Source organism: Brucella pseudintermedia, from assembly GCF_008932435.1.
GTDB lineage: Bacteria > Pseudomonadota > Alphaproteobacteria > Rhizobiales > Rhizobiaceae > Brucella > Brucella pseudintermedia.
In genome coordinates, this window is the sequence record NZ_WBWE01000005.1 from 1 (window position 1) to 224,051 (window position 224,051).

Below are 224,051 nucleotides of genomic sequence, written 5' to 3' on the forward strand. Positions count from 1 at the left end.
GCCATCGCCGTTCCGTCCCGTCCAGTAGCGCTCGCCAACACGTTCCTGCAAGGTCGGCAGCTTGTTGAGCGCCTGCATGTTCTGCAGATAGCCTTCATAAACCGGAACCGACGGGCTGTAACGTGGATCTGGACCGGGGCCTGGATTGTCAAGCTGGCTGGTCAGATACCAGTTACCGTCCTCATTGCCGGTGCCCGAACCCTGCTGCAGTGTATAGGCATAGGCACCGCCGGAAACCGCCTGCTTGCCGTCCTTGGTGACAAAGTCACCCAGCAGCGAGAAGGTGCCGTTCGACTGGCCACCGACATCGACCACTTCGATGCCGTTGACCGTCTGTGCGCCCAGCCCGTCGCGATTGATGACCTTCAGGTTGGTGTTGCCGGACGTATCGCCACCGACCTTCAGCAGGTCGGTTGTGGAGCCGTCGCCGCCCAGCACGCTGTTGATGACAAGCGTGCCGCCATTGCCAACATAGTTGCCTGCAACGTTCAGCGTGGTGCCGCCCGAACCGCCGAAATTGACTGTGCCGGAATTGGACAGTCCCGCCATGTCGGTGTCATAGCCGCCAAGATCGATCAGAGCATTGTTTGCAACGGCATAAGCGGATGCGCTGGAAAAAGCACCCGCCGCGCCTTGCACCAGAGCGCCGCCATTGACATTGGTCTCGCCCGCATAGCTGCCGGTACCGGAAAGCGTCAGCGTGCCATTGCCGGTCTTGGTTAGTGCGCCGGGGCCGGAGATCCCGCCCGACAATGTGAGGTCGGCGAGCGTCTCGATCGTGCCGCCCAGCGCATTGAGCGTCATGTCGCGCGCCGAAGCGAACGATTCCGTGTTCCGTAAGGTGCCGCCATTGAACGTTACGGTACCTGACGACGCGCCGAGATTCTCGTCGCTTGAGATCGACAAGGTGCCGCCGGACAAAGTCCACGGCGTGATTTCCGATGTCGTTCCTTCCAACGTCCAGGTGCTCCTGCCGGCTTTCTCGTAGATGCCGAAGCCCCGATATTGCGCCGCCGCGCCGATCTCTGAGACATCAAAGCTCGCATCGGCATCACCGCCCAGCCTCAGCGTGTCGGCCCCGCTGAACGCAACAACGTTGCCGGTAATGACAGATCCTGCCCAAATCTCCAGCGTATTGACCCCGCCCAGGAAGGTGACGGCGTTGGCCAGCACGGTCGGCGGTGCGCCTGTGCCTGTACTCTCCCCGCCCATCGCGCCAGAAATGCTACCGGCATTGATTAAGATGATATCGCTGCCCTTGACGCCTTCGCCGCCCAAACCGCCACGGGGGCCCGACGTATTGTCCAGGAGGTTCGCAGTGAATCTGCCTGCACCGCCCACGCCACCGGTGATCGTCCCGCCAGCGGCGTTGACCACGGTGCCGCCACCGGTCACCCACACGCCGGCCCCGCCATCGCCGCCACCGCCGCCGCCTAAAGTACTCCTGCCGCCCACGCCACCGGTGATCGTCCCGCTGTTGGTGAGTCCGCCACCTGCAGCGAGGATCGCGCCCATACCTCCTCCGCCGCCAGCACTCGCGCCGAGGGCACCACCACCCGCACCGCCGGTCACCGTGCCGCCTGCGGCCACCGTGACTTGCCCGGTGGAGAATATGCCTGCGCCGCCGCCGCCGCCGGCGTAGTTGTTCGCACCAAAACCAGCTCCGCCCGTCACGCTACCGGTCGCGGTGATCGTGAGCGCCTCATTGGTGGTGACGCCCACTCCGCCGCCGCCACCGCCGCCGGTGGTATTGACGTTGTTGACATTTGGTTGCCCAGCGCCGCCCGTACCGCCGGTGACAGCGGTTTTTAGCGTGGTGTCCGTAGTTAGCGTCAATCCCGCTGCGCCGGTCGCCCCAGCAGCACCATAGACTTGGCCGACGCCGGCGCCAAAGCTGCCACCGCCCTTGGCCCCACCAGGCGCGCCATTGCCAGTGGTGAGATCGACCGCGCCTCCTCCTCCTGCGCCGCCGACGCTCGCCAAGGGGGCAAATTCACCATTCTTGCCCGTCGCTTGGGCCAAGGTGCCGTCCGTGCCACCTGCGCCCGAAGGGGAAGAGACTACAATCCCGGCGTGGCCGCCATCGGCCCAGGTCGGTGACGCGCTCAGAGCGAGCGACCCGGCCAGCGCGACGATGGCAACACCGTTATGCCATGAGTACTTGTCGGCGATCCGCGCTGCGAAGGAGACGGATCGGTTGTGTATTATAAGCATGAATGGTCCTCTGGTGCGGGGGAGCCCCCAAGGTTGACAAAGACTTCCGCGAACGGACGCCGCGGAAAAAATCTCACCTTCGGACTGATCCGAAGGCGGGTTAACAGGGTCAGCGTGATCGTAACAGACTGCCCAAGTCGGCATCGGCCGCAGCAACGACCGGCCGAAAACTTGTGCCACCCAAGACTGGGTGAACTGCTGCCAGCGTCGTCGCCAGGCAAACAATGCAGAAACTCGTCAGAAATTTGCATTTGTGGCTTTTGAGCCTGTTATAGGAAGCGCCTCCAGCGGAGCGTTTCCGCATATCCGCCCCCCCAAAAGACGGCAACTGCGATTCGATACACCAATAATAATACATGCTTTAAAAGTAAAATGAAGTGTAAGAAAAGTGATTAAAACTTTATTATAATAAGATAGTGAACTTTATTAGCGATAACTTATAAATATAGTATTAAATCTCTGCGGAAGTGAAAATCTTCTCGCCCCCCCGCTAGCAACATGAACGTCGCCATTTAGTGTCTTCCACCGCCTTTTGGCCTTCGTCGGCAAGGTCCGATTTAGACAGTTACCGAGCTATTCTCTGCGCTGTGGAACCATAAACTGGCACACCAGATGCAAAATGCGATGAGTTTAATTGCAGCAAGGAAATAGGCTTTTTTTTGCGCCGTAACGCGTGGCAAGACAACGAAAGCTCCTTCCCCAACCGTTCAGCCCGTTCAGCCCGTTCAAGAACCATTCTAAATATCGGGTCCGGAACACTGATTGCGAAATACCCGGCCTGCATCCGGAGACCCCGAGATAGGTCGCAAAGTCGAACTTTTGGTTATGCTTCCAGCACAATTGTGTGCACGGTCGCAGCCTGCGCAGCTTCTAGCGAATAGACAAGCGGACAATGGCGACCCTCCTGCCAGCGGAGAAGGAGGTCCGTATAATGGGGCGAGCCCGGCAGGCCAGACTGCCCCGGATTGTTGACGAACAAGCTGTTGTCCCATTCCCCCACGTCAATTACCATCCGAACTGATGGACCGGCCAGCACCGAAAAATCCTTCAGCCGGTAATTGGCATAATTGAGGGTGGAACTGCTGCCACCCAGTTCCAAAGCATTAGGAGATGCAAACCGCATCCGTCAGGGATTGCAAGGGATGAGATAGCTTTAATTGATGAACACGGCCCCATGACCATTTCTCCGACTTCTCTCCCCTCAATGACACGCATTCTGCCCAGGCATCATCAAAGCTTCGCGCTATTGGCGCTTCTTGCTGGCTTTTTATCCTACAAGCCGAACATTGTTGTTTCGCCTGAGCGCGCCCGCGCGATCACGAACATATCCGGCTCGCTCCTGACAACTGCTTCGATCTTATCCTTGTCCATGAGGCTGAACGCAGTTGCCCAGGCATCGGCTCGTGCTGCATCGTTAGCCACTACAGTTATCCGGCGATAAAGGGCCGCAGAAAATCCGGTTTTTGGGTTGAGCAAATGGTTAAACCGCCCGGACTCATCGAACTGAAAGCCAGCAAAACTGGATGTTGCAAGGGCCTGATTGCGGATTTCAATATATTCTTCGGCAGCATCTCCGACTTCCACATCAGCGATACCTATGCGCCATGATGTGCCGTCCGGTCTCGAGCCAAGCGCGCGGTACTCTCCCATATCAACCAACGCATGTTCGGCTCCTGCCTTTTCCAGCAATGACGTTACGCGGTCGGTGGCGTAGCCCTGCACAATACCGTTTAAGGTCAGAGCCATTGATGGCTTGGAAAAGACAATGCGGTTGTCGTCGAATAGAACGTGATCGAACCCTACCTTTGCAAGCGCTTCGTCCCAAAGCTGTCGCGATGGGCCGTTCGGAGAAGGATGGTTTTGCGAGAAATGTTTTTTCAGACAATTCCAAAGAGGCTGTATGGTGGGATCGAAAAGGCCGTCGCTGGCCCGCCAGCATTCCTGGCAAATGCGCAAAACCTGGACCAAATCGAGCGAAGGCGACGCTAGGGCCCCATTTCGATTAAGTTTGGCAAGTTCTGAATCTGTGCGATAAAGGCTGAAAATGTTCTCCAGCCTTTCTGCCTCTTGAGCAGATTCACGTAGCATCCGTTCGGCGGCCATGCGATCAGGATGATAAAGTATTATCCTGGCAGGCGCACCCATCGCCTGGCCACGCCAGATGACCGGCTCTGCCAAGTCCAATGTAGCTGCCTTTTTCGGGATGGCACAGAGCGTCACTCCAGCCATGCCGCCGGCAAGTACAGCCCGACGATTGAGACGCTGCCTGCCCTCAATGCGCATAGCTTTCGGCTCCAAGATCGGTAGTCAGCGCCGATTGACCACCGAGAACGTAATCCTCCGGCATTTCGGAGAAAGTGCTGATGCGACCGCCCTTTTCCGCAACGAACTTCTCCGCTGCTTCCCGCGTCGAAAACGGTACTGCCTCCCGTGCGCCCATCCCGCCTACGGCAGCGCTTTCGATCACGAAAAAGGCCTTGTGTGCATCGACCCAGTTTTCCGCTCCCGGCTCTTCCCAGCTCGGCGCTTTCGCCATGTCGGAAACGTAGATCGCCGCGATCCCCTTTGGCTCCTCCGGCAGCATCGTAAAGGCGAGCGTGTCGCGAGCGGACGAGAACCATACTACCTCGTTTGCCGGTTCGAGAATGATCTGGCCCTTGGGGCCAGGATGTTCCAGAACATTCATCCCGCAATAACGGCCCATCGCGCTTTCCGTCAGCGCGAAAGGAGCCATCACGACATCGTTCTTTTCATCCGGAGAGCATCCGGCAACCAGAACCAGAAACAGGGAGCCAAGAAACAAAGCGCGTTTCATAATTCTTTCCTTGAAAAAACCAGCATAGAAAGAGACAGAGGCAGCATGACCCAAAAGCCAAGCGCCAGCGTCAGAGCAGGAGCCGAGAGTGTAGCATTACCGACTATACCGCCCATGCCAGTCAGCGATCCGGCCTGTCCAAGACCGAAATTGAGAAGTCGGTAGGAATCGGCTGGATTGAGAAGAAGCAGACCGTTGAGTACGCTCCCACCAACCATACGGCCCTGATCGAAAACCAGCAGAGCAAGAAGTGCTGCATCATAGATCAGCACGAAGAACAGCCAGACGCCGATGGCGATACCTGCTGCCGTGCTTCGCTCGCGCACCATGGTACTTGCAAGGAAGCCAATCGCGATGAACACCGTTCCCAGCAGTACCGACGAGACGATGAGTTTCAACAGCGATAGACCGCTCCCCGCATCCATTTCAGTCCCGGCAACAATCAGCGTGACAGCAGCCGCGCCGTATCCGAACAATGTCGCGAAGGCCAGAATGGCAAGCTGGCCGATGAACTTGCCCAAAACCAGCTGAATCCGGCTTATCGGATAGCTCAGCAAAAGCAGCATCGTGCCGCGTTCCATTTCGCCGACGATTGCATCATGCGAAATGAGAAGCGCAATGAGAGGAATGAGGAAGATGGTCAGACTGGAGAGGCTGACGATCACAATGTCCAGCCTGCTTGCGGCAACCGAACTGCCAGTGGGAGCGCTGCCGAGAAAAGTCATGCTTAGGGCCAGCGCCGCAAGCAGTAATGTGGTGGCCAGAACCCACCGATTGCGCAAGCCTTCCTGAATTTCCTTTGAAGCAATGATGAGAATATTGTTCATTCTGCTGCCTCCCCGAAAGCCGCTTCTCCGGCATTGAGAAAGTGAGCGTAAAGTTCGTCGAGCGTCGGCGGGATGAGATCGAGTTCCTTGAGATTGTCGTTCATGGCCACGATTTCGCGGACAAGAGCCATCTTGCCTTCCGTAGGCACTTCCGTTTCGAAGATATCCGGGCCGAGACGATGCCATCGCGACGCAGAATTGGCGGCCGTCGAAGGCAACCGGGAGGCGTCTGGCGTCTGCACACGTATGCGAAGCGGCAGTTGCGAGATCCGGCGCAACGCATCGATGGAGCCATCGGCAATGATTTTGCCCTTGTTGGCGATAATGACGCGTCCGACTTTGGTTTCCAGTTCGGTCAAGGCATGGGACGACATAAGGATTGTCGTGCCTTTGCTTCGCAATTCTTCAAGGACTTCATAGAAACTCTGACGCAAAGCGGGATCAAGGCCCGTCGTCGGTTCATCAAGCAGCAGAACAGACGGTTGCCCAAGCAATGCCTGAGCAAGCCCCAGCCGCTGGCGCATCCCTTTTGAATAGGTGCCAATCCGCCTCGTCGCAGCATGGGCAAGGCCGACGCGCTCCAGCAGCTCCACATTTTGAGCCACCGGCATTCTCTTGAGCCGCGCATAGAAGCCGAGCGTTTCCGCCCCTGTCAGCGCCAAATTGAAGGAAACATGTTCTGGCAGATAACCAAGCCGCAACCTGGCGGCAAAGGCACCGCTCGCCGGGTCCTCGCCCAGTACGCGAACCGCACCCCTGGTTGGACGGATCAGTCCAAGCATGAGCTTTATCATCGTTGTTTTGCCGGCACCATTATGGCCGACCAGCGCGATACTTTCTCCAGCGTGAAGACTGAAACTGGCGTTGCTGATGGCGTTGAACCCACCATAAGACTTTGTGACCTGATCAAGAATGACTGTCTCAGTCATTTGGCTTTCCTTTCGCCGGATCGGTCAGATGCAGCGGCTTCATAAGGGGGTGGCTGTCGACAACACCGCCCGGCAGAAGTGCCGGAAACTGGGTTTGGGCCCAACGAATTGTCTCGATTGCCGGACTATTGATGAGAATTTTGGCTTGTGGCGCAGTCCACAAAACCTTGTCGATCAGATCATTGGGCCGATAAGGACTGTCTGCGATACCGTCGCCATTGAGATCGAAGGCCGGATTGTCGCTCCAGTAGTTGCCGCGACCATTGACGGACCAGTCGAGGTTGCGCGTTCCGACATATTTCACCTGATTGCGGTTGTTGATAAAGGCGTTGCCGCTCATGGCATTGCCTTCCGAACCGGCAGTGAAGTGAATGCCTATGCTGCAGTTCTCGAAGCTGTTCTCGGTGAACTTGTTCTTGTTGGCGTTGTAAATAAAAACGCATTTTTCCGGACCTAGCCGTGAGGTTTCGCCGGACACCGCCTCCGTCTTGTCTTCCGCGGGAAGGCCGTGTTCAGCCTTCTGAACACCAGCATCAAGCCAACGGTCTATCGATTGCATCCGCCCGATTACGCGATTGCCGGAAATGACCGAGCTGTTGGCGTAATTAAGCAGCAAGCCATGATCGCGGTCGCCGTCGGACAGATTATCCAGAACCTTGAGGCGGTTGGTGTACATGATCGCGAATCCGACCGAATTGTTGCGCGAAACATTGCCGATGACCTGGCTGTCATCCGTATACATGTAATGGACGGCGAACCTGACATCCTCCATCACATTGTCACGGAAGACGTTCTTGCGGCTGGCATTGGTATAGATTCCGTCTCGCCCATAGCGAATAACGTTGCCGATGACCTGGGCGCCGGGTGCATTCCATATGGAAACGCCGCTGCCGGTCTGCGCCATGCGCACGCCCCGGCGGCCGTTGATCTCATTGCCGCGCGCAATGGAGTTTGCAGCGCCGTGCAAATAAATCCCATAGAGATTATCAACAAGGCGATTATTCTCGACCCGTGCGCGCGTGGCGGTTCGGGCCACGAAAATTCCAGAATTGAGGGCCGACATATTATCGCCCGAGCCACGCACTTCCAGCCCGCGAACGATAGCGTCCGGCGCGTTGACCGTTATGACATTGCCCGAACCGAGGCCGTCCACAACCGCACCCCGCTCCCCGGTCAATTCAATGGCGCGGTCAATCGTGACCGCGCCACTGTGGTTGCCTTTCAGAAGCCGGACGACATCGCCCGGCTCCGCTTTGTCAATAGCCGCCTGTAAGCCTTCGCCTGCCACGACATCAAGCTGGCGCGCCTGCAAACCGTTGCAAAGAACGACAGCCAGCAGCATTGCGGCGCCAAAGGACTGAAACGGGCGGGGGAACCTCATGGCAGTCAGGCCTTCTTCGGTTCCACAAGCATTCGGCCCTTCATTTCCATGTGCATGGCGTGACAGAACCACGAGCAGTAATACCACCACACTCCCGGCTTGTTGGCCGTGAAGGTGACGGACGCCGTCGCCTGTGGCGCCACCTCCATGTTGACACCGTAGTTGATGATGGCAAAGCCGTGGGTAAGGTCTTCGATTTCATCAATATTGGTGACATAAACCGTCACCTCATCGCCTTGCTGGACGGTGAATTCGGTGAGACCGAAGGCTGGCGCGGCACATGTCATGTAAACGCGCACCTTGTTACCATCCCGGACCACCTCGTTGGCGTCCATCAGGTCGAGACCATCGGCCTTTGCCTGTGCGACAGCATCGGCGAAAAATGGATCCTCACGGCTCCAGAAATTGACAGGGTTGATCTTGGAGCGATGAACGATCGTCGCATCGTGCGGTTCTGCAAAACTCGGTCCGTCATGGACAATCACCATCTTCTCGCCGGAAATATCTATGAGCTGATCATTTTCGGGCTTGAGCGGACCAACATTGAGATAGCGGTCCTTGGAGAACTTGTTGAGCGAAATCAGCCACTGACCGTCAGCTTCCTTGGTTTGCCCCATGGAAGTGTGGTTGTGGCCCGGCTGATAATGCACATCAAGCTTCTGGAGGATCGGATCAACCTTCTCACCCTTGAAGGCTCGCTTGGCGTCCTCAATGTTCCATTTACAGATCTGGCTGTCGATGAAGAGCGTCGTATAGGCATTGCCCCTGCCGTCGTAAGCCGTATGCAATGGCCCAAGTCCGAGTTCCGGTTCGGCAACCACAACATCGCGGGGCTGGATCTTGTCGTCAAAAAGCTCGTCGAACTTGCGAACGTCGAACACAGTCACGGTTGGCGACAGCTTGCCGTTCGCGACTACATGAATACCGTCTGGCGCGGTGTTGATGCCGTGTGGGCTGTTCGGCACGGGAACGTAACGGGTATATTTGGAACCATGACGCCCATCAATGACCGGTACGCCGTTGATTTCCTTGAAATCGCCCTTGGCAACCGCCTCTTCGATGCGCTTCAGGTTAAAGATGACGACCCAATCCTGCTCGCTCGACATCATTTCGGCAAGCGTCGTACCTTCCTCCGAATTGTAGCAGGTCGCAAAAGCATATTTGCCCTGATAGTCGCAGTCCACATTGTCTAGATTGCCGTCAACCATGACCTGCCAGGCAATCTTCATGGTCTCGCCGTCAACGGCCGTGAAGATCGCATGATATTGCTTGGTGTCCGTCAGATTGCTGCCGTCATTCGGGATCGGCGCGCGATCTTCACCATTGCAGAAAACATATCCAGTTTTCGGATATTTCTGGACGCGCAAGCCATGCACAGTGTGCTGGTTCGGAAGCTGGATGATCTTGTCGCATTTCATCACGTCGAGACGGATGCGGCAGACGCGCGTATTGGCCTTGTCGTTGGCATAGAGATAACGGCCGTCATAGGTGCCTTCGGTGAAGGACGGATGCGGGTGGTGCAAGTCGCCATTCAGGAATATGCCGCCGCGGTCCTTAAGGAATTCGCGATCTTGCGGCAGTAGACCTTCGGTCAGCACCTTCAGGCTCTCGTTTGTCTGGCCCCAGCCAGTCGCGCTATCGCGATTGAACACTGGAATGCGCATTAATTCGCGCATCGACGGCAGGCCGACGATACGGATCTCACCGGTTTGTCCGCTGGAAAAGAAGACATAATATTCGTCCAACTCCCCAGGTTTCACCTCGGCACTCTGACTGGCGCCCTTCGCCCCGCCAGCGGCCAATGCCGGTTCGGTCGAGCCCGCAAATAGCGCCCCACCAAGACCGCTTGCACCGGCAGCAGCCACAAAGGCTGACGTACCAAGCAGCTGTCTTCGACTGAGCTGCGTTTTCCTGGTTTCTTCAGTCATGCTTCTCTCCTTTAGAAAATCAAACAGCAGGACCGGCATCGGCTGCGTCTTCAACCGGCTTTCCCTTGATTGAGATGACGGGTCTGGCCGGTCCGCCGCCACGTTCGGCAGCCGCTGCGAGGGGAGCATTGCGGGCTGCGAATTTTTCACGCTTCACGCGCACCTGGATCATGTGCGGGCAGCGCTGGTCGTCGTGATAAAGTTCCTGACAATGCATGCAGTAGATACATTCATTGACATTGATCTGACCTTCGGGATGGATCGCCTCGACCGGGCATTCCTTGGCGCAGCGGTGGCAGGGCGAACCGCATTCCGGCCAACGTTTCAGCCATTCAAACATGCGGATGCGCCCAGGAATGGCAAGCGCGGCTCCAAGCGGGCATAGATAGCGACAGTAGAAGCGCTCTATGAACAGGCCCGCAGCCAGAAGTGTCAGCGCGTAAATGACGAATGGCCAGTCGCGCGCGAATTTGAGTATTATCGAGGTTTTGAACGGCTCGACCTCCGCAAATACTTCAGCCAGCGCGACAGAATAGAGCGACAGCCCGAACAGGCCGAGGAAGATCATATATTTCAGAGGCCAGAGGCGTTCATGCAGTCCCCACGGCAGCTTGACCTGTGGAACCTTCAGCCACTGGGCGAGATTGTTGGTGAGTTCCTGGAGAGCGCCAAACGGACACAGCCAGCCGCAGAACGGTCCGCGCCCCCAGAACAGCAGTCCTGCCGCCACTGATGCCCACAGAATGAAGATCAGCGGCGAAGTCAGGAAGAATTCCCAATTGAAGCCGGTAATCAGGGAGTTGGTGAAGGTCAGTACGTTGACGACCGACAACTGCGCATTGTTATAGAAGCCAAGCCAGACGAGGATGAACAGGAGATAGCTGCGCCGTAGCCAGGTGAAGAAGCGTGGATGCCTGACCAGACTGTTCTGGAAGAAGAAGATGCCGACGAGAACCGTAATGGCAAGGGCGGTAATGACCACATTGACACGGTTCATCTCCCACATCTGGACCCAGAGCGGATTGCCATCACCCAGAATGTCAGCCGCTTTTGCTTCACCCACCGGGCGCGGCTGACGCGGTGCATCGGCGGTCGATGCAGCAGGCTGGATAGGAGCGCGTTCCGGCTGCTTCACCAGATATTTTTCCGGTAAACGATAGCCGAGATCGTAGCTTATATTGGCCTTGTCCCGCGCTCCGAAACCGCGCTGCACCAAAAGCTGCAAATCCCACGGTTCCGCTACGTCGAAGGCAAACCCGTCCGGCACCTCGAATAGTGCTATCTCACGCAGGCGTGGTGCGCCATCGGCCATGATATCGCCGATACGGGTATGGTTCTTGTCGCGGAAACGTACGCCCTGTCCGTCCTGCATCAACTCAATGCGGTCAAAGATACCGCCGCGCACATATCCGGAGCCCTTGAAAGAATAGGCTCCGTCGCCCGCAACCAGAACCGCCTGACGTCCCGGCTTCAGCCGCTTTTGCAGACGTTCAAAGCCATCCTTTCCAAGCAGGCTGATGCCGATCGACGGCACTGAAACTGGCGCAACATAAAGCTCAATGAATTCGTCTTCCGGATCGGTCGTTTCAGGATTTTCGGCGGCTCGATCATGTTTGGCGTCACGGAACGCTTGTGTTACATCACCAACCGACAGTTTCAGGCTGCGAACCGAGCCGTCGCCGATCAATGTTTGCCAGTCCTGTTCGTCGCGAATCTGCAAATCGACTGCGCGCTGCACATTGGCTGCGACAGGCTGCACAGGAGCATTTCCAAGACGCCCGCTGCGGAGCCAGCGGGCGGCATGTTACCCCGCTGGCTATGATGGCTGCGGGCTATATCGTGATTTTGGCGTTGCGCAAATTTGAATTTCAGAATAATTCTAATTTGTGCTTATCAATGAACGCGTTATGTAGCCGAATATATTTCAGCAACCTTGATGGAGTCAGGCCAAACTCCGTTGCAATCGGGTCGAAATTCTGCAATTTCCGTGAAATATGACAATTTCAGTCAAATTGGGCCAAACGGAAATTTGCATGCGACCGAAACACGCCATCGACTATCAGGATCTGCCGCGGCCACTGGCGGTCATGCGGCGTGAATATAAAACCGGCATGAATTTTGGCTGGCACAGTCATCGGCGCGGACAATTGCTCTACGGAAATACCGGCTACATGACGGCCCTGACCGAAGAAGGCGCCTTCATGCTGCCAAGCGGTTATGCGGTGCTGCTGAGACCCGATCTGCCGCACGCGGTGGAAACGTTCGGCGAAACGGAGATGTATTCGGTCTATCTTGAAGGGAACATTTCGCGGGACCTGTGGGAGGAGACGCGGGTGCTCAAGGTCTCGGCACTGCTCGATGCCAGCATTCAGGCGCTTGCGCAGGAGCCCGTGCTTTACGATGAAAACGGACGCGGCCGGCATCTTTCCGCCCTCATTCTGGACGAAATCCGCTGTGCGGACAGACAACCGCTGACGGTGCCGCTTCCAGCCGAAAAACAGCTGCGAAAACTGTGCCGGAATCTTCTCGAGGATCCCGGCCTGGATCTGACCATCGACGATTGGGCCGAACAGGTGGGAATGAGCCGCCGGACGATGACGCGCAAATTTCGCCAGGAAACGGGGATGAGCTTTATCGAATGGCGTCAGCGCCTGCGTGCCTCCCATGCCATGCGCCGGCAGGCGGAAGGCGTCCCATTGGCGGTGGCGAGTGTGGAAGCGGGCTATCAAAGCGTTTCAACGCTTCGCAAGGTGATGAAAAGTCTCAGCCTGGCATGACAAGTATTGATGGTCTGTCGTCAAAAACCGGCTAAGTTCTCTTGTTCTCGGAGAAGACCAAGCCCTTCCGAACCAGCGTATCGTGTGTTTCCGCACAGATTTGCGATAGATGCTTCACAAGGGCTTCCGAGCTGGCAACAATTGGCCGGTTGAAGGGGCTTAGGACGGACAGCACAAAATCCTGAGCAGGCAGAAAGGGTTTCAAGACCAGGCCTTGTGGCTCGTAGCTGAGTGCCGTGAGGGGATTGACGATTGAAGCGCCCAAGCCTCGCAGAACCAATTCGCATACGCCGCCGGCTGATTGTGACGACAGGAACAGACGGCGCTGTGTGCCGGCCATATCGAATATGCGTTCCACACTCAGCCTGTAAGGGTCCCGGGGCCCGAGGCTTATGAAGTTGACACCTTCAAAATCGGCCGGTTCGAGAAAATCCCGGGTTGCAAGAGGATGCTGCGGGGGCAGCACAGCAACGAGCTTGAAAGTCCACAGAATGCGAGCATCGGCGTCACGCTCGGTGTAAACGTCTTCAATCAATCCGATGTCGAAGTTGAAGCCTGAAATGCTTGACTGATTGCGTGGGTCAACGGTGCTGATTTGCAAAGTCAAATCAGGATAGTCCGCACTCAATCGCCTAACCGCCTCCGGCAATATGGTCAGCGCAAAGGCCGGCAGTGAGGCGACTGTCAGGATTTCCTCAGAGGCTTCGCGCAGGCGATCGATGAAGCCGTTGATACGATCCAGGCCAATGAATGAAGCCTGCACGTCCTCAAACAGCTTGAGCGCTCTTGCCGTCGGCACCAAGCGCTGCAAGCGCCGCTCGAACAGGCGAAACCCGATATGCTCCTCCAGTCTGGACAGCTCGCGGGTGATGGTGGGCTGGGAAGACCCAAGAGCAGCAGCAGCGGCCGTGACAGTACCAAATTTCATGGTCGCGCGAAAAATTTCCACTTGACGAAGATTGATATGATTTTTGCGTGGATGCATGGATTTCTCGCTTTAGCCGAGCCTCAAGGCCGATACTTCATATCGGATATGCATGAAGTTCGAACAAGTTTTCTATATCAAAAGAAGGATTTCCTTGGCTAAATCAGCGTAAAACAAGGGGATAAAAATGGACACCAACACTCTCATCTCCCATCCGGCGCAGCGCGCACTGGCGGACGCACTGGCGGCGACCGGCGGGAGGCTCGATGAAAGTCAAGTTGGTGTTGCCGCTTCCATCTACGATGCAACATTGCGGTCGCGCGATCCCGGCCCGTTCCTGCAAACGCCATGGTATGGGCATCGGGCAGACAAGCCGATCTATCCGGCAAGCGTTGTCAAGCTGTTCTTCCTGGATGCTCTGGCCGCATTCCGTGAGATGGGTATAATTGCCGAAGACGAGGAAGATGATCGCGCTGCAGCGCAGATGATGGCGATTTCATCCAATGAGGCCACGGTTTACCTCGTTGGCCGCCTGACAGGGGCGGATGACGGCGCCTGCCTGCAAGGCAAGGCGCTTGAAGACTGGTGTGCTGCGCGCCACCGCGTCCAGCAATGGTACGATTCACAAAACCGCGTGGAGTTTGCAGGCATCAATGTCTTGCACGGCACCTACGAAGACAGCCCCTATGGTCGCGCCAAACAGATCCGCAATGGCCGGAACGGCAATCTGCTTACGCCTCTGGCGGGCGCCGCACTCCTGCACGATATCGCGCGCAATGCCCGTCCGCGTTCAAAGTGGATGATGGAGCTTATGAATCGCGAATTTCAGCGGCATCCGAACGACGCTGAGCCGGAAGGGGATCAGGTTCGCGGCTTTCTGGTGGAGGGCTTGCCGCCAGAAGTGATGACCTGGTCGAAAGGCGGGCATACGTCCTGGACCAGACATGATCTGGTTTATGGAGAGACGCCGGACGGCAAGAGTTTTGTCTTGTTCGTCATGTGCGACAGCAAGTGGGCGGCAGATGACAAAAGCTTCCTTCCCACGTTTGCGAAGCGCTTTCACGAATATGCATTTCAAAGCCAGGCATAGATAAAACCAACTAAACACAAGGGGAAAAGATGAACTATCGTTCGATTATCAAGGCGGCGCTGTTCGGCGCGGCATTGTCGGTAGCGGTACCGACTTTCTCTGCTTGGGCCGACGCACCTCAGTCCGGCGGCACGTTGCATCTGGCAGCGCCTTACGGTGCAGCTCTCAAGAGCCTCGATCCGCATGCAACCTATACATCACAGGATATGGTTGTCTCCAAGGCGTTTCATCGGTCCCTCTATACGTGGGATTCGGAAAAGAATGCACCGGCACTCGACCTTGCCAAGCTGGTCAAGACCAGCGAAGACGGCAAGACTTTCACTTATGAACTTTTCGACAATATCTATTTTCACAATGGCCGCAAACTGACGACGGACGACGTGGTCTGGTCTTACACGCGTATCATGGACCCGACGAAGGGCTATCCGGGGGCGGTGCAAGTGGGAACACTGGTTGGCGCCCAGGAATATGCAAAAGGCGAGGCCAAGGAAATCAGCGGCATCAAAAAAATCGATGACCGTACATTCTCGCTGACATTCAAGAATCTCGTCGACCCCGGAACGCAGTTCTTCGAAGCCATAACGGCAATCCTGCCGCGGGAAGAAGTGGAAAGTGGAAATTTCCTTTCTCATCCGGTTGGGCTCGGACCATTCAAATTTGAAAGCCATGTCGAGGGCTCCAAGATTTCAGGCAAGAAATTCGACAAATATTTCAAACCGGGCAAACCCTATGCCGACGCGGTTGAATTCACCATTTCCGGCGATAACAGCGCGCTTGATATGGCTTTCCGTGCAGGCGAACTGGACGCGACCGTTTTGTCGGAAAATGCCTATGTCCTCTACAAGGCCGATCCTGAACTTTCCAAGGGCCTGATCGAAATTTCAGAAGTCTTCACCCGCCACATGGGCATGAATACCGAGAAGAAGCCTTTCGATGATGTGCGCGTGCGCCAGGCGATCAATTATGCAGTCGACCGCGATATCATTATCCACAAGCTTCTCAAGGACAAGGCTTACAAGGCGACGGGCTGGTTGCCCGCCACCGCCGCAGCTTTCGACAAGGAACGCGCACCTTATCCTTACGACCCGGCCAAGGCGAAGGAGCTTCTGGCGCAAGCTGGCTATCCGAATGGTTTCGAAGTGTCGGTTTCGGTGACGGAAGGAACCTCGAGCCTCGGAGTCTTGGAAGCCATGATGCCGTTTCTCAAGGAGGTGGGCATTACCGCCACGGCGAAGGTTGTGGATTCCAATACGCTTGTTGACGAAATGGATCAGGGCAAGGCAATGGCCTGGTTCCGCTCGGCCGGGACGGGCCCGGATTCGCTCAATGCACTGCGCTGCTTCGACAGCCGCGTAAGCCGTTCCGGCTTTAATCGCAGTGCGTTCAAAGATCCGGCTTACGATGCGATCCTTGATGAGGCTGCCGCTGAAGCGGACCCGGCCAAACGTGTGGAACTGTTGAAAAAGGCGGACGGCTATATTTTCGAAAAAGCGCCCGTCTGGTTCAACAATTACAACAAGGCTGTCGTGGCGACCCAACCATGGATTCATGGCGTCGACGCCAATGTAACCGAAGCGGCGATTATCGAGGTGGATTCGCTTTGGCTCGACGAAAATGCTCCCGGCAGGCAATGAGCGCCCGGAATCCGGCACCGCGCGCCCGACAGGACGTGCGGTGCCGGGCTGCCGGGGAACGAGCGAGAGCGCCTCTCGCATGTCTTTGAAACGCGGCGTTCAAAAGTGAACGCTATCAGCGCAATCGGTCCGTAGGCCGGCGTGCGCTCCAGACCCTATTGTGGATATCCTTATGTTGATGGTGATTGGCAGACGACTGCTGCAATCTCTGGTCACGGTCTTTGCTGCAATAACGCTGATTTTCTTTCTGTTCAGCGTGATGCCCGGCACGTTTGTGTCGTCGCTTGCAGGCGACAAGCGTGACATTGACCCGGCGGTTGTGGAGCGTATCGAAAAGGAGCTGGGGCTGAAAGACCCTCTGCTGGACCGGTTCGGCAAATATATCACCGGCCTTGCAACTGGCGATCTTGGGAAGTCTTTCTCCACGCAGCGTCCCGTTGCGGCGATGTTGTCTGGCCGCATTGTCGCCTCGTTCAAGCTTGCCGTCGCCGCTATTTTCTTTGCCATCATCATTGGCTTGCCGCTCGGCTTTCTGGCTGCTGTAAGACAGGGAACCTGGCTGGATACGACAGCCATGATAACAGCGGTATCGGGCCTGTCGTTACCCGGCTTCTGGTTCGGCTTGCTGGCGATGTATTTCGTCTCGCTGAAACTGGGGCTCTTGCCTACTTTCGGTTATGGCAATGGCAGCCTAAAGAACCTGATATTGCCGGCTCTGGCGCTCGGCATTGCCCCGATGGCGCTATTGGCGCGCACGACCCGCGCAGCCGTTCTCGAGACCATGAATGCCGATTTTGTTCGCACGGCCAGATCGAAAGGCAATTCGGAACTCCGCATCGTGACCAGGCATATGGCGCGCAATGCATTCGTTTTGATCCTGACAACGATCGGCTTGCAGTTCGGCTCAATGCTTGGCGGATCGGTGGTTATCGAAAACCTGTTTGCCTGGCCGGGGATCGGTTCGCTGCTTACGCAGTCGGTCTCCATGCGCGACATTCCAACGGTGCAGGGGTGCATCCTTGTGATCGTGCTCTTCTTCCTCGTCATCAATACGCTCGTCGACATCGCCTATCTCGCGATTGATCCACGCATCCGATATCGGTGATCGCTTATGGAAAAGCGCCCTTTGCACTTATTCAGACATTTCGACCGGGACAGGCGGCATTCATGATACGCTCCAATCTTCTCATAGGGCTCACGATATTCGTGACCATCGTTCTGGTAGCAGTCTTCGCACCGTGGATCGCCCACTACGATCCGGTCTCCAATTCCAATCTCCTTTATGCCGAAGAAGCGCCAAGCGCGCAGTTCTGGTTCGGCACTGACGAGCAGGGCCGGGATATTTTTTCGCGCATCGTCTATGGCGCGCGCATTTCGCTGATGATCGGACTTGCCATCCAAATGATGAATACGTGTATCGGCGTATTGCTCGGACTCTCGGCGGGCTATATTGGCGGCTGGTGGGACGAGTTTGTCCAAGGCCTTACCAATTTGATGCTGTCAATTCCCACCATCGTCTTTGCACTGGCGCTGATGGCCGTGCTTGGACCGGGGCTTCTGAGCCTGTTGATAGCGCTGGGTCTCACCGATTGGGCCTATAGCTGCCGCATTTCACGTGCGCAGGTTCTCACCCAGAAATCACAGAATTACGTGCAGGCAGCGCGTACGCTCGGTTTCAACAAGCTTTACATCATGATGCGGGAAATTCTTCCCAATATCGGCGGCCCCCTGATCGTGGTGGCCACGATGGGCATCGGATCGGCAATCATGGCGGAAGCATCGCTGTCATTTCTGGGACTGGGTGTCGTTCCGCCGGCGCCGAGCTGGGGCGGCATGTTGGCGCGCGCCCGCGAGCAACTGATGGTGGCGCCATGGGTCGCGATTTTCCCGGGAATGGCGCTTTTCATTACCGTTCTCGGCTTCAACATGTTGGGAGACGGACTGCGCGACCTGCTCGATCCGCATGGGAGGTCAAAGCGCTGATGACCGACAATTCAATTTTGCAGGTCGATGACCTTTCAATCGCGTTGCGCGCAAGGGGCCGTACCTTCCCGGCAGTCAACGATCTGAATTTTTCCATCCGGTCCGGCGAAGTCTTTGGGCTGGTCGGGGAATCGGGCTGCGGCAAAAGCCTGTGCGCGCTGACGATCGCGGGATTGCTGCGCGAGCCGATGCACGTAACGCAGGGAAGAGTTCTCCTGGAAGGCCAAGATATCAGTCGTCTGCCCAACAAGGACCTGCGGCGATTGCGGGGTGATCGCGTCGCCATGATCTTTCAGGAACCGATGACGTCCCTTAATCCCCTGATGACGATCGGCGATCAGATCGGTGAAATGTTCGTGCTGCACAAGGGCATGAACCCGCGTCAGGCCCGCTCGAAAGCCATTGAGGCGCTGGAGCAGGTTCAGGTTCCAAGCCCGGAGCGGCGCATCAGGGATTATCCGCACCAGCTATCCGGAGGCATGCGCCAGCGGGTGATGATCGCCATTGCGCTGGCATGCGATCCGGCGCTGCTGATCGCCGACGAGCCGACCACCGCGCTGGACGTTACCATTCAGGCGGAGATCGTTGAATTGATCCTTGATCTGTGCATGGCACGCGGCACGGCGGTTCTCATGATCTCCCATGATCTGGGACTGGTGGCACGCATGTGCCATCGGGTTGCGGTCATGTATGCCGGCCATATTGTGGAACAGCGCCCTGCAAGTGAAATCTTCACTGACCCACGCCATCCCTACACACGGGGGCTCGTCGCGTCGCTACCGCGTCTGGGGCGGCGTCTGGCGGAAGGGCGTTCGCGTCTGACGGAGATCAAAGGCGTCGTTCCCGGCTTGATGGAACGCGACATCGGGTGCGGCTTTGCTTCGCGTTGTCCGCGGGTCAGCGATGCCTGTCGGACAGCCATGCCACCGCTCACATCCCTCGACGCAAGGGGATCGATTAGGTGTTTTCATCATGATTGAACTGAATTCCGATATGGCCCCTGCGGCTGGCCGCAATGAAGACCCCGCGGAAGTGCTGGCCATTCAGGACCTTTGCGTCCATTACTCGGTTCGCGAAAACTTTAGAAAAAAGACCCTGAAAGCGGTCAATGGAATCTCCTTGTCCATCAAAGCGGGCGAATGTCTGGGTTTGGTGGGGGAAAGCGGTTGCGGGAAATCTACTCTTGCAAGCGCAATCATGGGACTCGTTCCGGTCACGTCCGGTTCCGTTCATGTTATGGGTCACAATATGGCGGCGAATGTACGCAGTGACCCTCTGGCGCAAGCGCGCAACGTACAGATGGTGTTTCAGGACCCGTTTGCTTCATTGAATCCGCGCCGTACCGTGGGCGAGGCGCTTGCCGCTCCCCTACGCCTCCATGGCATGAAGGACAAAGCCGAGATTCACAAGCGCGTGGTCGACATGCTGGACAAGGTCGGCATGAAACCCGATGCGGCGAACCGCAGGCCCCATGAATTTTCCGGCGGTCAGCGACAACGCATCTGTATCGCGCGCGCCTTGATCGTACAGCCGAAACTTCTTGTGTGTGACGAACCTGTCTCTGCGCTCGACGTTTCCATCCGCGCCCAGATCATCAATCTGTTGCTGGAACTGAAAGATGAGCTGGGCATTGCGCTGTTGATGATTTCGCACGATCTGGGTGTCGTCGAACACATGAGCGACCGCATTGCCGTGATGTATCTTGGCCGTATCGTGGAAGAAGGCATCTGGAGCGATATCTTCACCAATCCGCTGCATCCCTATACGCAGGCATTGATCGCTTCGATACCCGATCCCCTGGCTCCAACCGCTGAAAAACATCGCATGCGTGGCGAGGCTCCCTCGCCTCTCAACCCACCGCAAGGCTGTGCCTTCAATCCTCGTTGCCCATCGGCACTCGTTCAGTGCCGCGCCGGCGATATTCCCGCTTTCACCAATTCACCGGGCAGTTCTTTCCACCGAGCCCGTTGTCACTTGTTAGAACAAGGCTAGGATAATGAGTCAAAATCCATTTTTGGTTGGAACGCTCGAACAGCCCACAATTGTCGTTCGTACCGGGCAAGACCAACAGAACCCGCATATCGGCTTGCTCACGATTGAGGAGTGGACCGTCAAATGCGCGGTAGGCCGCAATGGGTTGGTGGAGCCGCAGCTGAAACGTGAAGGTGACGGAAAAACACCCCGTGGCCGCTATCCCCTGCGTTATGGCTTTTACGATCCTTCCGTTTTCGGCGATGAGCCGCGCGGTTTCGATTTCCCCTTTTTGCCCAAGCCTGAAAATTATCGCTGGGTGGAAGATCCAGACAATCCCTTCTACAACCAGCTGGTTTTTGAGACCGACGAAACCCAGGCCTCCCGTCGGGGCGAGCGGCTTTTCGATCTGATCATCCCTGTCGGCTGGAACGATGCCTTGCCTGACGCACGCGGCGGTTCTGCCATTTTCATGCATGCGGCCCGCCCCGATTTTAGCGGTACATCAGGCTGTGTCGTCGTAGCCCACGAACATCTGATGGAACTGGCGCGCCGGGTCCGCCCCGGCATGGTTATCGATATCGCGTCGGTCGACGGGCCGCCAACGACACTCGCACCGCTGGTGACAACGCCGCCCACCGCTGTGGAGACTGTTACGTTCCATGGCCTGAAGCCCGGTCCGCGCCTTATTGTGACCGGTTCGGTGCATGGCGACGAGCCGTGCGGCCCTTACGCGATCACACGTCTGATCCATGAGTTTCGCAGCGGACAAAGGAGCCTCGAATGCGGCACGGTGACCTTTGTGCCAGTCGTGAATGGACTTGCCTTTCGTAACAATACCCGCTTCGGCGACCGGAATTTCAACCGCAATCTTTCCGAAAGCGCTATCCCCCAGGATAACGAAGACCGCGTGGCCAATATCATCTGCCCGTTGCTACGCGCCCATGATGTGCTGATCGATCTTCATTCCTTCAGCTCGGAAGGTCCGCCGCTTGCTCTGATTGGCCCCCGCAACAATAACGGAACGCTCGAACCTTTCGCGCATCAGGAGGCCGAAGAAAAGCTCGCCAAGGCGCTTGGCCTTCCGATCATTATCCACGGTTGGCTGCCAGCGCACGAAAAGGCGCTTGAGCAAAAACGGAAAGCTGGCGTAACCGAAGGGCTGTCATCCCTGCATGCCATCGGCACCACTGAATATATGCGGTTTGCGGGAGGCTACGGCGTGACTGTCGAATGCGGTCAGCATCTCGATCCCAACGGGCCTCAAGTCGGTTATGATTGTGTCGTCAACGGAATGGCCTCGCTCGGCCTGATTTCCGCGCAGCCAGCCGCGGCGGACCCGTCACGGGTGCTTGAAATCAGCGATGCTATTCTGGCGGATCACGAAGATGACCGCTTGCTCAAGCAGTTCGCGGCTGGCGAAAAAGTTGAAAAAGGGGAGGTCATCGGGAGACGCGCCGACGGCAGCGATATCGTGATGCCATATTCCGGAGCCGTGCTTTTTGCCGGAATAACGGCGCCGGTGCACACAGAACTATGCTTTTTGTGCAAGCCCAGTGACCGTCTGTCTGCTCCCGCATAATAGCGAGAGCAACCACCGCGCCAGGCGGATGACCGCCTGCCGTTAATCCGCGTCCGAAAGTCCCGATCCGGTTACTTCGCGGCGCTTTGCGACGGTTGTAGATGAAACATGCAGATTGCCCGACAGAACTTTCTTGCGGCGGGTCGAGATAGGTGTGGGAGACAAAACGAGTTGTCTCCCAGCAATTGCCCGGCCGCCAATATTTCCATACCAGGAAACATCAGGACTGATGTATGTGGTTAGAACAAAGATAGGAAAGCTTCACTCCAAATCCATCGGCAGCACATCGGCCGGGATGTTCTGATAGCTGACAGGGCGCAGAAAGCGGCGGATGGACATGGTTCCGACGCTGGTTGCGCCGAAATTGGTGCTGGCCGGGTAAGGGCCGCTATGGACCATCGAATCGACCACTTCCACGCCGGTCGGGAAACCATTGGCCAAAACGCGTCCGGCCTTGCGCTCCAGAACCGGCAGGAGCTGGCGGGCTGAAGCGGCATCGCCCTTGTCCATATGCAAAGTTGCCGTCAGCTGGCCCTGAAGTCCCTTGGCCAGATGCACCATGTCGTCGACCGACTTGACGCGGACGACAACCCCGAGCGGGCCGAAAACTTCCTCTCCGATCGTGTGATCGCCAAGAAAGGCTTCGCCGGTTGTCTCATAGAGATTGGGCGAGGCTTCGCGGCCCTTGCTTTCGGTGGTCAGCACGGGCTTGACGGAGTTGCGGCTGTCGAAATGCGCCTTGCCGTCCCGATAGGCCTTGGCAATGCCATCGGTCAGCATGACCTGCGGCGCGACCTTTTCCAAAGCGCTGCGGGTGGACTGCACAAAGCTGTCGGCGTCCGACCCGTCGACAACCACGGCGATGCCCGGATTGGTGCAGAACTGACCGGCACCCATGGTCAAGGACGCCGCCCAGCCTTCACCGAGCGAAGAGGCGCGGGCCTTCGTGGCTTCCGGCAGCAGGAACATCGGATTGACCGAGCCAAGCTCGCCGAAGAACGGGATCGGTTCGGGGCGCTGTGCGCACAGATCGAACAGGGCGCGGCCACCGCCAAGCGAGCCGGTAAAGCCGACAGCCTTGATCAGCGGATGCGTGACCAGCGCTTCGCCGACCTTGCGGTCGCCACCCTGAATGAGGCTGAACACGCCCTTCGGCATACCCGTCCTGGCGATGGCGGCATGAATGGCTTCGGCAACGATCTCGCCGGTTCCCGGATGGGCGGAATGACCTTTCACAACCACCGGGCAGCCTGCGGCAAGGGCGGCTGCCGTGTCGCCGCCAGCGGTCGAGAAAGCCAGTGGAAAATTGGAGGCCCCGAAAACGGCAACCGGACCAATCGGACGCTGCATCAGCCGGATTTCCGGACGTGGCGCTGGCTTTCGGTCCGGCAGGGCCTCATCAACGCGGCGATCCAGATAGTCGCCCTTGCGGATATGACTGGCGAAAAGGCGAAGCTGTCCGGTGGTGCGTCCACGCTCGCCTTCAAGACGGCCTGCCGGCAAGCCGGTTTCCTGCGTGCCGATTTCCGTGATGGCGGCAGCGCGCGCTTCGATTTCGTCGGCGATTGCCTCAAGGAACCGGGCGCGTTCTTCGCGGCTCGTATAACCATAAGTCCAGAATGCATCTTCTGCCGCTTCGCAGGCGCGCGCTACCAGAGCGGGCGTGCCGACAGCAAATGCATGGGATGGACCGCTGGCAGGTGTCGAGGCAAATGTCGCCTCACCCGCCACCCATTCACCAGCGATCAGATGACATCCGTGGGGCTTAAAAATCATTGTCATTTCCATTTCTGATCAATTCACAAACCATAATATGTGTTTGGTGACAGACGTCAATACATCATATGACTGTCACATGCGGTCTTGTTCTGCGCAGTCAGAATTGCTACACGATTGAAGCACAACCAAGGAAAGCTTGCGGTGACGAACAAAGACAAGGACACATCCCGCTCAACCGGTAATCTTGTCGCCAAGGTGAGTGAACAGCTGCGGCGATCCATACAGTCGGGCGAAATAACGCCCGGGACGAAGTTGCCCAGCGAAGCACGACTTACCGAATCTTTTGGCGTCAGCCGCACCGTCATTCGCGAGGCAATCGCCGCGTTGCGGGCTGACCGGCTGGTGGAGGCAAGACAAGGCGCGGGCGTCTTTGTACTCGAACCCCAGCCTCCAGAAACCGCCCCCTTCCAAAACCTTGATTATGAGCGCATTTCTTCCGTCATAGAACTGCTGGAACTGCGAACTGGCGTGGAAGTTGAAGCTGCGGGACTTGCCGCCTTGCGTCGTTCGCCGCAACAGGAAGAAGCTATCATCAATTGTCACAAGCAGGTTCTGGCCTGCCTCGAATCCGGTCAATCCACCAGTGAGGCGGATTTTGCCCTGCATCTTGCCATTGCAGACGCCGCCAACAATCCGCGTTTCCGCGAGTTCCTGGCAATGATCGGCAGCGGCGTCATTCCCCGCGCCGCGCTCCAGACCGGCACGGATACTAGTCCCGGTGATTATATCGCCCATTTGCACAGAGAACACGCGCAGATCATAGAAGCCATATTCAACGGCGACGAAAACGGTGCGCGCGAGGCGATGCGCCGCCATTTGAAGGGGAGCCAGACCCGCTATCGTGCCATCCTGCAGAGGACACACGATAACTTATAATATAAGTTGTTGACACTTATCATCTGACTAGGCTAGGTCCAATGTGTAATTTTCCAGAAGGGATCGACACATGGAACCGCAACTGATCAAACAGAAACTGGGCGCTGGCCTGCTCTCGTTTCCAGTCACGCATTTTGATGGAGAGGGGCGCTTTGCGCCTGAAAGCTACAAAGCGCATGTCGAATGGCTTTCGGGTTTCGACGCGCCTGTGCTGTTCGCAGCGGGAGGCACGGGTGAATTTTTCTCTTTGAGACCCGACGAAATTCCAGCAATCGTTGCGGCCGCCAAAGAGGCCGCGGGCGGCAGCGATACGGCCATCGTTTCTGGTTGCGGCTATGGCACCGAGATTGCCATCCAGATCGCGAAATCGGCAGAAAAGGCTGGGGCGGATGGAATTTTGCTTCTGCCCCATTATCTGATCGATGCCCCGCAGGAAGGGCTTTATGAGCATATCAAGCGGGTCTGCCAGTCAATCGGTATTGGCGTCATGGTCTATAACCGTGACAATTCGGTTCTTCAGGCCGACACGCTGGCGCGCCTGTGCGATGCCTGCCCCAATCTGGTCGGTTTCAAGGATGGTGTTGGCGACATCGGTCTGGTTCGCCAGATTACCGCAAAAATGGGCGACCGCCTGACCTATCTCGGCGGTATGCCAACGGCAGAACTCTTCGCGGAAGCTTATCTCGGCGCGGGCTTCACCACCTATTCCTCGGCGGTTTTCAACTTTGTTCCGGGGCTGGCTGTGGAGTTCTACAGGGCATTGCGAGCAGGCGAACGCGCAAGCTGCGAGCGTATCCTCAATGAGTTCTTCTATCCGTTCATGGCGATCCGCAGCCGCCGTAAGGGCTATGCTGTTGCCGCAGTCAAGGCTGGCGTGCGCCTGCAGGGCTTTGCGGCCGGTCCGGTTCGCGCTCCCCTTTCCGACTTGACGAGAGAAGAAGAAGGCATGCTTGAAGCTCTTATTGGCAAACATGCCCGCAAGCAGGCGGCCTGACGCCTTAAACTGAAAACAAGAAGCCGCAGTTTATATCTGCGGCTTCTTGATGCCTTCACGTCAGGGAGGCGACCATTTCCTTGAGACGCGTGCAGGCTTTGACGAGTTCTGCTTCCGAAGCCGCAATCGACAGGCGGATGAAGCCCGGGGCTCCAAAGGCAATACCGGGAACACTGGAAACGCCGAAATCATTCAGCAGATATCCTGCTACGTCAGTATCGGTTTGAAGCACACTGCCTGCACCGGTTTTGCGACCGAAAAGCCTTTCAACGCCGATGAAAGCGTAAAAAGCGCCATCGGGCTTGAGGAAGTCAATATCCGTAATCTGCGTCAGATGATCGGCCACCAGATCCGCACGGCGGCTGAAGGTTTTTGCGGCCTGCGCCACATAGGCCTGATCACCGTCAAGGGCTGCCTGCGCCGCCGCCTGCGCGATAGAGCAAACGGAGGTCACGCTTTGCGATTGCATCTTGTTGATGGCGGCAACAAGCGCTTTGGGGCCTGCGGCATAGCCGACGCGCCAGCCCGTCATGGCATAGGCTTTGGAGACGCCGTTGACAATGAGCGTGCGGTCGCGAAGCTGCGGACATGCGGTCCCGAAAGAGATGAAAGGCACCTCGCTTAACAGGACATGCTCATAGATTTCATCGGAGAGGATGAGAATGCGCTCGTGCTTCTCCAGAATCTTCGCCAGTTGCGCATATTCATCCTCACTATAAACGGCGCCTGTCGGATTGGATGGAGAATTGAGCATCAACCAGCGCGATTTGGGCGTAATTGCCGCCGCAAGCTGGCTCGCGGTCAGTTTGAAACCGCTGTCCGGTCCGCATGGCACGAAGACCGGCTTGCCGCCATGCAATGCCACAATATCCGCGTAGGATACCCAGCATGGCGTGGGGATAATCACTTCATCCCCTTCTTCCAGCGTTGCCAGAAACGTATCGAACAATATCTGCTTGGCGCCGTTGGCGACGGTCAGTTCATCAATGCTGTATTCAAGCTGGTTGTCGCGGCTGAACTTGGCAATGATGGCCTTGCGAAGCGACTCCGTGCCAGCGGCGGCACCATAACGCACGCTGCCAGCTTTCACCGCCGCATGGACGGCATCCAGAACATGTGCGGGCGGTTCAAAATCAGGTTCACCCAGAGAAAGATCAACAATGTCTCGGCCCTCGGCGCGCAGTTTCCGGGCGGCCATGGCGACGGCCATGCTGGGGGATGCCTTGATGCCCGATGATCGACGATTTTCGTACTGCATGGGAATACTCTTTATTCGTGCAACAAAAGAAGCCGCCCACGTGGGACGGCTCACGTGGGGCGGCTTGCAGGGATGTTCAGGATTATCCATTCACGACATAGTCAAAATCCCGGTCGCGTTTGACGGCTTCCGCATCTCGCTTGTCGAGCGGGCCGTAACCGCCACCTCCGGGCAGTTGAAGGATAAGCCTGCGACCGGCAGGAACATGCTGGCGTCCCTTGGCGTTCAGCACCGTACCGTCGTCGAGAAGGACCGCGCCAGCGGCTCCGTTCTCTCCCCCTTCGCGCCCACGTGGCGGGTGCTTGATGCGGTCGAACATTGCGTTGAAATAAATCTCGTGCCCTTCGGTTGGAGCGATTTCCACCACCTGACCGAGACCGCCGCGGAACTGACCGGCACCACCTGAACCATCGCGCAGTTCCTTGCGCCAGAAAATGACCGGCCCGACATGCTCGGTTGCCTCAATCGACATTGAATGCACGCCGCTCGGGAAAGCCGTGGCGCTCAATCCGTCCAGGTGCGAGCGCGCGCCGGTGCCGCCGCTGTTGAACAGCAGCACTTCCGCACGCTGGCCGCCATCCCTCGGCGCATCCTTGCCGGTGAGCGGACGTGCGCTGACATGCAGGTTCCAAAGCGCACCGGAACCTTCGGCAGGCACTTTTCCCGGCAGCATTTTGTGGACCGCACCGAGCACCGCATCGGGCACAAGGTGGCCGAGCACGTGGCGCACCGAAACGGGAGCCGGACGCTGCGCATTGAGGATGCAGTCTTTCGGCGCAGTCACCTTGAACGGCAGCAATGAGGCATGGTTATTGGGAATTTCCGGTGCGAGCGAGCATTTCAGGCCATAGCAGGCATAGGCGGCTGAATAGATCAACGGACAGTTGATGCCCTTCGGGCTCGGTGCCGATGTACCGGCGAAATCCGCCAGAATATGATCGGCATGCACGTCTATCCGCACGGCAATGTCGATTGGATCGCCGTAGCCATCCACGCGCATCACGTTGGAATAGGTGCCGTGCGGCAGGCTGGCCAGGCGTTCAAGCGTCGCATCATAGCTGCGCTTGAAGATGAAATCGGCCAGGCCTTCCAGATCATCGAGCTGGAATTCATCCATCATGTCCATCAGGCGGCGATGACCGATTTCATTGCAGGCTGCGAGCGAATAGACGTCGCCGACGACCTGATGGCTTTCGCGCACATTGTTTCGCAGTATATTGACCAGGTCCTTGTTGACCACACCGCGCTCGGCAAACTTCATGATCGGCACGAAAATGCCTTCTTCATAAACCTCGTTCGCATCTGGGCCGAAGCCGCGCCCGCCAACATCGACCACATGGGCCGTGCAGGCAAAGAAGCCAGTCAGCTTGCCCTTGCGGAAGCTGGGCGACACCACCGTGAAGTCATGCAGGTGGCCCGTGCCTTTCCATGGGTCGTTGGTGATATAGACATCGCCCTCGTAGATGTTTTCGCGGCCTATGTCGTTGATGAAGTGGCCGACCGCTTCCGCCATGGCATTGACGTGGCCGGGGGTACCGGTCACGGCCTGCGCGATCATGAGGCCTGCGCGGTTAAAGACGCCTGCGGAAAGGTCGCCGGATTCACGCACGCTGGTGCTGAAGGCGGTGCGGATGAGTGTGACGGCCTGTTCCTCGACAACGGAAATCAGGCGGTTCCACGTGATCTGCATGTGAACGTCGGAAATGGGTTTCTTTGTCATGTGAGACGGCTCCTCAGAGCATTTCCCGCAAAAGTGTGAAACGGTTTTGCGTTGGATAATGCGATAAAACAAATAGTTAGAGCGGTTCCGGCCATTCTGTCAGAACAGGAACCGCTCTAGGCGGCCTTGGCGCGTAGCAGCAGGCATCCATCGGCCTGCATGATCGCTTCGCGGCTGGAGGTGACAACGGTCGAGGTTTCGCGTTCGGTGATGATGGCGGGGCCAGCAATCCACTCGCCCGGCTTCATGGTCTCGCGCTCGACGATCGAGGCTTCGAGGAAGCGTTCTTCGAGAACATCGAATACCTGACGCGTGGCGGATATGGCGGCTCGCGCCTGTTTCTGGACCGGCTTTGCGGGGGTTGGGGCAGCGGCGTCTGCGCTTGCACGCAAGGACCAGCTGACGATCTCGACGTCGAGATCATCGATCACGCGTCCGAAGAAGCGCTCATAGCATTCGTCAAAGAGCGTGCGGAACAGCGTCGCATCCGCATCGCTGTAATCGCGGACTTCAATCGTAACCGGCACTTCCCAGCCTTGTCCGGCATAGCGCATGTAAGCGGTGCATTCGAGCGTCGGGCTGGCATCAGGCGCGCCTGATCGAACGAAGGAGGTTGCTTCCTCAACCAGTTCCCTGATGACCGCATTGATGGCCTTGCCTTCAAAGCGGCTCAGGCGGCTATAGGCACTGCGTACCGATTCAAAGCCGAAGGGCGCACGCAGGAAACCGATGGCCGAACCGACACCGGCTCCGGGCGGAATGAGAAGATCGGTCACGCCGAGTTTTTCACACAGGCGCGCTGCGTGAACCGGAGCGGCACCGCCGAAGGCGATCATGGTGAATTCCGACAGTTCCTTACCGTTTTCAACCGCATGCATGCGTGCGGCATTGCTCATGTTCTCATCCACCACTTCGCTTAGACCATAGGCGGAAGTGGCAATGTCGGAACCGAGCTTGGAGCCGATATCGGCGTCCATCGCTTTTTCCGATGCGGAGCGCGAGAGTTGCATCGTGCCGCCCGCAAATGTATCGGGATCGAGACGGCCCAGAATGACATCGGCGTCGGTAACGGTTGGATGAATGCCGCCGCGGTCATAGCAGGCGGGGCCGGGTTCCGATCCCGCGCTATGCGGTCCGACGCGGATCTGGCGCATGGAATCGACGGTTGCAATTGACCCGCCCCCTGCCCCGATCTCGACCATTTCGATCACCGGAATGGAGATCGGCATGCCGCTTCCCTTCTTGAAGCGATAGGTACGCGCCACTTCAAAGGTTTTGGAGGTTTTGGGCATCTGCTGCTCGATAAGGCAGATTTTTGCGGTCGTGCCGCCCATATCGTAAGAGACAACCTGATCGAGCTTGTGATTGGCGGCAATGTGAGCCGCGAAGATCGCGCCGCCGGCGGGACCGGATTCAAGCAGGCGAACGGGAAATTCGATGGCGCTTTCAATGCTGATGATACCGCCGCCCGAATGGATCATGAAGACGGGCGCGACAAGGCCCTCTTCGCGCAGTCGCCCCACAAGACGATTGAGATAAGACGCCATCAGCGGCTTGACATAGGCATTGGCGCAGACGGTGTTGAACCGCTGGAATTCGCGCATCTGCGGCGAGACTTCAGAGGAAATCGATACGGACAGACCGGGCTTTTTGGCGAGAATACGCTCGCGGAAGCGGCGCTCATGCTCACCGTTGAGATAGGAATGGATGAAACCGACGGCGACGCTTTCATAGCCTTCGGCAATGATGCGGTCGCAAAGCGCATCGACTTCCTTTTCATCAAGCGGCTTCAAAACCTCGCCACGGGCACCGATGCGTTCGTTGACAACCAGCCGGTCGTTGCGCGCAACAAGCGGCGCGGGCAGCACAATATCGAGATCATATTGCTCGAAGCGGCTTTCCGTGCGCATTTCGATCACATCGCGAAAACCTTTGGTTGTCACCAGGGCGGTTTTCGCACCGCGCCGCTCGATCAGTGCATTGGTGGCAAGCGTCGTTCCGTGAATGACAGTATCGATCTGATCAAGCTTGACCCCGGCTTTGTCAGCCACTTCCCGAATGCCCTTGACGATGGCATTTTCGGGAAATGCGTAATCCGTCAGCACCTTGGTTGAATGAAGGGTGGAACCCACTTCCATTGCCACGTCGGTAAAGGTTCCGCCGATATCGACACCCACCCTGATCAGTTTGCCATCTATCGTCATTTTCTGCTTAACTCCCAGAAAGATATCCCCGAAAGGGACGAATACGTTGTGTTCTGTCACGGCTCAGGCTCGGGCACGTGTTTATCGGTTCCCGCAAAAGGCCTTGCGGGTTCATGTCATTGATCGTTGGAGACTTTGGATGTTCCGGTGCGTTTCACACACACCGGGAAACCTTATGTGTTGGCGTTATTGCTTGCCGGTGAAATCCACCCCTTCAAGCGTGGTTGGCAGCTTTGGACGGTCGACGCCGATCCACTTTTTATAGAGCGTATCCAGCGAACCATCTGCGTTGTGGCGCGTCACGAAATCATTGAGAAAGTCGAGCATGGCCTGATCGCCCTTGCGCACCGCCATGGCCTGGATATTGTCCGCAGCCTTGTACTTGCGAACATATTTGTCGCCATTGCCGGTGTTCTGGATCACAAGGCCATAGGTGAGGCTTCCGAGGATCGCATCGACCTGGCCCGACAGAAGCGCCTGCACGGTGGTGGCGTCGTCGTCAAAGCCCTTGATTTTTGTGCCCGTGGGGGCGGCCTTCTTGAGGATCGGCTCGAACGCGCTGCCGCGATTGACACCGATCGTGTAATTGACGAGATCCTCGTTGCTGTTGATCTCGGCGTCCTTTTTGCCCCAGACCGTGATGTCATTGGCCGAATAGGGAAGCACGAACTGGATGACCTTTGCGCGTTCGGGCGTAATCGTCATCGACGGCACCAGAAAATCGACCATGCCATTGGTCAGCAGCGGAATGCGGTTTTGCCCTGTCACGCGCTCGAACTTGACCTCGACGCCCAGCTCCTTGGCAATGAGGTTGGCCACATCTATGTCAAAGCCACCATTCTTGCCGTTCTCATCGATGTAGCCCCATGGAAACTGATCCATCTGCACGCCGATGACGGCCACGCCCTTGGCCTTGATTTCCTCCGGGCTCGCCGCTTGCGCCGTAGCGACAGACAAGGCCGATGCAACGAGACTGGTTGCAAGGCTGAGTGCGATCGCGGAACTCTTGAAAACTGCGTTGATCATGTTCTTACCTCTGGTTTGTTTTATCGTTGATTAGCGTGAAGCGTTCAGCCGCTTCTCGATCCGGGCGCTGTAATAAGTGAGCGGCACGCAGATGACGAAATAGATGAGCCCAACGGTGCCGTAGACCTTCATCGGCTCAAAAGTGATATTGGCCATCAGCTGTCCTGAACGGGTGAGTTCAGTCAGCCCGAGCAGCGCGGCCAGCGCCGTTCCCTTGATCAAATTGACCAGAAAGCCGATTGTCGCCGGAAGACCGATACGAAAGGCTTGCGGCAGCACGACATCCTTCATGCGATGGAAATAACCGATACCGAGCGCGCGGGCGGCTTCGTCCTGCCCGGTGGGAACAGCCTGAATGCTGCCGCGCCAGATTTCTCCCAGAAAAGCACTGGCATGCAGCGACAGGCCGATGATCAGCGCCACCCAGATGTCAACCCGAATACCCAGGATGGGCAGGCCGAAATAAACGAAGAACAGCTGGATCAGCAGCGGTGTACCCTGAAAAATCTGGATATAGGTCGCCATCAGATAGCGCAGCCATCTTTTCGTGGCCGTGCGTCCCAGCGCTACGACCAGACCGCCCAGTCCCCCGAAAGTGAAGGCAAGGATGGAGAGAATGACGGTCCATTTTGCACCGTCGAGAATGAAGAGAAATTCGGAGAAACCAAAACTGCGTATCATCTTGGGACCTCACTTCGACGGGTAGGAAAAATAGGTCCTGCCGATGATTTGCAGAACGATCGAGAAGAATTGCGACAAGGCGAGGTAGATGACGCCGAGCACGAAATAGATTTCAAAGCTGCGGAAGGTTTCTGAATCAATCATCTGCCCGACATAGGTCAGTTCTTCCGCGGAGATTGACGCCACAAGGCTTGAATTGAGCATCATCAGGATGAACTGGCTGCAAAGCGCGGGATAAACAGCGCGTATGGCCGGGCGGAAGATGATGAACCGGTAGATGTCGAAGGTATGAAGCCCGAGCGCCTTGCCAGCTTCGATTTGACCTGCCTTGATCGATTCCACGCCACCGCGCACGATTTCCGCCGCATAAGCCGCGCAATTGAGCGTCATGGCCAGAATGGCCGCCTGTTCAGCGGAAAGAGTTACGCCCAGCGAGGGCATACCGAAGAAGATGAAAAACAATTGCACCAGAAACGGTGTGTTGCGGATCAGCTCGATATAGCCGAAGGCCGTGAGCGAGATCGCCCGCACTGAACTCATCCGCATCAGCATGAAGACAATGCCCAGCGCCAGGCCCAGGACCATGGAAATGGATGAAATCTTGAGCGTCTGGATCGCACCGTTGAGAAGCGCGGGCCAGGCTGCCAGAACCGGCCCCATGTCGAATGTGTATTGCATCAGATTATTCTCCCATTCGCGGCCATTTCCCCTTTTTTTAGTGGTTCAGTATCTGGCCCAAAAATGCCTTGGCGCGCTCATGCCTTGGATTGCCGAAGAAGTCCGCCGGTGGCGCGCTTTCAATGATTTCGCCACGATCCATGAAGATGACGCGATGAGCGACCGCGCGCGCAAACCCCATTTCATGGGTCACGCAGATCATGGTGATGCCGTCGTCAGCGAGACTGATCATTGTGTCCAGCACTTCCTTGACCATTTCCGGATCAAGTGCCGAAGTCGGCTCATCGAACAGCATGATCTTTGGCCCCATGCAAAGGGCCCGCGCAATGGCAACGCGTTGTTGCTGACCGCCGGAGAGTTGTGCCGGATATTTTTCGGCCTGCTCGGCAATATGAACACGCTTGAGGAAATGCATCGCCTTTTCCCGGGCTTCGGCAAGCGAGTTCTTGTGCACGCGGCGTGGCGCCAACATGCAATTTTCCAGCACTGTCATGTGCGGAAACAGGTTGAACTGCTGAAACACCATGCCAACGTCGCGGCGAATATGATCGACATTCGCACCGGTATGACCCAGGCGAGTACCGTTTACATCGATAATGCCGTCCTGAATTTCTTCCAGATAATTGATGCAGCGGATCAGTGTCGACTTGCCCGAGCCGGATGGACCGCACAGCACGATATGCTCACCGCGGTCGACCTCCAAATTGATATTCTTGAGAACATGGAGCTGGCCATACCATTTGTTGACCGCATTCATCGTGATGGCTTTATCAGACATCTCATTCTCGCTTCGTCTAAATTTGCAGAAGGAAGCCGGCGCTCAGGGCTGGACTTCAAAAATGGCGTCGACTTCGACGGCAAAACCGCGCGGCAGGGAGCCTGCGCCCAGGGCCGTGCGGGCATGACGTCCCTTCTCCCCAAGCACCTCGACCAGAAGATCGGATGCGCCGTCGATGACTGCGGGATGATCCTTGAAGTCAGGCACGGCATTCACGAACCCGCGCACCTGCAGACAGGCTGAAATTCGATCAAGGTCACCATCAAGGGCCGAGGCCGCCCGCGCCAGCAAATTGAGCGCACACACACGCGCTGCCTGATAGGCTTCTTCGATATCCATGGTGCTGCCGACCAATCCGAGATAGCAGTCAACCCCATCGACCCGCGGCACCTGACCAGAGATATACAACGTATGGCCACTCAGCCTATACGGTACATAGGTGCCACTGGGCGCTCCTATCTCGGGCAGGATAAGGCCTAATTCCTTCAGCCTGGCTGAAACCAGTCCCATTTTGTTTCCCCTTATGCTTGGCCGAACGCACGTATGCCCGGAAAGCAGACGTCTCGCTCAACCGCTTTGAGAGCACGCGTTCCAATCACCCGGTCCATGAGGGTGGAGATCGGGCCCGAGCGCTTGATCAACGCGCCTCCCTACCGACATCCCCAGAGATTCTTAAAGTGATATTATGACTTTGCTCTTTGTTATGATGATAGGTTTGCTAAAATATTATCACTTGTCAAGACGGATATTCTGGAGAGAGCGCAACTGGAACCCAGCCATAAGAATACCGTTTAATTCTGATTTTTCTGCTGGTTAAGGGTGGTTTGGACAAGATAAGCGGCGGATGGGGACGAAAAAATTTTATATGAGAGGGACCGCATATAATGGCCCAGCCGCGGGCGAGGAAAGAATTTCGAGGTTGCCGGGATAGGCCAAAACCTAGGCGAATTCTGAATCTGTGAGCCTTAAGATAATATCTCTATATAAGTGATAGTATCTTGTAATTCCTTTCCCGCCATCGTATCAATGAGGGACAACCTAATCGGCCAATGGGACCTGACCGACATTGAAAACCCTTACCGCACGGACGATTGAAAATCTTAAGACCTTCATTCGCGATGGCGACTTTAAGACCGGGACGAAGCTGCCTACGCTGGTGGAACTCGGTGAAACGCTGGGCGTCAGCCGCACGGTCATCCGCGAAGCCATTGCCGAACTTCGCTCTGACGGTCTGCTGGAAGTGAAGCACGGCGTTGGAGTATTCGTCCGCGATTTCGAAAGGCTGCATTTTTCGGGCAACGATGTTTCACCGCTTGAGCCTTTGGCGCGGCTGTCGCTGCCGTTCATGGATCTGCTGGAATTGCGCATGGCCTTTGAGGTTCACGCTGCGGGATTGGCTGCGCAGCGACGCTCCTGGGCGCAAGAGGCCAATATGTGGGAAGCGCTCAAAAAATTCGAGTCGTCCGTTGACGATGAGGCGGCACTCGACGAGATGGATTATATCTTTCACCGTTCGATCGCCGAGGCGACCAACAATCAGGCCTTTATCGAGTTCTTCAGCGTCATGAGCCTGAAAATCCTGCCGCAACCCGCATTTTCGAGCGATCTCAATCCTGCATTGATTACGCCCGATTATATTCGCAACAGTGTGACTGAACATCGTGCGATCTGCGAAGCCATCAGTGCGGGGAACGCAGATGCCGCGCGCGACGCCATGCAGGCCCACCTCACCCGCAGCCACCAGCGCTATCGCGGTTTCAACGGCAGCATGGGATCTCCTCTCAGCAATGTGACGGAGCGTTGAACCCAACCACGATGAAGGCATTGATCCGAGGAACGAAACTCGCATTGCCAGCCTTCAGAGGTCTCACTCGGGCATGAAATGCGCCACTCTGGAGCCTCATATACCGTTTTTATAGTGCGTTGATAATCATTGATTTTTTAAGGCCTGTTAAACCTAAAATACCGTTAGGTTTTTCTCGTGCGACGGTCGCGAAAGGGCCTTGAAGAGGAGCTGTAAGGCGCGTTGCATGGCGAATCTTCAGATGCCTGCAAGGCCCGTTTGATAATCTCGAGGCTACCCCGATTTGGTTAAGAAATCCACCCCTGAAAGCGCGAAGCGCGATAAGCAGTACAGACGAAAGCATGCATTCCCAGTAAAGCGTCGTCGTTCAAACGGCGGAGCTTTATAGGAATGAAGAGCTTTACAGGGATGAAACCCTGCTGGAAACCCCGCTCCCTGTTGGAGGCTCCTCCCCGCGCCAAGCGCCCCCGGCCCCCATTGACGAGCCCCATCACGGCCATCTCCGGCATGATCCATGATCATGCCGCTATCCGCTTCGCGCAAGCGAGCGGCGGGGACGATGTTCGCTCTCTTCGCGACTTGTGGGCCAGAGGCGGAGCGTCCTGAACGCTTCGCATCCATGGCGGGCAATGCGGATCTGGACCGGTGAAGACGCAAAGCTATCTTCCGGCCCGACCGGCTTCCATGAAAGCATTATTCTCCGCATCCGGCGCAACCTCAGAACCGCTTCGTATCATTTCGGCTTCGCAATGACCGCGGCGGGACCGACTACCGGAGAATCGGTCCTCGACATATCTTCCACCGAAAAGCGGCCTCATTCCCGTGTGGAAACGGACTCTTCGTGATTGAAATTTCGAGCCCGTTTAGGGCCTGCAAATATAGACCGCCGTCTAAAATGCTTAAAAGCTCATAAAAACAAAGAGATAACGAAATTGGTGCCGAATCGATAAAATTTCGCTTAATTTTAATGTCGGCGCTAACCCTTTGTTAATTTGGCTGCCCCTTGCGATAGAATAAGAATCGGACATAATGACGGTATTTAGGCGGTATCAGTTCCAATGCCGTCACTAGGGACACCAAGCAAATGAATATCGCAAATCCGGCAGCAGCCTTGTCGTTTGACGACATGATATTATCGCAAGGGCGCGAGATTTCTCGCAAGCTCAATCTGCTGCGTCACGAAAACTTTCCGCCGGATGCGCGCAAGAACATGCTGCGCCAGTTTTCGATGGCCGAGGCCGCCTATTTTCTCGGCGTCTCCCCCAGCAATCTCAAGAAGCTACATCTTGAAGGCAAGGGAGTCGAGCCGACTATTCTGACAGGTGGTCGCCGCGCTTATAGTGTCGAGCAGATTCAGGAACTGCGCCAGTGGCTGGACCAGAATGGCCGCGCTGAGGTGAAGCGCTACGTTCCGCATCGTCGCGGCAATGAAAAGCTTCAGGTTATCGGCGTCGTCAACTTCAAGGGCGGCTCCGGCAAAACCACGACGGCTGCGCACCTGGCGCAACATATGGCCCTGACCGGCCATCGCGTCCTTGCCATCGATCTCGATCCGCAGGCTTCGCTTTCCGCCCTGCACGGCATTCAGCCGGAACTCGATGAATTTCCCTCGCTCTATGAGGCTATTCGTTACGACTCCGAAAGGAAGCCTATTCGCGAGGTTATCCGGCGGACGAATTTCCCCGGCCTCGACATTATTCCCGCAATGCTCGAGCTGCAGGAATATGAGTATGATACCCCGCTTGCCATGCAGAATGGCGGCGAGGGCAAGACGTTCTGGAACAGGATCGCGCAGGCCCTTGCCGATGTGGATGCCGACTATGATGTGGTGGTCATCGACTGCCCTCCCCAACTCGGCTATCTGACGCTGACGGCGCTTTCGGCTGCGACCTCGGTACTGATTACCGTTCATCCGCAAATGCTCGACCTGATGTCCATGTCGCAGTTCCTTTTGATGCTCGGCGATATTCTGAAGACGGTTCGTCAGGCCGGCGGCGCGGTGCAGCTCGACTGGTTCCGCTATCTGATCACGCGTTACGAACCGACCGACGTGCCGCAGGCGCAGATGGTCGGCTTCATGCAGAGCATGCTCGCCTCGCATATGCTCAAGCACCAGATGCTGAAATCGACAGCGATTTCCGATGCCGGGCTTACCAAGCAGACGCTTTACGAGGTCGAGCGCTCATCGATGAACCGTGGCACCTATGATCGCGCCATGGAAGCCATGGAAGCAGTCAATTCTGAAATTCGCGGCCTCGTTCATGAGGCATGGGGGCGTTAGACTGCCGTCTAAAACGGCGAATAGTGAATAAAATCAGGTCTCTGACCGGTTTGAGGATTTGGGAATGGCACGAAAGAACATATTCGAAAGCGTTATGCGCGACGAACCGGCTGCTGAACAGGGTTCGCAGCCGGTCGATAACGTATCGCGCCGGTTCGGTGCCGCTAAATCCCTGTCCGCCTCGATAGACGAACTGGCGAAGCAGGCAGCGCAGAAGCTCGACGGAGAAGCCATTGTCGAGCTTGATCCGGCGCAGCTGGACGTTTCCTTCGTCGCCGACCGCCTGCCGGAAGCGCATGACGAAGAATATCAGGAGCTTCTGCAAGCCATTCGCGAGCGCGGGCAGGACAGCCCTATTCTGGTTCGTCCGCATCCGCAGACCAGCGGCCGCTATATGATCGTTTTCGGCCATCGCCGCGCGGGGGTGGCCAGGGAACTGGGCATCAAGGTCAAGGCGGTTATCAAGCCCCTCGCCGATCTGGAACATATTCTGAGCCAGGGCCAGGAAAACTCCGCCCGCGCCAATCTGAGCTTCATCGAGCGTGTTTTCTTTGCGGCGCGTCTTGAAGCGCTCGGCTTCGAACGGGAAGCCATACAGGCGGCATTGACGGTCGATTATCAAACCCTGTCGAAGATGCTGACCATTCCAAAGGCCGTTCCCGAGCATATTCTTCTGGCAATCGGCCCGGCCAAGGGCATCGGTCGTGACCGCTGGCTGGAACTGCGCAAGCTGATCGAAATGCCGGGCAAGAAAGATGCTGCGGAAGAGCTTATCGCGACTTCCGCCTTTGAAAACGCGTCGTCTGTCGATCGTTTCGAGCAGCTCTACGGCTATCTGAAAGGCGGAAGGCCGAAGAAGCCTGTCACCAAGGCCGCTTCACGTCCCGGCGCCAGCTGGACGGCTCCGGACAAGACCGTCAGTGCTGTTATCAAACAGAATGGCAAATCGGCTACATTGGCGCTTGGTGCTGCCAACGGGCCTCGTTTTGCCGATTGGCTTTCTCGCAATCTGGATGCGCTCTACGCATCATTCCAGAGCGAGGAGAAGTAAGTAGCGTACAGGCCGGAGCGTTTGCAGCGGTCTGATTGTGTAAGGCATGTCTCCCGGAAACGGGACTGGTTCAGGATCAGGACATGCTTGATTAACTTGTAAGCGTGTTTGCGTCGAAACTGTTCAGGAAAAGGAACGAGACAGCAAAAGAAAAAGGCCCCCAAACGTCGCCGTGTGGAAGCCCTTCTCATTGGTTTAGCAGCTAGAGAATCGCAAATCCACGAATCACTGTCAAGTGCAATTAGCGTCATTTCGGCGGGTGGATTTCTTTTGCCTTGTGGAAGGTGAAAGAAAATGGAGATTCAATTGGCCTCGACGCCGTTCGGCAGTCGAAGGATGACGCTTGCCTTGTTGGCAAGTCAACAGAACACACGGCAGATTGCGCCTGGAACGGTTGCCGACAAGTGGCAGCTGCATCGCTGGCTGTGTGAAGCAAAGACGCTGTTCGGCCTGAATGACCGCTCTCTGGCAGTCCTTTCGGCGCTCCTGTCATTCTATCCTGAAACGGAACTGAACGAGCAGAGCAGCCTGATCGTGTTTCCGTCCAACAAGCAACTGGCATTGCGCGCCCATGGCATGGCGGATGCGACCCTGCGGCGTCATCTGGCTGCGCTGGTCGATGCCGGTTTCATTCTTCGGCAAGACAGCCCGAATGGAAAGCGCTATGCGCGTCGCGCCAAGGGCGGAGATGTGCAGATTGCTTTCGGCTTTTCGCTGGCGCCGCTTCTGGCCCGTGCCTGTGAACTGGAACGTGCTGCCGAAGAGGTGAGGGCGGAAAAGACTGCATTGCGTGAAATGCGCGAACGGCTGACCTTGCTGCGTCGGGACATCACCAAGCTTGTCGAATTTGCCGCTCAGGCAAAGCTCGCCGGCAACTGGCAGGACATTCATCATCGTTTCCGCCTGATCGTCGACAGCATTCCGCGCCGTGCAAGCTATGCTGAACTGGCAGCTTTGGTCGAATCCTCGCAGGCCATTCGTGCGGAAATCGATAACGCATTGAAAATCCATGAAAATGTTCAAAATTTGCGCGGCAATGAATCTCAAAATGAGCGGCAGCAAATTGAATCGAATCCAGATTCCCATCTTGAAAAGGCAACGCCTGAATTTATCGACCAGCGCATAAATGAAATCACCAGCGCCCCAACGGAACCCACGGTTTCGCTCGACATGGTGCTTCGCTCCTGTCCGGAGATCACGGCCTATACGGTCTCATCCATTCGGCATTGGCAGGATCTGGCCAATACGGCAGAGAAAGTACGTTCCTTCCTCGGCATTGATGGAAAGCTCTACGATCTCGCAAAGAAGGTGCTTGGAACCCATAATGCGTCAATCGTGATTGCCTATATCCTGCAACGCTATGAGCAAATTCAGTCCGCAGGAGGCTATTTGCGCGTTTTGACGGAAAAGGCTGCCAATGGCTCTTTCTCGATCAGACCGATGCTTATGGCTGCGCTGAATGGACAGGATCGTTAACCATAAAGCCTAGTCCGAGAGACAAAACAGAACTGCCTTTTAGGTTTCGTATCGTTCATGAAATTTAACGAGATCAAAGGATCCTAAAAAGGACTGGAACGGCTACCGACTGCCGTTGCGGCTCCCGCAAATTGGTTTCCAACAGTGCTTGACGGCTGATACGCCGAAGAATTTTGGTTCGGGAGAGATGAACTCAATCTTGTGCCTGAAAGCGACGGCGACGCGACCGGCGGCGAGGGCGTAACGTGTTGAGGTCCAGCGCCTGATCGGTCTTGTGACGTGGGGGAGGCGAGAGGAGGCGCATGATGAAAAGGATGCAGCACCCGATGGTGAATATCCAGAATATCTCGTCAGTGAGATCGTTGATCATGGCGCAATCCAGAGCAAACCGCTTGTCCGTTTCCGCGACGCGCGAAACACTATACCGCGATCCATATCGCCTTGCGGAACCTTGGCCAAGTCACGAAGCCGTGCTTTATCGCCGCGCCGGTGATGTTCCTCTGCTGCGGCCCTGTGGATGGCTCAAAGGCGCTGGTCGCGAACTCCACGCCGATCTGCGATAGATTGATGATGCTGCCTTTCAATATCCATTGTCGCGGCCCGGTGCTCGCGGCTGACTTTCGAGATCCGCAAGACATTTTAAGCTGGTCGCTGACACGTCCCGGCTTTGTTTCGGCGCGTTCCGTCGCCTGGCTGGAGGTCCGCAACGACGATCTGACGCTCGATGTCGATCCCGCAGCCCTGTTGCAGGAAAGACTGGCTGAGGCCGGTTATGGCGAAGCGGTGCAGATGATGACCTCGCGCAGCGTGAAGAAGCATCATGTCGCAATGCGGTGCTCCGGCGAAGCGCAAGCTGCCTGTCTTGCCACTGTCGGCCTGTCAAATGCGGGGAGGGTGGGGGAACGCACGCAGATGAATATGCCAGCCGGAACAATCAATCTTCTGGTTCATATAGACAAGGCCCTGTCGGTCGCAGCCCATTTGGAAGCAATGTCGATTGCTGCCGAGGCACGCACCGCTGCCATTATGGAATTAGGGCTCGATATTGGCGGCAGGGCCGCAACGGGTACTGGCACCGATTGCATAGCGGTTTCCGCACCGCAGGGGGAGCCGGGCGCATTATATGCAGGCTTGCACACGGATATAGGTGCCGCCCTCGGTGGTGCTGTTTATGATGCAGTGTCCGAGGGTGGCAGGCTCTGGATGAAAGAGCAGGGCTTTTGATCGATCAGGCTTCTGCGGCAGCGCCTTTCGGCTTCAGGCGCAGGATAAGCGGCACCAGAACAAGCGCGACAATCGGGAAGACCAGCCAGTTGATGGTTTCCCAGCCGGAGGAATGCAGCAGCGACCCGGCGAAGAAGGAAGCGCAAGCCACAGTGCCGAACATGATGAAATCATTGGCGCCTTGAGCCTTGCCGCGTTCAGCCGGTGTGTGGCAGTCCGTCACCATGGCGGTCGCGCCGATGAAACCGAAATTCCAGCCGATGCCGAGAAAGATCAGCGCTCCCCAGAAATGGCCGACATCGAAACCGCCGAGCGCAATGATGGCTGAAAAGGCGATCAGCACCAGCCCGAGCGCGGTTATCTTTTCCTTGCCGAAACGGGTGATGAGCTTTCCGGTGAAGAAGCTGGGGCCAAACATGGCCAGCACATGCCACTGGATGCCAAGGGCCGCATGATCGACGGAATGCCCATGGCCGACCATGGCGATGGGCGCCGCCGTCATCACGAAAGTCATCAGCGCATAGGAACAGACGCCGGCTGCCACGGAAAGCATGAAGCGCGGCGAGCGCAGGATTTCGCCAAGCGGTCGGCCTGTATCATGGACAGTGTTCGGGTCTTTCCGGATTTTCGGGGCGCGCAGCATGAAAAGGACGGGGAGGGCGAGAAGACCCAGAACCGCCTGGCTGAGGAAACTGCCCGCAAACATGGCATCGGGAATGGTGTCGCGTGTCCAGATGACGAGCTGCGGCCCGACAATGGCCGCGACCAGCCCGCCCACCATGACCCATGAAATGGCGCGCGCCTTCATGTCGCCCGTTGCCGCATCGGTGGCGGCAAAGCGATAGCTCTGGACATAGGCGGCATAGAAACCGGCGGTCAGCGTGCCGAGACAGAAAATGAGGAAGGAGGCTGCGAAAATGCCCGCGGCGGCAATCAGGCCCGCCGAAACACCGACAAGCGCGCCCAGCATATAGGCATTGCGGCGTCCGAACTGGCGCATGAAGAAGGCTGCTGGCAAGGTGCCGAGCGCAAGGCCGAGGTTGAACAGGCTGACGGGCAGCGTGACGAAGGCAGGATCGGAGGAAAGTTTCTGGCCCACCAGGCCGCCGAGCGAAATCACGATAGGCGGGCTCGACGCGCCAAGCGCCTGTGCAATCGTCAGGATAATAATATTGCGCCGTGCGGCCGTCATGTCGGTCATCGTCAACCCCTCAAAGGACGAAATCGGGAGGGTTTTATCGGAAAGCGCATTTGCCAGCAAAATTATTCTATCGCCCGATCAGGAATTTTTCGGCATTCCAGGGAATGCAACTGTCGGGATAATGTCGTCCAGCTGTCATGAACTGCTTCTAGTTTGCAGCTTCACCGTTCGATAGGGAGCCAGCAATGTCCGATACTCTTTCCCAGCAAAGTCTGTTCAAGACCAGCCAGTTGGAAGAAGCAGATGCCGATCCGCGCAATCCGTCCGACAACCCCACCATGGGCGAAATCATCAGCCGCCGCTTTTCCCGCCGCGGCTTTCTGCGCGGATCGCTTGCTGTCTCGGCCATTGCGGCAACCGTCAGCCCGCTCGCGCTGATGAGCGCAGGCGATGCGCGCGCCGCGTCCGGTTCGGCCTTTTCGTTCAAGGAAGTCGAGGCTGGCGTGGACGCCCATCACCATGTCGCGGAAGGCTATGATGCCGATGTGCTCCTGCGCTGGGGCGACAGGCTTTTCGCCGATGCGCCGGAATTCGACCCGACGAAACAGTCAGCCGAAGCGCAGGCGCGCCAGTTCGGCTATAATAATGATTATGTCGGCTATATCGCCATCGACGGTTCGCCCGAACACGGGCTTCTGGTCGTCAACCATGAATATACCAATCCGCACCTGATGTTCCCCGGTTTGGTCAAGATCGTCGACGGCAAGGTGGAGCAGGCCCCGCTTTCCAAGGAACAGGTGGATATCGAAATGGCTGCCCATGGCGGCACGATTGTCGAAATCCGCAAGCAGGACGGCAAATGGCAGCCGGTGCTCGATGGCGCGAAAAACCGCCGCATCACCTCCAATACCGAGATGGTGCTGAGCGGCCCGGTCGCGGGACATGACCGCGTCAAGACCAATGCCGATCCGTCCGGCACCAAGGTTTTCGGCACGATCAACAATTGTGCGGGCGGCGTCACCCCGTGGGGCACCTACATCATGGCCGAGGAAAACATCCACGGCTATTTCATCGGTGAACTGCCGGAAGGCCACGCGGAAGCGGCCAATTACAAGCGCATGGGCATTCCCGAAGGCTCGTATGAATGGGGCCGTTTCTATGATCGTTTCGACGTTTCCAAGGAGCCGAACGAGCCGAACCGCTTCGGCTGGATTGTCGAGGTTGATGTGTCCGACCCGAACTCCGTGCCGAAGAAGCGCACCGCGCTTGGCCGTTTCAAGCATGAGGGCGCGGAATCCATCGTCAGCAAGGATGGGCGCGTGGTCTTTTATCTCGGCGACGACGAACGGTTTGATTATGTCTACAAGTTCGTGACGGCGGGCAAGTTCAACCCGGATGACCGCGCCGCCAATATGGACCTGCTGGATGAAGGCACGCTGCACGTGGCGAAGTTCCACGAGGACGGCAAGGTGGAGTGGATGCCGCTGGTGTTCGGTCAAGGTCCGCTCACCGAAGAGAACGGCTTCAAGAGCCAGGCCGATGTGCTGATCGAAACGCGGCGCGCTGGTGATCTTCTCGGCGCCACCAAGATGGACCGTCCGGAAGACGTGCAGCCGAACCCGGTCAATGGCCGCGTCTATGTCATGCTCACCAACAATACCAAGCGCAAGGACGATCAGGTGGATGCCGCCAATCCGCGCGCCAAGAACGCCTTCGGTCATATCATCGAGATCGAGGAAGACGGGCAGGATTTTGCCGCCACCACGGGAAAATGGGAAGTGCTGCTGAAATGCGGCGATCCTTCGGTCGCCGAAGTTGGTGCCAGCTTCTCCACCGATACGACGCGCAATGGCTGGTTCGGCATGCCGGACAATGCCGCCGTCGACAGCGCTGGCCGGCTGTGGGTCGCAACCGATGGCAACAGCAATAAGGATACAGGCCGCACCGACGGGCTTTGGGCCGTCGACACGGAAGGCGATGCGCGCGCGACCTCGAAACTGTTCTACCGCGTGCCGGTGGGGGCGGAAATGTGCGGTCCGCTGTTCGCGCCCGACGATGAGACGGCCTTCGTCGCCGTGCAGCATCCGGGCGACGGCGGCGAGGACTGGGACGGTCATGGCCGTCCGTCCTATTACGAAGACCTGTCCACCCGCTGGCCGGACTTCAAGGACGATATGCCGGTGCGGCCCGCCGTGGTGGCAATCACCAAACAGGGCGGCGGCAAGATCGCTGTGTAGTAACTTTATAAGGCAGTCGGCCCCCGGTGAAAGCCGGGGGCCTTCGTCAAAGCTTCATGGAAGCGTCAAGCCAGCGATACAAAGCCAGCCTAATTGCATCCCTGTATTTCCAATCTAACGGGGACTTATCATGATATCGCGTCTCGTCGCCTCGACCATGCTTGCCGGTGCTGTCGCCTTGGCATTTCCGGCCTCCGCTGAAGAAAAGGCTTTTCCGGCCACGCTCAAGGCCCATGCCATCCTGCCCGCGAACACGATCATCGCTGCGCCGGAGGATGCGGCTGAGCACCTGAAGACCTCGGGCAAGTTCACCACCGCCGACCGCAAACGCACTGATGGCATCGGCACGGTGGAAGGCAAGGACAGCGTGCGCAAGACCGGCCTTTCGGTTCCGTTCGACGGCCAGCCAGTGCAGGGCTTTTCCGGTATCAAGACCATGGAAGACGGCAGCTTCTGGTCGCTGTCCGACAATGGTTTCGGCTCCAAGCTCAATTCGCCGGATGCCATGCTGATGCTGCACAATGTCAAGTTCGACTGGGACAAGGGAACGGTCGAGCGCGTCAAAACCGTGTTCCTCAGCGATCCGGACAAGAAGGCTCCGTTTCCCATCGTCATGGAAGGCGCGGAAAAGCGCTATCTGACGGGCGCGGATTTCGACGTGGAATCTATCCAGCCGGTGGCGGACGGTTTCTGGGTCGGCGAGGAGTTCGGTCCGTTCCTTTTGAAATTCGATACGGACGGCAAGCTGACCGACGTGTTCCCGACTTTCGTTGGCGAGACGGAAGTGGTGTCGCCGGACAATCCAAAGCTTGCTCTGCCCGCCAATCCGAGCCTCAAGCTCCCGGCCTATAATCTGAAGCGTTCCGGCGGCTTCGAGGGGCTTGCCATGTCCAAGGACGGTTCCAAGCTTTATGGTCTTCTGGAAGGCCCGTTGTTTGTCGACGGTGCGCCGGAAAAGACCGAGAGCGGCAAGACCGGCCTGCGCGTCATCGAGTTCAATGTTGCGGACAAGAAGTGGACGGGCCGTTCCTGGCTTTATCCGCTGGCGGAAGGCGGCGAAGCCATCGGCGATTTCAACATGCTGGATGAAACCACGGCGCTGGTCATCGAGCGCGACAACGGCGTCGGCACGGCGGACAAGGCTTGCGCCGATCCGAAGAAGCCGCAGGCCGATTGCTTCGATGTGCCGTCGAAGGTGAAGCGCATTTACAAGATCGCGTTTGACGACAGCAATGACGGCAAGGAAGTGCGCAAGATCGGCTATATCGATCTGCTGGCCATTGCCGACCCGGAAAACAAGCGCCGTCAGGGCGGGCGCGAGGGCATTTACGACATGCCCTTCCTCACCATCGAGAATGTGGACCGGGTGGACGACACGCATATCGTGGTCGGTAACGACAACAATCTGCCGTTCTCGGCAGGCCGCGCGCTCGACAAGGTGGATGACAACGAGTTCGTCCTGCTGGAAGTGGGCGAATTCCTGAAGGCCGAGTAGGCTTTCCCCGATTTTCAACGAAGCCGTATGGCGGCCTGCCCTTGCACGGGCAGGCCGCTAATGCTCTACTTGGTCGTATAGCCGCCATTGACGAGGATGGTCTGTCCGGTCATCCACCAGCCTTCCGAAACCATGAAGCGGATATAGGGAACGATGTCCTCGATATCGGTAAGGCCGGTTCTGGAGAATTGCGAGAGTGCAGCCGCGCTCATGTGATAGGCGACCGCGTCCGCGCTTTCAGCCGGATAGAAGAATGACGTGTCCATCGGGCCGGGGCCGATTGCGGTTACCGATATGCCGCGTTCGCCGAATTCCTTGGAAGCAGCGCGCGTGAAATGCTCGACCGGGGCCTTGGTGCCTGCATAGGCAGCATAGAACGGCGTGTAGGCGCCGAGCAGCGACGTTACCAATGTGCAGATCTTGCCATTGTCGTTCACGTGCTTGCCTGCTTCCTTCAGGAAGAAGAAGGCCGACTTGGAATTGACGGCGCTCATCTCGTCATATTCGGCTTCCGAAACGTTGACGATCGGCTTCTTCAAAACCTTGCCGACAGTGTTGATGGCGATGTCGGGACGCCCGATGGCGGCAATCGCGTCGGCGAAGAGTTTTTCCATCGCACCGGCTGTTGTGAGATCGGCCTGAAAGGAAACCGCTTCCGCGCCAGCAGCCTTCACTGCGGCCACGGTGTCGTCGGCATCCGCCTTGGTCGAGGCGCTGTTGTAATGGATTGCGATGGCCCTTGCCCCGTGTTCGGCAAGATCGCGGGCGATCAATCCGCCGAGATTCTTGGCGCCACCGGCGATGATAACAGTTTTGCCCTTGATGCTGTGGTCTGTCATGGCTTCAACCTTCTTTCCGATGCGTCCGCGTTGCGCGGTCGCTTTCAGGCCGGGAAAGTATCGTCTATAATATTCCTATAAAGACGATCATTCTGACAACACCTGTCAGAAATGACGGACAATGGAGGGTAGAACATCTTGGATCGCATCGACCTCTTTCGTGTCTTTGCCCGTGTGGTCGAATGTTCGAGTTTTACCCGCGCTGCCGATACGCTGGGCGTGCCGCGCTCCTCGGTTTCGGCGGCGGTTCTGGAGCTTGAGGGGCGTCTTGGCGCGCGGCTCCTTCACCGGACCACCAGAAGCGTGTCGACGACGCAGGACGGCGCTGCCTTCTATGAGCGATGCCTGAGCCTGATTGCGGATGTGGAGGAAGCGGAAAACCTGTTCCGCAATACCGCCGCGCCCTCCGGTACGCTGCGGATCGATGTTCCCGGACGCATCGGGCGGCTGATCGTTGCGCCTGCCTTGCCCGCATTTCTGGATGCCTATCCGGAAATCGACATACATCTGGGGGTGACGGATCGCGCCGTCAATCTTGTCGAGGAGAGTATCGATGGCGTTCTGCGCGTCGGGCCATTGACCGATTCCGGGTTGATCGCCCGCTCGCTCGGAGAGCTTCCGCTGGTCAATGTGGCGAGCCCCGCCTATCTGGAGCGGTACGGCATTCCCGAAACGCCTTCCGACCTTGCCGCGCATTGGGCGGTCAATTATGCCTCGCCGTCGAGCGGGCGCGTCGAGCCTTGGGAATGGGTCGAAGGCGGCGTATTGCGATCCATGCCGGTGCGCGGCCGCGTCACCGTCAACAATGCCGAAGCCTATATCGCCTGCTGTCTCGCCGGTCTCGGCCTCATCCAGATTCCCGCCTATGATGTCAAGCATCATCTGGAAGCGGGCGAACTGGTGGAAGTGATGGCCGATATGCGCGCCGAGCCGATGCGGATGACGTTTCTCTATCCCCACCGCCAACATCTTTCCCGCCGTCTTCAGGTCTTTGCCGACTGGCTGGAAGAACTGCTGAAGCGGGAGCTGCATTTCAAGCCGGAGCCGGATTGACGACAAGGCTTTTCTCTCTGTGCATGGTGGCAAGCCTGGCGTGGAAGTTTTATTGCGGCGCAGCTATGGTGCGGCGATCAAGCGATGGAGAAAGTCGTTGAAGATTTTTATTTTCGGCAGTGTGAATGTGGATGTCAGCGCGCGGATGGCCGCGCTGCCGCGTCCGGGACAGACCGTGAATGCATCGGGCTATGGCATCGGCCTCGGCGGCAAGGGCGCCAATCAGGCGGTTGCGGTCGCAAAGCTCGGCGGCGACATTCGCTTCGTCGGCGCTGTCGGTAACGATGCATTCGGCGAACTGGCCGTGAAGCAGATGCAGGAATTTGGCCTCAACACCGAAAGCGTGCGCGTGATCGATGGTGTCGATACGGGCATGGCGATCATTCAGGTCGAGGAAGCGGGGCAGAACACGATTGCGGTGTGCGCCGGGGCCAATGCGCGCTGGTCGGTGGCCGATATCGATGCCTATGCGGCCGATATTGCCAAGGCGAAGATCACGCTGTTGCAGCGCGAGGTTCCCCATGAGGCCAATCTGGCGGTGGCAAGGGCGGCGCGGGCGGCAGGCGGCAGCGTTCTGCTCGATCCGGCTCCGGTCGGCGATGCAAGCCGCATGGCGGACCTGATTGCACTCAGCGACATCATTTCTCCCAACGAGACGGAAGCCGCTGAAATCACCGGCATCGAGCCGACCGATCTGGCTTCCGCGGAAGCCGCAGCCCGGAATCTTCTGGAGCGCGGGCCGAAAACGGTCATCGTCAAGCTTGGGAGCCGTGGTGCATTGCTGGTGACGGCGGACGAGGTGAAGCACTTCGAGCCGTTCAAGGTCGATGTGGTGGATACGGTTGCCGCCGGCGACAGTTTCAATGGCGGTTTCGCGGTTGCCTTCTCGCAAGGCCAGTCCTTGCATGATTGTGTGCGGTATGGTTCGGCGGCGGGTGCGATTGCGGTCACGAGAGTGGGCGCTGGCGCGGCTGCGCCGACCGCTGCGGAAGTGGCAGCGCTTCTGCAAAATAAGGCAAAATGAAGAATAGCGGCAATTTGCGCCGATTTCGCTCGATTTGAGCGAAAAACCGCTCAAAAATACCACCTCAAATATGGCGAAGAAGCCGCGAGAATAAGGCTCTCGCGGCTTTTTTGTGGCTAAATTATGGCTTAGAGCATGATCCCGAGAAGTGGACTTCCGTCTGCGGGGAAATCAGTTCACTGGACTGATTTCTTAACCCCGCTACGATCGGATAAGATCATGCCCAGATAAAATCAAAGCGTTGCCAGACGTTCGGTCAGCAGGCTGAAGAAGCCATCCGCATCCACATCCTTGATGAAGAGCGCGTTCTTCGGGCGGTCGGTCACTTCCCACCAGTCCACGACCGTTTCGCCGATGGTGAGTTCCGAATTGATCTCGATTTCCACATTGCATTCGCGCCCGGAATAAAGTTCCGGCTTGATCAGATAGGCGATGACGTTCGGGTCATGCAGCGGGCCGCCGTCGGTGCCGTACTTGGCTTCGTCATAGCGCTCGAAGAATTCCAGCCATGCCGCAACCACTTCGCCGACATGGGTGCCGATGCCGCGAATGGCGGCGATGCGCTTCTCGGTGGTCAGCACCTTGTGGGTGACGTCGAGCGGCATCATGGTGATCTTGATGCCGGATTTGAACACCACCGATGCGGCGTGCGGATCGACATAAATGTTGAATTCTGCCGATGGCGTGATGTTGCCGCCCTCGAAATAGCCACCGCCCATCAGCACGATTTCCTTGATGCGCCCGGCAATTTTCGGCTCGCGGATCAGCGCGGATGCGATGTTGGTGAGCGGTCCGAGCGGGCAGAGCGTGACGGTGCCCGGCTCTTCCTTCATCAGCGTTTCGATAATGAAATCAACGCCATGCTGTGCCTGCAGCGGCATGGTCGGGGCGGGCAGGTCGTAACCGTCGAGGCCGGTCTTGCCATGGACGTTTTCAGCCGTCACGAGCGGGCGTACCAGAGGGCGGATGGAGCCTGCGAACACCTTGGTTTCAGGCTTTTTCGCCACTTCGCAGATCGTGCGGGCGTTGACTTCGGTGCGCGCCAGCGGGCCGTTGCCTGCCACTGCGGTAATGCCGAGAATGTCGAGTTCCGGGCTTGCCAGGGCCAGAAGAATGGCGACGGCATCGTCCTGACCGGGATCGGTATCGATAATGATTTTACGGGCCATGATGGTTTCCTGATGAGGGGATTTAAACTGCGTTTCGCGCCGCTTCGACCGTCTGGTCGACAAGCGCGTCGAAGGAGATTTTCGCCGGGCGGCGCATATAGGTGACGATGTGGTCGGCCAGAAGCGGCTTCGACCACCGTTCGGCAATGATGCCTGAACCGCGCTGGATGGCGATCATGCTCAGAATCTGCGCGGCATTGCAGTCGACGTCGTGGCCGATGCCGCAGACGATTTCGAGCGTGCGGTCGAAGTCGCCTTCGCCGAACCAGAGCGCGATAACCTGCGCGGCTGCATTCGGATAGACGTGAATCCAGTTATATTCGGCATATTCCGTATCGCATTTCGCCCATGCATCCTGCCAGTTACCGGCAGAGCGGCAGGCATCGAGCGCAAAGGCCAGAACTGCGCCATACTCGGTCTCGACCGGGAAAAGCGCTGCCGTTGAAACCAGCAATTCGCGCGTATCGCTCATCACAAAGGCGCGCGCCGCCATGACGGCGTTGAAGACTTCGCCCAAAATGCCGTTTCCGGCATGGGAGATTTCCGCGTCCATCCATGCGAGGCGGGCAGCTTCGCGGGCGCGGCCCGGCACGACCATGCCGCAGATCGTGCCGCGCATCTGCGCGCCGATCCATTCGTCGAACGGGTTGTCGCAAGTGCCGGTTTCAGGCGGGGTAAGGCCGCGCCGCATGTTGGAAAGCGCGATTGCCTCCGCCGACCAGCCAAGCGGGATCAGCGAGGTCCAGCGCTCGGCAATGTCGGCGCTGGTGACCGCTGAGCCCTTGTCGCCAAAGGCTTCGAGAAAGGCGATCTCGAAGGTGATGTCGTCATTATAGGTGTTGGGCTCGCGCACATAATCGCGGATCGGTCCGAAGACCTCGGCGATGTTTTCCGCCGTATAGCCTTCCAGCGCCGTGCCAGCCGCGGCCCCCACAAGCTGCGCCATCCATGCGGCGGCGGTGCGGTCGCGGAAATCATCGGACTGGATGGCATAGAGCACATCGTCCGGCCATTGAACGGCGGCGTCGAATTCGTCCCATGAGCCGTAGCGCACCGTCTTTTGCGACGGATGGTCGGGGTCGGGTTGTGCCGCGCGCATCAGGACGCGCAGGCGCATGTCGATGCGATAGAGCGTTTCAAAGTCGCCTTTTCCAAGTGCTGCCAGCCCGTCGCGCAGCAGTTCTTCATATGGCGCAAGGACAAAGCCCTTGTTCTCCAGCGATTGCAGCACACCCGCCATCAGGCATTCGGGCGCTGCCGATCCCGGCACATTGCTTTTCCAGAACATGGCCATGAGATCATCCTGCGCCTTCATGACGGCGCTTGCATCCCATGTCTGTTCTTCAGCCGTGCGGATGACAGGCTTTGTGTCGCGCAGCAGGTCGCGGGTCAGTTCCCAGGCTTTCATTTCATTCTCATTTCAGGCTCATTTCAGGCCCATTTCAGGAGTTTTTCAGTTGCTTGGCGCGCCGCTGGCGCCGCGCCGCGTGGATCGTCAGCACGACGACCGGGACGAGATAGGGGATCATCTGCATCAGCTCGAAGGGCAGGCCAAGGCTTTGCAGCGTGATGGCGAAACCTTCCGCCGCCGCCAGAACCAGGCTCGCCACGAGCGTTCCCCATGCGGTGCCCTGTCCCATGACTTCCGCCGCAATGGCGATGAAGCCGCGACCGGCGGTCATGTTCTGGGCAAACCAGGTGACATAGCCGAGCGACAGATAGGCCCCCGCCGCGCCGCCGAAGAGACCGGACAGGACAAGCGCCATCATCTGCACCCGGCCTGTCTGGATGCCTGCGGCGCGTGCCGATTTCGGATCGACGCCGGTGGCGCGCAGATGCAGGCCGAAGCGCGTGCGCATCATCAGGAGGCTGACCGCCGGGACGGCGAGAAGGGCCGCGAAAGTCAGCACATGGATATTGCCGATGAAAGGCACGGCAAGGCTTGGCAGCGCGCCGCTCTTGAGCGCGCCCGACATGCCCTTGTCGCCTGTTGCCAGATAAAGCCCGAGCGTGGTTGCTGCTGCTGCCGCGATGTTGAGCGCTATGCCGGTCATGATGAGGTCGGTGCCAAGCCGGTTGACCGAAAGCGACATGAGCAAGCCCAGAAGCGCGCCGACGACAAGTGCGGCCAAAAGGCCGATGGCCGGGCTTCCCGTCGCGGCACTGGCCAGAACGGCGATGAGGGCCGCGACCAGCATCATGCCTTCCATGCCGATATTGAGCACGCCCGCGCGGTCGGAAATCATCACGCCGAGTGCTGCCAGCAGCAATGGCGTTGCCACGCGCAGGATCGTGCCGATGAAATGCGGGTCGAAAATCTGTGCGAGAACGGTGCTCATGCCTGTACTCCCGGCTGCACTGCGGCTTGTTCGCCATCGCGATTGCGAAGGTTGCGGATCAGCCGCAAGACGGTCGGATGATTGTGAATGACGCTTGCCGTCGCGCCCACCATGATGGCTGCCGTCACCAGCCCCACCACTTCGGTCGGGATGTTCATGTTGCGGGCCAGAAGATCGCCGCCCACCTGCACGAAACCGAGGAAAAGCGCGGATGGAATAAGCAGGAACGGGTTTTCGCGCGCCAGAATGGCGACGACGAGGCCGGTCCAGCCATAACCGGGCAGATCGAGCCAGGCAAAGCGGGCATGAAGGCCCAGAACTTCCAGCGCCCCCGCCATGCCTGCCACCAGCCCGCCGACAATCTGCGCGCGCATGATGATGCCCTTCAGCGGCAGGCCAAGATGATTGGCAAAGCCGGGGCTTGAGCCTGCGATACGGATATTGAGACCGGAGCGCGTCCAGTAAAGCCAGATGCCGCCAGCGATGCAGGCGAGGATTGCGATGATCGAACCGCTGTTGAGGCGTGTACCGGCCAGAAGGCGATCGAGCTTGGCATCTGGCGGAATCTTGAGCGACATCATCCCGCCAGCCGCCGGATCGCGGATGACATAGTTGAGGACGAAGAGGCCCAAAAACAGGAAGGCATAGTTGAGGACGAGCGAGGTCACCATTTCCGATGCGCCGAAGCGAAGCCGCAGCGCTGCCGGAATGGTGCAGGCGAAACTGCCTGCCACCGCGCCGCAAAGGATCGCCACCGGCAGCGAGAACCAGCCGAGCGAAGGAAGCAGAACGGCACCCGCCACCGCGCCGAGCGCGCCGAGGAAGAAGCCGCTTTCCGCGCCCAGATTGAACAGGCCGGAGCGGAACATGACAGTGATCGCAAGGCCGGTCAGCATGATGGGCGTTGCCGCCTCCACCACATTGCCCATATGGCGAATGCTGCCGAACGGTCCGAGGAAGAAGGTTTTGAGAACGCTTGCCGGGTTGTCCTGCATCAGCGCCAGCGGCACCAGCAGCACCGCCATGATGACGCCGATCACCAGCACGGTCAGGAAGAATGGAACGAGATAGGAAATCAGCCTGCGCATTATATACGTGTCCCCAGCATATACGGTCCGAGGACGGCTGGTGTTATGTCTGGTCCGTTTTCCAGAACAGCGACGATGCGTCCATTGAAGAAAACGACGATACGATCGCTCAAACGCAGCAATTCGTCGAGATCGGCGCTGATAAGCAGCACGGCGCAGCCGCCTTGCGCCACTTCGTCGATGCGCCGATGCAGGAAGGCCGCCGCCGAAACGTCGATGCCGCGGGTCGGCTGGTCGGCGATCAGGAATTTCGGATTGGTGGCAAGCTCGCGCGCGGCGATGAGCTTTTGCGCATTGCCGCCGGAAAGGGAATCGAGCCTTTCGGTAATCGCGCCCGCGCGCACCGAATATTGCCTTATCATGCCGCTGACGCGCGCCTTGATGGCGTTCCAGCGCAGGAAAGGCCCCCGGAATATCTGCCTGTCGGCGGTAATCGATCCGGCTCCGGCTATGGCGTTTTCGGCCAGGGACAGGCCGGGTGCGCCGCCTTGCGAAAAGCGGTCGGCAGGCAGATGCGCAAGCCCTTGCCTGCGCCAGCTTGCAGTGTCGGCGCGCAGCATGTCCACGCCGTTAAGGCTGATCGTGCCGCTGGCCGCTTCCGCAAGGCCGGAAAGCACGGATACGAGGCCGCGCTGGCCGCTGCCATCGACACCGGCAACGCCGACGATTTCGCCCGCGCCAACGGTCAGGTCCACATCCTTGATGCGGTCTGCCGGATCGGCGGCTTTCGTCGTGACGCCCTTCATGTCGAGAACGGTTTTCATCGCGCCGTGCTTGTGGGCGCGTTGGGGAATGTCGACCGCATGGCCCATCACCATCTGCATGATGGCGTCGTCCGGCACGTCGGCAAGCTTTTCCGTGCCTGCGACGGCACCGGCGCGCAATACGGTCACGCTTTCGGCCAGCTCGCGCACTTCGTTCAGCTTGTGGGAAATGAAGAGGATGGTAATGCCTTCGTCGCGCAGCGATTTCAGCTTGCGCATCAGTTCCTCGATCTCCGGCGGCGAGAGAACGGCGGTCGGCTCATCGAGGATGAGAAGCCGCGTGCGGCGCGCCAGCGCTTTCAGGATTTCGACCTTCTGCTGGGCGGCGACGGAAAGCGCGCCCGTGATCGCGTCCGGGTCGGCGTGCAGGTCGTATTGCTGCATCAGCGCCTCGACCATTTTGCGCGCGCCAACGCGGTCGATCAGCCCGGCCTTCACCGGTTCATGGCCGAGAATGATGTTTTCCGTAACCGTCAGGGTTGGCACGAGCGAGAAATGCTGGTGCACCATGCCGATGCCTTGTGCGGCGGCGTCTTCGGGTGACCATGCGGCGATATGCTTGCCATCGACGACGATTTCGCCTGCCGTGGCATTTTCGATGCCGAACAGGATTTTCATGAGCGTGGATTTGCCAGCGCCGTTCTCGCCGCAAATGGCGTGGATGGAACCGGCGCGGATCGAAAACGACACGTCGCGAAGCGCCTCAGTGCCGTTCGGATAAACCTTGCTCACATCGCGAAAGGCGACGATTGGGCGGAAGGCGACGATTGCATCGCCGCCTTCAATATTTTCAGCTGGATTTTCCACGATCAGGGACGAACCTTGTTGCGGATCGCGTTGAGATCCTCGGTGCTCATGCCGAACGCGGTCGGAACCGTGATCTTGCCCTCGGAAATCTCGTCGGAAGCCTTCTTGATGGCGTCCTTCATTTCCTGTGTAGCCATGGAAGCCATGTTGCCGTCCTGCACAATACCGACAGCGCCTTCCTTGAGGCCAAGCGCTTCGGCCTTGCCGAACGGCAGGTCGCCTGCCTTGAAGCGCTCATAGGCTTGCAGGAGGCTGACATCGACATTCTTCAGAACGGAGCTGACAACCTGCTTGGCAATGGCCGGGTCGCTGTCCTTGAAGATCGCTTCCTGATCGGAATCGACGCCCAGCACATATTTGCCGGTTTCCTTGGCGGCGGAAAGCTGGCCGAGGCCGGTCTGCGAGGCGACGACGAAGCCGAGCGCGACATCGGAGCGATACTGCGCGAGGCCCAGTTCCTTGCCCTTGGCGGCATCCATGAAGGAGCCGGCATAGGAAATGGCGATCTTGGCGTCGGGCAGGACAGCCTGCGCACCGGCGATATAGCCGACGAGGAAGTCGTTGATGACGGGAATGTCCATGCCGCCGAGGAAGCCGAGGTTCTTGCCAGTATCGCCGAGCTTGCCGTCCTTCAGCAGCGAAGCCGCCAGCATGCCGCCCAGATAAGAGCCTTCGTTCTGCTTGTACTGGATGGAATAGACATTGTCGTAGCCGCCTTCTTCATAAGGCACGCTTGCATCATAGAGGATGTATTTCTTGTCGGGATATTGCTGGGCGACCGCGCCGATGGTTTCTGCCATCTGGTAGGTACCGCCGATGATCAGGTCCCAGTCCTGTTCGGACGCATCGAGGAACACCGGTTCCCATTTGGTCGGATCGTCGCCGATTTCGAGAATCTTGGTCTCGACGTCGTCGCCATATTTGTCCTTGATCATCTTCATGCCCTTGGCGGCGCTGTCGAAGAACGACTTGTCGCCGAGCGCGCCATTGATGATGAGCAGGACCTTGTCCTGTGCCTGAGCCGTGGTGGCGAATGTGCCCATCGCCGTCGAGGCGGCAAGAGCAAAGGCAAGGCGGATTATTCCCCGTCTGGTGGATTTGATCACAACAGAACTCCAATATTGTAGCGTTATGGAGATGGATTTTCTGCTTTGGATAATTTGCCCTCCGCCCACAGAACCTCCACACCTGAGGAGCGATCAAACGCTGACGGCGGTTGCGAGTCAATTGCCAAACTTTTTGCCCGTTGTGGACAAAACCGGTCTGTTGCGCACAATGCTCATAAAGCTTCCATTTATTTCAACAAAGCCTGATTGGGGTGGCGGAGTGTCGGGTCGAACGGGTTGAGGCGCTGCGAGATGATTGCGGCTTCCTTGCGCAGAAGTTCCGTCACCGTCTGCTGGCGCTTTTCGGTGAGGCGCGCGGCAAGCGTGCCGATGCTGAGCGCGGCCACGGCCTCGCCATCACGATTGAGGATGGGGACGCCGAGACCCGCCATGCCGTCAATCATGTTGAAGTTGAAGGTCGCAGCGCCCGATTCGCGCACTTCCGCAATCATGATGCGCAGGTCAACCTCGTCCACTGAGGATTTGTCGAGAATGCGGGGCATGTTGAAGCGGATGATCGCCTCGCGCTCTTCTTCCGGCAGGAAGGCGAGGATGGCAAGGCTGCCCTGACCGATGCCGAGCGGCACCTTGCCGCCAATATCGCCGGTAAAGGAGCGGATCGGAAACGGCCCCTCCACGCGGTCGAGGCAGACCGCATCGAAATTGCTGCGCACGAGCAGGAATACCGTGTCGTTGAACGTGGTCGAAAGGCGCAGCAGCGACGGGCGGGCAATGCTCAATATGCCGTCGCGCTGGCGCGCCTGCGCCGCCATCGCAAAAAACTCCAGCGACAGGCGATAAGCCTTCTTGTCGGGAAGCTGCTCGACGAGGTTTTCGGCAATCAAGGTCTTCAGCAGGCGATGCGCCGATGGCTGGCTGAGTTCGAGGTCGCGCGCCAGATCGATCAGCCGCACGCCGTCATCCGTGCTGGCGGCGAGACCCTTCAAAATATGGATTGCCTTCACCAGACTTGAGTTAAGCGCGGCGCCGGATTTCGGATTCTCAGATATATCATCCATAAAATTGCTTTCAAATTCTGCATTTTGAAAGAAATATATAATTTCTTCCGGATTTAAAAATTATAATTTGCATTCCGGCGGATTTTTCCGCCATCTAAAACCGTCGCCAATGGGAAGGTCCGGCAAGGCATTGGAGAAGTGCCCGCAAGCGGATCGGCGGTTTTACTTGTAATCAAGGGGAACGCTGCGGCTGCGTAAGCGGCCGGACGGTCATGCGTTCAAACGACAAGTCGGACCGGCGCTTCAAGCGCGGTCAGCCGCTCCCGCCAGCCAGCCCGACGAAGAGGCGACGTGAAACAACATCACGGCGCTTCCGCTCCCCCGCATCATTCCGCGGAAGTCAAGCCGAGAGGGAGACGCAATGAGCTTTTTGACCCTGTCCGGAATTTCGCGCCACTATGGCAAGTTCGCGGCTGTCGACAATTTCAACCTGGCGATAGAAAAGGGCGAGTTCATTTCGCTTCTCGGCCCTTCCGGCTGCGGCAAGACCACGACCTTGCAGATGATCGCCGGTCTGGTGACGCCGACGGCGGGCACGATCACGCTCGACGGGCGCGAGATCACGCGCCTTGCGCCCGCCAAGCGCGAGCTTGGCGTCGTCTTCCAGAGCTATGCGCTGTTTCCGCATATGACGGTGGCGCAGAATGTGAGCTTCGGCCTTGAAATGCGCAATGTGCCGAAAGCGGAGCGCGAAAAGCGCGTGCGCGACGTGCTGGAACTGGTGCATCTGGGCGCGCTTGCCGACCGTTATCCGCGTGAAATGTCGGGCGGTCAGCGCCAGCGCGTGGCGATTGCGCGCGCGCTGGTCATCAATCCGCCGGTGCTGCTGCTCGACGAGCCGTTGTCCAATCTCGATGCGCAATTGCGCGAGGAAATGCAGTTTGAGCTGCGCCGCATCCAGCGCACAGTCGGCATCACCACCATCATGGTCACGCATGACCAGGCCGAAGCGCTGTCGATCAGCGACCGCATCGTGGTCATGGAAAAGGGCGTCATCACGCAGGTCGATGCGCCCTACAAGCTCTATGAGCACCCGCATAACCACTTCATTTCCAATTTCGTCGGCAAGTCGAACTTCCTCAAGGCGCGCGCCGAGGGCGACATGATCGCACTGGCCGAAACCGCGATCCGCTTTCCGGCCAACGGCAAAAAGGTCTCGGGCGAGCTTTCCGTCTTCATCCGCCCGGAAAAGGTGCAGCTCGTGGCAGCGGGCGAGGGGCATATCGCCGGTGAAGTGACGACGCGCTATTTCATGGGCGCGCAGTGGCTGCTCGGCGTGACGACGCCTGCCGGCCAGCTTTCGGTGGCGCTTCCCAATCTCGGCAACCCGCCGCCGGCGGAAGGCACATCGGTCGGCCTCAGCTGGAACCACGAGGATTGCCGCATCCTCACCGCAGGGGTGAATTGAGCATGTCGGCCGTCACCTCACAGGATATAACGCCCACGCCAAAGCAAAGGCGCGATCTGACGCCGCTCTTTCTGGTCGGGCCGTCGACGCTTCTGTTCTTCGCGCTGGTGCTGCTGCCGCTCGGCCTTACCGTGCTGCTGTCCTTCAACAGCTACAGCTATGACAAGGGCATCGAGAACGTCTACACGCTTGCCAATTATGTGCAGGTCCTGAAAGACCCCTATTACCTTTCGATCTTCTGGCGCACGCTCAAGCTCGCGCTCATCACCACCGTCATCACGGTGCTGATCGGCGTGCCGGAAGCCTATATTCTCTCCAATATGCGCAAGCCATGGCGCTCGATCTTCCTGCTGGTCATCATCGGGCCGCTTCTGGTTTCGGTCGTGGTGCGCACCTTCGGCTGGAGCATGCTGCTCGGCCGCAACGGCCTCGTGAACAGCGCTCTCGACATGGTGGGCCTGCCGACGACGCAAATTCTCTACAGCGAAACGGCCATCGTCATCGGTCTGGTGCATATCATGCTGCCATTCATGGTGATCCCGGTCTGGACCGTGCTGCAAAAGCTCGATCCGTCGGTGGAAGCCGCAGCGCTGACGCTTGGCGCATCGCGCCTGACGGCATTGCGCCGCGTGGTGTTTCCGCAGGCGGTGCTTGGCATCCTGTCGGGCAGCCTCATCGTGTTTGCGCTTTCGGCCAGCTCGTTTGCCATTCCGGGCCTGCTTGGCGGGCGCCGTCTCAAGATGGCGGCAACCGTCGTCTATGACGAGTTCCTGATCGAGCTGAACTGGCCGCTGGGCGCTGCCATCGCCATCATCGTTCTGGTCGCCAATCTCGTGATCATGATTGCCTATAACCGTCTGCTCGAAGGGCAGGCCAAGAAGAAGCTGGGATAAGCCATGGTCAAGAACGGTCCCTTTGCCCTTTTCTTCCACACGCTGATCGTCATCTTCATGCTGGCGCCGATGGTTGTGGTGTGCCTTGTGGCCTTCACGCCGGAAAACACGCTGACCATGCCGTGGAGCGGCCCGAATGCGGGGCTGTCGCTGCGCTGGTTCGAGGCCGTGTTCGCGCATAATGATTTCATGGCGTCGTTCTATAACAGCGTGCAGCTCGCATTCTTCTCGGCAACGATTTCCACGCTTCTGGCCGTGCCCTCGGGACTGGCGATTGCGCAGTATAATTTCCGTGGCCGCGATGCGCTGAACGCGCTTTTCCTGTCGCCGCTCATCATCCCGCATCTGGTGCTGGGCGTGGCCTTCCTGCGCCTGTTCTCGCTGATGGGCTTTACCGGCTCCTTCGTCTGGCTGGTCGCGGCGCATTCGATTGTCGTGACGCCCTATGCGCTGCGCCTGATCCTCGCTTCGCTCGGCAGCATGGACCGCAATGCGGAAAATGCGGCGCGCACCCTGGGCGCTGGTGAATGGACCGTGTTCCGCCGCATCACGCTGCCGCTGTTGCTGCCGGGTCTGTCGGGCGGGTGGCTGCTTGCCTTCATCAATTCCTTCGATGAACTCACCATGTCGATCTTCGTTACATCGCCATCCACGGTCACGCTGCCGGTGCGCATGTATATGTATGCAAGCGAATCCATCGACCCGATGATGGCGGCGGTTTCGGCCCTGATGATCCTCGTTGCGACCGTAACCATGATTATCATCGATCGCATGTTCGGTCTCGACCGGCTGCTGGTGGGCAAGGGCTGAGCAGGCAGATCATGACCATCCCGGTTTCTTCTTCGGCGGCTCAGTTCCGCAGGCGGTATCGGCTGGCTGAACAGCCGCTCGGCTTCTCGCTCGACGGCGTGCGCTTCGAGGGACGCCGCGGCGATACCGTGCTGACTGCCATTCTCTCCGTGCAGGGCAAGCTGCGTCATACCGAGTTCACGGGCGAGCCGCGCGCGGGCTTCTGCCTGATCGGTGCGTGTCAGGATTGTCATGTCATGACCGCTGAGGGCCACAAGCTTCGCGCCTGCACCGCGCTTCTGGAAGAGGGCATGGCCTTTGTGACGGAGCCTGCGAAATGAGTGCGGTGCTTGATCCGGTTATCGTTGGTGCTGGTCCGGCAGGCGTTCGCGCCGCCGAAACACTGGTCAAGGCGGGTCTCAGGCCCATCGTGCTTGACGAAGGTTTTCGTTCCGGCGGGCAAATCTATCGCCGTCCACCGCTCGATGACGGGCGCAGCTATCGCAGCCGTTACGGGTCGGAGGCGCACAAGGCCGAGGCGCTGCACAAGAGCTTCGACGCCTTGCGCGGCGCAATCGACTATCGCCCGCAAACGCTGGTGTGGAACATTTCGCGTGGGGAAACCAACCGGCTCGACCTTTTGACCGATGGCGTTCACGGCCAGTTGCCCTACAGCCATCTCATTCTGGCGACGGGCGCGACCGACCGGGTTCTGCCGTTCAAGGGCTGGACCAAGCCCGGCGTCTACACCCTCGGCGCATCGCAGACGGCGCTGAAAGCACAAGGCTGCACGGTTGGCGAGCGGGTGGTGTTCATGGGTTCCGGTCCGCTGCTTTATCTGGTGGCCTGGCAGTATCATCATGCAGGCGCCAAGGTTGTGGCGGTGCTGGACACGGCGCCTTTCGCATCCAAATTTCATCTGGCGCATCTGGCGCTCTATGCCCCGCGCATTGTGGCGCTCGGCGCTTGGTACGGCCTGCGTCTGAAGCTTGGCGGCGTGCCGATCCATTATAATGTGCGTCCCGACGAAGTTCTGGGCGAGAGCCATGTCGACGGCATTCGCTTTCGCACCGGCAATCGTGTACGCGAGGTTGACTGCGATGCGCTGGCTTATGGGTTTGCCTTGCGTCCTGAAACCCAGCTTGCCGATCTCGCCGGTTGCGATTTCCGCTTTGAAGAGCGCGACCGCGCCTGGCTTCCCGCTGCCGACAGGCTTGGTCGCACCAGCCGCATCGGTGTCTATGTGGCGGGCGACGGCGCAGGCATTGCCGGTGCTGACGCCGCTGAAATTCGCGGATCATTGGCCGCGATTGCCTTGCTGCGCGACAGGGGCCTGCCGTTTGACGAGGGCGCAGAACGCGGCCTTCTCGCAAGGCTCGATCATATCTATCGCGAGCGCCTGATCGTCGAAAAAGCCTTCCCGTTCCCGCGTGACTGGTTCGACACGATTGCTGGCGACGTCACGCTGTGCCGCTGCGAGGAAATCGCGCTCGGCGACGCGCAGGCGGTCATTGGAGATGGCGACGCGCGCGAGATCAACCGGCTGAAGGCGCTGACCCGCGTCGGCATGGGGCGCTGTCAGGGCCGCATGTGCACGGCGGCAGCGGCGGAACTTCTGGCCGCGATGCAGGACAAGACGCCCGCCGAAACAGGCCGCATCCGCGCTCAGGCTCCGGTCAAGCCGATCCCGCTTGGTTTCGGCGCTCCGGCGAGGGAGGACGTTTCGTCATGACAAGGCGTCTTCAGGTCGATGCGGTCATTATCGGCGGCGGGATCGTCGGCGGTTCGGCAGCGCTTTTCATGCGCCGGGCCGGATTGTCGGTCATCCTGCTCGACAAGGGCTTTTGCGGTGCGCAGGCCAGCGGCGTCAATTATGGCGGCGTGCGCAGGCAGGGCCGTGCGCCGGAACAGCTGCCGCTTGCCCAGCGTTCGCACGCATTGTGGGCGCGGCTGCCGGAATTGATCGGCATCGATGGCGAATATATCCGCAGCGGCCATCTGAAGCTTGCCCGCACCGAAGAGCATTTCGCCAGGCTTGAAGCCTATGCGGCCACGGTCAGGCCGCTCGGCCTCGATGTGGAGTTGATCGGCGGCAATGCAATCCGCGAGCGTTTTCCATGGCTTCCGGGTGATGTGGCGGGCGCTTCGCTCTGCGCGGAAGACGGCCATGCCAATCCGCGTCTGGTTGCCCCTGCCTTTGCCCGTGCGGCACTGGCTGCTGGCGCGACGGTGCTGGAAAACACGCCGGTCATCGAAGCGCGGGAGACCGGCGACGGCTTTGCCATTCTGGCCGGTGACGGTGTCGAAATCCGCTCGCGTCTGCTGTTCAATTGCGCCGGTGCCTGGTCGGACCGGTTCGCGGCCTCGTTCGGTGAGCCGGTGCCGCTTCAGCGCATCTATCCCTCGATGGTCGTTACCGAGCCGATGCCGTTCCGCCTGCCGATGAGCCTTGGCGAGGAAGGCGGCGGCTTCTATGGGCGTCAGGTCACGCGCGGCAATTACGTCATGGGCGGCGGGCGCGGCACGCCGCTCGAAAACCCGGACTTCTCGCGGCCTTCGGTCAATGCCGCTTCCTCGGTGATGCTGCGCGCCATCGAACTGTTCCCGCATCTGAAAAATGCCCAGGTTATCCGCTTCTGGTCGGGCACTGAATCGGAAATGCCGGACGACAATCCGGTTATCGGGCCAAGCAGCCGGGTCAACAATCTCTTTCACGCCTTCGGCTTTTGCGGCGCCGGTTTCCAGACCGGCCCGGCTGTGGGCGCCATTCTTTGCGATCTCGCCGTGAGGGGCGAGACGGAAACGCCGATCGACGCCTTCCGCATCGACCGGTTCGATATGAACTCAAACCACAAAGGGGAGTAGCATGAAATACATCACCAAAACCGCCCTGCTGGCGCTCGGCCTGTCGGCAGCCTTCGCTTCGGCCGCATCGGCTGAAACCAAGACGCTCTATATCGGCATGAATGGCGGCAATATGGAGAAGGCCTATACCGAGCATGTCCTGCCGGAATTTGAAAAGGCCAATGACGTCAAGGTCGTTGTCGTGCCGGGCACCTCGGCGGATATTCTCGCCAAGGCAACCGCGCAGAAGGACAATCCGCAGATGCATGTCATGCTGCTCGACGACGGCGTCATGGTGCGCGCGATCAATGCGGGCCTTTGCCAGAAAATCTCCGACGATCCGGTTCTGGCCGACATTCAGCCTGCCGCGCGCCTCAAGGACGACATGGCCATCGGGGTCGATATGGGCATGACCGGCATTGCCTATAACAAGAAGCTTTTTGACGAAAAGGGCTGGGCTGCCCCGACCTCGTGGATGGATTTCGCCGACGAAAAATATGCGAACGCCGTGGTTTTCCAGTCGGCTTCCGCCTCCACTTTCGGTCTCCATGCTTTCCTGATGTTCAACCGCATTCAGGGCGGCGACGACAAGAACCTTGAGCCGGGCTTCGAGAAGTTCCCGGACATGATCGGCAAGAACGTTCTGGAATATATCCCGTCCTCGGCCAAGATTTCGGAAATGGTCCAGACTGGCGAAGCGGCGATCTTCCCGCTGACGCCGACCGGCGTGAACAACCTGAAGGACAAGGGCATTCCGGTTGAATATGCGCAGCCCAAGGAAGGTTCCGTGGTCCTCGCCGTGACCGAATGCGTGCTGGCAGGCAACAGCGAGCCCGAACTGAGCCAGAAGCTCGCGCATTACCTGCTTTCCGCCGATGCGCAGAGCAAGGCGCTCGACCATGGCAACGTCATCCCGTCGAACCAGAAGGCCAAGGCCGGTTCGCCGGAAGCACAGGCCAAGCTCGACGCCTTCAATGGTTACATGAAAACCGCCAAGACGCTTGACTGGGATGCGGTCAATGAAGGCCGTCAGCAGCTGAACAGCCGGTGGAACCGCACCATCGAAAAGTAAGATCAGCACCGTGATCTGAAAAAGCCCGCCTTGGGAAACCGGGGCGGGCTTTTTGCGGCAAGACCGCTTACGCATCGCCTGCCGATATTGTAGCTTGCGCGCAAATCATCCGGCAAATCGATGGATCGGGGCAAGCGTGAACAAAGCGGCAGCACTCGCATTATCTGGAATTCTGGTGGCGGCACCCGCGCTTGCCGAAGACAACTGGAAGCCCGTCGAGGAAATCAAGTTCTACGCCATCGCCGGGAAAACCGGCCCGGAACTTTATGAATCCATCGGCGAGCGCGGTCCCAAGATCGGCGGCGGCAAAACCCGCGTCATCGCCCATACCAGCTATGTGCTGACCTGGGACCGGCAGTTCGACCGCTCCAACAATGCCTGCACGATCCTGTCAGCCACGCCAAAGCTGAAGATCACCTATACGCTGCCGAAGCCCTCGCAGAAACTGACTTCCCCGGTGAAGGAACATTGGGAAACCTTCTATGAAGGCATCCGCAAGCATGAACTTGTGCACGGCGACCATGCCAAGGACATGACGCGGGAGATCGTGCGCCGCACCGTTGGCCTGTCAGTGCCAGACGACCCGAAATGCCAGAAGATCCGCAAGGTGCTGATCAAGGAAATCACCGATATGGTTGACGTGCAGCGCGCTCAGGGCCGCGCCTTCGACCGCGTGGAGATGGGCAATGGCGGCAATGTCCACCAGCTCATTCTGGCGCTGGTGAACGGCGGCTGATTTTCTCCGCCTGAGCTGATCCCATTGAGGCGGATCGGCGCTCTGGCTGTTTGCTTTGCCCCGCAACGAATCCGCCGGTTTGAACCGGATGGAACATTCCCTCCTATCCGCGGAATGAAGAGATTTTTACGCTTGCTTGAACGGGGGCTGTTGACTTCCTAACCAGTTAGTACATTTTAGAGAAAACGGCGCAGCCGGTCATGGCATTTCCGTTCCGAGGTGGAGGACCGGGAGGAACGGATTGCCGCTTGCGACAGGGCCTGCCGGGAAACCGGACGGTTTTCCGACATGCCTTTGGAGCATTTCCAATGGTTCAGTTTACTGGAAATGCTCCGGTTTCGACGGTCGGCCAGGACTGTGGGGAAAGCGAAGTTCACCCCAGGATGCATGGCGCATTCCGGTGAGGCGACCCGCTTTCACCCGGAACCCGAAAAGGGCAGCAGTCCGGAAGCGTTGCGCCGGGAGGAAACCGGGAGAAGCCCCGGGGGGAGGAACATGAAAGCTCTGGTCGAATTTTATTTTACAGCGGCGCGGTTCGCCATTGCCTGCCTTCTCGGCTGCATGGTCGTGCTCGTGTTCGGGAATGTGGTGCTGCGCTATGCCTTCAATCAGGGCATAACGGTTTCGGAAGAATTGTCCCGCATCTTCTTTGTCTGGCTCACCTTTCTGGGTGCGGTTGTCGCCATGCGCGACCATGCGCATCTGGGGGTGGATTCGCTGGTGCGCCGCCTGTCGCCCGCGGGCGCGCGCTTTGCGCTGGTCGCAGGCCATATCATGATGTTCGGCGCGACCTGGCTCGTTCTGTCGGGAAGCTTTACACAGACGCTCATCAACATCCCGACGCTGGCGCCTGCGACAGGCATGTCGATGGGCTGGTTTTATGGCGCAGGGCTGGCTTTTGCCGTGCCGGCGCTCCTCATCATCGCATGGAACGGCTTCGGCATCGCGACCGGGCGGATCGACGTCGCCAGCACGCATTTCGTGACGGATAGCGAGGAGCATGTCACGCCCGTTTCGACCGATGAAGATCGCAAATAGGGCGCGTCGACCATGACCTTGCTTATCTTTCTCGCCGCGCTTCTGGTTCCCATGGCGCTTGGCGTTCCGGTTGCCTTCGCGCTCATCATCAGCGGCGCTGCGCTGATGATGTATATGGATCTGTTCGACGCCCAGATCGTGGCACAGAACGTGCTGAACGGCGCCGACAGTTTTCCGCTGATGGCCGTTCCCTTTTTCCTGCTCGCCGGGGAAATCATGAATGCGGGCGGTCTTTCGCGCCGCATCGTCAACCTGGCGCTGGTCATGGTGGGCCATGTGCGCGGCGGCCTCGGCTTCGTCGCCATCTTCGCGGCTTGCGTCATCGCCAGTCTTTCCGGCTCGGCGGTCGCTGACGCGGCGGCGCTCGGCGCATTGCTGTTTCCCATGATGCGCAATGCCGGGCACGAGCCGGGTCGCGCGGCGGGGCTGATCGCCTCTGCCTCGATCATCGCGCCGATCATCCCGCCATCCATCGGCTTCATCCTGTTTGGCGTGGTCGGCGGGGTTTCGATCACCAAGCTGTTTCTGGCAGGGATTTTTCCCGGCCTGATGATTGCCGTGGCGCTGTGCGTGACATGGTTCATCCTCGCCCGCCGCGAGCAGTTCGAACTGCCGGAGAAGGCCGCGCCGGGTGCGCGGATGCGGGCTTTCCTCGACAGCATCTGGGCCCTGATGCTGCCGGTCATCATCATTGTCGGCCTTCGCTTCGGCGTGTTCACGCCGACGGAGGCGGGCGTGGTTGCCGCTGTCTATTCGCTGTTCGTCGCCACCGTGATCTATCGTGAATTGCCGCTGTCACGGCTCTATCCGGCCATGGTGGATGCGGCGAAGACGACCGCCGTGGTGATGTTCCTCGTGGCAAGCGCCAGCGTTTCGGCCTGGATGATTACGGTCGCTGACGTGCCGGGTGAACTGGCCGAACTGGTGCGACCTTTGATGGATAACCAGACACTGCTGCTGCTTGCGATCATGCTCATGGTTGTTCTTGTCGGCATGGCGATGGACATGACTCCGACGATCCTGATCCTGACGCCGGTGCTGATGCCGATCATCAGGGAGGCGGGCATCGATCCGGTCTATTTCGGCGTGCTGTTCATCATCAACAATTCCATCGGCCTCATCACACCGCCCGTCGGCACGGTGCTGAATGTGGTGTGCGGCGTCGCGCGCCTGCCGTTCGAAAAGGTGATGACGGGCGTGCTGCCGTTCCTGATCGCGCAACTGGCGGTGCTTTTCCTGATGGTGCTGTTTCCGCAACTGGTGACAGTCCCGATGGGCTGGTTTCATTGAATCGAGGGCGGGCGCCGCGCCAAGCGGCCCTGAAGACATTGAAATAACGAGTGGGAGGAAGACATGAAGAACATACTGAAGACAATGGCATTGGGCGTGGTTCTGCCGCTGGCCCTGATGACGACAACGGCCATGGCCGAAATCCGTTCGCAGACGATCAAGTTTGCCGCCGCCAACAGCAAGGGCCACCCGCAGGTGACGGGCATGGAGAAATTTGCAGAGCTGGTGAAGGAAAAGAGCGACGGTCAGATCAATGTGAAACTTTTTCCCGGCGGCGTGCTGGGCAGCGATCCGCAGACGCTTTCCGGCTTGCAGGGCGGTGTCGTGGAAATGACGGTGATGAATGCGGGCATCCTGTCCAGCACCGTCAAGGCATTCGAGGCCGTCGATCTGCCCTTCCTGTTCAACAGCGGCGAGGAAGCCGATAAGGTCATGGATGGCCCGTTCGGCACCAACCTGATGAAGCGCCTGCCTGATACGGGACTGGTCGGGCTTGCCTATTGGGAGCTCGGTTTCCGCAACCTGACCAATAACCGCCATCCGGTCGCGAAACTGGAGGATATTGCGGGGCTGAAAATCCGCACCCTGCAATCGCCGGTGCCGGTGGCCCTGTTCAACACGCTTGGCGCCAATGCGGTTCCGCTGCCCTATACCGAGCTTTATACGGCGCTTGAAACCGGCACGGTCGACGGGCAGGAAAACCCCAACGCCAACATCATCAATGCCAAGTTCTATGAAGTGCAGAAATATCTGACGCTGACGCGCCACCAGTACAATCCGCAGATCGTGATGATCAGCAAGAAGTTCTGGGACCGCCTCAACGATGAGGAAAAGGCAGTGATCGAACAGGCGGCGGTCGAGGCGCGCGATTACCAGCGCAAGGTTTCCCGCGAGCAGGACGCGACGGCGCTCGACGAGATCAGGAAGACGGGAATGCAGGTAACCGAACTGACGCCGGAAGAAACCGCGCGCCTGCGCGATGCGGTAAAGCCGGTCATCGACAAGTTTACCGCCGAAATCGGTGCGGAAACCGTCAATGAGCTCTTTGCCGAATTGAAGAAGGTTCGCGGCGGAAATTAAAACGGTACGCGCAGGCCGATACCGGATAAAACGGTTCCGGGCGGGTTTGCCCGGAGCCGGAAGAAAACTCCGGTCCGACCGGAGACAGGAGCGTGACATGAAGACTTCGATAGCAACCGTCTCCATCAGCGGCGATCTCCAGCAGAAGCTGGGGGCCATCGCCAAGGCCGGTTTTGACGGGGTGGAGATTTTCGAGAATGATTTTCTCACCTTTGACGAAAGCCCGCGTCAGGTGGGCCGGATGGCGCGCGACCTGGGGCTTGAAATCACGCTTTTCCAACCCTTCCGCGATTTCGAAGGCATGCCGGAACCGCTGCGCAGCCGCACTTTCGACCGGGCGGAACGCAAGTTCGACCTGATGCAGGAGCTGGGCACCGATCTCGTTCTGGTCTGCTCCAACGTGTCGCCTGCTGCCATTGGCGGCATCGACCGGGCCGCGGACGATTTTCGCGAGCTTGGCGAGCGGGCGGCGCGGCGCAATCTGCGCGTCGGTTACGAGGCGCTTGCCTGGGGCCGCCATATCAGCGACCACCGCGATGCATGGGAGATCGTGCGCCGCGCCGACCATCCCAATGTCGGGCTGATCCTCGACAGTTTTCACACGCTGGCGCGCAAGATCGACGTGAATTCGATCCGCTCCATTCCGAAGGACAAGCTTTTCATCATCCAGATGGCGGATGCGCCGCTGATCGACATGGACCTGCTTTACTGGAGCCGCCATTATCGCAACATGCCAGGCGAGGGCGACCTGCCGGTGCTGGATTTCATGCGTGCGGTGGCCGCGACCGGCTATGACGGCTATTTCTCGCTTGAAATCTTCAACGACCAGTTCCGCGGCGGATCGCCCGCCACCATCGCTGCCGATGGACGCCGTTCGCTCATCTATCTTGGCGATCAGGTTCGCCGGGTAGAGCCGGACAACAGGCTGACGGTTGCCGCCATGCCGCCCCGCGCAAGGGTGCACCGTGTCGGCTTTGTCGAGTTTGCCACCCACGCCGAAGAGGCCGAACGGCTCGTCGCCGCTGTCGGCGCGCTGGGGTTCAGGCTTGCGGGCAAACATCGCACCAAGGATGTCGCGCTCTACCGGCAGGGCGGCATCAATCTCGTCATCAATACGGATACGCGCGGCTTCGCAAGCTCGGCCTATGCCGTCCACGGCACCGCAGCCTATGCAATGGGGCTCGTCGTGGGCGATGCGTCGGAAGCCCATGCGCGCGCCGTTGCCATGGGTGCGGAGAATTTTGAACAGCCGCTCGATCCGGGTGAAATTGCCATGCCCGCCATCCGCGGCGTGGGCGGCGGGCTGATCTATTTTCTCGATGAAAAGACCGATCTGGCCCGCATCTTCGATATCGAGTTTGAACCCGTCGCAACAGATGATGCGGCGGCAGGTGTCGGCCTCACACACATCGATCACATTGCCCAGACGATGAAGTTCGACGAACTTCTGACCTGGCTGCTTTTCTACACCTCGCTCACGGAAACGCGGAAATCGCCCATGGTCGATATTGTCGATCCGGGCGGCGTCGTGCGCAGCCAGGTGGTGGAAAACGACGAGGGAACGCTGCGCATCACGCTCAACGGCGCGGAAAACCGACGCACGCTGGCCGGCCGCTTCATCGCCGAAACCTTCGGCTCTGGCATCCAGCATCTGGCCTTCGCGACGGACGATATCTTTGCCACCGCTGCAGCCTTGCGCGGCAACGGCTTCCACACGCTGGAAATCTCGCCGAATTATTACGACGATCTGGAAGCGCGGCTCGGTCTCGATCCGGAATTCACCGATCGGCTCAAGGCCGCGAACGTGCTTTATGACCGCGACGAGAGCGGCGAATATTTCCAGCTCTACAGCCCCACCGACGATCAGGGCTTCTTTTTCGAAGTCGTACAAAGGCAGGGCTACAAAGGGTATGGCGCGGCCAATGCGATCTTCCGCATTGCCGCGCTGCGGCGCTACATGCGCCCGGCGGGCATGCCGAAAAGTGCAGCGGCACTTTGATCGCTGGGGGAGAGGGAACCATGGGAAAGGCGCTCGCCAAGGCGCAGACGCGCAAGAACGATCCCGACGCAACGCGGGAAAATATTCTCGACGTTGCGGGGCGGGAGTTCGTGGCATCGGGGTTTTCCGGCGCGCGCGTGGATGAGATCGCGGCGCAGACCCGCACGTCCAAGCGCATGATCTATTATTATTTCGGCAGCAAGGAGGGGCTTTATCTCGCCGTGCTGGAACGCGCCTATGGAAAGATACGTGCGCTTGAAAGCTCGCTGTCGCTCGACGATCAGGACCCGGAATCCGCCATGCGCAGTCTGGTGGAAAGCACCTTCGACCATGACGACGCCAATCCGGATTTCGTGCGGCTGGTCGCGGTGGAAAACATTCACCGCGCCGAACATATGGAACGTTCCGACGTCCTGTCGCGCCAGAATGTGACCATTCTGGAAACGATCGAGAAAATCCTTGAGCGCGGGCGCGAGCAGGGCGTCTTCCAGCGCCGCATTTCCGCGCTCGACCTTCACATGCTGATCAGCGCGCAGTGTTTTTTCCGCGTTTCCAACAGGCACACATTCGGCGCGATCTTCGGCACCGACCTGATGGCGTCCGACGTGAAGGCGCGGCATCGCCGCCTGATCAGCGACGCGATCATCGCCCTTTTGAAAAGCCCGGAATAGCGGGGGTCGGCGCGCCGACCGATCCTGTGGAGAACAAGAATTGAGACGTGAAGTGACGAAACGCCGTGTCCATGTGGGTCTGGTCGGCGCAAATATCCAGCGTTCGCTCTCGCCGGCAATGCATATGCGGGAGGGCGCGGCGGCGGGTCTCGCCTATCGTTACGATATCATCGATATTGCCGCCAATGGCCGTTCCGCACAGGATCTGCCCGCGCTTGTCGGCGAGGCGGAGGCTGCGGGCTTCGCCGGTCTCAACATCACCCATCCCTGCAAGCAGGCGGCGGTGGCGCTGGTCGATGAACTTTCGCCCCATGCCTCGGCCTTGCAATCGATCAACACCGTGGTGTTTTCCGATGGCAGGCGCATCGGCCACAACACTGACTGGTGGGGCTATGCGGAAGGGTTTCGCCGGGGCTTACCCGGTGCGTCGCTGGCGCGTGTGGTGCTGCTTGGTGCGGGCGGGGCCGGGGTCGCCGTTGCCTATGCGCTCGCCGAAATGGGTGCGCGGGAAGTGCACATCTTCGACCTCGACGCAGCGAAAGTCGATGCGGTCATCGGCAAGCTTGTCGCGGCGCAGCCGCAATGCAGTTTCATTGCGGGTTCCGATCTGGAGCGAACGCTGGCGGGTGCGTCCGGTCTGGTCCACGCGACGCCGACGGGCATGGATGCGCATCCCGGCCTGCCGCTCGCGCCTCTGCTGGTGCAGCCTCACCTCTGGGTTTCGGATATCGTCTATTTTCCCTTGCAGACGCCGCTGGTCCGGCTTGCGAAGGAGCGCGGATGCCGCGTGCTCGATGGCGGCGGGATGGCGGTGTTTCAGGCGGTCGGCGCATTCGAGCTGTTCAGCGGCATCAAGGCCGATCCAGACCGGATGCTTGCCCATTTCGCGCAGTTGCAAGCGCGGAACTAGAGCAATAAAGGCTCTTCAAAAATGGACGCAAGGATAAGTTTCCGGATTCTGCGCTAACGACTCTGGTCTCCAGAGCCGCTATCTTCAATCATCTGGTAGAGCAAGCATAAATCACCGAACAGCACGTTTCTATTCAAGCGTGTTGATGAAGATGCTTTGTGTTTTTGCGGGATCGCTTGTTGAAGAATTGGCGTTGGAGGTTCTCGTGAGTATAAATTTCAGATCATCGGGTATATCTGCTGCGCGCATGTCGTCACGGCGCATCCTTGTCGCGGGCGGCGCGGGATTTCTCGGCTCTCATCTTTGCGAGCGTCTTCTGAATGAAGGAAACTTCGTCATCTGCGTCGATAATTTTTCGACGGGGCGGCTTGAGAACCTGCGCAATCTCCTGCGTTACGACACGTTCAGCTTCGTGCGCCACGATATCGTCAACCCGATCGACCTGCCGGTGGACGAGATTTACAATCTGGCGTGCCCGGCTTCGCCGCCGCATTATCAGGCCGATCCGGTGCATACGATGAAGACGAGCGTCATCGGCTCGCTCAACCTGCTGGAACTCGCAGCCCATTATCAGGCGCGGATTTTCCAGGCATCGACTTCGGAAGTCTATGGCGACCCGCAAACCCATCCGCAGCCGGAAGCCTATTGGGGCAATGTCAACTCCTTCGGCCCCCGGTCCTGCTATGATGAAGGCAAGCGCTCGGCTGAAACGCTGTTCTACGATTTTCACAAGCAATATGGCGTCGATATCCGCATCGTGCGCATCTTCAACACCTATGGCCCGCGCATGCGGCCCGATGACGGGCGCGTCGTGTCGAACTTCATCGTTCAGGCGTTGAAGCGCGAAGACATCACCATCTATGGCGACGGCTCGCAGACCCGTTCCTTCTGTTATGTCGACGATCTGATCGAAGGTTTCAGCCGTCTGATGAACAGCCAGATCCGCAAGCCCGTCAATCTCGGCAATCCGGGCGAGTTCACCGTGCGTGAACTGGCCGAGCAGATCATCGCGCTGACCGGTTCGTCATCGCGGATCGTCTATCGTCCGCTGCCGACTGACGATCCGCGCCAGCGCCGTCCCGACATCATGCTCGCCAAGCGCGAGCTTGGCTGGGAACCGCAGATAGCGCTTGTCGAAGGACTGAAGCAGACGATCGCCTATTTCGAACGCCAGCTTGTCAGGCCAACGGGCGAGCTTTTCGAGGTGGCGAGATGACACGGCCCAACATCCTCGTCACCGGCGGCGCGGGCTTCATTGGAAGCCATACGGCCAAGCTCCTGCATGGGAGCGGATTCTCGCCGGTCGTCTATGACAACCTGTCGACGGGCCACCGGTCTTCCGTGCGCTGGGGCGAGTTTGTCGAGGGGGACACGCTTTCTCAAGATCAGCTTGTCGCTGCGATCAGGAGCTTCGATCCGGCTGCGATCATTCACTTTGCCGCCTCGGCCTATGTGGGGGAATCCGTCACGGACCCGGCGAAATATTATCGCAACAATGTCGGCGGCATCCAGTCCGTTCTGGAAGCAAGCCGCCTGACGGGCGGACGCCCCGTCATCTTTTCGTCGAGCTGCGCCACCTATGGCATTCCTGAGGTGCTGCCGATCCGTGAAGGGCAAACACAAAACCCGATCAATCCCTATGGCCGCACGAAGCTGATTGCCGAACATATGCTGGCCGACTATTCGGCAGCCTATGGCTTGCCCTATGCGGCGCTGCGCTATTTCAACGCCTGCGGCGCCGATCTGGATGGCGAACTGGGCGAAAAGCACGATCCCGAAACCCATCTGATACCGCGCGCCATGCTGGCTGCGGCCGGAAAGGCGGATTGCCTAGAAGTTTATGGCGATGATTACGAGACGCCGGACGGCACCTGCATTCGCGACTATATTCACGTGGTCGATCTGGCGCGGGCCCATGTGCTTGCGGTCGAGCATCTTTTGAATGGCGGCGGCAATCTGGTTCTCAATCTGGGAACCGGGCGCGGAACATCCATCCGGGAAATCGTGGATGCGATAGACCGGCTAACCGGCCGCACAGTGCCCGTCGAAATGCGCCCCCGCCGGGCGGGCGACCCGCCGGTGCTTTATGCCGATCCGGCTGAAGCGGCTGCGAAGCTCGGCTTCCGCACGCTTCATTCCGATCTCGACACGATCATCCGCACGGCAGCACCCTTCTTTGGTCTGGAGATGCGGTCATGACACGGCGCGATCTTCATCCTGCCTTTGATAGGGGTAAACCGGAACCTTTGCTGGCGCCGATCTTTACGGGCCGCAAGCGGTTGGAATATATGGCGGGCATTGTGCTCTGGGCGCTCGCCATTGCCTATTTCTGGCAATGGTGGTTCATCAGCGCAACGCACAATCACCTGCTCGGCTCCATTCTGGTGACGGCGCTTCTGGCCTGGATCACGATCCTGCCGCTTTACTTCATCACGGTTTTCTTCCACGCGGCACGCCCGACCGGACCGCTTCGCATTCCTGCTGGAAGCCGCGTTGCCATGGTCGTCACCAAGGCCCCGTCGGAACCCTTCGCGGTGGTGGCAGAAACCTTGCGCGCCATGCTGGCGCAGGATGTGCCGCACGATACATGGCTTGCCGATGAGGACCCGTCGCCCTCGACGCTTGCCTGGTGCCGGGAGCATGGCGTTTTCGTTTCCACGCGCAAGGGCCGCGCCGATTATCACCGGCAGAGCTGGCCGCGCCGCACCCGCTGCAAGGAAGGCAATCTCGCCTTCTTCTACGACCATTATGGTTATGAACGCTATGATTTCGTATCGCAGCTCGATGCAGACCATGTGCCGGAACCGGGTTATCTCTTCAACATATTGCGGCCCTTCGCCGATCCGGCAGTCGGCTATGTTTCCGCGCCAAGTATCTGTGACCGCAACGCCCATGAAAGCTGGTCGGCGCGCGGACGCCTCTATGTGGAGGCGAGCATGCACGGCTCATTGCAGGCCGGTTATAATGGCGGCTTCGCCCCGGTCTGCATCGGTTCCCATTATGCGGTGCGCACGGCGGCGCTCAAGGAAATCGGCGGTCTTGGACCGGAACTGGCCGAAGATCATTCCACGACCCTGTTCATGAACGCGCATGGCTGGCGGGGCGTTCATGCGCTGGACGCCATCGCCCATGGCGACGGTCCGCGCACCTTCGCCGATCTTGTGACGCAAGAGTTCCAGTGGTCGCGCAGCCTTGTGATGATCCTGCTGCAATATACGCCAAAACTGATCGGGCGGCTGCCGCTGCGCCTCAAGATCCAGTTCCTGTTCTCGCAGCTCTGGTATCCGCTCTATGCCTTCTTTCTGGCGCTGACATTCGTGCTGCCGATAGCCATCCTGATCTATGGCGATAATTTCGTCAGCGTCACCTATCCTGCCTTCCTGATGCACTTCATGCCGCAGTCGCTGGTGATTTTGGCGCTGGCATTCTGGTGGCGGTCGAGCAGGACGTTCCGCCCCGTCGACGGCAGGATTTTCAGCTGGGAGGCGATGCTGTTCCTGCTGGCGCGCTGGCCGTGGGTTCTGGCTGGCACCTTCGCGGCTTTCCGCGACTGGCTGACCGGTTCCTTTGTCGATTTTCGCGTCACGCCGAAGGGGTCATCGGAAGTCGATCCGGTGCCGCTGCGGGTGATCGCTCCCTATGCGCTGATCTCCGGCCTGTCCATCTTGCCGGTGCTCTTGGTCGACAATGCCGACCAGACGCGAGGCTTCTTCATCTTCGCCATCCTCAATGCGTGTTTCTACCTGTTCCTGATGGCGATGATCGTCATCCAGCACACGCGGGAAAATCAGGTGCGGATGACGAGCCGCCTCTATCGACCGGCAATGGCATGCAGTTTTACGGCGCTGGTGGCGCTGACCGGTTTCACGACCGCCGAACGCGGACGCGACGGCATTGAGGCTCTGAGCTGGGGCACAAAAAGCTTCACGATCTTTGACGACCGCTTCTCGGTTGCAGGGGCTGGCAGAGGCGGGCGCGACGTTCACCGGACAGTCTTCAACCCACGCTGGCGCACCGGTGCGGCCAGCGCAATAAACTAGGCGAAAGAGGCGCGACGATTATGAAGATCGCTGTCATCGGTACGGGATATGTCGGATTGGTCAGCGGCGCCTGTTTCGCGGCCTGGGGACACGAGGTCGTCTGCGTCGATAAGGACGAGCGCAAGATTGTCCGGCTGGAGCGCGGCATCGTGCCGATCTACGAGCAGGGGCTGGATGAACTGGTGGAACGCGGCTTCGCCTTTGGCCGTCTCCGGTTCACCACCAATCTGGCGGAAGCCGTCCGGGGCGCGGCGCTTGTCTTCATCGCCGTCGGAACGCCGGCGCGTGCGGGTCACGGCGATGCGGACCTGTCTTTCGTCTATATGGCCGCCCGTGAACTTGCGCCTTTGATCGACGACAACAGCGTCGTCGCGGTCAAGTCCACCGTTCCGGTCGGCACCGGCGATGTGGTGCAGAAGATCATCGGCTCGGTCAGGAGGCCGGGAACTTTTTCCGTCGCGTCCAATCCGGAATTTCTGCGCGAGGGTGTCGCGATCAGCGACTTTCTGGAGCCGGATCGCGTTGTCATCGGCGTCGAGGATGAGCGGGCGCGTTCCGTGCTCGTCGCCCTTTACGCGCCGCCGCTCGAACCCCGCCAGACGCCGATCCTGATCACGCAGCGGCGGACGGCGGAACTCATCAAATATGCCGCCAATGCCTTTCTCGCCACCAAGATCACCTTCATCAACGAACTGGCGGATCTGTGCGAGGAAGTTGGCAGCGATGTCACCGAACTGGCGCTCGGCATGGGGCTGGACAAGCGTATCGGCACCAGTTTTCTCAATGCGGGACCGGGTTATGGCGGCTCCTGCTTCCCGAAGGATACGATTGCGCTGCTGCGCACCGCCCAGGACCACGGGGTGGCCCTGCGACTGGTCGAGGAGACCGTGACGGTCAATGAAGCGCGCAAGCGCCGCATGGCGCTGAAGGTGCTGGATGCGCTTGGCGGCAGCGTCGAAGGCCGGACGGTTGCCATCCTCGGCCTGACGTTCAAACCCGACACGGACGATATGCGCGATGCGCCGTCCATTCCGCTTATCGAGACCTTGCAGCGCTTTGGCGCCAGCATTCGCGCCTACGATCCGGCGGGAATGGAGAATGCCCGCCGCCTGCTCGGCGAGGTCGAGTTCCATGACGATCCCTATGAATGCCTCAGCGCCGCTGACGCTGCCGTGGTCGTGACCGAATGGGACAGCATTCGCAAGCTCGATCTTGCCCGGGTGAAGCAGATCATGCGGAACGCCGTGATCGTCGACCTGCGCAATGTCTTTTCACCGGCGATTGCCGGGAGCCTGGGCTTCCGGATTTCGACAATCGGCCATCCCGTTCAACAGCGGCAGGAAACAAGAGCAACAAACGTTCTGCCGCAGGCGCGCATCCGTCAATCGCAAGAACCTTTGGCGGGTGCGCGCAACCTTAAGGTGGTGGGAGGTTCAAATGAAACATTCGAAGCTTGAGGCGATGTTTGAGCGCCGGCGGACCCCATTATTGCTGAGCAGGCGTGTTCTGCCATTGCTCGCGGTGCTTGCTGGGCTGAGTGCGCCAGCCGGTGCAGCGCCATCCGCAAGGGATGGCCTGCCTGACGGTGCCCGCCCGATGACGCCCGCCGAGCTTTACATGCTCTATCATGACAAGAGCTGGCAGTGGGCGGATGGCGCTGGCCGGATGGAAAGCCGGAACCGCCGGTTCACCGCTCGCGTCGACGGCGAGAAGGGCAAGGCATGGGCCGAAGGACGCTGGCGGATCACATGGTCGGGCCAGATGTGCTTCGATGCGAAGTGGCATCTGGCTCAGGGCATTTTCCCGAACAAGACCTGTTTCTCGCACCGTATTGCGGATGGGACCATCTATCAGAAACGAGAGCCGAACGGCGTCTGGTATGTCTTCCGCCATGCGGGCGGAAACAAGGACGACGAGGCGCGCAAGCTCATCTCTATCGAAACGATAACACCGGCCACGGAAGCGCTCAATCTGGCGCTGCCGGCCGCGCAATCGCCAACGCAATAAAGGAGGCGGCGATGAAAACCTCATATAAAATAGCAACAGCCATTCTTGGCGCCGTGCTGCTTTCAACAGCCGTCTATGCCGCCAGCGGGGTTTCGGGCGCCAATGTCGATACCCGCAACATGTTCCACGACAAGCGCCCGGTCATCACTCCGCAATCCATCACCTTTGGAGCCTATGATCCGCACGGGGATTTCACCAACGATCCCAATTCCCGCATCGAGCATTTGTTCCTGCCGTGGGAAGATGTGGACCTGACCAGCCTTTCAGCGGCGGATGCCTATGCGCAGGAACGGGGCCGCGAACTGCTGATCACCGTGGAACCATGGTCATGGGCGCGCGACTGGCGCGTTGCGCCGGACGACCTCCTGAGCGGCATCGTGCGTGGCCGTTACGATTCCAACATGGCTGCCGTCTGCTCGGCTGCGTCGAAGCTGAAAAGCCCGGTCACGATCCGCTGGGCGCAGGAAATGGACGACAAGACAGGCCAGTTCACCTGGTCCTATTGGTCGGCGGAGGGCTATATCCGCGCTTACCAGCACGTGGTCAGCGTCTGCCGCAAATCCCTGCCGCACGCCAAATATATGTGGTCGCCAAAGGGAGAAGAGGGGCTGCAAGCCTATTATCCGGGCGATGGCTATGTCGACGTGATCGGCCTGTCGGTGTTCGGCTACGAGCCCTACGACATGCTGGAACTGGGACGCGCATCCACTTTCGTCGAACGCGCCAAACCGGGCTATGACCGGGTGGTCGGGTTCGGGAAGCCGATTGTCATCGCGGAACTCGGCTATGAGGGAAGCGACGCCTATGTCCGCGCCTGGGCGCAGGAAACCAACAAGCCGCAAGCCGAATTTCCAGCACTGACCGCAACTGTCTACTTCAATGACCGCGAAGTCTATCCGTGGCCGCGTGGTGTCGGGCGGCCCGACTGGCGGGTTGCAAACCATCCGCTCGATTGATCCGCAAGGCGGATCAGTTTGCGCTCCAACATCTGAACAGGATTACGACAATGTTTTCGATCCGTTTGAGAACCGTCAGTGCGGCGCTGGCCGTGCTTCTTCTGGCAGGTGCTGCCGATGCCGCGCCGAAGCAGAAAGCCGACGATCCGGTCGCCGCCAAGGCTGCTGCGGCGGCGCCGCTATCAGCCAGGGCAGTTGAGGCGCTTTATTCCGGCAGGACATGGAAATGGAAGGATGGCGGCGGCTATTTCTCTGCCGACAGACATCGTTTCATCGCCTGGTCGCAGAAGGGCAGGGCGTGGTCTTACGGGCAGGGGCGCTGGTACGCTACTGACAGCGGCAAGCTTTGCCTGCAAGCCTATTGGGTCAACAAGATGGGCGGCGGCGGCGACACGACCTGCTTCCTCCATCGCGAGAAAGAAGGCGTCATCTACCAGAAGCGCTCGCTGGGCGGCACGTGGTACGTCTTCCGCAACAATCCGCCGCGCCCCTCCGACGAGGCCGCCAAGCTTCTGCGTGGCGACCGCGTAAGCAAGGGACTGGCGCGCATGAAAGCCGAAGCGAGCTGATCGCGAGGCGAACATGCCGGCTCGCCGATCAGTATGGCGTTTCGGCGAGCCGGTGTGACTGCCGCGTTTCGCGTTTCACCCTAGAGCGCGTTTCGATCTGATTGGATCAGATCGGCGCTCTAAAGCTTTCTATTTTGAGCATAATCTTATCGATCCTCGTTTCACTCCGGTCGGATATGCTCTAGTTGCGGTTGAAGCAGCGGGATTTCTGCCCAAAGCCGCTCGGCGTGCACACAAGGGACGTGCCGTTCGCATATTGCGAAGCGGAAACCTTCATGACCTTTGCCGATCCCGGCTTGTTGTAGCGAACCTCGCCGTTTGTCTCGACCTTGGCGCGATAAACGGAAATCGTTTCGCTTTGTTGTCTGCGGGCATCCTTGGCTTCGGCGCCTGCCGTCTGGCATAAGGAAGCGGAAAGTCCAACCACGATAGCGGCAGCCCATTTCAAGCTTTCGCGGCGCACAGTAAATGCAAATACATTGTTCATGCGATTGCCTCCGGTTGTTATTACCGTGCTTTCTATCGGATGCGTTTTAATATTCTGGCCGGATTTTCCTGAAAATTTTCATCAAATGGGATGCAATGATCTTCTTCGCGGACCAGTTCCGGCCGGTCCGGACGAGCCGGAAAAGCAGGGTCTTCGCCGTGCATGAGGATACCGGCTGCCGCTCACAACGGATAGCTGACAGATAATGTTCCGGCTTATTTTGATTTTATACGTGCAAATGCTAATATCACGACAAGGACTTGGGAGGCAGTCTGCGTTCCCCGGCCCCCGGTTTGGTTTTGGGAGTTGCCGTGACATCCCCGAGCGACAAGGCCACGAGTGATCTGAAACCGGAATTTGTGGAGCGCCGCCAATCACCGCGCGTGCCGCTTGCAAGGCTTGGCGAAGAAGCCCGAAGCACCAATATTCTGGCCCCGCTGGTCTTTACGACCGAGCAACTGGACCCTTCCACGCAGTTTTCCGCATGGCAGCAGCACATGGCTCCGCTCTATGATGTGCGCTTGCCGGAGGGGGTGAGGGACCGGGACGGTTTTGCCGTCAGCCAGAAAGTCTGGAATCTGCGCGGTATGCTGCTGATAGAACAGTCGGCACCTCCATTTAGCTATGAACGCACAGCGGAAAAAGTTCGTTTCAGCCCCATAGATCATTGGCAGGTCAGCTTTTTGCGCGATGGCCGCTCATGGACCTCGGTGGATGGCCGTGTGGCGGAAAATGAGCCCGGCATGATCAATATCCGTTCGTTTGGCTACCCGTTTCGCGGTCGGGCGCTCGCGACCGAAGCGGTACTGCTGATTATTCCGGTCGATCAGTTCGCGGGTCTCGGCGGGATGCCGGAAGCGTGCAACAATTCCACGCTTGGGGGTTATCGCGCCAAGCTCCTGATCGATTTTGTATCGACCATTCAGGCCGGGCTCGACCGGATAACAGCCGAAGACCTGCCCGAATTGCGCGACGCCTTGCGTCAGCTCGTGTTCGACACGATCGTGCCGCTGGTGAGAGAGAGGGATGCGAGCGACCACGGCGCTTCTCTGGGGCTGATGAGCCGGGCCAGACGCTTCATCCAGAAGAACCTCATGTCCCGCGATCTCACGCCCGATGCGCTCAGCCGGGAACTGGCGATTTCCCGCACACATCTCTACCAGCTTTTCGAGGGGTCGGGCGGGGTGCTCAGCTATATCCGCCAGAAGCGATTGCTCGCGGCGCACGAAATGCTGGCCGATGCATCGGAAAACCGCAAGGTGTCGGATATTGCGCAATTGCTGGGCTTCGAGACAGCCGCCAATTTCACGCGGGCATTCACGCAACATTTCGGCTACAGCCCGACCAATGTGCGCAAGACCCTTCCGCGAAGCGACAGCGTCGGTGACAGCCAGCCCGATGCGAACCGCTCCGTTGCATTCGCCAACCTGTTACGGACACTGGCCATGTTCGATACATGATGCGCAGCAGCCGGGGCGGATATCGACGATTTCTTATGCTTGCTTTTGGGAAAGTTTTTGCGAACCTTGTGGTCTTGCCTCCCATCGGGGAGGACACAAGGGAGGAAGGACATGCAGCATTACCGGTTGAAATCGCTTTCCCTTGCCGCAGCCATCGCCGTTGCAGGTCATCTGCCGTCGGCCCATGCGGCATCGCCAGCCCCGGCGGAAGGCCAGAACGGCATGGTGGTCACGGCACAGCATCTCGCTTCGCAGGTCGGTGTCGATGTGCTGAAAAACGGCGGCAATGCCGTCGATGCGGCTGTCGCGGTCGGCTACGCGCTGGCGGTCGTCTATCCGACTGCGGGCAATCTTGGCGGCGGCGGTTTCATGACGATCCGCTTCAAGGACGGCAAGAGCACCTTTCTTGATTTTCGCGAGCGGGCGCCGCTCGCCGCCACCAAGACGATGTATCTGGACAAGGATGGCAAACCGGTCGACGGCGCCAGCACTGAAACCTATCTCGCCATCGGCGTGCCGGGCACGGTGGCCGGTCTTGAGGAAGCACGCGAGAAATATGGCACCCGCAAGCGCGAGGACCTGATCGAGCCCGCGCTGAAACTGGCCCGGGACGGCTTTGCGCTGGAACTGGGCGATATTCTTTCCTTCGCCGAGGGCAATGAAAGACTGGCGAAAGACCCGGCGGCTGCAAAAATCTTCCTGAAGGACGGAAAGCCGCTCGCCCTTGGCGAGAAACTTGTTCAGCCGGATCTCGCCAAATCGCTTTCGGCCATTTCGGAAAAGGGCCCTTCGGCCTTTTATCAGGGCGATATTGCCGATCTGATCGTCAAGTCGAGTCAGGAAAACGGCGGCATTCTCGCCAAGGCCGATTTCGAGCAATACAAGGTCCGTGAGCTGGAGCCGGTCAAATGCAGCTATCGCGGCTATGATATCGTTTCCTCGCCGCCGCCTTCCTCGGGCGGGCTGATCATCTGCGAAATCCTCAACGTGCTTGAAGGCTATCCGATTTCCTATCTGGGCTATGGCTCGGCGGAAACCACGCGTCTGATGGTGGAAGCAATGCGCCATGCCTATGTGGACCGCAACACGGCGCTGGGCGACCCGGATTTCGTCGATAATCCGGTCGAGAAACTCACCAGCAAGGACTATGCCGCGGAAATCCGTGGCCGCATCGACCCTTATCGCGCTGGTGTCAGTGAGGCGCTGAAGCCAGCCGAATTCAAGGAATCCAATGAAACCACGCATTATTCCATCGTCGACAAGGACGGTAATGCGGTTGCCGTGACCTATACGCTGAACGGCTCGTTCGGCACGGCCAAGGTGGCCGAAGGCACCGGCATTCTGCTCAACAACGAGATGGACGACTTCACCATCAAGCCGGGCGTGCCCAATCTCTATGGCCTCATACAGGGCGAAGCCAATGCCATCGAGCCGCGCAAGTCGCCGCTGTCCTCGATGAGCCCGACCATCGTATCGAAGGACGGCAAGCCCTTCATGGTCATCGGCAGCCCCGGCGGTTCGCGCATCATCACGATCACGCTTGAGGCGATCATGAATGTCATCGACCATGGCATGGACATTCAGGAGGCGATTGACGCCCCGCGCATCCATCACCAGTGGCTGCCCGACCGGGTCTATATGGAAGCCAACGCGCTTTCGCCCGATACGATCCGGCTCCTGACCGGCATGGGCTATACGGTCGGCGAGGACCATGACTGGCCGGTCTGGGGCGAGGCGGCAGGCATTCTCGTCGGCGGCAAGAACATGGCGGCCATCGAAAAGGGCGGTGACAACCGCTATTACGGCGCTATCGACAGCCGCGCCGTCGCCGGTGCCGCCATCGGCTATTAGAGCGTGGACCGCTCCGGCGCCTGATCGCTCGAACGAGGAGACGAGATATTTCACGTCTCCTCAGGATTTGAGGCTGTGTGGGATCAGCTTTTGCCGTTGATCCGCGCAGTCTTCAAAATCTCAATGACCATTTCGGAGGCCTTGTTGAGCGAACCGACTGGGAGGAACTCGTAGATCGAGTGGAAGTTGTGCGCGCCGCAGAACAGGTTGGGGCAGGGCAGTCCTTTTTCGGACAGCACCGCGCCGTCATAACCGCCGCGCATCGGCAGCGGCGTCGGCTCCACGCCTATTGCCTTCATCGCCTCAAGGGCAAGCGCGACCGGATAACGGTTTTCGCCTTGCAGGCTCTCGGCTGCGTTGCGGTAGACGGCCTTGTAGTCCACGTGAACCGTGCCCTCGCCATGGAGCCGGTTGAAACTCGCGGCCAGATTTTCAATGAACAGGCGGCGCGTCTCGTATCCGTCCTTCGTGAAGTCGCGGATATCAATGACAAGGGTCGTCTCGGCCACGGTTCCCTGAATGCCCTTCGCCCAGTAATAGCCTTCGGTGCCTTCCGTATATTCGGGACGCTCGCCGCCCGGCATCATTGCAATGAATTGCTGGGCATAGAGAATGGCATTGCGCAGCTTGCCCTTGGCCGACATCGGATGGGCAGGCTGGCCCTTGAAGGTGAGGCGGAACTCACCGGCATTCCAGTTTTCATAGACGATCTCGCCCACCGCACAGCAGTCGAGCGTATAGGCGAAATCGGCATTGAGGGACGCTACGTCGAGCGCCTTGGCGCCGAGCAACCCGATTTCCTCGTCGGGAACGAAAACGACCTTGACCGTGCCGTGCTCGATTTCGGGATGGCTGGTCAGGACCTGCATGGCATGCATGATCTCGGCAATGGCGGACTTGTTATCGGCCCCGAGCAGGCTGGTGCCGTCCGTCACGATGATCCGGTCGCCGACATAGCGTTCGAGCTCGGGAAACTCGGCAAGCCGCATGGTGGCGCCGGTCGCCGCGTTAAGCACGATATCGCCGCCCTTGTAATCAACCACATGCGCGCGGGTATCGGTCATGTATTCGCTGGACGTATCGAGATGGGCGACCCATGCAATTGTCGGAAACTGGCGGTCGGCATTGGAGACATTGGCAGGCAGCGTGCCGACGACGATCGAGTGGTCGCGCTCTTCAACCTCCATGCCCATGGCGCGCATTTCGCTGGCGAGCAGCCTTGCGAGATCGGTTTGCCCGGCGCTCGACGGAAGTTTCCCCGCATTGGGCACGGCGGTCGTGTTGATGCGGGTATAGGCTAGAAAGCGGTCTACGATATCCATATTTTTCTCGGTCATTGGTCAGAATCGAACCTGATTTCATACAGGCAAAAAAGAATAGCGGGCGTTTCCGCCCGCCAACTGTAATTCACCGCCGGTTATTCCTCGATGTCGACGTCTTCAAACAGGTAGCCGCCAAAGGGATCGATGCGGAAATCCTTGACCTTTTTGCTGACCGGCTGCTCGACGATCTGGTGGGCGATTGTCAGCCAGGGAGCCTGCTCCTTGAAAACCACCTGCGCCTGCTCATAGAGCTTGGTGCGCTCGGCCTGATCGGTCGTCAGCTTGGCTGCCTGAATGAGCTTCTCGAAATCCTCATTGCACCAGTTCGCGCGGTTCGCGCTGCCGATAGCCTTGCAGCTCAAAAGCGCGGCGAGGAAGTTGTCGGGATCGGCAATGCCGCCGGTCCAGCCAAGCATGACGGCGCCATCGCGGTCCTTTTCCAGCGAGCGCTTGAGATATTCGCCCCAGTCATAGGTTACGATTTCGGCTGTTACGCCCACCTTGGCGAAGTCGGCCTGCATGAGTTCGGCAGCGCGGCGCGCATTGGGCATGTAAGGCCGCTGCACGGGCATGGCCCAGATATTCATCTTCAGGTCCTTGACGCCCGCCTCATCGAGCAGCTTGCGCGACTGTTCGGGATCGTAAGCGTCATCCTTGACATTCTTGTTGTAGCCCCAGACGCTTGGCGGCAGCGGATTGACCGAAGGGACGGCAGAGCCCAGATAGACCGCCTCGATGATCGCGGCCTTGTTGACCGCCATGTTCAGCGCCTTACGGACACGCACGTCGTCAAACGGCTTCTGCTGGGTGTTGTAGGCGAGGAAGGACAGGTTCAGGCCTTCCTTGTGCAGCATTTCAACAGCCGGATCCTTTTTCATCTCCGCAAGATCGGCGGGGTTCGGCGCGGCGATGACATGGCATTCGCCGGACTTCAGCTTCTGGTAGCGCACCGCCGCATCCGGCGTGATCGCGAAGATGAGATTGTCGATCTTCTGCTTGCCCGCCCAGTAATCGGGATTGGCCTGATAGCGGATGGCGCTATCCTTCTGATAGGCGACGAACTGATAGGGGCCGGTTCCGACAGGCTGCTGGCTAAACTCTGAAATGCGGCCTTCCGCGACGAGCTTGTCGGCATATTCCTTGGACTGGATGACGGCGAATGTCAGCGACAGCGTCGAGATGAACGTCGCTTCGGGATGCGTCAGCACAAACTTGACGGTGTGATCGTCGATCTTTTCGATTTTCTCGATCAGGGAAGGAAAGGAATAGGCGCCGAACTGCGGCCATGTGCCCTGATTGTAATAGGGATTATCCTTGTTTCCCTGACGGTCGAAGGTGAAGATCACATCGTCCGCATTGAATTCGCGCGTCGGGGTGAAAAAGCTCGTGGTGTGGAACTTCACGCCCTTGCGCAGATGAAACGTATATTCCTTGCCATCGGCGGAAACATCCCAGCTTTCGGCAAGGCCGGGCTCCAGCTCTGTCGAGCCGCGCTTGATCTTGATAAGCCCGTTTGACACATTGCGCGCCGACGCGTCATACACCGCGCCGGAAGTCGTCTGCGCCGCATCGAACATTTCGGGAGACGCCTCGGAGCAATAGATCAATGTCTTGGCGAAGACCTGTCCAACCGCCGTGCTGTTGAGCGCAGCCGCGACCAGCGCGGCTGAAAATAGTTTTCCGTATGTGTTCATGAGGCTGCATTCCCTTGCTGACGACGCGACCGACCTTCGATGGTGTGTTGTTCAGTATCGACTTTTCCAGATGATTCTAAACAGCGGTGCAATTTTCATATGAGCCCGCAGGGATGCATGAAGCAAGCCGGTCTTTGGAGTTCCCGCCCATAATTCGCAATTGCCGTGCGCGCATCCGGCAAGGGCGGCATTTGCCAGCGGTGTGAAACTTCAATAGTTTTGCACATGCCGATCGAATGACGAACGTAGCCGATGCGATATTCCCGCCCGAGCGCAGGCTGAGGGCACAGGCTGATACCGGGATGCAGTTCATGAACTTCAAAAGCAGAAGCATCCGGGGAAATATTCGCTCTGCCGTATTGCCGTTTTCCGTGTGGTTGCTGTGCAATCTTCTGGCTATGGGCGGCCTTGCCGTCTACCAGCGCGCCGCATTGTTGTCGGAGCTTCAGGCCGCCAGTTTCACGCTGCATCGGGAGGCCTCGCAGCGCGCCGGCCAGCACGACGCACATCTGACCGCGCTTTCCACGATTGCCCAGTCCAAGGCGCGAACCGCCGATGTTTCACAAGATGACGTCTTCCTCGAAGTAGCGGCGACGATCACCCGCTTCTATCCCCGCATCGATGAAATTCAACTGGTGCCGATGGACCCGTCCTTGCCTGTGGCCGGCACCAGGGCGCTGGAACCGGAACTGGCCGACACCATACGGGCGGCGGTCCGTTCCTATCGCGACGTTCCGGAATTGCTGGCGCCGCCGGCGCGGCCCGGCCACTACATGATCGTGAAACGCAGCCCCAATACCGACAATCCGCATGACGGCCTCACACTGGCGATTGATGCGGGGAGCCTCATCAGTTCCGACGATGCGTTCTGGAGCGGCAAGGGTGTGGCGCGACGCATCCTCATGCCCGACGGCACGGTACTGTTCAGCCATCCGGCTTCCTTTGACGATGTCGATTTCTCCAAGAAGCTCGGCAGTGTCTCGCAGCCGCTGCTTTTCCAGACCGCGCTTGCCATGAGTTGGGGCGACCTGCTGCCGTTCGACCAGCTGATACCGCTTCTCATTCTCACGAATCTGCTGTTCTTCGGCGGATTGATCATCGTCCGCCAGACACAGCGCACCCGCCGTGCAGAACGCCGCGCGGAATTGAGCGGCTTTGAGGCGCGTCTGGCCCATGCGTCACGCGTCAACACGATGGGCGAAATGGCCAGCGGCATGGCGCATGAGCTGACGCAACCCCTGACCGCCCTTCTTGCCGGTGCGCAGGCGGGCCGCCGCCTGTTGAGCCGCAACAATACGGCGGCTCTCGCAGGAGCGCTGGACGATATGGTGGAACAGGCGCGCCGGGCATCCGCCATTCTGGATCGCCTGCGCAACTGGTCTCGCCCGCAACGGCGGCCAACGGCACATGCCGATCTGCGCCTGTCGCTTCAAAATGTGCAGAGCCTGCTTGCCTCGGAAGCGGCGCGCCGGGGCGTCAGGGTCGAGCTTGCGATGCCGGAGGCGCCATTGATGGCCGCGGTCGATCCGGTGGAAATGGAACAGGTCATGTTCAACCTCCTCCGCAATGCGATTGAATCCTTCCAGGAGGACGATCAGGACCGGCGCGTCAACGCGTCCCTGAAGACTGAGCGGTCGACGGCAATTCTGGAAATTGCGGATAACGGGCCGGGTGTTGCGCCCGACCTGCTGCCGCGTCTTTTCACCCCGTTTACCACCAGCCGCCCGGAAGGAACCGGCCTTGGTCTCGCGCTCAGCCAGCGGCTGGTGGAGCGTTTTGGCGGAGAGATTTCCTATATCCCCCAGGAGCGCGGCGCGCTGTTTCGCGTCGTGCTGCCAATCGCCGAAGAAACAGGAAGTTAAGAGAATGGTGCAGCCGGTCTATCTTGTCGATGACGATGAAGCGGTACGCAAGTCGCTCAGCCTGCTCTTGTCGACCATCGACATCGAGGTCAGGAGCTTCGCCGATCCGTCGGCATTCCTCGCCCAACTGCCCCGGCTGAAGCCGGGCTGCATGATCTTCGACATTCGAATGCCGGTCATGACGGGCCTGAAACTCCAGGAGCGTCTGGCCGAACAGGAAATCGACTGGCCCGTCATCATCATTTCGGGCCATGGCGACATCGAAGCCTGCCGGCGCGCCTTCCGAAACGGGGCGGTGGACTATCTTTCCAAGCCGGTCGATGAGCAGGATCTGATCGACGCCATCCAGAAGGCGCAGCAACTGCTCGAGCAGCGGCTTGGCAGCAAGGCGCTGCGAGCCGAAACGCTGGCGCTGCTGGACACGCTGACGGCGCGCGAACGCGAAGTGCTTGGCCGTATCGCGCAAGGATTCACGACCCGGCAGATTGCCGATGGGCTTGAACTGTCGCCACGCACGATCGACAGCCATCGCGCGGCCATCGGGGCGAAACTGGGCACGACCTCACAGGCGGAAATGACGCGCCTGTGGCTGGAAGGTCAGCCCGATCCGTAGAACTACCGAGAAGTTTGCAAGAGTTACGGATTCCGTCTCCCGTGGGCGAAAACTAAATGTTCCTCATCACAAACGAGGAATGACCATGATCCGTAAACTTGCAATTGTCGCCCTGGCGATGGCTCCGGCTACCGCTTTCGCACAAACTCTCCCCACCACGCCTTATCTGCCGCTCGATCTGGCAACCAAGGCCGCACAGGCTGCGCTCGACGCCTGCGTCGCCAAGGGCAGCAATGTGAGCGTCGCAGTCGTTGCACGCGACGGCGCAACCAAGGTTCTGCTCAAGGCCGATCTTTCCGGTCCGCATACCGGCAACAGCGCCAAAGGAAAGGCGTTTACATCAGCGGCTCTCGGCCGCGATTCTGGCGAGCTTGCGGAATTCATCGCTTCGAAGCCAGCCAATAACGGCATGCGGGACATGGATTCCCGCTTCGTTATCCAGGCGGGCGGTCTGCCGATCAAGATCGGCGACGCGCTGGTTGGCGGTATCGGTGTCGGCGGCGCGCTGTCCGGTGCGATTGACGCGGAATGTGCGCTTGCCGGTCTGCAGGCTGTCGAAGCCAAGTAAAAAGACTGGGCGGGACCGGACATCGTTCGGTTCCGCCTTTTCTCTCCCCGGCAAACTTGCAACCATCCGTGCAATGATCGCCGCAATCCCTGCAAAACCCGTGCGGTACAAGCAATATGGCTTGCATCGGGATGCACGGGCTGTTTTTCTTCTCGCTAAAGCCGCAGCATCGACGGCTTCGTGGCCGGTCGAACACCGCATATGCGGATTTTCTGACACGCTTGCATCGCAGCCGCAAATAGCCACCGCGACCTGCGGTGAGCCATGTGGCGATGCCTTCTTCTTCCGTTTTCCTTACCGGGACCAGATGCATGGAAAATCCCGCCTGCAATATGCGCGGGGACTGCGGAAAATGCTCGGGCCCAAGCCTTGAACAGGTGCTAAAAAAACCCCTACGCGGGGGCGTAGGGGTAATAGGTGCACTGATTGATGGAGGAAGCTACCGAGGGGAGCGCTTCCATGAAAACAAATGATCCAAATAGCATTTGAGACTGAACGGGGTCCAAACTTGTTCGTGCTATCAATGTGAATAGAAAGCACCTTCTGCATCTGCAAATCAATCGCAACAATTAGATGGAGAAAAATTGGGAGCCCTAATTTTGCGCCTGACACGGTCGGGCAGCAAGAAACCCCGGTGCTGTTGCCGCGCCGGGGCTGTGCGCGGGTGGGGCCACTCTTACCACCGGCTTGCACCGAAGCAGTTTAATAAAAGGCTGGAAGGCACGAAATCCCATGGTTGAGGGAGAGCATTTTGGGTCGCATTCGGCTCGGAAGATCGTGAAAATTCCTGGGGAACTCATCCGGAGCGTGAAGCGCTTTTCGCAGCAGATGCGGGAAACACCGCATAATTCCATATCCGGAAAGCCATTAATGTTCCGTGGCGGGACGCAGGAACAATGCTTCCGCTATTGTCGAGAGATCCTTGTGGCGGGCGCTCAGTACGAATCCCGCAAAGCGCTGACTGTCGAGTCTGGGATTTTCCGGCAGGGCGAATATAAAGGGTATGGCATCCTGTTCCAGTTGCGCGATGAGCGGGAGGACCGCGTCCGGTTCCAGCGCGACATCCATGACAACGGCATCTACTGCCCCGCTTTCCAGATAGTTCAGCGCCTGATTGGCGGTGCTGACCGGACCAAGCACGGTAGCTCCGGCATTCGTCAGTCTGGTTTCTGCTTCTTCCGATAGCAGAAACCCGTCTTCAAAAACCAGAATGCGCTTTCCCGAGAATAGACGCATAATATCATCATTTGACTTATTCATTACAAACAGTTGGCCATGTCCGAGACCAAATGACAAGATGCCCCGTGCTGAATCCACATCACGAGCCACAACACGATAGCGTGGGAAACTGTGCCTGAATAACCCCATCTAGGCTCCCTCGATAATATCGTGCAGTTTGTGACGAGCGCGATGCAGGCGGCTTTTCACCGTGCCTATCGAGCAATCGCAAAGCTCTGCGGTGCGCTCATAGCTTTTCCCTTCCAGCACCACCATCGCCAATACCCGGCGATATTTGTGAGGCAGGGTCGCCATGGCCGTCTGCACATCATGGGCTTCAAGGGTCAGTTCCTGCGAGGCTTCGACCGAGGCTATGGGAGAGACGCATTCAACGGCGCCCGGCGCTTCACGTTTCTGAATGCGAATCCGGGTGCAGAATGTGTTCCGCATGATCGTAAAAAGCCAAGATTTGAGCGGGGAATAAGGTGTGTATTTTTCCCGGTTGGCCAGCGCTTTCACCAAGGTCTCCTGAACGAGATCCTCAGCATCCTCCTTCTGGCTGTAGAATGTGCGGGAAAAAGCGCGAAGAGCCGGTATCATCTCAACGAGCTGGTCCGGCTCAAGCATGTAGTCGGGCATATAGTCGGAATCCGGGGTGAACGACATTGCTGCGGCCTTTCCGAATCGAGATCCGGTTCGAGGATGGGGCGGCACGAGGCCGCCCCTTTGACAAGTTACGAATTCTTGTGGCTCTGCTGGCCAGCCTTCACATGCTGTTCGTGGGTGCCACCACGCGAGGATGACTGCTGCTTGGCGCCGCCGCCTCCACCGCTTGCCTGCTTGCCGTCGTTCTTGTGGCTCTGCTGGCCGGCCTTCACGTGCTGTTCGTGTGTGCCACCTTGCGTATGATTCTGTGCCATTCTCTTTCCTTTCAGTGGTTCCAGACCAATGATTTCGGGAGTGGAATTTGTCGCGCGTGACATAAGCCCAACCCTGGGAACCGAAGGATGTTCCAAGAAAAAACCTGTAACAAACTTCACGTTTGGGCGGCGCGTCCGAACTCCGCAAGCTGGGCGAGGTCTTTCAGGAACATTGTCCGTTCGCGGTCAAAGCCGCTTCTGCCGCGCAAACGCAGCAGATAGGAGGGATGGATGGTCACAAGGACATGACGGTTTTCGTGCTGCATGGGATGGCCGCGCGCGGCGGCTATTTTCACCGGTCTGCCAAAAACGGCGCGTGCGGCCACCGCACCCAGAGCCACGATAATATGCGGCGACACAAGTTCGATTTCCTGTTCGAGCCACCAGCGACAGGCTTCTATGTGGCTGGTCGAGGGGCGCTGGTGCAGACGTCTTTTGCCGCGCTGGATATGGCGAAAATGTTTGACCGCATTGGAGATATAGCACCGCTCGCGCTTGATGCCGACTTCAGCGAGACAGGCATCGAAAACCTGACCCGCGGGACCGATCAACGGTCGCCCCCCGATATCCTCCTTGTCGCCCGGCTGTTCGGCCACGAAGAAAATTCGCGCTCCGACGGGGCCTTCGCCAAAAACCGTCTGCGTCGCATCCTTGTAGAGCTCGCAACGCCGACAAGTCCGCGCTTCTGCGCAGACTTGCTCAAGATCAGGCGAACGGTATGACGTTGCCGGGGCCGGGATTGTCATTGCCGCCCCGTGGCGGAAGGCGGCGGCTGCGATTCCGTGGACGCCGGCGGTTTGCTGTTGTCATCCATGAAACCGCGGCCCGGACGCATCTTTCCGTAAAATTCCACCGCGCCCCAGACAATCATTGCCAGCAACAGGCTTGAAAGGAGGATCGTCAGGATACGTCGCCCGTTCAAACCCTGACGGGCCCTGCGCGGATCAACCTCTTTCATCGGTCGATCCACCTAGCCCCAGCGCTGGCGTTCGCGTTCGATCTCATCAGCCGTGTAGGGCGCGGCCGACGCATTGAAGCTCTCCCAGCCTTCCTCCAGATAGGCGTCGCGTCTCTGGCCTATATCGACGCGGCCCCAATCGTCCAGAATGGCTTCGACTTTCCCGCGCTGGGTTTCGTCGCAGCGAACCGCGACCAGAGCGCTGCCCCGGCGAACGGCCTCGCTGTAGGCCTGCGCTTCTTCTTCGGGCACGCCGGTATCAACGAGAGCCCCAACGATCCCGCCCGTAACGCCGCCAGCCGTCGCGCCGCCAACCAGTCCGACCAGCGTCGCGGTGAGCCAGCCACCCGCCACGACAGGGCCGACGCCCGGGATGGAAAGGAGGCCCAGCCCCGTCAGCAGTCCGGCACCGCCGCCCGCGACCGCGCCGAGACCGGCACCGGTTTCCGCGCCCGTGACGGCGCCATCATCGCCTTTTAGCGCATCGCCAGCATATCGACCGTCCGTATTATTCGAAATCAGGCTGATATTGTCGGAAGAAATTCCTGCTTCCTCAAGCGCACGGACAGCATCGGCTGCATCATCATAGTTGTCGAACAGACCTGTGATATAAGCCATTTTCATCTCCTTTAAATCGTGTGCCGGTTACAGCCGGGTCACTGCGTGGTGATGTTTCCCTGGAAATCGAAAAGAACCTTGACGGGCTGGCCGTTGCGCGCCGCATCGGCGCGCCAGACGCCGTCCTCGCCGAGCTGAAGGTGCATGATGTTGGTGTAGCCTTCTTCGGTCAGCCGTTCCTTCACCTGATCTTCGGTAAAGCTGTTCTGCCCCGGCACGGGCGCCTTGGGGTTTTTCTCTCCGGGCGTCGTCACAGCGGGCGTTTGCGGCTCTCCGGAAGGGGCGGTCTGGGCAAATGCTGCCGGCGTGACCAGCAGGAAAACCGCGCCTGCGAGATATCGAATAGACTGTTTCATTGTTGGCTCCCTTGTTTCTGAGGGACCGTCCCAACCAATGAGGCCAATGAATGTTCCCTGGGAATGTTCCCTTGGAATCTCAACGGGCGCCGAGAACCATTTCCCTGATCCAGCGGGTCAGGAGCTGGTTGTAGGTCTTTTGATGGCGCTCCTCGGTGAGCGCATGATCGGCGCCGTCCAGCATGCGAACGGTCAGCGAGCGGGCATTGATGAAGGCCGTTTGATAGCTCGCCACTGTCGGATGGGGGACAATGACGTCGTGCTCGGACTCGACCAGCAGCACATCGCCGCGAAATTCACGCGCCTGCCGCAAGGCCCGGTTGTCGTCGTAACTTATCAGTGCCGAGCGATAGGACTGCAGGTCTCGGCGATCGAGCCTTGCCTTGGGAACCTGCCAAAGCTCGTCACGATAGAGGGCGGGGGCTCTCAGCGCCAGCCAGCGGACGGGACGAAACTCGGTCAGCAATGTTGCGAGATATCCGCCGTAACTGCTGCCGATGACGACAATCGAGTCGTCCTCGACCATTTTGAGGCTGGCCAGGCTGTCATAGGCCGCGATTGCGTCGTCAAGGTTTTCGCCGCGCGTTACGGTCTTGTTGCTGGAGAGCAAATCCCCGTGACCGCGCATATCGAAGGTGAGGCAGACGCAGCCGAGCGCGGATATTGCATTCGCTCTCTCGATATCGCGTTTCTGACTGCCGGCCCAGCCATGAAGAAAGAGGACGCCGGGAATGGTGGTGTCTGGAGAGATTACAGTCGCGGCCAGTTCATACTGGTCGACACTGACGGCTGTGTCATTACGGATCATGATAGATTTTCTCGATTCTTGCATATTTGTGCAGGGGCTGCCCGCGGTCGTCCTCGCCGGAATAGACGATGAAGTCGTCTTCCCGGAATGTCGGCGCTTCATCGCGGCTTTCGTACAAAACGGCCTGCACGGCTGTAACGCTTTCGTCCTGCATCAGTTTTTCCATCGCCAGAAGTTCGGCGGGGGAAGCGCCGCCGACGCGCCACGATTGTTCGAGCACGCCGCAACGCACGCCGTTTTCGGTTATCGGCCCGACAAGAACGTCGTAATTCCTGCGTGACGCAACGAGTCCAAGGTGCTCGCGCGCAGCCTCGTCGTAGCGCCGGGCATTCTCCACGACCTTGCCTGCGGTGGGCGATTGCAGAAGCTGGAGAAGCGCATCCCAGCCACCGCGCACCACCCGCAAGCGGCTTCCGGCATAAAATTCGTTGCCGGCCTTGTCCCGGGACGTATACTGGCGACCCAGATAGGTTGCGACATGGTTTTCAAGCTGGATCTGTCCGACGGAATAGGTGGTGGAATTTTCCACATCCTCTTCCAGAACCAGTCCTTTCGCGATATCGGCCTCTGAAACCGTGGCCAGAAAATCGTCGAGCGAGCGAGCGGTGTCGATGACGTTCTGGTCTTCGCCGCCGGAAGCGAAAGGGTTCTTGAAACGTACTTTATGCTTTTTGAGCAAGGTGGTAGCCGCATCAAGGGCGTGGCGGTGCGAGAAGACCGAGAAGCCAGCCAGAACACAATCCTGCAAACAGGCCGCGAAGTGTCCCGTCCATCCTTCCGGCAGGTTGTCATGGTCGTGCCAGTGCGGATGGGTAACGAGCTTGGTTGCCATGAAACCGCGATGAACGATGCCACCATAGAAACGGTCCGCGGTCATCTCCGGGTTTCCGTCCTCGCGGGCGAGGGCAAAGGTCGGGATGAAAAACGTTTCGCCCTTTTCGTCAAAGCTCTGCCGGGTGGGAAGCAATCGCCGGTCTGTGAGGGCACAGAGGCGCGTGGCCAGCGCTTCCGCGCTGGCCACCGTATGGGGGCTGTCCGAAGACCGGCAGACAACGCGAATTTGCCGCATGGTATCCTCCCGCAAAAGGGCGCTTTCCATGTCGTCACCTCGCTGTCGATCCGGGCTATCGGTCCTCGCGGGGCTGCTATCAGGCCGCTTCCGCACGAAGATTGGCGGAGGATTCGGCAAGTTTGGTGAGGTCCTTGTCCGTCTGGCCTTCTTCCTGCAGGGTCTGGTCGAGGATTTTCGCCACGTCCTTGTATCCGAGGGTTTCGGCCCAGCGTTTCAATGTGCCGTAACGCGTAATTTCGTAGTGTTCCACGGCCTGCGCAGCGGAAATCAGACCGGCGTCCAGCGCCGGGCTGTTGGAAAATTCTTCGATGATTTCCTCCCCTTCGGCGATGATGCCTTCAATGGCATCGCAGGTCTTGCCCTGTGCACGCTTGCCGAGAATCTCGAAGCATTGCTGCAGGCGTTCCACATGACCTTCGGTCTGCTCGCGGTGTTTTTCGAATGCGTTCTTCAGCTTTTCATCGGCTGCTGCACGGGACATTTTCGGAAGCGTTTTCAGTATCTTGCGCTCCGCATAGTAAATGTCCTTGAGGGTATCGTAGAAAAGGTCTTCGAGATTGCGTTGCTTGGTGCTGGCCATTTCTGGCTCCTCCTATGGTTCCGAAACTGTCCTGGTCGTGCGGCTGAAAATCCGACGACGGCACACCTAACTTCCCAGCAATCGTTTTGTTTCGCGCGGCAGACAAAAATCAAAACGTGCAATCAGGGCTGCGTGGGAGAACTGGCCGGCGGGGTGGGGCTTTCGGGGGAGACATCTCCCTTGTCCGAAGTGATGAACAGGCTTGCGAGCCCGAGCAGCGCCACGGCAAACATCAGGACGGCAAGCCATTTCAGAGTGATCATCGTTCTTTCCCGTTTGCGGTGTCAGGATTTGGATTTGTGCTCGGGTTTTCCTTTCTGCTTGGTGGAAGCCATCTTCTCCAGTTCCTTTTCACTCATGGATTTGGCCATTTCCTTGGACGCTCCCCGCAGTTCGCTTTTGGCCTTGTCTCCGCGCTTGGCGGCCAAGGCTGCCCCGGCAGCCTGTTGCTGTGCTTTGGATTTTGCAGGCATCTTCACCTCCTGTGATGGGTGGCTTCGGTTGGGTTACGGCTTTCCTGCCGCAGCTCGCGTGCGCTGGGGTTGGCCAGATCGTTCGGGCGCTCGCCGTTGGGGCTGTCGAAATCGAAATCCCTCTGCGGGTCGTCCGGTTGCGGCTGGCGCGGGTTGCCCGGTGCATTCGACTGCTCATGGGTCGGCCGCGCCTGATGGTCGCGCGGTTCGCGCTCGGACGGTTCGCCCGCTCCGACGCGATCCTTGTCGAAAAAAGGGCGTCTGATGCTCGAGTAGGCATCGTAGAACATTGCGGTTTCTCCGGTTGGATACATGATAGCTGAACGTGCCTCCCAACCGTCTGGCGGGTGCTTTGTTCCATCAAAGGCAACGACGCCAGCCGATGCCGCAGACAGATGAACAGGGAACATGGGCAGCGGTCGGCAGTTATCGAACCTCCCAAGCGAGGAGTTTTGATATGAGCCAGACAAGAAAATGGTCAGCCGAAGTAACCGAACACAGCGACGCGCTTGATCTGGAGCCGCATGTGTTCGAGCAGGACGATCCAAAGAAAATTGCAGCTTCCCTCAAGCGCTCAGCCGACAAGAGCCATAAGCGCAAGGCAGAGCCCTTCCGCTCGGCCATGTCCATGCTGACTTTCTACATCAACCGCGCCGGCAAGAATTTGCCGGAAAAACGCAAGCAGGTGCTGGAAGCGGCCAAAGGTGAATTGCGCAAGGCCTATGGCAAGCCGGACCACGCCTGACGCCCGCAATTGGCAAGGGAGAAATCCAATGAAAATCCAACTGGACGAAAACGGCAAATGGTTCATGTCGGGAAATCCCGAACAGCCCTCCGACCCGCCGGAGATACCTGAAAAGGAACCGGAAGGCATTCCCGTCGAGCCGCCGGAAACCATTCCGCAACCGGACAAGGGGCCGTTCAGCCCCGATGAACCGGAACAGGTGCCGCCGCTTCCCCTGCCCGAACATCCTTCGCCCGGTCCGACAAGTCCGGGCCAGCCGACCATGGTGTGGGGGTAGTCTTGTCAATGTGCGCCGGGATAAGGCGTGCTCTTCAACAATCGCGCCAGATGGGCGCAGTTGGCGGCGAGCATTTTGGTGGCGGAAGCAACGGTTTCAGGTATTTCGTCCAGATCGACGAAATTGATGGAGTGCATCGCCTCGCCCACCCAGTAGGTTACGCCATTGGCCGGAATAGTGAAGCCGACATCGTTCAGCGCCTGAAAGAGTTGTGACGAAACGAAGTGGGCGCCGTCCTCGTTACCGACCACGGCCGCGACGGCGACACGTCCATAAGACGGCATACGGTTGTCATCGTCAGTCTCGGAAAGAAACGCATCCATGCGCTCCAAGACGCGCTTGCAGATGCTTGATGGCTGCCCGAGCCAGATCGGTGTACCGAAAACGAGGATATCCGCATCGAGAATCTTCGTTCTGAGGAGCGGCCACTCATCGGCATCGCCCTCACGCGATTTGACGCCGGGTTCGATGTTGAATTCACTCAGCCGCAAATGTTCGGTGCGCACCCCGTAGGGGACCAGATGGCTGTCCAGATAGTGCAACATCCTGTCGGTTGAAGACGGAGCCTCGTCGCTGCTTCGCTTCAGTGTCGCGTTGAGCGCCACGGCTTTCAGGGTAGACGGAGATGGCAAAGTCATTCTTTGTCCTCCTTTCTTTCCGGATGCTCCGGTTCACTCAGCGCATCTGAAAGGTTCTTGCGGTCCGGGTCGGACAGGTTGTGCCCAGCGGCGTCGCGCTTCTTTGCCGGGTCATCGACGGCAGGTTCATAGCCCCGGGGCCGGTTTTCCGGCGGGCCCTCCCATTTCGGTTTCTGGTCGGTAGTGCCAGCTTTCGGGTCGTGTTTCATCGCTGCCTCCATTTGTTGAAACTGGTTGGCCCAACCGTTCAAACGCCGGATTGTTTCGTTGAACAGCGCGAGACACAGCGTTCCCCAAACGCAGGCGGCACGATTGCGGCGATAAAGTTCCGGAACAATTGGCCCCTCTCATGGTTGGACCCCGGAGGTCAAAGCGATGAAAAGAGTTCTGGCAGACAAAAGCACTGGCGCTCGCACGAGGGGCGCAATCCAACAGGGCGAGACCGGCGACAAGGTTCCCGGTTTCGATCCTGCGGCTGCTCCGATGGAAACGGATGCAGAGGCAGGCGGCAGTTCGCAGCCTGCCGGCGAACCCCAGCCACGGCCCGTCAAGGCCGATGACAGCAACGCTTCCAGCCATGCATCGGGCATGCGGGAGTGGCCGACTGAAGGGAACGCGCCATCCGCAAGCGGAAACGCAGCCCGGGGAGAAGGCCCTGCCTATCTCGTTTGGTGGTTCATCATCGCGATGGTCGTCTTTGGTTACTTCATAATTTCATGGGTATGGCGATGAACATGCAATCGAAGCCTGAGCAAGACAAAAGGGTCGAGCCTTCGCGAACGCTTGGATACTTTCCCCGCTTCGCCCTGGTTATATTGGCAGTTCTGCTGCTTTTATTCCTTGGATGGAGCCTGATCGGCGGCGGATTGATATCGCAGCAGCAGGGCATACAGACGCCCCCGGCGACGGGTTCCGGCGAACAGCCTGCACAGACCCCGCCGTTTGAAAACCAGCGGCCGCAGACGGGGTACGGGAGGCGACCAGCCGACCAATCCGCCAGACGGCCAGCAATGAAGATCAGAAATGAGGCCGATCATGGACGAGCAACCAACCACTCCGCTCACGGACGATGAAGACGTAAAATTTCTCGCGGAGAATTCGGATATTTCGCCGCTTCAGGCGCGCCAGCTGATCGAACGTTTCGGCAGGGACAGGCAGAAGCTGCTTGAAGAAGCGAAGAAGTTTAAAGCGGAAGGATGAGACGATGGCTCAGATAACACGCGATCACGACAAGATCCGCCGGTGGGCGGAAGACCGCAACGGGCATCCGGCAATGGTGGATACCGGCAACGAAGGCGGTATATTGCGCATTGACTTCGCGGAGAAAGACGAAAACCTGGAAGAAATCAACTGGGACGATTTCTTTGCCATATTCGACGACCGAAATCTTGCCTTCCTTTATGAAGATGCAGGCAATAGCCGCTTCAACAAGTTTGTAGACGCAGACAAGAATGGCTGAGGCGAGCGAGAGCGCCGCTAAACCCGGGAGCCCGGTAAAATCAGGACGATGGTTCTGAGTCAGGCAGGATGTTCAGGTTAGCGGCGGTGGGCGCCTCCGCATGGCGGTCCCGATATCTCTTGTGAGCAAGCCGCGAGGCCAGTTCGGCTATGTAGTTCAAATCCCTCAGGCCGTTCTGGTAAAGCATTATGATTGCGGTCGAAAGGTCCGCGGCAGCATATTCCCTGTCGCTTTCTTCAAGAATGATTGCGGCATGGGAAAAGCAACTGCGCATGAAGGTTACTTCTTCCGGCTTGTAAATACGGCTCGCTTCGTTGAAGAGCGGCATACGATCCTCCTTCGGGAAACATCAACAATACGCTTCCTAATAATTTAAGATAGGGACGATTGATCACTTCATATTTCGATGCTGCCTTGGCTCACGGCAAGCGGCCGCTGCCGTGTTCGGGATGGCGTTCAAGATTCTGGCGGTTGAGGCAATCGAAAACCCGCTTTGCCTCATCCTCGTTCAAGGCGACCTGCAAGCGGCCCTCGAACGTGATGGGGTGGCCTTTGAAGGCATCGATCACCGACCAGGTGCCATCGCCGTTTTTCTGAAGTTTGTACCCGTTTTCTACCATGGTCGTCTCCCGTCGCGGCGTGTCTCCGGCAAACTTGATGGTTCCCCATGGTGGAGTTTCTTGAGGCAACTCGGGTTCCGCTGAAACCGACCCACCATTGATATAGATGCCGGAGAAAGGAGGTTAACGAAGCAATGGTTCGAATGGTTCCTTCGGACTTCAAACCGTTTTGCGTGAATGCATTTGCCGAACGCTGGCATCTATTTTGGCTTAACCCTCGAAAGAGCGGGAACAAGCCTCCGGTTTCGTTGTTGGGGCCCTAGCTCAATCTTGAAAGCGAGGGAGACGGTTATGCAAGTCAGAGATATGATGAGCAGCGACGCACGCGTCGCGAACCCGGAAACCACGATCCAGCAGGCTGCGCGATTAATGGCCGGTATCGATGCCGGTTTTCTTCCTGTGGGTGAGAAGGATCAACTCGTCGGTATGATTACCGATCGGGATATTGCCGTTCGGGCGGTTGCTTTGGGCCTGGGACCGGACACGCCTGTCCGGGATGTTATGACGAGTGACGTGAAATATTGCTTCTTCGATCAGGAGATCGAAGAAGTCACCGCAAACATGGCCGATATCCAGGTCCGGCGTTTGCCGGTTCTCGACAGGAACAAGCGTCTCGTTGGCGTGATTTCCCTTGGCGATATTGCGCTAAGAAACACCGATGGAGCCGCAGGCGAGGCTTTGACAGGCATATCGCGTCCCGGCGGCGATCATTCGCAGACAGGATAATGCGGCAGGTGGTTATGCTGGACGCCGCAGATTTTACACGCGCTCGCAGACATATGGTCGAAACTCAAGTCCAACAACGCGGAATTACCGACCGCAACGTTCTTCACGCCATGCTGGAAGTGCCGCGGGAAGAGTTCGTCGACGAAGGGTATGAAGACTTCGCATACGATGACACGCCGTTGCCGATCGGTCGCGGCCAGACGATTTCTCAGCCCTATATGGTTGCTTTTATGCTTGAGGCCGCCAACGTTCAGTCAACTGACCGGGCGTTGGAAGTCGGTGCCGGTTCGGGATATGCGACGGCAGTGTTGAGCAGAATAGCGGCGGAAGTCGTGGCTATTGAGCGTCACGAGGAGCTCGCTTGCGCCGCGCGGCGACGTCTGGATAAGCTTGGATATGCAAATGTCGAACTGCTGGTGGCGGATGGCGCTCGTGGATGGGAAGCAGGCTCGCCCTATGATGTGATCGTGGTATCCGCTGCGGGGCTGCGCGTCCCCGAGGCTTTGAAGGATCAACTGGCAATTGGAGGGCGCCTGATTATCCCCGTTGGCGAGGAAGCCGATCAGATCCTCCTGAAAATTACACGCCATAGCGCAACAGGTTTTAGCCGGGAAGAGCTCGACCGGGTACGGTTCGTTCCGTTGATTGAAGGAAGTGAAGGGCCCGACTCCAATGATCGGGCCTCTCTTGTCCGATTGATATCCCAGGCGGCTGAACGCCTGCCTGAAAACTGTGATGCATTTGGAGAGCTGTTTGCCCGTTATGCAGATTGCCGGTTCGTGTTGCTCGGAGAATCCACCCACGGCACCGCGGAGTTCTATAAGGCTCGCGCAGCGATTACCCGGTATCTCATCCAGGAACACGGTTTCAATGTGGTCGCTGTCGAAGCGGACTGGCCTGATGCCGCATCTGTCGATCGATATATCCGACGAAAGCCGCAACGGCCAGACAGGCCCGTGTTCCAGCGATTTCCCAGATGGATGTGGCGCAATGCAGAATTCCGGGCGCTTGTCGAATGGCTGCGTGAATACAACACCAATGTCGCCATAAACGACAATATCCGCTTTTTCGGTCTGGATATTTACAATCTGTCAGGTTCGATAGCGGCGGTACTGGATTATCTCGATAGCGTCGATACGACTGCCGCAGGGATTGCCAGAGAGCGTTATTCCTGCCTGATGCCGTGGCAGCACGAGCCGTCATTCTATGCCAGGGCAGTCTCGAACCGACAATATCGCAGCTGTGAGCAAGCTGTTATTGCGCAATGCCGCGATTTGCTGGCGAAAGAACTTTCCGTTGGGGTGGAGCACGACGGTGAGGAGTATTTCGCGGCGGTCCAGAACTCCCGGCTGGTGGTGACTGCCGAACAATACTACCGGACCATGTATTATGGCGGTCGCGAGAGCTGGAACCTGCGTGACAGGTCGATGTTTGAAACGCTTGTCCATATTTGTGAACGCCGCGGGCCTGAAACGAAAGCAGTGATCTGGGCGCACAATTCCCACATCGGCGATGCGCGTCACACGGATATGGGACTGGCGCGCAACGAGATAAATCTGGGCCAGCTCTGCCGCGAGCGCTTTGGCAACGAGGTAGCGTTGATTGGGCTCGGGACAAATTCCGGGACCGTGGCCGCTGCGGCGGACTGGGATGGTGCGATGGCAGCAATGGCTCTGCGACCGGCGATGGATGAGAGCTTTGAAGCGCTCTGCCGCCAGACCGGCATCGCTCGATTTTTACTGGATTTTCGCAATAACCCGTCGATTTCCGGGGCTTTGTCTGCACCTCGTCCGCAACGCTTCGTTGGCGTTATCTATCGGCCAGCAAGCGAACGCCTCAGCCATTACCTCAATGCGTCGCCGGCAAAGCAGTTCGACGGGTTTTTGTGGTTCAGTGACACAAGCGCAGTTCGGCCACTCGATCCTGAACCGGATTTGCCGAGGGATGAGGATACTTATCCCTTTGGCCTGTAGGTCGGAAGACGGCGCCTACAGTACCCCGCGTGCAGACGAAACACCGGCGGGATTTTGAACCCACAGTTCTCACTCAAACCGGAGGATCTGATTATGAATATTGGAAGCGACGTCACCTTGCGCACTGGAAACACAATGCCCTGCATGGGGCTTGGGACCTGGAAGCTTACGCAGAACACGGCTGAGACAATCTCGGCGGCGCTGGAGCAGGGTTATCGCATGATCGATACGTCGGGTGACTACGGTACGCAACCTGGCATCGGCGATGGCATCCGGCGGGCGGATATGGATCGGGACAGTTTTTATCTCGTGACCAAGATCGAAGATACCGATGACGATGCATACGAGGCTGTGCAGAAGAACCTTGAAGAACTGCAGTTGAGCTATGCAAACCTCATTCTCATTCACCGCCCTCCGGAAGGGAGGGTCGGAACGGAATTATGGGAGGGTCTTATCAGAGCGAGAGGAGATGGTCTGACGCGCGATATCGGGGTTAGCAACTATTCTGTATCGCTGCTTCAAAGCTTGATTGACGCCACGGACGAAACGCCGGTCGTCAACCAGATTGAATGGAGCCCTTTCGGACATAGCGAGGAGATGTTGGCGTTCTGCACGGAAAGAAACATCGTCATTCAGGCCTACAGCCCTCTGACGCGTACGACACGACTGGACGACGGCGATATCGTCCAGATCGCCGCCCGATACAAAAAAACGCCTGCCCAGATAATGCTGCGATGGAACCTTCAGCTTGGTACGGTTCCTCTCCCCAAAGCCAACAAGCGCGAGCATCAACGGGAGAATATCGACCTGTTCGACTTCATCCTTTCCGATGAAGATATGAACAGGCTTTCGAACCTCAATCAGCATTATTCTGCCCTTGGAGAATTGCCCTATAGCTGACGCAAGCCCGCGCGGCGGGAAGTCAGTCCGCTGGACTGATTTCCTGCCCCGCTTCGAGGCGTATGATAACGAAGCAAAACAATAGTTGTGTCGGTTTCGGCGATTCTTTTAATACAGGAAACGCTCTATGGCTCATCGATGCCCGACACCAGTTTGTCGACCGGGATCGTTACCTTGATTTCCAATCCGCTCGGCAGCCATTTTCGCTCGACGGAGGCGTTCAGGGCCGACGACAGTCCGGCCTCCAGACGGGTTCCGAACCCCTCCGTATTTGCCTGCCTGGCCGTTTCCTCGACGCTTTCGCTCCACAATAACCGGACCGTGTCGATTGTTTCTTCCACAACGATGCTGAGGCAACCGCCCATTGATGAAAGCGCACCGTGCTTGGCTGCGTTGGTAGCAAATTCATGCAACAACAGGGACAGGTTGGTCAGGGACTTGCCGGAAACAGCGGGATCAGCCCCCGACAGGCTGATATTACATCCATCGTAAGGATCAAGGATTGTACGTATCAGCGTTTGAAGGGGAATAGCCACGGACATGTCAGGATTTTCATTCCAGGCCGGCATCGTCAACTCGTGAGCTCTTGCGAGTGACGACAGTCTCGCCTGTACGCGTTGGCGAAACTCATCCACGCTTTGTGCTTCCCGCCCGCTGAGAGACACGATCCCGTTCGCCAGCGCAAACAGGTTTTTGACGCGGTGGTGCATTTCGCCCAACACGAGAAACAGTTTTTCCTGGGCCTTACGGCGCTCGGTGATGTCGCGGGCTATTTTTGAAGCGCCAACGATCACTCCCCGCGCATCGCGGATGGGAGAGATTGTCAGGGAAATATCGAAGAGCGTCCCGTCCTTCTTCTTGCGAACTGTTTCGAAATGCTCCACCCGCATCCCGGCGCGAATCTGGGCAAGGATCGCGGGCTCCTCGTTGAGACGATCTTCAGGAATAAGAAGAGTAATCGGTTTTCCTATGACTTCGTCCGGTTGGTAGCCGAACAAACGCTGGGCTCCCCGGTTCCATGTCTTGATATTCCCCTGCAGATCCTTGCTGATGATGGCATCGTCCGATCCGTCTACTATGGCAGCGAGCCAATCGCGCAGGTCGAGTTCGGTATCGTAGAAATTCGCCTGCCAGGCATAAGAACCGTTGTAGGAGACGACGGGGATCTGCACATCGCTGCGCTGCCGATCATCATTTTCATTACTCATAACCGTCACCCGCGAAATCTTCCTCTAGAAATGCCACCCTAATAAACTCTCAAAACCCAGTCGACCAATATTTAGGGGTTATTTGTCTATATCACTTATAAAGGTGGATTGGTTTTGGTCGGCGTCAGGGACCGGCGAACAGCAAGGCCAACCGGCTTCTCTCCAGCACGAGATCGCTCTCCATAAAATAAAATTGCACCAAGGAACAAACCCGGCTGCGTGCGGTTCGGAGTGCTGTCATCACGACTGTGAAGAGGAGCAATCTCATGCCAGGTCGATATCAGAACGAAGATCGTGACGATTACTACAACGAACCCTACCGGGAGCGCGATTACGAAGCGCGGGGAAGCGACTACCGGGGCTATGATGACCGTTATTCAAGCGATTATGGCCGGGGACGTTACTTCGATGACAGTGACGAACGATATGCTTTCCGGCGAGAACCAAATCGCGAGCGGGAGAATGATCGCTACCGCCAGCGGACGGAAGGCCAGTCGAGAGGCAGCTACGCTTCAACCGGCCAGCATCGGGGAAAAGGACCGAAGGGATACACACGCTCCGATGACCGCATCAAGGAAGACGTATCGGACGCATTGATGGAAGATGCGGAACTCGATGCATCCGACATTGAGGTGACGGTCAAGAAGGGCGAAGTGACCCTGCAGGGTCAGGTTGGAAATCGTCAGGACAAGCGCAGGGCAGAAGAATGCGCTGAAATGTGTGCCGGCGTTGTTGATGTCCAGAACAACATCAAGATCCGCTCAGCAACATCGGCTTCGTCAAAGGGTGCTGCCTGAATTTTGAAACTCGCGGCTGGAAAACGCAGCCGGAGACGAGCCCTGCAAGGGCTCATGCGCCTTGAGGCGCGAAACCCACACACAATTGGAGGATAAAATGCCACGCAATATGCCAGAACGTGACGATCAGGGCCGTTTCGTAAGCGACGATGATCGCGGTCGGGGCGGAGATGATCGCCGCAGATATGCCAGCAGCCGCCGGGATGACGACGACCGCCGTTCCAGCCGTTATGACGACGACGACCGGGGCCGCGGCCACGGAGGCTGGTTCGGCGACTCCCGCGGCCACGCCGAGGCTGCCCGTCGCGGATGGGACGAGCGCCGGGAAGATCGCGATTATGATGACCGGCGCCGCTATTCCAGCCGCGAGGACGATTACGATGATCGCCGTTCCAGATATGACGACGATGACCGCGGACGGGGCTGGTATGGTGATTCCCGTGGTCACGCGGAAGCCGCACGGCGCGGATGGGATGAGCGACGCGACCACGACTATGATGATCGTCGCCGTTATTCCAGCCGCGACGATGACCGCGGATATTCGAGCCGGGACGATGATCGTCGTTCAGGCGGCGGTCGCGGTCATGGCGGCTGGTTCGGTGATCCTCGCGGCCACGCGGAAGCTGCCCGCAGGGGTTGGGATGAGCGCCGGGACGATGACTACGGCGATCGCCGCGGTCGCTAGGACATGCAGCTCCGAAAGCGAGACGCGGGTCTGGAACAGGAAATGCTCTGGACACCGGCAAACGGATGGGGCGGCCTTCGGGCCGCCCTGCAAGAATGAGCGTTCTTTTCAAGGAATTTCACGATGGGTGCGAAAGCCACGCGCGAATTGGACATCATTGCCGAAAAGGCACGCCTTCGCTACCTTCGGGCCCGCAACATGCTGATACTGGAAGCAGCGATCAGCGCTCTGCTCGACACCGAAACGCCGCAAGACGCTGCACAGACCCTTCGCGAACAGGCCGATTTGCTCGTTCGCTATCTTTGAGAATCCGAAGACTTGCCACACCCATGCAGGATGCGGGCCGGGAACATAATTCTCCGGCCGGGGTTCCAATTCTTTCAGGGAAAAGGAAACAGGATCATGAAACAGGTATTGCTTGCTTTCTCGGCAGTTCTGCTCATTTCGGCTCCGGTATATGCCCAGTCGACGAGCGAAAAGACAGGGATCAATTCTCTCGTGGGGTCAGCGCCGTCCACCCAGGACTTTGTGACATTGAGCGGAAGCAGCGACATGTTCGAGATCGAATCGAGCAAACTCGCGCTGGCAAAGGCCGATCCAACCACGAAGAGCTTTGCGCAGCAGATGATCGCCGATCACTAAAAGACCAGCGATGAATTGAAGCAGCTCCTGAGCACGAAAGTAAGCTCGGCAAAGGCCCCGGCTGCGCTTTCCGAAGATCATCAGGAAATGCTTGATAAGCTCAAGGGGCTGGAGGGCGAGGATTTTACAAAGCAGTATCGCAGTGATCAGGAAGATGTGCATGAAGATGCTGTCGATCTCTTCAAGCGATATGGTGAAGGCGGCGAGAATGCCGACCTCCGAGCCTGGGCGAGTGCGACCCGGCCCGCACTGGAGCACCATCTCGAAATGGCGAAGAAGCTCAACGAGTAAGCGGCAGGCGGCTCGCGATTACTGGCGTGCGGCGATCAGTATGGCGATGCCGAACGCCATGCAGATCGCGAGACCTCCGCCCAGAAAAAACAGCAATGCCTGAGCGTCAGTCATTGGAGCTATTTCTTTCCATGGTGATGACGCCGCGCGGCGTGTCTATCGGCTCGTCACTCACGCGATGCACCTGATAGGATTTCTCATTGCGAAACGCACTGAAATCGTTGGTTGTCAGGTCCGTGTCGCCCACTGCCACCTGTCCCCGGAAAGCCTCGGTCTCTCCCTGGCTGGCAACCACCCTCGCATCGGCCTCGGAACGGGCGGAAACCAGAACGGTTCCATGTTTGGGTGCAAGCTCGCTGTCGTCTCCCGGTGAGGGAACGAGCAGGAAGGCATAGCACGGGTAATCGGTCTCGACCTTGACGCCGCTGGCAGGGGTCTCTTTCCATTCGGTGAAGATATTCTTGTCCCTATATTCCATTTTCACCTCCATTGCTTCGGACCGCAGCCTCTGGCCCGCGGCAAGTCCGTTTGCCGCGAGTGCCAAATAAGCCGCCGATGTGTAAATTCCGGCGTGCTCATGCCAAAAAGGGAACTCACATGGAGTGCGCGGTTACGTTGCCATCCGCATCGAGCGTCAACATAACGCTCTCCGTTCCTTTCATGGCAGACGCCTCCCACAATCCCTTGTCATTAAGTTTGAGATTGGAGATGCCCGTATAGCCGGCTTTGGTGAAGCGCTCATGGGCCTGCTCTTCGGTAAAGCTGTTCTGGCTTGCATCGGGCGCCTTGTCGTCATGTGTCGGCGGTGTAGCGGATGTAGGCGCATTGGCATTAGGCGCAGGTGCATTGGTGGATGGCGTATTCGGTGTCGTTGCGTCCTGAGCGCTGGCGATGGTCGGAACAATCACGAAAGCGCTAGCCAATAGAATAGCTGGAATGTTCATGTATCTTCCTCCGTTTTCAGCCCCGCGGCGTCGTAACAAAGGCAACTCCGGATTGTTCCGCTTTCCAGCCTGCGAATTCTTCATCCCTATTTTGAAAATGCTCGCCGTTCGTCCACAGATGCCTGGTCGCTGTATTCAACAGGCATTCGAAAATAAAAGAATTTTGGGGAACACCTTTCCGCGAACATTGTTCGAAGGGGGTAAACCCCAAGCAAAGGAGAAGACGAATGGCTAATCAAACGTCGAACCGCGGTTTTGCATCCATGGATGAGGACAAGCAGCGCGAGATTGCTTCCAAGGGAGGCCATGCTTCCGGCGGCAACTTCAAAAACGATCCCCAACGGGCTTCGGAAGCCGGGCACAAAGGCGGACAGGCATCCGGGGGCAATTTCAAGAATGATCCGGAACGCGCTGCCGAAGCGGGGCGCAAGGGTGGAGAGCACTGACGGCGCTCCATTGCGGTGACATTGATGAGAACCGTTTTCATGATTGTTATCGGGATAGCGCTCCTGCTGGCGGCAGGGGCGCTGGTGCGCGGCATCGGGCCAGATGCTGACAACGAGCAAAGCCCGCCGCACTCCCTGCAGACCAACCCGCCCGACTGAACCATCGGCGAGAGCCAACCGGAGTTCCTAATATGTCTACGTCAACGAAATCTCCCAACACGATCCGACAGGGCGGACCGGGAGCCGCTCACGAAAATGCAAAAAGTGATCTGAAGATAACCAAACCGCCAGCCGATGTGGAAACCAAGGCCCGCCGCAGCAAGGTTTCCGGTGGCGGCGGAGAAAGGGATATCCACCATACGCACAATCCTGCCACCAAGAAGTGAAGCGGCTGGCAGGCGGTTCGTTCTCCTTGAGGAACAAGACTTGATGCTCCGCAGTTAGGTCTATCGAAGGAGAAAGAGAATGAGCACAAAGCTTCCCCCCGTACCCAAAGATAATCGCAGTGAAAAAGGACCCGGCGAACAGAAACGTGTCCCGCTCAAACGCGACCTGTCCGCCCAGGACAATAAGTCCGGAAAACAAGGACAGCAGGCCAACACCAAAATAAATACGACACATCAGGGCTTGCAGCAGGATCGCTAATGCATTTCCAGCAGACGATTTACGTTCGGAAATGCTGAAAAAACAGTCAGATAGAGCGGCTCTACCGACTCCGTTAAACAGGAACCGCTCCGGTCCAGTGGAGGAATGGGATGCGTTCGTTTCTCAGAGACAACGGACTAACGATTGCGCTCGCCCTTTTGTTCGGCATATCGGTTGTGGGCATGGCAGCGGCTGGCTTTGCAAGCTACAATGAAGAGCTGGCTAAACATGGAGAGGTTCCTTTGCCTCTCTTTCAATATTTGACAAGCGGGCAATTTCTCTCGGCACTTTTCGAAAACTGGGAAAGCGAGTTTTTGCAGATGGGCGTCTATGTCGTCCTCACGGCATGGCTCTTTCAACGCGGTTCGGCGGAATCGCGTGACCCCGACAATGAAAAGCCGGAGAAGGAATGGATCGCACAACCGCCCTTTCCTTATTCGCATTCGCTAGGGCTGGTGTTATTTGGACTGTTTGTCGCCAGTTTTTTGCTGCATTGGTTCGCCAGCGCCCGCGCGTCTGAAATGGATATGGCCCGTCACGGAGCGGCTTCGACTGGATACCTGCAATATTTGCTGGATGTGGAATTATGGTTTGAATCCTTTCAGAACTGGCAGTCGGAATTCCTTTCCACGGCAGTCCTTGTAGTCCTCTCGATATTCCTGCGTGAAAAAGGTTCGCCGGAATCCAAGCCCGTCGGCGCGCCTGACGAACAGACAGGGAGCTAGCAATGGAAATCGACGTTACCAGTTTACGCCTTGCTGATGGCAACGACCGCTATACGGTGCAGTTCCAGCTTAAAGAGAGCCGGAAAGCGGTGGTGGAATTTCAAGGTTCTGCGCCGATGCATCAGGAGGAGGCGATTGTTGAACAGGCGCTAGGGGTGCTGGCCGAGATCCTGGAGGCGCAAAAGCCGGATCAAGATAGGCTCTGAAACAATCGAAGCCATTCGTAGCGGCGACCAGAAACGAAAAAACCGCCGAAGCGGACTTTTCAACGTTATCAGGGGTTCGAATGGTGGGCGTGACAGGGATTGAACCTGTGACCCCTACGATGTCAACGCAATCGGAAAATTCTAGAACCGCGTATTTACGCGGTTTTTGATGGTTGGTCCAATGTAAACGTTTGTAGAACGCTGCACGAACAAAGGCAGTTTTGCACCCAGCCTACACCCAAGAATTGTCCGCGGCCCTCCCGACTTCGAACTGCATTGCACGAGTTGTCAATCCGCACTATTTAGGAATTGATGTTTCGGTGGGGCGCATTTTGAAGAAGCTACATTTCTACCAGGTTCAATGGCAACAAAGACATACACGGGACTTGTTACGGCGGCGTTTCCGCTGCCGAAAGTCTTGGCACTTTGGTCTCAATAACCCAAGCCAGCGCAAATTGTCCAAGATTCAAATTTGGCAAGGTGGCGCTTTCGAAACAGCTATATCTATGGAGGCTCCTTATCTGCCCCCAAAGGTGTTGTGCCTGAAACAAAACAATGTTGCGACCACCGAATTTCTGTCAGCTATACGGCAGTTATGCACGCGAGTTATAACAAATAACGAAAAATTCGTTATAAGAGATGGAAGTAAGCATCCGCGCATTCAAGGCTACACCGACTATTCGAAGTTCGAATATATATCTACTGCAGCAGCCGTTGTATTGACCGCTGAGTACGAGAGGGTCGCGAAGCTCAACAACGAGACTCCGCCTACAGCGGAACTTCATAAGTGGAGTGAAGAGGTATTTCGAAAACTCTACCAGCTGGGATTCTTTGAGGTTGTCGGGCATGTGCCTAAAAGAAAAGATGTTATAATTGACTTCGGCGCTACGCGTACGATGCAGATTATTAGCACCGAAAACAATGATGACTTGGATAGAATAGATAGATCATTACAGGAGCTAGGTGAATTTTTAAACCCGGACAAGAATATTCCAGAAGAGATACTTGTTGAAATACTAACTGCGATCTCGGAGGCGATTAGTAATGTTAAGCATCATGCATATCCGGCAGATTATCCGCTGGCGTATCCGCACTTGAACCGGTTGTGGGTAGCTGCAACCGCGAACCGAGACAAAAATACGTTAACGATTGTTGTTTATGATCAGGGAGCGACCATACCTGTGACTTATCCCCGGATGAGCCGCCGCGATAGGGTGCGGACTTTCTTGCAACGCGCAATCAGGCCGGAAACGGACTTTGAATACCAGAATGACGGAACATATATTCGAGCCGCGATGCGCTACGGTGGTTCAAGGACGGAGAAAGAATATAGAGGACGTGGATTACCGCAAATGATAGAGGTCCTGACAAGGATTGGCTTGGGTCAAATGTCGGTGTACAGTCGAGGTGGTTGGTGTTCTCAATCCTCCAATGGACGTTTGACTTCTGGAGCGAACGGATTCTCCATAGGCGGAACGCTCATTGAATGGACGTTGGAACTCCCCTTGATCAGATCAGTTGTAACAGTATGATGATAGACCTAGCGCGCGATTTTAGTCCTTACCCAGCGGGCCGTTACAGTGCTGACGGCCAGTTTAGCGGCGAAGCTTTTCGCGAGCATAAGCTCGTGCCAGCGCTGAAGACCTTGGTAGCAGGCGGCAGCGATGAAAAGCTTGTTATTAACATTGACGGTGTGCGCGCTTTCGGTTCTTCTTTTCTGGAAGAGGCATTTGGCGGGCTTCTTCGCTTGGGACTTTTCCCCAAAGATGAAATTTTGAAGCGCATCGACGTACAATCTACAAAGCCTAATTTAGTTTTTTATAAGAACATGATCCTCGACATTATAAAAACAACGCCCGCTCAACCACGTTAAGCAGTATAAACATGTTCGATAAAATAGCTCTTCTGTTCATCGGCGGCTGTGTAACTTATTTAATACAGCAATATCGCGCCGAAACGTCTGAGGAGCTGGTACAGATCAACGAGCACATTAAGGATATAGAAAAATTCGCTGACATGGCCGAGAAATATTGGGCGAGCGATTTCGATGATTTTGAAGAGGACAAGATGATAGCCGCGCGCATTTCTGCCGCGCACGCTTCGCTTTCGAAGTTCTATCACCGTATCTCCAATTATTGTGATGGGCAAAAATATGAATATCAGCGACTTTTTTCTTCGCTTTGGAAAAAGGCAACTAGCGGTGACTTCGAGTCAAAGGGCCGTACGAAGGACGTCGTAAGAGCGGCCGATATTTTGGAAATAAGCTATGAGTTGATCCATGTACTGCGGATGGTGCGCCCTGACGTAATATCCGTGAGGCGCATGGTGATGCGGTTCGTCGTTTCTCTTTTTTCAACACCGTCACAACCTTGGCTTAACCACACCTGAGAAACTCTCGGTCGGGACGAGGGGGTCGGAGGTTCGAATCCTCGTCACTCCGACCATCGAAAAATCAATATGTTAGCTGCATTGTGGGGCCGCGTGAATTTGGGAAGCCCCACAGATTTCCCCACAGATTAAGGCAGATTTGCCACTGCGGGTTCCTTCCGGTCCATAACAATGACTTCGGAAACCGGCTTTCCCTCGCCACCCGCGATCGTATAGGTCAGCGGGACGTCGAATATGTGAAATGCTCGAAATATCTCCCGCACTTCGGGCCGGTCGTTCAACGATAGCACGAACCTTCCCTTGATGGATTCCAGGCGGGCGGCGACCCGTACGAAGTCCGCACGGGAAAACACATCCTTTCCGTAATCGGTCTCGCAGCCATAATAGGGCGGGTCGAGATAGAACAGCGTTGCCGGCGTATCGTACCGATCGATGAATGATTCCCACGGAAGGCGCTCAATCACGACGCCTGCAAGCCGTTCGTGCACCTCTTCCAGAATCGGCCCAAGCCGATTGATATTGAAGCGGGCCGGGCCGGATGTATCGACGCCGAACGTGCGCCCCTTGACCTTGCCGCCAAACGCCAGTTTCTGGAGATAGAGGAAGCGGCCAGCACGCTCCAGGTCAGTCAGGGTATCAGGATCGCAAGCGATCAGTCGCTCGAATTCCTTGCGTGAACTGATCTGAAATTTCATTGTTTCCATGAACTGCGGATAGTGACGCTGCAGAATGCGAAACAACGTGGCCACATCGCCGGAGATGTCATTTATCGCTTCAGCCTTCGGCGCAAGTCGGCGACGAAAGAACACGCCGCCCATGCCGACAAACGGCTCAGCATAGAGGGTATGGGGGATTTGCTCGATGATGGAGGCAAGCCGCTGCGCTAGTTGTTTCTTTCCGCCAATATAGCTTGCCGGCGGCGATACCGGCCGCACTTGTGTGAATGAAAACCCTTCTTGCATTTTTATTAACCTGTCGAGGCCAGTATGCCCCCGCCCGCAAGGGTCGGGGTGTGGCATTTGACGTCCAGTCATGCCAGGCGGATCGAGACGCTAATCATCAACCGCCGCTTATCGGTGTTTCCAGCACCGATAGCCGCCCCGGTTGGAGCGGATTTCCACAATCGCAAAATCGCGATTGACTCTTTTTCAGAATGAGAACATTGTAAGAACATCGGCAGGCGGCGCCGATGCAATACAGACACGTTTGGTGGTGTGAGTGTCTGCTTCACTGGAGCAGAACGAATGAACGCGCTTGCGCATGATATTGAAGATGAAATCGACTTGGTGCTCACCTACCACAACGGTGACACGCGGGCAGCGATCAAAGCCTTGCTGGAGGATCGCGAGTTCTTGGCCCAGCAGATCGCGATAGCCAGCATGGCTGTCAGCCACGGCTATACCCGAGGCTGGAAGCCAACACTCTTGAAATGAGAACGCCGCTGCGAGAACTGCGCCCGCGAAACTTGGTGCGCTTTAGCTGTGCCCATTGCCGCCACTATCTGGAAAAGACCGCTCCGCTTATGGCTGCGCGCTTCGGAGAGTGGGTTACGCTCGAAGAGATCGAGCCACGACTGGTTTGCAGCAAATGCGGCAACAGAGCGGGCAACTTCATCAGCTATGGGCTGCCAGACAAATGATGCAGCTGAAATGGGAACGAACGGTCATCGGCGGACAGACGCGCCCCGGAGACTTCATTGCATACACGGACTGGGGCGATTTCTGTCGCATCCTGAGAAGCGATTTCGGCCCCGACGCGGGAACTTGGAAATGGGCACTGGTCTGCACCCGAAGCCCCTTTCAGGCTCTGCCCTGCGGCGTCTGTGAGAACAGGGAAGAAGTCGTCACCCTTGTGAAAAGGATGTTTGAAGAGTTGTGGCGTAGGAAGCAGCTGGAATTTGATCGGCCATTCATGTGGGCATTCAAGCCCCACAGCCGAGAAGCTCCATCTCGGCTTAACTGGGACGCCGCGCCTCGAAGCTGATGATCTCGTCGCCATTGTGCGGTGCTCTTCCATGCTGGTAGTTACCAGACACCACGACATCCACAAAACCCGCACGTTGGTGCGCCATCAAGAATTCTTCGACACCCCACCACCGCAACTTGAACAAATCAATCTCAGATTTCACAAGGTTTCCATCCCGCCATTGTTCATAGCGGAGATGGCTGAGTGTGGTCTGCGCGACATAGTCGGTTTCGACCCGATGATCTGTGAGCGTGAGCAGATCGCCGTCTTCTGTAGTCCAACGCCGTACCGAACCGGTCGGGCCAAGGAAACTCCCGATGGGATCGAGGTCCATGATCAATTTCGCGCCGGGAACCAGATGATCATAAAACCGCCTCAACACAGCGGTCGCAGTTCTCATATCAGTCACCAACTGAAATGAACCAGCTGGGACGATGATGGCTGCAAAGCCTTTGCCATAGGAGAAACCTTCGAATGTCTCTCGTATCACATTCGCGGAAAGATTGCGCTTCCTGCATTCCTCTTGGCAATAACCAAGCATCTCGTTAGATGCATCGAAACCCTCTACCGAGAAACCCGCCTCGAGCAACGGCACAAGGACACGGCCGTTGCCGACAGCAGGCTCCAGGATCGGACCTTCGGATTCTCTAAGACGTTGCTGATAATATTCCACATCTCCGAAAGAACGCCCGACCGGTTTATCCAGATCATAGACCCAGGAAGCGAGGGTTCCGTAGCGATTGTTCATTCCAGCCTCTTAGAGTTGATTTGGTCTCGACACTTTCGCCAAACGCGGAATCGACTGGCCTTATAGTTAAAAGGAACGGTCCTTGCCAGTTTTAAGTGCTTCATATGCCTGCTTAACGACTGGCCGGAAGCAGCGCACGGCAAGGAATACGAAGAAGCCTTGCAAGCTTGCCTGGCCGATCTTGAAGGATTGCCGAGCACCGCCCGCGAATCCCTTATCAAAGCCGCCAACCTGCCGGACTGACAATCCGGCCCTGCCAGTGGCACTGAGATCGTTCAGGCTATCCGTGACGCTCTGAACCATAGCGTGAGGCTAGCACGGCCCAGCCCGACGGGTTTTCAAATCTGTCGGGCGCAAATTTGCAGTATATGTTCCACTATCTTTTTGCGCGGAACAAAAACGCTGCCTGACTGTTAAGCCGAAACCCAAAAAGGCCGAGGCTATGACAGAACTCAAGAACCACCATAATGATGCACGGCTAGCACCTCGCGGGATACCAAGAACCCTCCAGTCCGCCGAAGCAATAGCCCAATCTTTAAAAGCTCGCCTGACAAAGGATTTTTCAGATGAGAGAGAGGAGCAGTTTTCAGAGCTACTTGCACGACTGGAGCAGGCAGAGAAAAAGGATTTATCTTGATAATAGTTAAACTTCTCCAGAACAATATAATGAAAATCCACTCTTTAAAAATACAACCTGCCCTTAAGTGACCTTAATTGTTCTCTTGCTATCAAATCACAAACAGTCCACCCTTAATTGTCAGTGTTTTGATTGAATACGGGCGCTCCTGACACGGGTCAAATGGCCCTTGCCCGCAATTTGAAAGGAGGACGCGATGTCTTCCAATATCTATAATGGCGATTTTCACTCAAACCATCGCATTCTGAAGCAGATGATTATTAAGGCCGGCTATCTCACGTCCAGGATGAAACCCCTGCCGGGACCCCATTATAATGAGTCAGCGTTAATTCTGAAGAGTTTTATGGATGGAGTAATGGGCGACATTCAAACAGACCCAGGTCCACAAACGGAAGTGTCGTCCGCCTATGGCACGGCTTAAAAAATATCCTCGAGAGGGCCCAAACTGGGCCTCTCAAATAATAATTTTTTAAATCGTTATTTCACTGTAAAAACAATGGAAATATTAAGCGAGTTAAGAAGCTTTCTCCACTTTATTGCCCCATAATTTATTAATCGTTTGACAATTTTTATTTAACCATCTAAAAGACAATTATCGATATTTTCTTGCTGAGCTTTGCTTGCTGCGCGATTAGCACCGTGCGATGAACGAAAACTCCCTTTTAAAAATCGTTTCGTCTCTGCGTTTTTCTAAACGCGGTTTTTAATATACTATGAAAGGGGTTCAAATGAACACCGGCACAGTTAAATGGTTTAATGCAGCAAAAGGCTTTGGCTTTATCCAGCCTGAAAACGGCGGTTTGGATGCGTTTGTTCACATCTCCGCTGTTGAGCGAGCGGGTATGCATACGCTCAATGAAGGCCAGAAACTGACTTATGATCTGGAACAGGATCGCAAGTCGGGGAAAATGTCCGTTTGTAATTTGCAGGCGGCTTGAATGAAGTTTCTTCTTTCTCGTGACCACGGATGTACTGGCACAAAAGAAAGAAGTTGACTTTAGGGTCGGGCATTCGCCCGACCTTTTTTATTGCTCGGCGAGGGAGCCAACACAAAAGAGAGATTAAAATGAATAACCATGAAGAGAATATCGGCCTCACCATTCCGAACACTAACTTTAGCGTGGCGAAACATGCTGTTGCTACGCAGCGCGATATTGAAGACGCGCACAAACAGATGTCATCACCCTCAGAGGATTGGTCAAAGCTTTCCAATATACTTAGACGGTCATGCGGAGGCTCATCGCGAAAACGTTCTTTTCGTAGATAGGCAATATTTGAGATAATGGCTTATGATGCCGTCCCTACTTCCGTGCGCGGTTCTCGTATAGTGGCTTTTCTAGACATGTCTCAAATTAATTTCAGCCCACCGCTGATAACGAATACTACAAACGCTGTTCCGATACCACTGATCACAATCCACATGATCCTGGAAAGCGTTGACTGGATGCTTTTGACCGAGCTTTCCAACCCGGAGAATCGCGTATCGATCCGCGCATCCATCGCCACCCACTTTTCATCATGGCGAGCGCTGTCTATGTCTCTCTGGCGCTGCCAAGCTTCCAGTGTCGTCAATCTCTGATTACTCGTTTGCGCCGCATGTTCCAGCCCGACGACGCGGGCGCGAAGATCGGTTTCATTGTCCGGCATGTCCATCACTTCCAGCAGCCCCGCCGTTTTCCGTTTTCATCGTTGCCTTCAACCCGTTCCGCTGCTGGCCGGTCCACTTTGGTCAGCGCGACCAAACCGGCAGGCGATAGGTTATTCTGTCTCCACCCCGCGCAGCTCGTCGCACTGGTCGACTGACAACCCGCGACGACGAAGGGCAAGAACACAAAAATCATAATCCGTAAGCCCGCGTAGTTTTTCATCGTCCTTGCCCCTTTCCTTTTCGGCTTTGACGGTTTCGCGCAGTTGTTCAGTAATGGCCTGCTGACGGCCTGCATACTTCCCCGCGAAATATCCGACCGTCAGAAGTAGGGACGCCGCCACGAGGACAGCGAGTGCGGTTTTCACCCATGGTGGTATAAGTCCCCAAAACGCACCCATCAGCCGATTTCCGCCTTAAGGTCTTTCACGGCCTTGAACAAATCGGCACGGCGCTTGATGCCGTAGATTGCAAATCCGATAATAGCCGCACTGAAAAGAAGCTGAACGCGCCAGTCGAGGCCACCGAGGAACGACCCCGCCCCGCTGATTGCCGACATGATGCCAGCACCGGCCCACGTCCAGACTGTCTTGCTTTTGGATGGTTTTGTTCCAAGCTCGCCCGGATCGGCTACCACGGGTTTTTCCACGGTGACGACTTCGGGAACGACGATAGCCGGCTGAACGGCGCCAACTGTCTTGACCTTGTTCAAAACAGCCTCGACCTTCGCCGGGGATACAAGCGCCTTATTCAAGGCATCACCAGCGTAGTAGCTCTGACCTCGCTTCAAATCGCGGTGCTTGCCCTTTGTTGCTGCCAGCACGGGCAAGGAAGCCCATTCCTGCGCCAGTCGCTTGCCAAACTCAGTGCGGGTGATCTTTCCGGCCACATAGTCGTCATAGCCGCGCCGCTTCAGCAGATGAAAGCCAAGCCGATCTTGCAGGTCTTTGTCAAATTTCTGTGTGCCACGCAAACCCAGCTCACGGGAAAGGTCTTGCAGCGTGGCCCGCATGAACTGGTATCGGCCCGACGCTGATGATTTGAACCGTTTCGTGAATGATGCCTGCGCATCGACCAGTTCGCCAAGTGTCATCTGTGTGATCGGCTTCGGTAACTTGTCCTGATTGTTGCCGTATATCACGTCATAGCCGCGTGGGGCTTCAATCCCGCCAATAAAGTCGAGCAGAAGCGCCGCACCGGCTGGCACGGTTTTATCCATGGCCTTTCCTTTCGGCATAAAAAAAGCCGCTCGAAGGCGGCGTCTGGGGGGATAGAAGTCAGATAGTGCTCAGTCCGCGAGCGGATCGTCGCTCATTCCGGAGAACTCATTGTCGGCTTTTGCCGGAGATGGCTTCGCCTTCATTTTTCGGTTGTCCTTGCCGGCACTACCGCCGGGTTGTTTCAGTTCAAGGCTTGTGGTTGCGCCGCCTGATCTATCCGCCTTATGACGAACGGAAACTATGCGATACTGCCCATCAACACCCGCACGCGCGCCGGCCAGATTGAAGGTTCCTTCTGCTCGGGCTTCAACCGTAAGAACAAGTTCCACGTTGCCTTCGCCGCCATCACGCTCGGCCTCACGCTTTCGAGCGTCCCCAATCTGTTCGGCTTGGTCCTCATCTGCCGCCATTGAGCGCACAACATTAGTGGCTTCCGGCAAATCGCGGTCGAGATCGAATTCCACATCCTTGCTTTTGAAGGATGCGTCCGTGCGGTCGAAATACCGGACTTTGGCCTTGGTGAAGGTATGTCGGCCCTTGAACGGGGCTATGTCCCACGAAATTATGTTTTGGCCGACTGTGCCGACGATGACCGGCAATGCCGCGCCTGTGGCCGCTTTGCCTTCACCACGGCGCGCCAAGACCGATTGGTCGCCCCTGATCTTGAACGTGCCACCGAGTTCTCGCGCGATGCGCTCGCCAATGTGGATATAGCTTTCTCCGTCCGCCGCCCAATAAGCCCGATGGATTTTCGCGAATTGCGGGTCCAGTTTGACGCTTGCTAGCCCGGCCCGCTTGGCAGCATCGTCGAGAAATTCCTGCAAGGTGGCATCATCCTTGTGGAAGGTGAGAGGTTGCTTGACTTTGCCGCGACTATCAAATCCCTTGGCAGTGACCCGCAGTGTACGCCCTCCGCCACGTGAACCCGATGAGCGGACGCTGTCGAGTGTGCCTTTAAAAATGGAAACGCCCTGCAGAAATATTTCGATCAATGCGCCATCACGCGGCAATTCGATCTGTCCGCCATTGTCGTCGAAGGTCAGAGAACATGTATCTGAAGACGTGCCTTCCTTGTCCGTCACCTCAATGTCGATAAGGTATGGGCGCATGCCTGACGTCATGTCGACGCCGTCAACGAGCACTTTCCATATGACTTTCCAATAGTCGTTCATGTCGCTCATCCGAATAGTGAAACGACGTCGCGGGATTGGCCCAAGTTCGCCGGGGGGAGATCAGGTAGAATGATTTTTGTTCCTATCGGAATTACGGTACCTAACCGGGCCAAATCCACATTCAGAGAAAGCGCGCTTTCCAACAGGCTGCGGCCCCGCACGCCATAGGCGCGCCACAAGAGGAGATCGAGGGTGATGCCCTCGCCCTTGACGGTGACTGTTTGCATTTGATTGTCCTTTAGAAAATGCCGAACAGCGAAAGCAGACCGGAAATTATCTGCTGGCCCGATCCCACGTCGGGCTGCACACGGGTCATGACGACAGTGTGCTTGACGATGAATCCCACTCCTCCACGGGTGAGGTCCGAATGGGATTCGGTTACGCGGGTTATCGCAAACCATCCAAGACGCACACCGTCGCCCCGCTGCAACGGGAACCGAACGCCATTGCGCCGCATCTCATGTGCGATTTCCAGTTCATCCAGTCCGCCGATTTTCGTGGGCAGGATTTGGCCGGAAAGGGTGATTTCATCGTCACCTTCCCCGGTAAACTCCTTGCCCGGCAAAGTGCCGATGAGGGCTTTTGATGCGATATCGGCTGAGGCGGTGCGCTGCATTTCATCGACACTGAAAGGTCGCGTATCGATAGTGAGAGTACCAAGCATATAGAGCATCAGGACACCGCATATTCGAGGTCAGCATGCGCCCCGTCAAAGGCCGAGCGGACGGATTGCGAAACCTTGGCGGCAGCGAGGTTCGCAATTTCCTCCGGCGTTGCTGGCGACTGCGCATGAATTGTCAGATTCAAGTTTACTTGCGGGGCAGGCGGAGGGTTCATGACCTGCACCTGCTGGACGCCGGAAGGCTGGGCTATGACGGTGGGCGTGCCAAGCAGAGACACTTGCTCCGGCTTCCCTTCTGATGATCCGGACGGACTGTATTTCTTCCAGCCGATCCCCATACTCTCTTTGAATGTCGGCTTTGAGCCGAACGGGTTATCAAAGAATGATGGCCCGTCAAAGAGGCCAGGGATGTTGTTCCTGAAAGCTTCGGCCCGAATTCGCTCACCGGGCGTGTACAGTTTCCTGTTGAGGTTATCCAACTCGCCGGTGATTATCTTCTTGCCGAGGATTTCAACGACCGCATTCGCTAAACCGCCCTTCAAAGCTCCTTTCCAGAGATTGGAGAAACTGAATGGAGCGGCTGGCGCGGTGCGTGGCCCGAGACCGCTTACCCCCGTTGGGCCAACCTTGGTTCCCTCCGACAATGCCGATGCCTTTGGGTTCTTGCCCCATGGTCCGGTTTCGCCAGGTTTGAAACCGGCGCCGGGCTTTCCGGGCTTTGGGGTATTCTGTGTCCCGGAAGAAGCACCGGGCGATAACGGGGGGCGGTTCGGCGTCAGCTTACGTCCCAGATTGACGACGGAACGAAGGATACCGACTGCGGCGCGCGCACCCGACAGAAAATAGAGAGCGGAAGCCAGTTTGCGGATCGTGCCGGCCAGCATGCCAAACCCCACGCTGGCGAGCATCAGATAGCCGCCATACTTGACGATCTCGCCGAAAAACTGCGCCAGTGGGTTGCCCTTAATGGCGTCGTTGAATTCGCGAACAGAAGCGCCGAAGTCCCTGAAACGTGCAAATATCCGGCCCAACTTGTCTGCGGCTTCCTCGCCATTGGCGGGGCCAAGCAACAGGTCGCCCAGATCATTGATCATCTGGCGCAGATTGCCGTCATAGCCTAAACCCGCGCTAAAGCCCTTGATGGCTTGCCACAACTGGTCGATTGGGGTGGCCCGGTCCCCAAGCGATTTCAAGAGGTCAAGTATGCCCGCCGCACCCTCATTGATGGCTGGCAGCATTCTATCGCCCATCTCAATGCCAATGGCCGCGAGATTGTTGCGCAGAAGCTGCAGAGCATTTGCAGTTGTCTTGGCACGTGCTTCATATTCCTTGAAGGAAGAACCCGCATAGTTCGTCTTATCGGCGACCAGACCAAGTAAGCGCTCTACCTCTTCCGTGCTTTTGAGAAGAGGAGCGAGGGCGCGGGCTTCGGAGCCAAACACGGCTTCCATGATCGAAATCTGTTGCCATTCGGGCAACTTCTTGATGCGGTTAAGGACACTGAGGGTGGTTTTCACCGCATCCTTCTGCATCCCCTTGGCGACTTTAATGCCATCGAGGCCGAGACGCTGGAACGCAAGGCGCTGCCGTTTTGTGGCGTTCTCCCCTGTTGTCAGAGCCTTGGTCAGATTGCGGAAGCTAGTGGCGGCGACTTCCGGTTCGAACCCGGAGCCGATCATGGCGCCGCCGAAGGCTAATGCCTGCTCGGCAGAGAAGCCTGCTGTTTCGGCAAAGGCGGCAACACGGTTCGTATATTCAAGTAGGTCAGGCGAATTTGCTGCCGACACGTTGCCGATTTCATTGATGGCGTCTGCCAACAGCACTGTGTCCTTAACATCGCGGCGAAGCGCAGTCTTGATCTTGGCGAGCGCCTCGCCAGTCTGATCGACGGGCGTTTCCCACGCTGTGGCAACCTTTGCAGTCGCTTCAGCAAAGGATTCCAGTTCTTCATTCGCGATGCCGGATTGGCCGGCTGCGGCGTAGATCGCCGCAAAACCGGATGCTGTGATGGGAATGGCCGTGGACAGGCGGAGGATCGATTTCCGCATGTTTAAAAACTGGCTGTCGGTCGCTTCGACCACCTTTTTCACGTCTGCAAAGGCAGATTCGAACTCGATGGCAGCGCCAGCGGTTCCTCGAATTCCGCGATCGAGACTGAGATAGGTGGCCCCGATAGCCGCAATCCTGCCGAGAGTTCCAGTGACAGGAGCGGCAAGCTGGCGTTGGGAAGCGGCGAAATTGTCCGCAGCCCCCCGCAAACGGTTCATGGTGCCAAACAGCCCGCGAGCAGGCCCCGTCACCTTGTCGAACAAGCTGACGATGAGTTTGCTTTCAATGACGGACATTTCCAATAGCCTTCATGACCCGAAGAGCCGCGTCCCGCTCACGGATTGCGTAAGAGCAGGGGTAGCGGTCGACGATATTGCGGGGGGTGGAAGTGAGGTGTGAAATAAGGATGGCAAGATCCCGCCAGCCGGAGCCGCGTCCTATTTCACGTTTCCCAAGATACTTTCAGTCTTGGCGACGATCTGGGCGATATCGCGCCCCTTGATCTTGCGGAACACCTGAAACGGCAATCCACACATCATCGCCAACATTCGCATGGTGCGCTCGACCTCTCTCTGCGAGGTCTCCTCGACATCGATCATCTGGCCGACATCAGGTTCGGTGAAGGCAAGATCGGTTATCTTGCCGCCGTTCTCGTCGTCGATCGGGACAAGCAGGCTGTGATTAATGACCAGTTCATTTTCCATTGGGACACCAACAGTATTTTCAGTGAAGGTTTAAGCGCCAAGTGCGCGGCGGACATCGGAGAAGCGATCGACACCGCCGGTGCGCAGGATGCGTTCCCAGAAATCGACGTAGAAAAGCTCCTCACCGTTGAGGGTGAATTCGTAGTGGGTCACTTCCTTGAACACATGGTTGCATCCCATGAAGTCTTCCGGCGAACCTTCATCAGGGGTCCATTCGGTGATGGCGCCCTCGATGATGGCGCGGGACGGGACAAGCTTGCCGGTTTTCTTGTCCTTCACGGCACCTGCGAAAATCCAGCGGCTTACTTCGCCAAGATCGCGGAAGATATCCGTGTCGAACCCCTTGACCTCCATGGCCGGTTCCGGCGCTTCAATGCGCGGCTGGGAGAAGTCGACGCTCATTACACCGCCGCCCGGATTGTGGGTCGAGGTAATGAATTTTAATGACGGGATGGTGAGCTTGGAGACAAGATTGGCGCGGGAGGAACCGGCTTCTTCTGCGCGGCGAACATCGACCGCCACCATCTGGTAAAGCGTTTGCATGAGATTCCCTTTCGGAATTCGAGACAGGATGAAGGTCAGGCGAGCGAATTGAGGCGGGCGACGATTTCGGCAACCAGACCTTCGACCGCAGGCCGGTAGCGGCTCACCTCATGGTTCGCGACTTTGAATGAAGGCGCCGGCTCGATCCCGATATTGACGGTGAGATGACCGAGCCGAATTTTCTCCGGGCTGTTCTTTTCAGCGACGAACTTGACTTCGGAGCCGAGAATGTCGTCGTCAATCTTGTGATCGCGCAGCATAAATTTCAGCGAGTTCAGCCACGCTTCCGCAGCGTCCGCTGTGATTTTCGGGCCGAGGAACTGCCGGGTGATCTGCGCCATCTTGACGGTCAGATAGTCGGCACCGCGAACCTGATGGATTTGCTTCCAGAGTTCACCTGTATCGGTGTTGTCCGTACCGATGAAAACGAAACCGCCATCGGCAATCGCTCCATCCACGCCGGTTTCGCCGCGCGCCACGATGGAGACATTGCTTTCGAGCAGCATCTGCCCTTCCGACGAGCCGTCGAATAGAGAAAATGGGATGTTGCGGGAAAGCCCGGCCAGACCCTGAATAGGCTGGTTTGCAATCGGGTCGAATGGCCGGCCCCTGTGGGCATTGTCGACAGCAGCGAAAAGACCGGCGATGCGCGGTCCCATTGGGCGGGTCACCAGTTCGGTGCCTTCAAACACACGGGCAGCAACGCCGATTGGCATAAGGCGCTGCGAGTTCATCGTCTCGCGGGCCGAAATCGCGGCTTCCTTGCTGGTGTCGTCAATATCGACAGGAGCAACAGCCAGCAGCCGCTCACAAGCTGCAGGCAAGGCGGCAACGACAGGGTTCACCGTGCTATCGTCCGGGCGCCACGCGGTGCGGCCAGCCCAGACAATGCGTGGGGTTGCGTTCACCGCCGATGGAATATGTCCCACATTGGCGAGAGCTTCGGCAATCGCTGCGGCCGTTACCGCCGGAGTGGCGCCCTCATTTACGCGGACCACGGTTACGTCGGCACCTGAGTTCAAGCGTGCAACCTGCGCATTGATGGCCTTGACCGCGTCGGCAAGATAACCCGTGCCGAGATCCGCAACCGCAGCGGGATCGCTTGTCGAGATGCGAACCGGGTCGCCGATAGGATACGATGATGCCGAAGCACCTTCGGATGTTTCGATGAGTAGAATTTTCGAGAAGTCCGCGCCGATTACCGGCAAGGGCTCATCATTTGGACGCGTGAAAGTCATGCCGAAAGTCGGTGCCGACATCGGTTGTCTCCTGTCTGTGTCGCCCCTTCTGCGGGCAGACTGTTGGAAAAGAAAAAGCCCGGCGCGGAGGCCGGGCTCGGTTAAAGAAACCGCATTATGCGAACAGTGATAGCTTGAGACAGTAACGCTGCCGGAACCGGCAAGCGGTGTTGATTATCAAGCCCTTAATTTGGCGAGGAAGTTAATTTCGGGATTGAAGGCTGCACCAAATGCAGGAAATGGACCGCCCTTCATCTGTTCAACCAGAAAATGTTTTTTCAATTCTGATCTAAAAGCCCGGTAGTCAAACCCCATGTGGTCAAAATAATATCCGAAGCCAGGCGCTATCTCACTGCACGGCCGTTCCTTGGGCGGCAAGTATGCGAAGGAACGCAATACATTGCCAATGGTGGCATCATACGCACCGAACCGCCTAACCATTCGAAACAGTCCCTTATAGAGAGATGGGATACCGACCTCGACAGGCAAGCCAATGACGATCCTTCCTTGATCGGACAGGACCCGCTTGAAAACATTGAACGCGTCTTCTGTCTCCTTAGAAGGAAGGTGCTCGAACACCTCCAGACAGAAAAGCAAATCAACGCTCGATGCGGCTATCGTTTCAACTGTTTCAGTGAAAACAACGTTTGGAATGCCAATGAGGTTCTTTTTCGCCTCTGCCATTAGGTTTTGTGTAGGTTCAAAACAGATAATTTTCGCGTCAGGGTATAGAACGGCAAGCGTCTTTATTATTTCACCGTTGCCAGCCCCATAATCCACAATACAGCGTGGTCGAAAATCAGGATCAACCAAGCGCAATGAGGTAGTCAACCGCTTGCGTTGCAGCCAGCGCTTAATAATATTTCTGTCGTTGAACGTTATATTCGCATAGTTGGATTGGCTCGCTAGCGACAACTCGTTCCGCCCCCCTGACGTAAATATATGCCCCAATTAACCGGGGCATAACTTTGGCTCATTTGGTTGTCAATTAATATTAGGGAGCAACCATGATCGCCCCCTATAGCTTTGCAGCTTCGCGCCAGAACTCGTCTCTTTGCTCCAACGTCCATGCCATAGCCTGCCGAACCTTGTCAGTGAGCCAGTGCAAACGGTTGAAGTTTTGAGCGCCCACCACAAACATTTGGGCTTCAAATCGATCATCTTCTGTTGGAAGCTGGTCGATAATGGCTTGCAGAGGTGCGGGAATTACACCGCTCTGCATTGCTGCAAGAGCTTCGGCCTTGGTGATGATTGCCATTGCCGCCAGATGCTGGAAGAATTGACGTCGACTGATTTCATCGGGAATTGGCTCTGGCTCCGGCTCTGGCTCGACGATGGCGGTTCCGTTCCAAAGCTTCCCGTAGACCGTTCCGCCCGGCCCGCGCGTGTATCCATAATCACTATCGATGCCGATCAAATGACCGGCGATCTGCGAGCTTTCATGGTGTGGTTCCATAGAACGGACGCGACCGTTTTCATCGACAGCGATGTAAAACGGGTGCGGATGTTCCTTTGCTAGCTCGAACCAATCCACGCCGTTAGCGTCCCGAAAAACCAGAACGTTGATTTTCGTGCCGTCACCGGTGTCCACCTCTTCTTGCGAGGATGTAAATACTCCGAAATCTTTCATGCTACCAACCTCCGATCGCTCGCCAGCCTTGATTTGGGATGAACCGCTGCGGCTGTCTAAGGGCGATATCAAGCACTTCTACCCCAGCACGCTTGCTTATTACGGTTACAAAATAGCCGGAACCGCCAATGTTAGCGGTGCCCGTACTGCCAGTCGTTCTGCATTCATTTTGAAAATACCCGTCTACGCGGGTATCGGTGACGCGCCAGTTAAGCTGATCTTGAATTGTTGCCAGCGACCACCCGCCGTTACCAAGCGTGTTGGCATATGCAGCGCCATCGGCCCAACTCGCGCCGCCGTTCGCCCGACCGCTGATGCTGATCGGCCAATTCGCACCGAAATTTGTAGCGTCAACGTTTAAGACCAGATTGCCCGGACCCCACCCGATAGAAACCGTGCTGGCAGTAGCACCCGAAAATCCGCCCTGCCGCACGGGAACAAAACCAAGTGCCTTTTGATAGATCGTGTCGAAGTAAGCTTTCAAAGCAGCTTTTATATTCGCCCACGTCGTTTTGAACGGGGTCGAACCGCCGGCGAGCACCCCGGCGAAAAAGTCGCCATCATCAGGCGTAGCCTTGCCATTAGCTCCGGCTAATGCGGCACCGACTGTTGCGGTCGTTGTCAGGGCTGGCAGTTGAGCGGTAGGCACCTTGCCGGTGCTGTCGAGGCTGGCAACCCCGTCAGCCTTGCCTTTGTCAACGAAACCGAGCGCGTCAAGGTTTGCTCTGCCCTGCGCCTTCTGCGCTGCGGTAAAAGCGCTTGGGGCGTCCACGCGGACCCGCACGCCCAAAGCGTTGCCAACGGTCGTCGCAAATTCAGGGTCGTTGCCGAGGGCGTCGGCAAGCTCCTTAAGCGTGTCGAGCGCTGAGCCGGAACCATTGACTAAGTCGTCAACCGCCTTCTTGATTGCCTGGGCAACCTCCTCGGCGGTCATTCCGTCCGTGATCCCGTAGCCACCGAGCGTCGTCGGCTTGTCTTCCAAGTCGGCGAACTTGTGCTTGTGATTGCTAAAGGAAGTCTCGAACGCCTTAATCTTGGTATCGATCGCCGTGAATGAGGTCGCAATTCTTGCGACCTCATTCATCTGAATGCCGGACGGGGACGGCAAAGGCCAGTTGTAGTTTGCCGTGTTGGCCATTGTCACACCTTTGAAAGCAGCATACGAAGGTTGGAGATTTCCGGCCGGGCCGCCGGCGTCCCGGTCAGAACAATGCGCGTGCGCGCATCAAGATTGATGGCTGGATAGTCGGAGCGGACAAAAGACTGTTCGACCAGCCCGTCGCCAAGAGGGGTTGCGCCGGACACGCTGACCGTCTCGTAATTACCCGGAATGCCGATTTGCACCTGCGCCGATGAATTGGCCGGCAGCTTTGCGTCGAACGTGACAAGCACCCGGTTGGCGTCCGTGGCATCCACGGCGCGGGTGACGTAATCCGCTGTCGTCTGCAATTCGCCGTCAATGATCTGCACGTTCGGAAACACGAACGGCGTCACCCGTTCGGTTCCGCGCAGCACCGCCGCAACCTGTATGGTTTCGTTCTGAATATACTGGTCGAAGCTGATGATCTGCCGGGGCGCGGCGTTGATAACCTCACCATTAGGCCGGGTCAGCCGAATGACTACATCGACCGACGTGTCGGGATATTCCACACCAGCCCGGATAACAACATCTGACATCCGCGCCGGGGTAAAAACGCCGATAGGCACGATCTTTTCCTTTGGCTCAAACTGACAGCCGATCAGTTCAAACCAGAGGTCGGCCTCGTTGTGCACGGTCCAGGTCGAGGCGTTCGACGACGACAGCAACACACCAACCGTAAAAGGCTGGCCGGTGATAACGGCACTCGTGTCCAAGTCGATCTTGCCGATAGCTGCCACGAAAAGCTCGTGCTCGCCATCGTCGGTCAGAACGACAAACGCGAACTCACGGCCACCGGGGATGAACACCGGGTATTTGAAATGCGCCGTGAAGATCTCGCCTTCACGCAAGGCCGTGCCCGGCACGAAGGCTTCCGCGATCACTTCCGAAGTCGGCAAGCCCACCTCCACCGTCCTGATCTGCACCAGAATGGAATTGGAGGCCGAACCAACCTTTGCGCACATCAGCCGAATGCCTGCGAGACACCAGGACTGGGCGAGCGTGAATGTTTGTGCCAGCGGATCATGTCCTTCGCCGCGCCCGCCACCGTCACCGCCACGACTGATCGGGGTCGAGCTATTGGCGTTGGTGACGTTGGTTACATTCGTGACGTTGTTGATCACCGTGTTGTTGATGATCGGCTGCGGCATGCTTTCGGTGGAAGTTTCCAGCGAACTGGTCAGGCGGTATTCCTCGACCGTAATCTCGCCACGCCCGATATAGGTGCAGCCTGCATCCGTCCCGACGCTGCCTTCAAAGAAGACAGATTTCGAGCCTGCCGGAACATTGGCAGGAATGGTGAATTCGCCGGTCATCACTCCGTTGGCATCAGCTGGGCCGGAAACAGTGAAGGCGACCTCGATATCGTCAAACCACACTTTGGACAGCGCTTCGTTCTCAATGAAACCTTCCAGGCGGAACTTGACATTGCGCGGGCGGATGAACTCGGCGGATATGATCGTCTCGCGGACTTTTTCCACCTGCTGTTCAAGCGAAATCCCCGTGATGTATTCCCCGTCCGACGCTTCAAAGGCTTGCGTTTCCGGTGACGTCCATGTGGTGCGTTTTTCCGTCCAAAAGTCGGTTGACGGCTCAACGCTGGCGCGCCCCGGCATCGGCGTGAAGGTCTGGTATGGGTTGATCTTCATCGACCCACTGCGGCGATTCTGGCGGATGACAACCACTTCGCTGTAATCCAGATGCTGGATTCCCATGAAGGCCGGAAACTCGTGAAGCGTCGGCTTGATAGGCAGGCGGAGCTTGCCGCCAACGATAGCCGCCGTCTGCGCAATGCCCTGATCGCGCAAGTCATCGTCAATGAAAGGATCGACAAACAGCCCGCGCTTGGCAGCGACCTCACGCGATGAGATATCATTCTTCAGCCGCTCCTGCGCCACGAGATCGTAGACGTCGATCAACATCTTCTCCAGACGCGTGATGCGGTCATAGGTGAAGTTGCGCACTTGCGTGATCTCGACGCGTGGCGGACGCCCCCAGTCATTATATATGCGCGCGAGTTCCAGTCGGTCGGAGGGCACTTCAGGAGGTCGGGGCCGCGAAACCGCCGAAACGCCGGTGAGATATACCATGCCACCTGAAGGATCGACCGCGATCACATCAATGCGCGGCAACTTGTAGCGATAATCGAACAGGACATTCGTGCCATTGGCGGCACCCGTGACTGTAATAGTATCGCGCCCCACCTGATCGGGCTGGATATTCTCGTTGTAACGGTACTTGACCGTATAGGAACTGCCCGGTGCAGGTTCCTTGCCGGAAGGCGACCAGTCAATCTGGCCCTGCGAAAGCAGCCAGTCGGCAGGAGTCGTGTAGACGGTAGTGCCTGCCTTGATTTCGAGAATAGCCGTTACCGACGAATGCGGTAGCGGATCGGTCACACCGGCATAAGGGCCATGAACAATCGTATCCGTCGTTTCCTTTTCGACAGTGACACGACGCACCTCGGCTATCGGCGATTTTGACACCGCGAACGCTTGCGTTCCGCCTGTCTCGGCAGTGAAGGGATGCGGCTCGGCATCGACGTCGCGCAGATCGGGATTTTCTTCCACTTCGAAGCGGAATGACTGGCGTCGAACGACGCGGCGGCCGTTCACATAGGCGGTGCCTTCCGAAACAGAAAATACCTGCTTGCCTTCGCCGTTCGGACCAAGTTCCGTGACCAGAAACCCGTTATTGACGAAAGAGCCGTTGCTTTCGCGCGTGACGGTTTCCATCGCCTTGTAGATTTCAGAATAATCGACATTTGTGGAAGTCGTGAGGATAACGCCGTCGCGCACCTGGAACACGGAAAGCACCGGCTCCGGATCGCCATCGAGCGAGTGCCCCCACCTCACTGTGATCTCGATGCGCGCCGGGCCGTCTTCGGCATAGGCTTCCGTGCCGTCGATATCGCCCTTGAGAGTGGCGTCCTCGATATCCGTCACCAACCGGTCGGAATGGCGAACGCCAATGATGATATCGCCTTTGTTCGGAAGGATGAAATCAGCCGCGGCAACATCGTGCACAATCCCGCCGAGATAGATGGCGCAGGCCGGTATCTGCACACGGATATGATCCTCATCGGGGCCTGCATCGCCTGCGGGAACCGTGACAATAGGATCGGTGCCGTCAACGATACGACCGTCCTGAAGGATATATTCGGCCACGCGGCGGGTATGGTCGAGCGAAATATCCTGAATTTCGTTCAGGTCTTTCGACTGAAGATAAAGTGTGCGGTCGGGGAAAGCGATCGCATGACGCTTCTGGGAGCGGTCATAACGGCTTCCATAGCCATCACGCTTGATGATGCTGTTCATATTTAGAGCGCCCCTTGAGTAAGTTTGCGCTTGCAACGCGACCGGGAGATTTGCTTATGGGCTGACGTGACAAGTCGACTACCGAAAGCGGGAGACAATGACGAGATGAATGCCCAAGAACTAATTCTTGCAGAAATGCTGGCTTTACGCTGCTCCATCGCCGCTCTTGCTCGAGAGTTGCTCTTGAGACAGGGATCGGACGCCTTCATTCACGCACAGGCCCAAGCCGAGAAGTTCGCGTCCAACGCTGCCCACAGTAGCGGAAGCTTTGACGCCCATGTCAGAGAAAGGGCAGTCAGGGTGGTCTCTGATATATTCACCCAGGCAGACAGCGTGTGAATTAAGAGCCGATGCCACTTCCTGCAGCGAATCGAGAGGCATCGGCTTTCGTTCTGGATTATCGATCATAGTTGTTTCCTCACAATTCGAGATAGGGATTGATTGCCTGACTGATCGTGCCGTCGCGCACGATGGGCGGAAAACGATGCAACTGGAGCAGGGTGCCAAGGCTAGTCACATCGGCAAGCGGAATGAACATCTGCCCTGCTGGCACGCTTTCGCTGATTTTGGTGTCGAGGTAGACGCCCGTTTCACGCACGGAATCGCCGGTCGCGTCACCAATGTCGAGCTTGGCTTCCAGCCTGATGGTGTTCGTTTCGGCGGACGAAACCGACCACGCCGAGCCATCGCTGAGGATGATATCGCCGTTCGGGTCCGCCTTCATGTACGACCGCGCGCGAACCCGTGTCACGCCAATACAGTTTGTGAGAGCGCTTTCCTGAGACAGCGCTGCCAGTTGCTGCGCTTTTTCTTCGGGTGTGGGTTCCGGCAAACCATCCCACGCTGCATCGCCAGAGCCAACCGCAACGAAGAGCGGAGCTTGCATGAGATACCGCGCAAAGGCGATGCGGGAGCCTGCGACGAAAACGGATAAAGCCATTATGAAAACCCTATATGTGCTCTGGAAGCTGGCTTCCCAAAGCGGTCATGGACGAAAGGTGCATTCTGGAACGTCTGGATTGCCGGGTCCGAATACCGTGCGAGCACACCAGCCGATGCCACGAAGATCGATATGCGCTGGCGCAATGGCAGCTGGTATGTGGCGCGGACAAACGATGTAACGACCGTAATCGTTCGAACGCGAACGAAAGGCGCTGGCCAGAATTTTGTGCGGACGTTCTGGTTGACGCGCAGCGACAGCACCGGCTCACCCGGCGAGCGACGGATGCCCGACCAGTTATTGAGGAAGGCATCGCCATTGAGCCGGTGCTTGTTCAACTGAAAAGCCCGCACATCCCAACCCGCAGTGACGCGCGCGAACTCGGAACGCAGGGGCTTCGAAGCCTTGACAAGCTGTGTCATCGGCCTGACAAAATCGGTGTTTCTCACTTCAAACGGCAAGTGAACCTGAAACCACCACCATTTGCGCTTCTTGGCCGGGAACTCCTCTATGTCACCATCATGGTTGATCCACCGCAGCGCCTTATGTACGGCGGCAGGCGTACCGATGAGGCGTTGCCAGCTGACCCCTTCACGCAGAACAGCACGAAGGTCGGGCAGATAATCCGCAATTTCATTCAGCCCATACTCAGCGACCAAATAGGGCACGATCTGGTCAGGCGGATTGAACTTGAAACCCCGCAGCGATTCCACACCCGGCATCAATGACGGGAGCTTGTCGAGGGATTCCGACAGAACACGCTCCAAGGGCGTGGGTGCTGCATCGTCGCCGAGGAGATGCTGTCTTTCCATCACGCCGGCCATTAATAGTCCCGCCCCATATAGTTGAGCTTAATTGCGCCGGGAGTGAGCGCCGCGCCTGCCGATGCGATAACCGGCGCGGATGGGCTGCGAACATCCACCCGCTTCACGCCGGCGACATGCAGGCGCGCCTCAATCCATGAGGGTTCCAGATCAAACCCTATTCCGGCTTCCGCCTGCCACGCTTGCCGCAGGATTTCGGGCAGCACGTCCATCAAACCGAAAGCAGCATCCGGCAGAAGCCAAATATCGGCATCGATATCCGTGCCCGTAGCGACGGCAGGCTCGACAATCAGCGTATCATTGAGAAGCCGTACCCTGTCGCTCATGACCTCGGCAGTAACCGCATCCAGCATCGCTTGATCGGGAATACCACCGCTTGCGCTGGACAGCACAGCAATATGAATTATCGGCCAGAAAGCTTCCCGATAAACTTTGACGCTGCGAATGCGAACATCTGCTCGCTTGGCCGCAGCCGCATACCACCATTCCGAACCGCCGGGAGAGCGCGCCTTGATCGCAAGCACTGTGCGATCGCGCAGCGCATTGTCGGTCTCGCCGTCCAGCCGCTCGACATCATAAAAATGTGCGAGATGATCGAGGTCGCCGCCAAGCGCGAAAGCCAGAAGGTTCGCCATGGCGGCGTCGTTTATTGCAGTGCGCAGGGTGACCTCGCGCATGCTGTCGGCGAGGTGGACCACTTTCAGGATATCGGTTTCAAGATGGCCGACATCGTAGTCAATTCCTGCGTCTGCCAAACGCAGACGCAGGTCCGCCATGCGTTCAGCGAGGATGGCTTCAAAATAGAAAGTCTTGATCACCTCTGGCGGTGGCAAGGTGGAAAAATCGAAAGTGCTCATAACGGTTTCACCACGACAGTGCCGGAGGAAATGCCAAGCCCGAAGGTGAGGACGCGCTCGACGGTCATATCGCCCAGGTGACCACGGGGACGGTAGTCCACCAAAATCTGGAAACCTGCATGCCCCAAACGAATCTGGTCAACGGTGCCGGTTAGGATGATGCGACGGACCAGAAAGCGCGGCTCCCAAAGGTCGATCGCCGTGGCAATAAGCGATTGGAAGGCAGCAAACAGGTGCGGGGTCATCTTGCGGCCCAGCAATTCGACAATGCCGGCCCCGAACTCGCGGCGCCCGACAAGCGAACCGATGCGGCGCATCAGGATCACCTCCACGGACTGGTAGGCCGATTCCAGATTGGAGATTGGCAGGCCAGTGAAGCGGCTAATTCCCACCATCGTTTTCGGCCTCGCCGCGTTCTGTCGACCTGGGCTTGGGGGCAACCGGCTCGATCCGCCCATGGTCGAGATCAAACCGGGCTTCCGACGCCGTGAGGGACACCTTGCCGGAACTTGGCACACGTGTGCCATTCACCCAGCCCACGCCGGGCCGGACGCGATAGGTATTCTTGCTCATGATGGGTTCTTTCAGTTCGCAGGTTCGTCGGTTGTCGCGCCGCCACGATCGACGCCGCCATGAATGTGCGTGTCGCCGATATTGGCTTCATTGTGCTTGACGTGGCCGTCCATGAAATCGACGTTGCCTTTGACGACAAGATTGCCGTCGATTGTTACAGTCCCGTTCTTGACGGTCACCGTGACACCAAATGCCTTCAAGACATTGGCGAGCAGATCGGCACTCGGCGGCTGGTTGACGTCGGAAAAGCCGCCGCGCAGCAAAATACCTTGCCGTGCATCGCCGGTCGGATTGATCATCCCGACAATCTGGCCCTTCGATAGCGGCGCCCATGTACTGGTTGCGCCGCCCGATTCTGGATGCGGGTACCATGGCGACAGAAACGGCTCGCCATTTTCGTCCTCGCCAAGTTTGATCCGGTAGCCCTTCTTCGCATCGACCTGTTCGATGGGGCCGACTTTCAGGGATTTACCGAAGGCTGTCTTCAGCATCTCTATGTCGATCTTCATTGCGAGCAGGTCGCGATACATCATGGCACCTCTGCTGTTGGCGACAGGTCATCAATTTCGATTGTGCTGCCGGTCCATTCCGGTGTTACCCGATCCACGTCCGACGCATGCGGACCAAGTCCCAGCGCAAGCAGTTCCTGCGCGGTCATCCCGTGCACCTGCTGCAGTCGTTCCCAAGGCTCGCGGTTTCCGGTGATGATGGCCTCCATGAAGGTGGCCTTCTTTTGCAAGCTCTTATCCTCGCTTGCCAGCGCAAGGGCGATAAAGCGCGCGAATGGTGCGTCGGGATCGAGCGGACATCTGGGTTCCGGGTCATCGATAAGGTCGACGATGATTTTCGTTTGATGGGCTGCAAGGCGAATACCATCGGCAATATTGCCGACACGGGTTCGCTCTGTCGAAACGGTGCGGTAGATGAAACTAAGGAATAGCTGCCCCCAGGCATTGTCCGGATCGGTCAGCGCCTGCACGATTTCCCGTGAAATCAGGTCGAGCGTGAATTCAAAATTCCCGTCGGTGCCGGGAATGCCAATTTCAGGAAGTCTGTTCTCACCAGTTTCCGGATCGGTAACGCCCATACTGGCCGTTACCCCTGTTTCGAACATGATTTCCGTTCGCCCGTTCAACAGCAGGGAGCGCAATTCATTATCGCCCACCTGCGTTTTCCCGGCATCGGTATAGATCGCGATGAAATACTGATCGGATTCTATGGTAACAGTGCCGCCACTATCGCTGTCGATAATGCCGATTTCGCTGTCCAACACATTCTTCAAGGCGCGGGTGCGGCCCTTGAGCGCCTCGACCGCAGTAGTGCGCAGTGCGATGCGGGCAAGACTCATGATTAGGCATCCTTTGGTTTCAACGACGCGGATTCGCCCAAAATCGCATAGAGGCGCCGGTGTGAGCGCGCATCCACGAATTGCACCTCGAACATCGGCTGGCCCTTGCGAGTAAGCGCGCAGACGCGGAAGCCTTTGGCGAGTTCAAGTTCCGGATACGCGGCGCGGTCAATCGCCAGTGTCGCCTTGCCGGCGGCAAGCTTGATATTCCAATCGGCGTTGTTGCCGCCATCGGGCTGGAACGCATCGCGGCCCGCCTTTCGCAGGACGGCATTAATGTCGGCTGGTTTGCGCCCCAAAATCGTCTGTCCCTTTTCGAGGAAGAAGATGCGCAGCGGTTCGGCGAACTCCGCATCCACTTCGTCGTATAGCGCGTCCCGGTGTTCTTCGAAGGGCGACGGGCTCATTTCGCTTTGCCGCTGTCGCCGTCCATTTTCAGGGATTCTTGCGTCTGGGCGGGAGGCTTCGTGGCTTCGGCCAGTTGCTCGGTCAGCATGGCGACATTATTGCGTTCCGCTTCCAGTTCCTTGCCGAGCCTGTCGCGTTCATCCGCAAGGGCCTTGTCTGCATCTGTCAAATCGGCCTGCAGGGAGCCGATCTCGCCGGAAAGCTTGACCTTGTCCGATTCCAGTGCGGAAATCTTCTTGTCGGCCTCATCCAGATTGGCAATCAGCTTTTCGTTCTCGGAGGTGAGCCGGGCGATTTGCTCGTTGAGCGATTCCAACATTTCCGCATCCGCCCGCGCGGTTTCGGCGTCCCTTGCTGCCGATGCGGCGTCCGCCTTCTTCCGTTTCTCTGCCTCGACATAATCATAGGCGATGCGGTCGGAAATCAGATGCTCGCCGTAAAATTTCGGCACTTCGATCGGCTCGTGAGGGAGAACGGAAACGTTTGCAGGCTTTTCCAGAACCCCGGCAGGGATTATGCCGCCGTGCGGGAATGCGACGACGATAGTGGATTTCTTCGACATGGGTGAACCTCATGCATGAACACTGCGGCCCGCTTTGACGGACGCGGGCCTGTGCTCCTAATGCTGGTTAGAGGGTGATCCTGCGCAGGGCGCCGGGCTTGGTGCAAAGCGAAATTGGATTCGACTGCACTTCGATATCGATACCTTTGCCGTTGAGCATCGGAATCTGTTTCATGTAGCGCGGCAGACCCTTGGTATTGACCGTCTCCATGTAATCAGCCGGAGCAAAGCGAGTGATAAAGAGACCCGGTGCACCCATCGGCGTGACGCGGCCCTCGTTATGGTCGATATATGCTGCGCCCAGATTGGCCGTGGCGCGCGAACCCGTCTTGTACCGTTCGAACACGAACTTGCCGACCGTGAACTTGTCGGGGATTGCTTCGCGAAGCTGAGCCGCACCATTGGTGGCGAGGAAAGTTTCGCGGATGCGCTTATGTCCCCAAAGCTTGAGGTGAAGATTGCGCCCGGTCCAGACATGGAAATGGTCGTAAAAGCCGTCGAGGTCATCTTCGATGGACCATGCAACATCCTTTTCCAGGATTTCGTCGACCTTGGCCGCATCGTTCCCCAGATCAAGCGATACTGGAGCCGGAACGGCAATTCCGAAGCGGTTGTACAGATCGTGCAGAACGCGTCCCGATTTCGAGGTTACGATACCCTTGATCGCGCCGACGCGCTGATGTTCGAGCGTCATGTCAAGGTCGAGCAAATGTCGGTCGGCTTTGCTCATGACGCGATCGGTGACCTGTTCGACTTCGTTTTCAGTGCCGAAAGCGCGAATATTCTGAACTTCGTCCGCTTTAACAGAGTCGTTTCGCTCGTAGTGGTCCACATTGAATGGGATCAGGTTGCGGCTCTCGCCGGTAGCAGTTTCGCCGGGCCCGCCGCGTTCGGTCGGTTCGACGAGGCTGAGGGTGCCGTCACGCTCCTCGACAGATACAATCGTGGTGGTGACGCCATCTTCCTCGAACATACCGGAAGCGCCGATCTGGCCGGGGCGGTAGGGCTGATTGTTGACGGCTGCGGTCAGCGTCTGCACCGAAAACGCGTCATCGTTGAAAATATCAAGTCCTGGCATGTGGGGTTCTCCTTAGCGGGCCTTGATATGAACGGCGCGCAACTGTTCGAGTTTTGCCGCCTGCTTGGCAGCGTCGTTGACGGAAGCGTCGAACACCAGCAGCGACGTTTTCACCTCGGCGTGCACATTGATGATGACGGCTTCTTCGTCGTGGTCTGTGGCATCGACGGCATAGCAAAGGATCGCCTTTGCAGTTTCCGCGCCTTCCTTCCCGGCGACTTCGGCGGCAGGGGAGGGAATGAAGCTGCCCTTGGTCGCAGTCAGTTCACCGAGAACGGTGCCGGGCTTGAGCTTGCCGGTGCCAGCGGGGATTTTCGCAACATCGCGCGAGATATGACCGTCGCCTTCATGCAGGATGAATTCGAGCGGGCGCGGACCCATAACCTTGTTCTCCATGGGTGGTTTCTCCTACTTGGCCGCTTGACGCCGCGAGGCGTAAATCTCGCCGGTGTTGATCTTTGCGGTTGGTGTTCCGGGCTTGCGCGGTGGCTGCGGTTGCGATTGACCCGAAGCGAGCATCCGTCGCTTTTCATAATCCTGCGCGGGATCCGGTTCGGCCTGGCCTGCGGCCTCTGCCTTCGGCGCCACGGTCAACGCCTTGATGGCATCTTCTGCCGACATCGTGGTGTCGTAGGCAAAATGGCTGGCCAGTTGTTCGCGCCCCGACGCTTCGGGGCTGGTCATGATGGCCTTGATCCGCTCCTTGGTTGCCTTCTCGGCATTGGCTGTGGCAGTAGCGATATCGACGGGAGGCTGTCCCGCCGGCTTATTGTCAGTCATGTCGTCATCCTTTTGACAGGTTGGCGCGGCGGCGGGTGCGGCCGCAGGTTTTGTAGGGTCAAGCGACCAGGAATTTGCCTGCGCCAGACGCTTCAGATTGTCGGGTGCGTTTGCATAAAGCGGATAGTTGAAGGCCGAGAAGGCTACGGCGTTGAGCTTTTCAGTTTTTGTGGCGAACCCACGGGACACGGCCTCCTCGCCAGTGAGCCAGATTTCCTTGCGCATATCTGCGCGGATCGTGGCGGCATCCTCGCCTGTGCGATCGGAATAGATACCGGCCATCTGGTCGCCAAGTTTTTCCAGATAGTCGCGGGATTTTTCATGGTCCCCCGCCGTTCCCCATGTCCCAGACGAAGGATCGTGGATCATCATCATGGCTCCGGTTCGCATGATGCGTTCCTCGCCGGCCATGGCGATGATCGATGCGGCTGATGCGGCTACACCATCAACATAGACTGTGACTGTGCCCTTGTGGGACTTGAAGGCGTTGTAGATGGATATGCCATCATCGGTGTAGCCGCCCGGCGAATTGATGCGCACTGTGATATCCGTGTCGCGCCCCACCTCGGCGAGCGCGTAAAGAACGTCTTTCGCCGTAAAGCCTTCATCGTAATAGTTAGCGCCGACGAACCCGTAGAGCACAAGTTCGCCGTTCTGAAGAACGGGCATTGTGGAAACTCCTGTTAGGTCAGCAGAAGCGCATGCGCTTCGCGTACCGGCGGCGAGGACCGCCACTGATGTTCTGGCATTCCGCCGTCAGGCGTTCGATTTCCTGATCGAGTGCCGCGATATTGGTTTTGCCATACCGGACTTCATCATCACCGAAGCGCACCACTTCGGTTTGTCCGCCGGCGGCGATCTGGATTCGCAGACCGCGGAGTTTTTTGGCTGCGGCGCACGGGTCATCGAGATCGATTTCCGTTTTTCTGATGCGGATCGTGTTCATGCGGCAGCCTTCTTCTTGGTTGTTTCATCTACCGCAAGCGGAGGTTGGTTCGGGCGCTCGTAGGGCGAACGCATACCGGCCGCGACATAACGCTGATGCTCGCGTAGCTGCTGATTGAACAGTTCATCGGTATCGATGCCCTTCAGCCCGCCTTCTATCGCAATGCTCGATGTGCCGTTCGCCAGCCGCTCAGAAACGGCTCGCTCACTTTTGTAATCGTCTGCAGTCGGCGCCGCCGGCCCTTGCCACTGTGCCCAGGTGAACTTTTCCCGGTTAGCAGCGAAAACCTCGTAAGAGACCTTGAGCTTGATGCGGCCTTCGCCGACCATCTCGTCAAACCAGCTTTCGTAAACTGCCTGCAACATCGGTGCTGCAAGACGCTCGCGGCGGCGAACAGCAATCGGCCAGATGGTGGCGTTTTCCATACGAACCGACGAATAGGTCGCGTCCGAATGGTCCATGGCGTAGCTGCTGTACGTGACGCCGATGGCACGGGCGGTTTCGCGGTCAAGGCTGCTTGCGAAGGGCAGATATTCCTTGCCGGGCGTAGCAGATGTTCGGAATTGAAGATCTTCTCCCGGCCCCAGCTGCGCGACAGTGGGTGTACCATTGATGCCAATGGTGCTTTCCCGCGCCTTGTCCATTTTGGCTTGCAAAAAGCCTACGAACTCGTCCCGGAGTTCTTCATCCTCCAGTGCTTCCAGTGCCTCGAATGCGTCCTTCGAAGGGTTCTCGCTTGTCAGCACAGCCGCAAAGATTGTTTGCAGGATGGCGGTTTGCAGGGTCGCTTCGTCCAGAACCTCTTTCTGGGCGTGCTTTCGGATCGCAGACGAAAGAACGGAAATGCCGCGAACGTCTGTTGCGTCGGTTGGGTCGAACAGATGCAGGACGGTCGGTCGCCCTTCCGCGTCAAAAGCTGGATAGCGAACTTTCTGGACAACGCCGTTGACCTTTTCCTCGAACAGATAGCCGATCGGGCGCCCGTCCTCGTCGTGGTAGACGCCCTGAAACAGGTTTTCGAACTCGTTGGTGTCCTGCACCAGCCTGCTCGGCGGGGTCATACAGACTTTCAGTCCGGTCCTGATCCCCTTCGCCCGGCGCTTGGCGCGAGGCATGTAATCCAGAATGCCGGTGATTTCGCCGTAGGCCATATACCAACGCAGACCGATATCCACTAACTGCGGCAAGGTGAATTTGCCCCGCATGTCGCATTCACGCGGGTTCCACGCGTAGCGCTTCCATTCCCGCTTTATCTGCGCGACGAGAGCGGCAACTTCGTCCGGCGAATAACCGAGTTCTGCGAGTTCCGGCTGTGGCTGCAAGACAAGCTCGACGCCAACAGTATCGACGAGAACCTGATCGCAGGCCCCTTTGAGTTTGCCGGAATTCTGGATGAAATCCAGTGCATAGGCGGCGGCACGCCGCCAGCTTCGCCGGATTTCCTCGCGATTGTCGACAATGGAAACCTGTTGTGCGGCCAGAACACCGCTCTTGGAATCACGCAACATGCGTGCGGTTGGTCGCGTCGAAACGCCCGACAGCACTGTGCCGGAGCGCAGCGCACGGCCTACCCCTTTAATGCGGTCGAGCAACTTCATCGATTTTTCCATGCATTGCGCCGCGCTTCGGTATCGCGTGGCTTTTTCGGTTTCTCAGGCTTGTCGAAGACAGATTGCTCGGCATGGCCGAACAAATCATTCTCGGCTGGCACGCCATGAACCTTGACCAGCAGGTCGGCCCACCGCTCGGCGGTCAGGCGGAGTTTGCGTTCAAGATGCCAGCCGAGTGCGAAGGCGTAAACGGTGGCATCAAACCAGTCGTTTTTGCGCCCTGCGATCTTTTTCCAGATGCGGCCCGCCTTTGACGGAATAAGCTTTCGCTTGCCCCGTGACGGCTTGGACAGAGCCTCTTCATCCGGATCAACGAGACTTTCGGCGGTCAACTCCTTGGCGAAGTCTTCGTCGCAAATATCGTTGGCGATATGCAGCGTGTTGCGCGGCCATTGCCCGCTCTCATCGGCCCCCAGCACGAGATTGGCGAGGGAGGCGACGACAGCGGTTTTCACATCGAACAGGCCAACCGGATAGAGAAGAACCTTTGCAATGATGCGCCGGTGCTTGTCCTTGATGTCCCGCTTGACTGGTGTTCCAAGCCAGGGGAGCCCCTGCGGTGCGCGGCCATCGAGCGCATAAACGTTCGCGCGTGGTGCGCAAAAACGATAAACGCGGTCGGTCGCGAAGCCGGAGTCGACACCGGAAAGGTCGATGCCTTTCATACCGCCGCCGGCGGTCGGATATTCTCGCCCAAAAGCATCGGACAATTTGATCCACGGCTCGTCGCTTTGGTCAGGGGCTCCCTCGAAAATCTCCCGGTCGATGATCTGGTATTGGCCGCGCGGTCCAATGGCTATGACCATCCACTTGATGCCATAGCCCTGCACGTCGGCAGCGGAAACCACGAGACCAGCCCATGATGGTATGACCCGTGAAGGCTGCAATTCCTTGCGCACCGCCTCGACGATCTTCTCATGTTCGACTGCGACGCCGGCAGGGTCATAGGGCAGCGCCAAATCCTGCTGGAAGAATGTGCGCAGCTTGGTGACGTTACCTTGTGCGTCCGTCCAGCGGGACCAGATATCGGCCCAACGCTCGCGCGGCGCATATGCCGCCCACAGGTGCCACGACGGTTGCCAGTCCCTGCAACGACCCTCGCAGGGATTGCAGCGCCATAGCTCAATATCGGCCTCAGGGATCGCAAGAGGAATAGGCGGCTCGCCTTCGCGAACCCGGCGCGCTATCCATTTTCCTTGCGGCAGCATTTCATGTTTGTGGCCGTCAAGGATGACCTCGTTGCAGGAAATGCAGCGGAAGTGCACCGGCAGACTTCTTTCAGAGTCTGCTGGCGACATGTTGTCGAATTCCAGTGCCTGATAGGTGCGGCAGTGCGGGCAAGGCAGGTAATAGTAACGCTGATCCCCAGCCTCGAAATCGTCGCTGATCGCACATGCGCCTGCAATTCCGGGCGTCGATCCCTGCCATTCCTTAGCAGTGTCGCCATGCATCTTCTGGCGGGCGCGGGCCTGATCGCGAGGACTGCCGCGACCGTCAACATCGCTCTGGTAGCCGGTGATCTCGTCCATGGCGAGATACTTGATCGAAACCATCTGCAGGCCCTTGGACGAACCTGCATTGACGATCTGGCAGAAGCCGCCGGCGAAACGTTTGAATGCCGTGGTCGAGCCTTGTTCATCGCGGCTGTTGACCGGGAGCACCTTGTGCTTGATGCGAGGTGTCGCCTCAATGGTCGGATGAAGCTTGATGCGGTTGAACTTCGTCGCTTCTTCCAGCGTCGGCAGCACGATCATCATCGAGCCGGGAGCCTGATCGACGATAAAGCAAAACCAGTTCTCGATTGCGGTCGACTTGCCAAGCTGCGCGGCCCAACGGGCAGTGCAACGGCGCGCCGGGTGATCCGGATGCAGGCAATCTTGCGGCTCGCGCAGATAAGGCACACGGTCAGTGCGGAAGTCGCCCGGCCAAGGCGAGCCGGATTCTGGCGAAACCTTGCGATAGCGGTCCGCATGCTCGGAAATGGTCAGATTCTCAATAGGGCGGCTGGCAGCTTCCAGCCCCCGGAACAACACCAGTTCGCCACGGGGCAATTCCATGAATTGCTCGCGCGGCTGCGGGGCGTTCATATCTGTTCGCTTTCCTCTTTTGGTTCGTCGGTCGTGTCGGCCTCATCCCGCTGGCGCATGGCATCGATCCGTCCGAGAATTGTCTGATTGAAAACTTCCAGTCCCTTGCGGACAAACGCCTTGAGGACCATACGCGTGGCGCGTTCGTCGAACCCGTATTTCACAGAGGCGTTTGCGGCCTCCGTTTCCAGTGCGCGTTCGAACGCACTCTGCATCAGTGCGACTGCATCGCGGCCTGCACGATCCACTTCCGACACTTTGGTCAGTGTCTTGCGGCGTTCCGCCAAGTCCATTTCGCGCAGTTCGGCGTCGGCCTGGGCCTTTCGCGCTGCGCCATCGGACTGACTTCCCGAAAAGCGCGGCGCAGGGTTGAAGTTTCCCTGCGCCGCAATGGTCCGCGTCGTGGGAGGAGCCACGCGGATACGGATATTCTCGTTTCGGTGGGCGACCAGAGTATTGAACTCGACCAGTCGCGCCTTTCCGTCGTCGCGAAGCTCAATCGCTTCGGAATGTTGCTTCAGGTATCGCGACAAGGTCGAGCGCTCGACCAGATCGCCCATCGCGGTCAGCCGCGCGGCGGCTTCCGAAATCGAAATCCAATCACCGTCCGCCATGGCGTCCCGCTTTGCGTTGTGTGTATGCACACGTGCAAGCACGTGTATCTGTGTATCGCTTTCAAAACGACCTACTGGCGAAAACCGGCAGTCGAGCCCGCCCGTCCGGTGGATTAGACGGGGATACGGTCCCTAAAAGGGGGGGAGGGGTCACCCGAGGAGCTTGCGGATGACGGCCTCGACCCGAGGGGGCATGGTCACGGTCGCCTCACGCTCGAATGCATCGCGGGTCTCGCCGCGCACCATCTCATCAGGGATGCGAACGTCCGACTTCACCTGCGTGACGCGTCGTTGCGAAGCACGCCCAATTCGTCGGTAAACATGCCCCTCCAAATTCCAGTGCTTAACGTGGCGGTAGGGGAACTGCCCGCCCATGATGAAGGTGCCGGGGAATACGCGGCGCTTCCCAAATGGCTGTGCGGCTACACCCTGGCGGGTTTCCCTTGCCCTGAAATACTTGAGGCGGATGAACCCGCCACGCGATTGCAGCGAATAGAACAGTTTTCCCGGTTTCGCGGTATCAACGTTCTTGACTGCCCGAACGATGACCTGCCGTTCCAGTCCTGTTTGTTTCGTGAGGTTGCGCACTACGCGGGTGCGGGCACGCCGCCCAACCTGATTGACGATGCGCGGCAAAACTTTCGGAAATTCCGTTTGCAGCCGCTTGATGCCGCCGGCGTATCGGCGCAGCCCTTCGATGTTTTCCCACCGATAGACAAGCATCGCGAATTCCGCCCCATGAAACGAAAAACCCCGGTCGCGGGTGCGCCGGGGTTCTGTCTAATCTTTTTTAGCATCCAAGGTGTAAGTCAAGTTTCTGCAGCAGGTCAACACTTATTTTGGGCCTCCACACGTTTGGTGTCCCCAAAAGCCCGGCAAAGCTGGATGCCGACCATATCGCGATCCTCCAACCATGGCGTTGCCGAGCGGTGCGAAAATGTCAATTTGCGGCCTACGAGCCGATCAATGAGTGCTGATTCCAGCTTCGCGAGTGCCGCAACCCAAATCTGATAGTCAATCCGTCCCAAGATATCGGCAGTCGGGTCAGGCGTCAGAACAAACTTGCGATAGGCGCCAGGATAGGGCCGATGGGCGCGGCGATTAAATCCGTCAACCTCAACCGAATATTCACGCCCAAAGGCATCGACGGCTGGCCTACGGACGAACCATGACGGGGTTCCCTCGCGGCGCGCGAACACAACGCATTCCGGTTCTGGCGCGGTATAATCGGGCGCTCGCCCCAACACGGCGCTGGAGATGACAAGCGATGCGATGCCAGCGCTGCGCGAACGGGCAGGACGCAGCATAAGACGTTCGGTCGCCCGCGCCACCGCATCTGCCGTCAGCCCGTCGAAATCCTGCCAGTCGGCAACCGGGTTCCAGCCATCCGGAAAAGAAACATCAAAGCGGGCAAGATCGGCAACCGCCTTACCCACCTCAAGTGCATCCTCGTGCGGCGCACCCTGTTCGACCCACATACCGGGTTCTGGACGGTCGCGGTCTACAAGCGTCATGAGTTCTGCATAGCCCAGAACTTTTCCCCAAGACGAAGCCTCCAGTTGCCGCCATGCAGAGTGAATGCTATCCAGACCATCAACGCCACCGCCTTTTGGCAGTTCGTGGACGAAAGCCCAGACGAGAAGTTCATCAATCGTTACAGTTTTCATATTTTACACCACTTGCGATAGTTTGCACCAGTTTGCACCACTTAGAAAACTGGAAATCGAATAACAAAATCAAATATTTGCACCAGTTTGCACCAGTTTTGGCTTGTGCATATAATAAGCTTTTTCCCCCATCCCCCTTTTTCCCTTATGTATACACAAGGAAAACTGGTGCAAACTGGTGCAAGTTGTTGAAATCATTTCATTTATCCCGTTGTTCCAACTGGTGCAGAGTGGTGCAAACTGGTGCAAACTACTGCACAGCATAAGTTCAATCATATCAAAGGGTTGCCGGTTTTCAGGGGCGAAAGCCGTGCCAAAGGCGGGGTTGCGGGGACGGAGAGCGAGCATCATCGCATGTGCGCCTCGTAATCATCAGAGCCGGACGTGTGAGCGGGTTTCGGGACCTCGATCAGGCGCAAGCCATGGTATTTGACCGCGCGCCCATCCTCGCGCCGGTACTTCTTTTTCATGATCAGCCCGAATCTCGTCAGCGATATAGGCTTGCCGCCCTGATCGACGGTGAAGTCAACATAAGCCTGATAGAAATCCTTGGCGGTCACCTCGCCACGCTCATCAGCTTCTATACATCGGGCGCAGAAAGCGGACGTGGGGTCCATTTCGTCGCGGTATTCCTGCGTTTTCGCCTCGACCGATGCTGGAATGACGAGCCCTTCACGCAGGAAGATCAGCACACCCTCTATGAGCCAGTTCAGTATTCCCGGATATTCCGGCTGGAATTCCGAAACCACCTCCTCAAATTCGCGCTGTTCCTCCTTTTTCAGCGTCACAGGCCAATGCACCACGACCATGCGTCGCCAGATGCCGTTGTCTGTGCCGGTGATGCGTGGATAGCCGTTGCCGGACATGTGCCCGGTGAAGATGGGCTTGAAGTCGAAATAGCCTTGAAACAGGTCGCGGACGGTGAAGTCTTCACCGCCAGTCAAATCCTTGACCAGATTTTCGCGCAAATCCTCACCTTCGGGCAATTCCTTGACGCGAAGGAAGCGTCGGCCATAGAGCCGCGCCATATCAGGCGAGGCGGCACCGCCGGAATTGCCTTCACCTATGAAGGATTCGGACGGCAGCGTAACAGAAACATCGCCAAGCAGGCGGCAAAGCGTTTCCATGTAGACGGACTTGCCATTGGCGCCGAAGCCGTAATGGAAGAACAATTTCTGTACGGTGAGGCCCACCAAACCCAAACCGGACGCTACCTGCACCATACGGCGCACATCGTCGCTCGGCAGCATGCGTTTGAGAAAAGCATCCCATTTCGGGCATTTGGCGTTCTTTTGATAAGCGACGGGGATGATCTGGGTTATGAGGTCGCCACGGCGGTGCCCTTTGATCGCCTTGACGCTGGCGATTTTGCGCTCGATGGTTTCGGGTATATCCTCGCGGTTGTCGTCGGGATCGTCAAAGGCCGGGTTTCGCACGTGCTCGACCTCACGCGAGAAAACCAGCGTATGGTCCAGAAGCGCCACCTTGAGCGGGTCGGCGTTGAAATCATCTGGCGAGCGCATCACATGCGGCGCCAGACAGGTCAGCATCGCTTCCAACCGCGCCCGGTTTTTTGACGTGACCGCATGATCCATGCGCCTTTTTTTGCGCTTGGCGAGGTTCGCTTTTGCATTCAGCGCCGCGTCGGCCAACTTCTTTTCCGGTCGGGATCGCTCATCCTCCGGTTTAGCCAAGGCTTCCTTTCCAGCCTTAACCGCCTCCTCTTCGGCGGGAGTGTATTGCAGGAACTCGGTTTCCATGGCGATGCGTCCGCCCAACTGCTGCGCAATGGCGAGTGAGCGCGGGTCGCCCGTGTCGATATCCCAATGCGTGCCATCCCATATCGCATAGGTCGCCTTGCGGGCCTTACTTTGGGCGAGCACGAGCATATCCTCGCCAAAATGGCGCTGCAGGCGTTCCGCGTTATCCGTGTCGGAATGGTCTAGCGCAGCACAGGCCCTCACCACTTCGCGGTCAACGCTCCGATCACCACGCGCGGTAGCAGCCGGTTCACCGTCATCCGGGGAGTGCGCATCAGGCAGACCATCGGTGGCGGGGTTGCGGGGATCAATTTCAGCAGCTTCCGCCTGCCGTGAAGCTTCAGCCATGATTGCGCGCACTGCGGCCGGTATGTCTTGGGTATTCTTTGTCACGCGGCACCTGCCATCATTTCAGAAAAATCAGTGCCAGCCGGAGGCCACGCAATTGCTACCTTCCGATCTGGTCTCAAGATACGTGCACGCGCTCGCGCCATGGCGGCGGAAGTCATGACGCGCTCGGAATCGCCGTCGCCCAAAAGCACGATCTCGCGCACATGGTCGCCGATCCAGAAAGCGTCATCCGGGCCTTGGTCGGCGCGGGGAACCGGCCCCTGCACCATGACGGTGCGCAAACGCCCCTTGGCGTCTTCCTTCTTTAGGGTCGGGTGCGCGAAGCGTGATGCGGGGTCGGCGGGGCCGGAAAGATTGCCGAGGTCGCCGGCGGCGAAGTAAAACGTATCTGGGCGAAGGCTCTCAGCGCGTGCAACGGCCAGCGTGTTTTCTATGCCTTCGCCGCCTACCCAACGTTCCATACTTGGATGACCGGCAAGTGGGATAAGCCCGCCTTTTTTGCTGCCGCGCATCTTTTTCGTTGGCAACACTTCGCCGGTCGCGGTGTCAATGATTTCCGGTCGGCATTTCGGACGGCGGGCGAGATCAATCCAGGTGATGTGGCAGCCGATGACGCCGAGGTCAGGGCCAACGATCGGCGCGATCATGGCAGGTCCTTCATGCAGGCTCGCGTCACCATGCCAATAGGTTACAGATGTATCGACACGCAGCCATTCGGATTCCGGGGCACAGGCGCCCCGCGCCATTAGATAAAATCGGCCATGTGGTGCCGAGGATGAATAGAGCGTGGAAGCACGACGATATATACCCCGCGCCTTGTTTCGCTCGATCTCGCGATAGTCAGCCTGGCTTTTCGCGTGTTCTTCCTGCAATTCGGCATTGCGCTGGCGCTGTTCTTCCAGTCGCTGCAAGCGTGCAGTCCTGTCGGCGTCCGATTCCCGCTCGCCACCTTCCGGGATGGACTTGTCAAGGAGGATCGAGCAGGCTTCCAGCAAACCTTCGCGGCTGCGAACATTGAGGCCACGCACATGCGCCGCCATGCCTATCGCATCATTCCCGCCTATACCGCCTTGACGGCAGTTCCATTTATTCTTCTGGGTGTTGAAGGCGAACGTATCCTTGCCGCCGCAGGCGGGGCAGGGTTGCGGGTGTTCGCTTCCGCGCGGATTGCATTTCAGGTTGAGGCGCTGCGCAGCATCCGCGATCGTGATGGCACGCGCATCCTCGACAAAGAGTTTCAGCGCGGCGCTCATTCGTCACCGCCCTGAGCCGTTCGTCCCCGTTCCAATGACGAGGCGTGCTTTCTAAAAAGGCCAGCCTGTGCTTCGTAGAAATTCTGCAATCCACGTAAAGCGCTGGCGAGCGTGATATCGGTGTTGGCATGCAACCATCTTGCCCGCCGCCCGTATCCTGCTGACTTGGCCGAATAGGTAACCACGCCTTGACCATGAACTGATCTGACGACGGATAGGGTCGAGAGACGGTTGAAGCCGCTTGACTGAATTCCTGTTGCCTCAAGCCTGTTTTCGTTTGTGGACTTATGAACAGTCCATTGGTAGCCCGGCATGAGCCGGGTGAGCTCTTTGCGAAAGTGAGCGGATGTGAATTCGTTACTGAACGTGGGAACAGTCATTCTGCACCTACATCTTTCCGGCGCGCAAGCGCATTGCGGCTTGTCACCATGGTGTATCCATCGGGGAAACGGACCAGACAGGAGTTCATGACCTTGGCGCGTATATCGACAGCGCATGGCTGACCTTTGCGGCCCTGCCGGTTCCATCGGTAAACATAGGGGAATTGGACAGGAGAGGTCATTCTGCTGCCTCCATCCGTAGTGCCAGATGGCTGCAATTGGCGGCAACGAGTGCGGCGGCAACGGGTGGCGAAACGCTGTTGCCACAACAGGAAACCTGCACCGATTTTGAGAACAGATCTCCATTGATGCCGCGCTCAATCTCATAATCAGCCGGGAAACCTTGCGCGAGATAAAGCTCGCGCGGCACCAACATGCGCATGCCAATGTCGACGATGACATAGAGAATGCCGCCCGCTTCTATGGTGACGAACTCGCGCTCATCCCAGAAACCGTAGGCGCGGAGAAATGCGGCCACTTCACGCGCCCGTTCGGCCTGTGCTGGCGTGAAAGGTGGCACGTCGAGCGTGGCCTCGACATGGCCGTGACGGTCTTTGGTGGTTACGGTCCTGACAGGCTGGTTTTCTTCACCGCCATCGCCGGTACCGTAATAGGCTTGAAGATATGGCGCCACGACACTTTGCTGCGATCCGGTTTGCGTGACCGTCGAGACCGGCTCATCGATAGAACGACCGGGATTGACGCCGCCCTTGCGGCGGCTGTCATTATTATGCTGCGCCATGTAAGCCGTAATCAGGCGCGACTTGCCTTGGCCATCCGGCATTACCGTGTGGGATGGCTCATCAATGCGGTGGCCGGTCGACGTCCCGAAATCGCGAGCGACGAAGGCAGTTGCTATACAGGTGTCCGCCTTGGCCGTGGTTGTGTGCATTGGTTCGCCAGCACCACGTGGGCGGCTCTGGCCGGCGCGGCCACCGCAACCAACCAACGTAGGCACAATAACGCTGTTCTGATCTTTCGTGCTGGCAGTGATGGTATGCGCCGGGCTGTCAATCGAACGGGTCGAGCCGCCATGCTGGGCGGCGGTAAGCACCGGCGCGACAACCGTCAGCCCGGCTCCGCCTGCAGTGATCGTGTGTGTAGGCTCATCGGCACCATTGAAAGGCTTACCCGCATTGCGCATCGTCATCAGATGCGGGGCGACAACACCCAAAGGGGCCGCGCCGCCGGGCCGCTTGATAAAGCTGTTCGCAGTAACGGTAGACAGCGGCTCGCGGGCATCCTGCCCCGTGGCTCCGGTGTTGAAACGGATAACGGACGGCGCAATTAGCGCGTGCCGGTTTTCAGTTACGACGGTTGCGAGTGGTCCGTCGATTTCCGAAACTCGTTCCGAGCGCCCCTTATCGTGACTGTAGTACGATGCGAGGTGCGGCGACACGAGAGCCTTTTCGCCGCGATGCGCGCCGGTGATTGTCTTGAACGGCTCGTCGACTGCCTCGACGCGCCCGCCGTGGGTGAGATTAACAAGGAATGGGCGCTCGGCATCCAGCACATAGCGCTTCATGCCACGCGCGACACGAGCCATGGTATTATCAGCAAGCGGGCGAACCGACCGAAGCCCATGCTTTTCCATAATCTGTTCGGACGTGTCGAAAATGGAAGGGCAGGGCAGCGACCAGTCGATAATTTCCGCTGCGGTGCGCCATGGTAGCTTGTGCCCGGATATAACGTCGGGATCGGTAGGCGCACCATGTGTCGGTTTCGGCCACACAATGGGCTGACCGTCGAAGCGGATAACGGCGAAGAACCGCTTGCGGATAGTCGGCGCCCCATAATCGCAAGCGCGCAACTCCCGCCACTCGATCTTGCCGCCAAGCGAGCGAATCTTGCGGCACCATTTTTTGAAGTATTCGCCCTTTCGTTCCGGGTCGGGCATCAAACCGCGTGCGGTTTCCATCAACGGGCCGTAATCCTGAAACTCCTCGACGTTTTCGAGAATGACAACATCGACTTTGCCGCCGCTTTTCTGAATGCGCTCGATCCAGCCGGGGATTATCCATGCGAGGTCGCGAATGTTGCGTTCGACAGGCTTGCCGCCCTTTGCCTTGGAAAAATGCTTGCAGTCCGGTGAAAACCAGCCCAGCCCAACATGCGCACCGCGCAGGTAATCAAGCGGGTCAATCTTGTAGACGTTTTCGGACAGATGCAGTGTTTGCGGATGGTTCGCTTCGTGCAGCGCCAGCGCGGCCGCATTGTGGTTGATGGCAATATCCGGTGAACGGCCCAAAGCCATTTCAATGCCGGTGGATGCACCTCCACCGCCGGCGAAGGAATCGACGATCAGGGGCAGGTTCATTGCGCACCCCCGGTTTCTTCTCGGCCACGCATGCCCCAGCACTGGTCTATGCTCCAGGTGCGGCAGATGGTGTTCAAATAGGAGCGGACCTTATAGACCGACATGCCAGAAGCCTTGGCGATTTCGCTCTGGGTCATTCCCATTTCGCGAAGGAGCGCCAGCCCTTCGATAGTCATGACTGTCGGCAGGTCAGGCGTGAAACTTTGAGGCGTAATGCTGCCGGGCTGGCCGAATGTGATCATGGATAAACCTCTCGTCTGGTGGCGAGTTCGTTGCTGTCGAAAAATGAGGGGGAGCGCTCCAGCCATTCGCAGAGCGCGAGAAAGGATTCCGTCGATATGCTCTTGCCGTGGATCGCGCGGCGAACATCGTCCCTTGGAATATCGCAAAGCCGAGCAACGTCGATCTCCCGCAGATGCGAGCAGATGCGCTTGCGGTCGACATACATGCCGAAAATCGTGAAGTCGGTGGAAAAAGCGGCGGTCATCGGCCCGCCCTGTCGATTGTGAAATTCGGACAAAAATATCCGAAAGCTATTGACATTCGGACAAAAATATCCGATATTGTCTTTGTCAAAGCGGAGAACCCGATGGACAAGAGAGACCGCTTCATAGCCGAGCTAAGGAATGAAGCAAAAGCGCAAGGGCTGGCCTTTCGGGTTAGCAAGAGCAAAGGAAAAGGCGGGCACGCAACAGTATGGGTAGGAGATCGCTTCACCACACTGCCGAGCCGGGAAATCGATCCCAAGACCGCCGCGAAGATCAAGAAAGGGTTGGGGCTCATTTGAGCCCCTCCCGCCACACAAAGGAGCAAAGGACTGGACGAATGAGAACATACGCTTACGCAGCCGTGTTCGAGCCTACCGAGCGGGAAGGCGGCTTCGTTGTTACATTTCCGGATGTGCCGGAAGCTATCACCGAGGGTGATGATATGGCGGATGCCCGCGAACAGGCTGCTGACGCGCTTGGTGTGGCGCTGCTCACCTATCTGGAGATGGGACGAAGCCTGCCCGAAGCGAAGGCAAAGGGAGAATTGATCTGGCCGGATGCGGAAGTCGCAACCAAGATTGCCGTGATCGAGACTTTCCGCGCTTCGGGCCTTTCCAGAACTGAACTCGCCCGCAGGCTTGGCAAGGACGAGAAGGAGGCGCGCCGCCTGCTTGATCCGGACACTGCGACCAAGCTTCCCCTCATGACGGCAGCACTTGCGGCCATGGGGCAGAAGCTGGTCATCGGATTGGAGGCGGCTGAATAGACCAATCGTCATCATAACACCTCTGCACTGAACAAAGGGCCGTGATCGGTCGTTGCGGATGGCGCGTCAGCGATGACGCGCCATTCTCTTTCTATGCGGCGCCTGGCAATGTCGGCATAATCTGGATTGAGTTCTATCAACATGGCGCGGCGGTTATGGCGAGCAGCCACAAGCCCCGTGGTTCCGGCCCCGCCGAATGGATCGAGGACAACGCCGTCTTTCGGGCATCCGGCAAGAATGCAGCGTTCCGCCAATTCCGGCGGGAATGTCGCAAAATGCGCTTCGGAAAACGGCTTGGTGGCAATCGGCCAGACGGAAAGAGGCGCAGGCTCGAAATTGCGAAGAAAGCGCCCGTTTGCGCCTTGCTCTTCCTTCGTCATTTGACCCCAACGACCCTTGAAACCATCATGGCATCGATCGTGACCGCGCTGCTTGTCTTTTCGCACGCGGTTATGAGCGACGGGCGAGTGCGGAGTGTCGCTTCCTGTTGCCCAACCTTGAACCGGGTGAGCTAGTCCCGTGGCACTAACCTGCCGTACGGCCTCGGCATCATAATAAGCGCCGATGCGTATCCAGCGCGCACCTTCGCGTGACGGGTCGGTGATGAAGGGGCAGCGCTCTGTCAGATCAGGCGAAAAGGAAATCTCGCCCGTATCGCGCGCACGCCATACGTCCCCATCGTCTGATTTCGTCAACATGAAGATTTTCTCATGCGCGGCAGAAGGGCGGTATGCACCGGAGGAATCCGGCATGGGATTGGATTTGCCCCAAATGATTTCCGAGCGAACCCACCAGCCTGAATCCTGCAGGGCGATGGCAAGCCGGTTCGGGATCATCAGCAGGTCTTTGGGCTTTATGCCGCCGCCGATGGTCGAGAAAGGCTTGTCCCGAAACGTGCGATCGTCGGTGCCTTCCGCCTTGTAATCGGCAGCAGATTTACCGTTCGGCGTGGTGGCGTAGCAGTCGCCATAGTTGATCCAGCACGTGCCAGTGGGCTTCAGGACACGACGCACCTGCTCGAACACGGCTACCATCGTTTCCAGATGCGAAGCGAGCGTCGGTTCAAGGCCGATTTCCAGCGGCTTCAACGGGTCGCCATCGGCGATATAGGATCGCAAACCCCAATAAGGGGGGGAGCTAACGACACAGTCGATTGAATTACCTTCGATCTGTGCAAGACGTTCGAAGACATCGCCGATCAATATTGAAATACGACCATCTAAGATATTTATGTTCATGACACGCCAACCTCGTTGAGGTGGCGAGCGCGCTGATAGCAACCTTCCATCGCTGCAGAGAGAGTTGCGGAGCGAGGCTTAGAACCCATATGGCCCCGATTTTTTGCTACCCTTTCGACTTTGCTCCTATCCTTTATTGTCCGGAGATCTAGGCAGTTTTCAGCTTGCGATTTTTGTATGCGTAGAAATGGAAGAAGTGCACGCAACGCAGATACGGCCTTTTTGTCCGTAACTTGCCAAACGAATAGCGGCTTACCACGCCGCACAGACGCGGAGCAGGTATAGAAGGTGCCGCCGAAAGTATGGTGCAATAGATCAATTGCCGACCGCTCAACCTGCTTAACGCAGATACGCTCGCTATAGATAGGCTGGCTGCAATCGCCAACTATCCGCATGTTGTAGGTATCTCTTTTGATACCGATAGTCCCATCGCTATCAATCACGCCTGCGAGATAAGCCAAGTTCACAGCATCACTCATCGCGTCACCGCCCAATAGAGAAACGCAGCATAAGCGCCGCCGATGGTCACCCCTGCGCAAAGTGAGGCGAGCAGAAGAACGATGTGGCTGGGGCGCTGTGCGGGAGAGGATCGGCGCGCCATATCAGTCATCCCCGATGACGCGCAGCGCAGGGTCGCCGCGGCGTGCATTGGCAATGTGGCCGGAAAGCTCGCGACGCAGGCCCGAAATATTGCGCTCGGCCTCGCTCGCCACCTTGTCGAGCTGCATGGCTTCGGTGCCTGTGACCTTGCCGTCTGCGAAAACGCGGGCGCCGATGCTCATCACCTCGCCAACGCTGGCCACGACTTCGGAGTGGGCCGCGAGCAGATTGCCGGCTGCGCGAACATCCTCATCCGGTTCGGCCAGACGGCGGTTGTTGAGCGATGCCATCACCGACGTGACGCAAAGCACGCCGCATTCGTTTTCCAGCTTGTAGACCACATTGAGCGGCATCAGGTCGGTTTCGGTCGACAGGTTCCAGCGTCCGACCTGGCTTTTAGAGAAGCCGGATAGCTCGACGACACGCTCGATACCGCCGCAATATTTGATGAGGTCGCGCTGTGCCGACTTGATCCTTTGGAACCATGCGTCTGTCAGTTGCGTCATGGGGAAGTCCTTAAAAGGCAGAGTTTTCCCGTGGCGGGAAAAGCCGCTGTTTTTTCCCGTTAAGGGAATGCATTTTTGGTGTCAGTTTGCCGGGGTCAGATCACTACGGCGGACCGCTAACCTTCACACGCTGAAGGGGGCGCACCAGCCACCGGAAAAACGGAGTAACAGCGCGATGCCAATGCCGAATGCGGAGACCGCCCTTGTCATGGAACGGATCAAAAATGCGGCGGTCACCAAGGCCCTTGAAGAGCTTGCCGTATTGCTCGCTGGCAGGATCGATTATCGGCATTACCGGGCAGTGAATGCGCGCCTTGTTGAAGTCGTCGAGCGAATGCCAGTAATCCCACTGAAATTTGCGGCGGGCGTGCAGGTTGACGCGCTCGATATGGAGATGATCCAGCAGAATACGGTAGGCCTCACAATCAACGCTATTGACGACGCCTTCAAGGCGGCTCGCAAGCGACTGCGCTAGAGAACGGCAGAAGGTTGCACGGAATGAGAAATATTCATGCTCTCGCGCTTCGCGCTCCAGCCGGGCAATTTCCCGGCGAACAAGGATTTTCAGGCGGCGCAGGCGCACCCGGTCCAGATCGCGGCGCGAATGGCCGATCAGCAGTGCACAAGCAGCATCATCGAGACGGCGGAAGAGGTTCTGCATCATGCGGCCTCATCGCTCCTGTTTTGGCGGAGCCAGTCGAGGCGGGTGCGATGCATATCGAGAGGCGAAACTTCACCGTTTGTCAGAATCTCGATCTTGTCGATGATGTCGGCGTCAGCGCGTGCTCGTCCGGTTTCCCAATTCCACACGCTGGAACCGCCTCGCGCTGCAGCGATCTCAAGTCTGCGCGCGACCTCGTCGCAGGAAAGCCCTTCTCGTTTACGCCAATCTGCAAGTTTCATAGCGTGCTCCTTTTCGCCCCTATATCGCACAAAATGCGATATGAATGTCAAGGGCTTTATCGCATATTTTTCGATAACGCAGATTTAGCGATACTGATAAGATGTGCGCCATGAAGAACAGGATCAGGGAAATCAGGGAAGCTAAGGGACTTTCGCAGGGGGCACTCGGCGAGAAGTTGGGCGTGCATTGGCAAACGGTTCATCGCGCGGAAAGCTCCAAAAGCGCGTTGTCCGAGCAGAAGCTGCAAGCCTATGCAAAGGCGTTGGGTGTTTCGACAGCAGAACTCGTGGGCAGTGAGGGCGGTCGAACCGTAACTGTTAAGGGGCAGATTCAAGCTGGGGCTTGGGCGGAAACTTGGGAATGGCCGATCGAAGATCAGTACGAAGTTCCTGTGCCGGATGACCCGGCGCTGTCGAATTTCTCGCTGCATGCGGCTGAAACCAGGGGGCCGTCGATGAATAAACGCTATCCGGATGGCACAGTTCTTGTGTTTACCGACGCACTGGAACGCCCGGAAGACCTGATTGCGGGCAAGCGTTATATCGTTGAACGTGAAAGAGCCGATGGGCTGCGCGAGGCAACTGTCAAAAAGCTCTGGCAAGACGAATACGGGGCAATGTGGCTTTTGCCTGAGTCTGACGATCCAAGATTTCAGGAAGCAATCCCCATCAACGGTGAGGATGGTGATATGGTCCGTATCCTCGGTCGCGTCAGATTCTCAGTCACCCGCGAATAACAATCTCTGTTCATCCATCAAATCAGCCCGGCCATGTGCCGGGTTTTTTTGTTTGATGATTCGCATAATTTGCGATGTTAAGTATTTCAAATCGTTGAGTATCGCAAAAAATGCGATAAAGGTGATTGACAGAATATCGCAAATTATTCGATATTAGCCTCATCCTTACCGATGGAGGCATTCATGAATTTTCAAAATTCGCAGTTTGTCCGGCGTCTTTCGCGCCCGGCCAATCCGATCCGCAACGCCGACCCACGCGAATTGGAGCACACCCCGCATCTTCGTGCGATCGAAATGGCGAAGACGATGCAGGACATTGCAGCGTCGTCTGGCGCCGCGACCTTCAAAGACCTGGTCCGGGCCGGGTTTACCTCTGCCGAAATCATCGAGTTTGGGACACAGGCCCAGCAGATGGCTGCGGAATGGAAATCGGAAAGCCGGAAAGCGGGTCACGATAACCTTGCTGACATGGTCATGAAGGTGAAACAGCCAGTTCCCAACCGTCCGCCCATGACTGTCGATCTGATCGCCTCAACGCCGTTTTTTGAGGCTTGGGGTCGGTACTGCGCCAGCCGCGCAGCCTTGATGCTGGACCCGTGGACACCGCAGCGCGAGCGCTGCATCTGTGTGCTGCAGGAGTTCTTGAACCTGCTACCCTTGCTGCCAGTCGAGCGCGCGAAGCTCACCATAGCAGCCGAGCAGACTTTGCCGAAAATCCCGGTGCGTAACGGGCGGACGCTGTCATGACCACGACAGAGGCCATCGCCGCAAGCGTCATCGCTTTTGCGCTCCCGTTTTTCTCGCTCGTAATCGGTATTCCGCTATGACTTCCGAAATTCTCTCGTTCCGTCCGGACGGCTCCGTCATGGATCTCGCTAAGCCTCTGGAAAGCGATATCCATTGGCCCACAATTGCTAGTTCCCTCTCGAAGCTGGCCCGTTTCAACGGCATCAACAGAGGGCCGATGTATTCGGTTGCGCAGCATTGCGTGATGGGGGCCGATGCATTGGCCAATGAAACGGGCGATACGACTCTATGTGCCTATTTTCTTCTGCACGATGCCCACGAGGCGTTCATAGGTGAATGGCCCAGACCGGCCGTTTTGTTTCTCGCCGATGCACTCTATCGCATGCACGACATTCCGATGCATTTCGTTCGTGATGCTGTCGAGGCCGTCAAGGCGCGGCTTGACCAGACGATTTATCGAAAGGCTGGCCTGCCACCTGTTGTTCCTTACGGTGTCAAAGAGATGGACGAGCGGATGCTTCGCGCCGAAACAGCGCTGCTCTTTGGCAATAACGGCCTGAAAAACTTGGCAGTCCGGGAGTTGCCAATGCCGAAGCTAACCGGCGCAATCAAACCTTGGGCGCCGATGAAGGCCGAGGAAGCATGGCTTGATCGCCTCTCCCGCTATCTGGGCATCGATTGCCGGGCGGCGGCATAATGTACAATCGTCATGAAATCATGGGCCGTCTTGGTGCCGATCCCGAGGTTCGTCGCTCCAACAATGGTGACGTCATTGTCACCATGCGCGTGGTCACCTCCGATTACTGGCGCGACAAGCAGACAGGCGAGCGCAAAGAAAAGGCTGAGTGGCATACGGTTGTGATCTTCAACCAGGCGCTGGCCAAGACTGCCGAACAATATCTGTCCAAGGGAAACATCGTTTTCGTCGCCGGCAAAAGCCGTACACGCAAGTGGGAAGATCAGCAGGGCAACACCCGCTATTCCACGGAACTCGTGCTGGAAAGCTTCGGTGGCGAATTGAAGCTCATGCCGCAGGGCAATGGCGGCGGGCGGGGCCCTTCCAGTCAGGACGATTATGGCGAGAAGAGTTCCCGCGATCAGTCGAGCCAGACCGCGAGCCAGCAAGGCGGCGGCTACAACCCAGCTTTGGATGACGAAATCCCCTTCGCGCCCGAATGGCGCGGATAACGGGCGAATTGCGCCCATCAACCAGCAGAGGAAACCATGCAACGCATCCGCGATTCCAACACCATCATCGGCCTTCTGGAAAATGGCGAACTGGCGCAGCGCCTGACCACCGAAATGATGGATACCCTTGCCGCCTTGCAGGAACACACCGGCGGACGCCCAAAGGTCAAGGCCAAAGGTTCTGTCACGCTGAAGCTCAATATCGAAGTGGTTGACGGCACCGTCACCATTGAAGCGGAAACCAGTTCCAAGCGTCCGAAACCGGTTCACGGTTCATCGTTCTACTGGCTTCTGGATGACGGCTCTCTTTCCACCCAGCACCCCAAGCAAATCGACATGTTCGGCGGTCCTCGCGATGCATCGCGCGGCTTCACCGACGTGATCCACGGCTAAATCACTCCAACCAACAGGATCTATTATGTCCGAGAATACCGCAACTTCCGAACTTCTGCCGATTACTCCCAAGGGCTTCGATATTCGAGCCGCAGCCGAACTTGGCGCGCGCGCAGAAGGTGCCGAACTGGTCACTATCCAGACCAACGAGCAGATGGTCGGCCTGCCGAAATCAGTCCCGGCTTTATTGACGCGGGGTGAAGAGCCCGGCATCGAAAGCGTTTCCAAGCTGCTCGAAGAGCACCGTTTGCACCCGGTGCGCAAAAAGGGCACGGCCCACGCGCAGACGCTGGAATCGCTGATTGGTCTCTCCAATCGCCATAAGACCGAAAATTCCGTCGTGTTTGTCGATCTCAATTGGAAGAAGCCATCCATGACGACTGTCATCGACTATCACGAAGCCAAAAACGGCGGCATTGCTGACTTTCTATCCCATCGCATCCATTACGAGTTCCCGCTGTCCGAAGAGTGGAAAATCTGGCTCAGCAAGGATGGCGAGTTCATGGAGCAGGAGAAATTCGCCTACTTCCTTGAAGATCGTATTCCCGATCTGGCGTCACCGTCCGACGCTGATGTCGCCAGTATCCAACGTGATTTCTCCTGCACCGTCGCCAACCCCAACCAGTTGGTCGAGCTTTCACGCAAGATGCAGATCAATGTGGAGTCCAAGGTCAAGGTCAATCACACCCTGCAATCTGGTGAGCGCCAGCTGCAATGGGAAGAAAACCACGTCGGTTCGGACGGTAAGGCCGTAACCGTGCCTGGCATGTTTATCCTGTCGATCCCGGTTTTCTTCATGGGTGACAAGGTGCGCATCCCGGTTCGCCTGCGCTATCGTGTCAGCGGCGGCAGTGTCTATTGGTGTTATCAGATTTACCGCCCTGACCAGATCATTACCGAGCACCTGGAGCAGTCGGTCACCGACATTAAAAAGGCAACCGAACTGCCATGCTTCGCGGGCAAGCCGGAGGGTTCGGCGTGACTGCGGTTTCATTCGCCATAGAAAGGGGAGCTTTGCTCCCCGCCCTTGCGGCGGTTAATCGCGCCGTTGAAAAGCGCAACACGATCCCGATTCTCGGTAACGTGTTGCTTAAGGTCGAGGACGGCCACCTGTGCGTCACCGGCACGAACCTTGATATCGAGGTCCAGGCGGTCGCAAAGCAGGAAGGCTTGCCCAACATCGCGCCATTCACCGTGCAATCGGGCTTGCTGCACGATGCCGTCAAGAAATTCGCCGATGGCAGCAAGGTCGAATTTGAAGGCGACCAGACCCATGTAAATATCAAGTCCGGACGCTCGCGCTTTCGTTTGCAGGTGCTGCCGGCTTCGGACTTCCCAGAAATGGCAGTGGATGATTTCACCCACGAGTTTTCCATCGCAGGTAGCATGCTCGCACGTGTCCTTGCCACGGTCGGCTTCGCAATCTCGACCGAGGAAACGCGCTATTATCTCAATGGCGTGTTCATGCACCGCGACGGGGAACACCTGGCGTTCGTTGCGACGGATGGCCACCGGCTCGCGCTCATGAAACTGGACGCCCCGGCGGGAAGCGACGGCGTTCCCGGCATCATCATTCCGCGCCGCACCGTTGCCTTGCTTCAGCACTTCGCTGAAGGTGATGAGAATATCGTTCTTAAACTGTCCGAACGCAAGATGCGCATCGTCCTGCCGGATGGCACTGCCATCACATCAAAGCTGATTGACGGCACCTATCCGGACTATCAGCGCGTGATTCCGACGAGCAACGACAAATCCTACACCGTTGACCGCGCCGGACTTGCGGATGCCATCAATCGGGTCAGCACGGTTTCGAGCGAGCGCGGGCGCGCCGTGAAATTTAGCTTCGGCCAGTCCGAATTGAAAATGGAAGTCAACAATCCCGACAGCGGTCAGGCCGAGGACAGCATTGTTATAAGCGAAGGTCACGACGATGAAGTGACCATCGGATTCAATCACAAGTACTGCCTCGACGTTCTGGGCGCCGTGACAGCCAAGGAAATGCGGTTCGACCTGAGCGACCCCGGCGCGCCCTGCAAGGTTTCGCCTATCGGGGCCGAGGATGGCGACATGCCACCGCTTTTCGTCATCATGCCGATGCGGGTTTAGGGGGCCATTATGAAATTCATTCTTCCAGAAGAGCTACCTCAGCTGGCGCTGTCGGTTCGCCAGCCTTGGGTTCACTGTATTTTTCATCTTGGAAAGCCGGTCGAAAATCGCACCTGGAACACACGCATTCGCGGGACCGTTTGCATCCACGCTTCCAAGGGAATGACGCAGGACGAGTATGAAGATTGCCGGTCCTTCTCCTATCAAATAGGCCAGAAGGATGACGCAACCCGCGAATTGCTGCGTCAGCATCCCGTGCCCGCGCTTCGCTCGATCCCGCGCGGCTTCATCATTGGCACTGTTGATATCGTGGACGTCGTTCGCCGCTCAAACGATCCGTGGTTTTTCGGTCCCTATGGCTTCGTGCTGGAAAATCGGCGCCTGTTAGAAAAGCCAATTCCCTGCAACGGAGCGTTAGGGTTCTTCGATTGGCGCCAGAAACGATCCATGGGAGTCTCGCGATGAATCTGTCACAAACTCAGATATGGGTCGAACACGAGAACCCCAACGACTGGTCGGTCGATACCGGCGGCAGCAACACCTATACGTTCATAGGCCCAGAGGACGGCCATCCAGTCGCGGCCGTCATCATACCGCGTGCCTTCGGTGCGGATCACATACTGGATAGGTATGTCGAGCGCATTCTGACCTCATGTAATTCACACGATACGCTTTTGAGAGCGCTGCGAAGTGCAAGAGCGGTTATTCAAGAGGATAGGGACGAAGTCCATGCAAGCGTCACCGTAGGTGGCGACTCTTCGACGATCACCGATACTGACCAGCCATCCATTGATAGGTTGGACGCTGTGCTTTCAGAGATCGACGCGGCCCTTTCTCAAGGGGAGTTGACCGCTCATGGCTGATCGATCCCGAAAAATCAGGCCGGGCAGTCGGCTGCAAAACCGTGAAACGAAACACCCTGCACGTGTGATGACGATAGCCGAGGGGTGGGCCATGGTGCGCCCAACGAGCGCACAGCCCATCCTTGTCAATATGCGTGAGATACTTCTGAAATATGAGGTGACGAAATGGTAGCGAATAACGCTCTCACGCGCTTTGAGGAACTGCTAACCGAAGGTGAAATTTGCAAACGGTTTTCTGCACTGCTCGGTTTGCGAGAACTTCGTCGAGCCCGCCAGAACGGGGAAATCGCCTACGTGTCTGGCAAGAAGGGGGCCGTGCTTTATCATCCGTCCGCCGTTGCCGCCTATTTATCTCGTAAGGAAAAAGAATGTCAGGACGCCTCTGGGAGTATGGAGATTATTGGATCGGCACCGAGGGCAATTCCGACAACCTCTATGCCTACTGGTACAACAAGCGAAAGCGAAAAGTTGCTCGCCGATCACTTGGCACGAAAGTTCTCAGCGAAGCCCAAGACAAGCTCATCGAAATTGTCGGAACGTTCCAGGCAGATTCGGGACGTGCGCCCGAACGCGTGATGATGCTGGCGGCGCTTGACCACTATTACGAGAATGACGTTAAGGCCAAGCCGTCCGGAGAGCAGGCGTTTCGCGCCATTTCAATCATTCGGGAGTTCCTGTCGGAGAAAATGCTTCCGACCGCCAACGTCGCTTCTTTCGGGCCAATCCGTCAGCGAGAGTTCATGCAATGGAGTCAGGAGAAATTCGGCCACAGCCCTGCCTACATCGCTCGAAATCTGTCTGTGGTTTCCGCTGCTTTTCAGATTGGGAAAAAGTTGCTCGTTGTCCGTGATGGCCTTGGCAACGAACACGAGGTTCAATTGCTCGACAGCGCGCCGGAGGTGATCACCCAGGCAAAACAGGTTGCAGAGCTTCTTAACGTACCGGAACCGAAGCCGCGCGACTGGCTGCCCACCTTTGATGAGTTCGGCCACTTTATCGATATGATCGGCAAACGGCAGGAGAACCTCTTTCGGTTTGTCATCCTCTCGCTTAACACGTGGGCCCGTCCTGATACCATCATCGACTTTCGAGACACCGAAGATCGGGTCAATCGGAGATTTGGCGTCCTCGATCTAAATCCGACAGGTCGTCGACAGACCAATAAGTATAGGCCGAAAATCCGGCTGACCCAGAACCTGCACGGATGGTTGGATAGATGGAAAGCAGAGGAAGAGGCAGAAGAAGCCAAGAGAACGGCCGATGCAATCGGCGCGCCGATGGTTTGGAATGGTCAGCCGGTCACCACTATGAAACGGACATTCAAACGCCATGCCGAGGAATGCGGGCTTCCGCAATTCACCCAAGGCACGATACGGCATTTCATGGCCACGATGGTTCGTCGTGAAAAGCCTCGCGTAGACAGAGAGCAGCGTGACGTTTGGCTGGGGCACGACGAAGCCCGAACCGCAGACGCATATGAAGCGTTTGATCCCGAGTATCTCTCTGACGCGATGCACGCCACTGATTCAGTTATCGAAAAACTGCAAAAATGCACCCGTAGACCACTTTTTGCACCCAAGGTGCACCCAAGTGAACAAACGGAAAAGGAAGCGGACCGGGGAGGATTTGCTGAAAACCCTTGATACTCAAGGGCTCGAATGGTGGGCGTGACAGGGATTGAACCTGTGACCCCTACGATGTCAACGTAGTGCTCTCCCGCTGAGCTACACGCCCATTCGATGTGGCGCATACACCATATCGCGTTACGCCCGTCAATGCCCTTTTATGAAGTTTTTTCGTCTTTTTGTTGATGACAAAACAAAGGACCGCAATTCTGCGGGATCGCCTCAGGCGGCGATCAGCATTTTTTCGATTTCGTTCACCAGGTCACGCAGGTGGAACGGCTTGGAGAGCACCTTTGCATCGCGGGGTGCGTCCGAATCGGGGTTGAGCGCGACAGCAGCGAAGCCCGTAATGAACATGATCTTCAGGTCGGGGTCGATTTCCGTCGCGCGGCGCGCCAGCTCGATACCGTCCATTTCCGGCATGACGATGTCGGTCAGCAGAAGCGAGAAGGGCTCTTCCTGCAATCTTTCGTAGGCGCTCGCACCATTATCGAAATGCGTAACGTGATAACCGGCTTTTTCCAGCGCCTTGACGAGGAAGCGGCGCATATCATTGTCATCTTCAGCTAGAAGGATTCTCTTCATTGTTCCGTCCGAATTCTGTGTCGTGTTCATCGCTCTAAAGCCGACCCTTAACGACTCAATATCCACCGTAGAAAACGCTTCTTTGGTAAATATGGAATGAATGCTCGCATGAATGTTAATTGTTATGGCGCGCATTTGGCAACAAGCTGTTCAGTGTGACAGGATTGTCGCATATGCAAGTCATGCAACGGCTCGAAAGATTCGTGTTCCTGCCGTTTGCGCCTGCGAACTGTATGACGTAATTTGTTGCGTTACTGGCGTGGTGTTGGTCGAAAACGGGTGAAGAATGAGTTTGGAGCGCGATTTTAGTCTGATTCCGCCCTTCGAGATATGCGCTCCGGCGGAACAGCGCATTCCGTTCGTGTTTAATTCACCGCATAGCGGGCGTTATTATCCCCATTCCTTTGTCGAGGCATCGCGCCTCGATGCCTTGAGCATACGCCATTCGGAAGACTGCTATGTCGATGAGCTTTTTGCTTCGGCGGTGCGGCTCGGGGCGCCTTTGCTGAAGGCGCATTTTCCGCGCGCTTTTCTGGATGTGAATCGTGAAGCCTATGAGCTCGATCCGCGCATGTTCGCCGAGCCGTTGCCGCCCTTCGTCAACAGCCAGTCGGCGCGCGTCGCTGGCGGGCTTGGCACGGTGCCGCGTCTGGTCGGGGAAGGCCAAGCGATTTATCCGGGCCGAATTGCGCTCGCGGAAGCATTCTACCGAATTGAAGATCTCTACAAGCCATATCACCGGACGCTCGATGCGCTGCTCCAGTCCACGCGGCAGCGTTTCGGTTATGCGGTGCTGATCGATTGCCATTCGATGCCGGGAGGGGCTCGCCCCGGTGAAGTCGGTTCGCGACCGGATTTTATCGTCGGCGACCGTTTCGGGCGTTCGTGCAGCGAAAGGCTGACACAGGCTGCCATCGATCTGTTGCAAGATCTGGGCTACACCGTTGCACACAACAAACCCTATGCGGGCGGGTTCAATACCGAGCATTATGGACGCCCGGCCATGGCCTGCCATGCCTTGCAAATTGAAATCAACCGAAGCCTTTATGTGAACGAGCAGAACCTTCACAAGCTTGCCGGTTTTGAAACGCTCTGCGCCGATCTGTATGGATTTTTGAGCGACCTGACATCCCTGCCGGATGATCTCTTTGTCGCGCCGCCGCTGGCCGCGGAATAGCCCGTTCCGCAACTGCATTCTCACGGATAAAAAGAACCGCGCCCGAGTAATACGAGCGCGGCCAAAGACTAGGGAGGAAATGCCCCGAAAGGCATCGACAGGAAAACCTGTCTGAGATTTAAGTTACGTCTGAACGGGGCAAAGGTCAAGAAAACGCGCATATTTTTTGAGCTAATTTTGGTATGCTCATTATCTAGGCAAAATTAGCATGGTTTGCGCAATTCTGCGCCATGAATTGAAAACAGGAGTTCGGGGTTGCTGATCGACAAGGCATTTTTTTCCGAAGTGGCTGCTGCAGCTGCCGCTGAAACGTTGCCGCGCTTTCGTCAGATGACGGAAATAGACAACAAATATAGCGTTGGTTTCGATCCGGTGACCGAAGCGGACCGGGCGGCGGAGCGCGCGATTCGCGCGGTTATCGGGAGCGCCTTTCCGGATCACGGTATTCTTGGGGAAGAATATGGGCCGGAAAATATCGACCGCAGCCATGTCTGGGTCATCGATCCGATCGACGGAACCCGTGCCTTCATTTCCGGCCTGCCGGTGTGGGGGACGCTTCTGGGCCTCACTGTCGATGGCGACGCCAAGGCGGGAATGATGTCGCAACCCTTTACCGGCGAGCTTTTCTATAGCGACGGCAATGGCGCCTACCTCGCGCGCCATGGCGGCGAAGATACGCCGCGCCGTTTGTCGGTGCGCAAGAATGCCGCTTTGGCCGATGCGACCATGTTCACGACGACGCCTGCTCTCTTCAAGGGAGATAGCCGCAAGGGTTTCGACCGGCTGGAAAATGCTGTCCGTCTTTCGCGTTATGGGGTCGATTGTTATGCCTTCGCGATGCTGGCCAGCGGCTTTGCCGATATCGTGGTCGAGTCGGGCTTGCAGCCCTATGATATTGTTGCCCTCATTCCGCTGATCGAACAGGCCGGCGGCGTGGTGACGCAACGCGATGGCGGCCCGGCGGAAAAGGGCGGCGACATCGTTGCTGCCGCGTCTGCTGAACTGCACCGGGCAGCGCTTGATCTGCTCAACGGTTAGCTAAATACCGGAGACCATGGGCTCAATGGTCTCCGGCATGGTTTCCACTTCCGACGAACCTGGAATGAAGGCATCGAAGGCAGCCCAGAACTGCTCCCGATAAAAATCGGCTTCCTGCAGCATTTCATGGCGGGCGCCAGCAATCGTCGTCAGCGAGACATTGCGCGTTCGCGCGACAAAACGCTCGATCACCGGCGTGGAAACCACGCGGTCGGCGCCCGCTGCAACAATGAGGACAGGTACGGTCGGCCCTTCATAAAAATCAGGCTGGTTGATGCGGCGCGATGTTTCGAGTGCACTCCAGAGCCACCGGGCTGTCGGACCGCCAAGCGCAAGGGCGGGGTGAAGGCGTGGAATTTCCATGTTGCGCATGAAGCGCGCCGGGTCGCTGGTCAGCGGATTGCCTGCAAAGGGTCGCGAAGCCAGCCTGCGTCCGCCGGAGGCGTAAACCCGGCCGAGGCCGAGCCATCGAAAGGCAGAAGCGATGCGGCGCACGGTGTCGTCGCTGAGTTTTTGCCCATCGAGCCCCATGAACGGAGCGCACAGCACCATGCGGCTGATGCGGGATGTCAGCCTGCCCATGGCGGCGAGCGCGACCAGCGCCCCTGCGGAGTGGCCGAGAATGTAGAAAGGAGGGGGACAGTCAGGCAAGGCAATCTGTTCCAGGATCAGATCGAGATCGCTGGAATAGTCGTCGAAACTGCGAACATAGCCGCGCTGGGGGTCCTTCAGGAGCCGGGTCGAGCCGCCTTGTCCGCGCCAGTCGAAAGTCAGGACCGTGAAACCGCGTGCACGCAGATCGGCCATGGTTTCAAAGTATTTTTCAATGAACTCATTGCGCCCCTGAAGCAGGACCACCGTTCCCTGTATCGGCCTTGCTTCGGCTTTTACAATGGCATAGCGCAGCGTCTTGCCGTCATGCGCTTCAAGCAATCCGGCTTTTATCCCCTGCGGAAAGGGATTCGCATCGGTTTCGAAAAGCAGTTCCGACATCCGATTGCGGGCCTTTCTGTTCAGTCGGGATTTGCGCTAACAGCATAATGGAGCAATTGATGACAAAAAGTAACCGGAAGTTCGAGAGCGAACTTCCGGTTCAGAGAACAGCCGGTGCAAGGGACGTTACGCCAGCTGCCTGTTCACATGAAGAAAGATCAGTAGCCGCCCGGGCGACGTTCGCCGACGATGCGACCTGAATAGGCGTCCACCATGACGATGACACGACGGCCGTTTGGCCTTGTGGCGCGCACGAAATAAGTGTCACGGTTAAGGCGCATATCGCCAACATCATAGCCGCGGCGTTCCAGCGAGCGCGCTATCCGGCGCGGGCTCATAATGACGCGACGGCCGTAATCATCGCCCCAGTTCGGGCGGCGGTCTGGACCGCCATCCCAACCGGGACGCGGTCCGGGATATGGACGTGGCGGGCGATAGCCGTCATCGTCGTAATATTGAACCTGAACGCGCAGGCCGCTATCGGCTGCGAGGGTGGGTGTCGCAAGACCGGTCGCGACGGTGGCAAGTGCGGCAAAAGCAAGAACAGCTTTTTTCATAACCGTGATCCTTTGATAAACCCGCTTTGCAGCAGGCATGGTGGGACAGTAGCCCCAAGCGGCTGAACGCTCACCGAAGATGATGTTCATTTTGGGTTCATTGTGCGGCGAATCCCAAAAATGTAGCCCCCTATCGATCAGGAGTTATTACGCAGCGTGACAGCCCGTGTTTCGCAATCTTCGCGCGCTAGCGGCCTTGAAATGAAAAAGAACCATTCCCAAATGAGTTTTGCGGTCGCCTGGAAGGGACCGCCGGCATCAAGGAATTCGCCATAAGGGAATTTCGCCGCCGTGTATGGTCTTGAGCGCGCCCCGGCGTTCTCGGAAGATCATGCTGAAACAAGCATCTGTCGCTCTAAAGGAGGGCTAATACATGCGTCACGTAGATTTTTCCCCGCTTTATCGTTCCACGGTCGGTTTCGATCGTCTCTTCACCATGCTTGACACGCTCGCTTCGCCGGAAGGTAACCAGTCCTATCCGCCGTATAATATCGAGCGCACGGGTGAAAACACCTATCGCATTACCATGGCGGTTGCGGGCTTTTCCGAAAGCGAACTCGAAATCGAAGCACATCGCAACCAGTTGACCGTCAAGGGTCAGAAGGCCGATGAGAATGCTTCCGACGTAGGCGAAGTGCTCTATCGCGGCATCGCCTCGCGTGCTTTCGAGCGCCGCTTCCAGCTTGCCGACTTTGTGGAAGTTGCCGGTGCAAGCCTCAAGAATGGTCTCCTGCACATCGATCTCAAGCGCGAGATTCCAGAACAGATGAAACCGCGCAAGATCGAAGTCACCAAGGCTGGTTCTGACAGCACCCAGCAGATCGAGGCAAAGACCGCGCACTAAATGTTTTTGCTGCATTTCCGAACGCAAAACCGTTTCACACTTTTGCTGGAAATGCTCTAAATCCGGTTGATCGCGAATGAAGAGGCGGCGCTCAGAGCGCCGCCTTTTTTCGTCGTTACTCGTGTTAAGGCGTCAGGCAATCAGTTCGGCGAAACGGTCCACGTCTTCTTCCGTATTGGCGAAGCTCGTCACGAAACGGGCGAAAATTTCGCCGTCGCTGATGCGGTTCACTTCCGAATGCGGCGGGTTCCAGTCGTAGAAGATCGCCCCGGCATTGCGCAAGCGGTCATAGACCGACTGTTTCATGATGGCGAACACCTCGTTGGCTTCCGGCTTCCAGGCAAGGCGCATCTGGCTCGACGCGTTGATATGACCAGCAAGGCGCGTTGCAAGCGCATTGGAATGGCGGGCGAGGTCCAGCCAGAGATTGTCCTGCAGATAAGCATCGAACTGGGCCGCGACGAACCGCGTCTTGGAAAAGAGCTGCGCCGCGCGCTTGCGGATGAAGGGCAGATCTTTGGCGCGGGCAGGGTCCATGAAGACCAGCGCTTCGGCGCACCAGCAGCCATTTTTCGTTCCGCCGAAGGAAACAATGTCCACGCCCTGTTTCCAGGTCATTTCAGCAGGTGTCATGTCCAGAGAAACGAGTGCATTGGCAAAGCGCGCGCCGTCCATGTGCAGCGGCAAGCCCGCATCGCGGCAGATTTTAGAGATAGCGGCGATATGCTCGGGTTGATAAAGCGTGCCGACTTCGGTCGCCTGTGTGATGCTGACGGCCATGGGTTGCCCGGCATGGACGAAGGCCGGATTGAACCGCTTCAGTTCGCGCTTGAGAAGCTCGGGGTCGATGCGGCCATGGGCGCCGTCAATCGGATGAAGACGGGCCCCGCCGGTAAAATATTCAGGCGCGCCGCATTCGTCCTCGATCACATGCGCCTCGCGGTGTACCAGCGAAACGCCGCCGGGCCGGTTGACGCTTGCAAGCGCCAGAGAGTTGGCTGCGGTTCCGGTTCCGACGAAGAAGACGGCCACTTCGCGCTCGAACAGTTCGTTGAACCGTTGCTCGACGCGCTTGTCGATTTCACTCGCGCCATAGGCTGCCGCAAAACCCGCAGCATGCAATGAAAGGCTCTCGGCGATTTTCGGATGGGCACCTGCCCAGTTGTCTGACGCAAAATGCACGTGTTCCTCCGGATGCGTTCAATCGGGCCGTTCGCGCAGCCCTGGTGTCCATGGCTGTCTACAGCATCGCTTCGAGAATCGGAATCAATTTTCGGAAAGCGCGCTGCGTGGAATTCATGAGGCGTGCGCGCCCGGGCATCCGCGTGCAGATAGATAGTGTGCGAAAGGGGTTCGGACTGCTTTGATAAAAATGCCACCATCTTGCCTATTTTTTAGGCATAAGCGAAGCGAGTGGTGCCGTGCCGAATTGACGCAATGGCCTCCAAACGTAATTTAAAGCCCATAAAATCGCAGTCTTTGATATTTTATTACGGAAGTTGCCGAGAAAAATTGCGTTTCCATCTTGTGAGGCAATTTGAATTCTGTCATACGTAATTAGGACAGCAATGCTGTCCAATTAAAGGCTGATGCGAACGGAAGCGACACAACGCTCTCCGAAAAGTTTCAGAAAGAGGCGCCGGAACCGGCAGGCACATGGCCTGGCGGCAACAGGCGCCCCGACCGCGACAGGAGGAATTCGAGTGCGCCGTTTTCTGGCGGGCTGGGTGTCGTCTGTCCAAGCCTGATGAGAATAAGGCGCTAAACATCGTTCCTCGCACCGGCTTTTGCCGCTCGTCCGGAACCTCGTCCAACGCCTTGTCGATAAGGCTTCCTTTATATGTAAAGCAACGGCGGGATGGTTGTCACATCATCTCGGTATATACTGATCGCGCACCTCATGAAGAGGGCCAAACGGAGGGAATGACGATGACGCATTTGACGCCATCTGTATCGAATGTGGTTTCTCACAACGTACAGAACGGAACGGTCAAAGCTGCGACGGCCGCTCCCAACCGAACGACGCGAAAAACGAAAGCGGCGGGTTTGCCCGCAGCGCAAGGACTTTACGATCCGCGCAACGAACATGATGCGTGCGGCGTTGGCTTTATTGCGCATATGAAGGGCAAGAAGTCGCATCAGGTCGTGGAAAACGGCCTGAAGATGCTGGAAAACCTCACTCATCGCGGCGCTGTCGGCGCCGATCCGCTGATGGGCGACGGCGCTGGCATTCTGGTGCAGATTCCAGATCGCTTCTTCCGCGAGGAAATGGCGCGCCAGGGCATTGACCTGCCGCAGCCGGGCTCTTACGGCGTCGGCTATCTGTTCATGCCGCGCGACGCGGCGCTGCGCGCTCATATTGAAGAAATCGTCAAGGAAGTGATCGCCGCCGAAGGACAGACCTTCATCGGCTTCCGCGAGGTGCCCGTCGACAATTCGTCGCTTTCCAAGGCTCCGGACATTGCCGCAACCGAACCGTTTCACGTCCAGGTATTCATCGGGCGTAACCCGATGCTGGAGACGGATGACGATTTCGAGCGCCGCCTGTTCGTGCTGCGCAAGGTCATCTCCAACCGCATCTATCAGGAAAATGACGGCGACGATAAGGGCTTCTATGTCGTGTCCATGTCGGCGCGCACGGTTGTCTACAAGGGCATGTTCCTCGCCTATCAGGTCGGGGCCTATTATCAGGACCTGAAAGACCCGCGTTTTGAAAGCGCAGTAGCGCTGGTGCACCAGCGCTTTTCCACCAACACTTTTCCGTCATGGCGTCTGGCGCATCCATACCGCATGGTTGCGCATAATGGCGAGATCAACACGCTGCGCGGCAATGTCAACTGGATGGCGGCGCGTCAGGCTTCGGTCGATAGCGAACTGTTCGGCAACGATATTTCCAAGCTGTGGCCGATTTCCTATGAGGGCCAGTCGGATACGGCCTGCTTCGACAATGCGCTCGAGTTCCTGCATCAGGGCGGCTACAGCCTGGCGCATGCGATGATGATGCTGATCCCGGAAGCATGGTCGGGCAACAAGCTGATGTCGGATGAGCGCCGCGCGTTCTACGAATATCACGCAGCACTGATGGAACCATGGGACGGCCCTGCCGCGGTCGCCTTCACCGATGGCCGCCAGATTGGCGCGACGCTCGACCGTAACGGCCTGCGTCCCGCACGCTATATCGTGACGGACGACGATTTCGTCATTCTGGCGTCGGAAGCAGGTGTCCTGCCGGTCGAGGAAAAGAAGGTTGTCAAGAAGTGGCGTCTTCAGCCGGGCCGTATGCTGCTCATCGATATGGAAGAAGGCCGCATCGTCTCGGATGAGGAAATCAAATCGCAGATCGCGCAGAAGCACCCTTACAAGCAGTGGCTGGCCAATACGCAGCTCATTCTGGAAGAGCTCAATCCAGTCGAGCCGCGGGCGCTCCGCAAGGATGTGAGCCTTCTCGACCGTCAGCAGAGCTTTGGCTACACGCAGGAAGACACCCGGATTCTGATGGCTCCCATGGCGACGACCGGCCAGGAAGCCATCGGTTCGATGGGGACGGACACTCCGATCTCGGCCATGTCCGACAAGTCGAAGCTGCTCTATACCTATTTCAAGCAGAATTTCGCGCAGGTGACGAACCCGCCGATCGATCCGATCCGTGAAGAACTGGTGATGAGCCTTGTCTCCTTCATCGGCCCGCGCCCAAACATCTTCGATCTTGTCGGCACCTCGCGCCGCAAGCGTCTGGAAGTGCGCCAGCCGATCCTGACCAATGGCGATCTGGAGAAGATCCGCTCCATCGGCCATACGGAAGACCGCTTCGACACCAAGACGCTCGACATCACCTATAATGTCGGCGAAGGCGCCGCCGGCATGCATGGCGCCATCGAGCGTCTGTGCGACCGCGCCGAAGCAGCGGTTCATGGCGGCTACAACATCGTCATCCTGTCGGATCGTCAGGTTGGTCCGGACCGCATTCCGATCCCGGCCCTTCTGGCGACGGCAGCCGTGCATCACCACTTGATCCGCAAGGGGCTGCGCACTTCGGTCGGCCTCGTGGTGGAATCGGGCGAGCCGCGCGAAATCCATCATTTCTGCTGTCTTGCCGGTTATGGCGCCGAGGCAATCAATCCGTATCTCGCCTTCGACACGTTGCTCGACATGCATCGCCGTCGCGAATTTCCGCCGGAAGTCGATGAAAACGAAGTGGTCAAGCGCTACATCAAGTCGATCGGCAAGGGCATGCTCAAGGTCATGTCCAAGATGGGAATTTCGACCTACCAGTCCTATTGCGGCGCGCAGATTTTCGATGCGGTCGGCTTGCAGTCGGATTTCGTCGACAAGTTCTTCTTCGGCACCGCCACCAGCATCGAAGGTGTCGGCCTGGACGAGATTGCGGAAGAGACCGTACGCCGGCACACCGACGCATTCGGCAGCGACCCGGTTCTGCTGACCTCACTGGAAGTTGGCGGCGAATATGCCTACCGCATGCGCGGCGAGGCACATTTGTGGTCGCCGGATGCGGTTGCCAGGCTGCAGCACGCGGTGCGCACCTCAAACCCGGAGACCTTCACCGAATATACGCGTATGCTCGATTCCAAGGCGGCGCAGGCCAAGACCATTCGCGGCCTGTTCGATATCCGCTTTGCCGAAGAGCGCGGCCTCAAGCCGGTTTCCATCGATGAAGTCGAACCGGCGACGGAAATCGTCAAGCGGTTCTCGACCGGCGCGATGTCCTTCGGCTCGATTTCGCGTGAAGCGCATACCACGCTTGCCCGCGCCATGAATGCCATTGGCGGGAAGTCGAACACGGGCGAGGGCGGCGAGGAGCCGGATCGCTTCTATCCGCTGCCCGACGGCACGCCGAACCCGGAACGCTCCGCCATCAAGCAGGTGGCATCGGGCCGTTTCGGCGTGACGACGGAATATCTGGTCAATTCCGACCTGATCCAGATCAAGGTTGCGCAGGGCGCGAAGCCCGGTGAGGGCGGTCAGTTGCCGGGCCACAAGGTCGATGCCACCATCGCCAAGACCCGTCACTCGACGCCGGGCGTTGGCCTCATTTCGCCGCCGCCGCACCATGACATCTATTCGATCGAGGACCTGGCGCAGCTCATCTACGACCTGAAAAACGTCAACCCGGCTGCCGATATTTCGGTCAAGCTGGTATCGGAAGTGGGCGTCGGCACGGTCGCCGCCGGTGTTGCCAAGGCGCGAGCCGATCACATCACCGTGTCGGGATATGATGGCGGCACGGGCGCTTCGCCGCTGACCTCGCTCAAACATGCCGGTTCCCCTTGGGAAATCGGCCTTGCCGAAACCCACCAGACGCTGGTGCTGAACGGACTGCGCTCCCGCGTGGCGCTTCAGGTCGATGGCGGTTTGCGGACCGGGCGCGATGTCATCATCGGCGCGCTGCTCGGCGCCGACGAGTTCGGTTTCTCGACCGCTCCGCTGATTGCGGCTGGCTGCATCATGATGCGCAAGTGCCATCTGAACACCTGTCCGGTGGGCGTGGCGACGCAGGACCCGGTTCTGCGCAAACGCTTCAAGGGCACGCCGGAGCACGTCATCAACTTCTTCTTCTATCTGGCGGAGGAAGTGCGGGCGCTTTTGGCCGAGATGGGCTTCACCAGGCTGGAACAGATCATCGGCGAGACCGAGCTTCTGGAAAAGCAGGCAATGATCGACCATTGGAAGGCCAAGGGTCTCGATTTCAGCCGTATCTTCTATAAGCCTGAGGCCGAAAAGCACGAGATTTACTGGACGGAACGGCAGCATCACCCGATTGAAGATGTTCTTGACCGTAAGCTGATTGCGGAGGCAATGCCAGCGCTGGAAGACCGCCAGCCGGTCAAGATCGACGTGGAGATCAAGAATGTTGATCGTTCTGCCGGTGCGATGCTTTCCGGCGAGGTGGCAAAACGCTTCCGCCACAAGGGACTGCCGGAAGACACCATCGCTGTCACGCTTCGTGGCACGGCTGGCCAGTCCTTCGGCGCGTTTCTGGCTCGCGGCATTTCGTTCGAGCTGATCGGCGACGGCAATGATTATGTGGGCAAGGGCCTTTCGGGTGGCCGCATCGTCATTCGTCCGCCGGAAGACACGCGCATCGTCGCCGAGGATTCGATTATCGTCGGCAATACCGTTCTCTACGGTGCGCTTGAAGGCGAGTGCTACTTCCGCGGCGTGGCGGGCGAGCGTTTCGCCGTGCGAAACTCTGGCGCGGTGACGGTCGTTGAAGGCGTGGGCGATCATGGCTGCGAATATATGACCGGCGGCGTGGTTGTTGTCATCGGGCAGACGGGGCGCAACTTCGCAGCGGGCATGTCGGGCGGTGTTGCCTATGTGCTCGATGAGGAAGGCGATTTCGCCCAGCGTTGCAACATGGCGATGGTCGAACTGGAGCCGGTGCCGGAAGAAGACGACATTCTGGAAAAGCTGCATCACCATGGCGGCGATCTCATGCACAAGGGCCGTGTGGACGTTTCCGCCAACATGACCCATCATGACGAGGAACGTCTGGTGCAGCTGATCGCCAACCATCTGCATTACACGGGCTCGACGCGGGCAAAGGACATTCTCGATAATTGGGAGAGCTATCGCCCCAAATTCGTGAAAGTCATGCCTGTCGAATATCGCCGCGCTCTGGAAGAGATGGAGCGTATGCAGATCGGTGTCGCGGCTGAATAAGAGCCATCGTTAAAACGCAGTGCTTGTGCGCCTGGGATGGCGCACGGCACCGCGAGCCTCGCACAGCGAGAGGAGAATAATATGGGTAAGGTAACTGGTTTTCTGGAAATCGACCGGCAGGTGGCAAAGTACCAGCCAGCGTCGGATCGTATCCGCCACTTCCGCGAATTCACCATTCCAATGACGGATGGCGAAGTGCAGAAGCAGGCAGCGCGCTGCATGGATTGCGGCATTCCATTCTGCCATGGGCCAACGGGCTGCCCCGTGCACAACCAGATCCCGGACTGGAACGATCTTGTCTATAACAACAACTGGGATCAGGCGATCCGCAACCTGCATCTGACCAATAATTTCCCGGAATTTACGGGTCGCATCTGCCCCGCCCCTTGCGAGGAAGCCTGCACGCTGAACCTTGAAGATATGCCGGTTGCGATCAAGACGGTCGAACAGGCGCTGGGCGACAAGGCTTATGAGCTCGGCCATATCGTTCCGCAACCGGCCGCCAACAAGACCGGCAAGTCGGTCGCGATCATCGGTTCCGGCCCGGCCGGTCTCGCGGCTGCGCAGCAGCTTGCGCGCGCCGGTCACATGGTCGATGTCTATGAGCGCGAGAGCCGGCCCGGCGGGTTGCTGCGCTACGGCATTCCCGATTTCAAGATGGAAAAGCACCTCATTGACCGCCGCGTGGCGCAAATGGAAGGCGAGGGCGTTCGCTTCCTGTGCGGCGTGAATATCGGCGTGGACAAGCCGTTGCGCGGTCTCCTCGATACTTACGATGCCGTGCTTTACAGCGGTGGATCGGAAACCCCGCGTCCGGCGGGCATTCCCGGCGCCGATCTTGAAGGCGTGCACGACGCGATGCCTTATCTGGTCCAGCAGAACCGTCGCGTGGGGCGCGAAAATATCGAATCCGTTGCCTGGGCTTCGGCTCCGATCCTGGCTGGCGGCAAGCATGTCGTGGTGGTCGGCGGCGGCGATACGGCGTCGGATTGCGTCGGCACGGCTTTCCGTCAGGGTGCGGTCAACGTCACCCAGCTCGATATCCGTCCGCAGCCGCCGGAAAAGGAAGACAAGCTCAGCGTCTGGCCCTATTGGGCAACCAAGATGCGCACCTCTTCCAGCCAGGCGGAAGGCGCATCGCGCGAATTTCAGGTGGCGACATTGGAATTCATCGGCGAGGACGGGCGTCTGACCCACGTCAAGTGCTGTCAGGTCGATGAAAAGCGCAAGCCGATTGCCGGAACCGAGTTCTTCATCAAGGCCGATCTTGCCTTCATCGCCATCGGCTTTGCCGGCCCGGCGGAAAACAGCGTGGTCAAGGAACTGGGCGACAAGCTCGATATCGTAACCGACCGTCGCGGCTCCAAGTCGGTCAAGGCCAATGAGCGGGATTACCGCACCAATGTCGACAAGCTCTATGCCGCAGGCGACGTGCGTCGCGGCCAGTCGCTGGTCGTCTGGGCAATCCGCGAAGGCCGTCAGGCGGCCCATGCCATCGACGCCGACTTGATGGGCAGCTCTGTCCTGCCTCGTTGAGAGACAAGCGATTAAACTGAAAAAGCCCGGAGGAAATTCCGGGCTTTTTGCGTTGTGATATCCGGCTTAACCTTGGCTTCGCCGTGATTTCATCACCAGATAAGCGACGGCGAGAAGCACGAACCACAGCGGCGTGATTTTCAGTGCTGCAGCAGTATCCGGCTTTTGCGCCAGTGCCCACAGAATGAAGGCGAAGAAGGCGAAGACCATCGCGACGGCGGCGCGACCGCCGGGCATCTTGAAGGTGGACTTTTCATGCAGGTCCGGGCGCTTGCGGCGATATTGCAGATAAGACGCCAGAATGATTGACCAGATGAAGATGAAAAGCAGCGCCGAAATAGTCGTCACGATGGTGAAGGCTTCAATGATGCTCTGGCCCGCATAAAGCAGCACCACACCTGCAAGCAGGAAAACGCACGAGAAGAACAGGGAATTAACCGGTACTTTTCGCTTGTTCAGCTTGCCAAGCGCCTTTGGCGCCAGTTTGGAAGTCGCCAGACCGTAGATCATGCGCGAGGTCGAATAGATGCCCGAATTGGCGCTCGACGTTGCCGAGGTCAACACGACGAAATTCACCACATGCGCCGCAATGCCAAGACCGGCAAGCGAGAACATGGCGACGAAGGGGCTCGAATTCGGGTCCACTTGGTCCCACGGAATGACCGTGATGATGACGAACAGCGCCCCGAGATAGAACAGCACCACGCGGATCGGGATGGAGTTGATCGCCTTGGGCAGATTGCGCACCGGGTCCTTGGTTTCCGCAGCCGCAGTGCCGACGAGTTCAATGCCGACGAAGGCAAAGACCGCGATCTGGAAACCGGCGACGAAGCCAAGGAAACCGTTGGGGAAGAAGCCGCCATGGTTCCAGAGATGCGCAACCGATGCCTGGCTGCCGTTCGGAAGCGTGAAGCCAGTCGAGAGCATGTAGACGCCAGCGATAATCAGCGCGACGATGGCCACGATCTTGATGAGGGCGAACCAGAATTCGATTTCACCGAAATTGCGCACGGTTGGCAGATTGAGCGCCAGAAGCGTGAAGATCAGGCCCAGCGCCGGTATCCAGAGCGCCAGTTCAGGGAACCAGAACGAGACGTAGCCTGAAACGGCAACGACGTCCGCTACACCAGTCACAATCCAGCAGAGCCAGTAGGTCCAGCCGGTGAAGAACTGCGCCCATGGCCCCAGATAATCGCCCGCGAAATCCGCAAAGGAGCGATATTCCAGATTGGACAGCAGGATTTCGCCCAGTGCGCGCATGACGAAGAACAGCATGAAGCCGATCACCGCATAGACGAGCAGGATCGAAGGACCTGCCAGCGAAATCGTCTTTCCCGAGCCCATGAAAAGGCCGGTGCCGATGGCCCCGCCAATGGCAATCAGCTGAAGGTGCCGGTTGGACAAATTGCGTGCAAGATGGGGTTCCTCCTCCCGATGTGGATCGACAGAAGGCTTTGATGCAATATTCATTCAAATGCCTCTTGTTTTCTGACGGGCGCTCAAAGCATCTCGCAATCGCGGGAGTACAGCGCCCTTCCTGTCCAGCCTTTTTCAGGCAGACGGTGCCTTCTGATAGACGATGCAAACGCCCGTGTGAACAGGGGGGAATGTAGCATTTAGAATTATGTGGACAGCGAAAATCTTCCCACTATCCGGAAAGTGATAGTTCAATCACGCTGATGCGGCCAAAAAACTAGGGATTTGCGCTCTTCTGCGGCCAGGAAAAATCATCTGCCCGACCGGGGGACGGCTTGCCGTCATTTCGGGGGAGGCGTGCAGCTTGCGGGCGCGCTGCGAGGTTGCCGCCAAGCAGGACGCCGCTTTCATCCTTGTCGATATCGCGAATGCTGACCGGCGCTACGCGATCAACCGGCTTTGACGGATCATGCGCGCCTGCTGCGGGCAAGGGCTGATCCTCTTCCTTTGCTCCGCCGAGATAGGCGCGAAGCGGCTTTTCGGCATAGAAAGCAAGCTTGCGCTTGCCCGCCGAAGTTATGTTGATGCCATCATTCCCGCGAAGGCGCGCGGTCTGGCCGTTTATATCGAAGCCGGTCTGGGTAAAATTGCCTTCTTCATCGACGAAACCATCCCAGACATCGGCGAATTTGCCCCCTGCCTTTTCCGTAGCGGTGCGGTGGATTTCGTTGAGCGCCAGCATATCCTGCGACATGCCCTTCGGACGAAAAGGCGGCTGGCCGATCCAGGCGAACGGGACGTGCCGGTCACCGATCACCTTGATGAAAGCCGCGACGCGCTTCTGGTATTCCTCGTTCCATTCCGGCGACCGGGGCGGCAGGCTCACGCCCTTCTCGGTCATCGCCTGTCTGTCATTCGCGCCGATCATCACCACGAGGGCAGCAGGCTTCTCCTCATCCAGTATCTTGCCAATATTGCTGGGCCAGTCGAAATGGTCATTGCGGACAAAGCCGGATGAGCCGTTGATGCGCGATACGACCTTGAGGTCGGGATCCGAAGCGAAGGCAAGGTCAAGCCCTTCGGCAAGACCGTTTCCAATGAAATCTCCGACAACCAGAATCTTCTTGGCATCCGGCTTCTTGTCCACCACTTCGACAGCGGGACTCGCCGCCGGCGGCGGCGCCGGACGCGAAGCCGGGGAAGCCGCCTTGGGCCGTTTCGGTTTGGGCCGCGCGCGCTGCGGCGCGGGCTGCTGGTATTGCCGCTGTGGTTGCGCTTGCCGGGGGCCGAACAACAGATCGAAAAGCGTGCGCGGGCGCTCCTGCGCAGATGCCGTGGCGATGGCTGAAAACAGAAGCGCTGCGAGAGCGAGCACCGTGCCAGCAGCCTTCACCAGCTTCCGCAATTTTCGACTTTCGTGCATTCGTCTCGCCTTCATGCCTGTATATTAGCTCGACGATGTTGAAAAACAAAATGGGCGCACTTCCGTTCAAGTGCGCCCATTGGATCAATCCGTCAGCTTAACGGCGGCGCAGGACCGACAGAACTTCCTTGCTCGGATGGCCGTCCGGCTGAAGTCCGTTCCGTTGCTGGAAGGCTTCGATGGCCGCGCGCGACGTGGAGCCGATCTTGCCGTCTATATTGCCGTCATAGTAGCCGAGTGCCTTCAAATGGGTCTGCAACTCCAGCCGTTCGTCCATTGAGATGGGCGTGAACGGGCGGTTCCAGTCCTGCCGCAGGCCCTGATAGCCACCGATCCGGTCCGCAAGCAGGCCGACGGCCAGCGCATATTTGTCGGCATTATTATAGCGTTTCAACACGAAGAAGTTCTTCGTCATCAGGAAGGCAGGTCCCTGACGGCCGTCCGGCACTTTCAGTGTTGCCTTTTCATTCGGATCGGGGAAGGCGCGTCCATTGGCCCGGACAATCCCGATCTTCTGCCATTCGGCGATCGAGAGCGAGCCGCTAGGGAACTTGCGTCCCGCTGGAAGCGAAACTTCATAGCCCCAGGTACGGCCCGGCTGCCAACCATTGCGATGCAATAGATTCGCAGCGGTGCCAAGCGCATCGGGTACCGAGTTCCAGATATCGCGCTTGCCATTGCCGTCCACGTCAACGGCATAAGCATGATAGCTGGTCGGGATGAATTGTGTGTGCCCAAGCGCACCGGCCCAGGAACCGGAAAGATGGCCGCGGTCGATATCCCCGGTCTGGAGAATCTTCATTGCGGCAATAAGCTGTGTGCGGCCATACTTGGCGCGGCGCTGGTCCGCATAGGCAAGCGTGGCGAGCGAACGCACGGCGTCACGCATGACATCGTCGCGCTTGAGGATTTCGCCGTAATTGCTTTCCATCGACCAGATGGCGAGCAGGATATTGCGATCGACCGAGAAATGCTGCTCGATGCGCTTGAGCCACGGCCCCCATTTGCGCGCCATGCTCTGGCCGACTGCGACGGACTGCTCGTTTACCCGGTTATCGATGTAGTTCCAGACGGGCTCGGTAAATTCAGGCTGGTAGCGGGCCTTTTGCAGGACTACCGGGTCCGGCGCATCCACGCCGCGAAACGCGCGGTCGAACGTGGAGGGCGAAACACCTGCCTTTATGGCGTCAGGACGGAAGCTGGCGACCCATTGGCGAAATTGCGCATCGGCCAGCGCAGAACCGGTTGTCAGCGTTGAGGCGAGCGCAGCTATCGCAACCGTTGCAGCTTTCAGCTTCATTGACGGGCTCACCGTGAATGGAAATCGCAGCATTCTGTGTTTCCCTTCTGCAATCAAATTTAGCCGATACCGGCGCGTTTCCCTTCGATTTGGATCTGCTTGCTCCGGATTGCATCAAGAAATTAATACCATCCTGTGTTGAATTTGAGCCAGCAGAAAATTCCTAGTCGAATGTTGAACGATCAAATTAGGACCTTTCGGTTAGCAATTGGTTTACCATGGCCAATCCGGATAAAAATTCGCTGCAAGTTTCCGGAATTTTTGAATCAAGCAAGATTAAGGTCCGGTCATGGAATGTGATGGGACCAGCCTCGCAATTTCGTCGTTCCTTAATGAAAACGCCTTATTTGAAATTCAGTCGTTTCAATGCTTTGATAGCAAACCTGAAATAGTGAAATCGAGGAGAGGAATGAGTTCGATCCGAAAAATTCGCAAGGCCGTGTTCCCTGTCGCAGGTCTTGGCACCCGTTTCCTGCCCGCCACCAAATCGATCCCGAAAGAAATGCTGACGGTCGTGGACAAGCCCGTCATCCAATATGTAGTCGATGAGGCGCGCGAAGCTGGTATCGAACATCTGATTTTCGTCACCGGACGCAACAAAGCAGTTATCGAAGACTATTTCGATGCGCAGGTCGAACTCTATTCCACGCTCGCAGAGCGCGGCAAGACGGCGGAACTGGAGCATCTTCAGGATATCCAGCCACAGCCGGGAACGACCAGCTTCACCCGCCAGCAGGTGCCGCTCGGCCTTGGCCATGCAGTCTGGTGCGCGCGCGAGCTCGTCGGTGACGAGCCGTTTGCCTTGCTGCTGCCGGATATGGTCATGCAGTCCAAGAAAGGCTGCCTGAAGGAAATGGTCGAGCTTTACGAAAAGACCGGCGGCAATGTTATTGCCGTGCAGGAATGCGACCCGGAAGAGGCCCATAAATATGGCATCGTCGGCAAGGGCGAGACCATCGGCAGCGGTTTCGAGATCACCCAGATGGTCGAAAAGCCCGCCAAGGGAACAGCGCCCTCCAATCTTTATATCAATGGCCGCTATATCCTGCAGCCGGAAATCTTCGAGCTTCTGAGCAAGCAGGAAAAAGGCGCCGGCAATGAAATCCAGCTGACCGATGCGATGCTCAAGCTTGCCGACGCGCAGAAATTCTTCGGCTTCAACTATCAGGGCCTGACATTCGACTGCGGCTCCAAGGCCGGCTTTATCGAGGCCAATGTCGCTTTTGCCTTGTGGCGCAACGATATTCGCCCTTCGGTCGAAGGCTCGATTGGCCATCTGCTGAATACCATCAAGCCAGCCTGATAAATCCGGCATGGTCTCTGGTCACGCCCCCTGAAAAGGGGGCGTTTTTTTGTGATTGAAGCACTATTTCGTGTAATTTGCTTTTCCGCACGACGATGATAGGTAATTTACCTAATATGTAACCCCTAAAAGTGTGAAACAGCTTTTGGGTGCATGGATCAAACGGGCTCCTCCCACAAAAGGAATAAAGCATGCAGGAATTCCAGCAGACGATGGGGGCAGGTGCGCTCATCTCGATAGCGGTTGGCGCTGTCCTCTTATTGCTTTTGCTCATTATCCGGTTTCGTGTTCACGCCTTCGTCGCGCTTGTGATCGTCAGTCTTCTGACGGCGCTTGCGACCGGCATTCCGGCGGGCAACATCCTGACCACCATCACATCTGCCTTCGGTTCGACCCTTGGCGGGGTGGCGCTTCTGGTGGGGCTTGGCGCAATGCTGGGCCGATTGCTTGAAATATCGGGCGGCGCACAGGCGCTCGCCGATGATCTCATCAGGCGGTTCGGCGAAGAACGCGCACCTATGGCGCTGGGCATCGCATCGCTGATTTTCGGCTTCCCCATCTTTTTCGATGCCGGACTGGTCGTGATGCTCCCGGTGGTCTTCACTGTCGGGCGGCGACTCAAGGGAAGTCTGCTGCTCTATGGCATCCCGGTTGCCGCAGCCTTTTCGGTGATGCATGTTTTCGTGCCCCCGCATCCGGGCCCGGTCGCGGCATCGGAACTGCTCGGCGCGGATGTGGGACTTCTTGTGCTCGTCGGGATCGTCGTCGTCATCCCCGTCTGGTTTATCGCCGGGCACCTTTTCGGCGCCTGGATCGGCAAGCGGATCAATCTCCCCATTCCGGACAGTTTCGATGCGGGGAAGAAAGCGGATGAAGCTGTAAATCCCCCAAGTTCCAGTCTGGTCATTTTGCTTCTTCTTCTGCCGCTGGTTCTTATCTTCATCAATACGGGCCTCGATTTTGCCCGTGCGCAGGGCTGGGTCAGCGCTGATACAAACTGGTATCAGCTGGCGCGAATGATCGGGTCAACTCCGGTTGCGCTTCTGGTGGCAGTGCTGGTGGCCTCCTATGTGCTCGGGCCGCGGCGCGGCAGGGATGCAGCCAGCGTGGAACGCGTTCTCGATTCAGCGCTCGGTCCGGTCTGCTCCATTATCCTGATCACGGGCGCAGGCGGAATGTTCGGCGGCGTGCTGCGCGCTTCCGGCATTGGCGACGCCCTGTCCACCGCGTTCGCGAATACGGGACTGCCCGTCATCGCGGCGGGCTTCCTGCTCGCAACGATTTTGCGCGTGGCGCAAGGCTCCGCAACCGTCGCGCTGATCACTGCTGCCGGACTTGTTCAGCCAGCCGTACAGGCCGCCGGATATCATGGGCTTGAGACTGCGGCGGTGGTGATTGCCCTTGCTGCGGGGTCTGTCATGCTGTCCCACGTCAATGATTCCGGTTTCTGGCTGGTCGGACGTTTCTTCAACATGGATGTCAAGACGACATTGAAAACGTGGACGGTTCTTGAAACCCTTATCGGGCTTCTGGGATTTGCCATTGCCTGTTTGTTGTTCTGGCTCGCCTGATCTCGATCCGAAACGGCATCCCGAAAGGGGTACCGTTCTCTTTTCTAGCGCATTTCCAGTAAAAGTTTGAAACGCCTATACGGGGAAATCAGTTCGCTGGACTGATTTCCAATCCCGCTTCGATGCGTTCTGAAATGCGGAAAAGACAAGCAGATAGAGCGGTTCCAACGATTTCGATAAAAACAGGAACCGCTCTAGCGCTGAACCTTCACGCCGAGATAGATGCTGTCGGCTTTATATTCGCGGTCAGAAATCCTGCTCGCCAGGAATTCGTGACGCAGGCGCGCGTCCAGGCCGACAAAACGATTGATCCAGTAGGTCGCGCCGATCTGTGCGCCGATGGTGTAGTCGGTTCCGGTCCCGTCCTTGTTCTGCCGGATATTCGCATCGAGCCTGCCGTTGAGGCTGAGGTCGGAACGTATGCGGCGGGTCACGTCAAGGCTCGCAAAATGCAGGAGCGATCCGGCAACGCCCGGCGTAGTCGAGGTATCGACTGTTGTTTGCGCATAAAGGCGCATATCGGTTCCGCGCAGCGGCGACCAGTTGAGCGCAGCATTGATCGACGGGCCGCTAATGTTACCGAGGCGGGAATCATCGCTATTGGCACGCATGTATCCGGCGGCGAACTCGCCGTTCAGTTTCTCGCCCATGTCGAGCATCATGCCGCCGCGCAGCGCAAATTGCGATCCGCTGCGCTCATATCCATTGCTGTCCACCTTCTCGTCGAAGATGCGCTTGCCGAGTTCGATTTCGGTAAAGGGTTTGATCGCCGATGACAGGCTGAAGCCGCCGCGCAGCGTAATACTGGCATAGGTGTTGTCGCGGTCCTTCTGACTGACCGTGCCGCCGGATGACAGTTCGGCGTCGCCATATATATTGTGCTCGACCCGTCCGGTGGCGCTACCAAACACCAGCCCCATATCGCGTTCGACGCCGAGACTGCCGTTGAAGGTATGAACCAGTGGCCGCTTCAAGGCGCCAACAACCCCGTAGGGGCTCGATGCGCTTTCGCGGCGCAACTGGTAACCGGCACCCGTATTGACCGTTGTCTGGTCGCCGAGATCGAGCCGCAGATTGCCCTGAATGTCGACCCGCGGTTCGGAGACGTCTTCTCCCGAAATGGATTTGGACCAGGTGCCCGAAGCGTCGAGCGTTGCCTGATGGCGCGCCCAATCCGACTGCGCATTGAGCCGCAACGTTGTTTCGTTGAGAACAGCGCTGGAACCGGTTGCGCTATTGTCACCATTGGTCGTGGCCCGGATACCCTGCTCAAGCGAAGGCCGCAGGATAAAGGAACCGGTGCGGATGCCGATCGGCGCAAACGGATCGGCTTCCTGTGCGGAACCGCGCCCCTGCTCAGGCAACTGCCGCAGATTTTCGCGCTGTGCCCGGCCCGTATCTTCGCTTGCCTCGGCATCGACCGAACCGACACGCATATTGTCGGATTGAAGCGGCTGGCGATCCTGCGGCAAGGGAACAGTCGGAGCGGTTTGCGTAGTGGTAGCCGGGTCTGTCGCTACGGTGTTTTCGGGCGGGGTGTAACTGTCGTCGGTCGTCTCGCCAGCGCCGTTATCGTATCCCGGTGCGGCAAGTCCGCGGTTTGCGAGCGTCTCTGGCGAAGAGGCTGAAAGCACATCCTCAGCGACGCTTCCACGCAGATAAGCTTCCTGTGCAAATGCGGAACCATGACAAATTGCCATCGCCACGCCCGATAGGAACAGGCATCGCAGCCTGCGGGCAATGGGCGTCGAACCGCCAGATGGGGTCTTGGCAAAATGCATGTCGTGTTTTCAAACCGTCGCAACGTGGTAGATGAACGGTAAAGGCACATGGTTAATTCTTGGTTGCTGCGGCCGGCACCGGGACGATTCGCGGCACACAAATGTTTGGACAATCGCCTGCGAAGAAGTTAACCCTTGCCGCCATGGAAAAGCTCGATCAGATCATCCCTCCGGCAAACGCAGAAGCGGCCATCGCCTCGGCGTTGCGCACCATAAAAACCGAAAATGCGGGCCTCGCCGCGCTGGAAGAGGCGCTGAACAATGGCCTTTCCGGTCCATTCGTCGAAGCGGTGAAGCTGATCGTGGCCTCGCGCGGGCGGCTGGTCGTAACGGGCGTCGGCAAAAGCGGCCATATCGGTTCCAAGCTTGCCGCCACCTTTGCCTCGACTGGTACATCGGCATTCTTCGTGCATTCGGCAGAAGCCAATCATGGCGATCTCGGCATGATCGGTCGCGATGATGTCATTCTGGCCATCTCGTGGTCGGGTGAGACGGCGGAACTGAAGGGCATCGTCAATTATTCGCAGCGTTTCCGCATTCCGCTAATCGCGATTACCGCAGGCGAAAATTCGGCGCTCGGCCGCGCGGCGGATGTCGTGCTGCTTTTGCCAAAAACCGCTGAGGCCTGCCCGCATGGTCTGGCGCCCACAACCTCAACCATGATGCAGCTTGCTATCGGCGACGCGCTGGCAATCGCGCTGCTCGAAGCGCGCGGCTTTACCCCGAGCGACTTCAAGACGTTTCATCCCGGCGGTTCGCTCGGCGCAAGTCTGATCCATATCCGCGATATCATGCACCGGGGCGAACGCCTGCCGCTGGTAAAGACAGGCACATCCATGCCTGATGCGATGAAGATATTGGCCCAAAAGAGCTTTGGCTGCGTGGTGATTGTCGATGATGGCGGCAATCTGGCGGGTATCGTCACGGACGGCGATATTTCGCGCAATCTGAGCCGTAACCTTGCGGCATTGACGGTCGATGAAATCATGACGCGCAAGCCCAAGACGGTTGACCAGAATATGCTGGCGACCGCCGCGCTCAATACGATCAACGAAAATCACATCGGCGCGCTGATCGTCGTCGAGGCCGGACGCCCGATCGGGCTCGTACATTTCCACGATCTGTTGCGGATAGGCGCGGCCTGATTGGCCTTTGAGCCGGTCCGTTTATTCAGCGACTTCGATTTCCAGCGACAGCGGATCGAAGGCGATCACGCGGACTTCCGTCCCTGCCGGCAGATCAGGTCCTTTCACGCGCCACATCGTATCGTTGATACGGATGCGGCCGCGGCCATTGACGATGGGTTCCGTCAATGTGGCGCGCTGGCCGACCAGCTGCTCGCCGCGACGGTTGAGCAGGGGCTCGTCGGCATCGCTGCTGCGCGAGCCAAAGAAGCGGCGTCCCGCCAGCACGAAGATGACGGCGAGAACCAGAAACACAACGGTCTGAAACTGCCAGCCAAAACCCGTTGTGGAAGACAGGAGAAAGGCGAGAGCGCCGGTGACAAGTGCTGCGAGCCCGAACCAGATGAAGAAAAATCCGGGCGCCAGAATTTCCAGAATAAGCAGGGCCAGCCCGAAAACGAGCCAGTTCCAGATGCCGAGACCGGACAGAAACTCGATAGCCATGGCGCCCTCGCTATTTATTCTAACGCCTTATCCTGCGCAAAACTGCTTCGCACTTTTGCTGGAAATGCCCTAACGCCCCGCAGGCGGAACGCTGCGTGGGCGGGATGAGGCTGGCGGCTGCGGTGCCGGGTCTACCGGCTTGCTGCCATCCCCAAAGACTTCTCTGGCGATTGCGCCAATGCCGCCGAGCGAACCGATGAGAGAGCTTGCCTCAAGAGGCATCAGCACGACTTTCTGGTTCTTGGCGCTGGCAATATTGCTCAAGGCTTCGGTGTATTTTTGCGCAACGAAGTAATTGAGCGCCTGCACATTGCCGTTGGCGACGGCTTCGGAAACCATGGTCGTGGCTTTCGCTTCCGCTTCGGCAAGGCGTTCGCGTGCTTCCGCTTCGCGCTTGGCCGCTTCCAGCTTGCCTTCTGCTTCCAGAATCTGCGACTGCTTCTGGCCCTCGGCGCGCAGAATCTGCGCGTTGCGGTCGCCTTCCGCTTCCAGAACCTGCGCTCGCTTGTCGCGCTCGGCCTTCATCTGCCGCGCCATTGAAGTCACGATGTCTTCCGGCGGGTTGATATCCTTGATTTCCACGCGAGTCATCTTGATGCCCCACGGATGGGCGGCCTCGTCGACGACACGCAGCAGACGGTCATTGATCGCATCGCGGTTCGACAGAAGTTCGTCGAGATCCATCGAACCCATGACAGTACGAATGTTCGTCATGGTCAGGTTGAGGATTGCATATTGCAGGTTCGCGACCTGATAGGCCGCCTGTGCGGCATTGAGCACCTGATAGAAAGCCACGCCGTCAACGCCGACAATGGCGTTGTCGCGGGTGATGACTTCCTGCGTCGGCACATCGAGCACTTGCTCCATCATATTGAGGCGCGCGCCGATACGGTCGAAAAACGGCACGATCAGATTGAGGCCGGGATTGAGGGTGCGCGTATAGCGCCCGAACCGCTCGACCGTGTAATTAAAGCCCTGCGGCACGGTCTTTATGCCGGCAAACAGTGTCGCCAGGACCAGCGCGGCCAGAATGAGCAACGTGATATCGAAACCGGTCATTGTTTTTCCTTAAGGCAATAGGGCAGTAGGGCAATAAGGCAGTAGGTGGAATCTAGCACAGATCAGAACATACTGCCTTATTGCCCTACTGCCTTACACCCTTCAATCTATACCCAACCCTGCAATTCGCGACGTACCAGTGTCTCGATAACTTTCATGCCGTCTTCGCTGTCATTGAGACAGGGAATATGGCTGAAATTCTCGCCACCGTTTTCGAGAAATGCTTCGGCGGCTTCGTTGCCGATCTCATCCACCGTTTCCAGACAGTCGGCAACGAACCCCGGATTGAGAACCGCCATCGACTTGACCCCATGCCGGGCCAGTTCCTCCACCGTTTCGTCGGTATAGGGCTGGAGCCATTCTTCTGGCCCGAAACGCGATTGGAACGTGGAACGAAACTGGCTGTCATCCAGACCCAGCCGCGCCTGCAGTAAGCGTGATGTTTCAAGGCATTGCTGGCGGTAAGGGTCGCCCTTGTCCGAATAGCTTTTTGGGATGCCATGATAGGAAGCCAGAATCACTTCCGGCTTGAAGGAAAGCGTTTCGAGATGTTTCTCGATGGAACGGGCCAGCGCCTCGATATAGACCGGCTCCGCTTCATAGGATGGCACGATGCGCACTGCCGGCTGGAAGCGCTTCTTCATGAGCGCTTCGAAGAACTTGTCGTTCACCGTCGCGGTGGTCGTTGCCGAATATTGCGGGTAGAGCGGGAACATGACGATCCGCTCGCAACCCTGTTCCAGAAGACGGTCGGTGACGCTTTCAATGGAGGGCTGGCCGTAACGCATCGCCCAATCCACCACCACATTGGGATATTCAGCGAGCGCCCTGGCGAGTTTCTCTCCTTGCGCGCGGGTATAGGTGCGCAATGGAGATTCGTTTTTCTCGCGGTTCCAGATGCGGTCGTAAAGCCTGCCGGACCGTTTCGGGCGGGTGTTGAGCACGATGCCGTAAAGGATCGGATACCAGATCAGGCGCGGCCATTCGATGACGCGGCGGTCCGAGAGAAACTCGGCCAGATAGCGGCGCATCGGGCCATAGCTTGTGCCATCCGGTGTGCCGAGATTGACCAGCAGAACACCGACTTTCGGCAGCTTTCCTTGCGCCTCCGCTCCGGTTGTCTGGTTGGGCTTCTCCTGCACTTTGTCCATCTCACTCATCTTCCGACTCCTGTTCAGCCGGAAAACTAGAGAAAAAAAGACAAATTACAATCCTGACAATTGCCGCTGGTGCAATTCCATCGGCGCGGGTGTTTCCCGCGCCGTGAATATTTGAGATTTACGCGAAAAATCCGCTGCTTAACCGGCCGCGCGACGTGTCAGGGAGAAGCGCGAGCCCGAGGACGACGTGCAGTTGAGCTGCGACTGCGAAACGAGGGCGCAGTTTACCTTCGACGAGGTGCCGCGCACGATCGAGCGCATGTCGATTTCAACAAGTTGAGGCGACTGGTAACGATAGTTGCCTTCTGCAAGCTTTTCGTTCGTGTCGGTAGCGCGCGTCTCGAAAATACCGCCATTGAAGGACGAAACGATGCCATTGGGATCGACCCAGCTACCTTCGATACCAGCCGGGGCGCGGGAGACGACCGGGACATTGCCGCCGACCGGCCCAGTCGTTTCGCACGCTGCCAGCGCCAGCGACATGACTGCAAGAGGGGCAATGATGCGGAAGCGTTTCATATCCATGCTCTCCATTGAGCATTCCGAGCCAGAACCGTAGCTTAGCTGGCGTCTGAAATGCGTAACCAGACATTTAGAGCGGTATCAACGATTCCGTGCTGATGGGAACCGCTCGGGATGATTAGTTTGATGTATGGAAACTTGCACGAAAACAAGTCCTCATTGCGAGGAATAAGTGTCAAGCCTGTCGATTTGTTAGCAATGATGCAAGATCGCCGCGCAGGATAAAAGGTGCGTATGGCCCTTCTGCTTGTCCGTCATGGCCCGAATACGAGCATGGCGGATATCGCCAGCATGACAGTTGCGATGACCGCCGACGCGCAAAGCGTGCGATGGAGACAGCGATTGACCGCAATATTGCTCCTGAACAAGCCCTTGGAGCCAAGGGATTTCGTCATCTGGTAAAGTGCGAGATAGACGACAATCGCCACAAGTCCGATTGTCCATCCAAGCTCCACCAACCTGTCCGGGTGACCCGGAACACCGAGAATCCATGGCAAAACGAGCAGTCCGCAGACCAGTGCCATCAGGTCGGGAAACCGGCTCGCAATCAGCTTCATCATGTGGCGGGGAGAAAGGTCCAGACGCATATTCCTCGTCGAATGGCCCGGTCGAAACCGGGCCGGTTCGATCAACGCACCAGAATATTGCGGAACTGCCATGGGTCCTTGGTGTCGAGGTCTTCCTTGAACAAGTGGCCGCGGCCTTCCAGCGGTGTCCAGTCGGTATAATAGCCGTTCACGGGACCCAGATACTGCATCTGGACTTCAAGGCAGCGGCGGTAATCCATTTCATCGGTCTCGACGATGCCGCTTCGCGGATTTTCCAATGCCCAGACCATGCCGGCCAGAACAGCCGAGGAGACTTGCAGGCCGGTTGCATTCTGATAGGGCGCGAGCTTGCGCGCCTCCTCGACGCTCAATTGCGAGCCATACCAATAGGCATTCTTGTCGTGGCCATAGAGCAGAACGCCAAGCTCATCGCTGCCATCCAGAATTTCATGCTCTTCCAGAACGTGCTGCACCGGCTGCGCTTTGCCGCCCGCGCCGAACATTTCGTCAAGCGCCAGAATGGCGTCATTGCTCGGGTGATAGGCGTAGTGGCAGGTCGGACGGAAATCGAGCTTGCCTTTCTTGTCGCGCAGCGTGAAAAAGTCGGCGATGGAGATCGCTTCATTGTGCGTGACCAGCAGGCCGTATTGCGCGCCGAGCGTCGGGCACCATGTACGAATGCGGGTATTGCCGCCGGGCTGTTCAAGGAAAATCGCGGCCTTGTTGCCCTTTTTCTGCTTGCGGGCATTCTTGGGCATCCATTTCTCATGGCTGCCCCAGCCAAGTTCCGCCGGTTGCAGGCCTTCGGCGATAAAGCCTTCGACGGACCATGTGTTCCAGAAAGTGTTGAATGGCTTCGGCTCCCTGGCGCGCTGGGTGTCGCGTTCCGCGATATGAATACCCTTGACGCCAGCCTTCTTCATCAGTTTCGCCCAGCCGTGACGGTCATCCGCCGCCGGTTCGGTGAAATCGAGCTTCAATTCGGTCGCAAGGTCGACCAGCGCTTTCTTGACGAACCACGAGACCATGCCGGGATTTGCGCCGCAGCAGGAAACCGCGGTCGGGCCGCCGGGGTTCTTTCGCTTTTCAGTCCGGACCGTTTCGCGCAGCGCATAATTGGTGCGCGAGGCATTGTCGGCTTTTTCATCGAAATAGAAGCCGAGCCAGGGCTCCACTACCGTATCGATATAAAGCGCGCCATGTTCCCGGGCGTAACGCATCAGGTCGAGCGATCCGGTATCGACCGAAAGATTGACGACGAAGGGCTGGCCCTCCGTTCCTTTCAGGAGAGGGCCGAGAACCTTCTTGTAATTGTCCTTGGTGATCGCTTCCTTGACGAAGCGAATGCCTTTGTCGTCAAGGATCTTGCGATTGGCTTCGCTCGGATCGATCACGACCATGCGTGATTGGTCGAATTTGAAATGACGTTCAATCAGCGGCAGGGTACCGCGCCCGATCGACCCGAAGCCGATCATGATGACAGGGCCAGTTATCTCGCCATAGACTTGCCATTTCGCTTTCGCCATTTTCTTCCTCTCGCGCGCCGCAGAATTGCGGTCAGGTTATCACCCGCTTTAGCTGATGTGCGGAAACGATAACACAACTTCATAGAAAGAAAGAAACGTCACAAGGCTATGACATCAATACATGTTTAATGGATATTAGGATTTCAGTTATCGACCAGCTTTGCCTGGATCATGCCGCGCAATGAATTGCCGACAAGAATGTTGCGCGCGTTTTTCAGCGTTTCGACGGTAACGATTCCCTCTTCAACGACATTGTCGTTCAGCAATTCACGCCGCAGCACCCCGTCGAGAAGGCCGCATGAAAGGGCCGGCGTCCTGCAGGCCGCACCGCCGACATCCAGAAATATCGAGGTAATGGTTCCTTCGCAGACCTCGCCCCGATCATTGAGCAGGATGACTTCGTCTATCTCTGCCGGCGAGTACTCTTCGCGAGCCGCGATATAGGCCTGCCGCCGTGTCGTCTTGTGGCGCAACAGGGGATCGTCGTGCTTGAGACGTGTGCGGGCAATCGCGATCCGCCAGACCGTCTGGGACGGCAATGGTTCATAGGGAACGCTTGAGACAGTGACGACCCCGTCGGGAGCGAGCGCCAGCCGCAGCTTCAAGGCTTGTTCACCGGACCCGGTTTCCGCGAGCTTTTGCCGAATGGCTTCCATATTGCAGGCAAAGCCCAATTCACGCGCGGAATTTTCAAGGCGCGCCATATGCAAGTCGAAGCGCAGAATGCCGGAGAGCGGCTCCGAGCGCATGGTTTCGATCAGTTGGTAATCGGGTTCGGTCGTCACGGCCTGTGCCCCTTGTGGCTCGACAGTGCCGCGAACCGTGCTTTCAGAAGACATTCCTCGTACTCCGCTTGCGCCGTGGAATCGAAGACCACACCGCCCCCGACATTGAAGATCGCACGATTTTCATCCAGAAGCGAGATCGTGCGGATGGCAACGTTGAAACGCATGCGTCCGCTTGGTTCGATCCAGCCGAGCGAGCCGCAATAGATGTCTCGCGGCCCGGTCTCCAGCTTACGCAGGATTTCCATGGCGCTGATCTTCGGCGCGCCGGTGATCGAGCCGCACGGGAAGAGGGCGGCAAAAAGCGCGCGCAGGGACAGGTTTTCTTTCAGTCTGGCCCGCACGCGGCTGATCATCTGATGGACAGTGGGATAGGTTTCAACGCGAAAGAGTTCCGGCACGTCGAGCGAGCCTACTTCGCTGATGAGCGAAATATCATTGCGCAACAGATCGACAATCATGCGGTTTTCAGCCTGATTCTTGGGATCGTTCAGCAGAAACTGGCGGTTACGCTCGTCTTCTTCTGGCGTTGCGCCGCGCGGCATGGTGCCTTTCATCGGATGCGTTTCGATCCACCCGTCGCCATCGACCTCGAAGAAAAGTTCCGGCGATCGCGACAGGATGATCGGTCCACCGAGATCGCAATAGGTCGCGTAGCGAACCGGCTGACGCTTCGCGAGCATGTTGAACAGGACCAGCGGGTCGCCGTCCCATTCCGCGTGGATCGGGAAGGTTAGGTTGCCCTGATAGCAATCGCCTTCGCGCAAATGCTGGTGCAAGCGCTCGAAACGGGGCGCGTAGTCTTCGTACGACCATTGCGCGACCGGATTGCGCAGAAAGGTGGCATTGTCTTCGCTGTGGCCGTGCATTCGCTCATCGGACGGGCCGTCAAACACGCCGAAGCAGAGAAGCGGCGCATGGCGCCCCTCCGGAAGAAGCGGTTTGAGCTTGGGTTCGAGAAGATAGCCAGCCTCATAGGAAAGATAGCCCGCAAGCCACTTTCCGGCCTTGTGCGCCTCTTGCATAGCATCCCATGCCGGATCGAACTCCTCCGGCGTGTCGGCGCGGATGATCGCCGAGGGGGCCGCGAACAGCACGTCGCGGCCCGCCTTGTCGTCCCGAAAGAGAATAAGCGGTTTGTTACCCGGCTGGGCCACAGGTTTGCTCAGTCTTCCATGGCTTCGAGTTCATCGATGATGCCTTCGATCACCGACAGGCCCTTGCTCCAGAAGTCCGGATCGGTTGCATCGAGGCCAAATGGCGCAAGCAATTCCTTGTGGTGCTTGGTGCCGCCAGCCTTCAGCATGTCGAAATACTTCTGCTGGAAGCCCTGTTCGGAGTTCTGGTAAACCGCATAGAGCGAATTCACGAGGCAATCACCGAAAGCATAGGCATAGACATAGAACGGCGAATGGATGAAATGCGGGATATAGGTCCAGAAGGTCTCGTAACCCGGATTGAGATTGACGGCATCGCCAAGGCTTTCGCGCTGCACATCCATCCAGATTTCACCGATGCGTTCCGCGGTCAGTTCGCCTTCACGGCGCTCGGTGTGGACACGGCGCTCGAACTGATAGAAGGCGATCTGGCGCACGACCGTATTGATCATGTCCTCGGCCTTCTGCGCCAGCATGGCCTTGCGCTCACGCTTGTCCTTCGTCGCGGCCAGCAGCGAGCGGAAAGTCAGCATTTCACCGAACACGGATGCGGTTTCTGCGAGCGTCAGCGGGGTTGAGGCCATCAGCGCGCCCTGACTGCCCGCCAGAACCTGATGCACGCCATGACCCAGCTCATGCGCCAGCGTCATCACATCGCGCGGCTTGCCCATATAGTTGAGCAGCACATAAGGATGCGCCGATGGCACGGTCGGATGCGCGAACGCGCCCGGTGCCTTGCCGGGACGGACTGGCGCATCAATCCAGTTCCTGTCGAAAAACTTCTTCGCGATCTCGGCCATTTCCGGCGCGAAATTGCCATAGGCGGAAAGGACGGTTTCGCGTGCCTTGTCCCATGGGATCAGCGCCTGTGGCGTTTCCGGCAACGGGGCGTTGCGATCCCAGTTTTCGAGCTTTTCAAGGCCGAGCCACTTGGCTTTCAGCCTGTAATAGCGGTGCGACAGGCGCGGATAGGCATCCTCCACCGCCTTGGCAAGCGCATCCACCACGTCCCGCTCGACGCGGTTGGCGAGGTGGCGGCTATCGGCGATGTCCTGAAAACCGCGCCAGCGATCGGAGATTTCCTTGTCCTTGGCAAGCGTGTTGGTGATCAGAGTGAAGGTGCGCAGATTGGCCGCGAAGGTCTTTGCCAGTGCTTCCGATGCCTTCTTGCGTACAGCGCCGTCAGCGTCCTGAAGCATGTTCAAGGTCGGCTCGATGCTCAGTTCCTTGCCGTCGATTTCAAAACGAAGCCCCGACATGGTTTCATCGAACAGCCGGTTCCAGGCGCTGTAGCCGGTGACTGACTTTTCATGGAAAAGCTGCTCCAGCTTGTCGTCAAGCTGGTACGGCTTGTCGAGGCGCAGATCGTTGAGCCATGGTCGGTAATGGCCGATGGCTGCATTGTCGTTCATCGCTTTTTCCAGAACGGCATCATCAATGCGGTTCAGTTCCAGGCCGAAGAAAATGAGGTACGTGCTGGCGTCGGTCAGCTTTTGCTGCGTATCGCCGAAAAGCTTCATCCGCTTCGGGTCGGTGGTGTCGCCGTAGTAATAAAGGCCAGCGAAAGAGCCGATGCGGCCCATGAGCTCATCAAGTGCCTCAAATTCCCTGATCGCATCGGCAAAGTTGCCGCCACTGGGCTTGGCCGCTTCATCGCCGAGCTTGCCCTTCCAGCGTTCTTCAAAGGCCGCGGCATCCTTTATGGCCTTCTCGATATCGCTTTTCAGCTCCGGGCTGTCGGCTAATGGATAAAGATCGGCCAGATTCCATTCCGGCAGAGTACCGAGATTAGCCTTTTCGCCTGCTGCCGCATCGCTGGCAGGCGCATGCAAAACTTTGTTGAAGGAAACGGATTCTGAAAAACGGGTCATGAACATTCTCCAAGAGCATTTCCAGAAAAAGTGCGAAGCGGTTTTTCGTCGGATAATGCGTACAACCAAACAGACAGAGCGGCGCCGCGATCCGGCGCCAGCCGGAGCCGCTCTGTCAAGCTCCTTCTCGCATGTCTTGTCATGATCGCCAAGAGGTGGGAAAAGGGCTTCGATCATTTGTGAGGGCTTGCCCCTCCAGACTGACGAATAATCAGACTGGCGAAGAAGCGGATGGTCGACGCAGGAAATGAATTCAGGATACAAATTTTGTGAAATGGGACACTGAGGCACATTTTAGTACCTTGCATTCACCGAAGGCTTGCCACCAAATAACGCGCCTAGAATACGAGACATTTAAACTGTTTAAGTATTTCGGGCGCGGGAACTCCATAGGTGTTGATAACTGTTAATGGCCACGCGCATACTCATAGCGGATGACGATCCGATCCATCGACGCAATCTGGAAGCGATAGTCATGCGCATGGGCTATCGGACCATTCTGGCGGATGGCGGGGCCAGTGCACTCAGCTTCGTCGGCCAGCGCAAGGATATTGTCCTTATGCTGCTCGATCTGTCGATGCCGGATATGGATGGACTGACCGTCCTGCGGCGCATGCGCGAAGCTGGGAGCAGCGTTCCGGTGATCGTTCTCGTCCAGAACGACGATCTCCAGCCGGTTCTCCAGGCCATAAAAATGGGTGCGGTCGATTTCGTGACCAAGCCGGTCGCCTTCGAGCGCGTGCAGGTTTCCGTTTCCAATGTGCTGAAGATCGATGCGCTGACGCAGGAAATCCGCCGCGCCCGCTCTTCCCTGAAAGCCCATCTGACGCTTTCCGATATGGCGATCAAAAGCCCGGAGATGGAACGGGTCGGCATTCTGGCGCGCCGGGCTTCGGCGCTGGACGCGCCGCTCTTGATCGAGGGAGAGCCCGGCAGCGGCAAGGAGACGCTGGCGCGCGCCATTTGCAGCGGCAGCGTCCGCTGGCGCGGTCCTTTCGTGACGGTCGACTGTCGCACCCTTACGGTGGACAATGCCGACGAAGTTTTTTTCGGTGTTTCAACAGCACGCCGCGACCGCCGGGACGGCGATGCGCTTAGCAGTCTGGGAAAGCTTGCGGAAGCCGATGGCGGCACGCTTTTCCTCGACGAAGTCGGCGCGCTGCCGCGCCACACGCAGATCAAGCTTTTTGCCGCGATGCAATCCGGCCAGTTCGAAACCGGCGGCGAGCGCACGCTTTCCAACGCGCGCATCATGGCATCGAACAGCCGCCCGCTGGCAGAACTTGTCGACATGGGACGTTTTCACGCCGGGCTTTACCACCTGCTTGGCTCCTTTGCCGTAACCATGCCGCCCTTGCGCAATCGTCCGGAAGATATTCCGATCCTCCTGCATCAGTTCATGATGCGCTTTGTCAGCGAGGAGCGGATGGGGCATATCACCGGCATCGCCACCCATGCGCTGGAAAAGCTGAAGGCCTACCATTGGCCCGGCAATGTGCGGGAACTGAAAAATGCCGTTTACCGTGCTGTGATCCTCTGCGACACTGGCGAGCTGACAGCGGGTGATTTCGCGCAGATCGGTGCCGGCAGCGAGGCTGCAAGGTCCGTACAGCAATCCGCCCGGTTTAACCTTGTCGATCAGGATCTAGGCGTGACTTCGGCCGGTCTGTTCAGTGGAATAGACGGGACCGGCGAGGTTCGCACGCTTGCTGCAGCCGAGGAGGAAATGATCCGGTTCGCAATCGCCCATTATGATGGACAGATCAGCGAAGTCGCCCGGCGTCTGGGCATCGGAAGAACCACGCTTTACCGCAAGCTGAAGGAATATGGCATCGATGTGGCGTCGATCTCCGGCAAGGGATCGGGGGGCGAGGAAGAGGCCGATATCACCCCTTTCAACCGTATCGCGGGCTGACCCATTTCACCTAACATACTGAATTTCAGACGTTTATCATGGACAGCCTGTCGGTGCTCGCAGGTACTGTTGCGAATTAAAGACTGTTAATAATTTTTTTACCATGGCGAAAATAGGTGCACGTGTGTGGCTTTTTTGCCATGGTGTCTCCTCATTTGTTGTTCACTAAGCGTCCATTAACCATTAAATCCGACAATCGGAGTTCGAGCGGAACTGGGGCGCAGGCTTTTTGTGACACCACAAAGAAAGCCCTGAGGGAAGCCTGGAGAATGCCTCTGGGGGCGGAAAACGGTAAGGCGATACGATTCGATGAGCAGCATATCGACCATTAAAGCGCGCTTTGCGAAGGTGTGGACCGGAATAAAGGCCAGGATGAAGGTATCCGCGTCCGTTCCGTCTGCCCTTGCCGTCGCTGCGGCTGTCCTGGCGCTGTCTCCCGCGCAGGCATCGGCTGAAACCCGCTCTCTCAAGCTCTATTACGTTCATACCGGTGAAAAGGCGGAGATCGTCTTCAAGAGAAATGGGCGCTTCGATGCGCAGGGTCTGAAGAAGCTGAACGTTTTCCTGCGTGACTGGCGCCGCAACGAGCCGACCAAGATGGACCCGCGCCTGTTCGATCTGATCTGGCAGGTTTATCGCTCCACCGGCTCCAGCCAGTATATTACCGTCGTCTCCGCTTACCGTTCGCCGGCAACCAACGCCATGCTGCGTTCGCGTTCCGCGAATACCGGCGTCGCCAAGAAGAGCCAGCACATGCTTGGCCGCGCGATGGACTTCTACATTCCCGGCGTTCCTCTGGCGAAGCTGCGCGGCATCGGCATGCGCTACCAGATCGGCGGCGTCGGCTATTATCCGCGTTCCGGCTCGCCTTTCGTCCATATGGATGTCGGCAATGTCCGCTCCTGGCCGCGCATGAGCCGCCGCGAACTGCTCGCGCTGTTCCCGGATGGCAAAACCGCGCATCTTCCGGCGGACGGCAAGCCACTGCCCGGTTATGAGCAGGCGCTGGCCATGATCGAAAAACGCAAGGCTGGCGGCGGAGAGGTCATGGTGGCCAGCAACTCATCGCCTCGTCGCAGCAAGAGCCTGTTCGGCGCGCTGTTCGGCGGCGGCGCTGATGAAGAAGAAGAAAGCGGCGGTGAAGTAAGCGCTCCACCGGCTTCCGCACGTCCTGCTCGCGCGGTGCCTGCGCGTCAGGCCCCGGCGGCTCCGGAAGAGCCGGTCCAGCAGCCGCGTGAAACGATGGTTGCCGCCTTGCCTGCCCGCGAGGCTCCCGTGCCGATGCAGGCGCCGCGTCCGGAAGCGGGGCTCGATGCCCAGGCACAGGCCGCAGCGGAAGTTCCGGTGGCCGCGCTCAACGTTCCGATTCCGGCCCGCAAACCGGCGATGGCGCCGCAGGATGCCGTGGCGCTTGCCGCAGCCGAACCTGCCGACGCTGCAGCCGCCGCTCGCGCTGCCGTGGATGCAAACACGGTTCAGGTTGCCGATGCCGGCGTGCCGTCGTCGCTGATGAACGGTTTTGTGCCGGTACCGTCGGCGCGGCCGCAGCTTGAGACGGATAATATGCAACTCGCCGCCGCGGTGATTCCGACAGCCCGTCCGATGCGCCCGGGCGAAAAACCTGCCGAGAGCGGCCAGGATGCGATTGCCGCGCTCGTCAACAGCGAGCAGGCCGAGCCGACACAAGTCGCCGAGGCTGGCAATGTTGACGTGCCGCAGCCGGGTGAAACGGCAGCTTTCCCGCTGCCGAAGGAAGCGCCGCGCGCCAACACACAGCTTGCCCTGCTTTCCAAGAAGGATGAGATCGGCGAGCTGATAGCACCGCCTTCCGACGATTATTATGACAGCAAGCCGGTTGCTGACGCCGCTCCGAAGCAGGCTCCGGCACCTGTACAGACGGCTTCGGTGGCCCGCACCGCGCCAGCCAAGGCGACTGCGACGGCTTCTGCCGCTGTCCATAAGAAGGCTGCGGCGATTGGCAAGGCCGCCGAGACGGGCGTTCGCGCCACGGCAAAGGGTGGGCGCTACGTCGCCAAGGCCCAATCCACACCGCGTGCGGTGGTTCAGCCTGCCGTGATCCCCGCTTCTGAAGTTGCCCTGTCGACGGAATCCGTTTCCAGCGCTGTGCCGGTGACCAACCCGGTTCTCCGCAACGATGCGCTGCGTTCCGCTCCCGCCATGGTCTATACGGCAGGCTTCCAGCGCGGCAATCTGCCGACCGAACGCGCCAACCAGTTCAGCGGCAGTGCTGTTACCTTCCTGACGGTGGCGAAGTTTACCGAAACCAACTGATTATCGGTCAGATCATAACAAACCGAAAGAAAAGGGGCCCGAAAGAGCCCCTTTATTATGTTCCCATTTCGGCTTGATCAGCCTTTCAGGCGAGCCGCTTCGCTCGCAAGCCCGGTAATAGCATCCCAATCACCTGCCTCGACCAGTTCCTTCGGTGCAACCCATGAGCCGCCGACACAGACAACGTTGGGCAGCGAGAGGTAATTTTTGGCATTGGCAAGGCTGATGCCGCCGGTCGGGCAGAAGACGGTTCCCGCGAGCGGCGAGGATAAAGCCTTCAGGAACGATGCGCCGCCGGCCTGTTCAGCGGGGAAGAATTTCAGATGGGTGTAGCCTTCCTCGCGGAGCGCCAGCATCTCGCTCGGCGTTATGGCGGCGGGCAGGAGCGGCACGTCGCTGTCATTGGCGGCTGCGACGATATACTTCGTTGCGCCGGGGCTGACGATGAAGCGCGAACCGGCCTTCGCCGCATCCTCATACTGTTTGGCGTTGAGGATCGTTCCGGCTCCGACGATCGCTTCTGGAACTTCCGACGCTACCGCACGGATGGCATCAAGGGCCGCAGCCGTGCGCAAGGTGATCTCGATGGCGGGCAACCCGCCCTTGGCGAGCGCGCGCGCCAGCGGAACAGCATGTTCCACCCTGTCAATCAACAGAACCGGAATAACCGGCTGGCCTGTCATGATGGGAACGAGAAGGTCGGTTTTCTGGGACATCGGCTTGCTCGGCTGTTGGAGTGATAAATCGATTTAAATCGCTGCCGGCGGTTTGTCCACCGCCGAAAGCTAGCTCTTCATGCGGCTCTTTTAAGCGTGTCGAGCTGTTTTTGCCAGCGCTGATGGGCTTCGGCCATGCGCTTGTCATATTCGTTGCGGGCGAATGCAGGACCGTTGTAGCGACGCGCGAATTCCCGCCAGTTGCGATCCTTCAACACTTCAAGAAGCTCCGCCTTTTCGATGAAGCGCAGCATCAGCTTCGCTTGCCCGGCAACCGAACCGCGTGCTTCCGCCACAAGGTCGTCAACGGTCGCATAGCCAAGCCATTCCCAATGCGCGCCCATGACCTGCCCCAACCCCCAGGATGTGGATTCAAGCGCTGCCTTTTTGTTCAAGCCCATGGCGCGTTCGAGCAGAAGCCAGCGCTCGCCTTGGGATTTCGGATTGCGTATCTTTCCCGCAACCGGGGCTGACAGGCCGCTGCTCCTTGCATAGTCGCGCATGCGTCCGGAAAGCCTGCGGTCGAAATAATGTCCCTCAAACCGGATGGCCGGTTCCTCGCCGCCATTGACGTTGTAAAGCGCGCGACCGCCGCTCTCGACTTCCGCAATTGCCAGCAAGGCGGCTGCATCAATCTCCGCGTCCTTTGCCATTGTCGTCAGGGCTGCAATCGTTTGGCTGTCGAACATCTATTGCTCCTCGAAAGTTGATCTCCAAGACCGATTTTGGGGCGACTTCGACGCATGAGGATAAAGTGGACTTGAATTCGCCGTTTGCGGGGATTAGTTGCGAGGTGAATTTTCAAAGAAGACAGAACCGATGAGCAATTTGCCTTTCACCGTTGCCGCCCTTTATTGCTTTGCGCCCCTGCCGCAATATGAGAGCCTGCGCGAGCCGCTGGCTCAGCTTTGCTGCTCGAACGGCATCAAAGGAACGCTGCTTCTTGCGGCGGAAGGCATCAACGGGACGGTCGCGGGCACTGCCGGGGCGATTGAAAAGCTCGTTCAGCACATCACGGCCATTCCCGGTCTGGCGCAACCCGAACTCAAATATTCCCACGCGAGCGAAATGCCGTTCCATCGCATGAAAGTGCGGTTGAAGCGGGAGATCGTTACCATGGGCGTCGAGGGTATCGATCCGTTGAAGAGCGTGGGCACTTATGTCGCGCCGCAGGACTGGAATGCGCTCATCGCCGACGAGAACACAGTCGTTGTCGATACGCGCAACGACTATGAATATGCCATCGGCACATTTGAAGGGGCGATCGATCCGCAGACCAGGACTTTTCGCGAGTTTCCGGAATGGGTGGAGCAGAACCGTGACAAGCTTGAAGGCAAGAAGATCGCCATGTTCTGCACCGGCGGCATTCGCTGCGAAAAGGCTACGGCCTTCGTCAAGGGGCTGGGCTTCGAGGATGTCTTCCATCTCAAGGGCGGTATCCTGAAATATCTTGAAGAAGTCCCGCGTGAAGATAGCATGTGGAAGGGCGAGTGCTTCGTTTTCGATGAGCGGGTGGCCGTTGGCCACGGCCTTGCTGAGAGCGACGTCGAACTGTGCCGTGCCTGCCGCCGCCCGATTTCGCCGGAAGACAAGCTTTCGCAGTTTTTCGAGGAAGGCGTTTCCTGCGCTGGCTGCTATGACGAGCGGACGCCGGAAGACCGTGCCCGTTATGCAGAGCGCCAGAAGCAGGTGAAGCTTGCCGAGAAGCGCGGGGCGCACAAGCATATCGGTAGCTGATGTCGCACGCCCTTTGCCGGGGCTGGCCAAACGGATTTTACCGCATTATGGTGGCGCTGGTTGCGGAACGGTCTGAATTCGTTACGCAATTTTGGGGCGGCTTTTGCATGGACGCCCGTGCATCAAGGGTTTGACGGCATCCGGGTCGCGTTTGCCTCCATCACACCCATCATCGCAAGTCGGAGCATTCGGATTTCCGATGCCCGAACAGGAACAACGCCGGTTTTCCGGCGGATGATGGTTTGCCTGCCCTTGCAGGCGATATGGAGGATATTCATGAAGAAGCTGACCGCCGCATTTCTCATCGCTGTTGCTGCCGGTGCCGCCTCGGTTGCTCATGCTGCCGAGAAGGTGACCGTTTTCGCCGCCGCCAGCATGAAGGACGTCATTGAGGAAGCAGCCCGGCAGATGAAGGACAAGGACGGTACGGAAGTCGTCGCGTCGTTTGCGTCTTCATCGGTTCTTGCCAAACAGATCGAGCAGGGCGCTCCGGCGCAGATTTTCATTTCAGCCGATCTCGACTGGATGGATTATGTCGAAAAGGCCGATGCCATCGACAAGCCTTCACGCAAGGTGATCGCGGGCAATGCGCTGGTAGTTGCAACGCAGAAGGACACGCCGAAGGGCGAAGCGAAAGAGCTTTTGGGCGCAGGCCGTTTCGCCATGGGCGATCCGTCGAATGTTCCGGCAGGCAAGTACGGCAAGGCAGCGCTGGAAAAACTCGATATCTGGAAGGATGTCGAAAAGAACGCGGTCTTTACCGAAAATGTGCGCGTTGCGCTGCAATATGTCAGCCGCGGCGAAGTCAAGGCTGCCATCGTTTACGCATCGGACCGGGCCGCGGCGCCCGAACTGGTCGAAGCCTATCGCTTCCCGGCTGACAGCCATGCGCCGATCCTCTACCCTGCGGCGCTTGTAGCGAAAAACGAAACCGATGCCGCCAAGGCTTTCCTTGCTTTCCTTGAAAGCGATGCCGGTCAGGCGATCATCAAGGACAAGGGCTTCGTCGGCGCTGCGGAGGCCGCAAAATAAATGATGGAAGGCAATGTCTGGCAGATCGTGTCTCTGTCGCTCCGGGTTGCCGGAATAGCCATCATTGTTGCTCTGCCAGTCGCCTTTGTCGTGGCATGGGTTCTTGCCCGGTTCAATTTTCCGGGCAAGTCGCTGGCGCAGGCCATTGTCACCATGCCGCTCGTTCTGCCGCCAGTGGTGACGGGCTATCTGCTCCTGATCCTGTTTGGCGCAAGGGGCGCGGTCGGTGCCCCCTTGCAGGAATGGTTCGGCCTTTCCTTTTCCTTTCGCTGGACGGGCGCCGCGCTCGCTGCCGGCGTGATGGCGTTTCCGCTCCTTGTCCGCCCGATCAGGCTTTCGATCGAAGGGCTGGATCGCGGGCTTGAGGAAGCGGCGCGCACGTTGGGCGCAAGCCGGTTCACGGCCTTTTTCACCGTCGTTCTGCCGCCCTTGCTGCCCGGCGTTCTGGCGGGCGCGGTGCTTGGCTTTGCCAAGGCTCTGGGCGAGTTCGGCGCCACGATCACTTTCGTTTCCAACATTCCGGGCGAAACGCAGACCCTCTCGCTTGCCATTTATGCCCTGATGCAGATCCCATCTGGCGACGCGGAAGCATTCCGGCTGATCGCCATATCCGCCGCCATTTCCGTGGCTGCCGTGGTGCTTTCCGAATGGCTGCAGCGCAGGCTCGCGGGGGTAACCAAATGAGCGCGCTTGTTGTTTCCATCAAGGGCCGCAATGGCAGGTTCCCTGTCGAGGCCGATTTCGCCGCCGATTGGGGCGTGACCGCCTTGTTCGGTCATTCCGGTGCAGGCAAGACGACGCTCCTGAAAATGATTGCCGGAACGCTCCGCCCCGAAAGCGGGCGTATCGCCGTTGGCGATTTCACGCTGTTCGATGCCGAAAAAGGCTTAGATTTGCCGCCGGAAAAGCGCCGCATCGGCTATGTGTTTCAGGAAGCCCGGCTTTTCCCGCATATGAGCGTCAAGCGCAACCTGACCTATGCGCGCTGGGCAGGCCGCAGGCAGGCTTCGCGCAGCTTCGACGAGGTGGTGGCGCTGCTCGGCATCGGCCATCTCCTCGACCGGCGGCCGTCAACGCTTTCGGGTGGGGAACGCCAGCGTGTCGCCATCGGCCGCGCGCTTCTGTCCGATCCGGCGCTCTTGCTGTTGGATGAGCCGCTTTCCTCGCTCGACCATGCACGTCGGCAGGAAATACTGCCTTTTATCGAGCGCCTTCGCGACGAAAGCCACGTGCCGATCGTTTATGTGAGCCATGAAATCGACGAGGTGGCGCGGCTGGCCGACCAGATCGTGCTTCTGTCCGCTGGCCGGGTAACGGCAAGCGGCGCGGCGGCAGATGTTTTTCCGCTGATCGATGCGGAGGGCGAAGGCGGCAGCGTGCTTCTGGAAGGGACGGTTTCGTTCTACGACGAGCGCTACAAGCTGGCCGAGATCGATCTGGGCGGCGCGTCGTTCCAGCTCAGCGACGCGGGGCTGAAACAGGATATGCATGTGCGTCTGCGCGTGCGCGCCCGCGATGTTTCCATTGCCCGCAAGGCGCCGGAAGCGATCAGCATCCGCAATGTCCTGCCGGTGACTGTCACGGCCATCACGATGGATGACGGCCCCAACGCCTATGTCGCGCTCGACTTTCGCGGGCGTCGCCTCGGGGCGCGACTGACGCGGCGTTCGGTGGACGAACTGGGGTTGCGCGCCGATGACGCGGTGGTGGCGCTGGTGAAGGCTGTTTCAGTCGACCGTGCGGCCATTCGGGAAAAATGACACGGAAACAATAATCCGGTTTTCGTCCCGCTTCTTTTATGCTCCTGTCCGGTCGAATGGGAGTATTGGCATGACTGATTTGCAAAACTGGACCCCGCGTCCGAAGCCGGAACGCAAAGTGCTTGAAGGCCGCTATGTGCGGCTGGAGCCGCTGGACCCCGGGAAGCATGGCGACGAACTGTTTGCCGCTTCCTCGGTGGAGGACGCGGACCGGCGCTTTACATGGCTGTTCGAGTTTCCCCCCGCGACCCGCGCAGAATTCGAGCCGTGGCTGGAAAAGGCATCCAAAAGCGACGATCCGCTGTTTTTCGCGGTCATTGACAAGGCGAGCGGCAAGGTCGCCGGGCGGCAGGCGCTGATGCGCGTAGACCCCATCCATGGCGTCATCGAGATCGGCAGCATTTATTGGGGCCCGCAGATTTCGCGCAAACCCGCCGCCACGGAAGCGCAGTTCCTCTTCATGCAGTATATTTTTGACGAACTTGGCTACCGCCGCTATGAATGGAAGTGCCACAACGAAAACGGGCCTTCCAAGCGCGCTGCCGAGCGTTTCGGGTTTCAGTTCGAGGGGATTTTCCGCCAGCATATGGTGGCCAAGGGCCGAAACCGCGATACGGCCTGGTTTTCCATTCTCGATAGCGAATGGCCTGCCTTGAAACAAGCCTATCAGGCGTGGCTTGCGCCGGAAAACTTTGATAGTGACGGTCAGCAGAAGAAGAAGCTGGAGGAGTTTCGTGACGGTGGTTGAGCGCAAGAAGAGCAATCCGGCAATCGCCGCCGCCGTCATTCTGATCGGCTTCGGTGTGCTGGCCTATTTCGTGCCGAGCATCATGCTGGCGCTGGGCGAGCGCTCGCAAATCGCAGCGATCATCTTCCCGATTGTTTTCGTTTTGGGCTTCTTCGCGATTTTCTGGCTGCGCTCGAAGCGGCAAAACAAGGATTAACCCACCAGCGAAGCGCTCAACAGCAGCGCGCCCGTCAGGGCGATGAACAGGGCGGCGGCGACTTCGATCGCCGCCTTCAGCCGACCCGACATGGCTTGGCTGCCCGCAAAGCGGAGCGCCGTGTTCTTGGCGGTGACGGCGAGCGTGGCAAGAACAGCCACCGTGAGGAATGTGCCGAAGGCCATCGCGAAGACCGAGAGCAGGCCGCCAACCATCAAGCCGTTCAACAGCGCAAATGTCAGCACGATCAGCGCGCCCGAGCACGGGCGCAAGCCCACCGACAAAATCGCTGACCAGGCCGTCTTCCAGTTGAAATCGTCGCCGAGCGTCGAAGGATCGGCAATATGGGCATTGCCACATGCCGCGCACACATCCCCTTCGCCGATGAAGACGTGGTCCGATGCAGCAGCGGTTGCGGGCTTGTAATTCAGCCTGACAGCACTGCCGGTCGCGGCCGCGCGTGTGGCTTGCGAAATCGTGCCTTGCCATGCCGGGCCGGAAGCCATTGCCGGTTCAGGTGCTGCGGCAAAGAGCGATGCGGTCGGGCCCGGGTCCACATTGTCGCGCTTCCTGAAAAGCAGGGGCAGCTTGCGCGCCAGAAGCCAGAGGCCGAAAAACAGGACGAGCGCAAAACTGGCGATCTCCATGTAGCGCGCTGTCTGGTTCATCGAGATGCCGGTGCCGCGCAGCAGGAACCATGCAAGGCCCACGACGGCAATCGCCATGATCGCCTGCAAAAGCGATGAAATGAACGACAGGAAGATGCCGCGCCGCAGCGCCGTTTCGTTGGCGATCATATAAGACGAAATCACCGCCTTGCCATGGCCCGGCCCTGCCGCGTGGAAAATGCCGTAAACGAAGGAAAGCCCGACCAGAACCGAAGCCTGCCACGGGTCTTCACGCATGGCTTTCAAGGCATTGGTCATGGCGAGATAGAAAGAGCGCTGCTGCTCGTTCATCCAGAGGATGATATGCGCAAAAGGCCCGGTCGGCTTCATCGCCACCTCATTCGCGCCAATACCGAGCGAGGACTGCGCATAGGCTTGCGCGACGATCATCGTTAGGCAAAGGGCCAGAGCGAAGGCTGCCGGTTTTCTCATCAGCCAGTCTTTCCTTTCTCTTCACAGTCTATCTCAAGGCGGGTTGCGAAGATTTTCGACATGTCCGTACCCGCCGGATCGTTGAAGAATGCATCGGTCAGTGTCGCCTGGTTCTGGGCAAGCGCCTCGTCCGGATCGGGGCGGACGACCTTGGATGTGCAGCCTGCGGGCAGGCCCTTCACGATCAGGTCGCTGTCATTCATGTAATTGATGGCTGTATAGAAGGTCGGGTCATAGACGCCGAAGCTGATCTTGTGGCCGGCTGCGAGCTTCAACGGCTTTTCGGGCTTGCTGGTGAAGATGATGAGCAGGCGATTGTCAGTAAAGTCGGCGGCCAGATCGGTCGGCCTTGCCATTTTCACATCCTTGCCGTTGTCCAGAACGGTCTGGAAATATTTGAATTCGGCAATCGAACCATTGATGACATGACCGAGATCGATCAACTCGTTTTTGTCGAGCTGCAAGTCGCCATTCTTGTCGAACTCCATCAGCACGGTTGAGGAGAACACGTCATCGAAGCGCCAGACATGCGCCAGTTTCTCGACGGTGCCGTCTGGTGCGACAGTGAGCTCCAGCCGCGCTTCGGCGAACACATGCGGATGGGCAAGCGCGGGCGCAGGCAAAAGGCTTGCAACCAGAATTGCCGCTGCGGCGGACCGGTTCAACCCGCCTTTAAGCCATGACGATGAGTTCAGCATGTGGGTTTCCGTGAATATTGGCTGAAGTTTAACCGGCAAGGCGGCGAAAGTGGGACGTCGTCCGCAAATTCAGCGTCCTTCTTTCGAGCCGGTTTCCCTGTCCTTGAACCATTGGGTCAGAAAATCCACGAGTGCCCGGATTTTCGCGGGCAGATAACGCCGGTGCGGATAGACCGCGTAGATACCGCCATCCTTCACGATAAATTCGTCGAGACAGGAAACCAGCCTGCCGCGCTCGATTTCTTCTTCGGCGATGAAGGCGGGCAGCATGGAGAAGCCAAGACCGGCGAGTGCGGCATTCTTTGTGGCGACGGGGCTATTCACTTCAATCGGGCCGTTGACGGGAACCGTCATCATCGAGCCGTCCGTGTTGCGGAAATGCCAGTTGTTGCGCGAGCGCGCATTGGTATCGATGATGCAGGGCCGGTCGGCCAGATCTTCGGGGCGTTCGGGCTTGCCGACGCGGGCAATCAGTTCCGGCGCGCCGCACAGGACGGAATGGAACGGCGACAGCCTCTTTGCAATGAGGGAAGAATCCTGCAAGCGCGTGATGCGGATCGCAAGGTCGAAGCCTTCTTCCACCAGATCGACAAAACGGTCGTCCAGCCGCACGTCGAGCACGATTTCGGGATGGGCAAGGCAGAAATCGATGAGCGACTGGCCGATAACGGCATCGGCAAAAGTGCGCGGGGCCGACAGCTTGATGCGGCCGCGCGCATCGGAACTGGTTTCGCTGACGGCATCCTGCAGCGCGTCGATCTCGCGAATGATTTCGACCGCGCGGTGATAATAGGTGTGCCCGGCCTCGGTCAGCGAGAACTGCCGCGTGGTGCGGTTGAGAAGGCGCGCGCCAAGCTCATCCTCCAGTTCGCGCACATATTTGGAAAGAAGTGCCTTGGAACGCCCGATTTTTCGCGCTGCGGCGGAAAAGCCTTCCGCCTCGACCACGTCGATGAAGGCGCGCATACGTGTCAGAGTGTCCATGGTTTAGCCCCGCTTCCCGATGATGTTTCCGGCCAGCGCGATCAGCGCCCGGTCGCTGCCGCGTGGCCCAATGAACGAAATGCCGAAAGGCGCGCCCTGCACCTGCCCCAAGGGTAATGTGATTTGCGGCAGGCCGGAAAGCACCGAAAGGCAGAGCAGGCGCAACGCCTGCTCGCGATAGGCCTGCAAGGTCTCGAAAGGTTCTTTCGCGAGCGGAGCCGCGCCCGGTACGGTCGGCAGCGCCAACACGGCGTCATTCCCGATGATCTTTTCAAGTTCCTGCGTGAACTGCGCCCGGCGCACGCGCTGGCTGGTAACGAGGTCAGCGGCGATTTCCGCACCGAAGGCAAAGCGGTCTGCGACGCCGGGACCGAGCTTGCGATCACCCGAAGAAATCCAGCCGCCATGCGTCGCCCAGGCTTCCGCACCCTGAATATGGCGGAAGACCAGATAGAGTTCATCTATCGAAAGCGTCGGCTGGCTCGCCGCCTTGAGGCTCGCGAAGTGCGGGCGCACTTCGGCAAACATGGTGCGGTAGGCATCCGTTTCGGCCTCGCCCAGCAGAAGCTGTTCCAGAACCGGCATATAAAGAAGCTTCGTCAGCCGGAATTGCTGGCCGTCCTCGCCGAGTAGGATCGCGCCCACCCGGTCGTAAAGCTCTATGTCGCGCGCAAACCATCCGATCGTATCGAGCGACGGCGCAAGTGGCATGATGCCTTCGAGCGGGATACGGCCATGGGTGGTGCGCAGGCCCACGAGGCCGCAAAAGCTTGCAGGAGCGCGAATGGAACCACCGGTGTCGGACCCGAGTGCAATGTCGGCGAGCTTGCCTGCCACAGCCGCCGCCGAACCGGACGATGAGCCGCCGGTAACGCGGTCCGGGGCTGCCGGATTGATCGGATGGGGGAAATGCGAATTCTGCCCCATCAGCGAAAAGGCAAGTTCGTCGGTCTGGGCTTTGCCGACAAATTCCGCCCCGGCGGCGAGAAGCTTTTCCACTACCGGAGCCGATCTTTCGGCGGGGGGTGATTCGGCCTCGATCTGCGGATTGCCGCATCCCGTTACCATTCCAGCAACGTCATAAATGTCTTTTACGGCGAGCCGTTCGCCTTCAAGCGGCCCTTCCAATGCGTGAACTGGCGGCGTTTCAGCTTTTGCAATGATGGCGTTGAAGGGATCGAAACTGGCCATTGTTCACAACATGCAACAATTAACGGGATATTTACGCTCTTCCGAGGCGGGTCTGCGTGTCGAATGTTTCACTAATATTGAACAATGGCAAGCGCGCAGCGCACTGCGATCCTGCCAAAAATAAATTCGCTCATCCAATTTTTTGTCATTGAATGGACACGACTTTGCGCTTATATCGCGCTTGCCCAAAGTCGCACGTGCCTGTGGGTGTCCGCCGATCCTCGAATGGTGAGGAATTCGGTACGGTACCTGGACCTAACCGCTCCAGTCGATCTGATGGCCAACCGCCAGATCGAGGACATCTTGAAGCAACGACGGTGCGGGCCTTTCTAGTGTCTTTCGGCTGTCCAAAAGCCGAAATTACTGAAGAGGCACACCTTCATTGCCAGAAGTGCGGATGCGGTTCTCCAATTCCAATCCAAGGCAGACAAAGCGGAGTAACGCGGATTTAGCGTTGTTCCATCGCCGCATGAGTTTTCGCGTGACATCAGCATCTCCAAAGGCTGGCTTCACGGCGGATGCGTTCATGCACACTTTGTCCCCTTACAAACGGCAGAGACAAGCCGTGCGGGAGAACGACCATGGCAACGCAGCGTATCATTGACTTCCTCAACACCCGACGTCCGGACGGTCCTTGCCTCGTCGTCGACACCGATGTCGTGCGCGACAATTATCTGAGCTTCGAGAAGGCTTTGCCCTATTCGCGCATCTTCTATGCGGTGAAGGCAAATCCCGCGCCGGAAATCCTGCGCCTGCTCGCCTCGCTCGGTTCGTGCTTCGACACTGCTTCGGTTGCCGAGATTGAAATGGCACTGGAAGCTGGCGCCACGCCAAGCCGCATCTCCTATGGCAACACCATCAAGAAGGAGCGCGATATTGCGCGCGCTTTCGAGCTGGGCATTCGCCTTTATGCGGTCGATTGCGTGGAAGAAGTGGAAAAGGTTGCGCGCGCCGCTCCCGGCAGCCGCGTGTTCTGCCGCGTGCTGACCGACGGTGAAGGCGCCGAATGGCCGCTGTCGCGCAAGTTCGGCTGCGTGCCTGCCATGGCCACCGACGTTCTGCGCCACGCAAAGTCGCTCGGCCTCGATTCCTATGGTGTGTCGTTCCATGTCGGCTCGCAGCAGACGGACCTCACCGCATGGGATCGCGCGCTCGGCGATGCGGCCAAGGTGTTCCGCACCCTTGCAGATGAAGGCATCGTTCTGCGCATGGTCAATATGGGCGGCGGTTTCCCGACCCGTTACCTCAAGGACGTGCCGACCGCGCAGGCCTACGGCATGGCGATCTTCGACGCGCTGTCCAAGCATTTCGGCAACCGCATTCCGGAAACCATCATCGAACCGGGCCGCGGCATGGTCGGCAATGCAGGTGTGATCAAGACCGAGGTGGTTCTGGTCTCCCGCAAGGCGGACAACGACAATGTGCGCTGGGTCTATCTCGACATTGGCAAGTTCGGCGGTCTCGCCGAAACCATGGACGAGGCGATCCGCTACCAGATCGTGACCCCGCATGACGGCAGCGAAACCGAACCATGCGTGCTGGCCGGCCCGACCTGCGACAGTGCGGACGTTCTTTACGAAAAGACGCCGTATCCGCTGCCGGTCTCGCTGACCATCGGTGATGAAATCCTCATCGAAGGCACGGGCGCCTACACGACCACCTATTCGGCGGTGGCGTTCAACGGCTTCGAACCGCTCCGATCCTACGTCATCTGATCCATAGGTCTTAAACCTAATGATCCTCTCAATCCGTTCAGTGCCGCAAGGCACTGGACGGGTGTGCTGCTGCCGCCTTGCGGGGATAGATGTGATGAACGCAACTCTGGAAATTCAGGAAAATATCGCAACCGTTGTCGCCCCGGCTTTCACAATTGCCGGCGAGGCGCTGGAGCATGTGCTGGCGCGCGAAGCGCTGCTTGATCGCGCGATGGGCGAAGGTCGCCGCCGCAAATCCTCGGAAAAGCTGCGTCGCGGTCGCCTGCCAGCGGAAGGGCTGGCTTTTGCTGCACTTGGCGAAGATGGAGCGCTCGCAGGCACCGTGCGGCTGTGGGATGTCCATGCCGGGCTGGATGCCTTTGGCTTTCCCGTATCCGCCTTGCTGCTGGGGCCGCTCGCCGTCGAACCTTCCGCCGCCGGTTGCGGCATCGGTTCGGCCTTGATGCGTCATGCGATTGATGAGGCGAGACGCCTTGGCCATGGCGCGATCCTGCTTGTCGGTGATCCGGAATATTACGGGCGCTTCGGCTTTACCGCGGAAAAGACCGGCGAGCTTGCCATGCCCGGCCCCTATGAAAAACGTCGGTTTCTGGCGCTTGAACTGAAGCCCGGCCATCTCGACGGGGCGCATGGCATCTTGCGCGCCAGCGGGCGCAAGGTGCCGCGTGCCGAGGCACCCGCACGCCGGTCAGCATGAGTTAGGACAGGCGCAGCAGCCGTCCGAAATTGCGGACGGCTGCGATCGCAAGACCTGCGAGGAAGCCTGCAATCAGTCCCGCGATGACGATCAGCTTGCGCGACGTGCTGGCCGGATCGAGCGGCGGACGGGCTTCCGAAAGAACCCTGACATTGGCCGTATTCAGCCCTTCCTGTTCGTTCGTCTCGCGCGAGCGCAGGAGGAAGGCTTCGTAGACGGAGCGGCGCGCCGTGGCTTCGCGCTCAAGCTCACGCAATTTCACCAGATCGCCGCTATTGTTCGCCTGCTGGGACTTGAGCTGTGCCAGACGCGCGGTCAGGTCCTTTTCCTGCTGAGCGGACCGGGCCACCTCGACTTGCAGTGAGGAGCGGATGCGCCGCAATTCGGCATCGATATCGTTCAGCACCGTGCCAGCCTGCGACTGCGCCTGAATGAGCGCCGGGTGACGGGGGCCGAGCTGGGTGGATAAGCCGCTTGCCGTTTGGCGCGCCTGCGCATATTGCGCCCGCAGCGCCGTCAGCGTGTTGGATCGCAAATCTTCCGGCAGAGTCCCGGCCACCACGCTGTCGGAGGTGGCGTTGCTCAGCACCTGCACCCGGGCCTGAAGCCGCATGGTTTCGGCGCGCTGGTTGGTCAGTTGGTCGTTGAGCCGCGTCAGGTCGTTGTCGCTGATCAGTTTGCCGTCGACATTGACGAGATCGTGCGAGGCGCGGAAATCAGCCGCTGCGCGCTCCGCCTGTTCGACACTGGCGCGCATATCGGCAAGCCGGTTCGACAATTCGTCCGAGGTGCGCCGTGCGGCATCGGATTGCAGCGATGCAAGCTCGCTCTGGAAAACGGAACTGATCGTGTTCGCAAGCGAGGCCGATTTTTGCGGATCGCGGGTTTTCACCGAGATCGAATAGATGAAGGTCTTGGCATCGCGGCCAATCGCGATGCTCTTGTGCAGGTTATAGAGCACGCGGGTTTGCAGCGTCTGGCTGTCGCTCGCCTTTTTGGGCGACAACATATCCCTGATCTGCGCAAACAGCCCGGCAATGCCGGTCGGAACCAGAGTACCGTTGAATTCAGGGTCCTTTGTCAGGTCCGTCTTGTCGATCACCTTCAGCAGCACGCTGCTGGAATCGATAATGCGGGCCTGGCTTTCCGCAACGGCAAGCGACGCATCGGTCGGAAGCTGCCCCGGCGTCAGCTCGTCTCCAACTGTCTTGATGTTGCGCGGATCGACCAGAATATCGGTCGAAGCGACATATATCTGCGGCAGCGACAATGCATAGAGCGCGGCGACCACACCGCCCACTATGGTAGTAACCAGCAGGAGCCTGCGCGATCCCCGCACCACATCAATGGCGATGCGCGGATCGATCAGCGGTTTCCATTCGGCATCCGAGACCGGGCGGTCGGCGACAGGGCGCTCGCGCCGAACCGTGTCACCGGTCGGCTCAGGAGTCGCAGCGTCAGTCTCGATTGCGATTTTGCGACGTTGGCGTTCCCGAATCTTGCGTTCCAGCTCCGCTTCGATCAGTGCGACACGTTTTTGCAACTCGGCCACATCCGCATCGTCCGGTTCTTGCTCGATAACGGGTTCCGGCGTTTCTTGCGGATCGTGATCGTGTCGATGAAAGAACGCAGCGCGTTCATCCGATGTCGCGGGCGGCGTCCATGGCGGTGCGGCTTCGCTGTCACCGCCGCCAGCCGGGCGACCGGTTGGGCGCGCATCGGAAAATGCGAGAAGAGGTTTTTCACCTCCCGCCTTTCTGCGCTCCTCATGATCGCTCATTGTCGAATTCGTCCGTATCTGTAGCCGTCGCGACCGCTTCCGGTATCAACCGCTGCTATGAAATCCATAAACCGGAGCTTGCGCATCCCAAACCGGAATCCGCCCACCCCAAACCTGATGGCTGAATGTAATTTTTTATAGAAAACAAAAAGTTAAAATAACGTCGGGCTGAACCGCAAAATGCTCAGCTCGACTATTTTAGCTTTTGCTTGATTGCTCTTTGAGCTTGCAAAGAAGAGTTTAAGTCTTTTTTGCTAAATCTCCTTCCTGCGCTTCCCGTTCCGAAGGGTCAAACGCATATCAGATCACGATAAATGAGGCTCCCTGTTGATAGCGAAAGCGCTCTGGAAATTGTCGGGCAACAATGCCGGAGTGGTGCGCGATTACCTGTCGCTGTTTTCCGGCTCTGCTGGCAGGCTGGTGGTTTCACTTGTCTATTTCATCGCGCTCGCCAATACGCTGCCGACCGGCGATTTCGGTATATTTGCCACTGCATCGGGCACCGGGGTGGTGCTGTCGCGCATCGTTTCACTCGGGTTCAGTTCGCCGCTTTACCGCATATCGACCGTGAAGCCGCGATTGCTCGGCATCTACACGGCGGGCTTTCTCGCCGCCATTCTGGCGTCGCTGCCCCTGTTCGCGCTGGCGTCCTGGCTGGTTTATTTCGTCTTTTTCAGTCGCGATATTTCCTTTCTGCCTTTCGCCGTCGTGGTGTTTGCCGAGGCCCTGTTCTGGCGGTCGACCGAAATCGTCATCATCGTCAATAATGGCCTGCGCCGGTTCGGCATATCGGCGGGGCTGGTGATCTTCGGCACGGCCACGCGAGCTGTCGCCGCCGTTCTGTTCATGTGGCTGGCAAGCGTCCACGATATCGCTCATTGGGCATGGTGGTATGCAGCGGCCAATGGCGTTGCGCTGCTGACGGCGCTGAAATTCTACCCGTCTGTCCGGCTCCGCTTCAAACCATCGCTTTATATGCGGCGGGTTTCGGATGCGATTGCCGTGATGGGGGCCGAACTGCTGTTCTATATTCAGGCCGAGCTGGACAAGCTTCTCGTGCTGACCGTGGGCGGGCCTGCAACCGCGGGGCTCTACGCGATCATCATGCGGCTTGTGGATCTGACTGCCTTGCCAGTCCGGTCCTTCAACATGATGCTGGTGCAAAAGCTCATGCGTGCGCCCGACATGCTGTCCTCTTTGCGCATCCGCGCCGGACTGGAGTTTGCGGTCTTCGCGGTCTCGGTGGCAGGTCTCGGCGCGATGGTTGTGTTCCTGCAAATCTTCCCGAATGCGCTCGGAGCAAGCGTCGCGCCGATTGTCGGGCTGCTGCCGCTGGTGCTGCTCGTACCGGGTTTGCGCAACCTGATCGAATACCAGACCGAGATTCTATATGCGCGCGGCCAGTCCGGTCTCAGGACATTGAGCATGGTGCTGATGACCGCCGCCAAGGCGTTCTTCGTCTGGCTGCTGCTGGTGAACTATGCCGACAATCAGGACTGGATTCTGGGGCTCAATATCGTGTTTGGCGGCCTTTATCTGCTGTCGCTGGTTTTCACCTATACGAGCATCCGTTTGCCAGCCAAACGAATTTGAGGTTCAGGCTCCGATAATGCGTCGTATGTCATCGACCGAAAGACCGAGGAAAGACTGCATGCCGATGGCAACCTGATGCGGCTCCATTTCGGCAATGAAGGTGCGGAATTCCTCTTCGCTCGGCGGCGGCGCGAACCATTGCATCCGGCAGAGATCATGTGTGTCGCTGTAATGGCCTGAGCCTTGCAGCACGTCATCGACATAGCGGCCATAGATGAAGCACTCGGAAAAGCGCCTTATATTGCCAAGGGCTGCCACCCAATGCTGTCCGGTATGGGCTTCGATCCGCTCACACATCGAAATCACGCTGTCGCGCCGCCATGAGACGAGCTGGCCGATATAGTCATTGAGCCCGCTTTTGCCGTTCTCGATACCGAGCAGTTTCGCCGCATTGGCCGCCCAGACCGGATGCTCCGGCCATTGGGGATTGGCGAGCGCGTTGGGGCGCACGAAAAGCCGAAGCTGTCCTCCATGCCAGAGCGTGCCGCAATCGAAGGGGCGCAGAAAAGCCGTGTCGGAATCCGTATAGAGAAAGCCGTCTTCCTCCACGGCACCGGCAAGCGCGATCCGGCGCAACTGCTGCACGTGCCAGCCGCGCAGCGGCTTGGTGCGCAGCGAAAGCCAGACCCGCCTGCGCCACAGATAGGTCGGGTCCCAGAAGGCATGCAGCCACGAGGGCAGAAGATCGCGTTCATCGATGATGATGCGGTGCGCGCTTTCAAGCTTGCGGAACAGGGCAACATCCTTGCTGTCCACAAGGATGTAGTGCTTTGTGAAACCGCTGACATATTTGTCCACGGTCTCGCAAAGCAGCCTGCAACGCTCGAAATCCTGATCCCAACTCGCCGTGACGATTGCGGTTTTCACCGGGTTTCTCCCTTCATCGAGCCTTTGGCAACGCGCCACAGAAATACGGGATTGCCGATGAGATAGCGCTTTGCGAGGCGTCGCGGTTCCTGCAACAGCCGGTGCACCCATTCCATCTGGATTTTGCGTACCCATCGCGGTGCGCGCTGCACCCGGCCCGTATGCAGGTCGAACAGCGCCCCGACCGCGCTGGCCACCGTGCAATGTTCGGCCGTGATATGCTTGTCGATGAAGAGTTCCTGACGCGGAACGCCCATGGCGACGAGCAATATATCGGGATGGAAATCCTTCAATTGCGCCAGAATGCCGTCGAGATCGGCAGGCTTGAAGAAGCCATCGGAAATGACGCGATATTCGTGATGCGGGATCTGCTGCATGAAAAGTTGCGCGGTATCGTCAGCGACGCCCGGACCGCCGCCGAGAAGCGCAACCTTCAGCGGGCGTTTCATATGCTGCAAAAGCGCCGGGATGAAGTCCGTTCCGTTGAGATTGGCCGGGAACTTGCCGCCATAGGCGACCTTGCTGGCGATATCAACACCCACTCCATCAGGCAGGATCAGGAAATCGCGCAACGCGGCGCGGTAATCCGGATTCTCATCCGCAATGTTGGAATTGTTGGCGTTGAGCCAGCCCTGCTTCATGAACTGGCCGTCATTGATGCGCTTCTCGAAGAAGGCGAAGGCGCTGTCCCAATCGAAACAGGCGACCTTCACGCCAAGGATATTCCGGTAAGTTACATTCTCGGTATGCATCATGCCTGGTCCGTCGTTCTTTTGTCGTCGTGAAGAGCTTGCAGACCGCGGGCAACCGCGCGGTCCATGCCTTCGATTTGTGACCTCGTGAAGGCCTTGCCATCCAATCTCTGGCGATCCCCCGATCTAATCTTTTCGATCCGTTCGACGATTGCCGCGGCGAATGCCCGTGGATCGTCGGCAACGGTGCAGTTGTCCGGAATATGATCGATGCCGCGCACGGAATGCGTTGTGGCGACGCTTGGCATGCCAAGCTCGAATGTTTCAATCGTTTTCAGCTGCACGCCGGTCCCCGCCCGGCTGACAAGCGGCACGAGTGCGCTGCTTTCCACAAATTCGGTAGCATCCGGCACCTTGCCTACAAAATCCACGTCCGACCCTGCGCCGGACCATGCAGCGATCAGGTCGGCGGGCGTGTTGCCTGCAATCGCGATGGAAATATCGCCGGGAAGATGCGGCTTTACCTCGCGGAGAAACCATTCGAGCCCGATTCTGTTCGGATGCCATGTCCATGTGCCGATCAGGGCAAGGTCATGTTTTATAGGACGCTGCTGCGCTGTCCGTGTTCCGCCCGGCGTGACGAGCGGCATCGTTGCGAACCGGTCAGGGGCAAGTCCCAGCGCCGGGCCATCATCGTCGGCAAAGGTGAAGACGAAACGCGCCTTTCCGCTGAGGCGGCTTTCCAGCCCTTTCAAAATGCGGGCCTCGCGCGCGAACAGGAACTTCTGGATGAAACTTCCAGCGTCGGCGGCATTTTCCTCCGCCGAGCGATATTCCACATTATGCGCCACGAACAGCGACGGCTTGTCCTTGAAAATATCTTCAAACGCGCCGGGCAGGGTCACGCCATTCAACACATAGGCGTCGAACGGGCCGATCTGCGCGATAGCCTCGCGCAGTTTCTGCGCCGGGATCACCCGCAACTTGGCCGAGGAAACGGTGAGGCCGGTCAGGAAGGACTTCACCACCCAGCCGATCTTGCGCTTTATGCCGGCCCCCTCGGTCCGCACTTCGACTTCGCCCAATACGACCGTATCCGCAGCATCGGCTTTCACGCCCGGCCATGTGAAGCCAAGCACGGTCACCTTCGCACCCGAACGGCGCAGGCCATCGACGACGGCGGCATTCGCCACTTCATAGCCGGTGGTCGGGATTCCATGTGGAACAATCGATGTTACGAAAACAAGGTGTGGGGACGGCAAGGCAGCTCCTGAGCATCATGGATCAGTGTTCTCTATGATAGTTTCAGGCGGTGCTTACAACCACGCGGTGAACTTTTCTTTAATTGTTTTTGAATAGGCCGATTGAAAACATGGGCAATTAAATATTGGGCGACATAATGTCTGTATTACCGGATCATATACAAGTAATAGCTAAAACACCTGGACTTCGTTTCGATGAAGTTGAAGTGGTTGTGACCCTGCCGACATTTCGCCGTCCGGAGCATGTCATCCGTACCCTCGATACGCTGAACGCTCAAGTCACGAGCCGCCGCTTCGCGGTGGTGGTGATCGAGAACGAGGCGGAGGACCGGGAAGGCGCGAAAGTGGCGGCGCCGCAGTTCGAGGCCGGAAAATATACCGGCATGCTGATCGTCGAATCCCATCGCGGCAACTGCAACGCATATAATGCCGGCTGGCTGACAGCGACGACCTATTTCCCGAATTTCAAATATGTCATCGTCATCGATGACGACGAACTGGCCGATCCGGCCTGGATCGAAAACATGGTGGCGACCGCCGAGCGCTATAATGCGAGCCTTGTTGGCGGCCCCCAATATCCGATCTTTGAAAAGCCGGGATCGGAAAAATGGGCGAAACATCCTGTCTTCCTGCCGCATTACAGCAAGACCGGCCCGGTTCCGATCATTTATTCGTCCGGCAACCTGCTGATTGCGCGCCCGGTGCTGGAAGCCATCGGTTATCCGTTCATGGACCTGAAGTTCAACTTCACCGGCGGCGGCGATTCGGATTTCATCAATCGCTCGCGGGCCAAGGGCTTCAATATTGCCTGGTGCAATGAAGGCATTGTCCGCGAAACCATCCCGGCACGACGGCTGGAAAAGGACTGGATTACCGCGCGCGGCCTGCGCAACGGCGTTCTGTCGACGCTGATCGAACAGCGCCAGCGCAAGGACGAGCCTTTCGGTCAGGTGCGCGTTTTTTTGAAAAGTCTTGCTCTTCTGGGGTATTCTCCGATCAAGGCCCTCCGGCGCGGCATCGCGGCGCGCTTCGTGCCGGTCGGGACCTATTTCCTCCATATCGGGCTCGGCCGCGTCATGGCCCATTTTGGGTATCTGAATGAGCAATATCGCAACCCGGACAAGAACTGACGCCCGTTCCGATGTTGCGGCGCAAATGAACGTGCGGGCGACAGTCCGCACGATTGCGCTTGTTATCGCCACGATAACATTCTGTATTCTGCTGATTTCCTTCCGTCCTTTCAATCCGCTCAGCGCAGCGGCGAGCGGGGACACGTCAGGCGGCGGCGATGCCATCAATCAGCTCGGTTTCGGCTGTCTCGGTGCCGTGGCGCTCCTGTCGCTTGCGATGTTCGCCGATCCGAAGAAGGTGGTCAAAATCGTCAGCCCCGGCTGGCTGCTGATGTTTGCCTTCCTGCTGGCATCGGTTTTCGCAAGCCCCGATCCGGCGACCGCGATACGCGGCGTATTGCTGACAATGATCGGCATTCTGACGGTCGTTGCCGTCTTGAGCCTGCCGCAGGATGGCGACGCCTATTCGGCGATGCTGGTCACGGTGGCGTCAATCGTCATCGTTATTTCCTATGCGGGCGTGGTGCTTCTGCCAAATCTCGGCACACATGGCGCCGACGCGCTGGAACCGCAAAACGCCTATCTCTGGCGCGGCGTCTTCACACACAAGAACATTGCCGGGCCGGTCATGGCGGCCTTTTCCTTCGCCGGTGTCTATCTGTGGCGGCGCGGCTGGCGGGTGAGCGGGTTCCTGATAGCCATTTCAGCATTGATCTTCGTTGCGCAGACAGGATCGAAGACGACGGCAGCACTGGTGCCGCTGGCCATGCTGTTGGTAATCGGTCCCGGCATTTTCGGCCTCCGCTTCCTTGCGCCGGTAGCGGTATTCTCGATCCAGTTTCTGCTCGCGCTGTTTACTTTCGGCACGGTCCTGTTTGAACCGATGCACCAACTTGTTCTGCAACTTGACGTCGACCCCACCTTTACCGGGCGCACGTCCATCTGGGCCTTTGCGGTGGAGGCGCTTTCCCACCGGCCATGGACCGGCTTTGGCTATGAAAGCTTCTGGGGCACACCGATAGCGAAGCAAGCTGCCAATCCCTACTATCTGGACTGGGACGTGCGCGGCATCGTGCACGGGCACAATGGTTACCTCGATATTGCGCTATCGATGGGAATTCCGGCGCTGGTCTGCGCCATTTTTGTCATTATCGTCATGCCGCTGGTCAATTATATGCGGTGCCGTCCGGTGCGCGAAAATCTTCTGCTTGCCGATTTCTTCCTGATGATCGTGTTCTTCGGGACGCTCAACGCCATGCTGGAAAGCTTTTTCTTCCGCCGCATGGACCCGGTCTGGCTCACGCTCATCTTTGCGATCTTCGGCCTCAGGCTGACCGCGAAAATCATCATCCCGAAACGATAGAGCGGTTCCAGTGAAAACAGAATCTTGGAACCGCCCTAACGCATTGTTTACACGCATTATCCAACGCAAAACCGCTTCGCACTTTTGCTGGAAATGCTTTTAGCCGGAGCCACTTCATGAATATCGCAATCGTCGGGACCGGATTTGTGGCCGACTATTACATGACCACCCTGCGCAATTATCCCGAGCTGACGCTGCGCGGCGCCTATGATCGCTCGCCCGAGCGGCTGAAGGCGTTCTGCGCGCATTATTCGGTCAGCGCCTATGACAGTTTCGAGGCTGTGCTCGCCGATCCTGACGTCGAGATCGTCGTCAACCTGACCACGCCCGAAAGCCATTTTGAAATATCCCATGCAGCGCTTGTCGCCGGTAAGCATGTCTATTCCGAAAAGCCGCTGGCGATGAATTATGAGGATGCGAAAGCGCTGGTCGCTTTTGCACGGCAATCCGGTCTCACGCTTGCGGCAGCTCCGGCAAACGGCCTCAGCGATGCCTATCGTCTGGTGGCAAGCGTCATCAACGGCATTGGTATGCCGCGCCTTGTCTATGCCGAAATGGAAGACGGGCCGGTATTTCGCGACAAATGGTCAAGCTGGCGTTCGCAGTCGGGCGCACCATGGCCGGGCCTGCACGAGTTCGAGATCGGCTGCACGCTGGAACATGCAGGCTATGCGCTGTCATGGCTGGTGTCGCTGTTCGGTCCCGTCGAGCGCGTCTCGGCATTTTCCGCCATAACCTTTCCGGACAAGGGGCCGGGAACCGAACACCTGCACATGGCGCCCGATTTTTCGGTCGGCTGTCTCGTTTTCAAGTCGGGATTGGTGGCGCGTCTCACATCGGGGCTTGCCATGCCGAAGGACCGCAGCCTGACGATCATTGCCGACAAGGGCTCGATTGTGGTCGACGATCTCTGGGATAATCGCTCGGCTGTCCGCCTTGAGCGCACGGAGGAAAAGCGCCGCTTTATGGCGCGCCTGTTCGGCATTCTGGAAATGCGCATCGGCAAGTTCCTGTCATGGAAACCCACCGTCGGCACGAAACTGTCCTATCCCAAGGCCGACAAGCGGTCGCTGCCCATGTACCCCTCGCAGATCGATTTCGTGCGCGGCATCGCCGATCAGGCCCGCGCCATCCGGACGGGCGACAAGGCCTTCTTTTCCGGCGATGTGGCGCTGCATATCACCGAAATCGCGCTTGCCCTGAACAATGCTGGCGAGAATGCACAGCCCTACAGGATGAGAAGCAGTTTTTAGAGAGTTGATCCGATTGCATCAGCTCGTTTCTCTAAAAATTTGTCTTAGCGCGCATCTTACTCCGAAAACCGTTTCACACTTTTCGGGATGCGCTTCTAACCCTTGGACAGCACCTTGCGGACAATGTCGGCAACGGCGGCGCTTTGGTCGAGCGGCATGAAGGCGCTCGATATCTGCCCGCCGCGCACCGCATCGCGGACCGCTTCGGCCTGAAACTGCAATCCGTTGCCGGAAAAGGCGTAAGTTTCAATCGTGCGGCCCGGCAGAGGCAGCCGGTTCAGGACCTTGCCGATAAAACCTTTGCCGCCATTCGGCCCGAGCGATGATCGTGCTGCGAAAGCC

Annotated in this window: 234 protein-coding genes, 1 tRNA gene and 2 pseudogenes (1 of these 237 running past the window's edge); 105 read left to right on the forward strand and 132 right to left on the reverse strand. The window is 57.9% G+C overall.

The features are described 5' to 3' along the window. The 10 genes and pseudogenes from F9K78_RS07775 to F9K78_RS07815 all read right to left on the reverse strand — a co-directional run. Positions 1-2,214 (reverse strand): autotransporter outer membrane beta-barrel domain-containing protein (locus F9K78_RS07775; RefSeq protein ID WP_151682119.1); only part of this gene is annotated, 2,214 nt, incomplete at its 3' end. A gap of 823 nt (positions 2,215-3,037) precedes the next feature. Beyond that, the gene (locus F9K78_RS07780; RefSeq protein WP_253126947.1) at positions 3,038-3,337 is read right to left on the reverse strand and encodes a penicillin acylase family protein; all 300 of its coding nucleotides are present in this window, start codon (positions 3,335-3,337) and stop codon (positions 3,038-3,040) included. Next, positions 3,318-3,425 (reverse strand): hypothetical protein, encoded by a 108-nt coding sequence (locus F9K78_RS22205; protein ID WP_328593515.1) that lies wholly within the window; start codon positions 3,423-3,425, stop codon positions 3,318-3,320. Before F9K78_RS22205 ends, F9K78_RS07780 begins: the two co-directional genes overlap by 20 nt. Before the next feature lie 61 nt (positions 3,426-3,486). Further along, positions 3,487-4,497: an FAD:protein FMN transferase gene (locus F9K78_RS07785; protein ID WP_121986744.1), complete on the reverse strand. Its 1,011-nt coding sequence runs from the start codon at positions 4,495-4,497 to the stop codon at positions 3,487-3,489. Continuing rightward, a complete protein-coding gene (locus F9K78_RS07790) occupies positions 4,487-5,029 on the reverse strand; it encodes a nitrous oxide reductase accessory protein NosL (protein WP_121980818.1) in 543 nt (180 codons plus the stop codon). Before F9K78_RS07790 ends, F9K78_RS07785 begins: the two co-directional genes overlap by 11 nt. After that, complete coding sequence (locus F9K78_RS07795; protein ID WP_121986743.1) at positions 5,026-5,856, reverse strand: ABC transporter permease subunit; 831 nt, start codon at positions 5,854-5,856, stop codon at positions 5,026-5,028. Before F9K78_RS07795 ends, F9K78_RS07790 begins: the two co-directional genes overlap by 4 nt. After that, positions 5,853-6,785 carry an ABC transporter ATP-binding protein gene (locus tag F9K78_RS07800; protein ID WP_151682120.1) on the reverse strand — a complete coding sequence of 311 codons (933 nt, stop codon included), beginning with the start codon at positions 6,783-6,785 and terminating at the stop codon, positions 5,853-5,855. Before F9K78_RS07800 ends, F9K78_RS07795 begins: the two co-directional genes overlap by 4 nt. Then, positions 6,778-8,166 carry a nitrous oxide reductase family maturation protein NosD gene (locus tag F9K78_RS07805; RefSeq protein ID WP_121986741.1) on the reverse strand — a complete coding sequence of 463 codons (1,389 nt, stop codon included), beginning with the start codon at positions 8,164-8,166 and terminating at the stop codon, positions 6,778-6,780. The genes F9K78_RS07800 and F9K78_RS07805 overlap by 8 nt, the downstream gene beginning before the upstream one ends. Positions 8,167-8,171: 5 nt before the next feature. Then, a complete protein-coding gene (gene nosZ / locus F9K78_RS07810; RefSeq protein WP_121986758.1) occupies positions 8,172-10,094 on the reverse strand; it encodes a TAT-dependent nitrous-oxide reductase in 1,923 nt (640 codons plus the stop codon). 19 nt (positions 10,095-10,113) lie between these two features. Further along, positions 10,114-11,883 (reverse strand): annotated as a pseudogene (locus F9K78_RS07815) (4Fe-4S binding protein); the annotation flags it as partial. 298 nt (positions 11,884-12,181) lie between these two features. Between F9K78_RS07815 and F9K78_RS07820 the strand changes: the two are divergent. Beyond that, positions 12,182-12,871: an AraC family transcriptional regulator gene (locus F9K78_RS07820; protein ID WP_315860976.1), complete on the forward strand. Its 690-nt coding sequence runs from the start codon at positions 12,182-12,184 to the stop codon at positions 12,869-12,871. A gap of 31 nt (positions 12,872-12,902) precedes the next feature. Here F9K78_RS07820 and F9K78_RS07825 read toward each other — a convergent pair whose 3' ends face one another. Then, positions 12,903-13,856: a LysR substrate-binding domain-containing protein gene (locus F9K78_RS07825; RefSeq protein ID WP_121986739.1), complete on the reverse strand. Its 954-nt coding sequence runs from the start codon at positions 13,854-13,856 to the stop codon at positions 12,903-12,905. 127 nt (positions 13,857-13,983) lie between these two features. Here F9K78_RS07825 and F9K78_RS07830 point away from each other — a divergent pair, with 127 nt between their 5' ends. The 7 genes from F9K78_RS07830 (at position 13,984) to F9K78_RS07860 (ending at position 22,056) form a co-directional block, all read left to right on the forward strand. After that, positions 13,984-14,886 (forward strand): serine hydrolase family protein, encoded by a 903-nt coding sequence (locus F9K78_RS07830; protein WP_121986738.1) that lies wholly within the window; start codon positions 13,984-13,986, stop codon positions 14,884-14,886. Between the two features lie 29 nt (positions 14,887-14,915). Then, positions 14,916-16,520: an ABC transporter substrate-binding protein gene (locus F9K78_RS07835; protein ID WP_151682121.1), complete on the forward strand. Its 1,605-nt coding sequence runs from the start codon at positions 14,916-14,918 to the stop codon at positions 16,518-16,520. Positions 16,521-16,692: 172 nt separating this feature from the next. Beyond that, complete coding sequence (locus tag F9K78_RS07840) at positions 16,693-17,625, forward strand: ABC transporter permease (protein WP_121986736.1); 933 nt, start codon at positions 16,693-16,695, stop codon at positions 17,623-17,625. 62 nt (positions 17,626-17,687) lie between these two features. Further along, entirely contained in the window at positions 17,688-18,503 is an 816-nt protein-coding gene (locus F9K78_RS07845) for an ABC transporter permease (RefSeq protein WP_112584943.1), read from the forward strand. Further along, a complete protein-coding gene (locus tag F9K78_RS07850) occupies positions 18,503-19,483 on the forward strand; it encodes an ABC transporter ATP-binding protein (protein ID WP_121986735.1) in 981 nt (326 codons plus the stop codon). Before F9K78_RS07845 ends, F9K78_RS07850 begins: the two co-directional genes overlap by 1 nt. Further along, entirely contained in the window at positions 19,476-20,495 is a 1,020-nt protein-coding gene (locus tag F9K78_RS07855; protein ID WP_235925392.1) for an ABC transporter ATP-binding protein, read from the forward strand. Before F9K78_RS07850 ends, F9K78_RS07855 begins: the two co-directional genes overlap by 8 nt. Before the next feature lie 4 nt (positions 20,496-20,499). After that, on the forward strand, positions 20,500-22,056 hold the full coding sequence (locus F9K78_RS07860; RefSeq protein WP_121986734.1) for a L,D-transpeptidase family protein: 1,557 nt from the start codon (positions 20,500-20,502) through the stop codon (positions 22,054-22,056). Positions 22,057-22,098: 42 nt separating this feature from the next. On the opposite strand, the gene F9K78_RS22210 is transcribed toward F9K78_RS07860, so the two are convergent. Then, positions 22,099-22,221, reverse strand: coding sequence for a hypothetical protein (locus tag F9K78_RS22210; RefSeq protein ID WP_259698327.1), 123 nt, complete (start codon positions 22,219-22,221; stop codon positions 22,099-22,101). A 96-nt stretch (positions 22,222-22,317) separates the two neighbouring features. Further along, positions 22,318-23,832 (reverse strand): aldehyde dehydrogenase (NADP(+)), encoded by a 1,515-nt coding sequence (locus F9K78_RS07865; protein WP_121986733.1) that lies wholly within the window; start codon positions 23,830-23,832, stop codon positions 22,318-22,320. Positions 23,833-23,976: 144 nt separating this feature from the next. On the opposite strand from F9K78_RS07865, the gene F9K78_RS07870 reads away from it, so the two are divergent. Both F9K78_RS07870 and kdgD read left to right on the forward strand, forming a co-directional pair. Beyond that, entirely contained in the window at positions 23,977-24,711 is a 735-nt protein-coding gene (locus F9K78_RS07870; RefSeq protein ID WP_121980845.1) for a FadR/GntR family transcriptional regulator, read from the forward strand. A gap of 70 nt (positions 24,712-24,781) precedes the next feature. Continuing rightward, a complete protein-coding gene (gene kdgD, locus F9K78_RS07875) occupies positions 24,782-25,705 on the forward strand; it encodes a 5-dehydro-4-deoxyglucarate dehydratase (protein ID WP_151682122.1) in 924 nt (307 codons plus the stop codon). Between the two features lie 55 nt (positions 25,706-25,760). Here the strand turns inward: kdgD and F9K78_RS07880 are convergent, their stop codons facing one another. The 8 genes from F9K78_RS07880 to F9K78_RS07915 form a co-directional block, all read right to left on the reverse strand. Further along, positions 25,761-26,963: a pyridoxal phosphate-dependent aminotransferase gene (locus F9K78_RS07880; protein WP_121986731.1), complete on the reverse strand. Its 1,203-nt coding sequence runs from the start codon at positions 26,961-26,963 to the stop codon at positions 25,761-25,763. Between the two features lie 82 nt (positions 26,964-27,045). After that, on the reverse strand, positions 27,046-28,683 hold the full coding sequence (locus F9K78_RS07885) for a hydantoinase B/oxoprolinase family protein (protein ID WP_121986730.1): 1,638 nt from the start codon (positions 28,681-28,683) through the stop codon (positions 27,046-27,048). 116 nt (positions 28,684-28,799) lie between these two features. Beyond that, the gene (locus F9K78_RS07890; RefSeq protein WP_121986729.1) at positions 28,800-30,887 is read right to left on the reverse strand and encodes a hydantoinase/oxoprolinase family protein; all 2,088 of its coding nucleotides are present in this window, start codon (positions 30,885-30,887) and stop codon (positions 28,800-28,802) included. 186 nt (positions 30,888-31,073) lie between these two features. Further along, a complete protein-coding gene (locus tag F9K78_RS07895; RefSeq protein ID WP_121986728.1) occupies positions 31,074-31,913 on the reverse strand; it encodes a transporter substrate-binding domain-containing protein in 840 nt (279 codons plus the stop codon). Between the two features lie 30 nt (positions 31,914-31,943). Then, complete coding sequence (locus F9K78_RS07900; RefSeq protein ID WP_121986727.1) at positions 31,944-32,594, reverse strand: amino acid ABC transporter permease; 651 nt, start codon at positions 32,592-32,594, stop codon at positions 31,944-31,946. A gap of 9 nt (positions 32,595-32,603) precedes the next feature. Continuing rightward, positions 32,604-33,272: an amino acid ABC transporter permease gene (locus F9K78_RS07905; RefSeq protein WP_121980852.1), complete on the reverse strand. Its 669-nt coding sequence runs from the start codon at positions 33,270-33,272 to the stop codon at positions 32,604-32,606. Between the two features lie 37 nt (positions 33,273-33,309). Next, positions 33,310-34,050 carry an amino acid ABC transporter ATP-binding protein gene (locus F9K78_RS07910; RefSeq protein WP_121986726.1) on the reverse strand — a complete coding sequence of 247 codons (741 nt, stop codon included), beginning with the start codon at positions 34,048-34,050 and terminating at the stop codon, positions 33,310-33,312. 42 nt (positions 34,051-34,092) lie between these two features. Next, on the reverse strand, positions 34,093-34,560 hold the full coding sequence (locus F9K78_RS07915; protein WP_121986725.1) for a RidA family protein: 468 nt from the start codon (positions 34,558-34,560) through the stop codon (positions 34,093-34,095). A gap of 556 nt (positions 34,561-35,116) precedes the next feature. On the opposite strand from F9K78_RS07915, the gene F9K78_RS07920 reads away from it, so the two are divergent. The 4 genes from F9K78_RS07920 (at position 35,117) to repC (ending at position 40,662) form a co-directional block, all read left to right on the forward strand. Next, positions 35,117-35,854, forward strand: a complete 738-nt coding sequence (locus F9K78_RS07920) for a FadR/GntR family transcriptional regulator (protein WP_121986724.1) — start codon at positions 35,117-35,119, stop codon at positions 35,852-35,854. A 1,084-nt stretch (positions 35,855-36,938) separates the two neighbouring features. After that, positions 36,939-38,135: a plasmid partitioning protein RepA gene (repA, locus tag F9K78_RS07925; RefSeq protein ID WP_121986721.1), complete on the forward strand. Its 1,197-nt coding sequence runs from the start codon at positions 36,939-36,941 to the stop codon at positions 38,133-38,135. A 64-nt stretch (positions 38,136-38,199) separates the two neighbouring features. After that, positions 38,200-39,186, forward strand: coding sequence for a plasmid partitioning protein RepB (gene repB, locus F9K78_RS07930; protein WP_121986720.1), 987 nt, complete (start codon positions 38,200-38,202; stop codon positions 39,184-39,186). A gap of 294 nt (positions 39,187-39,480) precedes the next feature. After that, positions 39,481-40,662, forward strand: a complete 1,182-nt coding sequence (gene repC / locus F9K78_RS07935) for a plasmid replication protein RepC (protein WP_121986719.1) — start codon at positions 39,481-39,483, stop codon at positions 40,660-40,662. A 193-nt stretch (positions 40,663-40,855) separates the two neighbouring features. On the opposite strand, the gene F9K78_RS21860 is transcribed toward repC, so the two are convergent. Beyond that, positions 40,856-41,032, reverse strand: coding sequence for a hypothetical protein (locus tag F9K78_RS21860; protein ID WP_162929825.1), 177 nt, complete (start codon positions 41,030-41,032; stop codon positions 40,856-40,858). Between the two features lie 143 nt (positions 41,033-41,175). Here F9K78_RS21860 and F9K78_RS07940 point away from each other — a divergent pair, with 143 nt between their 5' ends. Beyond that, positions 41,176-41,886, forward strand: a complete 711-nt coding sequence (locus tag F9K78_RS07940) for an adenosylcobinamide amidohydrolase (RefSeq protein WP_235925393.1) — start codon at positions 41,176-41,178, stop codon at positions 41,884-41,886. 4 nt (positions 41,887-41,890) lie between these two features. On the opposite strand, the gene F9K78_RS07945 is transcribed toward F9K78_RS07940, so the two are convergent. Beyond that, entirely contained in the window at positions 41,891-43,087 is a 1,197-nt protein-coding gene (locus F9K78_RS07945; protein WP_121986755.1) for an MFS transporter, read from the reverse strand. A 185-nt stretch (positions 43,088-43,272) separates the two neighbouring features. Between F9K78_RS07945 and F9K78_RS07950 the strand changes: the two genes are divergently transcribed. After that, positions 43,273-45,264 carry a PhoX family protein gene (locus F9K78_RS07950; protein WP_121986717.1) on the forward strand — a complete coding sequence of 664 codons (1,992 nt, stop codon included), beginning with the start codon at positions 43,273-43,275 and terminating at the stop codon, positions 45,262-45,264. A gap of 130 nt (positions 45,265-45,394) precedes the next feature. Then, complete coding sequence (locus tag F9K78_RS07955) at positions 45,395-46,759, forward strand: esterase-like activity of phytase family protein (RefSeq protein WP_162929824.1); 1,365 nt, start codon at positions 45,395-45,397, stop codon at positions 46,757-46,759. Positions 46,760-46,824: 65 nt separating this feature from the next. On the opposite strand, the gene F9K78_RS07960 is transcribed toward F9K78_RS07955, so the two are convergent. After that, positions 46,825-47,598, reverse strand: coding sequence for an SDR family oxidoreductase (locus F9K78_RS07960; RefSeq protein WP_121986716.1), 774 nt, complete (start codon positions 47,596-47,598; stop codon positions 46,825-46,827). Positions 47,599-47,736: 138 nt separating this feature from the next. Here F9K78_RS07960 and F9K78_RS07965 point away from each other — a divergent pair, with 138 nt between their 5' ends. Next, positions 47,737-48,651: a LysR family transcriptional regulator gene (locus F9K78_RS07965; RefSeq protein ID WP_121986715.1), complete on the forward strand. Its 915-nt coding sequence runs from the start codon at positions 47,737-47,739 to the stop codon at positions 48,649-48,651. 145 nt (positions 48,652-48,796) lie between these two features. Beyond that, positions 48,797-49,675, forward strand: coding sequence for a ribokinase (gene rbsK, locus F9K78_RS07970; RefSeq protein WP_235925401.1), 879 nt, complete (start codon positions 48,797-48,799; stop codon positions 49,673-49,675). A 233-nt stretch (positions 49,676-49,908) separates the two neighbouring features. On the opposite strand, the gene F9K78_RS07975 is transcribed toward rbsK, so the two are convergent. The 7 genes from F9K78_RS07975 to F9K78_RS08005 all read right to left on the reverse strand — a co-directional run bounded on the left by F9K78_RS07975 (position 49,909) and on the right by F9K78_RS08005 (position 57,967). Beyond that, the gene (locus F9K78_RS07975) at positions 49,909-50,844 is read right to left on the reverse strand and encodes a nucleoside hydrolase (protein WP_121986713.1); all 936 of its coding nucleotides are present in this window, start codon (positions 50,842-50,844) and stop codon (positions 49,909-49,911) included. Positions 50,845-50,866: 22 nt separating this feature from the next. Then, on the reverse strand, positions 50,867-52,252 hold the full coding sequence (locus F9K78_RS07980; protein WP_121986712.1) for an ADP-ribosylglycohydrolase family protein: 1,386 nt from the start codon (positions 52,250-52,252) through the stop codon (positions 50,867-50,869). Positions 52,253-52,286: 34 nt separating this feature from the next. After that, positions 52,287-53,183: an ABC transporter permease gene (locus tag F9K78_RS07985; RefSeq protein ID WP_121980867.1), complete on the reverse strand. Its 897-nt coding sequence runs from the start codon at positions 53,181-53,183 to the stop codon at positions 52,287-52,289. Then, positions 53,180-54,271, reverse strand: coding sequence for an ABC transporter permease (locus F9K78_RS07990; RefSeq protein ID WP_121986711.1), 1,092 nt, complete (start codon positions 54,269-54,271; stop codon positions 53,180-53,182). Before F9K78_RS07990 ends, F9K78_RS07985 begins: the two co-directional genes overlap by 4 nt. Further along, a complete protein-coding gene (locus F9K78_RS07995) occupies positions 54,271-55,842 on the reverse strand; it encodes an ABC transporter ATP-binding protein (protein WP_121986710.1) in 1,572 nt (523 codons plus the stop codon). The genes F9K78_RS07990 and F9K78_RS07995 overlap by 1 nt, the downstream gene beginning before the upstream one ends. 2 nt (positions 55,843-55,844) lie before the next feature. After that, positions 55,845-56,948 (reverse strand): BMP family ABC transporter substrate-binding protein, encoded by a 1,104-nt coding sequence (locus F9K78_RS08000; protein WP_121986709.1) that lies wholly within the window; start codon positions 56,946-56,948, stop codon positions 55,845-55,847. A gap of 188 nt (positions 56,949-57,136) precedes the next feature. Further along, the gene (locus F9K78_RS08005; protein ID WP_121986708.1) at positions 57,137-57,967 is read right to left on the reverse strand and encodes an IclR family transcriptional regulator; all 831 of its coding nucleotides are present in this window, start codon (positions 57,965-57,967) and stop codon (positions 57,137-57,139) included. A 361-nt stretch (positions 57,968-58,328) separates the two neighbouring features. Between F9K78_RS08005 and F9K78_RS08010 the strand changes: the two genes are divergently transcribed. The 21 genes from F9K78_RS08010 (at position 58,329) to F9K78_RS08110 (ending at position 80,269) form a co-directional block, all read left to right on the forward strand. Further along, complete coding sequence (locus tag F9K78_RS08010) at positions 58,329-59,375, forward strand: ABC transporter ATP-binding protein (protein WP_121986707.1); 1,047 nt, start codon at positions 58,329-58,331, stop codon at positions 59,373-59,375. Positions 59,376-59,377: 2 nt separating this feature from the next. After that, entirely contained in the window at positions 59,378-60,268 is an 891-nt protein-coding gene (locus F9K78_RS08015) for an ABC transporter permease (RefSeq protein WP_121980873.1), read from the forward strand. 3 nt (positions 60,269-60,271) lie between these two features. Next, positions 60,272-61,078: an ABC transporter permease gene (locus F9K78_RS08020; RefSeq protein WP_112584873.1), complete on the forward strand. Its 807-nt coding sequence runs from the start codon at positions 60,272-60,274 to the stop codon at positions 61,076-61,078. 11 nt (positions 61,079-61,089) lie between these two features. Next, positions 61,090-61,398 (forward strand): (2Fe-2S)-binding protein, encoded by a 309-nt coding sequence (locus F9K78_RS08025; RefSeq protein ID WP_121986706.1) that lies wholly within the window; start codon positions 61,090-61,092, stop codon positions 61,396-61,398. Then, positions 61,395-62,789, forward strand: a complete 1,395-nt coding sequence (locus F9K78_RS08030; protein WP_121986705.1) for an FAD/NAD(P)-dependent oxidoreductase — start codon at positions 61,395-61,397, stop codon at positions 62,787-62,789. Before F9K78_RS08025 ends, F9K78_RS08030 begins: the two co-directional genes overlap by 4 nt. Beyond that, entirely contained in the window at positions 62,786-63,922 is a 1,137-nt protein-coding gene (locus F9K78_RS08035) for an NAD(P)/FAD-dependent oxidoreductase (RefSeq protein ID WP_121986704.1), read from the forward strand. The genes F9K78_RS08030 and F9K78_RS08035 overlap by 4 nt, the downstream gene beginning before the upstream one ends. Position 63,923: 1 nt before the next feature. Continuing rightward, a complete protein-coding gene (locus F9K78_RS08040) occupies positions 63,924-64,973 on the forward strand; it encodes an ABC transporter substrate-binding protein (RefSeq protein WP_121986703.1) in 1,050 nt (349 codons plus the stop codon). A 136-nt stretch (positions 64,974-65,109) separates the two neighbouring features. Then, positions 65,110-65,709, forward strand: a complete 600-nt coding sequence (locus F9K78_RS08045) for a DUF922 domain-containing Zn-dependent protease (protein ID WP_121986753.1) — start codon at positions 65,110-65,112, stop codon at positions 65,707-65,709. A gap of 495 nt (positions 65,710-66,204) precedes the next feature. After that, positions 66,205-66,747 carry a TRAP transporter small permease gene (locus F9K78_RS08050; protein ID WP_121986702.1) on the forward strand — a complete coding sequence of 181 codons (543 nt, stop codon included), beginning with the start codon at positions 66,205-66,207 and terminating at the stop codon, positions 66,745-66,747. Positions 66,748-66,759: 12 nt separating this feature from the next. Further along, positions 66,760-68,037: a TRAP transporter large permease subunit gene (locus F9K78_RS08055; protein ID WP_121980880.1), complete on the forward strand. Its 1,278-nt coding sequence runs from the start codon at positions 66,760-66,762 to the stop codon at positions 68,035-68,037. 63 nt (positions 68,038-68,100) lie between these two features. Then, on the forward strand, positions 68,101-69,117 hold the full coding sequence (locus tag F9K78_RS08060; protein WP_121986701.1) for a TRAP transporter substrate-binding protein: 1,017 nt from the start codon (positions 68,101-68,103) through the stop codon (positions 69,115-69,117). Positions 69,118-69,214: 97 nt separating this feature from the next. After that, entirely contained in the window at positions 69,215-71,116 is a 1,902-nt protein-coding gene (locus F9K78_RS08065) for a bifunctional sugar phosphate isomerase/epimerase/4-hydroxyphenylpyruvate dioxygenase family protein (RefSeq protein WP_121986700.1), read from the forward strand. Between the two features lie 20 nt (positions 71,117-71,136). Next, on the forward strand, positions 71,137-71,787 hold the full coding sequence (locus tag F9K78_RS08070) for a TetR/AcrR family transcriptional regulator (RefSeq protein ID WP_151682123.1): 651 nt from the start codon (positions 71,137-71,139) through the stop codon (positions 71,785-71,787). 40 nt (positions 71,788-71,827) lie between these two features. Further along, positions 71,828-72,697, forward strand: a complete 870-nt coding sequence (locus F9K78_RS08075) for a shikimate dehydrogenase (RefSeq protein WP_121986698.1) — start codon at positions 71,828-71,830, stop codon at positions 72,695-72,697. 247 nt (positions 72,698-72,944) lie between these two features. Next, entirely contained in the window at positions 72,945-73,913 is a 969-nt protein-coding gene (locus tag F9K78_RS08080; RefSeq protein WP_121986752.1) for a UDP-glucuronic acid decarboxylase family protein, read from the forward strand. Continuing rightward, positions 73,910-74,896 carry a UDP-glucose 4-epimerase GalE gene (galE, locus tag F9K78_RS08085; RefSeq protein ID WP_121986697.1) on the forward strand — a complete coding sequence of 329 codons (987 nt, stop codon included), beginning with the start codon at positions 73,910-73,912 and terminating at the stop codon, positions 74,894-74,896. The genes F9K78_RS08080 and galE overlap by 4 nt, the downstream gene beginning before the upstream one ends. Further along, complete coding sequence (locus F9K78_RS08090; protein ID WP_121986696.1) at positions 74,893-76,737, forward strand: glycosyltransferase family 2 protein; 1,845 nt, start codon at positions 74,893-74,895, stop codon at positions 76,735-76,737. The genes galE and F9K78_RS08090 overlap by 4 nt, the downstream gene beginning before the upstream one ends. Positions 76,738-76,757: 20 nt before the next feature. After that, positions 76,758-78,194 (forward strand): UDP-glucose dehydrogenase family protein, encoded by a 1,437-nt coding sequence (locus tag F9K78_RS08095; protein WP_121986695.1) that lies wholly within the window; start codon positions 76,758-76,760, stop codon positions 78,192-78,194. Between the two features lie 4 nt (positions 78,195-78,198). Next, positions 78,199-78,744: a DUF995 domain-containing protein gene (locus F9K78_RS08100; RefSeq protein ID WP_376903720.1), complete on the forward strand. Its 546-nt coding sequence runs from the start codon at positions 78,199-78,201 to the stop codon at positions 78,742-78,744. Positions 78,745-78,755: 11 nt separating this feature from the next. After that, the gene (locus tag F9K78_RS08105) at positions 78,756-79,700 is read left to right on the forward strand and encodes a glycoside hydrolase family 26 protein (protein ID WP_121986693.1); all 945 of its coding nucleotides are present in this window, start codon (positions 78,756-78,758) and stop codon (positions 79,698-79,700) included. Between the two features lie 50 nt (positions 79,701-79,750). After that, entirely contained in the window at positions 79,751-80,269 is a 519-nt protein-coding gene (locus tag F9K78_RS08110) for a DUF995 domain-containing protein (RefSeq protein WP_121986751.1), read from the forward strand. 181 nt (positions 80,270-80,450) lie between these two features. Here F9K78_RS08110 and F9K78_RS08115 read toward each other — a convergent pair whose 3' ends face one another. Beyond that, entirely contained in the window at positions 80,451-80,756 is a 306-nt protein-coding gene (locus tag F9K78_RS08115) for a hypothetical protein (RefSeq protein ID WP_121986692.1), read from the reverse strand. A 311-nt stretch (positions 80,757-81,067) separates the two neighbouring features. Here F9K78_RS08115 and F9K78_RS08120 point away from each other — a divergent pair, with 311 nt between their 5' ends. Together F9K78_RS08120 and ggt are read left to right on the forward strand one after the other, a co-directional pair. Continuing rightward, positions 81,068-82,216, forward strand: a complete 1,149-nt coding sequence (locus tag F9K78_RS08120) for a helix-turn-helix domain-containing protein (RefSeq protein ID WP_121986691.1) — start codon at positions 81,068-81,070, stop codon at positions 82,214-82,216. A gap of 111 nt (positions 82,217-82,327) precedes the next feature. Then, positions 82,328-84,067 carry a gamma-glutamyltransferase gene (gene ggt, locus F9K78_RS08125; RefSeq protein ID WP_121986690.1) on the forward strand — a complete coding sequence of 580 codons (1,740 nt, stop codon included), beginning with the start codon at positions 82,328-82,330 and terminating at the stop codon, positions 84,065-84,067. Between the two features lie 83 nt (positions 84,068-84,150). Here the strand turns inward: ggt and pepT are convergent, their stop codons facing one another. Together pepT and F9K78_RS08135 are read right to left on the reverse strand one after the other, a co-directional pair. Further along, positions 84,151-85,389: a peptidase T gene (pepT, locus tag F9K78_RS08130; RefSeq protein WP_121986750.1), complete on the reverse strand. Its 1,239-nt coding sequence runs from the start codon at positions 85,387-85,389 to the stop codon at positions 84,151-84,153. 95 nt (positions 85,390-85,484) lie between these two features. Continuing rightward, positions 85,485-87,083, reverse strand: coding sequence for an ABC transporter substrate-binding protein (locus tag F9K78_RS08135; RefSeq protein ID WP_121986689.1), 1,599 nt, complete (start codon positions 87,081-87,083; stop codon positions 85,485-85,487). A gap of 311 nt (positions 87,084-87,394) precedes the next feature. Here F9K78_RS08135 and F9K78_RS08140 point away from each other — a divergent pair, with 311 nt between their 5' ends. The 3 genes from F9K78_RS08140 to F9K78_RS08150 all read left to right on the forward strand — a co-directional run bounded on the left by F9K78_RS08140 (position 87,395) and on the right by F9K78_RS08150 (position 90,126). Continuing rightward, positions 87,395-88,945 carry a sensor histidine kinase gene (locus tag F9K78_RS08140; protein ID WP_121986749.1) on the forward strand — a complete coding sequence of 517 codons (1,551 nt, stop codon included), beginning with the start codon at positions 87,395-87,397 and terminating at the stop codon, positions 88,943-88,945. Positions 88,946-88,949: 4 nt separating this feature from the next. After that, the gene (locus F9K78_RS08145) at positions 88,950-89,558 is read left to right on the forward strand and encodes a response regulator transcription factor (protein ID WP_121986688.1); all 609 of its coding nucleotides are present in this window, start codon (positions 88,950-88,952) and stop codon (positions 89,556-89,558) included. Positions 89,559-89,643: 85 nt separating this feature from the next. Further along, positions 89,644-90,126, forward strand: a complete 483-nt coding sequence (locus F9K78_RS08150; protein WP_121986748.1) for a GlcG/HbpS family heme-binding protein — start codon at positions 89,644-89,646, stop codon at positions 90,124-90,126. 867 nt (positions 90,127-90,993) lie between these two features. Here F9K78_RS08150 and F9K78_RS08160 read toward each other — a convergent pair. The 13 genes from F9K78_RS08160 to F9K78_RS08215 form a co-directional block, all read right to left on the reverse strand. Next, positions 90,994-91,362, reverse strand: coding sequence for a response regulator (locus F9K78_RS08160; protein WP_121980925.1), 369 nt, complete (start codon positions 91,360-91,362; stop codon positions 90,994-90,996). 132 nt (positions 91,363-91,494) lie between these two features. Next, positions 91,495-92,010, reverse strand: a complete 516-nt coding sequence (locus F9K78_RS08165; protein ID WP_121980896.1) for an RNA polymerase sigma factor — start codon at positions 92,008-92,010, stop codon at positions 91,495-91,497. 68 nt (positions 92,011-92,078) lie between these two features. Further along, a complete protein-coding gene (locus F9K78_RS08170) occupies positions 92,079-92,264 on the reverse strand; it encodes a hypothetical protein (protein WP_121986686.1) in 186 nt (61 codons plus the stop codon). Positions 92,265-92,380: 116 nt separating this feature from the next. Further along, entirely contained in the window at positions 92,381-93,010 is a 630-nt protein-coding gene (locus tag F9K78_RS08175) for a UdgX family uracil-DNA binding protein (RefSeq protein ID WP_151682124.1), read from the reverse strand. Then, the gene (locus tag F9K78_RS08180; RefSeq protein ID WP_121980926.1) at positions 93,007-93,222 is read right to left on the reverse strand and encodes a hypothetical protein; all 216 of its coding nucleotides are present in this window, start codon (positions 93,220-93,222) and stop codon (positions 93,007-93,009) included. The genes F9K78_RS08175 and F9K78_RS08180 overlap by 4 nt, the downstream gene beginning before the upstream one ends. Before the next feature lie 12 nt (positions 93,223-93,234). Further along, positions 93,235-93,840 carry a hypothetical protein gene (locus F9K78_RS08185; RefSeq protein ID WP_121986685.1) on the reverse strand — a complete coding sequence of 202 codons (606 nt, stop codon included), beginning with the start codon at positions 93,838-93,840 and terminating at the stop codon, positions 93,235-93,237. 38 nt (positions 93,841-93,878) lie between these two features. After that, positions 93,879-94,196 (reverse strand): PepSY domain-containing protein, encoded by a 318-nt coding sequence (locus tag F9K78_RS08190; RefSeq protein ID WP_121986684.1) that lies wholly within the window; start codon positions 94,194-94,196, stop codon positions 93,879-93,881. A 79-nt stretch (positions 94,197-94,275) separates the two neighbouring features. Then, positions 94,276-95,004 (reverse strand): alpha/beta hydrolase family protein, encoded by a 729-nt coding sequence (locus F9K78_RS08195; protein ID WP_121980900.1) that lies wholly within the window; start codon positions 95,002-95,004, stop codon positions 94,276-94,278. Beyond that, on the reverse strand, positions 94,994-96,073 hold the full coding sequence (locus F9K78_RS08200) for a DUF3182 family protein (RefSeq protein ID WP_162995392.1): 1,080 nt from the start codon (positions 96,071-96,073) through the stop codon (positions 94,994-94,996). Before F9K78_RS08200 ends, F9K78_RS08195 begins: the two co-directional genes overlap by 11 nt. Positions 96,074-96,152: 79 nt before the next feature. Next, positions 96,153-96,656, reverse strand: coding sequence for a YciE/YciF ferroxidase family protein (locus F9K78_RS08205; RefSeq protein WP_121980902.1), 504 nt, complete (start codon positions 96,654-96,656; stop codon positions 96,153-96,155). A gap of 122 nt (positions 96,657-96,778) precedes the next feature. Further along, a complete protein-coding gene (locus tag F9K78_RS21865; protein WP_162929822.1) occupies positions 96,779-96,919 on the reverse strand; it encodes a hypothetical protein in 141 nt (46 codons plus the stop codon). Positions 96,920-96,940: 21 nt separating this feature from the next. Continuing rightward, positions 96,941-97,129, reverse strand: a complete 189-nt coding sequence (locus F9K78_RS08210) for a DUF3008 family protein (RefSeq protein WP_006471823.1) — start codon at positions 97,127-97,129, stop codon at positions 96,941-96,943. 2 nt (positions 97,130-97,131) lie between these two features. After that, positions 97,132-97,443: a single stranded DNA-binding domain-containing protein gene (locus F9K78_RS08215; protein WP_235925395.1), complete on the reverse strand. Its 312-nt coding sequence runs from the start codon at positions 97,441-97,443 to the stop codon at positions 97,132-97,134. Positions 97,444-97,586: 143 nt separating this feature from the next. Between F9K78_RS08215 and F9K78_RS08220 the strand changes: the two genes are divergently transcribed. Then, a complete protein-coding gene (locus tag F9K78_RS08220; protein ID WP_121980904.1) occupies positions 97,587-97,874 on the forward strand; it encodes a DUF3175 domain-containing protein in 288 nt (95 codons plus the stop codon). 28 nt (positions 97,875-97,902) lie between these two features. Then, positions 97,903-98,151, forward strand: a complete 249-nt coding sequence (locus F9K78_RS08225; protein ID WP_121986682.1) for a chitin-binding protein — start codon at positions 97,903-97,905, stop codon at positions 98,149-98,151. A gap of 5 nt (positions 98,152-98,156) precedes the next feature. On the opposite strand, the gene F9K78_RS08230 is transcribed toward F9K78_RS08225, so the two are convergent. After that, on the reverse strand, positions 98,157-98,789 hold the full coding sequence (locus F9K78_RS08230; protein WP_121986681.1) for a flavodoxin family protein: 633 nt from the start codon (positions 98,787-98,789) through the stop codon (positions 98,157-98,159). Then, positions 98,786-98,998 carry a hypothetical protein gene (locus F9K78_RS08235; RefSeq protein ID WP_121980907.1) on the reverse strand — a complete coding sequence of 71 codons (213 nt, stop codon included), beginning with the start codon at positions 98,996-98,998 and terminating at the stop codon, positions 98,786-98,788. The genes F9K78_RS08230 and F9K78_RS08235 overlap by 4 nt, the downstream gene beginning before the upstream one ends. Before the next feature lie 166 nt (positions 98,999-99,164). Here F9K78_RS08235 and F9K78_RS08240 point away from each other — a divergent pair, with 166 nt between their 5' ends. The 3 genes from F9K78_RS08240 to F9K78_RS08250 all read left to right on the forward strand — a co-directional run bounded on the left by F9K78_RS08240 (position 99,165) and on the right by F9K78_RS08250 (position 100,248). Further along, on the forward strand, positions 99,165-99,521 hold the full coding sequence (locus tag F9K78_RS08240; protein WP_121986680.1) for a hypothetical protein: 357 nt from the start codon (positions 99,165-99,167) through the stop codon (positions 99,519-99,521). A 303-nt stretch (positions 99,522-99,824) separates the two neighbouring features. Continuing rightward, entirely contained in the window at positions 99,825-99,989 is a 165-nt protein-coding gene (locus F9K78_RS21870) for a hypothetical protein (RefSeq protein WP_162929821.1), read from the forward strand. Between the two features lie 4 nt (positions 99,990-99,993). Then, entirely contained in the window at positions 99,994-100,248 is a 255-nt protein-coding gene (locus F9K78_RS08250) for a hypothetical protein (RefSeq protein WP_121980910.1), read from the forward strand. Between the two features lie 40 nt (positions 100,249-100,288). On the opposite strand, the gene F9K78_RS08255 is transcribed toward F9K78_RS08250, so the two are convergent. Both F9K78_RS08255 and F9K78_RS08260 read right to left on the reverse strand, forming a co-directional pair. After that, on the reverse strand, positions 100,289-100,576 hold the full coding sequence (locus F9K78_RS08255) for a hypothetical protein (protein ID WP_121986678.1): 288 nt from the start codon (positions 100,574-100,576) through the stop codon (positions 100,289-100,291). Between the two features lie 91 nt (positions 100,577-100,667). After that, positions 100,668-100,868, reverse strand: coding sequence for a hypothetical protein (locus tag F9K78_RS08260; RefSeq protein ID WP_121986677.1), 201 nt, complete (start codon positions 100,866-100,868; stop codon positions 100,668-100,670). A gap of 291 nt (positions 100,869-101,159) precedes the next feature. Here F9K78_RS08260 and F9K78_RS08265 point away from each other — a divergent pair, with 291 nt between their 5' ends. The 3 genes from F9K78_RS08265 (at position 101,160) to F9K78_RS08275 (ending at position 104,467) form a co-directional block, all read left to right on the forward strand. Next, a complete protein-coding gene (locus F9K78_RS08265) occupies positions 101,160-101,594 on the forward strand; it encodes a CBS domain-containing protein (RefSeq protein ID WP_121980913.1) in 435 nt (144 codons plus the stop codon). 14 nt (positions 101,595-101,608) lie between these two features. Then, on the forward strand, positions 101,609-103,567 hold the full coding sequence (locus F9K78_RS08270) for a protein-L-isoaspartate(D-aspartate) O-methyltransferase (RefSeq protein WP_121986746.1): 1,959 nt from the start codon (positions 101,609-101,611) through the stop codon (positions 103,565-103,567). Between the two features lie 144 nt (positions 103,568-103,711). Beyond that, on the forward strand, positions 103,712-104,467 hold the full coding sequence (locus F9K78_RS08275) for an aldo/keto reductase (RefSeq protein WP_235925402.1): 756 nt from the start codon (positions 103,712-103,714) through the stop codon (positions 104,465-104,467). A gap of 125 nt (positions 104,468-104,592) precedes the next feature. Here F9K78_RS08275 and F9K78_RS08280 read toward each other — a convergent pair whose 3' ends face one another. Beyond that, complete coding sequence (locus F9K78_RS08280) at positions 104,593-105,675, reverse strand: PAS domain S-box protein (protein WP_121986675.1); 1,083 nt, start codon at positions 105,673-105,675, stop codon at positions 104,593-104,595. A 266-nt stretch (positions 105,676-105,941) separates the two neighbouring features. Between F9K78_RS08280 and F9K78_RS08285 the strand changes: the two genes are divergently transcribed. The 4 genes and pseudogenes from F9K78_RS08285 to F9K78_RS08300 all read left to right on the forward strand — a co-directional run bounded on the left by F9K78_RS08285 (position 105,942) and on the right by F9K78_RS08300 (position 108,090). After that, entirely contained in the window at positions 105,942-106,472 is a 531-nt protein-coding gene (locus tag F9K78_RS08285; RefSeq protein ID WP_121986674.1) for a BON domain-containing protein, read from the forward strand. Between the two features lie 97 nt (positions 106,473-106,569). Next, positions 106,570-107,157, forward strand: a complete 588-nt coding sequence (locus F9K78_RS08290; protein WP_121986673.1) for a hypothetical protein — start codon at positions 106,570-106,572, stop codon at positions 107,155-107,157. A 123-nt stretch (positions 107,158-107,280) separates the two neighbouring features. Further along, complete coding sequence (locus F9K78_RS08295) at positions 107,281-107,463, forward strand: hypothetical protein (RefSeq protein WP_121986672.1); 183 nt, start codon at positions 107,281-107,283, stop codon at positions 107,461-107,463. Between the two features lie 96 nt (positions 107,464-107,559). After that, a pseudogene (locus F9K78_RS08300) lies at positions 107,560-108,090 on the forward strand (DUF4142 domain-containing protein). A gap of 106 nt (positions 108,091-108,196) precedes the next feature. Here F9K78_RS08300 and F9K78_RS08305 read toward each other — a convergent pair. Continuing rightward, complete coding sequence (locus tag F9K78_RS08305) at positions 108,197-108,568, reverse strand: hypothetical protein (protein WP_151682125.1); 372 nt, start codon at positions 108,566-108,568, stop codon at positions 108,197-108,199. A gap of 115 nt (positions 108,569-108,683) precedes the next feature. Then, positions 108,684-109,034, reverse strand: coding sequence for a hypothetical protein (locus tag F9K78_RS08310; RefSeq protein ID WP_121986670.1), 351 nt, complete (start codon positions 109,032-109,034; stop codon positions 108,684-108,686). Positions 109,035-109,261: 227 nt separating this feature from the next. Between F9K78_RS08310 and F9K78_RS08315 the strand changes: the two genes are divergently transcribed. From F9K78_RS08315 to F9K78_RS08350, 9 genes are all read left to right on the forward strand, one after another. Beyond that, positions 109,262-109,480: a con-10 family general stress protein gene (locus F9K78_RS08315; RefSeq protein ID WP_121986669.1), complete on the forward strand. Its 219-nt coding sequence runs from the start codon at positions 109,262-109,264 to the stop codon at positions 109,478-109,480. Between the two features lie 24 nt (positions 109,481-109,504). Then, positions 109,505-109,639: a hypothetical protein gene (locus F9K78_RS22220; RefSeq protein WP_259698039.1), complete on the forward strand. Its 135-nt coding sequence runs from the start codon at positions 109,505-109,507 to the stop codon at positions 109,637-109,639. 32 nt (positions 109,640-109,671) lie between these two features. Further along, complete coding sequence (locus F9K78_RS08320; RefSeq protein ID WP_121983911.1) at positions 109,672-109,866, forward strand: hypothetical protein; 195 nt, start codon at positions 109,672-109,674, stop codon at positions 109,864-109,866. A 79-nt stretch (positions 109,867-109,945) separates the two neighbouring features. Continuing rightward, the gene (locus F9K78_RS08325) at positions 109,946-110,125 is read left to right on the forward strand and encodes a hypothetical protein (RefSeq protein ID WP_121983912.1); all 180 of its coding nucleotides are present in this window, start codon (positions 109,946-109,948) and stop codon (positions 110,123-110,125) included. 110 nt (positions 110,126-110,235) lie between these two features. After that, a complete protein-coding gene (locus F9K78_RS08330; protein ID WP_121983913.1) occupies positions 110,236-110,850 on the forward strand; it encodes a DUF6766 family protein in 615 nt (204 codons plus the stop codon). Positions 110,851-110,852: 2 nt separating this feature from the next. Then, positions 110,853-111,056, forward strand: a complete 204-nt coding sequence (locus tag F9K78_RS08335) for a hypothetical protein (protein ID WP_121986668.1) — start codon at positions 110,853-110,855, stop codon at positions 111,054-111,056. Between the two features lie 455 nt (positions 111,057-111,511). After that, complete coding sequence (locus F9K78_RS08340; RefSeq protein ID WP_151682126.1) at positions 111,512-112,588, forward strand: ATP-binding protein; 1,077 nt, start codon at positions 111,512-111,514, stop codon at positions 112,586-112,588. Then, positions 112,585-112,929, forward strand: coding sequence for an STAS-like domain-containing protein (locus tag F9K78_RS08345; RefSeq protein ID WP_208851916.1), 345 nt, complete (start codon positions 112,585-112,587; stop codon positions 112,927-112,929). The genes F9K78_RS08340 and F9K78_RS08345 overlap by 4 nt, the downstream gene beginning before the upstream one ends. An 11-nt stretch (positions 112,930-112,940) precedes the next feature. Beyond that, positions 112,941-113,444, forward strand: coding sequence for a hypothetical protein (locus F9K78_RS08350; RefSeq protein ID WP_151682128.1), 504 nt, complete (start codon positions 112,941-112,943; stop codon positions 113,442-113,444). A gap of 128 nt (positions 113,445-113,572) precedes the next feature. Here F9K78_RS08350 and F9K78_RS08355 read toward each other — a convergent pair whose 3' ends face one another. Further along, positions 113,573-114,406, reverse strand: a complete 834-nt coding sequence (locus F9K78_RS08355) for a DNA adenine methylase (protein ID WP_151682129.1) — start codon at positions 114,404-114,406, stop codon at positions 113,573-113,575. 282 nt (positions 114,407-114,688) lie between these two features. Between F9K78_RS08355 and F9K78_RS08360 the strand changes: the two genes are divergently transcribed. Further along, positions 114,689-114,877: a hypothetical protein gene (locus F9K78_RS08360; RefSeq protein WP_151682130.1), complete on the forward strand. Its 189-nt coding sequence runs from the start codon at positions 114,689-114,691 to the stop codon at positions 114,875-114,877. Positions 114,878-115,398: 521 nt separating this feature from the next. On the opposite strand, the gene F9K78_RS08370 is transcribed toward F9K78_RS08360, so the two are convergent. Next, positions 115,399-116,157 (reverse strand): class I SAM-dependent methyltransferase, encoded by a 759-nt coding sequence (locus F9K78_RS08370; RefSeq protein ID WP_151682131.1) that lies wholly within the window; start codon positions 116,155-116,157, stop codon positions 115,399-115,401. A 108-nt stretch (positions 116,158-116,265) separates the two neighbouring features. Between F9K78_RS08370 and F9K78_RS22335 the strand changes: the two genes are divergently transcribed. From F9K78_RS22335 to F9K78_RS08390, 4 genes are all read left to right on the forward strand, one after another. Continuing rightward, positions 116,266-116,400: a DUF982 domain-containing protein gene (locus F9K78_RS22335; RefSeq protein WP_412766383.1), complete on the forward strand. Its 135-nt coding sequence runs from the start codon at positions 116,266-116,268 to the stop codon at positions 116,398-116,400. A gap of 199 nt (positions 116,401-116,599) precedes the next feature. Then, positions 116,600-116,794, forward strand: coding sequence for a hypothetical protein (locus F9K78_RS08380; protein ID WP_151682132.1), 195 nt, complete (start codon positions 116,600-116,602; stop codon positions 116,792-116,794). Between the two features lie 196 nt (positions 116,795-116,990). Beyond that, positions 116,991-117,215, forward strand: a complete 225-nt coding sequence (locus F9K78_RS08385) for a hypothetical protein (RefSeq protein ID WP_025089586.1) — start codon at positions 116,991-116,993, stop codon at positions 117,213-117,215. A gap of 307 nt (positions 117,216-117,522) precedes the next feature. Next, the gene (locus F9K78_RS08390; RefSeq protein ID WP_025089587.1) at positions 117,523-117,732 is read left to right on the forward strand and encodes a cold-shock protein; all 210 of its coding nucleotides are present in this window, start codon (positions 117,523-117,525) and stop codon (positions 117,730-117,732) included. A gap of 409 nt (positions 117,733-118,141) precedes the next feature. On the opposite strand, the gene F9K78_RS08400 is transcribed toward F9K78_RS08390, so the two are convergent. The 41 genes from F9K78_RS08400 to F9K78_RS21875 all read right to left on the reverse strand — a co-directional run bounded on the left by F9K78_RS08400 (position 118,142) and on the right by F9K78_RS21875 (position 152,914). Continuing rightward, positions 118,142-118,441: a hypothetical protein gene (locus tag F9K78_RS08400; RefSeq protein ID WP_043714452.1), complete on the reverse strand. Its 300-nt coding sequence runs from the start codon at positions 118,439-118,441 to the stop codon at positions 118,142-118,144. A 111-nt stretch (positions 118,442-118,552) separates the two neighbouring features. After that, a complete protein-coding gene (locus tag F9K78_RS08405; RefSeq protein WP_151682133.1) occupies positions 118,553-118,840 on the reverse strand; it encodes a hypothetical protein in 288 nt (95 codons plus the stop codon). Continuing rightward, positions 118,840-119,658 (reverse strand): lysozyme family protein, encoded by an 819-nt coding sequence (locus tag F9K78_RS08410; protein ID WP_151682134.1) that lies wholly within the window; start codon positions 119,656-119,658, stop codon positions 118,840-118,842. Before F9K78_RS08410 ends, F9K78_RS08405 begins: the two co-directional genes overlap by 1 nt. A gap of 69 nt (positions 119,659-119,727) precedes the next feature. After that, positions 119,728-120,831, reverse strand: coding sequence for a phage late control D family protein (locus F9K78_RS08415; protein ID WP_151682135.1), 1,104 nt, complete (start codon positions 120,829-120,831; stop codon positions 119,728-119,730). A gap of 5 nt (positions 120,832-120,836) precedes the next feature. Further along, complete coding sequence (locus F9K78_RS08420) at positions 120,837-121,058, reverse strand: tail protein X (RefSeq protein ID WP_151682136.1); 222 nt, start codon at positions 121,056-121,058, stop codon at positions 120,837-120,839. A gap of 11 nt (positions 121,059-121,069) precedes the next feature. Continuing rightward, the gene (locus tag F9K78_RS08425; protein ID WP_151682137.1) at positions 121,070-121,504 is read right to left on the reverse strand and encodes a phage tail protein; all 435 of its coding nucleotides are present in this window, start codon (positions 121,502-121,504) and stop codon (positions 121,070-121,072) included. After that, positions 121,504-123,798, reverse strand: coding sequence for a phage tail tape measure protein (locus tag F9K78_RS08430; RefSeq protein ID WP_151682138.1), 2,295 nt, complete (start codon positions 123,796-123,798; stop codon positions 121,504-121,506). Before F9K78_RS08430 ends, F9K78_RS08425 begins: the two co-directional genes overlap by 1 nt. Before the next feature lie 141 nt (positions 123,799-123,939). Continuing rightward, entirely contained in the window at positions 123,940-124,206 is a 267-nt protein-coding gene (locus F9K78_RS08435) for a phage tail assembly protein (RefSeq protein WP_036586061.1), read from the reverse strand. Positions 124,207-124,236: 30 nt separating this feature from the next. Further along, positions 124,237-124,749, reverse strand: coding sequence for a phage major tail tube protein (locus F9K78_RS08440; protein ID WP_025089776.1), 513 nt, complete (start codon positions 124,747-124,749; stop codon positions 124,237-124,239). A 35-nt stretch (positions 124,750-124,784) separates the two neighbouring features. After that, entirely contained in the window at positions 124,785-126,008 is a 1,224-nt protein-coding gene (locus F9K78_RS08445; protein ID WP_151682139.1) for a phage tail sheath protein, read from the reverse strand. A gap of 156 nt (positions 126,009-126,164) precedes the next feature. After that, the gene (locus F9K78_RS08450; protein ID WP_151682140.1) at positions 126,165-126,902 is read right to left on the reverse strand and encodes a class I SAM-dependent methyltransferase; all 738 of its coding nucleotides are present in this window, start codon (positions 126,900-126,902) and stop codon (positions 126,165-126,167) included. A gap of 103 nt (positions 126,903-127,005) precedes the next feature. Beyond that, the gene (locus F9K78_RS08455) at positions 127,006-127,617 is read right to left on the reverse strand and encodes a hypothetical protein (protein WP_151682141.1); all 612 of its coding nucleotides are present in this window, start codon (positions 127,615-127,617) and stop codon (positions 127,006-127,008) included. A gap of 1 nt (position 127,618) precedes the next feature. Beyond that, positions 127,619-128,755, reverse strand: a complete 1,137-nt coding sequence (locus tag F9K78_RS08460; RefSeq protein WP_151682142.1) for a DEAD/DEAH box helicase family protein — start codon at positions 128,753-128,755, stop codon at positions 127,619-127,621. A gap of 2 nt (positions 128,756-128,757) precedes the next feature. After that, on the reverse strand, positions 128,758-132,072 hold the full coding sequence (locus tag F9K78_RS08465) for a DUF4815 domain-containing protein (RefSeq protein ID WP_151682143.1): 3,315 nt from the start codon (positions 132,070-132,072) through the stop codon (positions 128,758-128,760). Positions 132,073-132,216: 144 nt separating this feature from the next. Next, positions 132,217-132,480, reverse strand: a complete 264-nt coding sequence (locus F9K78_RS08470; protein WP_151682144.1) for a hypothetical protein — start codon at positions 132,478-132,480, stop codon at positions 132,217-132,219. A 10-nt stretch (positions 132,481-132,490) separates the two neighbouring features. Further along, positions 132,491-133,012: a hypothetical protein gene (locus F9K78_RS08475; protein WP_151682145.1), complete on the reverse strand. Its 522-nt coding sequence runs from the start codon at positions 133,010-133,012 to the stop codon at positions 132,491-132,493. Next, a complete protein-coding gene (locus F9K78_RS08480; RefSeq protein WP_151682146.1) occupies positions 133,012-133,824 on the reverse strand; it encodes a phage tail protein in 813 nt (270 codons plus the stop codon). Before F9K78_RS08480 ends, F9K78_RS08475 begins: the two co-directional genes overlap by 1 nt. 11 nt (positions 133,825-133,835) lie before the next feature. Then, on the reverse strand, positions 133,836-134,693 hold the full coding sequence (locus tag F9K78_RS08485; RefSeq protein ID WP_151682147.1) for a baseplate J/gp47 family protein: 858 nt from the start codon (positions 134,691-134,693) through the stop codon (positions 133,836-133,838). Further along, positions 134,690-135,088, reverse strand: coding sequence for a GPW/gp25 family protein (locus tag F9K78_RS08490; protein ID WP_151682148.1), 399 nt, complete (start codon positions 135,086-135,088; stop codon positions 134,690-134,692). The genes F9K78_RS08485 and F9K78_RS08490 overlap by 4 nt, the downstream gene beginning before the upstream one ends. Further along, positions 135,075-135,266 carry a hypothetical protein gene (locus F9K78_RS08495; RefSeq protein ID WP_151682149.1) on the reverse strand — a complete coding sequence of 64 codons (192 nt, stop codon included), beginning with the start codon at positions 135,264-135,266 and terminating at the stop codon, positions 135,075-135,077. The genes F9K78_RS08490 and F9K78_RS08495 overlap by 14 nt, the downstream gene beginning before the upstream one ends. Positions 135,267-135,277: 11 nt before the next feature. After that, entirely contained in the window at positions 135,278-135,799 is a 522-nt protein-coding gene (locus tag F9K78_RS08500; protein ID WP_235925396.1) for a baseplate assembly protein, read from the reverse strand. Continuing rightward, positions 135,796-136,614, reverse strand: a complete 819-nt coding sequence (locus tag F9K78_RS08505) for a hypothetical protein (protein WP_151682150.1) — start codon at positions 136,612-136,614, stop codon at positions 135,796-135,798. Before F9K78_RS08505 ends, F9K78_RS08500 begins: the two co-directional genes overlap by 4 nt. 2 nt (positions 136,615-136,616) lie before the next feature. Further along, positions 136,617-137,021: a hypothetical protein gene (locus tag F9K78_RS08510; protein WP_208851917.1), complete on the reverse strand. Its 405-nt coding sequence runs from the start codon at positions 137,019-137,021 to the stop codon at positions 136,617-136,619. Continuing rightward, complete coding sequence (locus F9K78_RS08515) at positions 137,018-137,584, reverse strand: hypothetical protein (RefSeq protein ID WP_151682151.1); 567 nt, start codon at positions 137,582-137,584, stop codon at positions 137,018-137,020. Before F9K78_RS08515 ends, F9K78_RS08510 begins: the two co-directional genes overlap by 4 nt. 67 nt (positions 137,585-137,651) lie before the next feature. Then, entirely contained in the window at positions 137,652-138,662 is a 1,011-nt protein-coding gene (locus F9K78_RS08520; protein ID WP_151682152.1) for a major capsid protein, read from the reverse strand. Positions 138,663-138,674: 12 nt separating this feature from the next. Continuing rightward, complete coding sequence (locus F9K78_RS08525; RefSeq protein WP_043062310.1) at positions 138,675-139,058, reverse strand: head decoration protein; 384 nt, start codon at positions 139,056-139,058, stop codon at positions 138,675-138,677. A gap of 12 nt (positions 139,059-139,070) precedes the next feature. Beyond that, positions 139,071-140,111 carry a head maturation protease, ClpP-related gene (locus F9K78_RS08530; RefSeq protein WP_151682153.1) on the reverse strand — a complete coding sequence of 347 codons (1,041 nt, stop codon included), beginning with the start codon at positions 140,109-140,111 and terminating at the stop codon, positions 139,071-139,073. A gap of 19 nt (positions 140,112-140,130) precedes the next feature. Beyond that, complete coding sequence (locus tag F9K78_RS08535; RefSeq protein WP_006470858.1) at positions 140,131-140,388, reverse strand: hypothetical protein; 258 nt, start codon at positions 140,386-140,388, stop codon at positions 140,131-140,133. Beyond that, positions 140,385-141,986 carry a phage portal protein gene (locus F9K78_RS08540; protein ID WP_151682154.1) on the reverse strand — a complete coding sequence of 534 codons (1,602 nt, stop codon included), beginning with the start codon at positions 141,984-141,986 and terminating at the stop codon, positions 140,385-140,387. Before F9K78_RS08540 ends, F9K78_RS08535 begins: the two co-directional genes overlap by 4 nt. After that, positions 141,983-144,085 (reverse strand): terminase gpA endonuclease subunit, encoded by a 2,103-nt coding sequence (locus F9K78_RS08545; protein ID WP_151599141.1) that lies wholly within the window; start codon positions 144,083-144,085, stop codon positions 141,983-141,985. The genes F9K78_RS08540 and F9K78_RS08545 overlap by 4 nt, the downstream gene beginning before the upstream one ends. Further along, positions 144,082-144,699 (reverse strand): hypothetical protein, encoded by a 618-nt coding sequence (locus F9K78_RS08550; RefSeq protein WP_151599143.1) that lies wholly within the window; start codon positions 144,697-144,699, stop codon positions 144,082-144,084. The genes F9K78_RS08545 and F9K78_RS08550 overlap by 4 nt, the downstream gene beginning before the upstream one ends. A gap of 150 nt (positions 144,700-144,849) precedes the next feature. Next, positions 144,850-145,422 carry a hypothetical protein gene (locus F9K78_RS08555; protein ID WP_151599145.1) on the reverse strand — a complete coding sequence of 191 codons (573 nt, stop codon included), beginning with the start codon at positions 145,420-145,422 and terminating at the stop codon, positions 144,850-144,852. A 104-nt stretch (positions 145,423-145,526) separates the two neighbouring features. Beyond that, the gene (locus F9K78_RS08560; RefSeq protein WP_151682155.1) at positions 145,527-146,366 is read right to left on the reverse strand and encodes a hypothetical protein; all 840 of its coding nucleotides are present in this window, start codon (positions 146,364-146,366) and stop codon (positions 145,527-145,529) included. 69 nt (positions 146,367-146,435) lie between these two features. Further along, a complete protein-coding gene (locus F9K78_RS08565; protein ID WP_151682156.1) occupies positions 146,436-146,717 on the reverse strand; it encodes a hypothetical protein in 282 nt (93 codons plus the stop codon). Beyond that, entirely contained in the window at positions 146,714-148,519 is a 1,806-nt protein-coding gene (locus tag F9K78_RS08570; protein ID WP_006470850.1) for a DNA primase family protein, read from the reverse strand. The genes F9K78_RS08565 and F9K78_RS08570 overlap by 4 nt, the downstream gene beginning before the upstream one ends. Beyond that, the gene (locus tag F9K78_RS08575; RefSeq protein WP_151682157.1) at positions 148,516-149,730 is read right to left on the reverse strand and encodes a DUF7146 domain-containing protein; all 1,215 of its coding nucleotides are present in this window, start codon (positions 149,728-149,730) and stop codon (positions 148,516-148,518) included. The genes F9K78_RS08570 and F9K78_RS08575 overlap by 4 nt, the downstream gene beginning before the upstream one ends. Continuing rightward, the gene (locus tag F9K78_RS08580; protein WP_006470848.1) at positions 149,727-150,110 is read right to left on the reverse strand and encodes a hypothetical protein; all 384 of its coding nucleotides are present in this window, start codon (positions 150,108-150,110) and stop codon (positions 149,727-149,729) included. Before F9K78_RS08580 ends, F9K78_RS08575 begins: the two co-directional genes overlap by 4 nt. Continuing rightward, on the reverse strand, positions 150,107-150,292 hold the full coding sequence (locus F9K78_RS08585; protein WP_006470847.1) for a hypothetical protein: 186 nt from the start codon (positions 150,290-150,292) through the stop codon (positions 150,107-150,109). Before F9K78_RS08585 ends, F9K78_RS08580 begins: the two co-directional genes overlap by 4 nt. Further along, positions 150,289-152,427 (reverse strand): DNA cytosine methyltransferase, encoded by a 2,139-nt coding sequence (locus F9K78_RS08590; protein ID WP_151682158.1) that lies wholly within the window; start codon positions 152,425-152,427, stop codon positions 150,289-150,291. Before F9K78_RS08590 ends, F9K78_RS08585 begins: the two co-directional genes overlap by 4 nt. Then, entirely contained in the window at positions 152,424-152,669 is a 246-nt protein-coding gene (locus F9K78_RS08595) for a FaeA/PapI family transcriptional regulator (protein ID WP_006470844.1), read from the reverse strand. The genes F9K78_RS08590 and F9K78_RS08595 overlap by 4 nt, the downstream gene beginning before the upstream one ends. Beyond that, positions 152,666-152,914, reverse strand: coding sequence for a hypothetical protein (locus tag F9K78_RS21875; RefSeq protein ID WP_006470843.1), 249 nt, complete (start codon positions 152,912-152,914; stop codon positions 152,666-152,668). The genes F9K78_RS08595 and F9K78_RS21875 overlap by 4 nt, the downstream gene beginning before the upstream one ends. A 102-nt stretch (positions 152,915-153,016) precedes the next feature. On the opposite strand from F9K78_RS21875, the gene F9K78_RS08600 reads away from it, so the two are divergent. Together F9K78_RS08600 and F9K78_RS08605 are read left to right on the forward strand one after the other, a co-directional pair. Next, complete coding sequence (locus tag F9K78_RS08600) at positions 153,017-153,214, forward strand: hypothetical protein (RefSeq protein ID WP_006470842.1); 198 nt, start codon at positions 153,017-153,019, stop codon at positions 153,212-153,214. Between the two features lie 38 nt (positions 153,215-153,252). Next, positions 153,253-153,681, forward strand: a complete 429-nt coding sequence (locus F9K78_RS08605; RefSeq protein WP_006470841.1) for a type II toxin-antitoxin system HicB family antitoxin — start codon at positions 153,253-153,255, stop codon at positions 153,679-153,681. Between the two features lie 11 nt (positions 153,682-153,692). On the opposite strand, the gene F9K78_RS08610 is transcribed toward F9K78_RS08605, so the two are convergent. The 6 genes from F9K78_RS08610 to F9K78_RS08630 form a co-directional block, all read right to left on the reverse strand. Beyond that, positions 153,693-154,919 (reverse strand): DNA-methyltransferase, encoded by a 1,227-nt coding sequence (locus F9K78_RS08610; RefSeq protein ID WP_151682160.1) that lies wholly within the window; start codon positions 154,917-154,919, stop codon positions 153,693-153,695. Then, positions 154,916-155,398, reverse strand: coding sequence for a hypothetical protein (locus F9K78_RS08615; protein WP_151682161.1), 483 nt, complete (start codon positions 155,396-155,398; stop codon positions 154,916-154,918). Before F9K78_RS08615 ends, F9K78_RS08610 begins: the two co-directional genes overlap by 4 nt. Then, entirely contained in the window at positions 155,395-155,520 is a 126-nt protein-coding gene (locus tag F9K78_RS22225; RefSeq protein ID WP_255414750.1) for a hypothetical protein, read from the reverse strand. Before F9K78_RS22225 ends, F9K78_RS08615 begins: the two co-directional genes overlap by 4 nt. A gap of 1 nt (position 155,521) precedes the next feature. Further along, entirely contained in the window at positions 155,522-156,025 is a 504-nt protein-coding gene (locus F9K78_RS08620; RefSeq protein WP_100652012.1) for a phage regulatory CII family protein, read from the reverse strand. Between the two features lie 103 nt (positions 156,026-156,128). After that, positions 156,129-156,689, reverse strand: a complete 561-nt coding sequence (locus F9K78_RS08625) for a hypothetical protein (protein WP_151682162.1) — start codon at positions 156,687-156,689, stop codon at positions 156,129-156,131. Further along, positions 156,686-156,928: a helix-turn-helix domain-containing protein gene (locus F9K78_RS08630; protein WP_121985465.1), complete on the reverse strand. Its 243-nt coding sequence runs from the start codon at positions 156,926-156,928 to the stop codon at positions 156,686-156,688. The genes F9K78_RS08625 and F9K78_RS08630 overlap by 4 nt, the downstream gene beginning before the upstream one ends. Positions 156,929-157,038: 110 nt before the next feature. Between F9K78_RS08630 and F9K78_RS08635 the strand changes: the two genes are divergently transcribed. From F9K78_RS08635 to F9K78_RS08680, 10 genes are all read left to right on the forward strand, one after another. Next, on the forward strand, positions 157,039-157,665 hold the full coding sequence (locus F9K78_RS08635) for a LexA family transcriptional regulator (RefSeq protein ID WP_235925397.1): 627 nt from the start codon (positions 157,039-157,041) through the stop codon (positions 157,663-157,665). Positions 157,666-157,848: 183 nt separating this feature from the next. Continuing rightward, a complete protein-coding gene (locus F9K78_RS08640; RefSeq protein ID WP_151682164.1) occupies positions 157,849-158,412 on the forward strand; it encodes a hypothetical protein in 564 nt (187 codons plus the stop codon). 76 nt (positions 158,413-158,488) lie between these two features. Continuing rightward, positions 158,489-159,109, forward strand: coding sequence for a hypothetical protein (locus tag F9K78_RS08645; protein WP_151682165.1), 621 nt, complete (start codon positions 158,489-158,491; stop codon positions 159,107-159,109). After that, positions 159,109-159,600, forward strand: coding sequence for a single-stranded DNA-binding protein (gene ssb / locus F9K78_RS08650; protein WP_052502962.1), 492 nt, complete (start codon positions 159,109-159,111; stop codon positions 159,598-159,600). Before F9K78_RS08645 ends, ssb begins: the two co-directional genes overlap by 1 nt. A gap of 36 nt (positions 159,601-159,636) precedes the next feature. Then, the gene (locus F9K78_RS08655) at positions 159,637-159,993 is read left to right on the forward strand and encodes a hypothetical protein (protein WP_151682166.1); all 357 of its coding nucleotides are present in this window, start codon (positions 159,637-159,639) and stop codon (positions 159,991-159,993) included. Positions 159,994-160,018: 25 nt separating this feature from the next. Further along, positions 160,019-160,975 (forward strand): DUF2303 family protein, encoded by a 957-nt coding sequence (locus F9K78_RS08660; RefSeq protein ID WP_006470831.1) that lies wholly within the window; start codon positions 160,019-160,021, stop codon positions 160,973-160,975. Beyond that, on the forward strand, positions 160,972-162,099 hold the full coding sequence (gene dnaN / locus F9K78_RS08665) for a DNA polymerase III subunit beta (protein ID WP_235925398.1): 1,128 nt from the start codon (positions 160,972-160,974) through the stop codon (positions 162,097-162,099). The genes F9K78_RS08660 and dnaN overlap by 4 nt, the downstream gene beginning before the upstream one ends. Before the next feature lie 9 nt (positions 162,100-162,108). Beyond that, positions 162,109-162,564 carry an ASCH domain-containing protein gene (locus F9K78_RS08670; RefSeq protein WP_151682168.1) on the forward strand — a complete coding sequence of 152 codons (456 nt, stop codon included), beginning with the start codon at positions 162,109-162,111 and terminating at the stop codon, positions 162,562-162,564. Beyond that, positions 162,561-162,962, forward strand: a complete 402-nt coding sequence (locus F9K78_RS08675) for a hypothetical protein (RefSeq protein WP_151682169.1) — start codon at positions 162,561-162,563, stop codon at positions 162,960-162,962. Before F9K78_RS08670 ends, F9K78_RS08675 begins: the two co-directional genes overlap by 4 nt. A 368-nt stretch (positions 162,963-163,330) precedes the next feature. Next, complete coding sequence (locus F9K78_RS08680; RefSeq protein ID WP_151682170.1) at positions 163,331-164,605, forward strand: site-specific integrase; 1,275 nt, start codon at positions 163,331-163,333, stop codon at positions 164,603-164,605. A 16-nt stretch (positions 164,606-164,621) separates the two neighbouring features. Here F9K78_RS08680 and F9K78_RS08685 read toward each other — a convergent pair. Both F9K78_RS08685 and cpdR read right to left on the reverse strand, forming a co-directional pair. Beyond that, positions 164,622-164,696 (reverse strand) — tRNA-Val (locus F9K78_RS08685). Between the two features lie 113 nt (positions 164,697-164,809). After that, positions 164,810-165,172, reverse strand: a complete 363-nt coding sequence (gene cpdR / locus F9K78_RS08690; RefSeq protein ID WP_002966536.1) for a cell cycle two-component system response regulator CpdR — start codon at positions 165,170-165,172, stop codon at positions 164,810-164,812. 286 nt (positions 165,173-165,458) lie between these two features. On the opposite strand from cpdR, the gene F9K78_RS08695 reads away from it, so the two are divergent. Then, positions 165,459-166,349, forward strand: coding sequence for an N-formylglutamate amidohydrolase (locus F9K78_RS08695; protein ID WP_121985458.1), 891 nt, complete (start codon positions 165,459-165,461; stop codon positions 166,347-166,349). A gap of 255 nt (positions 166,350-166,604) precedes the next feature. Further along, the gene (hisN, locus tag F9K78_RS08700; RefSeq protein ID WP_121985457.1) at positions 166,605-167,387 is read left to right on the forward strand and encodes a histidinol-phosphatase; all 783 of its coding nucleotides are present in this window, start codon (positions 166,605-166,607) and stop codon (positions 167,385-167,387) included. Here the strand turns inward: hisN and F9K78_RS08705 are convergent, their stop codons facing one another. Both F9K78_RS08705 and F9K78_RS08710 read right to left on the reverse strand, forming a co-directional pair. Further along, positions 167,388-168,380, reverse strand: a complete 993-nt coding sequence (locus tag F9K78_RS08705) for an alpha/beta fold hydrolase (RefSeq protein WP_121985456.1) — start codon at positions 168,378-168,380, stop codon at positions 167,388-167,390. It lies immediately after the preceding gene. Positions 168,381-168,538: 158 nt separating this feature from the next. Beyond that, the gene (locus F9K78_RS08710) at positions 168,539-168,937 is read right to left on the reverse strand and encodes an antifreeze protein (protein WP_121985515.1); all 399 of its coding nucleotides are present in this window, start codon (positions 168,935-168,937) and stop codon (positions 168,539-168,541) included. Positions 168,938-169,310: 373 nt separating this feature from the next. Between F9K78_RS08710 and F9K78_RS08715 the strand changes: the two genes are divergently transcribed. After that, positions 169,311-169,781: an Hsp20 family protein gene (locus F9K78_RS08715; protein ID WP_121985455.1), complete on the forward strand. Its 471-nt coding sequence runs from the start codon at positions 169,311-169,313 to the stop codon at positions 169,779-169,781. Between the two features lie 132 nt (positions 169,782-169,913). On the opposite strand, the gene F9K78_RS08720 is transcribed toward F9K78_RS08715, so the two are convergent. Continuing rightward, positions 169,914-170,963 carry a threonine aldolase family protein gene (locus F9K78_RS08720; protein WP_121985454.1) on the reverse strand — a complete coding sequence of 350 codons (1,050 nt, stop codon included), beginning with the start codon at positions 170,961-170,963 and terminating at the stop codon, positions 169,914-169,916. Positions 170,964-171,710: 747 nt separating this feature from the next. Between F9K78_RS08720 and gltB the strand changes: the two genes are divergently transcribed. Next, positions 171,711-176,462, forward strand: coding sequence for a glutamate synthase large subunit (gltB, locus tag F9K78_RS08725; protein ID WP_121985453.1), 4,752 nt, complete (start codon positions 171,711-171,713; stop codon positions 176,460-176,462). A gap of 81 nt (positions 176,463-176,543) precedes the next feature. Then, positions 176,544-177,998, forward strand: coding sequence for a glutamate synthase subunit beta (locus tag F9K78_RS08730; RefSeq protein WP_121985452.1), 1,455 nt, complete (start codon positions 176,544-176,546; stop codon positions 177,996-177,998). A 66-nt stretch (positions 177,999-178,064) separates the two neighbouring features. On the opposite strand, the gene cycA is transcribed toward F9K78_RS08730, so the two are convergent. The 3 genes from cycA to F9K78_RS08745 all read right to left on the reverse strand — a co-directional run bounded on the left by cycA (position 178,065) and on the right by F9K78_RS08745 (position 182,170). Next, positions 178,065-179,468: a D-serine/D-alanine/glycine transporter gene (gene cycA / locus F9K78_RS08735; RefSeq protein ID WP_121985451.1), complete on the reverse strand. Its 1,404-nt coding sequence runs from the start codon at positions 179,466-179,468 to the stop codon at positions 178,065-178,067. 223 nt (positions 179,469-179,691) lie between these two features. Next, positions 179,692-180,837, reverse strand: a complete 1,146-nt coding sequence (locus F9K78_RS08740; RefSeq protein ID WP_121985450.1) for an SGNH/GDSL hydrolase family protein — start codon at positions 180,835-180,837, stop codon at positions 179,692-179,694. A 97-nt stretch (positions 180,838-180,934) separates the two neighbouring features. Next, positions 180,935-182,170: a lytic murein transglycosylase gene (locus F9K78_RS08745; RefSeq protein ID WP_121985449.1), complete on the reverse strand. Its 1,236-nt coding sequence runs from the start codon at positions 182,168-182,170 to the stop codon at positions 180,935-180,937. Positions 182,171-182,546: 376 nt separating this feature from the next. Between F9K78_RS08745 and galU the strand changes: the two genes are divergently transcribed. Continuing rightward, positions 182,547-183,440, forward strand: coding sequence for a UTP--glucose-1-phosphate uridylyltransferase GalU (gene galU, locus F9K78_RS08750; protein ID WP_121985448.1), 894 nt, complete (start codon positions 182,547-182,549; stop codon positions 183,438-183,440). A gap of 191 nt (positions 183,441-183,631) precedes the next feature. Continuing rightward, the gene (locus F9K78_RS08755; protein ID WP_122066825.1) at positions 183,632-185,011 is read left to right on the forward strand and encodes a GntP family permease; all 1,380 of its coding nucleotides are present in this window, start codon (positions 183,632-183,634) and stop codon (positions 185,009-185,011) included. A gap of 194 nt (positions 185,012-185,205) precedes the next feature. Here F9K78_RS08755 and F9K78_RS08760 read toward each other — a convergent pair whose 3' ends face one another. Beyond that, positions 185,206-186,792: an outer membrane beta-barrel protein gene (locus tag F9K78_RS08760; protein WP_121985446.1), complete on the reverse strand. Its 1,587-nt coding sequence runs from the start codon at positions 186,790-186,792 to the stop codon at positions 185,206-185,208. A gap of 143 nt (positions 186,793-186,935) precedes the next feature. Here F9K78_RS08760 and F9K78_RS08765 point away from each other — a divergent pair, with 143 nt between their 5' ends. Further along, positions 186,936-187,937 (forward strand): KpsF/GutQ family sugar-phosphate isomerase, encoded by a 1,002-nt coding sequence (locus F9K78_RS08765; RefSeq protein WP_121983527.1) that lies wholly within the window; start codon positions 186,936-186,938, stop codon positions 187,935-187,937. Between the two features lie 21 nt (positions 187,938-187,958). On the opposite strand, the gene F9K78_RS08770 is transcribed toward F9K78_RS08765, so the two are convergent. The 9 genes from F9K78_RS08770 to F9K78_RS08810 form a co-directional block, all read right to left on the reverse strand. Next, positions 187,959-188,420 (reverse strand): NfeD family protein, encoded by a 462-nt coding sequence (locus F9K78_RS08770; protein ID WP_121985445.1) that lies wholly within the window; start codon positions 188,418-188,420, stop codon positions 187,959-187,961. A gap of 69 nt (positions 188,421-188,489) precedes the next feature. After that, positions 188,490-189,479 (reverse strand): SPFH domain-containing protein, encoded by a 990-nt coding sequence (locus F9K78_RS08775; RefSeq protein WP_121985444.1) that lies wholly within the window; start codon positions 189,477-189,479, stop codon positions 188,490-188,492. A 107-nt stretch (positions 189,480-189,586) separates the two neighbouring features. Continuing rightward, positions 189,587-190,639, reverse strand: a complete 1,053-nt coding sequence (gene hemH / locus F9K78_RS08780) for a ferrochelatase (RefSeq protein ID WP_121985443.1) — start codon at positions 190,637-190,639, stop codon at positions 189,587-189,589. Positions 190,640-190,777: 138 nt separating this feature from the next. Next, on the reverse strand, positions 190,778-191,158 hold the full coding sequence (gene omp10 / locus F9K78_RS08785) for an outer membrane lipoprotein Omp10 (protein ID WP_121983528.1): 381 nt from the start codon (positions 191,156-191,158) through the stop codon (positions 190,778-190,780). Between the two features lie 257 nt (positions 191,159-191,415). Then, positions 191,416-191,748, reverse strand: coding sequence for a hypothetical protein (locus F9K78_RS08790; RefSeq protein ID WP_121985514.1), 333 nt, complete (start codon positions 191,746-191,748; stop codon positions 191,416-191,418). A gap of 41 nt (positions 191,749-191,789) precedes the next feature. Beyond that, the gene (locus F9K78_RS08795; RefSeq protein ID WP_121985442.1) at positions 191,790-193,235 is read right to left on the reverse strand and encodes a homospermidine synthase; all 1,446 of its coding nucleotides are present in this window, start codon (positions 193,233-193,235) and stop codon (positions 191,790-191,792) included. Positions 193,236-193,378: 143 nt separating this feature from the next. Next, positions 193,379-194,074 (reverse strand): aminotransferase class IV family protein, encoded by a 696-nt coding sequence (locus F9K78_RS08800; protein ID WP_151682171.1) that lies wholly within the window; start codon positions 194,072-194,074, stop codon positions 193,379-193,381. Then, positions 194,017-195,177: an aminodeoxychorismate synthase component I gene (locus tag F9K78_RS08805; RefSeq protein ID WP_121985441.1), complete on the reverse strand. Its 1,161-nt coding sequence runs from the start codon at positions 195,175-195,177 to the stop codon at positions 194,017-194,019. The genes F9K78_RS08800 and F9K78_RS08805 overlap by 58 nt, the downstream gene beginning before the upstream one ends. An 8-nt stretch (positions 195,178-195,185) precedes the next feature. Beyond that, a complete protein-coding gene (locus F9K78_RS08810) occupies positions 195,186-197,048 on the reverse strand; it encodes a M3 family oligoendopeptidase (protein WP_121985440.1) in 1,863 nt (620 codons plus the stop codon). A 409-nt stretch (positions 197,049-197,457) separates the two neighbouring features. On the opposite strand from F9K78_RS08810, the gene F9K78_RS08815 reads away from it, so the two are divergent. Beyond that, positions 197,458-198,963 (forward strand): sigma-54-dependent transcriptional regulator, encoded by a 1,506-nt coding sequence (locus F9K78_RS08815; protein WP_121985439.1) that lies wholly within the window; start codon positions 197,458-197,460, stop codon positions 198,961-198,963. A 372-nt stretch (positions 198,964-199,335) separates the two neighbouring features. Next, the gene (locus F9K78_RS08825) at positions 199,336-201,255 is read left to right on the forward strand and encodes a DUF882 domain-containing protein (protein WP_253124926.1); all 1,920 of its coding nucleotides are present in this window, start codon (positions 199,336-199,338) and stop codon (positions 201,253-201,255) included. 77 nt (positions 201,256-201,332) lie between these two features. On the opposite strand, the gene F9K78_RS08830 is transcribed toward F9K78_RS08825, so the two are convergent. Further along, complete coding sequence (locus F9K78_RS08830; protein ID WP_121985437.1) at positions 201,333-201,971, reverse strand: 2-dehydro-3-deoxy-phosphogluconate aldolase; 639 nt, start codon at positions 201,969-201,971, stop codon at positions 201,333-201,335. A 77-nt stretch (positions 201,972-202,048) separates the two neighbouring features. Further along, positions 202,049-202,660, reverse strand: coding sequence for an N-acetylmuramidase family protein (locus F9K78_RS08835; RefSeq protein ID WP_121985436.1), 612 nt, complete (start codon positions 202,658-202,660; stop codon positions 202,049-202,051). A 130-nt stretch (positions 202,661-202,790) separates the two neighbouring features. Between F9K78_RS08835 and trhO the strand changes: the two genes are divergently transcribed. The 6 genes from trhO (at position 202,791) to F9K78_RS08870 (ending at position 207,444) form a co-directional block, all read left to right on the forward strand. Next, positions 202,791-203,708, forward strand: a complete 918-nt coding sequence (gene trhO / locus F9K78_RS08840) for an oxygen-dependent tRNA uridine(34) hydroxylase TrhO (RefSeq protein WP_121985435.1) — start codon at positions 202,791-202,793, stop codon at positions 203,706-203,708. A 276-nt stretch (positions 203,709-203,984) separates the two neighbouring features. After that, positions 203,985-204,740, forward strand: a complete 756-nt coding sequence (gene modA / locus F9K78_RS08850) for a molybdate ABC transporter substrate-binding protein (RefSeq protein ID WP_121985434.1) — start codon at positions 203,985-203,987, stop codon at positions 204,738-204,740. Next, on the forward strand, positions 204,741-205,424 hold the full coding sequence (gene modB, locus F9K78_RS08855) for a molybdate ABC transporter permease subunit (protein WP_121985433.1): 684 nt from the start codon (positions 204,741-204,743) through the stop codon (positions 205,422-205,424). Beyond that, on the forward strand, positions 205,421-206,500 hold the full coding sequence (gene modC / locus F9K78_RS08860) for a molybdenum ABC transporter ATP-binding protein (protein WP_121985432.1): 1,080 nt from the start codon (positions 205,421-205,423) through the stop codon (positions 206,498-206,500). Before modB ends, modC begins: the two co-directional genes overlap by 4 nt. Before the next feature lie 70 nt (positions 206,501-206,570). Next, on the forward strand, positions 206,571-207,248 hold the full coding sequence (locus F9K78_RS08865) for a GNAT family N-acetyltransferase (RefSeq protein WP_121983463.1): 678 nt from the start codon (positions 206,571-206,573) through the stop codon (positions 207,246-207,248). Continuing rightward, positions 207,235-207,444, forward strand: a complete 210-nt coding sequence (locus F9K78_RS08870) for a hypothetical protein (protein WP_121983464.1) — start codon at positions 207,235-207,237, stop codon at positions 207,442-207,444. Before F9K78_RS08865 ends, F9K78_RS08870 begins: the two co-directional genes overlap by 14 nt. On the opposite strand, the gene F9K78_RS08875 is transcribed toward F9K78_RS08870, so the two are convergent. The 4 genes from F9K78_RS08875 to F9K78_RS08890 form a co-directional block, all read right to left on the reverse strand. Next, positions 207,441-208,544, reverse strand: a complete 1,104-nt coding sequence (locus F9K78_RS08875) for a nickel/cobalt transporter (RefSeq protein WP_121985431.1) — start codon at positions 208,542-208,544, stop codon at positions 207,441-207,443. The genes F9K78_RS08870 and F9K78_RS08875 overlap by 4 nt on opposite strands. After that, a complete protein-coding gene (locus F9K78_RS08880) occupies positions 208,544-209,242 on the reverse strand; it encodes a DUF1007 family protein (protein ID WP_121985430.1) in 699 nt (232 codons plus the stop codon). Before F9K78_RS08880 ends, F9K78_RS08875 begins: the two co-directional genes overlap by 1 nt. 69 nt (positions 209,243-209,311) lie before the next feature. Beyond that, the gene (locus tag F9K78_RS08885; protein ID WP_121983467.1) at positions 209,312-210,226 is read right to left on the reverse strand and encodes a LysR family transcriptional regulator; all 915 of its coding nucleotides are present in this window, start codon (positions 210,224-210,226) and stop codon (positions 209,312-209,314) included. 3 nt (positions 210,227-210,229) lie between these two features. Beyond that, positions 210,230-211,417 (reverse strand): amidase, encoded by a 1,188-nt coding sequence (locus tag F9K78_RS08890; protein ID WP_121985429.1) that lies wholly within the window; start codon positions 211,415-211,417, stop codon positions 210,230-210,232. A 581-nt stretch (positions 211,418-211,998) separates the two neighbouring features. Between F9K78_RS08890 and odc2 the strand changes: the two genes are divergently transcribed. Next, positions 211,999-213,132, forward strand: coding sequence for an ornithine/lysine decarboxylase (gene odc2, locus F9K78_RS08895; RefSeq protein ID WP_121985428.1), 1,134 nt, complete (start codon positions 211,999-212,001; stop codon positions 213,130-213,132). 94 nt (positions 213,133-213,226) lie between these two features. Continuing rightward, the gene (locus tag F9K78_RS08900) at positions 213,227-213,829 is read left to right on the forward strand and encodes a GNAT family N-acetyltransferase (protein ID WP_121985427.1); all 603 of its coding nucleotides are present in this window, start codon (positions 213,227-213,229) and stop codon (positions 213,827-213,829) included. Position 213,830: 1 nt separating this feature from the next. On the opposite strand, the gene F9K78_RS08905 is transcribed toward F9K78_RS08900, so the two are convergent. Continuing rightward, positions 213,831-215,609, reverse strand: coding sequence for a GumC family protein (locus F9K78_RS08905; RefSeq protein ID WP_121985426.1), 1,779 nt, complete (start codon positions 215,607-215,609; stop codon positions 213,831-213,833). A gap of 327 nt (positions 215,610-215,936) precedes the next feature. Here F9K78_RS08905 and F9K78_RS08910 point away from each other — a divergent pair, with 327 nt between their 5' ends. After that, positions 215,937-217,202, forward strand: coding sequence for a lipopolysaccharide biosynthesis protein (locus tag F9K78_RS08910; protein WP_121985425.1), 1,266 nt, complete (start codon positions 215,937-215,939; stop codon positions 217,200-217,202). A 3-nt stretch (positions 217,203-217,205) separates the two neighbouring features. Here the strand turns inward: F9K78_RS08910 and F9K78_RS08915 are convergent, their stop codons facing one another. From F9K78_RS08915 to F9K78_RS08925, 3 genes are read right to left on the reverse strand one after another with little or no spacing between them, the layout of a single operon-like run. After that, positions 217,206-218,069, reverse strand: a complete 864-nt coding sequence (locus F9K78_RS08915; protein ID WP_176024300.1) for a DUF6492 family protein — start codon at positions 218,067-218,069, stop codon at positions 217,206-217,208. Continuing rightward, the gene (locus tag F9K78_RS08920; RefSeq protein WP_122066823.1) at positions 218,066-218,824 is read right to left on the reverse strand and encodes a WecB/TagA/CpsF family glycosyltransferase; all 759 of its coding nucleotides are present in this window, start codon (positions 218,822-218,824) and stop codon (positions 218,066-218,068) included. The genes F9K78_RS08915 and F9K78_RS08920 overlap by 4 nt, the downstream gene beginning before the upstream one ends. Continuing rightward, complete coding sequence (locus tag F9K78_RS08925; protein ID WP_121985423.1) at positions 218,821-220,023, reverse strand: glycosyltransferase; 1,203 nt, start codon at positions 220,021-220,023, stop codon at positions 218,821-218,823. Before F9K78_RS08925 ends, F9K78_RS08920 begins: the two co-directional genes overlap by 4 nt. Before the next feature lie 137 nt (positions 220,024-220,160). Between F9K78_RS08925 and F9K78_RS08930 the strand changes: the two genes are divergently transcribed. The 3 genes from F9K78_RS08930 to F9K78_RS08940 all read left to right on the forward strand — a co-directional run bounded on the left by F9K78_RS08930 (position 220,161) and on the right by F9K78_RS08940 (position 223,709). Then, a complete protein-coding gene (locus F9K78_RS08930; protein WP_121985422.1) occupies positions 220,161-221,153 on the forward strand; it encodes a glycosyltransferase family 2 protein in 993 nt (330 codons plus the stop codon). After that, a complete protein-coding gene (locus F9K78_RS08935) occupies positions 221,122-222,456 on the forward strand; it encodes an O-antigen ligase family protein (protein WP_121985421.1) in 1,335 nt (444 codons plus the stop codon). Before F9K78_RS08930 ends, F9K78_RS08935 begins: the two co-directional genes overlap by 32 nt. A 116-nt stretch (positions 222,457-222,572) precedes the next feature. Further along, positions 222,573-223,709 (forward strand): Gfo/Idh/MocA family protein, encoded by a 1,137-nt coding sequence (locus tag F9K78_RS08940; RefSeq protein WP_122066822.1) that lies wholly within the window; start codon positions 222,573-222,575, stop codon positions 223,707-223,709. 95 nt (positions 223,710-223,804) lie between these two features. On the opposite strand, the gene F9K78_RS08945 is transcribed toward F9K78_RS08940, so the two are convergent. Then, a protein-coding gene (locus F9K78_RS08945; RefSeq protein WP_121985512.1) for a Gfo/Idh/MocA family protein crosses the window boundary here: on the reverse strand, positions 223,805-224,051 show its final stretch. The gene runs 803 nt beyond the window's last position; only the last 247 of its 1,050 coding nucleotides appear in the window; its start codon lies off the right edge, out of view; it ends in the stop codon at positions 223,805-223,807.

What these genes read in the sequence shown, in the direction of transcription:
- F9K78_RS08535 (WP_006470858.1), bottom strand. Translation starts at nt 140,388, where the DNA reads ATGAACACGATCCGCATCAGAAAAACGGAAATCGATCTCGATGACCCG.
- F9K78_RS08285 (WP_121986674.1), top strand. Translation starts at nt 105,942, where the DNA reads ATGCCAGGTCGATATCAGAACGAAGATCGTGACGATTACTACAACGAA.
- F9K78_RS07945 (WP_121986755.1), bottom strand. Translation starts at nt 43,087, where the DNA reads ATGACCGACATGACGGCCGCACGGCGCAATATTATTATCCTGACGATT.
- F9K78_RS08100 (WP_376903720.1), top strand. Translation starts at nt 78,199, where the DNA reads ATGTTTGAGCGCCGGCGGACCCCATTATTGCTGAGCAGGCGTGTTCTG.
- F9K78_RS08460 (WP_151682142.1), bottom strand. Translation starts at nt 128,755, where the DNA reads ATGGCCAACACGGCAAACTACAACTGGCCTTTGCCGTCCCCGTCCGGC.
- F9K78_RS08765 (WP_121983527.1), top strand. Translation starts at nt 186,936, where the DNA reads ATGGAAAAGCTCGATCAGATCATCCCTCCGGCAAACGCAGAAGCGGCC.
- cpdR (WP_002966536.1), bottom strand. Translation starts at nt 165,172, where the DNA reads ATGAAGAGAATCCTTCTAGCTGAAGATGACAATGATATGCGCCGCTTC.
- F9K78_RS08145 (WP_121986688.1), top strand. Translation starts at nt 88,950, where the DNA reads ATGGTGCAGCCGGTCTATCTTGTCGATGACGATGAAGCGGTACGCAAG.
- F9K78_RS08360 (WP_151682130.1), top strand. Translation starts at nt 114,689, where the DNA reads ATGAACGCGCTTGCGCATGATATTGAAGATGAAATCGACTTGGTGCTC.
- odc2 (WP_121985428.1), top strand. Translation starts at nt 211,999, where the DNA reads ATGGCAACGCAGCGTATCATTGACTTCCTCAACACCCGACGTCCGGAC.
- F9K78_RS08035 (WP_121986704.1), top strand. Translation starts at nt 62,786, where the DNA reads ATGACAAGGCGTCTTCAGGTCGATGCGGTCATTATCGGCGGCGGGATC.
- F9K78_RS08310 (WP_121986670.1), bottom strand. Translation starts at nt 109,034, where the DNA reads ATGAACATTCCAGCTATTCTATTGGCTAGCGCTTTCGTGATTGTTCCG.
- F9K78_RS08810 (WP_121985440.1), bottom strand. Translation starts at nt 197,048, where the DNA reads ATGACCCGTTTTTCAGAATCCGTTTCCTTCAACAAAGTTTTGCATGCG.
- F9K78_RS08480 (WP_151682146.1), bottom strand. Translation starts at nt 133,824, where the DNA reads ATGGAAAGACAGCATCTCCTCGGCGACGATGCAGCACCCACGCCCTTG.
- F9K78_RS08330 (WP_121983913.1), top strand. Translation starts at nt 110,236, where the DNA reads ATGCGTTCGTTTCTCAGAGACAACGGACTAACGATTGCGCTCGCCCTT.
- F9K78_RS08775 (WP_121985444.1), bottom strand. Translation starts at nt 189,479, where the DNA reads ATGACCGGTTTCGATATCACGTTGCTCATTCTGGCCGCGCTGGTCCTG.
- F9K78_RS07785 (WP_121986744.1), bottom strand. Translation starts at nt 4,497, where the DNA reads ATGCGCATTGAGGGCAGGCAGCGTCTCAATCGTCGGGCTGTACTTGCC.
- omp10 (WP_121983528.1), bottom strand. Translation starts at nt 191,158, where the DNA reads ATGAAACGCTTCCGCATCATTGCCCCTCTTGCAGTCATGTCGCTGGCG.
- F9K78_RS08380 (WP_151682132.1), top strand. Translation starts at nt 116,600, where the DNA reads ATGACAGAACTCAAGAACCACCATAATGATGCACGGCTAGCACCTCGC.
- F9K78_RS08295 (WP_121986672.1), top strand. Translation starts at nt 107,281, where the DNA reads ATGGGTGCGAAAGCCACGCGCGAATTGGACATCATTGCCGAAAAGGCA.
- F9K78_RS08905 (WP_121985426.1), bottom strand. Translation starts at nt 215,609, where the DNA reads ATGAGCGATCATGAGGAGCGCAGAAAGGCGGGAGGTGAAAAACCTCTT.
- F9K78_RS07960 (WP_121986716.1), bottom strand. Translation starts at nt 47,598, where the DNA reads ATGACAGACCACAGCATCAAGGGCAAAACTGTTATCATCGCCGGTGGC.
- F9K78_RS07855 (WP_235925392.1), top strand. Translation starts at nt 19,476, where the DNA reads ATGATTGAACTGAATTCCGATATGGCCCCTGCGGCTGGCCGCAATGAA.
- repA (WP_121986721.1), top strand. Translation starts at nt 36,939, where the DNA reads ATGAATATCGCAAATCCGGCAGCAGCCTTGTCGTTTGACGACATGATA.
- kdgD (WP_151682122.1), top strand. Translation starts at nt 24,782, where the DNA reads ATGGAACCGCAACTGATCAAACAGAAACTGGGCGCTGGCCTGCTCTCG.
- F9K78_RS08525 (WP_043062310.1), bottom strand. Translation starts at nt 139,058, where the DNA reads ATGGAGAACAAGGTTATGGGTCCGCGCCCGCTCGAATTCATCCTGCAT.
- F9K78_RS08530 (WP_151682153.1), bottom strand. Translation starts at nt 140,111, where the DNA reads ATGCCCGTTCTTCAGAACGGCGAACTTGTGCTCTACGGGTTCGTCGGC.
- F9K78_RS08630 (WP_121985465.1), bottom strand. Translation starts at nt 156,928, where the DNA reads ATGAAACTTGCAGATTGGCGTAAACGAGAAGGGCTTTCCTGCGACGAG.
- F9K78_RS08885 (WP_121983467.1), bottom strand. Translation starts at nt 210,226, where the DNA reads ATGGACACTCTGACACGTATGCGCGCCTTCATCGACGTGGTCGAGGCG.
- F9K78_RS08135 (WP_121986689.1), bottom strand. Translation starts at nt 87,083, where the DNA reads ATGAACACATACGGAAAACTATTTTCAGCCGCGCTGGTCGCGGCTGCG.
- repC (WP_121986719.1), top strand. Translation starts at nt 39,481, where the DNA reads ATGGAGATTCAATTGGCCTCGACGCCGTTCGGCAGTCGAAGGATGACG.
- F9K78_RS07825 (WP_121986739.1), bottom strand. Translation starts at nt 13,856, where the DNA reads ATGCATCCACGCAAAAATCATATCAATCTTCGTCAAGTGGAAATTTTT.
- F9K78_RS08670 (WP_151682168.1), top strand. Translation starts at nt 162,109, where the DNA reads ATGAAATTCATTCTTCCAGAAGAGCTACCTCAGCTGGCGCTGTCGGTT.
- galU (WP_121985448.1), top strand. Translation starts at nt 182,547, where the DNA reads ATGAGTTCGATCCGAAAAATTCGCAAGGCCGTGTTCCCTGTCGCAGGT.
- F9K78_RS08420 (WP_151682136.1), bottom strand. Translation starts at nt 121,058, where the DNA reads ATGCAAACAGTCACCGTCAAGGGCGAGGGCATCACCCTCGATCTCCTC.
- gltB (WP_121985453.1), top strand. Translation starts at nt 171,711, where the DNA reads ATGACGCATTTGACGCCATCTGTATCGAATGTGGTTTCTCACAACGTA.
- trhO (WP_121985435.1), top strand. Translation starts at nt 202,791, where the DNA reads ATGAGCAATTTGCCTTTCACCGTTGCCGCCCTTTATTGCTTTGCGCCC.
- F9K78_RS08225 (WP_121986682.1), top strand. Translation starts at nt 97,903, where the DNA reads ATGAAAATCCAACTGGACGAAAACGGCAAATGGTTCATGTCGGGAAAT.
- F9K78_RS08115 (WP_121986692.1), bottom strand. Translation starts at nt 80,756, where the DNA reads ATGAACAATGTATTTGCATTTACTGTGCGCCGCGAAAGCTTGAAATGG.
- F9K78_RS08515 (WP_151682151.1), bottom strand. Translation starts at nt 137,584, where the DNA reads ATGTCGAAGAAATCCACTATCGTCGTCGCATTCCCGCACGGCGGCATA.
- F9K78_RS07800 (WP_151682120.1), bottom strand. Translation starts at nt 6,785, where the DNA reads ATGACTGAGACAGTCATTCTTGATCAGGTCACAAAGTCTTATGGTGGG.
- F9K78_RS08740 (WP_121985450.1), bottom strand. Translation starts at nt 180,837, where the DNA reads ATGCACGAAAGTCGAAAATTGCGGAAGCTGGTGAAGGCTGCTGGCACG.
- F9K78_RS08835 (WP_121985436.1), bottom strand. Translation starts at nt 202,660, where the DNA reads ATGTTCGACAGCCAAACGATTGCAGCCCTGACGACAATGGCAAAGGAC.
- F9K78_RS08400 (WP_043714452.1), bottom strand. Translation starts at nt 118,441, where the DNA reads ATGCCGGACAATGAAACCGATCTTCGCGCCCGCGTCGTCGGGCTGGAA.
- F9K78_RS07885 (WP_121986730.1), bottom strand. Translation starts at nt 28,683, where the DNA reads ATGACAAAGAAACCCATTTCCGACGTTCACATGCAGATCACGTGGAAC.
- F9K78_RS08825 (WP_253124926.1), top strand. Translation starts at nt 199,336, where the DNA reads ATGAAGGTATCCGCGTCCGTTCCGTCTGCCCTTGCCGTCGCTGCGGCT.
- F9K78_RS08635 (WP_235925397.1), top strand. Translation starts at nt 157,039, where the DNA reads ATGAAGAACAGGATCAGGGAAATCAGGGAAGCTAAGGGACTTTCGCAG.
- F9K78_RS08410 (WP_151682134.1), bottom strand. Translation starts at nt 119,658, where the DNA reads ATGGATAAAACCGTGCCAGCCGGTGCGGCGCTTCTGCTCGACTTTATT.
- galE (WP_121986697.1), top strand. Translation starts at nt 73,910, where the DNA reads ATGACACGGCCCAACATCCTCGTCACCGGCGGCGCGGGCTTCATTGGA.
- F9K78_RS08095 (WP_121986695.1), top strand. Translation starts at nt 76,758, where the DNA reads ATGAAGATCGCTGTCATCGGTACGGGATATGTCGGATTGGTCAGCGGC.
- F9K78_RS07790 (WP_121980818.1), bottom strand. Translation starts at nt 5,029, where the DNA reads ATGAAACGCGCTTTGTTTCTTGGCTCCCTGTTTCTGGTTCTGGTTGCC.
- F9K78_RS08205 (WP_121980902.1), bottom strand. Translation starts at nt 96,656, where the DNA reads ATGGCCAGCACCAAGCAACGCAATCTCGAAGACCTTTTCTACGATACC.
- F9K78_RS08770 (WP_121985445.1), bottom strand. Translation starts at nt 188,420, where the DNA reads ATGGCTATCGAGTTTCTGTCCGGTCTCGGCATCTGGAACTGGCTCGTT.
- F9K78_RS07880 (WP_121986731.1), bottom strand. Translation starts at nt 26,963, where the DNA reads ATGCAGTACGAAAATCGTCGATCATCGGGCATCAAGGCATCCCCCAGC.
- F9K78_RS08440 (WP_025089776.1), bottom strand. Translation starts at nt 124,749, where the DNA reads ATGCAAACGCTTTACCAGATGGTGGCGGTCGATGTTCGCCGCGCAGAA.
- F9K78_RS08520 (WP_151682152.1), bottom strand. Translation starts at nt 138,662, where the DNA reads ATGCCAGGACTTGATATTTTCAACGATGACGCGTTTTCGGTGCAGACG.
- F9K78_RS08315 (WP_121986669.1), top strand. Translation starts at nt 109,262, where the DNA reads ATGGCTAATCAAACGTCGAACCGCGGTTTTGCATCCATGGATGAGGAC.
- F9K78_RS08545 (WP_151599141.1), bottom strand. Translation starts at nt 144,085, where the DNA reads ATGAACGCCCCGCAGCCGCGCGAGCAATTCATGGAATTGCCCCGTGGC.
- F9K78_RS08220 (WP_121980904.1), top strand. Translation starts at nt 97,587, where the DNA reads ATGAGCCAGACAAGAAAATGGTCAGCCGAAGTAACCGAACACAGCGAC.
- F9K78_RS08070 (WP_151682123.1), top strand. Translation starts at nt 71,137, where the DNA reads ATGGGAAAGGCGCTCGCCAAGGCGCAGACGCGCAAGAACGATCCCGAC.
- F9K78_RS08940 (WP_122066822.1), top strand. Translation starts at nt 222,573, where the DNA reads ATGAATATCGCAATCGTCGGGACCGGATTTGTGGCCGACTATTACATG.
- F9K78_RS08640 (WP_151682164.1), top strand. Translation starts at nt 157,849, where the DNA reads ATGAATTTTCAAAATTCGCAGTTTGTCCGGCGTCTTTCGCGCCCGGCC.
- F9K78_RS08015 (WP_121980873.1), top strand. Translation starts at nt 59,378, where the DNA reads ATGTCGGCCGTCACCTCACAGGATATAACGCCCACGCCAAAGCAAAGG.
- F9K78_RS08595 (WP_006470844.1), bottom strand. Translation starts at nt 152,669, where the DNA reads ATGATCACATTCGGCCAGCCCGGCAGCATTACGCCTCAAAGTTTCACG.
- F9K78_RS22225 (WP_255414750.1), bottom strand. Translation starts at nt 155,520, where the DNA reads ATGGCGCGCCGATCCTCTCCCGCACAGCGCCCCAGCCACATCGTTCTT.
- F9K78_RS08585 (WP_006470847.1), bottom strand. Translation starts at nt 150,292, where the DNA reads ATGACCTCTCCTGTCCAATTCCCCTATGTTTACCGATGGAACCGGCAG.
- F9K78_RS07845 (WP_112584943.1), top strand. Translation starts at nt 17,688, where the DNA reads ATGATACGCTCCAATCTTCTCATAGGGCTCACGATATTCGTGACCATC.
- F9K78_RS08255 (WP_121986678.1), bottom strand. Translation starts at nt 100,576, where the DNA reads ATGCCGCTCTTCAACGAAGCGAGCCGTATTTACAAGCCGGAAGAAGTA.
- F9K78_RS08800 (WP_151682171.1), bottom strand. Translation starts at nt 194,074, where the DNA reads ATGTCTTCTGAAAGCACGGTTCGCGGCACTGTCGAGCCACAAGGGGCA.
- F9K78_RS22220 (WP_259698039.1), top strand. Translation starts at nt 109,505, where the DNA reads ATGAGAACCGTTTTCATGATTGTTATCGGGATAGCGCTCCTGCTGGCG.
- F9K78_RS07895 (WP_121986728.1), bottom strand. Translation starts at nt 31,913, where the DNA reads ATGATCAACGCAGTTTTCAAGAGTTCCGCGATCGCACTCAGCCTTGCA.
- F9K78_RS08645 (WP_151682165.1), top strand. Translation starts at nt 158,489, where the DNA reads ATGACTTCCGAAATTCTCTCGTTCCGTCCGGACGGCTCCGTCATGGAT.
- modB (WP_121985433.1), top strand. Translation starts at nt 204,741, where the DNA reads ATGATGGAAGGCAATGTCTGGCAGATCGTGTCTCTGTCGCTCCGGGTT.
- F9K78_RS08600 (WP_006470842.1), top strand. Translation starts at nt 153,017, where the DNA reads ATGGACAAGAGAGACCGCTTCATAGCCGAGCTAAGGAATGAAGCAAAA.
- F9K78_RS08435 (WP_036586061.1), bottom strand. Translation starts at nt 124,206, where the DNA reads ATGGAAAATGAACTGGTCATTAATCACAGCCTGCTTGTCCCGATCGAC.
- F9K78_RS08455 (WP_151682141.1), bottom strand. Translation starts at nt 127,617, where the DNA reads ATGAAAGATTTCGGAGTATTTACATCCTCGCAAGAAGAGGTGGACACC.
- F9K78_RS08505 (WP_151682150.1), bottom strand. Translation starts at nt 136,614, where the DNA reads ATGAGTCTTGCCCGCATCGCACTGCGCACTACTGCGGTCGAGGCGCTC.
- F9K78_RS08165 (WP_121980896.1), bottom strand. Translation starts at nt 92,010, where the DNA reads ATGTCGTTCACCCCGGATTCCGACTATATGCCCGACTACATGCTTGAG.
- F9K78_RS21875 (WP_006470843.1), bottom strand. Translation starts at nt 152,914, where the DNA reads ATGACCGCCGCTTTTTCCACCGACTTCACGATTTTCGGCATGTATGTC.
- F9K78_RS08660 (WP_006470831.1), top strand. Translation starts at nt 160,019, where the DNA reads ATGTCCGAGAATACCGCAACTTCCGAACTTCTGCCGATTACTCCCAAG.
- F9K78_RS07840 (WP_121986736.1), top strand. Translation starts at nt 16,693, where the DNA reads ATGTTGATGGTGATTGGCAGACGACTGCTGCAATCTCTGGTCACGGTC.
- F9K78_RS08350 (WP_151682128.1), top strand. Translation starts at nt 112,941, where the DNA reads ATGTTCGATAAAATAGCTCTTCTGTTCATCGGCGGCTGTGTAACTTAT.
- F9K78_RS08560 (WP_151682155.1), bottom strand. Translation starts at nt 146,366, where the DNA reads ATGAAAACTGTAACGATTGATGAACTTCTCGTCTGGGCTTTCGTCCAC.
- F9K78_RS08385 (WP_025089586.1), top strand. Translation starts at nt 116,991, where the DNA reads ATGTCTTCCAATATCTATAATGGCGATTTTCACTCAAACCATCGCATT.
- ssb (WP_052502962.1), top strand. Translation starts at nt 159,109, where the DNA reads ATGTACAATCGTCATGAAATCATGGGCCGTCTTGGTGCCGATCCCGAG.
- F9K78_RS08615 (WP_151682161.1), bottom strand. Translation starts at nt 155,398, where the DNA reads ATGAGTGATGCTGTGAACTTGGCTTATCTCGCAGGCGTGATTGATAGC.
- F9K78_RS08195 (WP_121980900.1), bottom strand. Translation starts at nt 95,004, where the DNA reads ATGATCCGTAATGACACAGCCGTCAGTGTCGACCAGTATGAACTGGCC.
- F9K78_RS08465 (WP_151682143.1), bottom strand. Translation starts at nt 132,072, where the DNA reads ATGAACAGCATCATCAAGCGTGATGGCTATGGAAGCCGTTATGACCGC.
- F9K78_RS08055 (WP_121980880.1), top strand. Translation starts at nt 66,760, where the DNA reads ATGACCTTGCTTATCTTTCTCGCCGCGCTTCTGGTTCCCATGGCGCTT.
- F9K78_RS08080 (WP_121986752.1), top strand. Translation starts at nt 72,945, where the DNA reads ATGTCGTCACGGCGCATCCTTGTCGCGGGCGGCGCGGGATTTCTCGGC.
- F9K78_RS08500 (WP_235925396.1), bottom strand. Translation starts at nt 135,799, where the DNA reads ATGATGTATCGCGACCTGCTCGCAATGAAGATCGACATAGAGATGCTG.
- F9K78_RS08540 (WP_151682154.1), bottom strand. Translation starts at nt 141,986, where the DNA reads ATGAAGTTGCTCGACCGCATTAAAGGGGTAGGCCGTGCGCTGCGCTCC.
- F9K78_RS07905 (WP_121980852.1), bottom strand. Translation starts at nt 33,272, where the DNA reads ATGCAATACACATTCGACATGGGGCCGGTTCTGGCAGCCTGGCCCGCG.
- F9K78_RS08565 (WP_151682156.1), bottom strand. Translation starts at nt 146,717, where the DNA reads ATGATGCTCGCTCTCCGTCCCCGCAACCCCGCCTTTGGCACGGCTTTC.
- F9K78_RS08405 (WP_151682133.1), bottom strand. Translation starts at nt 118,840, where the DNA reads ATGGGTGCGTTTTGGGGACTTATACCACCATGGGTGAAAACCGCACTC.
- F9K78_RS08920 (WP_122066823.1), bottom strand. Translation starts at nt 218,824, where the DNA reads ATGATGCATACCGAGAATGTAACTTACCGGAATATCCTTGGCGTGAAG.
- F9K78_RS08110 (WP_121986751.1), top strand. Translation starts at nt 79,751, where the DNA reads ATGTTTTCGATCCGTTTGAGAACCGTCAGTGCGGCGCTGGCCGTGCTT.
- F9K78_RS08425 (WP_151682137.1), bottom strand. Translation starts at nt 121,504, where the DNA reads ATGCTCTATATGCTTGGTACTCTCACTATCGATACGCGACCTTTCAGT.
- F9K78_RS08680 (WP_151682170.1), top strand. Translation starts at nt 163,331, where the DNA reads ATGTCAGGACGCCTCTGGGAGTATGGAGATTATTGGATCGGCACCGAG.
- F9K78_RS08150 (WP_121986748.1), top strand. Translation starts at nt 89,644, where the DNA reads ATGATCCGTAAACTTGCAATTGTCGCCCTGGCGATGGCTCCGGCTACC.
- F9K78_RS08020 (WP_112584873.1), top strand. Translation starts at nt 60,272, where the DNA reads ATGGTCAAGAACGGTCCCTTTGCCCTTTTCTTCCACACGCTGATCGTC.
- F9K78_RS08490 (WP_151682148.1), bottom strand. Translation starts at nt 135,088, where the DNA reads ATGGTGGGAATTAGCCGCTTCACTGGCCTGCCAATCTCCAATCTGGAA.
- F9K78_RS08370 (WP_151682131.1), bottom strand. Translation starts at nt 116,157, where the DNA reads ATGAACAATCGCTACGGAACCCTCGCTTCCTGGGTCTATGATCTGGAT.
- F9K78_RS08345 (WP_208851916.1), top strand. Translation starts at nt 112,585, where the DNA reads ATGATGATAGACCTAGCGCGCGATTTTAGTCCTTACCCAGCGGGCCGT.
- F9K78_RS08325 (WP_121983912.1), top strand. Translation starts at nt 109,946, where the DNA reads ATGAGCACAAAGCTTCCCCCCGTACCCAAAGATAATCGCAGTGAAAAA.
- F9K78_RS08900 (WP_121985427.1), top strand. Translation starts at nt 213,227, where the DNA reads ATGAACGCAACTCTGGAAATTCAGGAAAATATCGCAACCGTTGTCGCC.
- F9K78_RS08485 (WP_151682147.1), bottom strand. Translation starts at nt 134,693, where the DNA reads ATGAGCACTTTCGATTTTTCCACCTTGCCACCGCCAGAGGTGATCAAG.
- F9K78_RS08275 (WP_235925402.1), top strand. Translation starts at nt 103,712, where the DNA reads ATGGGGCTTGGGACCTGGAAGCTTACGCAGAACACGGCTGAGACAATC.
- F9K78_RS08760 (WP_121985446.1), bottom strand. Translation starts at nt 186,792, where the DNA reads ATGCATTTTGCCAAGACCCCATCTGGCGGTTCGACGCCCATTGCCCGC.
- F9K78_RS08790 (WP_121985514.1), bottom strand. Translation starts at nt 191,748, where the DNA reads ATGCGTCTGGACCTTTCTCCCCGCCACATGATGAAGCTGATTGCGAGC.
- F9K78_RS08170 (WP_121986686.1), bottom strand. Translation starts at nt 92,264, where the DNA reads ATGGCACAGAATCATACGCAAGGTGGCACACACGAACAGCACGTGAAG.
- F9K78_RS07835 (WP_151682121.1), top strand. Translation starts at nt 14,916, where the DNA reads ATGAACTATCGTTCGATTATCAAGGCGGCGCTGTTCGGCGCGGCATTG.
- F9K78_RS08890 (WP_121985429.1), bottom strand. Translation starts at nt 211,417, where the DNA reads ATGGCCAGTTTCGATCCCTTCAACGCCATCATTGCAAAAGCTGAAACG.
- F9K78_RS08745 (WP_121985449.1), bottom strand. Translation starts at nt 182,170, where the DNA reads ATGCTGCGATTTCCATTCACGGTGAGCCCGTCAATGAAGCTGAAAGCT.
- F9K78_RS08200 (WP_162995392.1), bottom strand. Translation starts at nt 96,073, where the DNA reads ATGCGGCAAATTCGCGTTGTCTGCCGGTCTTCGGACAGCCCCCATACG.
- F9K78_RS08715 (WP_121985455.1), top strand. Translation starts at nt 169,311, where the DNA reads ATGCGTCACGTAGATTTTTCCCCGCTTTATCGTTCCACGGTCGGTTTC.
- F9K78_RS08010 (WP_121986707.1), top strand. Translation starts at nt 58,329, where the DNA reads ATGAGCTTTTTGACCCTGTCCGGAATTTCGCGCCACTATGGCAAGTTC.
- F9K78_RS07795 (WP_121986743.1), bottom strand. Translation starts at nt 5,856, where the DNA reads ATGAACAATATTCTCATCATTGCTTCAAAGGAAATTCAGGAAGGCTTG.
- F9K78_RS08675 (WP_151682169.1), top strand. Translation starts at nt 162,561, where the DNA reads ATGAATCTGTCACAAACTCAGATATGGGTCGAACACGAGAACCCCAAC.
- F9K78_RS08510 (WP_208851917.1), bottom strand. Translation starts at nt 137,021, where the DNA reads ATGAGCCCGTCGCCCTTCGAAGAACACCGGGACGCGCTATACGACGAA.
- F9K78_RS08215 (WP_235925395.1), bottom strand. Translation starts at nt 97,443, where the DNA reads ATGTATCCAACCGGAGAAACCGCAATGTTCTACGATGCCTACTCGAGC.
- F9K78_RS21865 (WP_162929822.1), bottom strand. Translation starts at nt 96,919, where the DNA reads ATGATCACTCTGAAATGGCTTGCCGTCCTGATGTTTGCCGTGGCGCTG.
- F9K78_RS08495 (WP_151682149.1), bottom strand. Translation starts at nt 135,266, where the DNA reads ATGAGCAAGAATACCTATCGCGTCCGGCCCGGCGTGGGCTGGGTGAAT.
- F9K78_RS08180 (WP_121980926.1), bottom strand. Translation starts at nt 93,222, where the DNA reads ATGAAAGAGGTTGATCCGCGCAGGGCCCGTCAGGGTTTGAACGGGCGA.
- F9K78_RS08060 (WP_121986701.1), top strand. Translation starts at nt 68,101, where the DNA reads ATGAAGAACATACTGAAGACAATGGCATTGGGCGTGGTTCTGCCGCTG.
- F9K78_RS08935 (WP_121985421.1), top strand. Translation starts at nt 221,122, where the DNA reads ATGAGCAATATCGCAACCCGGACAAGAACTGACGCCCGTTCCGATGTT.
- F9K78_RS08160 (WP_121980925.1), bottom strand. Translation starts at nt 91,362, where the DNA reads ATGCGTCTATTCTCGGGAAAGCGCATTCTGGTTTTTGAAGACGGGTTT.
- F9K78_RS21870 (WP_162929821.1), top strand. Translation starts at nt 99,825, where the DNA reads ATGGACGAGCAACCAACCACTCCGCTCACGGACGATGAAGACGTAAAA.
- F9K78_RS08575 (WP_151682157.1), bottom strand. Translation starts at nt 149,730, where the DNA reads ATGAGCGCCGCGCTGAAACTCTTTGTCGAGGATGCGCGTGCCATCACG.
- F9K78_RS07830 (WP_121986738.1), top strand. Translation starts at nt 13,984, where the DNA reads ATGGACACCAACACTCTCATCTCCCATCCGGCGCAGCGCGCACTGGCG.
- F9K78_RS08280 (WP_121986675.1), bottom strand. Translation starts at nt 105,675, where the DNA reads ATGAGTAATGAAAATGATGATCGGCAGCGCAGCGATGTGCAGATCCCC.
- F9K78_RS08550 (WP_151599143.1), bottom strand. Translation starts at nt 144,699, where the DNA reads ATGGCGGACGGTGATTGGATTTCGATTTCGGAAGCCGCCGCGCGGCTG.
- F9K78_RS08580 (WP_006470848.1), bottom strand. Translation starts at nt 150,110, where the DNA reads ATGACTGTTCCCACGTTCAGTAACGAATTCACATCCGCTCACTTTCGC.
- F9K78_RS07860 (WP_121986734.1), top strand. Translation starts at nt 20,500, where the DNA reads ATGAGTCAAAATCCATTTTTGGTTGGAACGCTCGAACAGCCCACAATT.
- F9K78_RS08270 (WP_121986746.1), top strand. Translation starts at nt 101,609, where the DNA reads ATGCTGGACGCCGCAGATTTTACACGCGCTCGCAGACATATGGTCGAA.
- F9K78_RS08930 (WP_121985422.1), top strand. Translation starts at nt 220,161, where the DNA reads ATGTCTGTATTACCGGATCATATACAAGTAATAGCTAAAACACCTGGA.
- F9K78_RS07950 (WP_121986717.1), top strand. Translation starts at nt 43,273, where the DNA reads ATGTCCGATACTCTTTCCCAGCAAAGTCTGTTCAAGACCAGCCAGTTG.
- rbsK (WP_235925401.1), top strand. Translation starts at nt 48,797, where the DNA reads ATGGCCGCGCTGCCGCGTCCGGGACAGACCGTGAATGCATCGGGCTAT.
- F9K78_RS08190 (WP_121986684.1), bottom strand. Translation starts at nt 94,196, where the DNA reads ATGAAACAGTCTATTCGATATCTCGCAGGCGCGGTTTTCCTGCTGGTC.
- F9K78_RS08590 (WP_151682158.1), bottom strand. Translation starts at nt 152,427, where the DNA reads ATGAACCTGCCCCTGATCGTCGATTCCTTCGCCGGCGGTGGAGGTGCA.
- F9K78_RS08655 (WP_151682166.1), top strand. Translation starts at nt 159,637, where the DNA reads ATGCAACGCATCCGCGATTCCAACACCATCATCGGCCTTCTGGAAAAT.
- F9K78_RS08475 (WP_151682145.1), bottom strand. Translation starts at nt 133,012, where the DNA reads ATGGCTTTATCCGTTTTCGTCGCAGGCTCCCGCATCGCCTTTGCGCGG.
- F9K78_RS08610 (WP_151682160.1), bottom strand. Translation starts at nt 154,919, where the DNA reads ATGAACATAAATATCTTAGATGGTCGTATTTCAATATTGATCGGCGAT.
- F9K78_RS07890 (WP_121986729.1), bottom strand. Translation starts at nt 30,887, where the DNA reads ATGACGATAGATGGCAAACTGATCAGGGTGGGTGTCGATATCGGCGGA.
- F9K78_RS08625 (WP_151682162.1), bottom strand. Translation starts at nt 156,689, where the DNA reads ATGATGCAGAACCTCTTCCGCCGTCTCGATGATGCTGCTTGTGCACTG.
- F9K78_RS08355 (WP_151682129.1), bottom strand. Translation starts at nt 114,406, where the DNA reads ATGCAAGAAGGGTTTTCATTCACACAAGTGCGGCCGGTATCGCCGCCG.
- F9K78_RS08730 (WP_121985452.1), top strand. Translation starts at nt 176,544, where the DNA reads ATGGGTAAGGTAACTGGTTTTCTGGAAATCGACCGGCAGGTGGCAAAG.
- F9K78_RS08090 (WP_121986696.1), top strand. Translation starts at nt 74,893, where the DNA reads ATGACACGGCGCGATCTTCATCCTGCCTTTGATAGGGGTAAACCGGAA.
- F9K78_RS08335 (WP_121986668.1), top strand. Translation starts at nt 110,853, where the DNA reads ATGGAAATCGACGTTACCAGTTTACGCCTTGCTGATGGCAACGACCGC.
- F9K78_RS08105 (WP_121986693.1), top strand. Translation starts at nt 78,756, where the DNA reads ATGAAAACCTCATATAAAATAGCAACAGCCATTCTTGGCGCCGTGCTG.
- F9K78_RS08555 (WP_151599145.1), bottom strand. Translation starts at nt 145,422, where the DNA reads ATGCTTGTCTATCGGTGGGAAAACATCGAAGGGCTGCGCCGATACGCC.
- F9K78_RS08025 (WP_121986706.1), top strand. Translation starts at nt 61,090, where the DNA reads ATGACCATCCCGGTTTCTTCTTCGGCGGCTCAGTTCCGCAGGCGGTAT.
- F9K78_RS08430 (WP_151682138.1), bottom strand. Translation starts at nt 123,798, where the DNA reads ATGTCCGTCATTGAAAGCAAACTCATCGTCAGCTTGTTCGACAAGGTG.
- F9K78_RS08755 (WP_122066825.1), top strand. Translation starts at nt 183,632, where the DNA reads ATGCAGGAATTCCAGCAGACGATGGGGGCAGGTGCGCTCATCTCGATA.
- F9K78_RS07910 (WP_121986726.1), bottom strand. Translation starts at nt 34,050, where the DNA reads ATGTCTGATAAAGCCATCACGATGAATGCGGTCAACAAATGGTATGGC.
- F9K78_RS08175 (WP_151682124.1), bottom strand. Translation starts at nt 93,010, where the DNA reads ATGACAATCCCGGCCCCGGCAACGTCATACCGTTCGCCTGATCTTGAG.
- F9K78_RS08240 (WP_121986680.1), top strand. Translation starts at nt 99,165, where the DNA reads ATGAAAAGAGTTCTGGCAGACAAAAGCACTGGCGCTCGCACGAGGGGC.
- F9K78_RS08710 (WP_121985515.1), bottom strand. Translation starts at nt 168,937, where the DNA reads ATGAAAAAAGCTGTTCTTGCTTTTGCCGCACTTGCCACCGTCGCGACC.
- F9K78_RS08415 (WP_151682135.1), bottom strand. Translation starts at nt 120,831, where the DNA reads ATGAACGACTATTGGAAAGTCATATGGAAAGTGCTCGTTGACGGCGTC.
- F9K78_RS08235 (WP_121980907.1), bottom strand. Translation starts at nt 98,998, where the DNA reads ATGAAACACGACCCGAAAGCTGGCACTACCGACCAGAAACCGAAATGG.
- F9K78_RS08620 (WP_100652012.1), bottom strand. Translation starts at nt 156,025, where the DNA reads ATGACGCAACTGACAGACGCATGGTTCCAAAGGATCAAGTCGGCACAG.
- F9K78_RS08290 (WP_121986673.1), top strand. Translation starts at nt 106,570, where the DNA reads ATGCCACGCAATATGCCAGAACGTGACGATCAGGGCCGTTTCGTAAGC.
- F9K78_RS08880 (WP_121985430.1), bottom strand. Translation starts at nt 209,242, where the DNA reads ATGCTGAACTCATCGTCATGGCTTAAAGGCGGGTTGAACCGGTCCGCC.
- F9K78_RS08265 (WP_121980913.1), top strand. Translation starts at nt 101,160, where the DNA reads ATGCAAGTCAGAGATATGATGAGCAGCGACGCACGCGTCGCGAACCCG.
- F9K78_RS08050 (WP_121986702.1), top strand. Translation starts at nt 66,205, where the DNA reads ATGAAAGCTCTGGTCGAATTTTATTTTACAGCGGCGCGGTTCGCCATT.
- ggt (WP_121986690.1), top strand. Translation starts at nt 82,328, where the DNA reads ATGCAGCATTACCGGTTGAAATCGCTTTCCCTTGCCGCAGCCATCGCC.
- hemH (WP_121985443.1), bottom strand. Translation starts at nt 190,639, where the DNA reads ATGAGTGAGATGGACAAAGTGCAGGAGAAGCCCAACCAGACAACCGGA.
- F9K78_RS08040 (WP_121986703.1), top strand. Translation starts at nt 63,924, where the DNA reads ATGAAATACATCACCAAAACCGCCCTGCTGGCGCTCGGCCTGTCGGCA.
- F9K78_RS08320 (WP_121983911.1), top strand. Translation starts at nt 109,672, where the DNA reads ATGTCTACGTCAACGAAATCTCCCAACACGATCCGACAGGGCGGACCG.
- pepT (WP_121986750.1), bottom strand. Translation starts at nt 85,389, where the DNA reads ATGGATATCGTAGACCGCTTTCTAGCCTATACCCGCATCAACACGACC.
- F9K78_RS08065 (WP_121986700.1), top strand. Translation starts at nt 69,215, where the DNA reads ATGAAGACTTCGATAGCAACCGTCTCCATCAGCGGCGATCTCCAGCAG.
- F9K78_RS07990 (WP_121986711.1), bottom strand. Translation starts at nt 54,271, where the DNA reads ATGCGCAGGCTGATTTCCTATCTCGTTCCATTCTTCCTGACCGTGCTG.
- F9K78_RS08470 (WP_151682144.1), bottom strand. Translation starts at nt 132,480, where the DNA reads ATGATCGATAATCCAGAACGAAAGCCGATGCCTCTCGATTCGCTGCAG.
- F9K78_RS08140 (WP_121986749.1), top strand. Translation starts at nt 87,395, where the DNA reads ATGAACTTCAAAAGCAGAAGCATCCGGGGAAATATTCGCTCTGCCGTA.
- F9K78_RS07780 (WP_253126947.1), bottom strand. Translation starts at nt 3,337, where the DNA reads ATGCGGTTTGCATCTCCTAATGCTTTGGAACTGGGTGGCAGCAGTTCC.
- F9K78_RS07915 (WP_121986725.1), bottom strand. Translation starts at nt 34,560, where the DNA reads ATGGGACTGGTTTCAGCCAGGCTGAAGGAATTAGGCCTTATCCTGCCC.
- repB (WP_121986720.1), top strand. Translation starts at nt 38,200, where the DNA reads ATGGCACGAAAGAACATATTCGAAAGCGTTATGCGCGACGAACCGGCT.
- F9K78_RS08250 (WP_121980910.1), top strand. Translation starts at nt 99,994, where the DNA reads ATGGCTCAGATAACACGCGATCACGACAAGATCCGCCGGTGGGCGGAA.
- F9K78_RS08005 (WP_121986708.1), bottom strand. Translation starts at nt 57,967, where the DNA reads ATGGATGATATATCTGAGAATCCGAAATCCGGCGCCGCGCTTAACTCA.
- F9K78_RS08210 (WP_006471823.1), bottom strand. Translation starts at nt 97,129, where the DNA reads ATGCCTGCAAAATCCAAAGCACAGCAACAGGCTGCCGGGGCAGCCTTG.
- F9K78_RS07975 (WP_121986713.1), bottom strand. Translation starts at nt 50,844, where the DNA reads ATGGCCCGTAAAATCATTATCGATACCGATCCCGGTCAGGACGATGCC.
- F9K78_RS08695 (WP_121985458.1), top strand. Translation starts at nt 165,459, where the DNA reads ATGAGTTTGGAGCGCGATTTTAGTCTGATTCCGCCCTTCGAGATATGC.
- F9K78_RS08260 (WP_121986677.1), bottom strand. Translation starts at nt 100,868, where the DNA reads ATGGTAGAAAACGGGTACAAACTTCAGAAAAACGGCGATGGCACCTGG.
- F9K78_RS07850 (WP_121986735.1), top strand. Translation starts at nt 18,503, where the DNA reads ATGACCGACAATTCAATTTTGCAGGTCGATGACCTTTCAATCGCGTTG.
- F9K78_RS07900 (WP_121986727.1), bottom strand. Translation starts at nt 32,594, where the DNA reads ATGATACGCAGTTTTGGTTTCTCCGAATTTCTCTTCATTCTCGACGGT.
- F9K78_RS07980 (WP_121986712.1), bottom strand. Translation starts at nt 52,252, where the DNA reads ATGAAAGCCTGGGAACTGACCCGCGACCTGCTGCGCGACACAAAGCCT.
- F9K78_RS08605 (WP_006470841.1), top strand. Translation starts at nt 153,253, where the DNA reads ATGAGAACATACGCTTACGCAGCCGTGTTCGAGCCTACCGAGCGGGAA.
- F9K78_RS08230 (WP_121986681.1), bottom strand. Translation starts at nt 98,789, where the DNA reads ATGACTTTGCCATCTCCGTCTACCCTGAAAGCCGTGGCGCTCAACGCG.
- F9K78_RS08390 (WP_025089587.1), top strand. Translation starts at nt 117,523, where the DNA reads ATGAACACCGGCACAGTTAAATGGTTTAATGCAGCAAAAGGCTTTGGC.
- F9K78_RS07820 (WP_315860976.1), top strand. Translation starts at nt 12,182, where the DNA reads ATGCGGCGTGAATATAAAACCGGCATGAATTTTGGCTGGCACAGTCAT.
- modC (WP_121985432.1), top strand. Translation starts at nt 205,421, where the DNA reads ATGAGCGCGCTTGTTGTTTCCATCAAGGGCCGCAATGGCAGGTTCCCT.
- F9K78_RS08185 (WP_121986685.1), bottom strand. Translation starts at nt 93,840, where the DNA reads ATGGCTTATATCACAGGTCTGTTCGACAACTATGATGATGCAGCCGAT.
- F9K78_RS08030 (WP_121986705.1), top strand. Translation starts at nt 61,395, where the DNA reads ATGAGTGCGGTGCTTGATCCGGTTATCGTTGGTGCTGGTCCGGCAGGC.
- F9K78_RS07985 (WP_121980867.1), bottom strand. Translation starts at nt 53,183, where the DNA reads ATGAGCACCGTTCTCGCACAGATTTTCGACCCGCATTTCATCGGCACG.
- F9K78_RS08875 (WP_121985431.1), bottom strand. Translation starts at nt 208,544, where the DNA reads ATGAGAAAACCGGCAGCCTTCGCTCTGGCCCTTTGCCTAACGATGATC.
- F9K78_RS08815 (WP_121985439.1), top strand. Translation starts at nt 197,458, where the DNA reads ATGGCCACGCGCATACTCATAGCGGATGACGATCCGATCCATCGACGC.
- F9K78_RS08865 (WP_121983463.1), top strand. Translation starts at nt 206,571, where the DNA reads ATGACTGATTTGCAAAACTGGACCCCGCGTCCGAAGCCGGAACGCAAA.
- cycA (WP_121985451.1), bottom strand. Translation starts at nt 179,468, where the DNA reads ATGAATATTGCATCAAAGCCTTCTGTCGATCCACATCGGGAGGAGGAA.
- F9K78_RS07865 (WP_121986733.1), bottom strand. Translation starts at nt 23,832, where the DNA reads ATGATTTTTAAGCCCCACGGATGTCATCTGATCGCTGGTGAATGGGTG.
- F9K78_RS08305 (WP_151682125.1), bottom strand. Translation starts at nt 108,568, where the DNA reads ATGGAATATAGGGACAAGAATATCTTCACCGAATGGAAAGAGACCCCT.
- F9K78_RS07955 (WP_162929824.1), top strand. Translation starts at nt 45,395, where the DNA reads ATGATATCGCGTCTCGTCGCCTCGACCATGCTTGCCGGTGCTGTCGCC.
- F9K78_RS21860 (WP_162929825.1), bottom strand. Translation starts at nt 41,032, where the DNA reads ATGATCAACGATCTCACTGACGAGATATTCTGGATATTCACCATCGGG.
- F9K78_RS08830 (WP_121985437.1), bottom strand. Translation starts at nt 201,971, where the DNA reads ATGTCCCAGAAAACCGACCTTCTCGTTCCCATCATGACAGGCCAGCCG.
- F9K78_RS08445 (WP_151682139.1), bottom strand. Translation starts at nt 126,008, where the DNA reads ATGTCGGCACCGACTTTCGGCATGACTTTCACGCGTCCAAATGATGAG.
- nosZ (WP_121986758.1), bottom strand. Translation starts at nt 10,094, where the DNA reads ATGACTGAAGAAACCAGGAAAACGCAGCTCAGTCGAAGACAGCTGCTT.
- F9K78_RS08705 (WP_121985456.1), bottom strand. Translation starts at nt 168,380, where the DNA reads ATGTCGGAACTGCTTTTCGAAACCGATGCGAATCCCTTTCCGCAGGGG.
- F9K78_RS08795 (WP_121985442.1), bottom strand. Translation starts at nt 193,235, where the DNA reads ATGGCGAAAGCGAAATGGCAAGTCTATGGCGAGATAACTGGCCCTGTC.
- F9K78_RS07805 (WP_121986741.1), bottom strand. Translation starts at nt 8,166, where the DNA reads ATGAGGTTCCCCCGCCCGTTTCAGTCCTTTGGCGCCGCAATGCTGCTG.
- modA (WP_121985434.1), top strand. Translation starts at nt 203,985, where the DNA reads ATGAAGAAGCTGACCGCCGCATTTCTCATCGCTGTTGCTGCCGGTGCC.